We start from the raw sequence: 230,686 nt of genomic DNA on the forward strand, positions 1-230,686 counted from the left end.
CCTGAAAACCACTCTCAAGAGAGCAGATGATTTTTCAAGAGAATTTACATTATGTTAACCAATACACATATTGTTTAATATGAACTATTTCAAAGACTCTATAGAAAATAAACACTCGAATAAACTTCAGGAACAGATACACAATGGAAAGAAAAGAACAACTTATCAAAGATATACAAAACCTTCTTAACAGCTATGATGGCATACGCCCTACTTCTATTAATCCTGATTTATTACAATTTATGGATGAAAAAACTCTTATAGATACAATTGATGCTTTGTTGACACAAAAAGAAAAAAACAGTGTTTCTGATACAGAGTGGCTTGAGCAATTTAAGACAAATTCTTGAATTTGTTGATAAATGTTAGCGTTATTAACTATTTGTAGTGTATAATATAACAAATTAAAATATAGGAAAAAACAATGGGTAATTTAGATTTAATTCAATTAACAGAACAGACAAAAAAACTTACAGCTATGGTTGTAGAAGATGAAAAAGTAACGAACGAACTTTTGAGTTCTACGTTTAAAAACTTTTTTGCAAAAGTGGAATCATGTTTCGACGGTGATACGGCATTAAAAGTATATGAGCAGATGAAGCCGGATGTAGTTTTTGTCGACATTATTATGGAAGGAATGGACGGGATAGAACTTTCTCGTAAAATTCGCGAAATTAATCCAAGTCAAATCATTATAGTGATCTCTGCAAGTAACGATATGGAAAAAATTTCTGCATCAATTGAAGTGGGTGTAAACAGTTTTATTCAAAAGCCTATTGACACGAAAAAAATTATAGAGCTTTTAGGTAATGTTGTTTCTATGGTGGCTAAAAAGAAAAAAGTAGAGACAAAAACATTTTCAATCTCTCTTCCTTTGGATTTATACGAAACTGTAAACGAGAATGCAAAAGCAGAAAGTATTTCTAAAAATGCCGTCATTATCAGAGCACTTCGTAGCTTTTATGAATAATTAACGAAATATATAGATTTTATCTTTTTTTAAGGATATTGTCTATATAATTTCGGCTCAACAAAAGTTGAGCATGTTGGCCCCGTCGTCTAGCGGTTAGGATCCATGGTTTTCATCCATGTTACAGGAGTTCGATTCTCCTCGGGGTCACCAACTTTTCTTCCTTTTTCCCAATCATAAAATATCATCTATGCAACTGTCAAATACAATAATACACTCGCCTATTCAAAAATCATTCGGAACCCGTACTTTCAATGCTAAAGAAAGAGTGCGGGCTTTGTGCCTTTAATAACTAAGGCCAGGAGGTTGTGAAAAAATATCAAATCGCCAATTTTTGTTTTACAAGCTCATTTACAATTTTAGGATTTGCTTTACCCCCTGTCTTTTTCAATACCTGTCCTACAAAGAAACCAAACAGCTTGTTATTCCCTGCTTTGTATTTTGCCACATTATCAGGATTGTTTGCAATAACTTCATCGATAACAGGTAAAATTTGAGCCGGATCACTGATCTGCACCAGCCCTTTTGCTTGAACTATCTGCGTCGGGTTTTCTCCACTCTTTGACATATCCTCAAACACCTGTTTGGCAATTTTACTTGAGATAATATCTTCTTCAATCATTTTTGCCAGTTGTGCTATATGCACGGGGCCGAATTTCAGCGTCTCTGCATCTGTGTTTTTAAGCACTCTGGCTACTTCATTGACTACAATATTTGAGAGTGTGACAGGCGCGTTACATGTACAGAGTGCCTCTTCAAAAAAGTCACAGAGAAAGGCATCACGAGCCAGCGTATTTGCAACCTCATTGTTGAGTTTCAGTGTATCTGTATATTTTTCAAATACTTTTTTTTGCTCCTCTGTCATAGGTGTTACTTCACCGTCTATTTGTACCTGTTTGGCTTTTTGTTGTGTTGCCTGCTGTTTTGGTTTTTCTTTTTTCGTCCAGGAGTCTTTCAGTCCGACAATTTTGTTAAATACAGGGTGCGCATCGCTGTAATCAACCGGATCAGCATAAAAATAGCCTTGTCTCTCAAACTGAAACCTCTCATCCGGTTTTTCAAGTATCACAGCAGGTTCAATCAGCGCATTTTTAATGATTTGCAAAGAGTTTGGATTTAAGTCTTCAATCCCCTCCGGTGCTTCAGTTTTAAACAGTCTGTCGTACAGACGGATCTCTATTTTTTTTGCCTCTGCTGCGCTCACCCATTGAATGGCACTTTTTACTTTGATGCCGCTTGTATCTTTCGTACCGCTTTTGGAATCGGGATAATACTCTGCTTTTATTTCTGTAATATTTCCATCGGCATCTTTAATGATCTCTTTACATGTAATGATATAGCCGTGTCTTAGTCTCACAGGCTGTTCAGGAGTAAGACGGAAGTAACCTTTTGGAGGATTCTCTTCAAAGTCTGCCCGTTCGATATAAAGCTCTTTTGAAAAAGGAATCTTTCTTGAACCCTCTTTTGGAACATCATGCGGATAGTACGGTGCCTCAATCTCCTCAGAGCCTTCATAGTTTTCAATTGTGACCTTCAAAGGGTCCATCACGCACATGACACGGGGAACTTTTGTGTTTAAATCATCGCGTATAGAAAATTCAAGCTGTGCAACATCAACCACAGAGTTTGCTTTTGCTATACCGATTTGCTCACAAAAATTTAAAATGGACTCCGGTGTGTATCCTCTCCTTCTGTACCCTGCAATTGTAGGCAGACGAGGATCGTCCCATCCGTTTACATAGCCTCCCTCAACCAGTTCCAAAAGTTTTCTTTTGCTCATCACTGTATAGTTGATGTTGAGTCTTGCAAATTCATACTGATAGGGACGGGGCGGTTTCAGTTCAAGCGTATCGAGTACCCAGTCGTAAATATCACGATTGTTTTCAAATTCCAAGGTACAAATTGAGTGTGTGACCCCCTCTATATAATCAGACAAACAGTGTGCAAAATCATACATCGGGTAGATTGACCATGTATCCCCTGCTCTAAAGTGATGTGCATGTCTTATACGGTATAAAAGCGGGTCTCTCATTTTCATATTGGCTGCACCCATATCTATCTTAGCCCGTAAAACATGCTCACCGTCTTTAAATTCGCCCTTTTTCATTCTTTGGAAAAGATCGAGATTTTCTTCAACACTTCTGCTTGCATATTTACTGCGCTTTCCGGGCTGTGTAACAGTGCCGCGGTATTGGCGTATTTCATCTTCGCTCAGACTGTCGACATAGGCTTTGCCCATTTTGATAAGCTGCACCGCATAATCATATATCTGAGAAAAATAATCAGAGGTAAAATAAAGATTCTCACCCCAGTCAAATCCAAGCCATCTGACGGCATCTTCAAGAGCTTCTACATACTTTGTATCTTCTTTTGTCGGATTGGTGTCATCCATTCGCAGGTTGCAGTGACCGTTATAATCACGGGCAATACCAAAATTTATAGATATGGACTTGGCATGTCCGATATGCGGAAAACCGTTGGGCTCGGGCGGAAACCTTGTTACTATCTCTTTGTATTTTCCTGATTTTAAATCATTTTCAACTATTGTACGTAAAAAATCTTTTTTTTTATTGTTCATTGTTTTTAAACCTTTTATTGTCAGCCATTGAGTCTTTTAAAAATACAAAGCCCGCACGCGAAAGTACGGGTCTTGAGAAACTGCTTCACTTAATGGCATTGAAGGAGTACATTTTAACAAATCATAGCTTATAATTAATCAAAAGTTTGTTAGAATTACAAAAAATTTATCTAGGAATGTTAATGCTAAGATTTGCGTCCAGCCCTATTGGAGACATGCATATAAATGATTTAAGAATTGCACTCTTAAACTACATTGTATCAAAACAAAAAAATGAAGATTTCATTGTAAGAATAGAAGATATAGACAAAGAAAAAGTTATGCACAATAAAGACCAGGAAACCCTGGATATTTTAGGACTTTTTGGAATTGAATATTCTCACGTGGTGTATCAAAGCCAAAACCTTCGTTTTCATTCGGCTATGGCTCTGCAACTTTTGCATGAGAAAAAAGCTTTTTCCTGTTTTTGTTCCGATGAATGGTTGCAAAAAAAGCGCAGTGAAGCAGAAAAAGCGCAAAAAGAGTACCATTATGATGATGCATGCAGAAATCTTCCTGCCGAACTTGTCATTGACAATACAGCCCCTTTTACTGTAAGAATAGTACGTCCTGATACACCAGTCATTGTAAAAGACCGGCTTAAAGGTGCAATCAGTTTTGAACCTGATGCTGTTGACAGTTTTGTGATCATGAATCACGATAAAACGCCTGCCTATGATTTTGCCTGTGCGGTAGATGATATGCTGAGTGATGTTTCAATGATTATTTGCGATGAAAAATATCTCAACAATACACCAAAACAGGTACATGTAAGAAACCAGCTCCAATATAACAAAGAGATTGAATATACCCACCTGCACGGTATACAGAACAGTGTCAGTGTAAAACAGCTTTTGGAGGAAGGATATTTGCCCGAAGCTATTTCAAATTATTTAATATCAATCGGCAGCAATCCTCCAAAAGAGATTTTTACACTCAAAGAAGCGACAGAATGGTTTGACCTGGACAAACTTGCAGATAATCCTGTCCGTTTTGATCAGGATAGGCTGAAACAGATCAACAAAGAGCATTTAAAAAACCTGGATGCAACAGAGTTGTCTCGTTATGTAGGATTTGCCGACCCGGAAATCGGAGAACTTACACGTATTTATCTTGAAGAAGCGGGGACTACAAAAGAGTTGAAAGAAAAAATTGCTTCTATTTTTGCAAAAAGAGTTACTGCCCACGGATTTGCAGAAGAAATGGAGTCAATGGCAAAAGCGATAAAAAATGCGCCCTACTTTGAAGAGTATAATGATTTTAAAAACTATATCATGGATAAAACAGGGCTTAAAGATGAAAACTTTTTAAAACCGTTGCGTATACTTCTTACAAATGCCGAACATGGGCCTACTATAGAAAAAGTATATAAATATCTGAAAAACTATCTGAAGGAGATTATCAAATGAGTGCATTAGTTGAAATTATACAGGGGATCGGCGGAATTTTTATAGGACTTGTAAATGTCTATATCTGGGTGATTATTATTGCAGCGCTGCTGAGTTTTGTGAATCCCGATCCATATAACCCTGTTGTGCAGTTTCTTCACAGAGTAACAAATCCGGCATACGCGTTTGTAAGAAGATTTATGCGAACAGATTTAAATGGTCTGGATTTCGCACCGCTTATCATTATTATAGCACTGCAGGTTCTTATTGTAATTTTACAGTCCATACTTTATTAAAGGTGTCCTTTTCAACGTTTAAAAGTCAGAATTGTACTGTTTTGTCCTAATTGGATTTTTAAATGCAAAGTCTCTTTGTTCTGCTTTGCAAATCCGACAAGGTAGTACTTGTTCCATTTTGCATGAAATGATGTAAGTGCTGTAAATTCATTTTGGACAGGTAATGATTCTACAAGGATTGCAGGTTTTTCGTTGAGATAAAATTCTACTTTGCTCTTTTTGTTTTTTTTATAAAGATAGAGATAGAAATATTCATAATCTTTGTAAATTTTCGGATCTGTTTTGTTTAAATACACAGCAGTTACAATTGCGACTACGTCAGCTTTTGTATTGATAACTTTGCTGCTTTGCAGATTGTCTTCGGCCAACTCTTGAGAATTTTTTAAATGAAATCTTTCAAATGCATTTTTTTGCGCGCACCCCAAAAAAGTTATCAGTAATAAGAGTATTGGTAGTGAAAATTTCATTTTTTGGCCCTATTCTTTTTTGGAATTATATCTTATTAAACTCTTCTTTTGTATAATGGCCTAAAATTTTTAAAGAAAAGTCACAAGGACTTATATATTGAAAAAAAGATTAGCAGTTGCATTTACCGGACCCTCTAACAGCGGTAAAACAACATTGATACTCAAAGTTGCCAGAAAACTCATACATGAACATCATTTGGAAGTAGCTATCATAAAGCATGACCCAAAAGACAAGGCTAGATTTGATGTTGTCGGCAAAGACAGTTACAAATTCAGTGATACCGGGGCAGAAGTCATTGTGACTTCTCCAAACAGAACAACCTACTTTTCACACCGTCATGCCGATTTGGATGAAATGATACGCATGTTTCGTGATTTTGATATTTTACTCGTTGAAGGGCTGAAAAATCTACCTCTGCCAAGAATAAGCATATTTAGAAACAGTATAGATGAAGATTACTTTCCTTATATGAATGCGCTTGCTGTTGATGAAAGTATAGATATTGAAAAATACACTTTGCCAAAAGATGTTGATGTTTTAGATTTAAATGACACAGATGAAGTGATAACATGGATACAAAAAAATGCAAAAAAAGTTTAAAAAGGAAAAAAAATGAGAGATATATTTGATGCAATTCAAAAAAGTGCCAAAAGAATTAAAGAAGCAATTGACACAAAAGACATAGGATACTCACAGCTCGAAAACAGTTCTGGCGAAACACAGCTTGAACTTGACATAAAATGTGACATGATTATTGAAGAAGAATTTTCAAAAGTTTCTTCTATCCATACGGTTGCCAGTGAAGAAAAAGAGCATGAAGAGGTTTTACATGAAAACGGCAAATATTTTATTGCCTACGACCCGCTTGACGGTTCATCATTAATAGATGTAAATTTGAGCGTAGGATCGATTTTTGGCATTTATGAGGGTGCGTTTGGAACACAAAAAATGGTTGCTGCCTGCTATGTTGTTTATGGTCCGCGCGTTGAAATGGTCTTTTCACAAAACAAAACAAAGCTTTATCTGCTGCAGGCCGGTGAATTTGAGTTTGTCAAAGAGATACGACTCAACGAAAAAGGCAAACTGATGGCTCCGGGAGGAACGCAGCAAAACTGGAAAAAATACCACAAAGCCATGATAGACGGTTTTTTTGCAGAGGGGTACCGTCTGCGATACTCCGGCGGTATGGTACCTGACCTGCATCAGATTCTGCTCAAAGGCGGCGGACTTTTCAGCTATCCTGCTACAAGTGATAAACCAGAAGGAAAACTTCGCCGTTTGTTTGAAGTGTTTCCTTTTGCTTTTGTGTTTAAAACTTCAGGAGGAGAGGCCGTTGACGGAAAAGATGAAATTTTAACTCTTGGTCATGCACATATTCATGACACTTCACCGTGTTTTTTTGGTTCAAAATATGAAATAGACCGAGTGAAAGAAGTATATGCAAGAAACGCATAAAAAGCCTAAAGACAAATTTGAACTGCATCTTGATGAAATGATACAAAAAGTTCAGGAGTGTCAAGAGCAAAAAAATCATAAAAGCTGCAGTGTGTGTGAGCACTATTTTGGCTGCGAGCTGCGAAATGAATATATAAAAGCCGTTTATAACAGCATGTCAAAAGGCGAAACAGGCGGTTTTGAATTTTAATACTATTGGCAATAGTAAACATTTTAGATAAAATACATTAAATATTTAACAGGAACATACATTGAGTAAATACATAACAACACCTATATACTATGTCAACGGAGAGGCTCACATCGGGCATGCTTACACGACTTTCATTGCAGATACTCTGGCACGCTATGAGAGACTCAAAGGTGAAGATACTTTCTTTTTGACAGGAACAGATGAACACGGACAAAAGATAGAAGAGTCTGCAAAAAAAGCAGGAAAACCTACACAGGAGTTTGCAGACGAAATCAGTGCGACTTTTAAGAATCTTTGGGATGAGTTCGGTATAAGTTATGACAAGTTTATACGAACAACTGATGAAGAACACAAAAAAGGTGTACAAAAAGCTTTTGAAGTGATGTATGCAAAAGGTGATATTTACAAGGACTTCTATGAAGGTCATTATTGTGTAAGCTGTGAAACATTTTTTCCCGAAACACAGCTTATAGACAGTGAATTTTGCCCTGACTGCGGAAGAACGACAAGTGTGGTAAAGGAAGAGAGCTATTTTTTCAGACTTTCAAACTATGAAGATAAGCTGCTGGAACATTATGCAAGTCATCCTGATTTTATTATGCCCCGCTCGCGTGCAAATGAAGTTGTAAATTTTGTAAAAGGCGGTCTGCGTGACCTTTCTGTAACACGTACATCGTTTAGCTGGGGGGTGAAAATGCCTAAAAGTATCGGGGATGACAAACATGTTATGTATGTTTGGCTTGACGCACTTTTAAACTATATCACAGCTCTTGGTTATGGTTCGGATGAAAAACTTATGAATTATTGGCCGGCTGATGTTCATTTTGTCGGGAAAGATATTCTTCGTTTTCATGCTATTTACTGGCCTGCATTTTTAATGAGTCTGGATCTCCCTCTTCCTAAGCATATCGGTGCGCATGGCTGGTGGACACGAGACGGTGAAAAAATGAGCAAGTCAAAAGGAAATGTTGTTTCTCCAAAAGAAGTTGCGGATGCCTATGGTGTAGAAAATCTCCGTTACTTTATGCTTAGAGAAGTTCCTTTTGGCCAAGACGGTGATTTTTCACAACGTGCTTTTATAGACCGTATAAACTCTGAACTTTCGAATGATCTTGGAAATCTGCTCAATCGTATCATAGGTATGAGTGGAAAATATTCTGATTTTCAAATAGACAGCGTAGATGTAGAAAAATACCATTCTAAAGAGATTGAGCAAATGAATCTGATTTTGGATTCTCTTGATACATTTTTAGAAAATCTGCAACCACACAGATATCTTGAAGAACTGTGGAAACTTTTTGCAATAGGAAACGGTGTTATACAAGAGTATGAACCATGGGTAAAAATGAAAAACGGACAAAAAGACGAAGCACTCGCTACTGTAGCTGTTGTTGCAAATATACTGGCAAAAGCGGCTGTAATGCTTCACCCTGTTATGCCAAATACAACAAATATCATAGCGGATGCACTCTCTTTTGAAATAAATACAGCAAGTTACAAAGAGCTTATACTAGAGAAAAAACTGTTGAAATTATTTAATATTAAAAAGGTGCCGCCTCTTTTTCCTAGAATTGAAGAACCTTTGATGCAAGAAGTGCCAAAGGCAGAACCTGTGACAGCAACAAAAAAAGAACAAAGCTCCAAAAAACAAACAAAAGAGACGAAAAAAGAAAATGACAACCTTATTGAAATTGGTCAATTTTTTGAAACATCTCTGAAAGTCGGAACTGTTGTAGAAGCTGAGGAAGTACCAAAAAGTAAAAAACTTTTAAAATTACAGATTGATTTAGGCGAAGAGAATTTGAGACAGGTTGTTGCCGGTATAAAAGAGTTTTATTCTCCTGATAATTTGATAAATACTCAAGTGTGTGTTGTAGCCAACCTCAAACCTGCCAAATTAATGGGAATGATAAGTGAAGGAATGCTTCTTGCTGCAAAAGATGAAGACGGTCTTTGTCTAATCAGACCGGAAAAACCTAAAAAAGCAGGCACACCTGTTGGATGAGACTGGAAAATACTTTAGCACTTATACACGGAGAACTGGTAAATACTCCCTTTGTAAGTAATTTTAACAATATTGTTTTTGATGCAAAAGCGGTGAAGAGAGGTGATCTTTTTATAGCTTTTGATGAAGGTTCCATAGAAGATGCTGTTTTTAACGGTGCCTACGGTGTAGTGTTTGACAAGCCTACGCAGATAACAGACAGTGAGATAGCCTGGATAAAAGTGAAAGATTTGGAAGACGCAATCAAACGACTTTTGCGTTTTGAACTTATCGCTAAAGAGATATCAGTATATGCCTGTGATGAGATTGTTCTCAAAATTGCTTTACAGGTTGTTACAGAACCGAGTTTCATCGCTTTGCACGGGGATATAAAAAGTATCTTTAAAGAGTTGTCAAATATAGAAAACGGTTCCACTCTTCTCTTTAGCCCTGCTCTTACTTCTTCGGATTTATTTACAAAAATCAAAGAGTTGCCAAAAAGTAAGGCACAAAGTATCAATATCATTGAACAGACACTTTTTGAAACATCTTTCATTTATGACAATGTTTTTTATGAAAGACAACTTATCTCACCATTCTTTATGCCCTATCTTGAGCAACTGCTTTATCTTTTTAAAGTGCTGAAAATTAATTTCAGACTAAGAAAATTTACGCCGATTGATCATTTTGAAGCAGTTTTTACAAATAAAAGTTTTGAGATAAAAGAGTTTGGAACCAGTGACAAAGTATTGATATTTGAAAAAAGCACCTCTTTGATAGAGAATGAAATACTTTTTTTACAAAAACAGGCAAGCTGGGCCAAAATTATTTATATTATTCCCTCTACATGTAAACAAAGGCTCGATGCTGATCTTCTGAAACAGAAAAATTTATTTTTTTATAAAAATAAAAATGAAATCAAAAATATTTTACAGGCAAACAATTTTCATTTTGCCCTGATAGTCGGTGTAGATAAATCAATACTGGAAAAACCTTTAATAAGGCAAACTCAACTGACTTTGGATTTTTAAAAAATAATGGTATATTACAAGAGTTAACTACAAAGGATAAAAAATGAAAAAAATCATATTAGCGTTACTTTTAGCCGGGGCTTCACTTTATGCACTTGAAGTGCAAAACACGACAGTAAAGTTTACCGCATTCAAAACATATGCGAAAAAAGGTGTGAGCGGCGTTTTTGACAAAATCAGAGTCAAAACACAAAAAGCGGATACAGTTACTACTCTTTTAAGAAATGCAACAGCGGAGATAGAAACATCGAGTGTCAACAGCGGCAACAAAGGCAGAGACGCAAAACTGGTTGCACAGTTTTTTAATGTTCAAGATGTCAAGCGCATTAAAGCAAAAATTATTGATGTTACAAAAAATACTCTTATATTGCAATTGAACATGAATAATAAAACCTTAAATATTCCTATGAGCTACAGTATTGCAAACAACACAGTTAATGCAAAAGGGACAATAGATTTGGCAGATTTTATGATGTTGCAGTCTTTGAAATCAATCAACAAGGCATGTTATGCTCTTCATCAGGGTAAAACATGGCAAGATGTAAACATATACTTTACAATGCAATATAAATAGATGAATCGCAGAGATTTTCTAAGTACCGCAACACTCACTTCTGCAGCTATAGCCCTCGGTGGCTGTAATGAAGGGAATCATGTCGCAATAGACTATTCAAAACATCCTAAAAAACACAATGATGCTGTGAAAAATGTTCATTTTAATAAAAACAAAAAAACAGTTATCAAACTTGCAACAAGCTGGCCCGCACATTTCCCTATAATGGGAACCGGTGTTGAAGAGTTTGCACAGCGTCTTCATGCCATCAGCGGTGGCAGTTTGGAGATAAAAATTTATCCTAAAAATGTTCTTGTTCCTGCTTTGGCTGTCTTTGATGCCTGTTCCAGCGGGCAGATAGATGCTTTTCACTCCGGTCCCTATTACTGGAAAGGAAAAAATTCTGCTTTTTCTCTTTACAGTGGTATTCCTTTTGGTTTTACCGCTGAAGAAGTAAACTCATGGATGCTCTATGGTGATGGGATGAATTTATGGAGAGAACATTATGCAAAACATAATCTCTATCCGTTTTTAGGCGGAAACACAAATATTCAAATGGGCGGATGGTTTCGAAAACCTATAAACTCTTTGGCTGATATGCAGGGACTTAAAATGCGAATTCCCGGTCTCGGCGGAGAGGTTTTTTCACGCATGGGAGTCAATCCTGTTTTGTTGCCTGCGGGAGAAATTTATACTTCTTTAGAGCGTGGTGTCATTGATGCAACAGAGTGGGTGGGCCCTGCCCTTGACATTAAAATGGGGTTTTATAAAGTTGCTCCTTATTATTATTCCGGTTGGCATGAACCGGGTTCTGTTCTTGAATTAACATTCAATAAACATACATGGAACAAGCTTGCCAGTGAACATCAGTCTATGATTGAAGTGGCTGCAAGTGAAATGAATGCAAATATGGCAACGAGATTTCATCATGAGAATATCTACGCTTTGCAAAAACTCAAAAGTTTACATGTAACGCTTGCACAGTTTCCGGATGATGTAACCGAAGCCGGGAAAAAAGCACTTCAGGAAGTCATCCATGATCTCAGCAGCAAAAACAATGATTTTGCCGAAGTGTATGCCTCTATAAAAGCATACCTGAACCTTTCTAAAGAGTGGAGTGATGTGAGTCTCGGATATTTTCTAAATGTTCGATAACTCCTCTCTTTGTATAAATATGTAAGTTATATCATCCTCCTGATCAAAAACCTGTTTTTTTCTTTTTGCTTCAAGTTCATTGATGTCTTTAGCTTCTTTAAAATCTTTTCCAAGGTACTTCCCGTAAAATTCCGAAGAATCCCTGACGGAGTTTTCATTGAGTCCGTCACTGAAAACAAGTATCTTGGATATTTTTTTTATATCAAGGATTGCAGTATTTACACTTTTTGTATAGCTTGCCAAAGGAGGATTGTTCGATTTTATTTTTGCAACATCATTGCTGTCATCTTTTATACATAAAATCGCAGGCATGGAAAACATAGCATATTCCAGTCTCTCTTTACTGCTAAAATAGAGAAAAGTTGCACAGATAACCTCTTCTTCAAGTAAATTCGGCGCGATAAACTCCAAAAGCTGTTTTATGAGTTGTGTTAAAGAAAAATTTTTGTTTTTTATCATTTGATTTATTATGTTGTTCGCAGATGCACTGCACAGCATGGCTGTAACAGCTGCCGATATTCCTTTTCCCATACCGTCAACCAAAAACATAAAATATCCATCATCTGAAATCTTTCTTATAATATAACTGTCCCCGCTTAAAATATCTTTTGGTTGATAAAAAACTTCACATGTAAAGTGTAAAAAATTTTTATTTTCCTGCAGGTCATTTTTTATAATTGTTGTCTCTTTTTGATAGGTTAAAGTTTCCTGATAATTAGAGTAACAGAGTTTTTGCTGTTGTGCCTGCATCAGCAGTCTGTCTGCAAGTACTGATTTTGCAACAAACTCCAAAGTAGAAAAAATTGACTTTGATGAAATCGGTTTTTTTATAAAACTTGTAATACGAAGATCAATTGCAGTGCGTAACATTTCCAAACTTTCTAAGGCAGTCAATAAAATAATGGGGATACCGGCATCACATTCTCTTATTTTTTCACTCATTTGCAAACCGTTCATTACGGGCATAGAGTAATCTGTCAATACGATGTCAACTTGTTTCTTTTGAAACACATTCAAGCCCTCAGCACCGTTATATGCTGTATATACATTTTTAAAAAGCATAGAAAAGAGCGTTGTGTAAATATCCATAACATTTGTATCATCTTCAACACAGAGTATATTTAAGCTAGTGTAAATTTTTAGATTATCATTCACTTTCGCATCCTAATATAATCGTAAATTCAGATCCGTCTTGTAAACTGTGTACATATATATCACCATTAAGATTTTCTTTGATTATTTTTTTACTCATATAAAGCCCCAGACCTGTTCCTTTACCCTGCTCTTTTGTTGTAAAATAAGGTTCAAAAATTCTCTCTATTATAGCAGGTTTTATGCCTCCTGCATTATCTATGACTTTTACAGTGCATGTATTATTCTCCCTAAATGCTTTGAATATAATCTTTTTATGTTTATTTTCATGTTCTTCAAAAGCATCTCGGGCATTTGAAATAAAATTAATTAAAACATGCTCTAAATCTTTTCTGTAGGTGAAAAGTGCTAATCCCTCCTCTACATCTGTTAAAAAATCAATATTGTGATTTTTAAGCTGTGCCCCCATTAAATGTAAAATATCACTTATAACCTGTTCTATTTTTATCAATTCTTTTTCATTGACAGGTTTTGTGAAATTCATAAAATCATTAATGGTATTTGACATTTCTTGCGCCATGTTTTCTATAAAAAGAGTTGTTTCACTTATTTTCTCGCTTGTTATAATATTCATATCATTTTGCATACTAAGCTGAATTGCAGATGCACTAATTGCATTCAAAGGCTGTCTCCATTGATGCGCTATCATATTTATCATTTCACCCATCTGTGCAAGTTTTGACTGTTGAGAAATAATATTATCTTTTACTTTTATATCAGTCAAGTCTAAAGATGTTCCTATGATTTTTATCGGTTTATTATTCTCAAATACCATTTTTGCACTTTCAAAAAGTGTAATTATTTTTCCGTCTTCTCTTTTGAGTCGTATTTCCATGCTGTGAACAGAGCCATCATTTAATGCTTTTTGTGCCTGCATTAGCTGAGCTCTGTCTTCTTCTAAAACCATATTTACAAACTCAAGGTAACTAGGTTCTCCAAGAGAAATATCTCTGTTAAAAATTTTAAAACTCTCTTTTGACCATGTGATTTTATTGGTTTTTAGATCTAATTCCCAACTGCCTATATGCGATATCTCTTGTATATGAGCAAGGGTGTTGTTTTTTGCTTCTAACTCTTTTTTTAATATTTGAAGTTTATTGTTTTCTTCTTGCAACTCTTTTGTTGTAACATCCAATATATGCATTAAAGCAGCATAGGTTTTCTTTTTTGATCTGAAATCTTCATCTTTTTTATCAAGAAAATTTATTTGATGATTAGTTTCAGATATAACATTGGACTCAGATAAAGCTATAGCGGTTAATGTTTCATTTAACAGCTCCGGTTTTTTTTCTGTATAAAACTCGCCATAAGTAAAGAATCCGCTTGTCGGTGCCAAATCTGCAAAGGGCATAATTTCATCTTCTGTTAAGCCAGACATAAAACGGCGACGAGCCATACAGGAGTATATAAAAAAAGTCTCAACATTGATATTGGAAACTTTGACTGGGTTCATTACTATTTTTTCAGCATCTCCGACACCAAAATATATTTTCATTCCTTCTAATAAATTTCCGGCAAAGCTTAAGCTGCCGTCTGTATGCTTGGTCGTGATAGCTCTTGCAACATCAACCCCGTTTTTTGTTGTAATCAGAGGAAATTCTATTCCGGTAACAGGCAAATTGTCAGTTACGTCTGAACCTAAATATTTTTTATAAAAATCAACTGCTGTCATATTATCTATCGTGTAAACTCTGTTTTTTTCTGACTTGGTAATAACATGTTGACGCCCTACTTTGTTCCAGCCAAAATGATATAAACTCGTTACATGTAACATGTCAGAATCCAATGCAACCGCTACTGCACCTTTATCATACAGTTTATTTTGCAAGCCAATGTAGCAGTTGTCAAATTTTGCATTATCACCGGAAAGCCCACCGGCAATTTTTACATGCGGTGCAACACAATAGATACCGTTTAAAAACTCTTCTCCATTACACAATAAACCGTCAGCAAAGACAATGAGTAGTTTTGTTCTTGGTGTTACAAGCTCTTTTGCAAGTTTTACACCGTTATCAAAATCAGAATCTATTTGTGTATATGCCAGATGCAAACAGGTTGTTTCAAATATTGACACAGAAACAACTGTTGTGAATTGAAAAATTTTATTTTCAAAAATTTCTCCATCGGTGGAGGAAGCTATAATTTTGGCATTTTTAAATTTTGATGATAAAAATCTCAAAATTTCTTCAAATCTTCGTTTGTTTTGTCCTGAAAAAACCTGTATAAGAATAGCGTTGCCCTGTATAATTTCTTCATAATCTTCACTAAAGATTTCAGACAAATTATCTTCACTTATAAGATAATTATATGTTTTCATGATTTGTGTCCTTTGCAGTATCTTCAGTAGATAAGTGCGGTTTAGGTTCATAAAAATAATAGCCTTGCGAATATTCAATTCCCAGTGTTTCTACAGTATAGGCAACCTCTTGCGAATGAACATACTCTGCTATAACCTTTGCACCGATACTTTTGGCAAAATCAGTCATAGTTTTAACAATAGAGTAACTTTTTGCATTTGTATCAATATTTTTTACAAAACTGCCATCAATTTTTATAAAATCTATATTCATAGCGTGCACCCTTTCAAAATTAGAATTTTGGGCACCAAAATCATCTATGGCAATACTAAAACCGATATTTTTCAATTCCATTAACTGTTCCAAAGAATTTTGAGCTCCTGTAGCACTAATACCTTCGAGCACTTCTAAGATAACACGGGAAGGTTCAATATTGTATTGTAAAAGTTTTTTTAAAAAATACTCTTTTAAATAGTTGTTATGTAAATCTCTTTCCGTAATATTAATTGAAAAATCAAATTTATTATGTTTAAAAATCTGAAATGATTTGTCTATCATAATTTTTGTAATTTCTGGAATAAGTCCTATAATTTCAGCTATATTAATAAATTCAAATGGAGAATAGGTTTTTTCGGCATTTACTATTCTTGCAAGACATTCATATTTGTAAACTTTATGCGTTTTATTGTCAACAATAGGCTGAAAGTAAGGAACAACACAGTCATTTTTAATTGCATCTCTTATAATCGGAGAATATTTTTGTATTTGAGCTTGAAGTTTTTCAATCAGCAGGTCCTGAGAATATATTTTAATGATATTTCTTCCTTGTTTTTTTGCTTCTTTTAGTGCAATGTATGCATGTTTCAGGAGCTTGTCATCTCCTTTGGCAATAGCCATGGTTACAGTAAATTTAATATCAATGTCATACAGTTTTATAACAGATTCGGCTATAATGTTTTGTAATTTTTTTGCATATGCCATAAGTGCATTCTCGTTCAGTTTACATGTAAGAGCAAATTCGTCATTTCCCAAGTAGAATAGACTCGAATGAGGAGGTCTGTTTTTTGTCAATAATTTTGCTAAAAAAACAATACTCTTATCACCGATTTCATAACCATATACTACATTAATGCTGTCAAAGTTATCGATATTTAGCAAAATAAGCACTGTATCGGTTTCTGTGTTTTTTAATGCTTTGTTTAAAGCAAAACGATTTTGCAAACCGGTTAATTTATCGGTTACTGTCTGCTGATGTATAACTTGTGTTTTTGTATTTATTTCCTCTTCAAGCTTTTTTCTGTAACCCTGCATCATTCTGCCGGCTAGAATACTTTCAGCTAATTTTCTAATAAGCAATACCGTTTTATCCATTTTTATAGGCTTTAAAAGAAAACCGTCTACGCCAAGTTCTATGGCTTTAAGCAGATAGTCTGTGATGTTATATGCGGAGATGATTACAACTTTTTGCATAGGATTGTTTTCTTTAATGAGTTTGGTTAACTTCAATCCATCCATTTTTGGCATGCTGATATCTGTAAATACAATATCATACTGAGAGTTTTGATATTTTTGCCAACCGTCTTCACCATCAACTGCAACATCTACACTTTGAAACAGTATATCAAATATCATTATAGTTTGTTCTCTAACAGTTCTTTCATCTTCTACATAAAGTACACGTATCTCTTTTGTCTGTTCTGATAAAACTTTTATTTCCGTTAACATTGCAGGAACCTTTATAAATTTTTTGACTTGCTCTAGATTGTGGCACTCAAACATTTATTAATATATTCTATAATGATGTTGTGTTTAGTACATTGTACTTTAACTAAATTTAATATCACATTAAAATCGCTGTCTGCAAACAAAGCGCAATTGTCCTCTGTTTGCTTAATCTATAGTAAGATTGCAAAAAAAATTACCTAAAGGGATTTTCTTGAAAAAACTGCTATTTTTATTATTTTTGTTTTCATCCCTGCTTTTTGCCTCTTTTGGTGGAACTATTGTAGATATACACACTTTGCGACCTATAGCATCTGCTTTCATCAGTGACTCAAAAAACAGTGTCAGAAGTGACGAAAACGGTTCGTTCTTTATAGCTTCAAAAGAAAACAGATACCATATCAAAGCCTATGGATACAGACCTTATACGTTTACATCTGATACAAACACAACAACATTGAAACTTGAACCCATTCATGTAAAAGCACTCTACTTAACCTTCTGGGGTGCCAGCAACAACTCCGGTACGTTAAAAAAAATACTCCATCTCATAGAGACAACCGAGGCAAATGCTGTGGTGGTAGATGTTAAAAACGAATACGGTTCTACCCAGTTTTGGACTGGATTCAAGCAGGCCAATGAGTATGGTGCCTACAAGCAGCGTACGAACAGAGATATTAAAAAATTTATAAAAACTATGAAAGAGCGGCATATCTATACCATTGCCAGAATTGTAACCTTTAAAGATGAACTGCAGGCTTCTCACAATATTGACTACGCCATCAAAAAAAATAAAAAATATGGAGAAATCATGACAATATGGCCTGGGTGGACCCTTTTGACAAACGTGCGCATAATTATGCCATATCTATTGCCGAAGAAGCTGCAAAGGTCGGCTATGATGAAATCAATTTTGACTATATCCGTTTTCCTGCAAAAAAAGGATTGCAGTTTTGCAGACAATGCACGCAACCAAACCGGATAAAAGCAATAGAGGGTTTTTTGAAAGAGGCACAGAGAAGATTAAAAAAATACGGTGTTTTTATCTCTGTTGACACCTATGGAAATATTTGCTGGGCAAAGGATGACAACGGCATAGGACAGACTGTTACATCACTGGCAAATTACGCAGACTACTTATGTCCGATGCTCTACCCTTCAGGCTTTTCAAGCGGCTCTTTTTATTTTAAATATCCGGCTAAACACCCCTATGAGGTTGTATATCGAAGTATAAAAAAGATTCAAGACAGAATTCCAAGCAATAGAGTCCGCCCATGGCTGCAGTATTTTAAAGATTATACATCTTCAAGAAAAGCGTATAAGAGAGAAGAGATACAGGCACAAATCAAAGCTGCAGAGGATATAGGAACAAACGGATGGATGCTCTGGTCGCCTTCAAGCAAGTATCATCAGGAATATTTACAAAGATAGAGAAATGTTTTTCAGTTTTTTTCTGAGTACTTTTGCGTGAGGCAGGTATTTTCCAACGAGGTCATGAAAATCTTTTGAGTGGTTCATATGAACAAGATGTGCAAGTTCGTGGACTATTACATAATCTATCAGCTCTTTATGTACTTTTATCAGTTGGGTGTTGAATGTAATGATTTTTGCAGAGCTACAGCTTCCCCACCGGCTTTTCATCTTTCTGAATTTTAAAGTTTTGTATTCCTGTTGCATTATCTGGGCAAAATAGTCTACTCTCTGAGGCAGATACTCTTTGGCTGTATATGTATAAAAATTATCATATGCAGACAGAACTTTTGTCTTGTCTGATGTTTGCAAGCGCTGCAGTTTTTTTCGCAGGTAATGCGCTTCATCACTGTCTATACTGTAGATTTCACCAAACAGCAGCACTTCATCCTCCAGGTTTACATGTAAAGGCTTGCGCAGAGAATTTTTATGTAACTGTTTTCGAATCCAGGACTCTTTATCCTGAAAAAACTCTATCGCATACTTTTTTTGCCTGTATGGCGTTTTTATGATAATACTTGAATCATGCTTTATCTGTATGTAACTGTGCTTAAGTTTTGGAGCATATACAAGCTGTGCCGTAAGCTCTTTACATGTAACCGTTTTATGCATAGGGAATCGGGTCGCTCACGCCTGCTTTTTCAAAGCCGTTTAAACGGAGTCTGCAGCTGTCGCACACACCGCAGGCCTTGTCTTCGTTTTTATAGCAACTCCATGTCAGTTCCAAAGGAACATTCAGTTTTAGGGCTTCTTCTACAATTTGTGATTTTTTGAGGTGCACCAGCGGCATTTTTATTTCTATCTTTGTGTCATCTTTTGTGCCTAGATTGATTGCTTTTTGCATAGCCTGTATATATTCTTCCCTGCAATCCGGATACCCGCTGCTGTCCTCTTCAACAACGCCTATACTGATAACCTCTGCACCCTCTTTTTCAGCTATTGCTGCGGCCATAGAGAGAAATATGCCGTTTCTAAACGGTACATACGTTACAGGAACACCCTCTTCTACTCCGCCTGTAGGTACTTCTATGTTTATGTCTGTCAGTGCAGAAGCACCAAGTTGTTTAAAAAAATCCAAATCTAAAATATACTTTTGCTTTACATGTAAACTTTGACATATATTTTCAAAACATGCAAGCTCTTTTGCCTGTGTTCTTTGGTCATAATTAAAATGAACTGCTATAACTTCATAGCCTTGATTCTTCATCATATAGGCGCTTAACGTAGAATCCATGCCTCCGCTCATGATGCAAACAGCTTTTTTATTTGTGTTATTTTCTTTTTTCATGGTACAATTTTACCATAAGTGTTATATACTTTAGTATTTCAAACAAGGAGGAAGTTATGGAAGTATCATCTTCAACACAAACTTCATCAGGGCTGGGACAAACAGATATTATGAAAAAAGCGCAGGATGTACAGGCGCAGCAGATAGAAAAAATCATTCAGGCTGCTCAGGAGCAATCCAAACAAATGACTGCACAAAAAACCGGTGTAGGAAGCAATCTTAATATTACAGGCTGAATTTCTCCTCTTTCTTGGCAGATGTTTTCTCATCTGCTATAATTCCACTTATGATAGATATTGACAACAAAACTTCTTTTGAAGTAAACAACACGCTGCTCCAAAAAATTGCTTTAAGTATGACAGATAAAGACATAGAACTTGTCATTACTGCAAATGATGAGATACGGCAAATAAACAAAGAGTATAGAAACATAGACAAACCAACCGATGTGCTCAGTTTTCCCTATGAAGAGATGCCTATGAGTCCACTTGGAAGCATAGTTGTTTCTTATGATTTTGTACGTGAAAAAGCTACAGAGTTCAAGCATACACAAGAAGATGAATTTACACTCCTTTTTATACACGGACTTTTACATCTCCTTGGATATGATCATGAAACAGATAATGGTCAAATGCGAGAAGAAGAAGAACGGCTCATTAATGAGTTTCATCTTCCGAAAAGTTTAATAGTAAGAACACAGGGATAGGTACTTAACAATGGATTATATTATATTTATTTCGGCAATGGCCGCTTTGATTTACGGGGCTGATTTTATCATTAAAGAGTCAGAACGGATTGCACTGCACTTTAACATTTCACACTTTGTCATCGGTGCGACTTTGGTGGCTTTTGGCACCTCTTTGCCGGAAATGGCAGCTTCTATGGTGGCATCGGCACACGGAAAAAGCGATATGGCCGTTGCCAATGTCGTAGGAAGTGTCATTTTTAATATCACTTTGGTACTGGGTATTGTTTTTATGATTGCGAAATCCATGAATCCGGACAGGGATCTCTTCTCAAAAGACAGTGCCTGGGTTATTGTGCCTCTGGTAATCTTTTTTATTATGACGCTCGACGGAAAGATCAGCCGCATTGACGGTGCTTTGTTTTTACTTATGATGGTTTCATATATCATATTTTTGTTTTCAAGCAACAAAGAAGAGCTTGAAGGCGAGATAGATGAAGATTTGGTCAAAGAAAAATTTAATTGGCTAAAAAGTGCTCTACTGTTGGGTGTTGGTTTTGTTTTAACAATCGGAGGCGCTAACTTTGTTGTAGAGAGCGGTACAAATATAGCAAGAAGTTTACATGTAAGTGAGTGGATTATCGGTCTGTTTTTAATCTCTTTGGGTACTTCTCTGCCTGAACTTGTCGTCTCTCTTGTCGCCGTAAAAAAAGGCAATGCCGAGATGAGTATAGGAAATATCATAGGTTCAAATGTAGCCAATTTTTCTATGGTTTTAGGAGGTGCGGCTCTTTTGAATCCGCTGAGTGTAAATCTGGCAGCTACAAAATTTGACATGCTTATTCTTGCTGCAGCCTCCATAGCGCTTTTGTTTGTTTTGGCAAACAAGCTGTACAACAAAGCCGGAGGCATTTTTTTGCTTATAATTTTAGCACTGTTTATTCAAAATTCTTTTGCATAAAATTATTTTTTCTTGATATACCCAAGTTCTAAAAGCCTGTTGTATATGTCAGAAACAATAGAACCCGCTGCATGTCCGCCGTGTCCGCCGTGTTCTACCATAACAGTTACAACATACTGAGGATGTTTATACGGTCCATAAGTTGTAAACCAGGCATGTGATCTCTTGTAGTAAGAGAGTTCATGTTCCTTCTTTCTTTTTAAAATATCCTGTTTTATACCTATGACCTGTGCCGTTCCTGTTTTGCCTGCTATTTTTACTTTTACATGCAAATAATTCGTGGCCGTTCCGTGAGGAGAATTACATACCTGATACATCGCCTTTTGGATAATAGGAAGTTTTTTCAATTCCACTTTGTTCAACACATTTTTGTAGCTGCTTTTATACTTTTTATCTCCAATCAAAGAAACAAAATGTGGAGTAGGCAGCTTTCCGGTTGCCATAAGCGCTGTTTCTCTGGCAATCTGTATAGGCGTTACAAGAAAATCACCCTGCCCGATTGCCATATTTGCCGTTTCGCCTATATTCCATATTTTATGGTATTTTCGTAGCTTCCATTCACGGGAGGGAACAACACCTATAAATTCATTGGGCAAATCTATACCTGTTTTTTTACCAAAACCATAGCGTTTTAAGCCGGCACTCATTTTTTTATTGCCCAGTACCAGGCTTCCTTTATAGAAAAAATCATCACAACTCTCCCGTATTGCTTTTGTGATGTTGGTGTGTCTGTGCCCTTTTTTCTTCCAGCATCTAAACGTTCTTCCGCCTAACTTCAGGTTTGAGCGGCAGTCAACACTCCAGTATTCATTCAAGTCCGTAGTGATATATAAAAGCCCCAAAAGAGGTTTAATGGTCGAACCTGGCGGATACAAACCGTGTGTCATTTTATTTGTAAAAGGGTGATCAAGACTTGATGAGAGTTCATCATACATTTTATAGGACATTCCGGAAACAAAAATATTTAAGTCATAATTTGGATAACTGCCCGCAGCTAAAATGGAACCGTCAACATTCATAACAATTACAGCACCTACCTTGCCTTCAAAAAGCTTTGAGATGTACTTTTGCAACTCCATATCAAGCGTAAGTTTCAGTTTTCTCTCCTCATCAGGACTTTTATAACTTAACTCCTCCACTTCCCGATTGTTGGCATTGACTTTTATCTCTTTTACTCCAGGTGTACCCTGCAGGTAAGAATTATAGTATTTTTCAAGACCTGTTTTTCCGGTATAGCCTATGAGATCAAGCAGAGGGTCTTTGTCAATATCTTTTTGGTTTGCACGAGAAACATAGCCTATCATATGTGCAGCAATATTTTTATACGGATAGTATCTTTTGGGTGCCGGAAGAATTTTAATGTTTTTTCGCAGGTTCAGCATAGAATATACCGGCATCATTTTTTCATATGGTATGAAATGGACAACATCTATGAAGTTGTGGTTATAGTATGAGTCTTTTTTTCTGTAGTTTTTAATAATTTTTTCTTTGTCTAAATCAGGCAGTGCTTTTTTTAAAAAAGAGACGGTGTCATTAAATTCGTTTTTATGTTTTTTCAAGAGCAAATGAGGTGCAATTTGGATTTTAAATCCAAGTTTGTTAATAGCTACAGGTCGATTGTATCTGTCTACTATCTCACCTCTGACAGGTGCTATCTGCTCATGTTTGATGGTGTTTTGCAATGAAAGCCTGCTGTAGTAACTGTTTGATTCAACGGCCAGATAGAAAACGCGCACTATAAGTGCCAGCCAGATTGATACAAACACAAAAATAATAAATTTTATTTTCATAAGAGACCTATTAAAAAGAATTCAATTACTATATAGTAAATTATATAGTAATTTATATTTGGCTGCGGCAATAAAAAAATATTTGACAACAGTGTCAGAAAAAGAAAATAACCAAGATAGACAAGGATGGCTGTCAGTGCTCGAATACAAACTGAACAGTTGGAATTTTTGGTGATTTGAGGCATAATAAATTTATACAATACATAAAAATAGACAACTGCACTCAAAAGCATATATCCGTAGTTGGCTTCAAAAACAACAAGACACAGCACAACAACAAAAACAGAGAGTGTGTCATCATTGTCAAGTGCACGGGCAAAAAGTACATACAGAAGTGTCAGCATTGGCGGCAAAAACGGATAAATAGTGCCCAAACTGTCATACAGTACAAAAAGCACTATATAAAAGAGTGAGATTACAGGTTTTTGATGAGAGATACTTCGTTGCATATCGGAAAGTGTTTACATTTAATACAATCGGCCCAAATTTTATGTTCGGGAAGGGACTCTTTTGGAATTTCCACAAATCCCAGTCTTTCAAAAAAAGATTGCTTGTAGGTGAGACTCAGTACTTTTTGAAGACCGAGTGCTCTGCCCTCATCAACAGCGCACTCAACCAGGTTTTCTCCTATTTTCTGTCCCCGAAACCCCTCTTTTACAACCAAAGAGCGTATTTCGCCAAGATATCTTGTGTGGATGTGGAGTGCCGCAAAACCGACAAGTTCATCAGCTATAAAAGCCAAAGTATACGAACGGATATTTGTTGCGATTTCATCCTCGCTTCTTTCTAAAATGATACCGCTCTGCACTTCAGGCTGTACCAGATCTCTCATTTTTTCAATATCTGAGAGTTTCGCCTTGGTGTAGTCAATCTTCATCTGTCTTCTCTTGCAGTATTCCATAAATGACTTGAACAATTTTATTGATTCCTCTTTTTTTCGCACTTGAAACCATTAAAGCATTTGGAAACTCTTTTCGAAGTGCACTTTGCTCTTTTTGATTTAATTTGTCAATTTTTGTAAATATTTGCAGTATATATTGGTTTTCTCTTGCCGTGCTAAAAAGAAAATCACTCACTGCCGTATCTATTTCCAAATGGGGATGTCTGCAATCTATAAGGTGTATAAAAATCTTTATCTCTTCCCTGTTGGCTATATAGTCTGTCAGATTTTTTTCCCAATCATGCTTGAGAGATTTTGCTACTTTTGCGTAGCCAAAACCAGGCAGGTCTACAAACTTTGCCACAAGTTTTTCAGAAGATTCTCTGTTTAAAAAAGTAACATCAAAATAATTTATAAGCTTTGTTTTTCCGGGAGTTGAAGAGACTTTAGCCAACCCTTTGTGATTTGTCAAAGCGTTGAGCAGTGAACTTTTTCCAACATTTGAGCGTGCCATAAAAACTACTTCGTTCTGTTCTTCGGATTCCGGAGCTGCATTGACATTCGGAGCCGATGTTATAAACTTTGCCTCAACAATGTCTATCATTTTTTTTCCTTTTCGTCTTTTATATCAAATATCATAATGACAGGCTCTTTTGAAACACCTTTGGCATAGGCTTTCCCGCTTATCGCCTGCAAAATAACTTCATCACCGAAAATCTCTTTTTTATCGTTCAGTTGCTGCAGATGTACATTTCCAAAAAAGTGATACTCTTTTTTTAAAGGCAGGTAGACGACTTTTTGTGCAACACCTCTGTAGTTTGCTCCCTCTACTGTTTTTATTACAAATGAAGCATTTCCGACAGCTACAAATTTTGTGGGCTTGTTGTTTTTGTCCGTATATACTGTAACCTTGGAGGCGTTAAGTTCATCATTGACTTTTTTAATTCTGACATGTCCGGTAAAAACTGAAATACCTTTTTTCTGGTCGCCTCTGAACTCATCTGCTTTGATTTTAAGCTCTTGTGAAAAGAGTAGAGTCTGTAAAAAAAGTGTTAGCACAAGTAGATATTTCATCTATTTTTCCTCTTTTAATTGATATGTAGCAATAACATTTTTAGAATAAATCTTTTTTGTAATGTTATTGTATTTTATATAGTCGCCGATGACTACATTGTCATTCAGGTAGGCAGTGTATTTTGTATTGCTGACTACATCTGCTGTTTTTTTATTGTAAAGTGCTTCTTGGCTTTTAAATGTCAGTCCGTCTTCTCGCACATAGACAACATGACCGCTCAGCTTGACGATTTCATTTTTATATACACCCAGGTCAGAGACCATATTTGCAATATATTTTTTCGAATTGTCGGTATAGTCCATATCTTTTATCTCATATCTCTCAGCGTATCTTGTTCCGGTGTTTCCAAGTAAAATTGTCGCCAATCCGTGAGTATCAAGTTCATACATCGTAAAATCACTCAATTCAAAGAGTGGCACATCTGTAAAATGGTGTATTTTTACATCCATAGGTTTGAACATGAAAAATATCATCAGCAAAAGCGTAATGACAAAGGTTAAAAATATATTGATATTGATTTTTTACTCCTTACACCCAGACAGATAAAAATGCTTCTTTTTGGTCATTTTCTTTCACTAAAATATCTATCATCTCTCTTACCGCACCATTGCCGCCACTTTTTGAGAGTGTTGTATTGACAAGTTCTTTAATTGCATCATGCCCGTCACTCGGAGTAAAACTTCTCCCGGCAAGACGCAGCATATTATAGTCATTCAGATCATCGCCGATTACGCCAACCTCATAAAACTCCAGACCGAGTTCAGCAATGATTTTTCTTAGAATACTCTCTTTGTCCCGTATACCCTGGTACAAATGCTGCACTCCCAGTTCTTTGGCTCTTTTTTCAACGATAGAGGAATTTCTTCCTGTTATAATGGCAACCTGATTTCCCGTTTTTATCCAGGTTGTTATGCCAAGTCCGTCTTTTACATTAAAATTTTTGCTTTCAAATCCCTCTGCCGAGTATATAAGTTTACCATCAGTTAAACAACCGTCAACATCCAATACTATCAGTTTAATCATAAAACATCTTTTGTACTTGGGATGCCGACTCTCTCATTCTTTGCCGTTGCCCGTCTGAGTGCAACAGCGACCGCCTTAAATGCCGCTTCTATAATGTGGTGTTTGTTTTTCCCGCGGCACTCTATAATGTGCATGCTTATTCTTGCGTTTAAGGCAAAGGCACGAAAAAACTCTTCAACAAGCTCTGTATCAAACTGCCCTACTTTTCCACTGACACTGAGTTCATAGACCAAAAAAGGACGATTGCTCAGATCCAAATCGCAGGAGACACAGGCCTCATCCATCACAATGTTTGCACTCCCAAAACGCTCCATATTTTTTACAGGGTAAAGAGTCTGAGCAAGCACAGAGCCTAAAACAATGCCCACATCCTCAACACTGTGATGGTCATCTATGTGCGTATCCCCTTTACATGTAAGGTCCAAATCAATGAGAGAGTGTTTGGAAAAACTCTCAAGCATATGGTCTAAAAAGCCGACACCTGTATTAATATTACTTTTGCCTGTACCGTTGATATCGAGTGATACTGTTATATCTGTCTCTTTGGTTGTTCTTGTTTTTGTAATCATTTTTAATCCTCTCTCACTATAAATGCACCTTTGAATATGCCGTTTGCCTTGTAGTCTCTTGCTTCTTGTTCACTTTTAAAGCCTTTGAGCCAGACTTTGAACATTCTGCCGTTTGGTGTCTGCATATCTTTGATGACTGTTGTATATCCGTCGGTATTGTTATACTTTTCCTGTGTCCTTATTGCGCCGTTTATATTTGAAAAAGAGGCAATCTGCAATGCAAAACTGCTTAATTCCACACTCTTAGGTGATTTTTTCAACTGTTTTTTATTTGGTATCTTGTTTTTGCCTTTTCCTGCAAAACCAAGCACTTCAAGTGTTACAGGAGCAGTTCCCGTGCCTATCATATCGATTTTTGAGGCTGCCGCTTTTGAGAGGTCTATGATTCTTGTCGAGACAAAAGGCCCCCTGTCATTGATGCGAACCACCGTACTTTTTCCGTTTCTTCTGTTGGTCACTCTTACAATGGTATTCATCGGCAGTGTTTTATGTGCAGCTGTCATATCCCACATATTGTATCTTTCACCGTTAGATGTAAACTTTCCGTGAAAATTCGGTCCGTACCAGCTTGCATTGCCTCGGAATCTGTCTCCGACACTTACGACAGTCGGATAGTACCGTTTTCCGTGTACCACATAAGGACGCATCGTCGGATGTGAATATTTTTTCTGACTGTATGCAGGGCTTGAGTATTTATGATGTATGTAGCTGCTCGGTCCTCTTGTGCTGCATCCGCTTGTAAACAAAGTAATACCAAGCACCGATAAAAAAAATATTTTATTCATACAGCTTCAACCTTTCGCCGACCCGAATCAAAGATCCTTTGATGTTGTTTTGTGCCCGTATGTTTTTAATGCTGATTTTATGGGCTCTTGCGATGGAGCCTAAAGAATCACCTTTTTTTACCATATAATAATGCGTACTTTGAAATTTTTTGTGTTTAGTGTTTTTGGCTATAGGAATGACAAGCTTTTGTTTGATTCGTAAACGGTTTGTGCGCAGTTTGTTGAAATCTTTAATCACCTTGTACGAAACACCGTATTTTTTGCCAATACGGGAAAGGTTTTCTCCCCGTCTGACTACATGTATCTTGTAGATATTCTGTATGGGTTCCTGAAAATACTTTTGCTTGTATTCTGCGAGTTTGATATACGGTATATATACATCGTATCCATCTGCATATGGCGGAACAAAATCATATTTTAAATGTCTGTTGAGCTTTTTCAAATCTTTTAAGGGAATATGAATAAGTTTTGAGAGTCGTGCCAAGGACTCTCCGCGGGGCAGTTTCACGGTTGCAATCGAGTAGGCGTTTGCACGATTTAAAAGGTACTCATACTCACTGTGCAGCATATACTGCTCGTCACTGCCTATCAGGGCAAGGGCAACAATTTTGCGGATATAGTAGCGGCTCTCTCTCGGGATATAGTGTTTTTTAGGATTGAGTAAAACAGAAAGTTTGTCTGTTTTTGCCTTTCTGATTGCCTTGCTTAACGCACCGCCGCCACAGTTATAGGCAATGGCAGCCAAATACCATTTTCCAAACCGCTTATGCAGTGCCGAAAGGTATTTTGCCGCCGCTTCGGTTGATTTGATCAAATCGCGTCTCTCATCTACATACTCGTCAATTTTCAGATGAAAAAGTTTGCCTGTTGCGGGCATAAACTGCCACAGTCCGGCTGCTCGTTTATTAGAATAGGCCTTTGTGTGAAAATTTGATTCAGCCATGGCAAGATAGAGAAACTCCTGAGGAACATTGTATTTTGAGAGTGTACTCTTAATGGCAGGAATAAACAGATAGGCATCTTCCATCGCCTTGAAAAAATGTTTGTCTCTTGACAATGTTTTTGCTTTCATTCTGTTCATTACAGGATCATACAAAAATGACGGTTCTATATCAAATGAGTCCAACAATGCCAGTTCTTTGTTGTAGTTTGATTCATACGTCAAATTCGCCAAAAGAAGAAACGGGAAACACAGGGTTAATATATATTTAATCATAGACAACTTTTTAATTTTAATTTATGCTATTTTAGCCAAAATTCTATTAAAAAAAGTTGTAACCACTATGATATTAAGAAATATGAAAGAGTTTCAGGGCATTTTCTGTGGTCAAATTTTCTATTTCCTCTTTTGGAATCTCTAAGATTTCTGACATTTTCTGTGCCACAAGAGTTGTATAAAGCGGTTCGTTTCTCTCTCCTCTGTGTGGTGTAGGCGTCAAATACGGACCGTCTGTTTCTATAAGAAGTTTCTCTTTTGGTATACGTGGTAAAATATTGACAAGCTTTTTAGCATTTTTAAAAGTCAAAACACCGCCTATGCCAAAGTAGAAGTTTTCATTTGCCAAACTTAAAAGCTCATCGTCGGCATTAAAACAGTGCAGCACACCACCCACTTCACCTGCATTATGCTCCAGCAGCAGCATTTTTGCATCATGCGAAGCGTTGCGGATATGGACTATCAAAGGCTTTTTGTGTTTTTTGGCAAACTCTATCTGTGCTGCAAAAACCTTTGCCTGCGCCTCTTTTTCCTGTGCTTTTTCTGCATCACTGCCTTCAAGACGAAAGTAATCCAGCCCGCATTCACCGATTGCCACACATTTGTTATGTTCCACGTACTTTTCAAAATAGGATATATCAAAACCCTCGATATCATACGGATGCACACCTATGGCAAAATAGACATCTTCATAGCGTTCCGCAATGCTGATAGCTTTTTCCAAAGTACTTACATCCGCTCCGGGAATGATAAAACGCTTCACCCCACCCTCTCTGGCACGTTCCAACACCGCATCCAAATCTTCATCATACCGGTCATCATCCAAATGTATATGTGTGTCAATTATCATTTTTCTTTTCTCTTCTCTTCTTTACATGTAATATGTTTCGTATCATTAAAAATATAAAAAACACAGAAACCAAAACAGAACCGCCTGCGAGGAGTGTATTGCCTGCATTGTAAAAACTGTATGCCAAAAACAGTCCTACAATTGAGATCACGAAACACATCTGTTTGCCTCCAACAGCTCTTTTGCAAACTTTTTGGCTTCACTCGAAACAGTTTCTCCACTGATGATTCTGGCTATTTCATCGACTCGTTCGTTCATGTTCAGCTCTTTTGTTTTTGATATTTTACCATCTTTATAGACCAAAAAGTGCTGATTTCCCATAGAAGTCAGTTGCGGCTGATGAGAAATCACAAATATCTGAAAATGTTCAGAGAGCTGTTTGAGAACTTTTGCCACGCTCATAGACTCCTCACCGCTTAGATTCGCATCTATTTCATCCAGCATCAACACCCCGCCGTTGTTGCTCATAAACTCTGACTTTAAAGCCAAAACTGCCAGACGGAGCCTGTTAAACTCACCCGTACTTATTTTGGAAAGTTCCGTGTCATTGAGTTCAATCTCCAGCTTGTCCTGTCCGTAAAGGTTGTATGATATTGTGCGCATGTGGATCTTTGCATCTCTTAAATACAAATTATGCAAGTAGCGATTTAAGTCTTTGACAAAACCCGGCAAAGCTTTTTCACGGCAGGAACTCAATGCATCGGCAAGCTCTTTAACTTCTGCAGAGAGCTTTTCATACCTTGTATGCAAATCGTTTTTTGCACTTTCAATATTTTCATATTTAACAAGTTCAAGCTCTTTTTGCTTTTTATACTCCAGTGCTTCTTCTATGCTTCCGTACCTGCGTTTGAGTCCGCTTAAGGCCTCTATACGGTTAAGCACCTCCTCCACGTCAACATCATCCAATGCGCTAAAACGCTCCTGCGAACTCTCCAAGATACTTCGCAACTCATTCATGGCATCATCAAAAAAACTGCTCGATTCATCCAAAGCATCCAGGGCAGATGAAACCAAATGCTCGTAATTGAAAATCTCATTTGCCGACTCTATACTGCCTAAAACTTTCTCTTTTTTTGAAAGCGCTTTTTTAATTTGCAACAGTTCTTCATCTTCGCCTATAACAGGGTTTATGTCTTCTATTTTTTTTATCTCATACGCTGCAAACTCTTTTAACTCAACAATTTTTCTCTCTTCTTCTTCTATTACATGTAATGCTTTTTTTACTTCTTGATATTCTAAAAAGCTTTTTTTATAGGACTCTTTTATCTTCGCAATTTTTTGGGATTTGCTCTCTGCCCTTTTATCTAAAATGTCAAGCAGGTTTTCATTTTCAAAATCACTGAAGTCTTTTAAACTCAAATGACGGAGATACTGAGATGCAACCCGACTGATAGCTTTGCGAGAAAGGCTTTGGTTGTTAATAAAGTAACGTGATTTTTCTTTTTTGATGTGTTTAAACACGTTGATATCATCATTTTCAATGCCGCACTCCTCTTCGTCAATCGTCCAGGTAACACTTGCTTCACAAACAGAAGCATCACAAGACGCACCTCCGAGCGATGAAAGTATAGACTCCATAAGTATAGACTTCCCGCTCCCGCTGGGACCGGTAAACACAACCAGACCCGATTGCAAATTAAGCTCCGCTTCTTTAAAACTCAAATAATCTTTCAAGTAAAATCTTTCTATCATTCTTTTGCCTTTTTAAAAGTCCAAAGGACTTATGAGTTTTGCTTTGTTCATCTCAGAAACTACATGTCTGGCACTAAATGCCGATACCACCGTCGCTAAAGCGAAAGTGTGGTGTAACCACTTAAGTGTCTCAACTGATTTATGCCCAAGTAATTCTTGAATACTTCTTAAATCTATGCCTGCTTGCAGTAAATGAGTCGCATAACTATGTCGAAATATATGTGAAGTCACACGTTTATTTATGTTTGCTTTTTGTGCTGCTGCTTTTATATTTCTGCCTAATGTTTTTGGATGAATATGGTGCCTTCTAATCGTATCACTCCGAGGGTCTTTTGAGACTTTAGTCATAGGGAAAATATATTGCCACTTTGTTTCAAACTTTGCTTTTGGAGATTTTCTTTCATAAGCATGAGGCATGTATACAGAGCCGTATCCATCCTTTATATCTTTACCATGTATGCCTTTAACATAGTCAATTTGTGCAAAAAGTCTTTGCTTTATTACTTGAGGAAGAGGAACTGTTCTATCTTTTAAACTTTTAGAATTCCATATATAAAGTTTATCAAATCCAAAATCTATATCCTTAATCCTTATATTTAATGCTTCGCTCATTCGTAAGCCACAGCCATACATAAGATATACTATAAGTTGATATATCCCTGTCAGATTTTCTAAAATTTTCTGTACTTCATCTTTGGTTAAAACAACTGGTATATGCTTTCTTTCTTGTGCTCGTAAAGCCTGAATATTTTCATTTGACAAGTCTATATCTAAAACTTGAGTATATAAAAATAAAAGTGCAGAAAAAGCTTGATTCTGTGTAGTAGGACTTACTTTTCTCTTAACTGCCAAATAAGTTAAAAATTCTTCTATCTCATTCTTGCCCATTTCAACGGGATGCTTTTTTTTATGAAAAAATATATACTGTTTTATCCAGCCAGTATAAGACTGCTCTGTTTTAATACTGTAATGCTTAAATCTAATTTTTTCACGAACCAAATCAAGTAGTTTTTTCTTCATTTGCATAATAACTCCTTTAGAACTAGACAGACATTATGTCCTTTCTCTACAGTTTATCTTTATTAGAAAGACATTTTGTCCAACTATTAGACTATTTTTCAGTAAAAGGTACATTTAGAATTTTTACAATAGTAGCTCTTTTTTTGTTTTAAACTAATTTTTATTGCAAACTGTCATATTTTTAAAAATAGAAAGACAATTATCATGTCTCACTATTTTTGTTTTTTAAGGTTTATGTGTATATAATGTCTCTTATTAAATAGTTGCCTCGGACGCTTCGCTTACCGAGGCAACGGGGGCGCGGGTTGAACACCCGCTAGTTACCCGGCGCTGTGCGCCAGGCAACAAGCGAGAGGAGCAGACAACCACATCAGAAAATTAAAATTTTCCAATGTGCTCGCTACTCACCCGCGCCCCCGTTATGTGTCTATAGTAAGCACCTTGCTTAGAGTATGTTTGTTTCAAAGAAAAATGAACTTCAAAGAGAGAGTTTACAAGCTAAACGCAGAGAAGAAAAAGAAAAGCCTTTTCAGTAAACGCCAACAAACTGACTAAACGCAGTAAGTGAAAAAACCTTACAAGCGCAACGGACTCCCGTTGAAACTTTAAGGACATAAAGAACACGACGACATAACAAGACATAGTAAAAAAATATGTTACCTCTGCCGAAAAAAAGTATCAAAACTTGAAAAATTTAGATACCATTGTAGAACTTAAAAGACTACACAAACGGGTAACATATTTTTATATTCAGCCGTTATACACAAAAAAACTTATGAAAGGAAATGATGGATGTTGCCATTTGAATTTACAATAGAGGGTCCGCCTCTCTCACATCAAACACGGAATAGACAAAACCTTCAAAATTGGAAAGGGCAAGTTTCTACAGCAGCACAAGATGCCTTAGCCGATGATGTAGAACCTATATTAGATAATGTATCTGTAACTATCACATATTACTATGAAGACACCTCTCCAGATGTTGACAATATTATCAAACCAATCCAAGATGCATTAATTGGAATTGTTTTTGTAGATGATGACCAAGTTGTTGACACAAAATCAAGAAAAAGATTATTAAATGGCTCTTTCAGAATAAGGGGTGCATCAGCTAAATTATTACTTGCATTTTCTGAAGGAAAAAACTTCTTGCATATTAAAGTTGAAGAAGAACCAAATATGGAGGTATTAGACTAATGAAACAATATAATTATGAAAAAAGAGAATCTGAAAAAACCAAAGAAATAGTAGAAGAGTACTCTAAAAAAGGTTTTAAAGTCATTCTAAATCCTTCTATTGAAGAATTACCAGAAGAACTTAAAAACCTTAATTTTAGACCTGATATTATTGCAATGTCAAATGACATTAATTTGATAATTGAGATTAAAACAGCCAACTCCATCAAAAATGATGAAAGACTCTTAGCTATGGTAGATAAGATTAGAAATATAGAAAATTGGGAATTTGAATTTATTTATACCAATCCCAAAAAGAACATAAGTAGTATTAATGCAAAGAATAGTTTTACATATGAAGAAGCACAGAACAGTATTGAAAGAGTTAAAAAATTTATAACTATTGAAAATAACTCGGAATTTACAGATGTTGGTTTAATGCTTGCTTGGAATGCAATAGTAACAATACTAAGAATTAATCTCCAAGAAGATGAAAAAAATAATATACAGACAACCGATAGAGCTTTAATTAGGGATTCTGTTATGTTGGGAATTTTAAACAGAGAAGAACAAAAATATTTGGAAGAATTGCTTTCAAAACGTAATATTATTGCACATGCAGGTACTCATGTGACTATTTCAACTAAAGATTTAAAGTCTCTTATTGTATTCGCTGAGAAATTACTCAAACAAAATGTATAACAAAACCTTGGAGAGAAATACGAACCCTAGCGGGGATTCGTATTTCTCAAGTCAGCCGTTGCCTCGGACGCTTCGCTTACCGAGGCAACGGGGGCGCGGGTTGAACACCCGCTAGTTACCCGGCGCTGTGCGCCAGGCAACAAGCGAGAGGAGCAGACAACCACATCAGAAAATTAAAATTTTCCAATGTGCTCGCTACTCACCCGCGCCCCCGTTATATGCGTTATATGAAAAATAATATTGTACGAATATTAAAAGGTATGTATTCATGAAAAATACAAAATTTATAGATAGATATTTTGAAAGTGAAAAACTTTTATTAAATATAGAATACACAGAACAAAAAACTTTAAATACATTATTAACATATCTTGAAAACTTGCATTCTGTAGGAGACAAATTAAAAGATAAATATCAATGTAATATTAAAAATATTCCAGAGTTTGTCATATTAAGAATTATAAGAAACTACTTTCATCATGTAGATGACATAGAAGATTATAGCATGTTTGTCGAAATAGAAGGATGGGGAATTTTTGAGTATAATAGACATCTCATAATACCATTAAAAGATTTTATTAAAAGTTTAAATAACTTTATAAATCATACTAATCAAAAATATAGAGAACAACAAATAAAGTTAATTACAGAATATATAGATAATGACATTATTGATAATATTGAAGAATATTTAAAAATAAATAATATTCTTATTGACGGGGAAGAATATACTTTAGGAATTGATATTTTTAAATATGTGTATAATATTTCAAATATAATTGCTGATAAATGTAGAAATATAAACGATTTAAAAGATAAAGAAGTAATAATTAACCTCGAAAAAACTTATAGTGAATGCTATAATATTCCAAAAAGAGATTTTTTAGGAATGCCAGGCAATATGCCAATTACCACAACAAAAGGTTTTGTTTTTCCTAAAAACCATTCAACAATTCAGTTAATTAAAGAGTCCATATAACAAAACGTAGCAACAAAAATATGTTACCCTAGCCGAAAAAAACTTTGAGAACTACAAAAGTTTAGCTACCATTGTAAAACTTAAAAGAGTACAAAGACGGGTAACATATTTTTGTACTCAACCGTTATATCCGCAGAAAAGATTGGAGAAAAAATGAAAACTAATAAAACAAAATATCACGAAGTTGCATTACAAATGGCTCAGGAATATGAAAAATTAAGAAAGTTAGAAGAAGAAAATAATGGAAAAATTCCATCTAAAAAACTTTCAGAACTCTACAGCATTGATAGTGCGGCTGCACGAGAAATATATATTGGTTTATGGGCAATGAAAGAAGTTTTAAACAAAAACTAGACTATAAGATATAACAAATCGTAGCAAGAAAAATATGTTACCAGAGCCGATTTCTGACTTTGCAAAGTCTTAAAATTTAGATATCATTGTAGAACTTAAAAGAGTACAAAAACAGGTAACATATTTTTATACTCGACCGTTAGCTACCAAGGAAAATATTGTATAAAATAATTAGTATTATTGCTTTTTTAGCTTGTATTATTTGGTTATACTTAGAACCAAGTCCAGAACCAGTCGTTGTTCTCTTGCTGAGTACTGCTGCATTCTTCAGAGATGAAGTTCATGGAATAATTGGATTTAATTTCATGTCATTAACTCCTAAATCCACTTTAATTAGAAACTTTAATGACTATAAGTATTCCTTTACTAATGAAGAATATATTAATCCAAAAATTCTTGAAGACCTTATAGGTTGGGTAAGTGATACAGGTGATCAAGTTGTATCAATAAATATTTCAGAATCAAATAAAAGTAATAAATATTTTTCTGATATATCATCAAAAACAATAAGTAAAAAGTATCCTATTGTTACAGCAAAAGAGGGAGATGAGACACTTTCGTATCAATATGTAGGTTGTTCATTTAGTGGAGTTCATATTATTCAAACATGGAGTGCTTCAGCTGGAGTAGCTATATTTTGTAATATACTTTTAGTAACTGTCAGCAATGATTCAACAATCGATTTTGAAAATGGGAAATATATTAAAATCAATCGTTTAGTTATCAAAAAAGTCGGTTCTTTACCTTTGGCTGATAGATATGATGGAGAGATAGGATATCAGTTTGGTTTTCTAAGTATTCCATCCTCTAATGGTCGTAAATCATTAAGAACTAAAAACAGCCATATATTAGTGCTATAGCTAACAAAACAGAGTATCCAATAAATTACCTAGCGGAAATTTATTGGCTATCTTCGACCGTTGCCTCGGACGCTTCGCTTACCGAGGCAACGGGGGCGCGGGTTGAACACCCGCTAGTTACCCGCGCCCCCGTTAGTGCTTAAATCAAGGAAAAACAAATATGCGAAAAAAAACGATTTTAATATCTATACTTTCTTTATTTTTTATTTTTTCAGGAATAACAAGTCTTGCATTTGAAATATACTCATTTCTAAAACTTGATATATTAAACTCAGAAATTATATATTGGATAGTCTATAGAAGCATATTTGACAGCATGTTATTTATTATAGGTATTGGCATTTGGTTTGGAAAAACATGGAGTTGGTGGTTAGCTATATTTTTCTTCTTACATGTAATAATGAGAGAGACTCTAAAACTGAGTTTTCCACTTGAGCCAAAACAAGCCGTAGGCTTTATTTTCCCAATTATAATGATACTAATACTGTTAAATAAAAATGTTATACAATATCTTAAAATAGATTTTAGTAATCGACTAAAAAAATTATTTATTTTTAGCATCTTGAGTGCTATTGTGTTTAGCATTTTCCCTGGAATATATGAGCTTGGTCTACTACACTAACAAAACCTCGGAAGAAAAATAAGTTACCCAGCAGCGCTTAAGAAGTTTAAACTGAAATAAGATAAGATACCCTCAAGGACAAAATGACTTAACAGATAGGTAACTTATTTTTCAAGTCAACCGTTATATGATAAAGGAATTGAATTATGTATGAAGCTAAAGTTAGAGGTCTAAGTACTCTATATGCTAACGGTGATGAAAGAATTGAATTTCATCTTAGTAAAGAAAAAAATAAAACTTTTCCTCACGAATATAATAAACGTTTAAATGTATTATTGATGTTTGAAGATGACATATACAAAGCTGGAATAAGGTCAACAAAGGCGTGTGAGTATATTTGGATTTGTTCTGACTTAAAAGATAAAGATGAGAAAAGTATCAAGCTGTCAGATATTATCAAAAAATATGGATTAAATAAAAATCAAAGTTTATTCTTAGATTTTGTATCAAAAGATGTACTTAAAATCAAAGTAATATACTAAACATATAACAAGTACTTGGAGAGAAATAAGTAGCCTAACGGCGACTTATTTCTCAAGACGGTCGTTAGACATACAAAAGCAATCCTATAAAGAATAACTTAAACGGAGTAAAAAAATAAAAAAAACAATAGCCCAGTAACAATAAAACCTCAAAGAACATTTTCAAGAGTATAAAACTCTTGGGATTGTTTGATTTTTGAAGCACTTTATTAAAGTCATTATCTAGAATTTGACTCAAGTGTTTCAATGATCAAACACCTAAAAACTGTTTGGTTGACAATGATAAGGTACTAGGTGCCCCTTGAGGGTATAGGACAATTTATATAATTTCCTATATAGTGTTTATCAAGTTCTATAACAACTTATTGTTAAATAGTTGAATTAAACTTTAGGATAGTGATGCTTGAAATACCCTTTGTGGGTTATAGGCAACATTGTTTTTATATATAGCTAAAATGATATGTGCAAGCTTCCTTGCAACAATCACAACAGCTTCCTTTTTGGCTCTACCTTGAGAGACCTTGTCAAGAAAAAGCTTGTTGAGTTGCTCATTATGCCTAATGGCAGCAATAGCGGCTTGATAGAGAGCTTTTTTAGCAAGCTTTGCACCTCTTTTTGCGATTGCACCGTAGGTGAGTTTATTACCTGATTGCTCTAGTGTAGGATAAAGACCTAAATAACCAATGAAGTGAGAATTATTTTTGAATCGCGCTAAGTCTCCACACTCACTAATAAGAGCAAAGATGGTTTTATCACTCACACCTGGTATGGTTCTAAGATTATCAATAATATTCATAATCTCTTGCTCTTCATTACTCTCAAGTTGCGGTGTTTGATTAAAAAGCTTTAACATCTCATTCTCAAGCTCTTTAAGCTCCTCTTGTAGAAGCTTAATCACTCGGATATGAGATTTAATAACATAAGCTCTCTCATCTACACCATTGCCTTGATAAACAGAGTGTTTGGCTAACTCTAAAAGCTTTGTAGCTTTTTCTTCATTGAAGTTATTGCCTTTGATACCCCGAAAGGTTTTTAGTATTCTCTCTACACTCGCATGATGATAATGCTTTGCAGTTGGATACTTCTCTAAAAGTGCCAAGCCTGTCACATTAAAGGGATCTCTTATCACTTGTTCCATCTCTGGGAATACCACAGCTAAGAGTGTAGAGATTTGTCTTTTATGCTTTTTCATCTCTTCAAGTAGATTATTCTTATGTCTATAGAGTGATTTGATACTCTGATAAGTATCTTCACTTACATAGGCTTTAGAGTATCTGCCTGATTTAATAAGAGCTGCTATCATTAAAGCATCAATGTTGTCATTTTTTACTTTCTTCATGCTGTCCATCTCTCTAAATCTATTTGTTTGATAAGGATTGAGTAATAGTACATTAAATCCTTTTTCACTCAGATAAAGATAGAGATTTTCAAAGAAAATTCCAGTGGTTTCCATACCAATGGTAAAGGTTGATACTTCATCAATGGAGTTTAAAAGTAAAAGTAGCTCATTAAAGCCATTCTCATCATTGCTGAACTTAAGTGACTTCTTTATCACTTTATCATCTTGATTAACCACACAGGCAACATGAAAACCTTTTGCTATATCTATACCTACATAATAGTGCATCTGTACATCCTTTCGTATGTTTAACTTTTTTCTTACAGCCTCGTAACGATAGAGGATTGAGATAGAACTCATCCTGGCATCCTATGGGTAAGTTACTCAGGTTAAACGCAGTATGCTTTCTTAGATAGTTGGCATTACACCTCATAAGGAAAAATGACTGTCATTCAACTCTTTAACTGTAAGTTGTTTTAGTATTTGACAAACATAACAACTTTATCAAAAACTAAAAAATAAATATCAAATCACTACTCCTTTGGATGTAATGATTTGATAAATTTATTATACGAGGATTAAAATTGAAAAATAAATTTACTTTATTTATAAAAATATCTCTATACATATTTTTTATGTTTTCAAACGGATATGCAGGAAATAATCCAAACTTGGAGAACAATGAACCTGAAATTTTTAAAGCGATAGATTCAAAAGACTATAAAAAACTTAATCAACTTTTGAAAAATGGTGTTAGCCCATGCATAAAAAAAATAACATATAAAAAGAAAGCCGTTCTACAAGAGTATGCTTTTGGTCATGCTATCTCTTCAGGTGATACTGATGCGGTAAAACTTTTTTTACCATATGTTAAGAATATCACAAAACCATCTTGTCAATATTCTGAAATCTCATTATTTTATGCAATAGTAAACGATGATACTAGAATGATTCAACTTTTAATAGACAATGGTGCAGATGTGAATATTCCAATAACTTTTAGTAGACATGAAACACCTATTCAATACTCTCTAGTATTGCAAAAAATGAACTCTGCAAAAAAGCTCATTGAAAACGGTGCAATTATAAAAAAAGATATAGGCTTTCAATCACTACAATTTGCTATAAAAAATTTAAATATTGAAGTAGTGAAATTTTTGATTAACAATCAATATAATTTAAATTTTCAAAATAAAAATGGTAATACAATACTTCACTTGATGGCAAAAGGCATTGTAGAAAAGAACTTAACAAGTATCCAAATATATATAAAAAGAAAAGAGTATGTAAAACGATTCCCGGATACTTATGTGAAGGCACAGGAACAAGTCAAAAGAATCAAAGAACATTTTTATAATTATCCAAAAATAGCTGAACTTCTTATACAAAGTGGAGTAGATATTAATATAAAAAATAATTATGGTAAAACAGCACTAATGATTGCCAATGAGAACAACATAAAAATAATGATTGAAGTTTTAAAGAATGTAAAATAATAAATACATAAAATGTCTAACAAAACAGAGTAACCAATAAATTACCTAGCGGAAATTTATCGGCTATCTTTGACCGTTATCCGCTCACTGCGTGACCGGATAACGGGGGCGCGGGTTGAACACCCGCTAGTCATCTGTCGCACAGCGCCAGATAACAAGCGGGAGGAATGAGCAACAACATCAGAAAATAAATTTTCAGATGTCGCCGTCATTCACCCGCGCCCCCGTTATGTGTCAACAGAAGCACCTTGCTTAGAGTTAAACACCAAGAAAAAAAGATTAGACAAAGCTAATCAACAAATATAAAGGTAGAACAATGAAGAATAATATTTCAATTGAGAATATAAAAAATTTATTAATAGAATACAATAGTGTATCCACTGCAGAAGCAGATAAAGAAGTTACAGAAAAATTGATAGAAAAGCTTATGAGTGATAGTATTTTTCTCGATTTACTTGAAGAGAATTGGAAAAATGAAATTGAAAAAAATCAGCAACTAAGTGTTTATATATATGATAAATTTATATTTAAGTTATCTTGACCATAAAGAACAAAGCCACATAACAAATCGTAGCAACAAAAATATGTTACCACAGCCGATTTTTAACTTTAAAAACTATAGAGATTTAGATATCATTGTAGAACTTTAAAGAGTTCAAAAAGAGGTAACATATTTTTGTACTCAACCGTTAGATAAAATTAGGAACATTTATGAACATAGCATTTCTTTTTAATTCAGATCATCCAATGTTTAATGGTTTTTACGGATTGCCTATATTAAAAACTATTATCAAAACTAATGTTTTTCAAAATACAAATAGAAATATAAAAATATCTGAAGGGGATATATTAACATTTTCTGCTATTGCACAAAGCCAAAACAATACTTATGAAGCTTTTTATAAATTGAATGAAAAAGTATATACTCCACACAAGTTTAATAAGTTGATTCAACCAAAATTACAAATTGTTTCCAAGAATGCAACTATACATTGTATATATATAAAAAACATCCTAAAAAATACAGCATTAGCATTACATGAAAAGTTAATTTGTTATGAACCATATTTAGGTGCGATGGATATTGATTTTAATAATAAATTGCATGCAAGATTTTTTGAATATTCATTAGTAACAAAATATAGAATATTTAATAAGCAATGTTCCATATTTTATTCTATGGGAGAGTTTGAAGAAATTGGAGGAGAAGAAGCATTTCAATCGGAAAAAGAAATTTTCAGTAAAAATGGGTTTAATGTTATTTTTGAAGATACTGGTGCGATTAATACTATTTTTGATAAATTTTATGCTAATTATTCTCATCTTTTAAGGATTCAAGACTTTAAAAATATATTTTTAAAACTACCAAACATAGATGATGATATTTTGGATAATATTATAATTTCTTTAGAAGAACTTCATCCAAAACTTTTTAATTCATTTGCCTCTATGGCTAAAACATTTGATAGAATAGAAACTGAAGAAGACATAGCACAATGTTCTATTTCTGGAAGAAGATTTTTAGAACAACTTTCTTATTATCTTTTCCCACCAAGACAAGGACTTCATCATAATAGAAAAGTTGGAAAATCAGAATATAAAAATAGGTTGTGGGCTTATATAAGTGATACAGTAACTAGTAATAACCTAGATAATAATTTAATTAATGAAATAGGAAAACAACTAGATAAAATAATTGATCAATTTAATAAAGGTCTCCATGGTAAACTTGATATAGAAAAAATAACTCTGTTAATAGAAAATTTATTAAACTTTGTAATTAATTTAGTAACACTTTCTCCAAATGATATAAGGAAACCATATTTAGCATATCAAGAAGAGATTGAAACATTTATGGACAAAATTAAATCAAGATATATCTAACAAAACTTTGGAGAGAAATAAGTTACCCAGCGACTTTTTTAGAAATAAAAAACTAAAATTAGATAAAATACATTAAAGACTAAAAAAATTTGACTGAGGGGTAACTTATTTCTCAAGTCAGTCGTTATCAGCCCATATTATTGAAGGAAAAAAATGACCATTAAAGAAGCAATTTTAAAAAGTTTAGAAGATTTGCAACAACCATCCAACAATAAAGATGTTTATAAAAATATTTTATCTAAAAAATATTATGACTTTAAAACTGCAAAAACACCAGAGGCTACAATATCAGCTTTACTGGGTAATTTCATTAGAAAAAATGATTCAAGAGTGAGACGAACCAAAGCAAGAAATGGTACATATTTTTATTATTTATCAAAAAATGAACAAAACTTGGTTGATAATCCAACAGAAGATACTTTTAAAGAAGAGCATAAGGCTAAAAAAGTTTATCAAGAACGAGATTTGCATAAATTACTGAGTAGTTATTTAAAAAATAAAAATATATATTCTAAGACAATTCTTCACGAAGAATCTAAAAATAGTAAAGATGATCATCAGAAATGGATACATCCCGATATGATAGGTATTGAATTTTTAAATTTAACTTCTAAAGTCAATAAAGCTTTTATGAAGATATTAAATAAAGCAGACACATTCAAAATTACTTCATATGAAATTAAAAGGGAAATCAACACAGATTATGAACTGAAAAAATGTTATTTTCAAGCAGTTTCAAATTCAAGTTGGGCGAACTATGGATATTTAGTTGCATTTGAAATAAGCGACAGGCTAAAAGATGAAATAGAACGATTGAATCAATCTTTTGGTATAGGTATTATTGAGTTAAAATCTAATCCCTATGAAAGTAAAATATTATTTCAATCAAAGTTTAAAGAGTTGGACTTTAAAACTATAGATAAGCTCTGTCGAGTTAATAAAAAATATGAAAATTTTATAGAACTGACAGAAAAAGCACTTGCAGTTGAAGAAAGATATTACAAATCAATAGAAAAAGAATTAAATGATTTTTGTGATGATTATTTTGAAAATGATACTGAAATTGAAGATTATTGTATAAAAAAGAACATACCGACCGAAGAAACTGATAACAAAACAGAGTAGCCAATAAGTAGCCTAGCGGCGACTTATTGGCTATCTTTAACCGTTATATGCACAGCAAAGAGGGAAAATGAAAAAAGAATATAAGATAATTTTTGATATGCCAAAAGCATATAAGTCGCGTGAAGTTTTGAACAAACTACCATCACCAATTAGTAGTCAAATGACAGAAATATATAACTATTCTGTAGAAAATTATGGATTTTATTTATTGGACAATCAAGTTGACCAAAAGACTGTTGGAAAAGCAATGAAAATCTTTATTGATGAAGCTTTAAAGTATTCAAAAAACATAGAAGTAGTAGAACTGACATAAACATATAACAAGTACTAGGAGAGAAATACGAACCCTAGCGGGGATTCGTATTTCTCAAGAGAGTCGTTATACTAAAAAAGAAGATATGTTATAATACAAACAAAAAAGGAGAGTACATGGTAGCCGTAAAACAAGAAGCACAAGAGATGATTCAAAATCTTCCTGACAACTGTACTTATGAAGATATTCAGTATCACCTTTATGTTGTAGAAAAAATTAAAAATGGCATTAGTCGTGCTGAGAATGGTGAAGTTTCATCGCATCAAGATGCAAAACAAAGAATGGATAAATGGCTTTCACACTAGAGTGGTCAGAAGAAGCTCTTGAGGATATTGAGTCAATTGCAACTTACATAGAAAAAGATTCCCCAACCTATGCTAAATCTGTAGTTTCAAAGTTTTTTGAAAAAGCAGAGATATTACAAGGATTTTCAGAACTAGGGCGAAAAGTTCCTGAATTTAATGACACAAAAATTCGAGAAATTTTTGTTTATAGTTATAGACTTATCTATAAATTGAATGGAGATAGTATTTTGTTTGTGGCAGTAGTTCATGGAAAAAGACTTCTTGAAAATCATCAACAAAGTATAACAAAACAGAGTAGCCAATAAATACCTAGCGGAAATTTATCGGCTATCTTCGACCGTTAGCATCCTCAAAAATTTCATCTTACATAATTTAAGTTCTATAAATGGGAACTATGTTATAATTCGTCTATGAGAATAATTTCAAAGAAAAAACTAAAAGATTTTTACGAGCAGCCAAAATACACAGATTCTAAAAATCCTTTAGAAGCTTGGCATAAAGAAGTTCTAAAACTTGATTGGAATAATCCAAATGAAGTAAAAGAGATGTATCGAAGTGCTAGTATTATTGGAAATGAAAAAGTTGTTTTCAATATTGCTGGAAATAAGTATAGATTGATAGTTTCAATAAACTATTATGCAAAAATTGTTTTTGTAAAATTTATTGGAACACATAAACAATACGATAAAGTTAATATGGAGGATTTATAAAATGAATATTAAACCAATCAAAAATGAGCAAAACTATAATGAAGCACTGCAAAGAATTGAAAATTTAATGAGTGCCAAACCAAATACACCAGAGATGGATGAACTAGAAGTCTTAACAACTTTAGTAGAGGCTTATGAAGAAAAACACTATAAAATCGAAGCACCTGACCCAATAGAAGCTATTAAGTTTAGAATGGAGCAAGAAGGCTTAAAACAAAAAGACTTAGTTTCTATTGTTGGAAGTAAATCTAGAGTATCTGAAATTTTAAATAAAAAAAGAAAACTCACTATTGAGATGATAAGAAATTTACATAAGCAGTTGCACATACCAGTAGAAAGTCTTTTTTTAGACTACAAGACTAACTGTGCTTAAATGCTAACAAAACAAAGCTGAGTCCTAAACGTGCCACTCAGCTTCGCCGTTAACTCTCCACAAAAACTTTCAAGACTTGACAAACATGGTATAATTAAAGTATACTTTTTATACTTAAAATACAAAAAAAGGATTTATGTGAAATTTGAGTATGATGATACGAAAAGTCAAATCAATAAAGAGAAACATGGCATAGATTTTGTAGAAGCTCAAAAGCTTTGGCAAGATGAGGATGCACTTGTTGTTCCTGCTAACATTGTTGATAATGAAATTCGCTATGCACTCATCTCAAAAATACTCACAAAATGTTTTGTTGTAATATTTACTATAAGAGAAGACACAAATAGAATTATTAGTGTTCGAAGATGTAGGAAAAATGAGGAGAAGAATTATGAAAACAATAACTGCTAAAGAGTTTGATGAGAAGTTTGATAATGGTGAAGACATAAGTGAATATCTTGATTTTTCACAAGCTACCAGACCTAATGCTCTTAAAACAGATACAAAAAAAGTTAATGTAGATTTCCCACAATGGGTTATAGACTCTTTAGACAAAGAAGCAAAAAAGATAGGTGTAACTAGACAGTCTATCATTAAAGTTTGGATTGCTGAAAGGCTTAAAGAAGAAACTAGGCACTTACAAGTAAGTTAACAAAACAGAGTAGCCAATAAATTACCTAACGGAAACTCATTGGCTATCTTCAACCGTTAGCACGGTAATTCAAGTTTAATAACCAGTTAAATAAACTAGAACAAAATTTGCTTACTCCTATAAAAATTAGGAGGAGCAGATGCAAGTATTATTGGAAGAGTTTAGACAACTACCAGATTATAGAAAAAATAAAGTGCGATACACACATCCAGGAGAGATATTATTTTTATCACTTTTGGCTCTCCTTTCAGGTGCCGGGAGCTATGAAGATATTGCAACATGGATGAAAGAGAGAAAAAGAGAACTCTCTAAATTTTTGGGTCGTGCTTTTAAAGCTCCGGCATATACAACAATAAGAAATACATTTTTGGGAATTGATACACAAGCAGTAGAGAAGATGCAACAAAAATGGATTCATCAACTTTCAAATACTCCAAAAGATTCACAAACATTGACAATAGTTGCAACAGATGGGAAAACCATGAGAGGTTCTGCAAATAAAGAGATGAGTGAGAAAGCCAGACATATAGTTTCGCTCTTTCTAACAGAATCTAAACTTACATTGGCACAAGCCCAGGTACAAGAGAAAACAAACGAGATTCCCGCACTTGTTGAACTATTAGATGCTTTAAACCTCACAAATTGTGTGATTACCATGGATGCTATGCATACTCAAAAAAAACATTGAATAAAATAGTAAAGTGTGGACATGATTATATTGCATAGGTAAAATCGAATCAGAAAGAGCTTTTAAAATGGGTAATATTCAATACCTCTCTTGAAGATGCTAAGCCAATAGATACTTATGCCCATTATGAGCATAACACTCATGGGAGATATGAAGAGAGGGTTTGTGAAGTCTATGATGACCTCTATCAAATCAAAAAGAGTTGGTTATCTGTAAAAAGGGTTGTAAAGATTACAGCAACAACACTATCGTATGGAAAACATACGACAGAGTATCATTACTATATTTCAAGTCTTGATGTAGATGCAAAAACTTTTGCACATATTATCAGGAGCCATTGGAAAATTGAGAACTCTTTACACTATGTAAAAGATGTCAGTTTCGATGAGGATAGCTCAAGAGTTCGCACAGGTCAAGCACCTTTAATCTCTACAATGTTAAGAAGTCTTGCCATAAATATCATGAATATTAACAAAATCTCCAATATTAAAAAAGCCAGAAAGGTTTTTGGATGGAGTCCTCATAAGCTTTTCAGTCTTAGTAGTAGACTTGGGTGAGTATTAAACTTGAATTACCGTGAACCGTTAGTATAGCACTTGCATATTAAGTCTTAATTTGGTACAATAAAAAGACTGAAGGAGATTTTATGCAAATTGTTGAAGATATAAAACCTATTACATATTTAAAAAGTAGAGCGGCTGACGTTCTCAAACATATTAACGAAACACACCGACCAATGATTATTACTCAAAATGGCGAAGCGAAAGCTGTAATTTGCGATCCAAAAAGTTATGAAGATATGCGAAATGCCATCTCAATACTTAAACTTCTTTCATTTGCTGAGGAAGATATAAAAGAGGGAAATCTTCACTCAGAAGAAGATGTGTTTAAATCTGTTGAGGAACTTCTTAATAGATGAATAAAACATATAAAGTTCAATGGACTTCAAATGCGAAAGAAGACCTCTTAAATATTGTTGAATATATGAAGGAAATTTATCAAAAAATAAAAACTAAAGCTAACTCTAGTAACTTTTTTCCATTAAGAGGCAGAGTTGTACCTGAACTTCAAAAAGAAGGCATTACAATGTATCGCGAACTTATTGCTTCCCCTTGGCGGATTATGTATAAAGTTGATAGTGATACTATTTATATAATGGCTATTTTTGATTCACGGCAAAATGTAGAAGAGTTACTACTACAAAAACTGATAAGAAGTTCAATACTAACAAAAAAGAATAGCCAATAAATTACCTGGCAGAAATTTATCGGCTATCTTCGACCGTTACAAAAACCAACATTATACCTGTTTATAGAGAGCTGATTGTGCAGCATTGGAGGATTATGTATAAAATTGAAAATGACACTGTTTATATTATGGCTATTGTTGATTCAAGACAAAATGTTGAAGAGTTGTTGTTACAAAAATGATTAGCTGTCAACAATACGACTATATTGAAATAGCATGTATGTACCACTACTCTGTTAAATTAACCATGAAATCAGGTTCTGTTTTTGAAGGAAAAGCACTTGATACAGCCCGTAACGAAAATCATCAGGAATGTATCAAAATAAAAACCGAAAATCATGAAGTATTGGTTGTACTTGATGAAATCAGCACACTTGAAACTGCCATAAAAAATCCATATTTTAAGATTATTTCCTTCGTTTAAAACTTAAGTGTTTCTTATTTAAGTTTTAATATAATCAAAACAAAAAGATATGATAAAAGAAGGCAAATTGTGGAAATTATTAAAATAGTATGTTCAGAGTGCAACACTCTTAACAGTAGCAAAGGTGAATCCAAAGAAGAAACCGTTATCTGTAAACAATGCCACTCAGAACTCGACAATCCTTTTGTTGTTGAAGTAGATGATGAAAACTGCATGCTGCACATCAAAGAAAACAGTATTGCGGTATTGGTTGATTTTTATTCTACTGCCTGTGGTCCGTGTATGGCAATGTATGAAGACTATGAAGATGCGGCACTTGGTTTTGGATCGACAGTAAGGTTTTTAAAAATAAATGCCGACAAACATCAAAAAGCAGCAAAAGAGTATGGAGTCGGTGCGCTTCCAACCATTATTGCCTTCAAAGAAGGAGAAGAAGTCGGCCGTATCAGCCAACAGCTCTCTCAGGTTGAGCTTAGTCTTTGGGCACAAGACCTACAAACATTATACCTGTGAGCTTTATGCTTATGTATTAATTTCTCAAGATAAAGAAGTGCCGGATGTCATTTTAGAGTGTGTCAGTAAACTTGTAAAGGAGCTTAAAAGTCTCGATACTGCCACTTTTGAAAGAATAGTAAACAATCCTTTCTCTCAAGAAGCAAGAGACTTGGCCCGATGGTGGGAAATGTATCAGACTTATATTCCCGTTAGCTAAAAAATTATAAGTCTTTTTAATTTTAAGTGCAATCAAAAAGTACAAAGGTACACTGTCAATTTTAAAAAGGATACAAATTGACAGCAAATAAAAAATATGAAGTCATTACATATGAAGAAAATATAGTTTTTAATTTTACGCTTCCAGAAGATGGAAAAGAAAACCAGTTAAGCAAAGAAGTTATTTTAGTCTGGGATGATGTTTTAGAAAAGTTTTTAGAGACATTTACACAGGAAAAATCTTATACCATTCATTCATTTAAGAATGCAAGAGAAAAAAACAGGTTTATCGAAAATATTGAAAAGGTAACCGAAGAAATTATAGATCAGATAGATGAAGATATAAGCCAAAAGATGAAATTTGGATTTGACTACACTTCTCCAACCTACGAAGATTAAAAACAGCCGGTTGATGCCGCTGTTTTAAAGTATTAAGAATTAGCTGATTGAAAATGCTCCGCCATCAGCGTATCCATTGTTTTAACATGATCAAGCATCCATGCTTTTAAATTCCCCTTTATGTAAGCCATAATCGCATTCGTATCTTTTTTTTCTTCAAAATACTTAATGATATGCGCAAGCTCGCTTAAATGTCTGTCATGTTCTGCTTTATGTGAGTTATATGATGGAAATTTTGTTTCCTGCATCATACTTTCTTCTTCTGAAAAATGTATGGAAGTATGTGCAAGAAGCTCCTTGAGCGTTGCAAGCGTTGATTCTATATCGTTGCTGCCTGCAGCTGTCTCAAGTTTGTTTATAAGAAGACTTTCCTCCAGGTGTGTGTCATTCATGCTCGGTACTGCTACCATCGAAAGTTCTTCTTGTACAATCAATTTTTTTCCTTTTGTATGCTAAACTGCATATACTCTGATATTGTCGGTTTCGAGTTGACCGTTTAAAATTCTCTGAATGGAAGTCAGTGTTCCTCCTGAACTTGCACAAGATCCGCAGGCCCCGACATATGAGATATAAATATCAGTCAGACCGTTTGTCTCTTTAAGATCTATAAAATCCAGATCCCCGCCATCTGCATGTAAGAATTCTCTGATTTTTTCATCTATAATTTTATCTACAGCATTAATCTTTTGGATGACACTCATGTTGTCAAAGTCCACTTTTTCCGTTGTTGTTTCGCTCATTATTGTCTCCTTTTTGTGATTATAATACCATTGGATACTTAATAAAAAATAAAAAAAATCAGTTGGTTTTTTTCCCGTTTATCATATGGGTTACGGAAACTTTATCGTTCACAGACTTGATTATAACTTCTGCAAAGTCACCCATTTCATACTTTCTCAGTGTAATTGTTCGCGTCATTTCACCTGCAGTGTCCTTGACAACTTTAAATCCCTCTTCTTTAAAGTGAAGAATACACTCATCAGCATTTGAATAGGCGGAAGATTCTTTTTTTTCTTCATTGTATGGCTTCACCCTGATTTTACCACCACTTTCATCATATGAGATTTTCAATCCTACAGAGGGTATGTTACTTTTCTCTACCCATTGGGTAGTGTCAAACTCTTTTGTCTCACCGTCAGACAACATAAGCAATCCCTTGCCGTCATTACTGTTAAACTGAAATATCATTCCTGTCATGCTCATTTTTCATCCTTGTGTATTTACTGAATTTTAACCTCTTTAGGCTTAAGACAAGAAAGGGTAAGATTCAACTTATAAAACATACCAAAGGAGAGTACTATGCTCATGGCAAATCTGCAGGATGATATCAGTGATGTCGAACTGAAACAAAGATGGCGGCTCTACTGGATAACTACAATCTTTGAATTTTCAAATCTCAAACTCCAGGAAATGGCATGGGTCTACCCCCAAACAGCCAAATGGCCCGATGATGAAGTATGGTCTTCTTCCTTTGATGAATGCATAAGTGCCTATTTTGACATATTAGCACTCGACGATGCTTACGAAAAAGCTGTCCTGCATGCAAATGTTTCCAAACAAGAGGCTGATCATGCAAAAAAGTTTCATCGACTTGCAGCCTTTTATATGGAACCGGATGAAAATCCTCAGGAGATACTGCAGGATGAAGAATGGCTCCGGGTTGTCAGTGCAGCAAAAGAATTCTGGGAGTATTTGAAAAAGAATGTCACATCACAAAGAGAGACAGACTTGATGAATAACTTAGAAAAAAAGTTTCCGTTTTCTTTTGACTAAGCATTTAAGAGACATATAGCTACAATTCACGAAATCAAAAACCATATTATTATGAAGGTAACAGCAAAAATGATAACACAAGAAGAATTAGAATCGATACAAAGCAGTGACGAGAGTGTTCGCAGAGCACTGGCAAACAACCCGGAGACATCCACAGAAGCACTGGATAAATTAAGTGAAGATGAAAACCAGTTTGTACGCGCAAGAGTTGCTGCACATATCAATACTTCACCTGAAACATTAGACAAACTAAGCAAAGACGAAAGTCCGTTTGTTCGTGAATTTGTTGCAGAACACCCAAATACAAAAGTCGAAACGCTCATAGCCCTAAGCAAAGACAGAGAAGTTGTGTCCTGGGTAGCCGGCAATGCAAACACCCCTGTTGATATTTTGGATACGCTCAGTAATGATGAGGATGTATTTGTCAAAATTTCTATCGCAGTGAACCCAAGCACAACAGCTGAAATCTTAAATAAACTAAGCAAAGACGAAGATGAAAATGTTCGGGCAGCGGTTGCGAAAAATCCGATTGCGCCGCTTGATATACTTGAAAGGTTAAGCAGTGACGAGCATGAGGATGTACGCAAAATTGTTTCTGAACACCCCTCAAGAGCAGATCAAACCGGTATATAAACAAAGAAATTTTAAAAACATATTAAAAAAATAACATAAACAGATATTAACAAGAACATTTTCCTGAAATTTACTATACTACGGCCTGAATTTTACGACAAAAAGGGGAAATAAATGGCGCAAAATAATCCAAAGACAGTAGACCTGGCAATAATAGGTGCAGGTCCTGGAGGAATGGCAGCTGCTATAGAAGCAAAACTGGCCGGTATCGAAAATGTTATGGTTATAGACAAGGCACCGCATCATAATGATATGATTCATAAGTTTTACAAAAAAGGCAAAAGAGTAGATAAAGACTGGATGGGAATCAAGTTTGAATTTACTGGCAATGTTACTTTTGAAGAGTGTTCAAAAGAAGATTATATTCAACAAATGAATGATAAATTAAGTGAAGCCGGCGTATTGGACAAATTTGAATACAACCATGAAATAATTAGAATTGAAAAAGAGGAAGATGGACTTTTTTCAATTGTTTATGCTACAGACGGCATAGCCGAAGCTCTTGAAAATATGAAAGCAAAAAATGTTATTCTTTCTGTTGGTCGCATGGGTAAACCTAACAAACCAAAATACAAATTTCCCAAAGAACTCAAAAGTGTACTTAACTTCAACCTTTCCAAAGTTCAAAACGGTGAACATGTAATGATAGTCGGTGGTGGAGATACCGCCGGTGAGTATGCCTATGGTTTAATTGAAATGGAAGGTATGGAAGACTGTGTTGTAACACTCAATTACAGACAGGCTGAAATAAAAAGAATGAATCCGACCAATACAGAAATGTGTATGAAGTACCTTAACAATGGCAAACTTATCAATAAACTCGGTGTAGATGTTGCAAGTGTTGAACCAGGTATAGAAAGAGCAATCAAAGTAAACTTTACAGATGGAACTACCGGTGAATATGACAGAGCAGTCTATGCACTTGGCGGTACTACTCCAAAAGACATCCTTGTAAATTCAGGTGTTAAAACAGGGGAATGGGATGTTCCGGTGTATGATGAAAAAACTTTTGAGACAAATGTAAAAGGTCTTTATACTATTGGTGATGTTGTTACGGATCAGGGAAGTATTGCACTTGCATTCAATCATGCAAGTGATGCTGTCAAAGACATTGCTTCAAAGTTAAAATAGAGTTTATCTATTTTAACTTCGTTGTTTAAGATTTAGATTTATAAGTTGTGTTTACATTATCAATAAATGATTTTGTAAACATTCCTACGCGAGGCTCATCCTCATAATGATAGGCAGCAAATCCGAAAAAATCTTCTGGCGTAATGTCATACTCTATCATTTTGTTTATTGCACCTGTCATATCATTGCTAAAAAACAGTTCTGCAATCTCTTCACCCTGATTTGCACTGTTTTGAGTGTCAGTCGGCCTGTAGCATTTTTGTTTGAGCATTTGTTCTTCAAGTTCGTCAAGTCTGTCGCCCTCTTCTACAGTGGCTGTACCTGTTTTAAGAATTTGCATAACCAGTTGCTGCATTTCTTCTAATATTTTTGCTTGTTCACTCATCTACTCTTCCTCTTCTTCATCTATATCCAAATTGTCAATAAACTGTTCAGCTAAAATATCTGCTTTTTTGTAAAACCTTTGAGCAATTTCAGGAGTAAACATAGTATCAACAACATTTTTAAAAAGCATCAGCCAGCGTTCAAATGTTTCTCTGTACATCTGCCCCAAAAATGCATGCGGAGGGAAGGGATCACCCTTGTAACCAATTTCTGCATTCATCATCAGTAGCCAAAACCCAATTAATGTATTTAAATGTTCATGCCATTTTCCACTCTTCAAATCACTTCCCAGCGCTTTTGTAAAATAAGGGCTTAAAATATCATCTTTGAGTACATCAGCATAAAACCGATGTACCATCTCTTCTACCTTAGCTCTGTCTACGGTATCATAAAGCATATACTCTCCTAATTTTTAATCATAAAAGTATAGCTAAATTTTATCCCAAATGATAATGATAATCTTTTTGCAGTCTTAAATAAAATAATTAATCTAATTCTTATATTTTCAGTTTGTTTTATTTTACTACCATGCTATCTGTTATAATATAAAAATCGGCTACAGAGCTGATACAAATTACGAGGAGTGTTATTATGGTAGAAGAACAGGTAGAAAAATTAAAAAAAGTGGTGGAACTTGTTGATAAGGTTCAGGTTAATCCTGATGTGACTGTCGACTATTTTATTCCTGGTGTTTTGGTTACAGAAAACGTCAAAGGACATGATGAAGCAAAGGGCCCGTATATTCAATTTACGTATGCTGTAAACGGTACTGATTCACATATACAGATTGTACCTTTAACGCTCAATGACCTTGAAAAAACTCCTGAGGATCTTGCAAACTATATTACGTTTTCTCTAGAAACGTTTATGGCTGAAATGGACTCCCGCCAATTTGGTGCACAGTAAAAACCTCTCTACGACCCAGTGATTTAAAGCTATTTGAGCCTCTTTTGGCCCATAGCTTTAATTTGCCTTTCTCTTTTACCCACTGCCTTTTATCTTATGTTTAGGCTCAACAACAATTCAGTAATATACACAAATTAAAAAATATTATATCAAAAAAAGATGAGAATATGCCAAATTTAAAAGAGTTAGCCCAAGCAGCTATGGACAAAGAAGAAAAGAACAAACCGAGTTTAGCAGAACTGGCACAGGCAGCAGTAGAAAAACATGAAAAAATCATTGAAGACAACTATGCAAAAAAATTGGCGCAGGCAGACAAAGAACCAGTTGCTCAAGCAGTCAACAATATAGAGCTTGCAAGAACTTTAAAGGAAAAACTTTCAAAAGAACTTTTTGGACAGGAACAGGCTATAAATACTGTTGTCAACAGTATGAAAAATGATATCAGTGAAAATAAAAAAGCCCCGAAAGCTACATACCTCTTTTTGGGTTCTCCTGCAACCGGAAAAACTTTTTTGGCTGAGCTTATGAGTGAACATCTGCCAAAATATAAAATCATGAAGTTTGATATGACACAGTACCATCAACAAAATGGTGGTGAACTCTATGGCTATCCTGCCGGATGGAAAGGCTACGGTGTCGGTCAACTGACAGGCTTTGTACACAGAAATCCCAAAGCGATTATAGTGCTTGATGCTTTTGAAAAATGTGACAACATAATTCAGAGTAATCTTCTGGGTATATTTGAAGGCGGCCAGTTACGTGACGGCTGTGGATGGGACAAGGTTACAGATGCTCCCTGCAGTGAAGATCCAGACATTATATACAATGAAGAAAACGCCAACTATATGGTTGATTTTACACAGGCAATTTTTATCATCACTACCAGTCTCGGAAAAGAGCTTTATCTTGACAACCGTTTTAAAGACCTTGTAAAACAGGATTATATTCAGGCTGAATCTATGATTCTTGAAGCCATTAGACGTGAAAGAAAAAGGGACAGCAGAAGCGGTGGCTGGCAGGAAGCAATTTTGCCGGAACTGGTTTCCAGGTTTTCGCAGGCGAATATCTGTCTTTTTAACAAACTGAACTACGATGCCTATGCGAATATTGCAAAAAAAGTATTTTTACAATATAAAGACGGATTCAAAGAAAAATACAACATTGAATTTTCAGTTGAAGAGAACTTCGATGATTTTTTAAAAATACAAATACTGAACTTTGCTCCGGAACTGGATGCAAGACGTATAAAAGACAAAGTCAGCACCACTTTTTTTGACAGAATTACCGCATACATAATGGACTCAGGCATACAAACCGGTGAGTTTGTTAAAATTAAAGTCTCCCTCTCAAAAAGTTCCCTCAATTATCTCAACGAAACAGTCAATCCTCTTATAAAAGATGAAACACTGGTAAAAGAACTTTTCAGAAAAAACATTACACTTGATGTAGAAGACAGTATTACCAGCAAGCGGGGCGTTATAAGCTATAAGATTTTTAATATTAGATTTAAACAGGTGACAAAGATCAAAGACTTCAGTGAAGACGGATTGGTTTTTGACATACCGAATGTCTCTTTTGATGATATAGCAGGACATTATAAAGCAAAACAGAGACTGCAGGAGGTCATTAACTTTTTTAAAGAGCCCAGGCTTTTAGAGAGTTTTGATGTTGCACCGCCAAAAGGTATGCTTCTTTACGGACCGCCGGGAACAGGGAAGACAATGCTGGCAAAAGCTTTTGCCAAAGAAGCCGAGTTGCCTTTTATTGCTATAACCGGGCTTGAACTTCTTGACCCTGTAAAAACAAAACAGGTTTTCAGCAAAGCAAAAGAGTATGCACCTGCTATTGTCTTTATAGATGAAATAGATACCATTGGCAAACGCGGCGGAGAAAATGGAAAAGAGGTTCCAATAAACAAGCTTCTCTCCGAAATAGATGGTTTTTCTGATACAAAAGGTGAAAATATTTTTGTTATAGCGGCAACCAACTATAAAGAAAACATTGACAGTGCAATCATCAGACCCGGTCGTATTGAAATTCACATTGAAGTAAACAATCTTGACAAAGATGCCAGAGAGTATTTTTTAAATAAAATCATACAAAACAAACCTTCAAGCGGTTCTTTTGATATGAGCAGACTGCTTATGCACACTGCAGGATTCACCGGTTCACAACTTGAATTGTTAAGCAAAGAAGCCTCATTTTACTGCTTAAGACATGGCTTGCCTGCTATAACACAGGAAATTTTGGTTGAACAAATCAATGCTATTAAGTATGGCGAAAAACAGACCTATCTCTCTGCGGAACAGATATTTGAAGAGACAGCTATTTATGAAGCAGGACGCGCTGTTGCATCCAGGATACTGATGCCTCATATCCATATAGAACATATAAGCTTGACGCCTCGGGACAACAATGAGCATTTTATTTCTCATGATTATAATGAAATTCAGGACAATATGACCGTAAAAGATTTTAAAAACAGAATATTGGTCTCCCTGGCAGGCAGGACTTCACAGATTAAGCGTTTTGGCAGCAGTGACGGAATGAATTCCGGTGCGTTAAATGATTTGCAACAGGCTACACATGATGCCTATAAAGCAATAGCACATTATGGAATGGACAAAGAGGTCGGCTACATTAATATCAACGGAATTATGGATGCACAAAAAGGAAGCGGTGTCAGTAAAGATACAGAGCACTACCATACAAAAATCGACAAAGCACTTGAAAGATGGATGAATGAGGGTGAGGAAAATATTAAAAACTTTATTGATGAACACTGGAATGTTATCGAAAAGCTCGCATCTCTTCTTCTTGAAAAAGAGATTATTTATGAGGATGAGCTCGATACAATTATAGGTCTATCTCTGAAAAAATAAGACTACATTGCATGTCCCAAATGCAAGGCCATCTCCGAATCCCATTTGGATACATGTAAAACCAGCCACTTTTTGAAATCAGTTTCTAAAAAATCCTGCAGTTCAAGGGGACTTTTCAAAACAAGCCATCTTTCAAAAAACTTTGCAATCTTTTCTCTCATTGTATCATGGTCATTCTTGTGAACTTGGTAATTGGTATAATTATTTTGTTTCATCATCTCTTCTTCTGTCTGAAAATGGTCTTCAACATCAAACAAAACAACTTTAAAAAGCTCATCAATTTTTTCTATATCTTTTGCCACGACTGCATCATAAAAACTGTTAATAATCTCAATTTCCTCGTCATGAAGCATATTAATCACTTCATTGCTTACCTGTTGTACCTCATGCGGTTTAATCAGCATATTTTTTATCTCCTTTTACTTGCCATAATACGTTCAAGCATCGAATCAAGCTTTCCGGTTGAGCGTATTTCGATGACTGATGTCACTACTCCGTGCAGGGCAACATAAATTAAATATTGTGCAAGCTCTTTTGCCCCGCTTTCTTGCGCTTTTTCCTCAAGTATCTCTTTTTGCAGTTTATTTACACTGAATCCAAGTTCAACTGCAGGCTCTTCTGTAGACAAGCCTGCATCCGAGATACTGAAAGTCTGTGCTCTGAGCGCTACAACTTTTAAATATGCACGAACATCATCAAAACCATTCTCCTGTGCTCTTAAATCTATTGTCTCTTTTTGCGCAGGTGTTACTTTAAAGTATATAGCAGTTTTTTCATCTGTCAAAATTTATTTCCTTCTTCTTTTAAGGAAATATTATATAATTCTTTTCCTTAGCTGGCACAAAAAATAAGAAAGTAAATCCTGAGTACTGCCCTCTTTTTAGCCCTCTGCATGTAATATTATTCTATGAAACTTAATGATATGATTTTACAAACATCCTACCTTTTACTCGATAGTGATTTTTACAGCTTTATGATATAGCAATGCTCAAAGCCAACCCAAAATATGTTTTAAAAAACTATATGCTGCAAGAGGCGATACTCCTTGCCCAAAAAGGTGATTTTTCAATGGTACAGACACTTTTGCACATTGCAAGAAAACCTTATGATGAATTACCTGAATTTGAGCATTTTACACAGGAAACACCCGAAGAGTACAAGAACATCGGACTTTCATGTTCATCATAGATTCTAAATCTTGAGTTTATTATTTATAAACTGTTGCGAAAACAGAGTTCCTTTTTTCTTAAAAACTTCGGCAATCTCAGACACATAGACTTCATCAACACTTAAAGAGAAAAGTTCCAACCATCTGTCAAAACTTTCTCTGCTGATTTGGGGAAGTTTAATATGTGCACCTATGAAGTTTCCTTTATAGGTTTTTTGACCAAGCATCTTGGCCAACCAAAAATCAGCCAAAAGATCAATATGCTCAACCCACTCTTCACTTTGCATATCATCTCCGAGTTCATGGATAAAATAAGGTCCCAGTATTGTATCTTCTATGGCTTTTTCATAAAACAAAGTCATCATAACTGTAAGGTTTTTTCTGGTAATTTCGCTCTGAGGTTCTATTACTCATCCTTTTTCTGGAATTTTTAAGCGAAAGTATAGCAAAATTCATAATATAACTGAATTTTATACCTCTTTTAAAAGAGGCAGTGTCTCTAAAAGTTTTTCACAATATTCCCATTGATCAAGAGTTTCCCTCCATTGAGAATTAATTGCATCTACGCCAAAGTATGCACCAAGTACCATGCCTATGGCAATTGCCCGTGAAGCGTTGTCTCCGCCAACCATAGCATTCGCAGCCAGAGCCTCGTTAAGTCCGTTCTTGTTTTCAGCATATTTAAGTATAAAATAGACCGAACCCGGTAAAGTTCCCTGTGTGGGAGATGCTTTTCCTACTTTAATAGGCTCACTTCTTCCCACATCCCAGAGTTTTGCCATAGATGTCAGTGCCAGATCATCACAGAACTTCTCTTTTAAGAGTTTGCTGTTTTCATCTGTTGCTTCTTTGTGTTTTGCTATTGCCTGTGCCACCTTGCTTTCTATAAAGCCTCCCATCTGTACTGCCACTGTTTCAATGGCATCACGTGGAGTTGAACCGTGAATGACACGATGTGTAACTCTGGCAAAAAATTCACCTCCCTCAAGTGCTTCGGGATGACGATGCGTAAACATAGCCTGGCGTGCAACACGGGCAAGTGTTTCTTCATTGTCATAATAGGCATGGGCTGCTACATGACGGATGGCTGTGGCGTTGGAGCCTCCACCCAAACGCTCAACAGGCACACCTTGTTTCACCTGCGCATAGGTCTCTTTTGTCATCGTACAAATCCATGAACCCCATCCGTTTTCCAAACGATTCATCCAGTGTGGCAGCAATGAAGCGACATCAAATTCTCTTGGCGGATTAGCCGTAGCTGCCAGATGTTCTAAAATGACTATATTGTAATCGCCATAGTCAGTAGTTCCGCCTGCTTTTTTTCCGGGGTGATAATTGCGTTCTCCCCACCCTATTCCATGTGTCTGTCCGCCCATCATTTCACCCGGACTCATAAATTTTTCTATCGATTTGTTTCCGTATGCTTTGTAGATTTTCTGTGCGTCATACTCATAATGCGAACCCAGACACAAAGCATCGCCCGCCAGTGCACCGAAAAAGGCACCTTTTATCGAAGATTTCTTGTTTTTTAACATATTTTTTCCTTTTACAACTATTATACCACTGCGACTTTGACCCAAAGAAGTTGAAATGCATACTCAAAAATAGTTCAAATATTCTTAAGAAAAAAATATTTGACTTTTTATAATAATTTTGCTAAGATATCCCTTAGTTGAGTCTTCCTGTATAAAGAAGATTAACTCAAGGAGACTAATATGAATTATTATGAAACAATACCGGAAAAAGAAAAAATTAAATGTATATTATGCCAACACTATTGCCAAATGAAAGAGGGGCAGGTGGGTGTGTGCGGCGTCAATAAAAATGAAAACGGAGCACTTAAAACACTTGTTTACGGGCATCCGAGTGCACTGAATGTTGATCCTGTCGAGAAAAAACCGCTCTACCATCTCTTGCCGGGGACTACAGCCCTCTCTTTTGGGACAGTCGGCTGTAATTTCAAATGCCCGTTCTGCCAGAACTGGCAGATTTCACAAGAGCATACAGTCGATGAAAGCGTCTATATTTCTCCCGAAAAGATGGTTGATCTGGCTTTGGAGAACGGTGCTTCTTCCATTGCCTACACCTACAATGAACCGACTATATTTTACCCGTATGCCAAAGATATCGGCGTCATTGCAAGGCAAAAAGGACTGAAAAATATTTTTGTCACAAACGGATTTGAAACCCCGGAAGTTGTCAAAGATATGGCCTCGTGGCTTGATGCTGCCAATGTAGACCTTAAAAGCTGGGACGATGCCTATTACAAAAAAGTATTAAAAGGCGGACTTGAAGCGGTCAAAGAGACACTCAAAGGTATGGTCAAAGAAGGTATCTGGGTGGAAGTGACGACACTTTTAATAGAAGGCGATAATGACAGTGATGAAGATTTAGAAGCAATGGCATCATTTATAGCCAATGATCTGGGCGTACATGTGCCCTGGCATTTGAGTGCTTTTCACCCTGATTACAAAATGCAGGATCACGAATATACAAAACTGCAAACCCTGCAGCGTGCCAGTGATATAGCAAAAAAAGCAGGTTTATTGTATGTTTATATGGGAAATGTTCCCGTCCACGGCGATACCTACTGTCCGGATTGCGGGACTTTGCTTATAGACAGAACAGGCTATGCAGTCACAAAAAATTCTCTCATTGAGGGACATTGTCCAAAATGCGGACGAGTTATAGAAGGAGTATGGAAATGAGTATAAGAAAAGATGCAGTTGCCGGGCAGTTCTATCCCGCAAGCAAAAAAGAGATACAAAAAATGTTCACTCATTACAATAAAATAATAGATGAGTCCATAAAAGACGAGTCAGTCCTTGAATTAAAGCCAAGAGCTGTTATTGTGCCGCATGCAGGCTATGTTTATTCTGCATTTACGGCAAATATCGCCTTTAGATTACTAAAAAATTCTCATGCAAAACGTGTGGTGGTGATTGGACCGAGTCACCGTGTCTATTTAAACGGTACAAGTGTTGCGGAATATGACAGTTATGAAACACCGCTTGGAAACCTGCCTATAGATAAAAAACTTGCAAATGAATTGATAGAGAAATTCGGCTTACATTTTCAGCCGGACGCCCATGCAGAACACTCAACAGAAGTACAGATGCCCTTTGTAAAAAACTATCTGCCGGAAGCTTCTGTTGTGGAACTTGTCTATGGAAATGAAAATCCGTCCAATTTGGCAAAAGTTATTGAATATTTGTTAGAGGATGAAGATACTGTTGTTGTTATTAGTACGGATCTGAGCCATTATTATGACATTGAAAAAGCAAAAACTCTTGATACCGTTTGCCTTGATGCCGTAGCCAATCTCAATCCTGCTGAGTTACATCAGGGCTGTGAAGCCTGCGGGATTATAGGCGTAGAAGCGATGCTGATAGCAGCAATACAAAACGGTCTGAAACCGACACTGCTTGATTACAGAACCAGTGCAGATGCAAGCGGAGACAAGTCACAGGTAGTCGGTTATATGAGTGCCGCATTTACAAAGTAGTTTTACTTCAAAACAACCCACAAATGACTGTACCAGTACCAGGCATCTCCTTTTGCATGGGCGGTACACGTATAATGGTTTCGCGGATAGAGCAAGGGTTCTTTTGATTGTACTTTCACAGTTTTTTCATCAAGCCACTGCATGTGTAGTTTTTCCCCCTCAGCGGTAAAACACTGTAAGTCTTTTAAAGGCTTTTGCAGTGTTAAGGTTAATACAGGGGGATTGTTCGCCTGTGTCACCAGCGTTTCCTCACTTGAAACAGCTTCTAAAGGCAAAGGAAGCGTATTTATTTTCACTGCAAACTGCTTCATCTCTCCAAAACCTCCCGACATTGGAAACCGTGTCAAAGCCATAAAGTTGCTTTTGTCTGAAATCGGACCAGAATTTTGTGCCACACCAATGTAGCCTAGATTTTTGACCAACTGTATCAGTTGCATATCATATTCGCCAAAAGGATATGCCAGTATTTTCGGGTCAGTGCAGACTTTATCGCCAAGCTCTTTTTCTATTTTCACTTCACACATTTTTATCTCTTTGGTAACATGTTTTTTATAGTTTTTTGGATCTTTTATGCCATCGCGCACTAAAAACTGATGGGAATAGGTGTGGTTTGCATACTCTGCACCGTATTTTCCCATCTCACGCATTTCATCCCAGGTCAAATAATGAACAGACTCATGCACAACAGGAACAGAATTGACAAATATCGTAAAAGGGAGATGATATTTTTTCAAAAGAGGATACGCCTTTGTATAAACACTCCGATATCCGTCATCGATTGTGATTGAAACAGTTTTATCCGGCAGTTCTTTTTTCTGTAGCAAGTACTTGACGACTTTGGAAAACGGCCAGACAGTATAGTTGTTGTCTGCCAGGTATTGCATCTGTTGTGTAAATAGTTCCATAGATATACTCGTAGAGGGGTATCTGTTTTCATCAAACCGATGGTACTGCAAAACAACAGCATGGTTTTGGTGTGCCAAAAGAGAGCTTTGCAAAAGAAATACAGCAAGTAAATAGTGTGTCAATGTTTTCATGCTCTTATTATATCTTTATTTGATTTAGATAAAATTAGCGTATTATTTTTAAAGGCAGATTCTTATATGAACAATTATACAAAAAAACTTCTCTATCTTCTTCTGACATTTATAACGCTGATTGCCGGCTATGCCTATCTGCGTTATGCATATAAAGTGACAGACAGCACTCCTTTTACTCAGGAGATTGTCCTCATCATTCTTGGTACTATTGCAACAGTTTTCATAACCGCACTGCTGCTGAACAAACAGACAGAAGTTGAAATAGAAAAAGAACAGAATATCAAATTTCTTGATTTAAAAGCGGCAACCTACGAAAGACTTTTGGACTTGATGGAGAGCATGTCAGAACAGTCTCTTCTGACGGACAAAGAGATAACAAAACTGCGATTTGTGACACACAGACTTGCTATTTTTGCCTCACCTGCCGTTTTGAACGAATACAATAACTTTCTCAAAGTCATTTCAATACTTTCCAAAGACGGGACACTCAGCAACGATGACCAACAGTTGGGAGAAGCACTCGGCAAACTTACCATACAAATAAGATTTGATCTGCTCAATGAAAATCCTCATCAAAAGAGCTATACAGCAGAACAGATAAAAAGAATGATTAAAAAGAATTCTGACAGTTCATCGAGTATCAATATAGACTAGTCACCCCAATGCAGCTTTTCTTTTAACACATCAAAATAGTTGAATTCGTCTCTGTGAATGAGCTTGACTCTTTTTTTGGCCAGTTTTATATGTATGCTCTGCCCTATTTCGAGTTCATGCTTGTCCTGTCCGTCTATGATAAGCAATGCTTTGTCTTTTGGTGTTTTCATCTCTATGGAGAATTTCCCCGGTAAGACCACAGGTCTTTGTGTCAAAGAATGCGGACATATTGGAGTCAGGGCAAAAACATTTGTCAGAGGAAACAAAACGGGACCTCCTGCTGAAAGATTGTATGCGGTTGAGCCTGTCGGAGTAGCCACTATCACACCGTCACCATAATAGGTATTGAATGCTTTTGAATCAACCAGGGTCTCTACATGTATCATATTTGAAACGGAAGCCCGTGTGATAACAATGTCATTAAAAGCATAAAGGACAACTTCTTTGTTGTTTTGTATAAACTGGGCTTCCAAAATAGATCTTTCATCCACTCTGTAGTTGCCTGCAACCAGATTGGCAACAAACTCTTCTAATTCGTTGAGGTTGATATCCGCCAAAAATCCGAGAGAACCGGCATAAATGCCAAATATCGGCACATCATACCGAAAAGAGCGTCTGACAGTCGATATAAGTGTTCCGTCTCCTCCAAGCGTTACAAGAATATCGGAGTTTTCACACAGATATTCAAATTCCATCCCCATTACACCTATCATGCCCCCGCTGATACTGTCTATAATTACTTCTATGTTATGTTTGTTAAAAATTTTTTCAAGCTTAAAATAGCTCTCTTTGAGTTCAGGAGTGGACGGTCGTAAAACAACACCGATTTTTTTAATTGTATTTGTTTTCAAAATTGCTCATTTGTGTAATAATTTTGTTAATTATACTATATTTAGGTATAATCGCGAAAATTATTTATATAGGACTCTATATTTTGAGAACTCATTACTGTACAGATTTAAATGAAACAAATGTTGGAGAAGATGTCGTTCTTACCGGCTGGGCGAATAATTATCGTGACCATGGTGGAATTATTTTCATAGATTTGCGTGATAAAACAGGACTTATTCAGCTTACATGTGACCCTGAAGACTCTAAAGAAGCGCATAAAGTTGCAAACAATGTCCGTGATGAATATGTTTTAATAGTCAAAGGAACCGTTCGTCTTCGCGGAGAAGGTTTGACAAATCCCCGTTTGAAAACCGGTGCTATTGAAATTATTGTAAAAGAACTGATTATAGAAAACAAATCTGCTCCTACTCCTTTTGTCATTGGCGATAAAAATGTCGGTGAAGAGACAAGATTGAAATATCGTTACCTGGAACTTCGTGATCCTGATATGTATGAAGTTTTTCGCCTGCGTTCAAAAGCAGCGATTGCGGCAAGAAACATTTTGGATAAAAACGGATTTTTGGAAGTTGAAACACCGATTTTGACAAAATCGACTCCCGAAGGCGCCAGAGATTATTTGGTACCGTCTCGTGTGCACAATGGTGAGTTTTATGCCCTGCCACAGTCACCACAGCTTTTCAAACAGCTCTTGATGGTTGGCGGATTTGACAGATACTTTCAAATCGCAAAATGTTTCCGTGATGAAGACTTGCGGGCAGACCGTCAGCCTGAATTTACGCAGATAGATGTTGAGATGAGTTTTTGTAATCAAGAAGATGTTATGAAAATAGCCGAAGATCTGCTTGTGGCAATGTTTGATGCCTGTGGTGTTGAAATCAAGCCTCCTTTTAACCGTATTACATATAAAGACGCTATGGAATTATACGGCTCTGACAAACCGGATTTACGTTATGACCTTAAAATGGTAGATGTCATTGACATTTTTGAACGATGTGATAATGAAATATTTACAAATATTGCAAAAAAACCGCATGTTAACCGTATTAAAGCGCTCAAAGTTCCAGGTGCTGATCTGATATTTTCAAAACGCGAAATGAAATCTTTTGAAGAATACGTTCGCAAATTTGGTGCACATGGTCTTGGATATTTCCAGATGAAAGAAGACGGGCTTAAAGGTCCTCTGACCAAATTCTTCTCCGAAGAAGATATTGCGCTTATAATCGAGAGAACCGAACTTGAAGTCGGTGATGTTGTTTTCTTTGGTGCAGGTGACAAAAAAACGGTATGGGATTACATGGGAAGATTCAGAAATTTCATTGCCGAGCATGAAAAAATGAATCTGATAGACGAAAATGCTTTTGAATTTGTATGGGTTGTTGATTTTCCGATGTTTGAAGTTGAAGACGGTCGTGTAAAAGCGCTGCACCATCCGTTTACCATGCCAAAAGACACAGACAAAGATGATGTAGAAGAGATAGAGTCTATCGCTTATGACATCGTTTTAAACGGTACAGAACTTGGTGGCGGATCTATTCGTATACACAAAGAAGAGATACAGGAAGAGGTCTTTAAACTGCTTGGAATCGAAGAAGAAGAGGCGCAGGAAAAATTCGGTTTCCTGCTTGATGCTCTTAAATTCGGTGCACCTCCACACGGTGGTTTTGCTTTAGGATTTGACAGACTCATTATGCTTTTAACGAAAAAAACAAGTATTCGTGATGTTATTGCATTCCCTAAAACACAAAAAGCGTCCTGTTTGTTAACTAAAGCACCAAGTCCTGTTGACAATGCACAACTGCGTGACTTACACATACGCCTGCGTGAACAAACAAAGGCATAATATTATGTCGCACACAAAAAAACTCTTTCTTATTATCGGAGCTCCAGGCTCCGGTAAAACTACAGATGCTGAGCTCATAGCACAACACAACCCTGATATCACACACTACTCTACCGGTGATATGCTGCGAGCCGAAGTTGCCAGTGAGAGTGAACGGGGCAAAGAGATACACAGATATATCTCAAAAGGCGAAATTGTTCCTATAAATATCGTTATAGAGACGATCATCAATGCTATAAAATCTTCTCCGACTGACATTATTATTATCGACGGCTATCCAAGAAGTGTAGAGCAGATGCTTGCACTTGATACCTACCTGCAAAAGCATAAAGATATTGAACTTTCCAGTGTTATTGAGGTAGAGGTAAGCGAGGAGACAGCCAGGCAAAGAGTGCTTGGACGCGCCAGAGGTGAAGATGATAACAACGAAGTCTTTAACAACCGTATGAAAATCTATATGGAACCTTTAGGGCAGATTAAAGATTTTTATACGCAAAAAGGCATTTTAAAAGTCATTTCCGGTGAGCGAAGTATTGAAGAGATAGTTCACGAAATGGAAAGCTTTATTCAATCAAAAATCTAAAGGCCTCAACGGTGCAAAAATTCATTTTAAAACTTTTCCCCGAAATTATGATCAAAGGACCCTCTGCAAAACGCCAGATGGTCGGTCAACTCTACAACAACCTGCTCACAATTTTACAGCGTATAGACACAAAAATCGAAGTCAAAAAATTCTCTGACAAAATGGAAGTTTTAACCCCCGAAGATGTTTTGCCCGAGGTAAGACAAAAACTTTTGGATACTCCCGGCATTGAGCAGATTCTTGAAGTGCTGCAGTTTGACGACATGGATACTATTGAGAAAATCAAAACAAAAGTATGCGAACTTGTTGCCGATTCGTTGAATGACAAGACATTTGTTGTCAGAGTAAAACGAACCGGAAAACATACTTTCAGTTCCATAGATATAGAAAGAACAGTAGGCGGGCATCTTTTGGCAAACTCAAATGCAAAAAGTGTTTCTTTAAAACATCCCGATGTGATTATACAAATGGAACTCATCCAAAATCAGCTCAATCTCATTACCACAAAGTACAAAGGACTCAGCGGATTTCCTATTGGCACACAGGGCGATATTCTCTCTTTGATGTCCGGTGGTTTTGACTCTACTGTGGCTTCGTATCTGACAATGAAACGGGGCATAAAAACACATTTTATTTTCTTCAATCTTGGCGGTATGGCGCATGAAATAGGTGTGAAACAGGTTGCACTCTATCTTTGGAACAAATTCGGATCTTCTCACAAGGTCAAATTTGTCTCCGTTGCCTTTGATGATGTGCTTACAGAAATTTTCAGAGCAACACCGCCGACATACATGGGTGTTATGCTCAAACGTTTAATGCTTAGAGCATCCGAACAGGTAGCCGATGCTATGGAGATTGATGCCCTTGTGACCGGTGAGAGTGTTGCGCAGGTATCAAGTCAGACACTTCGTAACCTTGCGCTCATAGACCAGGTAACGAACAAGCTTATTTTGCGTCCTCTCGCAACAATGAACAAGCCCGAAATTATGAACATAGCCAATGAAATCGGCACACGCCATTTTGCTGAAAGTATGCCCGAATACTGTGGTGTTATTTCTCAAAATCCAATTACGCACGGTTCTTTCAAGCGTATGGAAAAAGTGGCAGAAAAATTTAACTATGATATACTTGATGCAGCAGTGCAAAATGCACAATATTTAAGTATTGATGAAATAATAGATGACATTACAAATCTGGCACCTGTTGAAGTTGTTCATACTTTGAAAAACGGTGATTTTACGGTGATAGATATTCGTCCGGAAGAAGAGTGTATTGCGCTTACATGTAACACGCTCAAGATACCTTTTCACAAACTAAAAACAGAGTTTGACAAGCTTCCACAGGACAAAGAGTATCTTCTGTACTGTGACAAAGGCATCATGAGCCAATTGCATGCACAGTACTTGCGGGATGCCAAAGGCTGTGAAAATATCCGGGTCTACCGACCCGAATCATAGCAGACGGTTATTCACCGAGTTGTGAAACAATCGCTTTTTCAACATCTGCAATATCAGCAGTGCCGTCAACTCTGATATATTTGATATTCGGATTTTTTTCAGCCTGTGCTTTGTAGTAGTCTATGAGCGGTTCTGTCTGCTCATGGTAGACTTTCAGTCTGTCCTGTACCACTTCTTCTTTGTCATCATCACGCTGTACCAAATCTTCACCCGTTTCATCATCCTTGCCTTCTACTTTTGGCGGATTGTAAACAACATGATAGGTTCTCCCACTTGCCAGATGCGCGCGTCTTCCTGACATACGTTTGACTATCTCTTCATCCGGTACATCTATCTCTATTACGGCATCAATCGCAATTCCTGCATTAGTTACTGCATCAGCCTGAGGCAGTGTACGAGGAAACCCGTCTAAAAGATAGCCGTTTTTACAGTCATCCTGCGCAATTCTGTCTTTGACAAGTCCTATAATAATCTCATCTGTCACGAGCTGTCCCGCATCCATAGCCGCTTTTGCCATTTTTCCCATCTCAGTTCCCGCTTTGATTGCGGCACGAAGCATATCGCCTGTAGAAATCTGCGGGATATTGTACTTCTTGGTTAAAAACTGCGCCTGTGTCCCTTTTCCTGCACCCGGAGCGCCTAAAAGAATTATTCTCATTTATTTTCCTCCTCTTCTTTAAATCCAAAATCTTCTTCATCTTCACACTCTTGAGCAGCCAATATGTCCGCTACAAGCTCTTTTGCCTCTTCTTCTTCCATATCACCGTTTTTAATGTCTTCTATAACATCTTCGAGGTCAGATTTGAATTCACGGAGTTCTTCTATTTCCTCTTTGGCATCCTGTGTTGCCTCTTTGTTTCCGGCTATCTCTTCAAAAATCTCATCGAGTCTTTCTGTAATATCGGGAATAACACTTTTCGTCAGCAGTTCTTCTAATTTTTCTATATGTGACATTTTCTGTCCTTATGAATTGTTTATGAAATAATACTATAATTATGTAAAAAAGTAATGCTATGAACTTTTATGCAGTTATTATTGGAACAGAAATTCTTAACGGAAGACGCGTTGACAAACATTTTGAATTTTTAAAGAATGAACTTGCAAAATACGGGCATGAACTTTGTGCCTCTTTTGTCATCAAAGACGATGTCGGACTGATGAAACGCACCTATAAAATGATACGCGACGACAAAGAAGCAGTGATGTTCTCTTTTGGCGGCATCGGTTCGACTCCCGATGATTTGACACGGGAGGTGGCCGCGGAAGTTTTCAGAAATTCCAAGCCCGTAACACATGAAAAATTCAAACAAGACATTATCAAAAAATTTGGTGACGAGGCATATCCTCATCGTATCCACATGGCTGAGATACCGCCAAATACAGAACTTCTGCCAAATCCGGTAAACAACATGTCCGGTTTTGCTTTAGACAGGAGGTTCTTTTTTATGCCGGGTTTCCCCTCGATGTCCCATCCAATGAGCAGTGAAATAATAAAAAAATATTTTTCACAGGCAAGAAAAAAATACAGATATACACTGCTGGCAGAAACAAGTGAAAATACACTCATTGATATTATGCAAAAACTCCCAAAAAACATTGAGCTTTCTTCTCTGCCAATTTTTATACAGAACAAACCGAATGTGGAACTCTCTTTAAGCGGAGAAAACAATGAAGAAGTAAAAAAATATTTTGATATGTTTCAAGAGGAACTTTCACGCAAACATATACCATTTAAAAAATTATAAACCAAAGAATTTTATCATGTTAGTTTGATTATTGGTACTTTTATTGCTTTTATCTCTTATATATGTTGTTTATCTTAACACCTCATAAAAATGAGTTTAAAGAAAAAGAGGAACAGCATTGCATTTTTAACATATAAGAGAAAATAAAACTATGGCATTAATAATGAACAACCATGTCTTCAAAGGGCATAAGACTTTACTGGGCAATAAATTTGTAACATATAAAGAACTGAACCTCCCGTGTCGTACCGATATATACCAATACGCCAAGAACGGTTTTGACTGGGGAAACACCTCAAAAGGTGCCTTGCAGCTTGCTTTTGCAATACTCTACCAACTCAGCAATAAAGAAACAGCACAGATGTATGCAAAAGAGTTTTGTGAAGATGTTGTCAAACAGCTTAATTCCCGCGACTGGGTTTTAGAAGCTTCAAATGTTCTTGCCTGGATGGATACGAATTGTACTACAGTTACTGAGATACAGCAAAAAAAACCAAAACAAAAAAGATTAAAACCTGCAAACAGAAAAATCAAAAAAGACAAATCAAATGTTGTCAAAGATATTTGCAAAGAGCTTCAAATCACACAAAAACAACTCGCCGAAGTCCTTGAAGTACCCGAAGGCACCGTCAGCAGCTGGGCTGTTAAAAATGAAATTCCCAGACTCGGCAAAAAAGCCATAGAATTTTATATACAAAATACAAAAAACCAAAAAATCGTTGACAGCTACAGAAGTTTTATAGAACTTCTGCAAGCATCATAACAAGGATACCATTGAAACCAAAAGACGAAGTGACAAGAAGTTTGTTGATTGACAAAAACACATGGGATGAAGCGATGAAATACTCACGCAGTCGCTACAAAATGAGCCTGAGCAAAGTTGTTGAATCTTTGCTTCAGGAATGGCTTGCCAAAGAGAAAAGGAAACCTCTCGACAACACAAAACAAAAGAAGTTTTTTGAATAAACTACCTTGCATATCCGGTATTTTTAGGCGCAGTTTCATCATAGTCAAAAAGTTCGAGTATGCTCTTTTTATTCATTTTTCTGGCAAAATCTACGGCACTGAAACCTTTTAAGTCCCGTACATTTTTGTCAGCACCATGTTTTAAAAGAAGTTTGGCAATTTCAACTCTTCCGTAACATGCTGCACCCATCAATGCGGTAAAACCGCTTTTCCTTGTCGTTTCATTTACTTTTTTACCCTGCTCTATCAGATGTTTGACTATTTCAATTTTATCATAGGTAATTGCCATATCAAAAATACTGACACCTTCATCATCGCAGTCAAAAATGTCTGCCCCGTTGTTTATGAGCAGCATTATTGTCTCATCTGAGCACTGTGCACGTAATGCACAGGCAAGTACAGACTCTCCCGCCTCATTCTTTTGGGAAAGTTTCCCGCCATTTTTTATATGTTTTTTTATACCAAGATAATCATCGTTTTTTAGTAGTTCAAGCCAAGTGTTCAAAATATTCTCTTTTTATTTTATTATTTAAATTATATACTAAACTTCGTTAGTAGTTTTTAAGTATAATTGCAAATCAAATTAATTAAGTGAGAATTCAATGGACGTTATTCAAACAGCAGATGCATTTAAAGCATTGGTAAACAATATTAAAACAAACACAACCGGATACAAAGATCCTTTGGCTTTTGGTATAGCACGAGTAGACTTGGGACAGTTAAATGTCGACAAGTCTCTTCAGGCGACCTACCCGGTAATCAACTGGGATGAAAATTTTGGCAGTGCCGCGATTTTCATCCAGGCGCTTGCAAATCAGGGAATTACAGTAGATTTTACACAAAATGAAGTCGTATGTGACATAAATTTACAGTTTTTAAAAGATTGTCTCAATGCTTTTACCCCTTATTCTGACGAAGCACACGGTGATGCACACAAAAACATTCAAGTAGTTTCAGCACTCTATTCTCAAATAGTAAACAACGGAAGTCTTGAAGGCGAATTCAAAGTATGCTTTATATTTGAAGATGCGCCTTGCGAAAGTGTAGAAGCAACCTATCTAAAACTGTATGCAATTTCTCTTGCAAAAGTAGGACTTCGCGAAATCAATCTTAACGGTGCCTTCGGTGCATTGCCGAATGTTGCATGGTCTAACGGACAACCGATAGAACTTGATTATTTACGAGAGTTTGAAATTGAACTCAAACTTGCAAATGAGTATCCGCATATTGATTTTGTAGACAAATTTCCAAGATTTTTACAGCACATTATTCCTGCAGACAATACACGTATACTTGACACTTCCAAAGTACGTTTCGGTGCACAGCTTGCAGCCGGGACAACTGTAATGCCGGGGGCTTCATACATCAACTTTAATGCAGGAACAACCGGTGTAAGCATGGTGGAAGGTCGTATTTCTTCTTCTGCGATTGTTGGTGACGGTTCTGATGTCGGAGGCGGTGCTTCAATTCTTGGTGTACTAAGCGGTACTGACGGAAACCCAATCAGTATCGGCAAAAACTGTCTTTTGGGAGCCAACTCTGTTTGTGGTATTCCTTTGGGGGATGGCTGTATTATAGATGCCGGTTTGGCAATTCTTGAAGGAACAAAAGTAGGTATTTACCCAACTGAACTTGAAAAAATCAGAGAAGTAAACAAAGGCATAGCTATTGAAGGGGAAATTTTCAAAGCAAAACAACTCTCTTTTTTCAATGGACTTCACTTCCGACAAAACTCTCTAACCGGAGAAATCACTGCATCACGATCTACTCGAGAAATTAAACTCAACGCTGACCTGCACTAGGTTTAGACTAAATATTGAAGAACTGTTCTTCAATATTTATTATATTTGGGCACTTAGCTGCTAACACTCTGCTAACAGAATTTTTTTACAATACTAATAATATCAACAAAAGGAAAAATCATGAAAAAAACTATTATCAGCCTGTCACTTATCACTACTGTCCTGCTTTTTGGAAATGACAATATCAATACGACACAGTTTTTAAACAGCGCGATTGAAGATGCGTATGACATACATGACACATTTAAGAACAAAACAGATACTCTGCTAAAAAGTGATGAAGCTTTACAGGCTTATGCCAAAGAAGTTGTAAATTTTGAATCAAAACTTGAAACATTTCCAAACAACAGCACAAAAGAATTTCAATCAACAAAAGATGCACTCAATGCCTTGGATGATGTAGAACAGTTAAGTACACAAATAACAGTATTGGCAAAAACAACAGCTTATCTTGCAGCACATCAGGCTGACAATACAAACGAGAGCTACAATAATACTATACAGACAATGTCAAAAACAATACTCAGACTTTCCGATGATATTGGCACTATGGCAGATAGAATTGGTGAAATGGCCGACAAAATTGGTGTAATGGCAGACAGAATTGTACAAACACAAGAAATTCAATCCAAAAACTACACTGCAACCCTGCAGTTATCTCAATATGCTATGAATCTGGCTTCCAACCAAGGCGAAGCTTCCCGTAATATGTCAACAAACAACTTAACAACTTCTATGTCAAATAGTATGCAGACTCAAAATATGAATCAAAACAATCCCCAGGGAAGTATTCCTATGCGCTAAAACTTTATGCTATAATTAGAACATATGAGGAGGCGTTTATGAGTATTTCAAATAATATTGCATCCATTCAGGCAAATACAAATGTCCTGAATGTCACTGCAAATAATATTGCAAATGTCAATACAGAAGGATTTGTCCCAAAAGATGCAAAAATATCCACTCAGTCTAATTCTTTACATGTAAACATAAGAGAAGTAGACAACAACGGTTCAAAAAAGAGTCAAACGGATTTGGCAAAAGAGATTCCTGATGAAATTATTGCCCAAGAGAGTGTAGCAGTGAATGTCAATGTCATTAAAACCCAAAATGAGATGATGGGAACACTTTTGGATATAAAAACATAATTAACGGGTCACAATATTCATACTTTTGAGATTTTTTAAAAAAGAGGCACTCTCATCAAAATCAGACAAGTTGCTTCCCATTTGAAGAGTGCTAAAAACTGTTTTACCAATGATATATCTTCCCTCAACGCCATGCCTTAGTGTTTTTATGCCCCAGAGATTTTGAAAAACGACTATCTTGTTGTTTTTCGTTCCAACATACAAGGCTATATGCCCTTTTCTGTACAACAGAGTTTCAAAAGGGACTCCGTATCGTTGAATCATTTTTATTTTTTTCTCATCAGAGATATTTTCTAAAGATATGACTTTGCCTACTCTGCTTTGCTGATAAGAATTTCTTGGCAACCAGATACCAAACGGTGCAAAAAAATCTCTTAGTGTAGAAGAACAATCTCTCTGATTGTATATGCCACCCCATCCGTAGTTTACATGTAAAAGTTCGCCCATTACAAGATTGATGTTTTTTGCATTAAATTTCAGTATTCCCTTATGTCCGATTTTCCTATTGACTGAAGTGTTTACACAATAGGGTTCTTTCAACATGTATGCTGCTATAGTTAAAATGTGAAACTCTTTTTGATTTTGGCTGATGATTGGAAACATTGTTCCCAGAGTGGATTTAAATAAAAAATCTTTTTTGGGTGTATACAAAGGAACATTGTCCTGTAAAACAAATACCTGTTGTGCCTTTTGCCACATTTCTGCACATTTCCTGTCCATATAGACAATGTCTCGTGCGTGTACCCATCCGTAAGCAAAGCTGGACTTGACAAATACCCACTCTCTGTCTTTTGAATAGTGTGAAACAAAAAGCGGCTTATTCGCGGCAACGGTAGAGTTTTGCATGTAGTCAAAAGGAAATCCCTCGCCTGCTTTATTCGGGTCTCTCAAAACCGGCCTGGTGGTAGGAAAAGCTCTGATACTCACCTTTCTCAGGGTAATTGCCTGTTTGTTTACACTGGAATAGGCTTCAAAATTAGAATTATTTTTTATTTGTTTAAAAAAACTATCATCAAGTGGCTGTAAATTTTCCCCATAACTGTTTGTTGCATCAAATAATTTATATGCCCACATCGCATTTTCTAACGGAATATCCATGCTGTCAATATTCCACGGCTGAAAATACATTGTGGCAAATTTTTCTAATGACGAAATATAGCCCTTGTTTATGGCATGTGCATACTCTGAAACATCTTGGGAAATTCCGCTCAAACCTTTGATATATTCTGCTTTTGGCAACTTCTTATGAGAAGCAGTCTGTGAGGTTGTCTGCGAACATCCACTTATCAGGACAAGCGCTAAAGATAAATACAGATACTTCAAAAAAATCCTTTAATCTACATCACCAAATCGGCTGACAACCCTGCCAACAACTTCAACCTGATTTGCATCAAGTGTTTGTGTACTATAGACAGAATTGTCAGAGATTATATCAAGTTTTCCGTCAATTCTCTTTTGTACACGTTTTATAAAAAGTCCTGCTTCGGTTCTTATGGTAAAAATACCGCCGCGATTGATATCTGTCTTGCTTCTGTTAATAAATACAATATCATTATAACTAAAAGTAGGCTCCATTGAGTCACCCGAAACATTAATAGCTTCTATATTTTGCAGCTCTTTTTCTCCACCGAGCATAAATACAAACTGCTCAGGAATTTCAAGCTCTTCTATCTCTTCAGACTCTATGTCACTTCCTCCTCCTGCACTGGCATTGATGTCGGAAAAGTATTTGACCATATAGAATTTATTTGTTGCTTCAACCAAACTTTCAGGAGACTGTCCATACAAAAGCCAGTTTATAGAGATACTTCTTTTGGCACAAAAATCCAGTAATTCGTTAAATGGAATTTTGTTACGTCTTTTCATTGTTGCAAAATTCATCTGCGAAATACCCAATACCGCAGCAACATCTTTGTCAAAAACTTTTTTCGGAGCAACTTCATCAGAGATAATGCTTTTAATCTCTTCTACTATATCCAAGAAACTATTCATTTTGAACCCTTTTTATATTGATTTGCAATAGTATAGTCTAAAAATCAAAGAATGTCAAAAAATATTTGACAATTTGAAATATTTTTTATATTTTTTTGAATTGTTGTACTATTAGTACATATTTATATAAAGGGTGAAAAATGTCATTACTTATAAAAAATGCAGAGAGTTTGTTTGAAAAGTTTGAAAATCATTTAGAAAAATGGGCAGAAAAATTATTTTAGGATTTGAGATCTTTGTCTTTTTCACGTTCTTGCGATTTTGTTTTGTGATAGCCGGCAAATATAAAAACCATAAATAAGACAAACAAGAGTGTCATAACCGTATCAACCAAACTGTTCATTGCTTACTCCTCGGTAAAGGTAGAATAATTTTGACGGATTGCATCATAAAGAATTATTCCCGTGCTGATAGCAAGATTAAGACTGCGCCCGTCTTTTGTCATAGGAATAGTTATATTTTGTGCTTTATATTTGTTTAACAGATCTTCCGGTATTCCTTTTGTCTCACTGCCAAAAAAGATATAATCACCTTCTTTGAATTTGGCATCAAAATAGGGTTTGTCCGTTTTTGTTGTAGCAAAATAGGCATTATCAGTTATATCGTTACATGTAAAGAATTCATCAATACTTTCCCACACTTTCAAATCAAGCTTATTCCAATAATCAAGACCTGCCCGACGAACAGCTTTTTCATCTATATCAAAACCTATAGGTTTAATTAAGTGCAGCGAAGCCCCTGCATTGACACAGAGTCTGCCTATCGCTCCGGTATTGTTTGGTATTTGCGGATGTACCAATACTATGTTGAATGCCATTAAAAAATTACCGTTCTGTTAGCATAGGTAAAAATTCTGTCTTCGAGAGCCAGTTTCAATGCTTTGGAAAGAACTACTTTTTCAACATCTCTGCCGGCACGCTGCATATCTTTCCAGCTGTAGGCATGTGTTACATGGATTGTCTCCTGTGCGACAATAGGCCCTTCGTCAAGATTGTTGTTTACAAAGTGTGCTGTTGCTCCAATGATTTTCACCCCTCTGTCGTAGGCTTGTTTATAAGGATTTGCACCTATGAATGCCGGTAAAAACGAATGGTGTATATTTATGATTTTATTTTCAAATGTTTCAACAAATCTTGGTGTCAGGATTCGCATATATTTTGCCAGAACTATAAAATCAACTTCTTTGTAACTTTGAATAGCCTCAATAATTTTACTTTCATGTTCCTGACGCTCCAATCCCTGATGAGAAATCGTGATATAAGGAATATCAAACTTTTTTACAAATGATTCCAAATTATCATAATTGGAAATAACCGCTACAATATTTGCCTCAAGTTCACCCGCTTCATGACGGATCAGAATATCGCCAAGTGCATGAATCTCTTTTGTTGCCATTATTATGATGTTTTTTTTCTCAGGTTTTACGATTTTTATGCCGGAGTGTTCAGGTAATACTTCGTGTAAAGCTTTAAACAGTTCTGTATTATCAACATTCCCGTCAACAACACTACGCATAAAAAACTTGTTGCTCTCTCTGTCAACAAACTCACTGTTGGAGAGAATATTCAGATCATAACTGTAAAATATACTTGAAACTTTATGTACAAGTCCTTTTTCATCATTTGCATCTATTAAAACTCTATATTGACTCATCTACAGATTTCCTTTTTCCAGCTTTTCAACACGGGCGTCTATTGTTGCCAAAGTATATTCTAAAAAGTTAAGTGTCATGTCTACTTTGGCTTCAATATTTGCATTATTTGGCGCTTGAAAACCTTCAAAAAGGACCAAAAGCCTCTCTCTTATGGAGTTCAAATAAATTAATTCACTTTCCATGGATGTATGCGCATCATCTTTTTGCTGCAGGCGTTCTTCGGTTTCCTCAGCAAAAGTTTCCTGTTGCACTTCTTTTACACTCTCTTGCGGCAGTTCATCTTCCATTTCAGCCAGTGTTGACAATATGACATCTTTTAGTTCCATGCTTTTAATAACCACCTTTCAAACTCTTTGAACTCAACTTCGGAATCCATCTTTAAAAAATACTCTTTCATTTGAACATTTACATGTAAAAACTTTTTTCTCATACCGGAGAGTCTTCGTATAGCAATTTTGGCATCACTGTTATTTGGGTCTTTTTTTAAGACTTCCTTATAAATTTCCAATGCCTCTTCTTTTAAACCTTGCAGTTCATAAATATTTGCCAAAGTCAGAGTCTGCATATGAAATCAGCCTACTTTTCTATGTAGTTTGCAATAATTGAGCCCATTTCACTTGTTGAGCAGACTTCTTTTGCATCAAACTGAGCCAAGTCACCTGTTCTGTAGCCTTCGCTTAATGTTTTTTTGATGGCATTGTCAATTTTGTTGGCAGCCTCTTCTTCATTAAGTGCATATCGAAGCATCATTGATGCAGAAGAAATAGTTGCTATAGGATTTGCAATCCCCTGTCCTGCAATATCAGGAGCTGAACCGTGAATAGGTTCATATACACCGATTTTAGCACCGATGGAAGCGGATGGCAGCAGTCCTATGGAACCCGAGAGCATACTTGCCTCATCACTTAATATGTCGCCAAATATATTTCCTGTAAGCATTACATCAAACTGTTTTGGATCACGGATAAGCTGCATAGCGGCATTGTCTACATACATGTGAGAAAGTTCTACTTCCGGATACTCTTTTGCCACTTCTTCAACAGTTTCTCTCCATAACTGCGAAACATCCAAAACATTTGCTTTGTCAATCGAGCATACACGTTTGCTGCGAGTCATTGCAATTTTAAATGCCTGATGGGCAATACGAACGATTTCATCGCGTGTATACACCATAGTGTTCCAGCCTTTGGTTGCATCGCGTCCTTTTGGCTCACCAAAATAAATACCGCCGATAAGTTCGCGAACCACCATTAAGTCAACACCGCGGACGACTTCCGGCTTTAATGAAGAAGCATTAACGAGTTCATCATATACAACTGCCGGACGCAAATTGGCATACACACCAAGTTCTTTTCTAAAACGCAAAAGACCGCTTTCAGGACGCTTTTCACGTGGAAGAGTGTCCCATTTTTCACCGCCGATAGCACCAAAAAGAACAGCATCGGAATTCAATGCTCCGGAAATTGTCTCTTGAGGAAGCGGATCACCTGTAATATCATACGCACATCCGCCCATTAATAAATCTTCATATTTCAGAATAAACCCGCTGTATGATGCAACTGCATCCAAAACTTTTACAGCCTCGTCAATAATTTCAGGACCAATTCCATCACCTTTTATCAGTGCTATTTTGTATGATTTCATCTATTTTTTTCCTTCTACTTCATTTTTTGCAAAGTTCATTAAACCACCTGCATCTATCAGCTCCTGCATAAAAGCAGGGATCGGAGTAAATTTATATGTTTTATCTGTACTTTGGTTTGTGATTGTGCCTGCATTCATATCAATACTGATTGCATCACCCTCCTGAATCTCATCTGCTTCTTTGAGTTCAAATATAGGCAGCCCCATATTAAATGCATTTCTGTAAAAAATTCTGGCAAATGTAGGTGCAATGATGGCAGCAACACCGGCAGCTTTTAATGCAATCGGTGCATGTTCACGAGAACTTCCGCATCCAAAATTTTCGCCTGCGACGATAACATCCCCGGGAGACATTTTATTTACAAATTCAGGATCAGCATCTTCCATTACATGTTTTGCCAGTTCTTCTGGTACTGAAGTATTTAAATATCTTGCAGCAATAATCAAATCGGTATCTATATCTTTTCCAAATTTCCAAACTTTTCCATTTATGTTTGCTTTTTGCATCTAAAATCCTATTGTTTTTACTAAATAATTTTGCGATTATATCTAAAATGTTATATGAAGTTAATTAAAAAATAATTTTACAAAAGAACTGCATTAATATTAACAAATATCAATACAGTTGCACAGCTATGTTATCGCTTGAGATTGTTTGTAGTTTGAAGCATTTCGTCACTGGTGGTAATGATTTTTGAATTTGCATCATAGGCACGTTGACCGGTAATCAAATCTGTCAGTTCAACTACCAGTTCAACATTACTGAGTTCCACAAACCCCTGTCTCAGTGTCCCGAGCCCATCAATACCGGGAATCCCTTCAACCGGTTGTCCCGAACTGTCTGTTTCAAGATAGAGATTGTCACCCATGGCATGCAAACCGGCCGGATTTATAAAATTTGTTGTTTGAATCTGTCCTATCTGTGTTGCCTGCGTCTGTCCGGGCTGAATCACTGTCACTGTTCCGTCGGTACCGATATTGATATTTGTCGCATCAGGAGGAATTACAATCTGTGGTACCAGTGTGTATCCGTCACTGTTGACAATCGTTCCGTTTTGATCTATTTTGAAAGAACCGTTTTTAGAGTAAACCTGTGTCCCGTCAGGCAGTTCCATTTTAAAAAAACCTCTGCCCGTAATAGCCAGATCCAGATTGTTATCTGTCTGCTTTAAAGATCCTTCGGAGAATATTTTATTTATTGCCGTCGGACGGACACCTAAACCAACCTCAATTCCGGTAGGACTTTTGGTTGTATCACTGGTTGATGTTCCTGCATATTCCATCACATGATACATCAAGTCAGCAAATTCTGCACGGGATTTCTTAAACCCAATAGTGTTCACATTGGCAATATTATTGGCCGTCGTATCAATTTGTGTCTGCATCCCCAACATTCCTGTTGAAGCTGTATAGAGTGATTGCATCATTTTGTTCTATCCTTAATTTTATTTCATAAAATGAAGGGAACCGTTTGTCCCTTTCAGTACGCCAAAAGAAGTAATTCTTTTAGCTGCGTTAACACTGGGTTTCCTTCGGCAGGAAGCCCACGCAACTGGTTGCTCTTAAAAAAGTCATGTTATGCTTTTTTCGCAAGTTTTTCTATTGCGTCTCTGTTCATGTCATTCATTTGAGCGTCCATTACCTTTTGGTACATTCCTACGAGTCTGTTTGTTTCTATGAGCTGTGTCATCATTTTTACTGCATTTACATTGCTTTTTTCCACAAAACCCTGTCTGACCGCACCGCTTTGTTCAATACTTGTTAAAGAGTCTGTATTTGGAAGTTTATAAAGATTGTCACCCTCTTTGATAAGATCTTTGATGTTTTCAGGCTGGGCAATGAATAATTTTTTATTTTCCACCAGAGAGAGACTGTTTGGAACATTGGTAAAAATCTGCCCATTTTTATCTACTTCTATAACACTGTCCATTGTCGCAAAACTGATTCCCTCTTTTGACTTCTGATAATCACTTGGAAGTACCTCATACCCCTGTTTGGTAATGAGCTTTCCTTCATCATTCAGGGTAAAAACACCGTCACGGGTAAGGCGTATGCCCTCGGGGGTTTTTACTGCAAAAAACAATCCCTCTCGAGAAAGTGCAAAATCCAAAGAATTTGAACTTTTTTGCATATTTCCAACAGAATAGTCAGTATAAGAGTCTACTATCTGCGGTGCCCGTGTCATTGTTCTGTTGAGAAATGCCGCACCCTCTTTGGAATTGTCACTATTTGGAAGCTCATCTCTGGCCTCTTTATACAGCCGCATAAAATCACCGACAATAAGCTGATCTTCTTTAAAACCGTTTGTATTCACATTTGCCAAATTATTTGCAATGGTATCAAGTCTGTTAAACTGCGTTACCATCCCGGCAGCAGAACTGTAATAGCCTGTTTGCATTTATTGCCCCTGTATTGATTTACATGTAATAAGCAATGTCCGTTCCAACAAAATTTTATTCAGAAAAAAGCATCTGTTAAGAATATTTCGGTATAATCCACCTTTTAAAAACCTTAACTCAATTGGAGCACCCTCCCATATGACAGCAAAAGAACTCAACAAAGCTTTAGAGACCTTTTTTGAAGAGCACAAGTCCAAAGATTGTGTCACTTATGAATCTTTAATCGAATTTTTTGACAAACAGCCTACAGCTGCTCAGGCAAAAAATATTTATAAACTTCTCCAAAAACACAAAAAATGTATTTATACATCCAGCGAACATGCTAAAAAACTAAATGACCAGGAAGCAGAAGCACGCAGAAGCGCCCAGCGAAAAATGCTCGAAGACAATGAGACAGACAAATTTGATATTTTAAAAGAGCATGAACTTCTTGAATGGTCCCGCTCAGATTCTCCTGTTCGTATGTATCTTCGGGAAATGGGACAAATTCCACTTCTGACAAAAGAAGAAGAGATTGAAATCTCCAAGAAAATAGAAGCCGGAGAAAGCATTATTATAGATGCCATATGTTCTGTTCCCTATTTGATAGATTTCATTCTAGACTACAAAGAACCTCTTATCAACCGGGAAAGACGCGTCAAAGAACTCTTTAAAAGTTTTGAAGACGAAAAAGATGACGGAGATGATGATACAGATGATGACTCTGCAGAAAAAACATTGTCTGTAAAAGACAAAAGCAGAGTTGAAAAAGTATCTACAAGTTTCAAAGCTTTGGAAAAAGCGAAAAAAGACTGGGTAAAAGCCACAGAAAAAGCACCTGAAAATCTTGACGGAGAACTTACAGAAGAAATTGTGCATTACTACTTGACTGTAACATATAAAAAATCTGTACTCAAAGAAAAACTTCTTGACCTCGGACCTACTTCAAAGCTGATAAATGAATTGGTAAAAGCAATGGAAACAACACTCAAAAGTGATGAAGGGTACGATAAAGAGTTGAAACGTTTAGAGTACAAACTGCCTCTTTTTAATGCTACATTAAAAGCAAATCATAAAATTTTAGTGGAAAAGATTCAGGATCTGACAAAAGAAGATATTGCCAATATGGTTCCTGAAGCAACAATGGTTTCAACCTATATGGAAATTAAAAAACTGGTACAGACAAAAGAGGCTTCAAAAAACAGCTTTGATATGGAACCGGAAAAACTTGCTGATATTTTAGAGCAGATCAAACGCGGTAAAAATATCTCGGAAATTTCCAAAACAAAAATGGCAAAATCAAACCTGCGTCTTGTAGTTTCCATTGCCAAGCGCTATACCAATCGCGGTTTGCCTTTCCTCGACCTTATCCAGGAAGGAAATATCGGTCTTATGAAAGCAGTTGACAAATTTGAATATCAAAAAGGATACAAATTTTCAACCTACGCAACTTGGTGGATTCGTCAGGCTATTTCCCGTGCTATTGCCGATCAGGCCAGAACAATCCGTATCCCTATTCATATGATTGAAACGATTAACCGTATCAATAAAATTATGCGTAAACACCTGCAGGAAAACGGAAAAGAGCCGGATGTTGATACAATTGCACAGGAAGTCGGCTTATCAGTTGAAAAAGTCAAAAATGTCATCAAAATCACCAAAGAGCCTATCTCTCTTGAAGCTCCTATCGGCAGCGAGGATGATGGCCGTTTTGGGGACTTTATAGAAGATAAAACATCTCTTTCTCCTTCTGATGCAATTTTAAAAGATGACTTGAGAATTCAGATTGAACAGGTTCTTGAGCAGTTAAACGAAAGAGAAAAAGCCGTTATCAAACTCCGTTTCGGAATTATGGATGATGAGAGTGACAGAACACTCGAAGAGATTGGGAAAGAACTCAGTGTAACCCGTGAGCGTGTTCGTCAAATTGAATCAAGTGCCATCAAAAAACTCAAACATCCTAAAGTTGGACGAAAACTCAAAAACTATATCGAAGAATAATGATGAATATGACATTGGAACAAAAATGGATAGAAAACGATTATAATCCATTTATTTTATTCCGTTCTAATGGAAAAATAATTTCTCTCAATACAGAAGCTCAGTTTCTACTGGGATCTGTCCAGCCCAGTGAACTTTTTAATCTTGCCCAAACCTATGCCAACATAACCTTTGGCTTCAAAACAACCTTTTTGGAACTGGAATACGGCAGATATAAATTTTTTGCCATTACGGTCGGCTATGAAGACGAAGAGTGTATAGGTATCAAACTCTACCAGGCACCAACCTACAAAATAAATACAAAAAAACCTGACGGTGAACTCACAAATATATTTACGATTACAGATTTGTGCATTGCTTCAAATTCCATCAGTTCGGAAATAAATTTTATTAAAAACTATGACCCGACTATTCCTGATGTTGTTGTCAATGCCAACAATTTAATCAAATTGTTAAATTTTATATACAAAGCATCTCAAAAAAGCAGAGTTATTGAAACAAAAATTTCCTATATTGTTGGAGAATATATCAAGTTTCATGATAAAAAATATGGTCTTTTTTCTATCTCTGTTATAGCGGACAACATTGACAGTGAAATGTTGCCAGACATCAAAATGCTCGCTGATAAATATGATTTTTATGTAGAAATTACTAAAAAATCAATATCCATACATCTTCCAATCATAACACACTGATCTTTGCCCTTAAGCTAAAACTTCTTTAGAGACCAAAGCACCGGTTACAATTCCGATCAAAAGAGACGGAAGGTAATATGCCAGCTCCAGTACTTCATTGTTCTTCAAAGCTATAAATCCTAATATAAGCAGTATATAGGGTATGATTCGTATAATGGAAACACTTCCTCTGAAGCCATGTTTTGCATTTTTCAGACTTAAAGTCTTTATTTTTGCTTTTTCTTCTTTGACAATCTGCTTTAAATCAAGCTCTTCTGCCGGAGTATTATTTATACTGTCGTCTTCGTAAAGTCCATGCGGATCATCTATTGTGTCAAGCAGATCTTTTTCGTCTTCATATTCTTTAGTATCAACCTTGTTCTGCACCATTTTTCTATAAGAAAAAGAGGAACCGAGTATAATCAAAAAAGCACTTAAGAATGCAATTTCGATATTGAGAAATATTTTTTGAGAATAAAAATATGTGATAAAAATCAGAATCTGTACCACAAAAAAAATACTAATAGTTTTTTTCACCGTAATCCTCATCCTCATCATCTTCAAGCTGTTTTTTTATCGCATATCTGTCTTCTTTTGCCAGTTTTTCAAATTCTTTGTATTGTTTTGAATATGCTTTATAGATATTTAATATTGCTGCTGCAACGCCAATGAAAACACCTACCCAAAAAAGCCACTCGATACCTGTCCATCTTTTTAACAGCCAGCCAATACCGACACCCAACAGTACCGCCACAACCATGGAGATACCCAAAGAGAGACTGTCTGCTGCCTCTACAATAGGCTTTATTCTTGGTTTGCGTTGCCCCAGAGCATTCTCTCTGGCTTCGCTATTCACCTTATCCTGCGTGTCATCAGACATTTGTAATCTCCTTAAAGACCGCATCACTTGACTCTACAGTCTTTTCTATCATTTCATCGGTAATTGCCGTGGAAATAAATCCTGTTTCATACAAAGAACAGGCAAAGTAGTGTCCGCGCTCAAGCATGCCGGTATGAAACTTTGCAAAAAGTTCTGCATCACTCTTTGCTGCATCACTAAAGTTTTTTACAGGTTTGTCATTAAAGAAAAAACCGAACATTGAACCTCTTGTATCTACCTGCATAGGTATATTGTACTTTGCAGCGGCCCTTTGCATCCCTTCAACCAGTCTTTTGGCTCTTTCGTTTAAAACATCAATCACTCTTGCATTGTTTTTGAGTTTCATCAGAGCAGTATATCCTGCTGCCATTGCCACAGGATTGCCGCTTAAAGTTCCGGCCTGATATACAGGACCTTCAGGTGAGAGCATTGCCATTATCTCTGCGCGCGCACCAAAGGCACCGACCGGCATACCGCCGCCTATCACCTTTCCGAGTGTTACTATGTCAGGTTTTACCCCTGTTATGGACTCGGCACCGTGAACACTTGCGCGAAATCCGCTCATCACTTCATCAAACAAAAGCAGAGTACCGTGTTCGTCACAAAGCTTTCTGAGTGCATGCAAAAACTCTTTGTCAGCCGGGACAAGTCCCATATTGCCTGCAATTGGTTCTATAATCACACAGGCAATATTGTCGGAGTCCGCAAAACATTTTTTGACACTCTCTATATTGTTATATTCAGCCAAAAGCGTGTGTTTTGTAAAGTCAGCCGGAACACCGGGACTTGAAGGATTTCCAAAAGTCGCCGCACCGCTTCCCGCTTCGACCAAAAGAGCATCACTGTGTCCGTGATAGCATCCTGTAAACTTCACAATATCATCACGCCCTGTAAAACCGCGTGCCAAACGAATAGCACTCATAACAGCTTCTGTTCCACTGCTTACAAAACGTACTTTGTCAATTGAGTCAAAAAAGCTGACAACAAGCTTTGCAAGTTCTGTCTCTGCCAATGTCGGTGCGCCAAAGCTCAAACCATGCTTTACGGCATCAATAACAGCAGCTTCTATAGCTTCATCACGATGTCCAAAAAGTAAAGGTCCCCAACTTTGGACATAATCAATATACTCATTCCCGTCTACATCTTTCAAGTAGGCGCCTTTGCCCTCAGTGATAAACAGAGGTGTTGTACCCACACTCTTAAATGCTCTTACCGGTGAATCAACCCCACCCGGGATTAAACGCTGTGCCTCTTCAAATGCTTTTTGTGATGCCTCTGTATTCATTTGCAACCTTGTATCTCTATTTTTTTATAATTATATCTAAGTATTGCTAAACGACAGCAACACTATTAATATTGATTTGATATAATCTCACAAATTAAATAATGGATTATTTTTGAACAGATCTTCTTTTGCCTTTTTCGTTGCTTTACTGATACATCTGCTTCTGTTTTTGCTTTTGTGGATAGTGTGGACTTTTACACCGGATACAGAAAAAAAAGCAGTTCCCAAAGAAAAAAGAATTAAAATATCTCTCAAAGAGATGCCAAAGAAGCATAAAAAATCAGGAATAACAAAACAAAAGCCCAAACCTTCACCCATTGTTCCGCCAATGCCAAAAGGTTCCCAGCTTAAAAAAATAGTAAAGCAAAAAACTGTAAAATATGAACCAAAGAAAACACCAAGAAAACCAAAATTAAACAAGCCGAAAAAAACAAAAAAAATCATCAAAAAAACAGTGAAACAGCCAAAGGTCAAACCTCTTCCGACAAAAAAATCCTATATTCCTTTAGAAAAAAAAGCCCAACCAAAAAAAATAAAAAAGCCAGAGGAAAAGCCAAAAAAACTCTCCTGGCTTTATGAAGACAAATCTGCCCAGGAAACAAAAAGTGTCAGGAAAAAAGCCACACACAACAACAGTAATATTTCTCAAAATATCAAAAAACTCTACGGCGATAAATTTGGCAAACTTACACCAGGACAACAGCAGTATATTTTAGATAATCAGGAGATTATGCGTAGAATTACCCAACAGGTCCTTAATCGTGTTGCAAGAGTCAATATCCCACGGGGTTTACATGTAAACAGAAGTAATGTAATAGAATTCTACCTGCATCCAAACGGAGATATGACAGGTTTTCGCTTTATTTCCAAGAGTGGCTACTATATTCTTGATGATACAACCAAAGAGACTATAGAGTATGCCTACAGCAGATACCCAAGACCAAAAGAGACAACACTGATACGATACAATGTATTTTATAATCTAGCAGGATATTAAGCCAGGCACTTAAGCTGTTTGTGCGGCCAACAGTTTCAAGGCACCTTTATATATCGGCTCATCAATAAACCCATACTCTTCATCTACAAAACCGGTAATACCCTCATCACGATGCATCTCAAAGAGTTTCACAATGATTTTTGCCCTTTTTAGCTCTTCTTCTGTATCTACAAATATTTTATGTACAAGTTTCACCTGTCCCGGTGAGATACAGGCTTTTGCATCATATCCCATCTCTTTTTCAAGTAGTAACCATTGTTCAAAAGTTTTTAAATCTTCAAATTCCTGAAACACAAAGGAAACAGGTTTTACTTTCATAGCTCTGGCTGTAACTAAAAAATGTGCAAGCATATATTTCACAGTCGGATTTTGCAGATTAATCAAACTCTGTGAAAGCCCCATATCGGCAAACAAATCTAAAATCCCAAGATAAAACACCCCTACCCTTTTGTTTATTTTCAAAGAAGAAAGATTATGCCAGGCCTGGGCTGTTTCTATAGAAAGATGCAAGTCTATGTCATCATGCAAAAGAGCCAGTACATTTTTTACTTCTTCTTTGTTTTTAATTTTTGGTACACGGACAGCATCAGGCATAAACTGATTAAGATAGGCAATTTCATCATAGCCACCCTTATCCAAAGCATTCACCCGAACAACCAGTTTCTTGTCACTCTTTTTAAGTTGAGAGAGAAAAACAGCTGCCAAAGCGAGAGCAAAAGGTTTGTCTTCTTTGCTTACACCATCTTCCAGATTTAACATAATGCACTCTGCTTCAAGACTTTCTATTTTAGAAAGATGTTTAATATTATGACAAGAAAGCATCAATACTGATTTAAAACTGTTTTTTTTGTTGATGTGGCGAAATGTTGGCACAGCCAAAGCATCAAGTGCAGCCAAGTCCCTGTTTTCATACGCTTGTGTAATTTCACTTAACATCTTTTTTCTTTTTATCGTTTTTGTGCAGATACAGATACAATGCCTGAATTTCTTCTGTCGTTAAAAAATATCTCGGCATACCTCTTTTCCTTTGGTTTAAAACTCTATAAAAACTATCGAACTCAATGTTGTTGATTCTTGGGCCGACAAAACTTTTTTTCTTTTTTTTATGCACATAGTCAGCTATGACTTTCCCTTCCCCGTTCTCTCCGTGACAATTTTGACAGCCTATGCCTCTTGGGTTTTTATAAAGTTGTGAAGCATATTCCATCGGTGTTATAAAAGTACTTGAAGCGTATACAAACAGGGGAATCATTAAAAAAAAGATATGTTTCATCATTAGCCTAATATTATTTTAAAAGGGTATAATATCAAAAAATTTATTTAAGAGGTTTAAATGCAGATTCTTGATGGGAAAGCACTTGCAAAAAAAATTGAAAACAATGTGGCAGATGAAGTTGCCAAATTAAAAGCACAAACAGACAGAACTCCAGGACTTGCCGTAATACTTGTAGGGCAGGATCCTGCAAGCCAGGCATATGTCAGCATGAAGAAAAAAGCCTGTGATAGAGTCGGTTTTTACTCAGTCAGCCATGAAATGCCAGAAGACATTTCTCAAGATGCGATAGAAAATACCATCAAAATGATGAATCAAAACCCAAATATTGACGGAATACTTGTGCAGCTTCCTCTGCCTCCGCAAATAGATACAACAAAAATTCTTGAACTTGTTGATCCTGCAAAAGATGTTGACGGTTTTCATCCCTACAATGTAGGACGCCTTGTCACAAATCTGGACGGTTTTGTACCCTGCACACCACTTGGTGTAATGGAACTTTTACAAGAGTATGACATTGATGTAAAAGGAAAGAACTGTTGTGTTGTCGGTGCTTCGAATATTGTCGGAAAACCTATGGCTGCTCTTTTGCTCAACGCAGATGCTACTGTTGAAGTATGTCATATATTTACAGATGACTTAAAAAAACATACATTAAATGCAGATATTATTCTTGTCGGTGTCGGCGTTATTAATCTTATCAAAGAAGATATGGTAAAAGACGGTGCCATCATCATAGATATAGGAATCAACAGAGCAGACAACGGCAAACTTGTCGGTGATGTGGATTTTGAAAATGTAAGTAAAAAATGCTCATACATCACACCTGTTCCCGGCGGTGTCGGACCGATGACTATTGCAATGCTTTTGAGCAATACTCTCAAAGCCGCAAAACTCAATGCACAAGACAAAGATTAATTCAATGAAAAAAATCTTACATAAAGCATATAAATGGTCAAACTCCTGGACAGGGACTGTTGTCATTGTTCTTTTTACTATCTTTTTTGTTGCCCAGGCTTTTCGTATTCCAAGCGGCAGCATGAAAGACTCCCTTCTGATCGGAGACCACCTTTTTGCCAAAAAATTTGCGTACGGTATTCCTATGCCCTATATTCCGTTTTTGGAAATTCCCATTATTCCATGGAGCAAAGAGTTGAAAATTGTTGATGGAGACACCCCAAAGCACGGTGATATCGTCATTTTCAGATACCCAGGAAATATTAAACAGCATTTTGTAAAACGCTGTGTTGCTCTTCCCGGAGACGAATTGTTTGTTGCTGATAAAAACCTGTTTCTACACTTTAAAGAAGGTGACGAATGGATTAAAAAGAATTATAAAGATTATGAAATAGCAATTTTTGACGGCAAACTGTGGGTAAAAAATCCTTATATGAAAAAACATCCCGGTATTCATCATGACCCGAAAATCGTAAATAACGGGCGTTTTCCGATACAGATTTTTTATGTAAACCCGCTCAAAGTCGAAAAAAATCATTATTTTATGATGGGTGACAATCGTGACCACTCCAATGACAGCCGTTTCTGGGGAAGTGTTCCTTATGAAAATATTGAAGGAACCCCCTGGTTTATCTATTTCTCAATTGACAAAGATTATAAAATTCGATGGGACAGAATAGGAAAAACACCTGCCGACCTGGAAAAACCGGAGCACTTAAAAAAAGCAATACAAGAAAGAGAAAAAGAAGACAAAGAATATTATGGACTCACTTGATTTATTAAAAATAGCAGCTGCCGTTTTAGCACTTGCTGTTGCAATTATCGGACACGAAATTATGCATGGCTGGGTTGCTTACATGTACGGTGACATGACAGCCAAAAATGCAGGGCGTTTAACAGTAAACCCAATTTCGCACATAGATCTTGTCGGAACTATCATAGTGCCTGCTACTATGTACTTTTTACCGATGCTGTTAGGCTCGGACGGCGGTATTTTGTTCGGTTGGGCAAAGCCTGTTCCGATCAATACCTTTACTGTCATAAACAGAGGTGGATATAATGCCGCTATGCAGGTGGACTTGGCAGGTATTGTCTATAATTTCACTATGGGTGCAGTCGCAGCAATTACTCTGACTGCTATGAGTACACCGACAACTGCCGACTCTCTGTTTTATATATTTTTCTATATATTTATATACCAACTGCTTATTATCAATATAGTTTTAGGCGTATTTAACCTGCTGCCTATTCCCCAGTTTGACGGTGGGCATTTTTTAATGCATCTTGCGTTAAAATATAAAATAAATTCTATTGCAGAGTTTTATTACAAATATGACAGATACGGGATTGTTATTGTACTTATTATTTTAATGACCCCGTTAAATCAATATGTACTTTTTATGCCGGTGCAGGCAATTATACATTTGTTACTATCTTAGAGGAGAGAAAATGAAATTTTATATAGGTACCGACCATGCAGGTTTAGAACTGAAGAACTGGACAGTAGAGCTTTTACAATCCAAAGGACATGAAGTAATTGATTTTGGACCATATAGTGCAGACAGAGTGGACTACCCTGATTATGCGCACAAGGTTGCAACGGCAGTTTTGGAAGATGAAAACTCCCAAGGTATTTTAATCTGCGGGAGCGGAATCGGTATGAGTATGGCAGCCAACAGGCACCACGGTATTCGTGCTGCACTGTGCCATGATGCTTATACTGCAACCGTAGCACGCGGACACAATGATGCAAATATCTTATGTTTTGGTGAGAGAATTGTCGGAAAAGGTGTTGCTGAATCTATCATTGATGCATGGATAGCAGGAAGCTTTGAAGGTGGCCGTCACATTGCCAGAGTAGCAAAAATAGAAACACTCTAACAAATAACATTCAAGGAAAAGCTATGTTTGGAGAATGGTCACTTTTAACAATACTCTCTATTGTCTCTATCTATTTATTTGTAAAAATGTTTTATTTCAAAAGCATTACAAATAAAGAACAAAGAAGCAATGACTTAATGAAATTAACGCTTCAGGAGGCAGAAATTTTAATTCGAAAGTACCAGATTCAACTCCAGCGTGCTCTTGGAAATGTCGATATATTAAGCGAAGAACTGACAAAACTCAGAAATGAGTTAAAGGTTTTAAAACAAAGAAATGCAAAACACAGACAGGAAGTAGACAGACTCAATGCAAAGATTAAAGCACTGGAAAGTCGTATTGACGCACTTTTATAAGGATGAAAATGATAACACTAAGCAAAACTGAAAAAAAAATCCTGGAAAACTCAATCAGAGATATACAAGATTTTCCAAAACCGGGGATTGTGTTCAAAGATATCACTACTTTACTCAACAACAAAGAGGCATATGCTGTTTTGATGAATCATCTTTACCAAAGATATAAAGAGTATAATCTTGAATATATTGCCGGTATTGATGCCAGAGGTTTTATATTCGGTGCGGCATTAGCGCAAATGCTCGGAATTGGATTTGTGCCTATTCGCAAAAAAGGAAAACTTCCCTACACAACCATTAGCGAAAAGTATGCGCTCGAATACGGAGTGGATGAAATCGAAGTTCATATAGATGCTTTTGGAAACGAAAAAGGTGCAAGAGTCCTCGTAATAGATGATTTAATAGCTACAGGCGGTACAGCAAATGCGGCTGCCACACTTGTCAACCAGACAGGTGCCACATGTATCGAATGTTGTTTTATTATAGGACTTACCTTCCTTGACGGTATAAAAAAACTACAAGAAAAAACTGATGTATATTCAGTGATAGAGGTTAACTAATGATGTATATTCCCAGCCCTTCAAAATATGATCCTGACGAAAACGGACATTTTGGAATTTTCGGTGGTCGCTATGTTCCTGAAACACTTATGCCGGCACTGCTTCAACTCAAAGTTGAATATGAAGCTATTCGTTTTGATGAAGAGTTCTGGAAAGAGGTCGACTACTATCTAAAAGATTATGTAGGGCGCCCGAGTCCTCTTTTTTATGCCGAAAATATTTCTAAAGAAATCGGTGCAAAGGTTTATCTCAAACGTGAAGACTTAAATCATACAGGTGCTCATAAGGTCAACAATGTTATTGCACAGGGTTTGATGGCAAAACGCTTAGGTTATAAAAAAGTCATTGCTGAGACCGGTGCGGGACAGCATGGTGTGGCAACAGCAACCATTGCAGCACTGCTTGATTTGGAGTGTGAAATATTTATGGGTGCAAAGGATGTAGAGCGCCAAGAACTGAATGTTTTTCGTATGAAACTTCTTGGTGCAAAGGTCAATGCTGTTGAGAGTGGCAGCAGGACACTTAAAGATGCAATGAATGATGCCATCCGTCACTGGGTCACCAATGCAAGAGATACCTTTTACATTATAGGAACAGTCGCCGGTCCACACCCCTACCCTATGATGGTACGCGACTTTCAGGCAATTATCGGCTGGGAGGCAAGAGCACAGATTTTACAAAAAGAGAACAGACTGCCCGATTATGTGCTTGCCTGCATAGGAGGAGGCAGCAATGCTATCGGTATGTTTCAACACTTTTTAGATGATAAAGAGGTGCAATGTATCGGTATTGAAGCCGGTGGACTTGGCTTAGATACAAACAAACACGGCTGTTCTTTGGAAAAAGGGCGTCCAGGTATTTTGCATGGTCAGATGAGCTATCTGCTCCAAGATGAAGACGGACAGGTTCTTGAAGCGCATTCAATCAGTGCGGGACTTGACTACCCGGGCATTGGACCCGAACATGCTTTTCACAAAGACAACAAATCAGTTTCATATGACAATGTCACAGACCAGGAAGCCCTGGATGCATTTGTTTGGCTTTCACAAAAAGAGGGAATCATTCCGGCATTTGAAAGTTCCCATGCAGTCGCCTATTTGAAAAAGATGCCTGATATAAAAGACAAACTCATCATCGTCAACCTCTCAGGCCGCGGAGACAAAGATATGATTCAGGCAAAAGATATTTTACATTTTGACTAAAAAATCTTTTGTCAGAATCAAGCACTGACAAAAAATAAATTTATTATACGAGGAAATACTATGAATATCAAATTGACGACGGGTGAAACATCCAATGTAAAGAGCAATGTCTGTTTAGAATTCATTACTAATGAAAACTTAGGCGTACACAAATATTATAAACTCCTGCACAAGTCAGGTTTTAAGGCCAAGCAGGACACCTTGTGTACTTTATACGAAAAAAATATAATTGTGTGCGGTATTGAGGATACCGGCAATGATAATATTCGCAGTGCGGCAGCTACAGCGATAAAGTCTTTAAAAACATCTAATTATAAATCTGCGAGCATTGCAGTAGAAAAAAGCAATATAAAAGCTGTTGTAGAAGGTTTGGTCCTTGGCGGATATGAGTTTAACAAATACAAAACAAAAAATGAGAAACAAAAACTTAAAAATATTTACCTTACATGTAAAGATATAGCAGAGCTAAAAGATGCTTTTGAAGAAGCTGTAATAATTGCTGATGCAACCTGTTATACGCGTGATATAGTAAATATTGCTCCTGATGATTTGAATCCGCCTACTTTTGCAAAACTGGCAAAGAAACTGGCACGTGAAAATTCTCTTGAATGCACTGTTTTAGGACATAAAGAACTCAAAAAAGAAAGATGTGAGGCAATGCTTGCAGTCGGTCGCGCTTCGTGTCATGATACAAAACTGATTCACCTGGCATACAAACCAAAAAATCCGAAGAAAATTATATCTCTTGTCGGAAAGGGTCTGACCTATGACAGTGGCGGACTCAGTCTGAAACCTGCAACCTCAATGGTAACAATGAAAATGGACAAAGCCGGAGCCTGTGCAGTGCTGGGTATCATTAAGGCAGTCAGTGAATTAAAACTCAATATTGAAGTACACGCTTTTGTCGGTGCCGTTGAAAATATGATAGGCGGAAATGCCTACAAACCTGATGATGTTTTAACTTCTCGCAAAGGCGATACGATAGAAGTGAGAAACACAGATGCAGAGGGTCGCCTGGTGCTTGCGGATGTGCTTGATTACGCACAGGAAAAAGTTCAAGCAGATTATCTGTTTGATTTTGCAACGCTTACGGGTGCCTGTATGGTAGCTCTTGGACAGTATACAACAGGTGTTATGGGGCATTCCAACAGACTCAGACATGACATTTCCAAAGCTTCAGGCAGAGCCGGAGAGTTGACAGCTTCCCTGCCGTTTAACAAGTATTTGAAAAAACAGCTCAAAAGTGAAATAGCCGATATCTGTAATATTTCAAACAAGCCTTATGGCGGAGCTATTACAGCCGGACTTTTTTTAGACAACTTCATCAAAGAAGAAAACAAAGACAAATGGCTGCACTTTGACATAGCCGGAAGCGCCTATACTGAGAGTCCCTGGTATGTCAATGTATATGGCGGAACCGGTGCAGGTGTCCGTTTTATGAGTGAGTTTTTAAAAAGTATAAAATAAATATGCTATAATTCCGGTATATTTTAAAAAAGGAGAGAGAATGTCACTAAAAGAACTGTTTCTTGCAACTGCATTAGCATTGTTTCACAGCTCAAAACCGTGTCATTGCCATCTCTTCTTTACCATTAAATCAAAATTGATGGTTTTACTCAACCACTATATTCCAAGATGCCCGTTTTATACGGTATGTTTCGCATTTCGCCGCAGCGGTATTCACCCTCCCCTTTCAATATCCTAATCATTTAATCAAAAAACTTTATAAAAACAAATACAAATATTGTCAGAAATGACTTAAATCAAAGGATATTGTTATGTCAAAAAATACGTATGTAGTAGGATTTCCAAGAATCGGAGAACAAAGAGAACTGAAATTTGCCCTTGAGAGCTATTGGGCAAAAAAAAGCAGCTTTAGTGAAGTTGAAAAAGTAGCAAAAACATTGAAGCAAAGACACTGGAACTATCAAAAAAATGCAGGTATAGAATATATCAGCACAAATGATTTTTCCTTTTATGACAACATGCTTGATATGGCAGTCACATTAAATGCTGTGCCAAAGCGCTTTACACATCTGCAGGGGGAAGAACGCTATTTTGCAATGGCAAGAGGCAACAAAGATGCCCTAGCGATGGAGATGACAAAATGGTTTAATACAAACTACCACTACATCGTTCCTGAATTATCACTTGAAGATGAGTACGAATTAAATGCCGATAAAATCATATCAGAATATAAAGAAGCAAAAAAACAGGGGTTTACATGTAAAATTAACATCATAGGACCATTGACATTTTTAGGGCTTTCAAAAAGAGCAGACGGTGGTGATACTTATGAATTGTATTCTAAAATTTTGGCTGTATATGAAGATCTTCTTCAAGAAATAGCCAAACTTGATGAGAGTGTTACTTTGCAAATTGATGAACCTATATTTGTAAAAGATCTTGAGACAACAGTGCTGAGCCTTATAAAACCGACCTATGACAAACTTGCCAATGTTTCTAAAAATATAAAAATTGCAGTTGTAACATATTTTGAACACTCATGCGAAGCAACAAAAATTCTTTTGCATACTCCTGTTTGGGCTCTTGGACTTGATTTTTTATATGGCAAAGAAAACTTTGATTCACTTGAACTCATTGCCAAATCTGACAAAATGCTTATTGCAGGCGTAGTTGACGGAAGAAACATTTGGAAAAACGATATTGAGAAGAGTGTCAATCTGCTTAATAGCATCGCTTTACATGTAAACAAAAATAATATCCTGGTTTCTTCTTCATGCTCTTTGCTGCATGTACCCTTTAGCCTGAAATATGAAGAGAAAATGAATCCTGAAATAAAAAATTGGCTAAGTTACGGTATTGAAAAACTTGATGAAATTGCGCTTATCAGTAAAATATTTTTTCACTCTCAAGAAGCATTAGATGCAAATGAGCTTCAGTTTTTAAAAGAAAACCAAGAAGCAAACATTTCCAGAAGAACTTCAAAACTGATTCATGATGAAAAAGTACAAGAGAGAATCAACAATATTGACAAATATGAACGTGATGGAAAATACGAACAGAGAATAAAACTTCAAAAAGAAAAACTGCAATATTTGCCACTTGCTACAACAACTATCGGTTCATTTCCGCAAACACCTGAAATAAGACATGCCAGACGGGAATATAAAAATGGCAACTTGGATGAAAAAAGCTATAAAAATGAGATGAAAAAATATATAGATGACTGTGTAGCTTTTCAAGAAGAGTGCGGGCTTGAAATTTTAGTCCATGGGGAACCAGAACGCAATGATATGGTTGAATACTTTGGAGAACAGCTTCAGGGTTATGGCTTTTCCCAAAACGGCTGGGTGCAGAGCTATGGAAGCCGCTGTGTGAAACCGCCTTTTATTTACGGTGATATATCCCGTCCAAAGCCAATGACAGTAGAGTGGATCACCTATGCACAGAGCAAAACAAAAAAAATAATGAAAGGTATGCTCACAGGCCCTGTCACGATTTTAAACTGGTCATTTGTGCGGGATGATATGGAGCGTAGTGAAGTCAGCAAACAAATTGCACTTGGAATCAGTGACGAAGTAGATGATTTGCAAAAAGCCGGTATACAAATAATTCAGGTTGACGAAGCTGCATTTAAAGAGGGATATCCTTTGAGAAAAGCAAAAGTGCAAGAGTATGAAGATTGGGCTGTAAGAGACTTCAAGCTTTCGGTAAGCTGTGCAAAACAAGAGACACAGATTCATACACATATGTGCTACAGTGAATTTAATGACATTATTGCAACCATAGAAGCTATGGATGCGGACGTTATCTCAATAGAAACGGCGAGAAGCGGAAATGAACTGCTGAAAATTTTTGCAAAAGTCGGCTATAAACAGGAAGTAGGTCCAGGTGTTTATGATATTCATTCGCCAAGAATTCCATCTGTAGAAGAGATTGTCACACAGATTCATTCTCTCTTAGAGGTACTTCCAAAAGAGCAGTTATGGATAAATCCTGACTGTGGACTTAAAACACGTAAATGGGAAGAAGTGAAGCCCTCTTTGAAAAATATGGTAGAAGCTGTAAAAATTGTCAGAAAAACATTAGGCTAAAGCTGGAAGTCCATTATTTTTGGACTTCTCTCTTTAGTTGTGTTTCTATGGACTTAATCTTTGAAGTCAGTCTGTTTTTCGTGTTTTTACGTATATCAAATTTTAGTGAAGAATAGACTCTGTCACAACCGCTTACCTGCTCATACGCAAGTTCAATGATGTCTAAAGCCTCACGCATTGTCTTTGTTTCTACAACTGTTCCCATCGGGGTGAGTTGGTATGCTACGCCGCTTTTATCTATAGCGTCTACTATCTTAGCCACCTGTTTTGATACGGAACTGCCATCTCGACAGTTATCAGATGTCGGAAACATTGAAAATTCTAAAAGTACACTCATTTATTCATCCTTTAACTTTTAACCTATTGTACCACTCTTAATTTTAAATTTACTTAGATATAATTTCAAAAAATATTTCTAAAGGGTTATCATGGGATTAGCAATAGGCTTAGTCGGACTTCCAAACGTCGGTAAATCAACAACTTTTAATGCACTAACAAAGGCACAAAACGCGGAGGCAGCCAACTACCCATTTTGTACAATAGAGCCAAACAAGGCTGTTGTGCCTGTTCCTGACAAAAGACTGCATGAACTTGCAAAAATAGTCAATCCTGAAAGAATTCAATATTCTACTATTGATTTTGTTGACATCGCAGGGCTTGTAAAAGGTGCCAGCAAAGGCGAAGGTCTTGGAAACAAATTTCTTTCAAACATACGCGAGACAGAAGTGATTTTACAGATTGTAAGATGTTTTGAAGATGAAAATATTGTACATAATGAAGGAAGCATTGATCCTCTGCGTGATGTTGAAATCATCGAAGGTGAATTGATTTTGGCTGATATTGAAGTGCTTGCAAATCGAATCGAGAGACTTAAAAAACAGGCAAAAGCTGATAAAAGTGCAAAAACTGTTTTAGAAATGGCGGAAGAGCTTTTAGAGTTTCTGGGTGAAGGGAATTTAGCACGCAACTTTGAAAAAGCCGACTCTGATGAGTATCGCCAGCTTAACCGTGAAGTGCGTTTTTTAACCGACAAAGAGATTATGTACGGTGCAAATACAGACGAAGACGGATTGCTAGAAGACAACGAATACGTAAAAGCGCTTCGTGAACATGCGCAAAAGAGCAATTGTGAACTCATTAAACTGTGTGCAAAAGTTGAAGAAGAGCTTATAGGTCTTGAAGATGAGGAAGCACAGGAATTTTTAACAGATTTGGGTGTAGAAGAATCTGGACTTGAACAAATCATACATAAAGGCTTTGACAAACTCGGTCTTATGAGCTACTTTACAGCAGGAGTCAAAGAGGTACGTTCCTGGACAATCAGAAAAAATTCAACTGCTCCAAAAGCAGCTGCAGCCATCCATAACGACTTTGAAAAAGGTTTCATCCGTGCCGAAGTGATTGCCTATGAAGATTTTATAGCCTGCGGCGGTGAAGCAAAAGCCAAAGAAGCCGGAAAAATGAGATTGGAAGGAAAAGAGTATATTGTTCAAGACGGTGATATTATGCACTTCAGATTTAATGTGTGATGTAAGGAATATATAAACTTTTAAACAAATCAGCCTAGACTAAAGTCTAGGTTCCGAAAAACCTAATCAGTTTTTTCGGAACCCGTACTTTAGTGCGGGCTTTGTGCCTATAAAGACTAGACTGAAACCTGGTTTCTAAAAAACTTAACGCTTAGAGTTAATATGAAATTTACTTTTTATTTTGTAGCAAATTTATAGTCTAAACCAACCCAGATTTTTTGAATGTCGTTTGTGTATCCTGCAACTGTACCTTTTGAATAGTCAGCATACTTTAAAAGACCTGTTAAGTTATTTACTCCAGGAATTTTATTTGTATATACTGCATCAAACTCAGAACCTAAGTCATCGAGCCCACCCATCGTTTTATCCGCTGTAAATGTGTGATAGACTGCAAGCAACTTGCCAAGACCTTTTGCAGTATAGCCTAAACGGACATTAAAGTCTTTTAAACCACCGAGTGGTCCGCTGTTTCCTACATAAAAGACATCCGCCCAACCGTTAAATTTATGATTTGTTCCCAGCATAGGGTTAAAGTTTGTTTTTCCGTCTGTTCCGGTAGTACCACTTAAAAACTCATAATTAACACCGGCTAGAATACCGTTTACATTTGCACCCAAATCCAAATTATAGTAAGAAGCATCTGCTTTTCCGTTACTGTTATGGATTTCCATAGTAGAATCTTTTTGTAAAGCATATTCAGCACGGTAGCTGAGTTTTGCCATACCTGTCTTTACTTTTCCTGTCAATGCAATACCGTAAGTATCATGTGCACCGGCTATCATATAGTCATATGCAGTTACTTTCAGTTCCGGCATTACTTTATATGCAGCATGTACGAGCACACTGTTCGTATCAGCAGTCGGTCCGGCGATTACACCCTGAAAACCATAAACCCACGCAACTAATACTGAAAGATTCTTAATAGAATTATTTGCAACAAAAACTGTATCATAAGAACGTTCGAACTGTCTCCAGCCGACTGTGCCGATAAATCTTTGGTTGTCAAGATTTATTTGACTGCGCCCTACATGTACTGTTGTTTTATCAACACTGTAATTAATTTCAGCATTTGAAATCATTGCCTGTTGAGGGTCCATCACCACTGAATATGGTTTTGTTCCGTCTGTATAAGATGTTCCATTCCAGTTATACTCATGCGAGCCTAAATTATTTACAGAAATCATACCAATACTTGCAGAAAGACCATCTACACCAAGCAGATTCGCTGTTGCTGTTAATTTTGTACGTACAGTATATGCACTCGCATTTGTCGTTGTTGCTTTTCCGTCATCAACACTCTCATAACGAGGACGAATTTGGCCTTTTAGTTTAATATTGTCTAAAATATTAATCCCGTCTGCACTTGCACTTACACTCAATCCACCGATTACTAATGGCAATGCTGCCATTGAAAGTAGTAATTTTTTCATTTCTCTTCCTTTTTTAAATTCACATAAATTATAACTTATATAACTTATGTAATTCTTGATATAAATCAAGTTTTTAGATTTACTCCTTGTTTTCCTGCGCAACAGGTGTAATCGGTTCCCCTCTCTCTTCTTCTATCTTTGCACGGTGTTCTGCCATAAGAACTCTGATTTCATCCATAACAAAAGGAGGCACATTGTCATCTTTTTGCCATTTCACTTCATCAATGTATCCACCATAGTCATCACCGAGTTTTTCAATGTTTTTTTCAAACTCATCCATATCAAAGCAAATTTCACTTCTACCGTCTGCTTCATCTTTAAGTTCTATAAACCATTTTCCGGCATCATCCAGTTTGATAGTAGCTGTAAAAATAACTGCCATTACTCAACTCCGTCAGGATTACTCAGGCTTTTTGCAAACTCTTGCAACTGAGAATCTTTTTTCTTTAAATCCCCATGGTACACGACTCTGTCAATCTCAACATTTTCATCTTTGAGTAGATTTGGCACGGCATCTGATTCATTAATCACTTTTATATTTGCATCGAGTTCATCTTCTGAATATGCCATCTGCATATCAGCCGCAATTACATGAGGAATGGCTTCTATCACTTTCAGTTTTCCAAGCTCTTCACTGACATCTTTACCTTCTATAGTGATGATAATACGGCCTTTTTCATCATGTAAATGATAATCACAAACCTCACACTCTTTTAAACTCTGCACCACTTCATCTAAAAACTTCGGTACTGTCTGTACCACTATACTTGAAACATTCATATTATCTTTTCCTTAATTTTATTTTCTAAAATGAAGGAAACCTCCTTCATCCTTTTATTACGATGCCAGAAGTAATTCTGTCATCTACGCTAACGCTATGTTTCCTTCAACAGGAAGCTCATTGCACTAGTGCAACTACAATTTAACTGTAAATTATTTTTCTTATTCTTTCGTTCTTTTCACTTCTCATTTTATCATATAATCTTTGATATTTTAACTTTGTTGCATAAGAAACGGGACTTCTGAGTGATTTGTATTCAACCAGCTCGCCTTTTTTATAGACACCCGAAACAAGAGCCTCAACCCAATAAAAACCTCTATCTTTTCTGAGATTTTTTACTACGCCTTTCCACTGTTTTCCGGCTTTTATAGTATTCCACAAATCTTCAAATGTTGCATCCGGCATATCAGGATGCCTCACGATACTGTGGGGTTTACCGATGATTTCATTTTGAGAATATCCGCTTATTTCACAAAATGTTTCATTTGCATAGGTAATTCTCCCTGATAAATCTGTTCTTGAAATGATTAATTCATCTTGGGGAACTTCAGTTTCAACTAAAAATTCACTTTGTGTAAACTCCATCATCCACTACTCCTTATTTGATTTTATAATACCCTACTCTAGGCGAACTGCTGTTTATAAAAAACTCTTTTTCGTTGATAAAATAGATACTGTTGACAATCATTTTATCAGCTTTGTACTTTCCCAAAACCTCTCTTGTTGTTGTATCAAAAAGTTCTACATCGTTGTTTATATCACTGCTGTATGCAGCTGTTTTCCCGCTTGGGCTGAGTCCTACTCCATATACAAAAAGTGTGACATCTTATAGTAGGCATCGCCGTTTTTCAGATTATACACTCCTACACGTCTGTCCTGTCCTCCTGTTAAAACCACTTCACCTTTAAAATCAATGCTGAAAATATTGTCGACATTGTCTCCATGAAGTGTTTTTACATGCTTGCCCTCCTTGGTGGAAATAAGATGCACATCTCCACTTTCATCCGCAATAGCCACTAATGTTTTGTCATTATTAAGTGCAAAATTGGAAAACTTGGACATAGAAGCCTGTGTTGTCCAGTTTTTCTTTTTTGATTTAATATTATAAGAGATAATGTCATTACTGATTAATGCAATCAATATATTCTCTTTGTCTATAAATTTTGCTTTGATAATGTTGAGTCTGTCATCTCCTGAAATGATTACATGTAAAGCTGAAGAATTGTAAATATGAACTCTGCTGTATCCTCCGTTATCTTGAGAAAGTATCAACAAAGAGCCATTAATCAGATCAATAGAAAATATTTTAGAATCTATTGCATCTCCCATAAAATCTTTAATTTTGTCTAACTTGATTGCCTGTATATTTTTTTTGCTTTTTGTATTAAAAATTTCTATTTTTCCGTCATCAGTAGCACAATAGAGTTTTTGTTTCTTATATAAAACATCTGTTACAAGTCCTGATGAAACCTTATAAATATACTCCGGCTGTATTAAACCTTTTGCATGTATGCCTGAAATGACCATTAGTAGAAAAACAAGATATTTCATTCACTTACCTTCTCAATATCAATAGCATCCGCCGGGCATCTGCTGATACAAAAACCGCAACTTGTGCATTTGCCATTGATTTCAGGCATAAACATTGCCTTAAAATCTATGGCATCTTCCAGACAGGGGTCTTTACATGAAAAACACATAACACCCTGCCAACTCAAACATTTATCCTGATTTATCACAATATCAGCAAAAATTTTCCTTTTGTTTTCAACCAGAAGAACATCACTGGGACAGGCTGTTGCACACTCATCACAATATGTACAGCCTCTTTTGCTAAAATCCAAGTAAGGTGTTCTGTCTTCTCCGATAATAATAATCTGCTCTTGACACAAAGTAGCGCACTGCGCTTCACAGTTTTGACACTCTGTAACAAAAGCATCAGCATCATTAAAATACGGTGGACGTATAATGACTGTTTCATTTTTATTTTTCTCTGCTGCCTCTTTTACAGAGGAAGAGAGAAAGCTAAAAAGCTCTCTTCTTTCCATTTGTTTATTTACTTTGCAGTATCAATATTTTTCATCCACTTGGATTGATCCCAAGATGATTTGGAAGCACCGTTTGGATCTGTATAAACAGGTCTAAAACTGTTTTGGTCAACCAGCATGTTTGTTGCTTGAGGTGCATGACACTGTGTACAGTTAAATCTTCCTGCATACAGATGTTTTTCATCTTTATCCACTTTTATAGAGACATTTTCCTGTGTTTCAGAAGAAGTATTTTTAACCACTTTTCCGTTTTTCAAAATTTTATCACCTTTGACAGAGGTATGCGGTCTAAAATTTGTAAAGTGTGAAACAGGAATTGGTGTAGCACCCATAGATGGCGCCATATCCGGCATATGACACATCAAACACTGATTGTTGTCTTTTGTAATCGGCAACATTCCAGTTGTATCATGTGGAATCATCGGCGGAGCATCCTGATAAGCTCGCTTAAACTTCTTTGAAGTTCCCGGTGCAGCCGAATGATATTCTACTTTAGGCGGAACAACATCTTCTTTTAAAAGATCAGTTGTCCCTCTGTATCCTAACTGACTTTCATCTATTATAGGTTTTACCTGTGTTTTTTCCTGAGGTTTTACCTGTGCATTGTTATTACATCCAACGAGTAATAAAGCTGCAGTTGCAAAACCGATCGTAATCTTTGTTAAAATTTTCATTTTACTCTCCCATTTTTTTATTTTGAATAAAATCTCTTATTGAGAACCTTAAAGCATCATCATCACATACTTCTATACATCTGGCACAATTTGTACACTCTCCTGAGAGTACAGGAAGTGATTCTTTGCCTATCATATGAAGTACTTGTTTTTCAGGACAAACTACTTTACATTTCATACAAAGTGTACAGTTTTCTTCCAGATGATGCACTCTAATAAAACTAAACTTTCCTAAAAGTGAATAAAATCCACCGAGTGGACATATATGACCACACCAACCATTTTTAAGGACAAACAAATCAAAAAGAAATATCATACCGATAGCTGCCCAGCCAAAGCCCATACCAAAGACAAGACCTCTGTGCATCATTGATATTGGCGATACAAATTCAAAAGCTGCTATACCCATAAAGGCCGAAACTATTAAACTAATACCCAAAATCCAATATCTTACATTTCTTGTAATTGGTTGTTTTGTTATTTGCGCTCTATCAATATCAAATACTCTTCTTAAATAATTAGCACTGTCTGTCACCATATTAATAGGACAAACCCAAGAACAGAACGCTCTTCCGCCTATTAAAAAATAAAACAGTGCAACAACTGCCACTCCTATAAGTAAATCACTTGCGACAACGGCACCTGCTGCCACCATCTGCAACACTGCATAAGGATCACTCATCGGAACAATTCCAAATAGTTCGGATGAACTGAGGTTTCCTTCAAGTATCTTCCATCCCCAGGCATTTGCACCGAAAAATAGAATTAATATTCCAATTTGTGTAAATCTTCTTAAAATAAGATATCTATAGTTATTCCATAGTTTACTCATCCAACAAACCTTCCAAACCACTGTTAAGCTTGTCAACCGCTTTTCTTTTACTTACATTTGTTGTAGTATGAATCGCATGAGCATCTTTTAGTCTTGACTCATCTTTTTTATCCCAGCCTTTGATGTAGTGACTGCCGGCTTTCCCCATTGCCACTTCACGAGGCAGTATAAAGATAGCCGGTTTTTCTGTCACACAGGCATGTTCACACATTCCGCAGCCTGTACAGGCATCTGCATGCACCACAGGTTTTAAAAATGCGTGTTTGCCGGTTCTTTCATTTTTAGAATACTCTACAGTTATCGCTTGACCCAAAATAGGACAGGCTCTGTAGCAAGCATCACACTGAATACCCCAAAAAGCAATACAACTGTTTTCATCAATAACCGCTAATCCCATATCTGCTGTATTAATATCAAGATGACCGTTTACAGTTACACTCGACTCATCCAGCGCACCGCTCGGACAAACAGGAACACAAGGAATATCTTCACACATATAGCAGGGAATATCCCTTGGAATAAAGTATGGTGTCCCTATAGGTCTGTGATCACCGGGTTTAGCCAGCATCAATGTATCATACGGGCATGCTTCAACACATAATCCGCATTTGATACAGGTTTTGAGAAAATCTTCTTCCTTTATAGCCGCAGGCGGACGCAGTATCAGCGGCGAAGCTTTCGCATCATCAAGATACGCGCTCCATAAAAATCCGCCAATCGCAGCATAGCCAACACCTCTGGCCATATTTAAGATAAATTTTCTTCTGTCGCTGAGTGCTTCTTTTTTCATTGTAAATTCTTTATTGTCTATGCTTTATAAATTTTTACAGCACATTTTTTAAAGTCTGTCTGTTTTGACATAGGACAGGTTTGATCCAATGTTACTTTATTGATAAACACACGCTCATCAAACCACGGAACAAATACCAAAGGTTTTGGCGGTCTGTTACGTCCACGCGTCTCAACACGAGCTCTTACTCTACCACGACGAGATTCAACCCAGCATAAATCATTGTCTTTGAGTCCTCTTTCCTCAGCGGCTTTAGGATTCATATAGACAAGCGCTTCAGGAACAGCACGGTACAACTCAGGCACACGCATCGTCATTGTTCCAGAGTGCCAGTGCTCAAGCACACGTCCTGTACACAACCATAAATCATAATTTTCATCCGGCATTTCCGGCGGATCCATATACGGACGGGCAAAGATTTTTGCTTTGTCTGTTAACGGTTTTTTCTTTTTGTCTTGTACACCTGTTAAATTACCGTGTGGTAATGCTTTGGCAAGTGGACCGTAGAATGCAAATTCACTGCCTCTTCCGTTTTCTTTTGCATGTTTTGCCGCATATGGATCAAATTTTACATTAAATCTCCATGCAGTCTCTTTGCCATTAACAACTGGCCATTTAAGACCACGAACTTTATGGTAGGTAACAAAGTCTGCCAAGTCATGCCCATGACCTCTACCAAATGATGCATATTCTTCCCAAAGGTACTGGTGAATCATAAAGCCGTAGCCTTTGAAAACTTTACCGTCACTTCCGACAATATTTCTTGCATCACCGAGACATTCTGAATTGTCATACCCTTTTTGTGGAAACTGATCCAATGCCAACGGATAGTTTTTCTTCGCTCTTTCATTTGCATATAGAATTTCATACATAGTCGTATCTGGTTTATACCCCATTGCATAGGCTTTTTCTCTTACATCAGGAAGTTTTTTACCGTTTCTCAGTGTATAAGGCCCCCACAGATCATCTACCGTAAATCTTTTTGAAAGCTCTACCCACTGCCAGGTATCACTCATCGCATCACCTACAGGAAGAACCTGTTGTCTCCAGTGCTGTGAACGGCGTTCTGCATTTCCGTATGCACCCCATTTTTCATAAATCATAGCAGACGGCAAAATCAAATCAGATACCATTGCAGATATACCCGGATACCCGTCTGATGTTACGATGAAGTTATCCATCTCACGAGCCGCTTTAATCCAGTGTTTTGCATTGGCACTGTCTTGATATGCATTACACACATTCACCCATGCGAATTTTACAACACCGTCTTCAATATCTCTGTGAATTTTCATAATATGCTGATTTCCGACAGGATTCAGTGTTCCTGCAGGAATATGCCAGCCTTTCTCTGTAATAGCTCTGTGCTTTGGATTTTTTACCATCATATCTGCAGGCAGTCTGTGTGCAAACGTACCGACTTCACGAGCAGTACCACAAGCCGAAGGCTGTCCAGTTAATGAGAATGCTCCAGAGCCAGGACGTGCCTGTTTGTTTAACATAAAGTGAACATTGTATGAAAGTGTATTGTCCCATGTTCCACGTGTATGTTGATTCATACCCATTGTCCAGAAACTGACAACTTTTCTGTCTTTTTCAATGTAAAGCGCTGCCAAATCCTGCAACTTTTTCTTAAAGCTGTCAAGTGATTCTTCAGGATCACCTTTACAAAGTTTTGCCGTATACTCCAATGTATATGGTTCTAAAGATTTTTTATACTCTTCAAAAGAAATTTCCCAGTGTTTTAAAGTACCGGCAGTGTTTTTCATAGTATCACCGGCTTTATAACCATATGGTTCTAACGCAGGACCTTCTAATTCTGAGACAACCTTACTCATCTCTTTATTGTAAATTTCCATCTCTTTTGCATCATATTTTCCGGCACTGCCGTCAGGTCTTACCGGAGTAACAGATTTTTCACCTGCACGTCTGAAACCGTATCCGATATTTACAGGACCTGCTGCAAAGATAATATTTTTCTTGATGAAATCCCAGTCAATGGCTTCTGGATGGTTGTACACAATCTCACGAGCAAGATAGTTCCATAATGCAAGGTCAGTGTTTGGTCTAAAAATAATGTTAAAGTCACCCAAATCGCAGGTACGGTGTGTATAGGTCTGAATATTGACCACTTTTACACGTTCAGGGTCTGAAAGTTTTCTGTCTGTTACACGAGACCATAAAATCGGGTGCATTTCCGCCATGTTTGAACCCCAGGTTACGATTGTATCTGTCAATTCAATATCATCATAACAACCTGATGGCTCATCTATACCGAATGTCTGGTAAAAACCGACAACAGCAGATGCCATACAGTGACGGGCATTCGGGTCAATCGCATTGGATCTGAATCCGCCTTTCATCATTTTTTGGGCAGCATATCCTTCCATAATTGTATACTGTCCAGAAGCAAATACAGCTACCCCTTCAGGACCTTTTTCTTTGAGTGCTTTTCTGATGTTTTTTTCCATCTCATCATACGCTCGTTTCCATGAAACCGGTGCGAATTTCCCTTTTTTGTCAAATTCGCCTTTGTCATTTACACGAAGAAGCGGCTGTGTCAGTCTGTCCGCACCATACATGATTTTCGCATTAAAGTAACCTTTAATACAGTTAAGACCACGATTAACCGGCGCAGCAGGATCCCCTTTGACCGCAACAATTTTTCTATCTTTACCATCTCCCGTAGTTGCGAGCATAATCCCGCAACCGGTACCACAGAAACGACAAGCTGCCTTGTCCCATCTCCAATTATTTTCAGCTTTCGCTGCTGCTGCATTCAGTTCTGCTGGTACAGTCATACCAATAGCTGCTGCTGCAGAAGCTGCCGCTGAACTTTTAAGAAATTCTCTTCTTGAAAGTGACATATTTTCTCCTCACTATTTTTAAAAGTAGTTAAACACTTTACAATGTTCTCAACATATTTACTAACGTTTTTATAATAGCATTGAAAAAATTATAAATGATTGATTTAAATCAAGAATTTAAGAAAAGCAAAAGACATTGATATACATGAGTATATTTGTAACATAAATAAAAAATATTATTTGGAGTTATATTTTGCTATTGTATCTCCAAACTTTACTTTGTCATTTTCTTTGACTAAAAGTTTTAGCATATCTTCTTCGGCCAATATGACAATGGTAGAGCCCATTTCAAAACAGCCAAAATCTTCACCTTTGTCAAGATAAAGGTTTTCAAACTCATACACCTGTTCCTCTTGTACATCTGCATTTGTCTGTATACGCGTCTCAAAACTTATTTTCATAACGCCGACATTCAATGCACTCACAAGGATAATGTAAAAATATTTTCCTTCTTGTGTCTTACACAGCAGCACAACTCTCTCATTTTCTATAAAAAGATTCAAACGTTTTTTCAACGAAGGGATATTAACAGGATAAAATTTTCCCGGAATGTGTACAGCTTTAAGTACCTGCAGATTCATCGGAATATGATACCGATGATAGTCTTTTGGAGAAAGATAAAAATTTACAAATTCTCCGTTATGCACATAATCTTTTTCTGCCTGTGTAAAATTTTTTCCAAGCAAATTATCAGTTTTATAGCGCATGCCTTTGATTTGTAAAGCATAATCGTCAATAAGTCTGCCGCACTCCGTAATCAAAGAATCACAGGGTGCAATAAAATCTTCTGCATTCAAAGAAAATTTTCTTGGCTCTTTGAGTCTTCTTGTAAAGAGCGCGTTCAGACTCTTATAGGTACCCGGGTCATGGAATTCACTCATATCGAGTCCCATCAGTTTTACATAGGAATAGTTTACAATTTTTTGAAACCAGTGCGGAAATTCTTTATTTGCAAATTTACCGAACAGCTGGGATACGGCTGATGTGATATGTCTCTTATTCATTTATTTTCCTTTTGGCAATTTCTTCTATTAAAACTGTGGCATACGAACCTTTAGGGAGTGTGAAGTTCATTTCATACTGTGCTTCGTGTTTGTTGAAACGCCCTTCTATCTCCGTTGGAAAGACCCAGGCATAGCGCCTGGCCCCGTCAGCATTGATTTCATCATCATAGTCTTTTTCAATGTCTCCTGCAATTTCTGTGGCATGGCGTACTTTTTTCCCGCACAAAAGTCCTGTAACAGAGATGTCGCGTGCATTAAATCTTTCTAAATCTTCTTTTGCGCCTTCAAAGTCAAAAAGTCTTCCGTGCGGATAGTGTTCCATAACATCACCGCTGATAAGTTTAAAAGGATGCTTCTGCTCTTTCATCTTTTTGACTTCTTCGTTTGGCATGTTTAACAAACTCTCGATCTCTTCAGCCTTAAAACTGTTCACAAGCGTATTGATCTCAAGTCTTCTAGAGAGCCAAAGATTAAACAGATGACTCTGATAAGCATTTATAAGGAGACGTTTGACTCTGGGATTACGCTCTCTTGCCTCTCCTTTTGCCAACTTTTCTCCCAGAATATGGTTATCTCCGTCATTTCCGAATCTTTGATACCCGAAAAAATTCGGCAACCCGAATTTTTCTATATTTTTTAATGCTTCATCAATTTTTTCAGCACTTGTAGGATTGACCTTTTTCAGCTTAATATAAAAACGATTGCCTTTTAGATGCCCTATTCTCAACTTGTTGTTATGGTATGTTTTTGAAAGAATTTTTATTCCGTCAAAATTGAAATTTTCCAAAGCCTCTTCATGTTTTTTATGCAAAGAGATATACTGCACTGTCATCGCATTTTTATCCTTAAGCCCGGCATAGCCTATTTCTTTGTTTTTTATACCCAGATAACGGGCAATTTGTCCTATCATTTCATTTGTAGAGAGGTTCTTCTTTCTTACCTGCAGTATTAAATGCTCCCCTTCTCCCGAAAATTCATATAAAGGTATCTCCTCAACTACAAAATCACGGGGAGTCTGTTTAAAGTGAAAATCAATACTTGCATGTGCAAGTGAATAAAATCTGTCCATATTTCTCTGTTCCTTAAAAATGATGTGCTTTACATCTGTTTGTATATTTGTTTCTTACAGCTTTTGCAAAAACTGTCAGTTTTGTTCTGGTTTGTCTGGCATACATTTTGATTTTTTTGAGATCCCTTGCATCAAAAGCAATCAGCATTTCATACTCTTCCCCGCTACATGCAATATGCTTAGGTATTTTTTTTATAAACTGCACGCCTGTTTTGTTCAGTGATGCAATTTTACCCAAATCACTGCATAAACCATCCGATATATCCATACCCGCTTTTAAAACATTTATACTTTTGGTGACAAAATCATTTCTTAATCTGATATGAACAAATTTTGATTTTCTGTGGATTTTCCCCAGGTTTTGCAGTTTTTTCAAATCTTTTGCCGAGCGCCCAAGCTCCCCGGTAAAAGCAAAAAGATAATTTTCTCTGACTCTGGTGCGCAAGAGTGGCTTTTTTGTTTTGGAAATAACGGTTACAGTGATATCAAGCTTTGTATTGCTGATTGTATCACCGCCGATAATTTCTATATTGTACTGCTTTGCGACTGATTTAAATCCGTCAGCCAAATCTTTCATTTCTGCTTTTGTCATATTCTTTGGCATTGCAACACTTAACAGTGCATATTTCGGCACAGCATTCATTGCAACCGCATCAGAAATATTTACAAGCATTGCTTTTTGGGCAATTTGGAAACAACTCATCCAGCTGCGTTTAAAATGCACGTTTTCAAAAAATGCATCTTTGGAATAGACAATATTGTCAATCAATGCACCGTCGTCACCAATGTGTTTACTGTTAAATTGTGATATAAAATAATTTTCTAAATTCAATAAGACTTCTTTTTATTAAGCATATATTAATTACTGCCGATATAGAATATAACGCCATTATAACATTATTAGGAAAAACATACTATGAAATATTCTATTAAAAGAATTTTTGAACACTTAAAATTTTATCTGCTTTTTATCTTCTTTTTGGCGTCTTTGGCTGTTTTGCTTACATTTGAAGAACAACTCTCTTTTGATAAAGTCAATAATTTGAACAATCAAAAAAAGATTATTCAAACACTCACACACTTGGATACGGACGATATAGAACTGGCACTTATACAGTTTAACGGAAAAAGCACACAGCTGCATCAAGAAATCGACAAACTGAAAATGCTTTATAAATACAACATTACAGACAGATATATACTGAGAAATGAGAAAGAGTATTTTGATGACTTACAAAGACTTTCTGTACTAACTGACAAATTTAACAATGCGGCACATAAATATTATGTCGGATCAAAAAATAAAAAACTTGCAAAAGAAGCAAAAGCAGAATTAGACAGATCACTGAATGAAATAATACAGCAGATAGATACTATGCTGTTTAAAAGTCTAACCTATAATCAGCAAAAATTTGATATTATAAAAATCCTGGTAATTATCACTTTCTTTCTTATTTTATTTGCAACATTTTGGTACAGAAAAATGCTGACGGCCATTTTACAGGATATTGAGTACCTGTTTCAGGTTGATAAAACTAAAAGCGATTATGAAATTTTTTCACTCGAGGCTGACGCTATTGCACTGAGGATGAACAGAAAAACTGTTGTTCAGAACAACCCCAGCATGCTTGATCCTGTAACAGAAATAAACAACTACAAAGGTCTTGTAAACTCTTATGGAGCAAAAAAAGGACTCAAAGACAGCAACTTTACAGCTGTTACTGTTCTTGAGGTGGATAATTTTTCAAAATCCAACAGAGCCTTTACCCAGGAAGTCACACAGGCAATACTGCGTAAAGTTGCTTACACTGTTTCTTTGCATGAGCAACCCATAGATGTCATCGCGAGAACAGACTACAATCAATTTACAGTCGTTCTTTCACGCTCATCGAAAGAACAGCTTTTCAAAGATATGGAAATAATACGAGAGAGTATTTCTGAACTCAAATTTAATGCACCTGGTCACGGTCCTATACATATAACTGTAACAGGCGGATTTGTCATCAAACCGAACAACACTTCACTTGAAGAGGCAATAAAACAGGCAAAGGAAATTTTAGAATATGCAAAAACAACAGGGAACAATAGAATTTTCCAACTAAGAGACTTAGCCCAAAGAGAGATGTAAAGAGTCACATGTCTCAAATAGTAACAAACACAAACTTCACAAAAACAAATACTGCATTTAACCTAGCCTAAGACTATTCACGCTATAATCAGCATTATTTTAGTTCTTTATTGAAGGATGGGTTAATGAGTATTCCTATTTATACTTACGATGCGATTATAGTTGGTGCAGGCCTTGCAGGATGTGCAGCAGCAAGAGAATTGCAAAATGCAGGAAAAAAAGTTGCTGTTATAACAAAGGTACATCCTTTGAGAAGTCACTCCGGTGCAGCTCAAGGTGGAATCAACGCAGCATTTAGTGATGAAGACAGTGTTGAACTTCATGAATTTGACACTGTAAAAGGATCTGACTATCTGGCAGACCAGGACGCCGTAGAATTTATGTGTAAAAATGCACCTGAAACAATCAGATGGGCAGAGAGAATGGGTGCTGCTTTTAGCAGAAAACCTGACGGTAAAATTGCACAGCGCCCTTTTGGAGGACAATCATCACCTCGTGCATGTTTTGCAAAAGACAGAACAGGGTTAACACTTTTACAAACAGTATATGAACAGGCGTATCGTGTCGGTGTAAAATTTTGGGATGAATGGTATGCAGCTGATATCATCTATAAAGACGGCAAAGTATCAGGTGTCGTTGCCTATAATATTCGTGATATGCAAATGGCTGTTTTTAATGCAAAAACTGTCATGTTTGCAACAGGCGGGTATGCCCGTGCCTATAAAATCAACTCAAATGCCCATGCAAATACAGGTGACGGACTCTCAATTGTAGCCCGTCACGGTCTTCCTCTTGAAGATATGGAATTTGTTCAGTTTCACCCATCAGGACTTTCCGGAAACGGTGTTTTAATTTCTGAAGCAGCTCGTGGTGAGGGTGGCCGTCTTTATAACTCCAAAGGCGAACGATTTATGGAGAAATATGCTCCAAACGCTCTTGAACTTGCATCACGTGATGTTGTTGCGCGTGCAATTTTAAATGAGATCAGAGAAGGCCGTGGTGTCGGACCGAGAAAAGATGCTGTATATCTTGACGTAACACATCTTGGGAAAGAACTTATTATGAATAAACTTCCTGAACTTCGTGAACTTGCGATGACATTTTTAGGCCTTGATATGATAAAAGAGCCTATTTTGATTTCTGCTACGGCACACTACTCTATGGGTGGTATTCCTGTAGATATTGACGGACATGCCCGTAAAAACAATGAAGAATTTATAGAAGGTTTTTATGCCGCAGGTGAGTGCTCTTGTGTATCAGTACACGGTGCAAACCGCCTGGGTGCAAATTCTGTGCTTGAAGCCCTTCTCTTTGGTCGTTTTGTCGGTAAAACAATGGTACGGGATGTAGATACTATTGAACTTCGCAAAGCAAGTGAAGAGGATGCGGCGACAGCACTCAAAGAAATTGAATTTTTACTCAATAATAACGGAAATGAAAGCGTGCCTGTCCTAAGAGAAGAGCTGCAACAGTGTATGACTGCAAATGCAGGTGCATTTAGAAGCAAAGAGACTTTGCAAATCGCAATTGACACAGTAAAAGAACTTCGTAAAAGATTTAAAAATGTACGTATAAAAGACAAGTCAAAAGTATTTAACACAGAGCTGCAGGAAGCTTTGGAGTTCGGGCATATGCTTGATTACTCTTTGTTTATTGTTGAGAGTGCTATTGCCAGAGAAGAGAGTCGCGGTGCACACTACAGAGAAGATTTTGAAAAACGTGATGATGAAAACTTTCTAAAACACACTATGGCATATATGGATGAGAATGGGAACATTACATTGGATTATATGGATGTTGTTCTTGGCAAACATGAACTCAAAGAAAGAAATTACTAAGGATAACTTATGAGTACAGAACATAAAATAACTACGCAAAAAGTAAACTTCAAAGTATTTCGCTTTAATGCTGATGAAGACTACCTTCCATATTATGAAAATTACGATATGGAAGTGACTTCTGAAGAAGTTGTATTGGATATACTAAACAGAATAAAATGGGATCATGACGGAAGTTTTTCATACAGAAGAAGCTGCCGTCACGGTATCTGCGGAACCTGTGCCATAAAAGTAAACGGAAGATCGACCCTTGCCTGTAAAGAGAGCATGAATGATATGGTAGAGCTTTTCGGCAATGAGCTTGTTATTGAACCACTGAGTAAAAAAAGAGCTGTCAAAGACATGATTATAGACAAAGGTGACTTCTGGGAAAAACACGCTGCTGTCACACCATACCTTGTTGCAGATATTGATGAAAATCCGGAGTCTGAAAACCTTGTATCACCTGAAGATGCCGAAAAACTTGACGAAGCAGATCTTTGTATCCAATGCGGTGCCTGTCACTATGCCTGTCCTGCCGTTGAAATCAATGAAGATTTCTTCGGTCCTGCCGCTTTTGCAGCAGCATATCGCTTCAGTGCCGATGTACGGGACAACTCAACATCAAGACTCGCAGATGTCAATGAAGAGAAACAGGGTGTCTGGGACTGTGTAAAATGTTTTGAATGTGCCGAAGCCTGTCCAAAAGAGATTAATCCTATTGGTAAAATTACAAAACTGCACCAAATGGCTTTCCAGGAAGGTATTGCCAAAAACAATGTTGCAGTTCGTCATGCCGTCGGCTTTAAAAAGTCAATTATGAAAAACGGTGTACTTGATGAAGGTGGACTTGTCCTCTACTCTGAAGGTCCGGCAATTGTTAAACATATACCTGTTGCATTTAAAATGTTTACAAAAGGTAAAATTGTTCCGCCGTGGGGTATCACAAAATCCCAAAATCTTGATGAGATTCAAAAACTTGTAAAATCTTCATCAACTGTAAAGTTTTAGGAGTGTAGCTAAAAGCTACTTTTTTACTAATAGTAAAAAACTTTAGTGATTGAATATTTATTGGACTTTGTTCAATAAATGTGAGAATGTAAGGAAATATAAATGGAAAAACTAAAATACGCACTTTTTACAGGATGTACTGCAAAACAAAGTACTCCTGAACAAATGATGTCAACTATGGCAGTTGCTGAAAAACTGGGAATAGAACTTGTGGAACTGACTGAGGCTTCATGTTGTGGCGCATCCCATCTTCAAGACTATGATGACTTTTTATCTTTGGTTTTAAATGCCAGAAACATTGCCTATGCTGAAAAACACGGGCTTACAATGGTTACTATCTGTAATACCTGTCAGCTCAATACTGCAATGACAAAGCACAGACTTGACAACAACGAAGAGCTCAAAGCAAAAGTCAATGAAAAACTTGCAGAAGTAGGTCTCGAGTATAAAGGTACTTCTGATGTTACACACTTTTTATATGCAATTATTGATGATTTTGGACTTGATAAACTCAAAGAGATGGTTGTTACACCGCTAAGTCAGTTTAATATTGCACCATTTTACGGTTGCCATAATATCCGCCCTTCAGAATTGCAAAACGAAACACATAAAACTGCTGAAAACCCTTATAATCCTACTTCACTTGATGACTTAATCATTGCCTGTGGCGGGGAGACTGTCGATTATGATGAAAAAAACAAATGCTGTGGTTTTCATGTTGAATTGCAGGCACCCCATACTGCAGCAGTTTTAACAGGAAATGCTATTGCCGGTGCGATGGATGGCAATGCCGACTGGATGGTAACACCATGTCCGCTTTGTCACCTTAAACTTGATACGCAGACTGCACATGCAAGTGAAGCGATCGGTCGTGAAGTAGAACTTCCTGTACTGCATATGCAGCAAATGGTTGGACTTGCACTTGGTTGTACTCCGGCTGAACTTGGTCTCAACCATCACTTGGCAAAAGTAGACTTTGTTTAAAAAAATTTCCTAAACTGCCTGGTTTAGGAAATTTACATTACATTGTATCACCGATATGCATTGCAGTCTCAGAATCCCATCGTGCTACATGTAAAACAATCCAGTGTTTGAATTCCTCTTCCAAAAAAGTCTGTATTGCCTGAGGGTCTTTGTTTTCATTCCACTCTTCTAACAAATCTTTTATTTTTCCTCTCATTGTGTCATGTTCGCTCTTATGCATTTGCATTGCATAAAAGTTACTCTCTTCCATCATATCTTCTTCTGTTGTGAAGTGGTCCTCAACATCAAACAAAACAACCTGAAAAAGTTCATCTATTTTTTTAATATCTTTGGCAAGTACCGCATCGTGAAAATTATTAATTATTTCTATCTCTTCTTCATGCAAAATATTCATCATTGCATTTGATACCTGTTGTACATCTTTTGATTCTATTAACATTTTAATCCCTTTTACTTTTATAAAAAAATATTATAACATTAGAGTATTCTTGTCAGATTGATTTACATCAACTTTTTTCTATTGTACTCTCAGACTTGTGCTATAATTTTGAAAAAAAAGTACAGGTCTTATATGTCAGATTCAATAGAAATAATATCATGGAATGTTAACGGAATACGTGCTGTAGCTAACAAAGAAGCGCTTAAATGGATAGATGAAAGAAGCACAGATATTTTATGCCTGCAAGAGATAAAAGCACAAAAAGAGCAAATTCCAGACAATCTGTTTGAAAAAGAGTTCACAGAAGTTGTCATTAATTCCGGAGAACGAAAAGGGTACAGCGGAACAGCCACTTTTAGTATGCTAAAGAGTGATTATACCTCACCATGTAATGACATTGATACAAAGCATGAAGGACGTATCATTGAGACACATTATGGAGATATCGTTCTTTTTAATGTTTATTTTCCAAACGGTCAGAAGGATGAAGAGCGTCTTGCCTATAAGATGAAATTTTATGATGATTTTTTAGCCTATTGTGAAAAGCTCAAAGATGAGGGAAAAAGTATTATTGTATGTGGAGATGTAAATACCGCACACCGTGAAATAGATTTGAAAAATCCAAAAGCAAATGCCAAGACATCCGGTTTTCTCCCAATAGAAAGAGAATGGATAGACAAATTTTTAGATCATGGATATATAGATACATTCAGATATGTCCATGGAGACAAAACAGACGCATACAGCTGGTGGTCCTACCGTTCCAATGCAAGAGTAAAAAATGTCGGCTGGCGCATTGATTATTTTTTCATATCTGAAGATTTGGCGGAAAATCTTGAAGATGCTTTTATTTTGGATTATATAGAAGGTTCAGACCACTGTCCTGTAGGCATTAAAATTGTTTTTTAATCATTGATCAGACTTCTGAAACTTTTAACTGATATACATTGAGTGTGTGTTTTTTATTTATATCTTCAAAAGTCTGACTGGGAGACAGGCCGACTATATTATGAAAGACTTTGTTTAAATGTGCATTGTCGTTATATATGTACTGGGTGTCATTGAATTTCTTTCCATCAGAAATATATTCCATAAAAATCTGATAAAACTTACAGACAAAAATAAATTTTTTGGGAGAAAGACCAATGAATTTTTTAAACTGACGCTCTATAGTACGCCGGCTGCAGGCAAACTCCTGTGCCAACTCTTCTACAGTCACTTCATAATTATACTCTTCAATTCTCTCCAAAATATCCTCTATAAATTCTCTAGAATTATTTTGGTCATTATACATTTGTAAAAAAGCATCATCCAGATAACAAATATCCTGCTCCATACTTTTATGCATATAGAGTTTGGAAAAGTATTTATTGATCACTGTGGTTTCAAGAGGAAGATAGTGGTTATAAAGAGAAGCAGCATCTTTTTTAAATAACTTATAGAAACCTATTGGCAAAAGTTCAGCGAGTATCATAACAGCAGGTTCAACCTGCGGAATGTTTTCTAAGTCCAAAATGCTTTTTTGGGATTTAGCCGTTTTTATACTTGCAAAATAACCTTTCGGAATCTGATATTTTTTATTATTAAGAAGTGAGTAGCCGGTAATACCTCTGTTAAAAACTATAAAGTTCCCGCCATTTGGCAGAAAAAGCATATCAGAGAGTAAAGTAAAATCATATATAACAACATAGCACTTAATTATGCTGCTGAGTTTGATATCTGGTAAAAATACTTCATACTTCATATATCACCAATTGGATTTTATTTAACCCATTGTATCAGAAGTAGGAAGGTTTTTACTTGTACTTATACGACATAATAATTATTATTAAACAATAATTTATATATTCTTTACTTTGATTTAGGTCTAAATGCCTTTATAACATCCTCGTTTGTTTCTATAAACGGACCTTCAATAAGATCTATACAATAGGGAACGGCAGGAAAAACCGCATCAAGACACTCTCTGATTGATTTTGGTTTTCCCGGTAAATTAATAATTAAACTTTTACCTCTGATTCCTGCTGTTTGACGAGAAAGTATAGCTGTTGGAACATACTGCAAACTTACCTGACGCATCAGTTCACCAAAACCCGGCATCATCTTCTCACATACATTTTCAGTCGCTTCGGGTGTCACATCACGAAGTGCCGGACCTGTTCCGCCGGTTGTCACAACCAGGCAGCATCCTGCATCATCACACAACTCTTTCATTGTTGCTTCAAGCACATCCTGCTCATCGGGAATACATCTGTAAACTATTTCAAATTCACTTTTTAAATACTCTTTCATCGTGTCTTGAATAGCCACTCCGCTTATATCCTCATAAATTCCTTTACTTGCTCTGTCACTTGCAGTTATTACACCTATTTTTATTTCACTCATATTTTTTTCCTTTTTATTTTAATAATCAATATTCACTCTTTTATTTCACGGAGCTAGTATATAAATGCCTAAAGCGTAGAGGCTCAGACCAACGGGAGGATTTGCCCTCGGAGTTTTAGGCATTTATATACGGTAAAATTTCATGAAACCTGCAAAAAGTGATTTGCCTCTTTTATGTATGTAACCGTTGCCACATCCAGAAAAAATTCTTTGGCACTCTTCGTATCAACTATCTGGTCTTTTCCACCTAAATAGACTTCAATTGTTACCCCTTTACCTGCCAGTGTATATAATTTCTGTATATCCCATTCATAGTTTAAAAGTTCATCCAGCTCTTCCAATACTGTCACACTGCGTTCTACTTCTTTTCTCTCATATGGCAAAAAACAGGCATTTATAAACTGTTGCAAATAGACGTTTTCATTTTTCCTGTATGCCATCAGCTGCAGTTTCTTAAACTTTTCATTTTTACTTTGAAAAAAAGCCGGTGAAAAAAGCTGTAAAGTATCTACTCTTTTCCCCTCTTCCAAAGCTTTACATGTAAACTCAAAAGCTTTTATCGCTCCGTAACTGAAACCGCTTACGGTAAAATCACTTTTATACATGTAAGGGTCAAAAAAGTATTTTTCATTTTTTAAAGAAAATCCGCTAAAAAACTTCATTTAAATACTCTTTTACTTCGGTTTTACTAATACTTTCACGTTCCAAAAGAACATATTCGATTTTTTCAAGCACTTTCAAAAGAGATTCAAGTAATACACGGCTCTCTTCGTAAAGCCTTTTAAGCAGGAGTTCCTGCTCTTTTTCATCCGGCAGTAATGACGAGCACATACCATACTCTTCACACATTTTTTTCACAAGTTTTTTTGCTTCATCCAGATCATCTTTGGCACTGCTTGCATGCTCATTGTACTTTATGTCACAGGCAGCTATTCCGGCTAAAAGCATTTTCACCCGAGATTCAAGTTCCTGTTTTATAAACGGCTCATCCGTAGCAGGTGTCAGCTTTTCGTTTGAAAGCATCAGTTTTTCAAAAGCTATATCATAATAGGTTGCCAGCACTACCTTTCCGGCCTGATAGGTTGCCCGGAATGCTTTTTGTCTTTCATTGAGCATTTGAAGTTTTTTCTTTCCAAACATCACTTTGTCTTTTACCTGCTCAAAATGTTCCAAAGTAACATGAAAATCATTCTGTCTCAAAGCCAACAAAGCCGCCTCATTCACAAGTGCTGCCAGTGCGGCACCGTTAAATCCCACAGTCATATTTGCTATTGTTTTGACATCCAGCTCGTGCGGTACTTTTTCCAGATACTTCATCAAAATCGCTTCACGTTCTCGTTTGGTCGGAAGTTCTACAAAAATCCGTCTGTCAAAACGTCCTGCACGCAGCAGTGCCGAGTCTAAAACATCTATTTTGTTAGTCGCAGCAATAACAATCACTCCGCTTGAGCCTTCAAATCCGTCCATTTCAGTCAAAAGCTGATTCAGAGTTGCTTCTCTTTCATCATTTCTGTTGCCGTCTCTCTTTTTTCCTACGGCGTCGATTTCATCTATAAATATAATAGAAGGTGCATTTTTTTTCGCTGCTGCAAAAAGTTCATGCACACGTTTAGCCCCCATACCGACATAAATCTGCACAAATGATGCCCCGCTCTGATAATAAAAAGGCACACCCGCTTCATGCGCAACCGCTTTTGCTATCATCGTTTTTCCAACACCGGGAGGTCCTATTAAAAGCACTCCTTTTGGCATACGCGCACCAAAACTTTTGTATCGCTTTGGATTTTTCATGAAATCTATAATCTCTTCAAGTTCCACTTTAACATCGCTGATACCGCCTATATCATCAAAACTCACATCACTTTTTATCGCTTCAATGTGAGTATTTCCCTCAGAAGAAGAAAGATTTGTATCATTTTTGAGTTCATTTGCAGTAAAAATTTCTCTGAATGATTTTTTTTGCCATTTTCTAAAAGCTAAAGAACCAAGTCCCAAAACCAGTATAAACAGTAACAGATAAAGCAATATATTTGATTCATTGTCAACTTCCACTTTATAATCAGCAAACATATTAGGTGTTACCTGTGAAAAAGGGATTTTATAATATCCTTTTTTTGTTTTTAGGTAAACATATTGTTTCGTAGCAACAACCTTTTCAACATTATGGTTTTGCAACAGTTCTTTGGCCTGTTTCAGGGTTATGGCATCAGCATTGTCCCGAAGCAGAGCAAATAAAATTAATATTATAATAATAAAGGCCGATACATAAATCGCAATTCTGTTTGTTTTAGATTCTGGCATAATTGAAGTCCTTTTTTACTTCATAGTTGGTAACAGTAATCCAGTTTCCAACCAGATCTTCTTGAGACTCTACAACAATTTTATTAAAATGCTGATCAAGCCCGTGATAGAATCCTTCTTTACAAGACTCTATCAGCACCTCAAGCTCTCCCCTGTAAGCCTTTCTGAAATCAAAATTTTTCTGTTGAATCAACTCTTGCAATTCGTGCAGTCTCTCTTTTGCTGTTTTGCCGTTTACCTCCGGCTTCATAGTGGCAGAAGGTGTGCCATCACGCTTTGAATAGGTAAAAGCATGAATGTGTGTCAAAGGCAAATCTCTTGCATTTTGCATAGCTTCTCGCCATAAATCTTCACTCTCCCCCGGATGCCCTGTTATAAAATCTGTGCCTATTGCGTATCCCTTTTCTGCCAGAAGTTCAAACAATGCTTTATCCTGCTTGTAAACATTTCTTCTGTTCATCAGTTTTAACATTTTTGGCGAGGTGTGTTGCAAAGCAATGTGCATATGCTTTTCCATCCACGGCTCATCCAAAATCTCTTTAAATTCATCTGTAATCTGAACAGGTTCAACACTGCCAAGACGTATGCGTCTGACACCACGAATTTGAGACATTTTTTTCATAAGTTTTGCCAAAGATGTTTTTGTATCCTGCCCGTAACTGCCGACATTCGTACCGGTTAGGATAAATTCGCCGAAACCGTTCAGGGCAAGTCTTGCGACCTGCTCTAAAATTCTATTTTCATCCATACTTCTGGCATCACCTCGTACATAGGGAATGATACAGTAAGAACAGCGAAAATTACATCCCTCCTGTATTTTTATAAAAGCTCTGCTTTTGCCTACAAACTCATCCACAACCATATCGTCTATATGGTTCAGATCACCCGGTTCGTAAAAGGGTTTTTCTTTTGCCAAAAGTGCATCTATCTTCTGCTTTTCACTCTGACCGAAAACTCCGTGGATACGGTTCTCTTTTAAAAGAGACTCTCCCTTGGTATGGGCACCGCAACCGGTTAGAAAAAGCTTTGCACCATTGTTGTTTTTTTCTACCTGTGAAATATAGGAACGCACATGGGTATCGGCACCATTGGTAACCGTGCAGGAGTTTATAACGATGACATCGGCTTCTGCTTCATTTTGGGTTATTTCATACTCTTTTAATGAACTCATCATAACCTGAGAATCATAAAGATTTGTTCGGCAGCCAAATGTTTTAAAATATACTTTTTTTGCCCCGCGGACATTTTTTTTACTCTGCATTAGACTATTTCTCCGTTATGTGCACTCGGTGATTCACTCTGCATAGATACATGTAACTTCTGTGTAGGATACGCTATCGTAATATCATCCGCTTCCCTGAATGCATCCAAAATTTCCGTTGAAATGACACTTCTGAGTGTTAAAGTAGCATAGGCATTGGTAAGATACCAGGCTTCTATGTCTATACCGTTTGACTCTATAAAAGAGTAGATTCTTGGTTCTACGTTGGTGTTTTTCAAATTATAATGCTGTCTGAGTTTGTTAAGCTGTTTTCTTGTAATATCCGTATAACCCTTAGAAAATTTCTTAGTAATTTCTTTGACTATATGCATAGCTTTCTTATGGTTGGAGTCAAAGGTAATCGTAATCTTTACACCATCCCAAACCGTCTTGAGCGAATTATGTGTATAGTTTGCAATCATCTGGGTAAAAATATAGTTGTTCGGTATAAATATAATACGGCCTGCTCTTCTGTTGTGCATGATAGATGTCAAAGTTATATCTTCCAAAATCGTCATACGAAGGAGCGAAATATCTAAAACATCGCCGACATATTTCATCCCTCCCATATCTACACGGATTCTGTCCCCTACATGTATACTTCCGCCAAAGACGATAACAAGCCAGCCCAGCATCGACATGAACCAGTCTTTCATCGCAATGGCTATACCTGCTGAAGCAAATCCAAGGATTGTTACAAGATAGGAAGCGTTTTCAATATAGTTAAAAAACAGAATCAAAATTATAATGATGAAATTTGTAAATGTGATGATTTTGTTTGCCATATAAAAACGTTCGTTATCTGTAATATATTTCTTGACAACCAGCTTTAAAAGAAAAAATATAAAAAATACGAACAGTATTGCCATGCCTATTTTTATCAGTCTGTAAACCTGTTTTTCAATGCCTTTGTTGATGTTTATCTCTGCAATATCCAGGCGTTTTTGATAGACATTCATTGTTACATTCATAGTATCAAGTGCCTGTTCAAACATCTCAAGCTGTGCAAGTTTGTTTCTGTATATCTGAGCATATTTTTTGTTTTTTGGCTGCAGCTGCAGAATTTTTTTATAAATCTTTTTCTCTTGTTTTAATTTGCTGATCAAATCTATCAGACTTTCTCTTTTTTTCTTGTACTCTTCAAGATTAGCATTGAGTGTTTTTATCATAGACAGACCGGTAAGAATATCAAAAGGATTGTTTATTTCCGGTACTTTGTCGATATTTGGCGGCGTTATCAGTTCTGAAAACGGTGCAGAACTGTTGGTGCCTTTTAATTTTTCAATCTGTGAAGCCAAAATATTTTCTTTTGATATCAAGGCGATGAGTTCATCTTTGTCGGCATCTGTTTTAGCATGTTTTGCAAGATACCTGATTCTTTTTTTAATGGCATCAAGATTATGCTTCACATCCATAGATGTCAGGTAGGAAGAATAACTTTTCATCCACATGTTTTCATCAGATATATCCGACTCAATGGTGTTTATCTGCTGTTCATATGCTTTTGTCTGTTCAAATGCAAGTGCTTCTTCTTTTGTTGTATCTGTGGCATTTTGTTCAACAGAAATATCTGCCTGCAACAAAGAAGCAAAAAGTATACTAACAGTAAAAATGAAAGACTTTAACAGCATCAGTTGTTTCCAAATGTACGAAGAACACTGAGAATCAACTCTTTATCAACTTTATCTGTAATTTTTACGCCACCAATGCCTACGGGGATGATAAACGTTACAGAAGCATCCAGACTTTTTTTATCCAGGAAGAATGTTTCATAAAAACTGTTGACATCTTCGATGGTATAAGAAGTCGGCAAATCATACTTTTGCAAAAGCTCTTTTACCCTCTGTGCCTCCTGTGGCGTCATCAGGTTCATAGCCACAGCAACTTCGTTCGCCATCACCATACCGATGGCTACTGCTTCACCATGCAAATATGTTTTGTACTTTGTTTCGTTTTCAATGACATGTCCAAATGTATGCCCGTAATTCAGAGCAGCTCTCAGTCCATGCTCTTTTTCGTCTTTGGCGACAACATCTGCTTTTGTCTGTACAGCCTGTTTGATGGCTTCTTGCAAAACTTCTTTATCGTGCAGATCGGCTGTTTCTAAAAATTCAAAGAAATTTCTGTTAAAGGTTACTGCCATTTTGATAATCTCGGCAACACCGGCTCCAAATTCCCGCTTGGGAAGTGTCGATAAAAAATGAGGGTCAATATAGACAGCTTTGGGCTGATGAAAAGCACCTATTAGATTTTTTCCATACTTGTTATTTATACCTGTTTTTCCGCCTACACTGGCATCTACCTGAGAAAGCAGTGTTGTAGGTACCTGCACAAAATCAATCCCACGCTGGTATATACTTGCCGTATATCCTGTCATATCTCCTATAACGCCGCCTCCAAAAGCAATAAGCATTGATTTTCTGTTAAAACGGTGGTTAAACAAAGACTCCAATATCAAATCAACAGAATCCTGGTTTTTATACTCTTCTCCGTCAGGTACTGTAATAATATAAAGTTCTTTTGCTGATATTTTTGAAAGGAAGTATGCCAGATGAAGTCCGGCCACTTTCGGGTTGGTAATAATAGCTACTTTTTTATCAAAATGAACTTTTTTAATCGTATCTATAGTAATGTCATATGAGTTGTCAACTGTTTGTTTTAAAGGGATGTTTACCTGCATTGTCTATCCAAAATTATAATATGCTAGATAATACTTAACTTTTACTAAAAAAGGAATAAATTAACGCTGTTTATAGCTGTACAGGTATAAAAATTTGATGAAAATCATCCAGTTTAAAATAGAGTTTTTCACTGTCAGTTGAAAAAAGAGCATAAATATGGCGTGTTGTGAGTTTGTTTGTAAAAGGAATAATCTGTATAAAATTTTCTTTGTGCTTCAGGAGCCGAATCGGGTTTTCATTTTCTTTGAAGACTTTGATTGACTTGGAAAAAATCGTTGAAAGATTATAAAAATGCTCAATGACCTGTTCTTTTTCATCCTGGTGCTCGTTGATATAATTATAAAGTTCTATATTGAAATTCAGCTGCTCGGCTATATCAAAAATCGTAGCAGATATTTTTTCCAGGTCTCTGTTGTCTGAGAGTATCAAAGCGACATCTTTCACCTTGGAAAAAGATTTTTCTGAGAGTTTCAGTACCGGTACATGTACATCATACAAACATTTTCTCACATGATAATCGGCAAACATTTCTCTTGATACAATCACCAGTCCGACATGATACGACTTTACGTCATGCAAAAATGCAGATCGCAGATTAATACTGTCATAATCTATCTCGACAACAATATCCAGATCTCTTAAATCCTTGATTTTTTCAATAATATCAATATCTGAAGGGTTTACAATTTTTATAACAAGGTCATGTTTGAATTTTTCATGTATATACATTGCATGGTGCACAAGCCCAAGAATATTTGAGTGATTTACAATATTCATATCTATATATAAAAGAATATTTGTTCCAAAAGGCTCAGGGAACTGTCCGAGTTCACGCTTGATCGCTTTGTATACAGAACGCAGAACTGCCGGCTCACCAACAAGCAAAAGAGTGTCATTTGGCTGTATCATGCGTCTGCGCGAAGGCATAATGAGCTTTCTGTTTCTGTATATGGCAACTATACGCCAATTCTTCTGCTCAATCACTCCAATATGCCGATAAACAAAAGAACTGCCAAAAGGCACAAGCACTTCCATTATTTCGCCCTCGCCTATACCGACATTCTGTGCTATAACCGGAACATTTGGCAGGTAATCCAACAAACGGGAGGCCAAAATCTCGTTTGCATTGATGAGTACAACATTCGGATCTTCATTGGTCATATTCCACTGATTTAAGACAACAACCCGCAACTGCTTTTTGACAACACGAATATTTTTAATCGTATTTTCCACTTCAGTCTGATTATCCATCGCTATAACAACCTGGATAAATTCCATTTTTAGCAAATTTGCCAGTTTGTAAAAACTCGTAGGATCAAACTCGTAAAATTTAAACCGTGCAGGGCTTGCATCTTTGAATTTTTTCTCTTTTGTCTGTACTATATAGTATATATTTTCACTCGTATATGTCTCTGCGACCCGTTGAATAAAGTGTTGTCCTATCGGTCCGCTGCTTATTATCAGTATTTTTTTCATTTGAGATCTTTTTTAATAAGTTTCACACCCATTTCAACATGATGTGTGTAGGGAAACTGGTCAAAAAGCGCCATGTCTGTCACCTGATGTGTTTGGCACAATATTTCCAAATCATCCAGGAGAGTCAGCGGATTACATGAAATATAGACTATATGATCATACCTTGAGACAAATTTGCATGAGTATTCGCCCATTCCGCTTCGTGGAGGATCTACAAAAACAGAGTTGATATTGTAGCTGTTGATATCAATATCTTTCATTCTTCTGTACTCTCTTACGCCGTCAAGTGCTCCGACAAAATCCTCAACACTCATACGGACAAATTCTATGTTCTCTACCTGGTTTAAAACCATATTTTCTTTTGCCGCATTGATGGAGGATTTGGATATTTCTGTTGCCAGTACTTTGTTGAATTTTTTTGCAAAAGGTATAGTAAAGTTTCCTGCCCCGCAGTAAAGCTCAAGCAGATCATTTTTCGTATCTGAAAACCTGTCGCTTGCCCAGACAATCATCTGTTCGTTTACTCTCGGATTTGGCTGGGTAAAACTGTTTTCAATATGTTTAAACTTATAGACATCCTTGTTTACATGTAAAGTTTCCGTGACATAATCCTGTCCGACCACAACTTTTTGTTTGCGCGACCTGCCTATGATATATATATTCAAATCTTCTGCTATTTCTGTTGCTTTTTTCTGCCATGCTTCATCCAAAGCCCTGTGATACAATAGTGAAACTACTATTTCTCCCGAGCTTGCACTTAAAAAATCTGCACCGAAAAGCTTAAAGCCTATCTCATGTTTTTGTATGGCTGAGAGCAGTTTTGGCATCAATTCAGCGATATATTCATTGACCTGGGGGCATTCCTCTATCAGAACAACCCCTTTTTTGTCAATATGGTTCATCGCATAGGATATCTCATCGCCAGAGTGCCATATTTTGAACTCGCTTCGTGCACGATAATGTTCATCCAGGGATTTATACACAGAAATATCTCCGTCAAAGTAAGGAGAAAATCTTTCTTTGTTTATCTGTACTTTTTCATTGAGTTGCACTTCATACCCATCTTCATAGACTCTGCAGGCACCACATTCGCCAAAATATTTACAATCCAATTTTACATCCTTAGAAAATATTTATTTTACGGAGGCAATCAAATTGCCTATCAGTAAATTCCAGCCGTCAATCAATACAAAAACAAGTATTTTGAAAGGCAGAGAGATCATAACAGGAGGCAGCATCATCATACCCATAGACATCAAAATAGAGGCCACGACCATATCTATGACCAAAAAAGGCAAAAAGAGCAAAAAGCCTATCTCAAAAGCGGTTTTTAATTCACTGATGATAAAGGCAGGAATAACAATTGAGAGAGGAACATCTGCCACAGTTTTCGGATTTTCCATTTTTCGTATACGCAAAAAGAGCGCCAGATCTTTTTCTCTGGTATTTCTAATCATAAAATTTTTAAAAGGCAGAGTAGTTTTGGTAAAAGCCTCTTCATACCCTATATCCTTGGCTATGTAAGGCTTGATACCCTGCTCATAGGCTTTTGTTCCTATGGGTTCCATCACAAAAAAAGTCAAAATCATTGCAAGCATGACAAGAAGCTGCGTCGGAGGAACCTGTTGGGTACCGAGTGCCTGACGTAAAAACCCGAACACAATGACAAATCGTGTAAATGTTGTCATTACAAGTACCATCGAAGGAGCTAAAAAAAGCAAGGTAAGAACAACGAGTACATTAAGAGAAGAAACAAGCTGTTGCGGTGTATCAGGAGCAGAAAGGCTGAGATTCATTGTAGGCACAACAGGCGATTCTGCCCCAAAACCCAAAGCACTCAATGCCAAAAGTAAAAAAAGAACTCTTATCATTTTTTCTCGACTGTTTTATCTAAAATAGAATTGTTGATATTTTGCGCTTCTTCACTTTTTTTGCCATAAAAATGCAATTCAACTCTTCTGTTTTTTTCTCTTCCTGTGGCTGTTGCATTGGTCGCTATGGGCTGATACTGTGCAAAACCTGTTGCACTCAAACGTGCAGGATCAACACCGTCTAAAATCAACTCATGCAAAACCGCCAGCGCTCTTGCAGTTGAGAGTTCCCAATTGTCCTTATAAGGACTGTTCGGTCCGGGATCTCTGTCATCAGTATGTCCCTGTACATCCACAAGCATATCATTTGGCAACTCTTGAATAATAAGCGTAATCCGCTTCAAAAACAACAAAGCGTCCTGGTTTTCTATCGTTGCACTGCCTGGTTTGAACAACAGTGTTGCCGGCAGTTTTATAACAAAACCGTCCTGAGCCTCTTTTACGGTAATCGCAGGAGACTGTGTTTTTTCCATCATCTCATTCGCATCAGTTGCAGCCTGCTGTACTCTGTTGACCACTTCACTCGTTTCGTCCTGAGAGTCTATAGGCGTGGCTTCAAGCATTCTTTTTTTTGAAATTTCTGTTTGCGTACCGCCCTCAAGAACACTCATCGCCCCTGAGAGTGAACCGATCGCTTCTGAAATCTTTTTTGCATCCATACTTGACATGGAAAGCAGCAAAACGAAAAAACACAGAAGCAGAGACATTAAGTCTCCAAACGCCGCGAGCCATGCAGGGAGGCACTCCTCGCATTCAGGACACTTTTTTTTACCCATCAGTGCTGTCCGTTATTCAAACTGACTGACACGGTCAGCAGGAGCCAGATAGGCAAGCAGTTTTGCTTCAAGCACTCTAGGCGCATCACCGGACTGAATAGACATGATACCCTCAAGGATCATCTCTTTAAGCATAGTCTCTTCATCATTTCTGATAGTCAGGATATTGTAAATCGGTGTTCCGAATATATTACCTATCATTGCACCGTACATGGTTGTAAGCAAAGCAACTGCCATTGATGGACCAATTGCAGAAGGATCTGCCATATTTAAAAGCATGGCAACAAGTCCGATGAGCGTTCCGATCATACCCATCGCACCGGCAAGCCCTGCCCACTGGTTAAATATAGAAGCATGAATCTTATGGCGGGTACTTGTCTGTTCCATGTCAATTTCAAGCAAATCACGAATCGTATCAGGTTCACTGCCGTCAATTGCCATGGAGAGCCCTTTTTTCAAGAATTCGTTCTCTTCATTGTTGACATCACTTTCCAATGCCAAAATACCGTCTTTTCTTGCCTTGGTTGCAAACTCTACCAGTTTTTTGATAAGCTCACCCACATCCTCTTCGGCAGGTTTGATAGCTTTCATAAAAACTTTGGTAAATTTTTTCATTTGCGCCGGTTTAAAGGAGATCATCAAAGCCCCGATACTACCGCCGACAACAATTAAAACAGAAGGAATATCGATATATGCACCGACACCAACACCCATTGTCATGGCCCCGAGCAAAAGAGCCATAATCAAAACAATACCAATGACCGTACCTAAATCCATCCAAAAACCTTATGAAAAATTTATAATTACATTATAATAGCACAATTATTATAAAGAGTAAATTTTATTGACTATCTTTGCGATGAGTAATATAATCAGCCATGCAAGTATCATTGTAATGACCGTATGGCTGAAAAAATGATCGCCGATAACCATTTTATACAGCCCCATACTCCACCCGATTGTCAAAGCAACTGCAGAGGCAATGATTTTGTTTCTCCGTTTGTGAAATAAAAATATCAGGCTCAAAAGCGCAAATCCGCCGCTTGCATGTCCGGCAGGCCAGCATTTGCTTTTGTGATGATGCAGTTTAAATTCGTGAGTATAATTTTGCCAGACTGCCGTTCTGGGATACACTCCGCCATATCTTACTTCATCTTTGGGACAGGGCATATTTGTCTCTCCTTTTATAGAACTTGCAATAAGCGGCACAAATATAGCAGAAAGTATGACAATAATCATGCCTCTTTTGTAGTCATTGACCAGTTTTGTTTTTCTAAAAAAGATAAGTGCAAGCAACAGACTCACAGCAAAGGCAATGAGAAGTTTTTTAATACCGTCGTAAAATATAAACTTGTAAGGCTGCTCACCCCAAAAAAGAACCCATTTATGCGTCGTAAAATCAAAAAACTGATCTTGCAGGCGCAAATCTACATCGCTTATCCCGAAAAAAATGATGCTAAAAAGCAGAAGTATAAAAGTAACAACGAGTTGCTGGTTAATGTTCATCTTTTAAAATATCCAGCTTTTTGTTATACTCTTTTGTATGCACATCAAATATGCCCAGTAATGTATGAAAAAGATCATCTTGTGTATATTTTTCATCTTTACGTTTTCGCAAGGCATCTTCATCCACTTTTTTTGCCATATTTTTTCCAAACCACATCAACGCACCGATATGCACCTGCGCATCAGGAGCCATAAAGTAAGGAAGTCCGTGCAGATAGACACCGCCCTCGCCCAGACTCTCTCCGTGGTCGCTCATATATATCATAGCTGTATCGTATTTATTCTCATATTTTTTTAAAAAATTTATCGTCTTGTCTAAAAAATAATCGGTATACAAAATAGCATTGTCATAGGCATTTGTTATCTCTTGCTGTGTGCAGTTTTCCAACTGGTTTGTTTTACATGTAGGCGTAAACTTCTCGAACGCTTTTGGGTAACGTTTATAATAGGCAGGGCCGTGATTTCCCATCTGATGCAGCACAATTAAAATATTTTTTCCTTTGTTCTTTTGTATAAATTTGTCAAGTCCGACGAGCATACCGACATCTCGGCACTCTCCGTCTGCGCACACAGTGTTGTTTTTGGGAATTTTATAATCTTCATACGGCACACGCAGTGCTACGCCTTTGGAGTCAGAGTTATTGTCTCGCCAAAGAATCGCTACATCATTTGTATGCTTTAACACATCCAGCACATTTTCTGTGCTGATGCCTTTTTTGTAGCTGTAGTCTGATTTGCCGTATTTCGCAAACATACACGGCACAGATGCAGCAGTAGAAGTGCCACAGGAGTAAAAATTTGGAAAATCCACGATGTCATCCTGCGCAAGCAGAGGGTTTGTCTCTCTTTTATAGCCGTTGAGACTAAAATGATCCGCTCGCGCTGCTTCACCCACAACCATAATAACAAGTTTTTTGCGATTGTCGTCATTGACTATTTTGGCATCAAGTCCTATCGGTTTGACAACAAGCGGACCGCTGTTAAATGTCAGATTGATATACTTTCCGATGGAATACATCCAGTATGCCGGATTTATCGAATAGCGCAGGGGCTTATGCTCTCTGACAAAAGATGTATAAAATTTGCTAAACAAAAAGAATGACGCGACAATAACCGCCAAAGAGAGCCCTATGAGTTTTAAACGTGCGAAAAATTCCTGCTTAAAAGGTCTATACGCAATTTTTGCCTTATATACGAAATAAGAAGGCAAAAGACCTAAAAAGACAAAATACAGCACCTGTTTGAGCGTGACCAGATCCAGTGATTCGTGCATATTTGTCTGCAGGGTATTTCGAATCATACTTGCATCAATCACCACATGATAACTGTTCATAAAATAGTTTGTCAGTGATGAAACCAGCAAAAGTGTAATCAAAATCGGTTTGAGTGTGTATTTATAACAAACCAGACTCAGTAGAAATATCATAAAAAAGACTAGAATAACCGCAAGGGAAATCAAAAAGCCTATATTGTGCCAGTTCAGCGGATAGACCTGCAAGACATTGTGAAAAAAGCTGTAATTATCAAATAGAATAAAAAATATGCTGACATAGATGATGAGTTGTGTTTGTGTAATTTTTTTCAAGGGGAAAATCTTCTTTAGTATAAAATATCTTATTACATGTAAGCAAACATAAATAAGTTTGAAATTATACACTTTATAATTAAATAATGGTAACATTACACTTTAAAGTAACTTGTTGGGACCCGTACTTTAGTGCCAATGCATCAAGTTAAGAAAAAAGTTCGATATTCTTTTGGAACCTAGGTTTTAACCTAGGCCTTAGTTTTGAAAGGCACAAAGCCCGCACTGAAGTACGGGTTCCGAAAAAGCCGCTTAACTTAATGGCATTGAGGTTAAAACCCAGGTTACTAAAACATAACTGAGTTTTGATACATAAAAAACAGATAAAGAGCAGACATGAAAAATGAGAAAATAAGCATAATAATTTTGGCAGCCGGCAAAGGCAGCCGTATGAAATCATCGCAAGCAAAGGTTTTACATTCAATCAGCGGAAAACCTATGCTCTACCATATTATAAAAGAGTCCCGTAAAATTTCTGATGATATTACCGTAGTGGTTGCCCATCAAAAAGAAGCGGTTATTGAAACAATGCAAAATTATTTTGAAAACATTCGCTTTGTCGAACAAGACGCTCAAAATTTTCCAGGAACCGGCGGAGCCATGATGCAGGTAGAACCAAAATATGACAAGGTGTTGGTTCTTAACGGAGATATGCCACTCATTACAGCCGATGCACTCAAAGGCTTTTTGGAACTTGAAGCAGATATCATCATGAGTATTTTTGATCTTGAAAACCCTGACGGATACGGTCGCGTCATTATACGAAACAATCATGTTGAATACATTGTAGAACAAAAAGACGCTGATGAAGCAGAACTCAATGTCACAACCGTCAATGCCGGAGTCTATGCCTTTTCAAAAGTAATTTTGGAGCGATATATTCCTGATTTAAGCAATGACAATGCGCAACAGGAATACTATCTTACCGATATTATAGCCATGGCAAATGAGGATGAGTCCAGCATTGTTCCTCTGCTTGTTGATGAAGAACAGTTTAAGGGGGTCAATTCCAAAAAAGACCTCGCAGATGCCGAAGAGATCATGCAAAACAGAATTCGCACAAAATGGATGAACGCAGGTGTGACGATGCAGCTTCCTGCAACGATTTATATAGAAGAAGATGTTGTTTTTGAGGGAGAGTGCATCGTAGAAAACGGCTGTCGCATTACCGGAAAAAGCAAAATCATCAACTCCCATATAAAAGCTGGCAGCGTTGTAGAAGAGAGTATAATGAAAAACTCCGACTGTGGACCGATGGCGCATTTAAGACCGCTTTCAAACATAGAAAACACCCACATCGGGAATTTTGTAGAAGTAAAAAAATCAACCCTCAAAGGGGTAAAAGCCGGACATTTGAGTTATTTGGGCGATGCTGAGATAGACGAAGGCACAAACGTAGGTGCGGGAACCATTACATGTAACTATGACGGCGTGAAAAAATACAAAACAGTCATCGGCAAGAATGTCTTCATCGGCAGCGACTCCCATCTTGTAGCCCCAATAACCATAGAAGATGACGTGATGATAGCGGCAGGAACGACAGTAACAAGCGGCAAAATTAAAAGCGGTAATCTGGTTCTCAGCCGGACAAAAATGCGCCTTGTAAAAGATTTTTATTATAAGTTTTTTGGGAAGAAATAGACATTTGCATAAAAAACTTCACTTATTTCAATTTCTTTATTTTGTAAGTAAAAAATTTTGTTAGAATGCCACATGAATAAAAAACAAATTGCTATTTTAAGTATCGGAAATACATTACACAAAGATGAAGGTATCGCTTTATATGCGAGTAAATATCTGGAGTCCAACTACACTTTTCAACCCAGGGTGGATATTATTCACGGCGGAGTTGAAGGAAAAAACTGCTCAATATATTTATGGAATATCAAGAAATAATTGTCCTTGATGTCATCGGAATTGAGGATGCTCCAGGTTCAATGTATCAGTTCCCTATGGAGACCTTTCGCAGTTTCAGCACAAATGAAGATGATGACGAAACCGGAGTACTCGGGTGTCTTAATTTGCTTGAGAGGCAAGGAGAAACTTTACCAAAAGTCACGCTTCTTGCGATTATTCCCCAGAATATTGAGCCAGGAAGAGGTTTAAGCAGTTCGCTTCTCAAACCCTTTGATGCTTATGTCTTAATGATAATAAAATCTCTTGAAGACAAAGGTATCAACTGTGAAGAAAAAACCGAAAAACAAACACTGGAAAATATAGCAGCTGATCTCACCAGTTAGACAAAACATTGCAGTCACTTCATTTTCACACCATTGAACCTGTTATATTTGCTGATTCAAAAGTGCTTATACTCGGTTCATTTCCCAGTATAAAATCTTTTGAAGAGGGATTTTACTATGCCCATCCACGGAACCAGTTCTGGCCTATATTGGCTGCGATTTACAAAGAACCTGTTCAGACAAAAGAAGAAAAAACTGCCCTGTGCAAAAAACACAAGATAGCCCTTTTTGACAGTGCTGCAAGTCTGCAAAGAGATGCAAACAATTCCAGTGATACCAACCTGAAAAATATCACAGTCAATGATTTTGAAAAACTTTTAGCAGAATATCCAAACATCAAAACCATATTGTTTACAGGCAAAAAAGCACAACAGATTTTTGACAAAGAGTACAAACATCTGAAAATCAAAAAACTCCTGCTCCCCTCAACCTCCCCCGCCTATGCCAGTATGAAATTTGAAGAAAAACTTGCGAAATACAAAGAGGCTTTGCCTCATCCCTTTCAGTAACATTTTGCGTGTTATGTGATATATATGACAAATAACATACAAAATGAGCTGTTATTTATAAATACAGCATAAAACATATACTTTATTTTCAATAATGGTATTGTATTTTTTCAAATTAACTAAGAAAATAATATTTTGGTATATTTTTCAATAAATATCAAAAATTAACAATCATATAAAGTGTATGTTATTTGTTAATTTAAGTGTTTTTGGAATATACTGTTTGTTGATAAATAGTTATATGCCTATTGTATTGTAGGTAAATTTAAAACTATCAAATGAGGATTTAGAAATGAATAAAAGTAAATTAGCTCTCCTAGTGTTAGCAGTATCTGTAATGTTTTTCAGTGGATGTAGTACTGTTCCATTAGAACCAAAAGAAATGTCTGAAAGTGCCAAATCTTTCAACACTCCTCCTGAAGGAAAAGCGGGGCTATATGTTTATCGAGATTCAATATTTGGAACTGCCTTAAAGAAAGATATTTGGATTGATAATAAATGTCTAGGTGAGTCTGCAATAAAAGTTTTCTTTTATCAAAATATCGAAGGCAACAAGGAACATAAACTTTCAACTGAGTCAGAATTTTCAGCTAATAACCTTTTTATTGAAACAAAAAGTGGTAAAAACTACTATATTCGACAGTATATCAAAATGGGTGTTTTTGTTGGAGGGGCAGGTCTTGAAGTTGTAGAAGAAAAAGAAGCGCAGGAAGCTATTAAAAAATTAGACATGGCAAAAAAAGGAATCTGTAGTAAAGAACATCCTGACGATTAAAAGCACAACATATAACAAAACAGAGTAACCAATAAATTACCTAGCGGCAATTTATTGGCTATCTTCAGTCGTTAGTCTACAAGATTAGCTATTATTTACAAATAAATATTTTGGAGTAAAGAATGACAAATATAAAATCATTAGGATTAAAAGTTATAGCAACTGCTATATTGGGATTAAGTTTAATTGGTTGTGGTGGTGGTGGAGGAGGAGATGGATTATCAAATGAAAGTACACCAACTGATACTACACCTGCAACTTATACAGGTACTTTTGTAGATTCACCTGTACAAGGATTACAATATTCTACAGCTACATTATCAGGTATTACCGATAATCAAGGACGATTTAATTATAAGGATGGTGAAACAGTTACTTTTAAAATTGGTAATTTAGTTTTGGGTAGTGCAATAGGAGGAAATGTGATAACACCACTTACTTTTAATGGAGAAAGTGATTTAAATAATATTGGTGTAAAGGCTACAAATATAGCAAGGATTTTACAATCACTTGATGAAAATCCATCAAACAGTGGATTGATAAAAATACCATCTTCATTAAAGAATTTAAATCTGTCAAATATTGATTTAGAATCTGAAGCAGATTTAAATACTATCCTGCAAAAAGCTCAAGATATTACAACAAAAGCTTATGTTTTAAAAGATTCAGCAACTGCTAAAGCAGATATGAAGAAATATATTGGATTATATAATAAATATGAAATAATTACTGCTGGTTATTACTCAGGCATAGGAGTAAGATATTATTTACTAACAATGCCAAGTGATGGAAATATAGTATTAGATAGTACAAGTGCAAAAGCATATTTATATGACACTGATTTAAATATTATAGATTTAAGCAATAATGGTGGCTATTCATGGGGAGCTATAGTGGACTCAAGCAGTGTATCCTTGTCAGCTGGAACTTATATTGTCAAAGTAGATTATACTTCAAATGGTGGTGAAATTATTTTGAACTCTAATGTATTATTCGACCAAAGCAAACTAACACCAATTTCAGCCGGAACATATTCAGGCATAGGAGTAAGATATTATTTACTAACAATGCCAAGTGATGGAAATATAGTATTAGATAGTACAAGTGCAAAAGCATATTTATATGACACTGATTTAAATATTATAGATTTAAGCAATAATGGTGGCTATTCATGGGGAGCTATAGTGGACTCAAGCAGTGTATCCTTGTCAGCTGGAACTTATATTGTCAAAGTAGATTATACTTCAAATGGTGGTGAAATTATTTTGAACTCTAATGTATTATTCGACCAAAGCAAACTAACACCAATTTCAGCCGGAACATATTCAGGCATAGGAGTAAGATATTATTTACTAACAATGCCAAGTGATGGAAATATAGTATTAGATAGTACAAGTGCAAAAGCATATTTATATGACACTGATTTAAATATTATAGATTTAAGCAATAATGGTGGCTATTCATGGGGAGCTATAGCGGACTCAAGAAGTGTATCCTTGTCAGCTGGAACTTATATTGTTAAAGTAGATTATACTTCAGATGGTGGTGAAATTATTTTGAACTCTAGTGTATTAAATTAAAAAAAGGAAACAAAAATGTACAAAATAGAAATGAATTTGTTCAGTCCAAGATGGGGACATGAAGATAGATATAAAATTACAATTAATGAGAATGAAGTTGAAATTAATATGAGCCAGAGGATAGCACGGTATAAATATATTAATGGAAAATTTGAAAATACTTCAAAAGAGAGTTTAGAAAGCATAATGAGAAATGACAATATTCCAATACCGGAAAATCTTGATTATTTTTTCTTTCAATTAATTACTTCAATAATTGAGAATGAAATTACAGAAGAAGATGCACAATTAGAATTGAAAGAGCTTGAAAATTGGATTAATTGTCATACAAAATCATGTCAATTTCCAAATACGGACTATTGGAAAAGCAAAGCTTAAAGCAAAACATAGGTTTAAAGACTAACAAAACAGAGTAGCCAATAAATTACCTAGCGGCAATTTATGGTTATCTTCAGTCGTTATCCGCTCACTGCGCCCCCGTTATATCAGTAGATGAAAGAGGTATTTTGAAAAACATATCAAAACAATTAGATGAAAAAGATATTGAAAAACAAATATTATTAAAACAGATTGAAATAGATAAAAATAAAATTCAAGAATTTCAAACATTAATAAGTAATTCTAAAAATACTTTAATTGAAACCATTATTGAAATATTAAGTTTTAAATTAATTAATTTTACAAAGAAATATATTCAGATTAACAAACAATATACTATTGAAATATCTAAAATTGAACATGAATTAAATAGCCTAAGTTATAAATTACAAAATATTAAAAATGATATTCAACACCTGGAAGAAGAGTTTGAACAGAAAATTTTATTATATAAAAATGAATTAACTAAATTTCAAAATAATTTAGTTAATTTATCTAAATATCAATATATCAATAATTATACTCAAATAGAAATACTTCAAAAGTTAAATGCTATTATAAAAAATAAAGAAAAATTTATGTTTCATGATAAAATCAAAGATTACATTTTAGAGATAATAAATTTCTATAATAATCCACAAAAATGGATAGATGACTCTAATAGATTATTTATTCAAAATGAAAAACTCAATGAAAAAGCTTTTTTTGATACAATAGAATCAAATCCACTTACAAATAAACAACAAGATGCAGTTTTAGTTAATGAAAATAATAATCTGATTTTAGCAGGAGCTGGCAGTGGTAAAACAAGTGTTATTGTAGCAAAAGTTAGTTATTTACTTAAAAAGAATATTTTAAATCCTAATGAAATATTGATTTTAGCATTTAATAAAAATGCACAAGAAGAACTTGAAGAGAGATTTAAACAAAAAAATATACATGTTCAAATAAAAACATTCCACTCTTTTGGTTTAAGTGTCATTGCAAAAGCATTATCTCAAAAACCTGATTTATGCCCTATGACAGAATCTCCTATAAACATGACCAAATTTATTAAAGATACTATTAGAGAGCTTATGGCTTCAATGGGAACTTTTTTTGAAAGTTTTTTAGATTTTATAGCATATTTTAGTATTCCATACAAAAGTGAAGAAGAGTTTAATAGTCGTGGTGAATATTATGAATATCAAAAAAACTATGATATGAAAACATTAAAACATAAAGTTGAAATTAAAAGTGAACAAGGAGAAGAATCTCTCACAACCTTAAAAGAAGAAACAGTTAAAAGCTATCAAGAGTTAATAATAGCTAACTTTTTTACATTAAATGGAATACGATACTTATATGAAGAACCTTATAAATATAAAACTTATACCGTAGAAAAAAGACAATATAAACCTGATTTTTATCTACCTGATTATGATATTTATATTGAACATTATGGTATTGATAGAGATGGGAAAACTGCACCTTACATTAATAACCAAGAATATTTGGAATCTATGAAATGGAAAAGAAGTTTACACAAAGAAAAGGAAACAATTTGTATTGAAACTTTTAGCTATGAATACACAGAAAATACTTTAATGACTAACCTAAAAGAAAAACTACTTCGATATGATATTGTTTTTAGGAAATTAACAAGAGAAGAACTAAATGAATTATTGAAAGATCCTATTGAAAATAATAAATTTGTTAAACTTTTTACTACATTTTTAAATCATTATAAATCAAATATGCATTCATTAGATGATTTAAAACTCAAAGCAAAAGATTCAGAAAGAACAACACTATTTTTAAAACTTTTTGAATTTATTTTTAATGAATATAAGAAATTTCAAGAAAGAAATAATTGTATTGATTTTGATGATATGATAGTAAAAGCTTTAGAAAGTATTGAAAATGAAAAATATAAGCATGGTTTTAAACATATTTTCATTGATGAATTTCAAGATATTTCAACAACGAGAGCAAGATTGATACAAAAATTATTACCTATTAACAATACATCTATAACAGCAGTTGGCGATGATTGGCAATCGATAAATAGATTTGCAGGAAGTAATATAAAAATTATTCAAGAATTTAATAAAATATTTGGTATCACTGAAGTTATAGCACTTGATTATACTTTTAGATTTAATAATATTGTTTCGAATGTTGCCTCAAATTTTATCCAAAAAAATCCACACCAAATACAAAAAGAGATAAAAACAATAAAACAACAAAATCAAAATAAGTTTAGTTTATTGCTATATTGGACAACCGGTAATGATAAAAATGATTTGAAGAATATTTTAGATCTTATTTATAAAAAAGAACAAAAGAAAAACAAAATGATTATGGTATTAGCAAGATATAATTTTTTATTTAAAGATTTAAAAGACTTAAAAGAAAAATATCAAAATTTTAATATTATTTTTTCTACCGTTCATAGTTCAAAAGGTAATGAAGCTGATTATGTCATTATTTTAAATATAAATAATGGTAAATTTGGATTTCCTTCAAAAATAGAAGATGATCCAATTTTAAATATTGTTGTGCCTGAAGGTGATGATTTTGAAGATGCAGAAGAGCGAAGATTATTTTATGTTGCACTTACAAGAACTAAAGGAACTATATTTTTATTAAGCAATATGTATGAGCAATCTATTTTTATAAAAGAATTAATCGATGAAAATCAAGATGAAATATTTTTTTTAAATGACCCAAAAATCCAACTGATGCATTGTCCAGAATGCAAAACTGGTTTTTTGAAAAAACATACAAAAAATAATAATAAAGATAAACATTTTTATGGCTGTAGTAATTTTCCAAGATGTAAATATACAGAAAATATACATTATTGTCCAAAATGCAATAGTGAAGTTTTTAAAGATAAGGAAGCAAAAATAGCAAATTGTTTAAACAAAGATTGTGATTTTCAAGCTGAATTATGTATTAAATGTAGTGGATATATGATTGAGAGAAATGGTAGATATGGTGATTTTTTAGGTTGTGAAAATTATCCAAATTGTGATTATACTCAAAAAATCAATAAAAATAATCATATTGCTTTGGATATGATATAACAAATCAGAACCTGAACGTGCCACCCACCTTTTGTCGTATTCCGCTACGCTGCATACAACAAAAGGCAGGAGTCCCACATCAAAGTGTCTTCCAGAAAATCGCAAACGAATTTTTTTGAAATACACATTAATGGAGCTCAGCTTCGCCATTATCATAAAATCACTCTCTAAGACTTGACAATTTCAGTGTTATTACAATATAATTACATATCAAATATATTTGGAGTTATAAAATGACAATGCTTACAAAAATAGGAAACTCACAAGGTGTAAGAATCCCCAAGCCAATCATTGCTCAAGCACAACTTGAAAACAAACAGCTTGATTTTGAAGTTGTTAAAGATGGTTTGTTGATCAAACCTATAGAAATAAAGAATAGAGAAAAATGGCAAGAAAATATTCAAGAAGTTTTGCTAAAAAACAGAAACATTCAAGATGAAGCAATATTAAATGATATGCTAAATGACAGTGATTTAGAAGATTACGAATGGTAAAAAATATTAAAAGATTTGATATAGTTTTAGTTAAACTAAATCCAACAGTAGGCTCAGAAATACAAAAAACAAGACCGTGTATTATTATATCTCCAGATGAAATGAGTATGCTAAAAACGGTTATTGTAGCACCTATGACGAGCAAAGGTTTTGATTTTATATTTAGACCAAAGATAAAATTTGAAGCTAAAAATGGTTTAGTATTGTTAGATCAAATAAGAACTATTGATAAGTCAAGAATAGTTAAAATATTAGGAAGAGTAGACACTAAAACACAAAAGGTTATAGCACAACTTTTAGTAGAAATGTTTGACTATTAAAAGAATGATAACAAATCAGAGAAGTTCAATTTTGTGTGAAGTATGAATGAGTCTATCCATCATAGCACAGGTTAGTTTATGAAGTAAAAGAACTTGATAAAATAGTAAGAGTTTTAAGAATGTGGTCATACTATGAAGAATGAGATACAAAAAAAGCTCATCAAATAAGCAAAGATACATCCCCCTTATATATTAATCTCCACTTTTAGAGTATAAGATGACAAAGATATAACAAAAACGAGGAGACTAATAATTTTTCTAGCGGAGAATTATCGCTCACGACTGCCGTTATATCATTACTTTTATCTTTAAAGGAAGGTCTGGAGATGTTGTCTTGATTTTTAGGGGCATTATACTTGAAAACTTCCAGTGAAGTTAAAGTTCAGAATTTAAGTACTTTTTACTTGAGTTTTGATACAATAGAGAAAATTAAGTCTAAAGGGTAAAAAATGCAACTTCAATTAAATATAAATGATTTTAAAGCAAATATTTTTTTAGAACTTTTAGATGTATTTAAAAAAGATAATTTAATCAAAGACTATAAAATCATTACCACTTACAATGATGATGAAAAACAGATTTTAAATGACTTAAAAGAATTAAAAATCGACTTAAAAAATGCTTATAAAACAAAAAAAATATTCAACTTAATGATATCTAACGCTATTGCAAGTAGTAGAACAAGAGCTTTATAGAAAAGCATATAAAAAACTTTCTAAACAATATAGGCATCTTGAACATGATATAGATGATTTTTTAAACTCTATAAATTCAAAAGAAGATTTAGGTGTAGAACTAAAATCAAATATTTTTAAAGTAAGAGTAAAAAATAGTGATAAGAACAAAGGAAAAAGTACAGGATATAGACTCATAACTTATTTGGCTATTATCGACAATGAACTGCACCTTCTTTATATATACGATAAAAGTAAATTAGAAAATTTAACAGAAAAAGAAATTGACAATCTAATACTTCAACAAATTAAATAATAAAGATATAACAAACAAGAGTGCTGAAGTTATTAAACTCGATAATTCAAATGATGAAATCATCAAGAATTTTTAAATGTTAAAAAACTAAAGAAAAAATTTCCTAAAATCACACAATTGTCTTAATTGGATATAATTGCAATAAATAATGCAGGAAAAAATATTTAATGAATTTTTTATCAAAAGAAGCTCCGCTTCAAAGCTCTATATCTTCGATGAAGGCTGTTTTGTCTGATGTCGGATGCGAAACAGTTTTTCAAGAACACAAAAATCCCCTCACTCACTGTTATTCGGTGAATCTCAGCTCAAAAGAAGCACCCGGACATATCTATTCCAACGGTAAAGGTGTACTCAGCGATGCTTCTGTGGCAAGTGCTTTGGGTGAGTATATTGAGCGTCTGCAGACAAACAACTTTTTTATAGATTTTCATTTGCCAAAGAGAAAATATTATCCTGATGAAGTTGTTTTTTCTTTTGATGAAGCGTATCTCAGCGATGAACTTATGGCAGTGTACAACCCTGAGAACAATCTCTCAGCTGAAGATTTGGTGGATTTCAACAGCGACTATGAAGACAAAATTGTCGCACTTCCTTTTGTCAAACAATCCACACAGGAGCGTGTTGCCATTCCGCTTAATATTTTAAGCAATCTTTATGTGAGCAACGGTTTGGCGACGGGAAACACCCCTTTGGAGGCAAAGGTGCAGGCTCTGAGTGAGATTTTTGAACGCTATGCAAAAATCGCTATCATTAAAAACGGCTATGCCCTGCCGAAATTTCCTGATGAAGTTGTGAAAAATTTTCCAAAAGTCTATGAAGATGTACAGGCATTGCAAAAACTCGGCTATAAGGTCGAAGTGTTGGATGCTTCTTTGGGCGGACAGTTTCCCGTCACTGCCATTTCATTGATAGATCCTAAGAATGCTACACTTTTTGTCTCTTTTGGAGCACATCCTATTCTTGAAGTCTCACTTGAACGCACAATGACCGAGCTTATGCAGGGACGTTCTCTTGAAAATCTTGACAGTTTTGAAGTGCCTACTTTTGACATGAGCCTTGTCTCAGACAGTTTTAACCTTGAATCACACTTTATAGACTCCAACGGCAAACTCGGATTTCTTTTTTTGAGTGCCAAAAAGAGTTTTGGGTATGTGCCTTTTGCATATCAAGGCAACACAACGCAGGAAGAATACGATTATTTGACGGGTATTTTACAAAAAATGGACAAAGAGTTTTACATCAGAGAATATGATTACCTCGATTTTTACTCCTGTCAAATCATTGTTCCCGGTATTTCAGAAGTTTATCCCATAGAGGATTTGATATATAACAACAAAAACAACGGCAAACTTATCCGTGATATGGTACTCAATTTTACAAAATATGACCCGCAGGAAATTATGCTTGAGATTGAATCATTGGAAGACTCACTCAATATGGAAAAATACATCGGTGTCATCTTTGTGAAAAATTTTACAATGGCTGAATTTAAAGCACAGATTTTATTGCGTCTGGGGGAGTATGACGAGGCACTGGAGTTGTTGGAATACGGGACAAACAAACTCGGTCATCTCGTAGTAGAACTTGCTCGAATGCAGGAGATGCAACTTGATTATGAAGAGTACAAAGAAGCTTTGTATGAGGTGTTTTCCAAAGAAAAAGTAGTAAAATCTTTGGGTATTCTCAATAATACAGACTTTTTAATAGAAACAACGCTGCATAAAGACTACACTAATATGCTTTCCCTATATGACAAACTTGAGAGAAAAAAATGCACAATGAAATAGACCTGATACTCAAACCTGAATTTACACAGCAGATACAAAACGGTTATCCTCTGCTTATGAAAGAGTATTTTGAAGATTGGCATAAACTCGAAGAAGAAGGCAGTCTGCTTCACTTGTATGACAAAAAAAAGAGATTCATTGCAAAAGGCTACTACGGATTACAGAACAAAGGGCATGGCTGGGTTCTTTCACAAAAAGAAGATGAAACCATAGACAGCGAATTTTTCAAAAGAAAAATCAAAGAGGCACTCTCCTACAGAAAAGATTTCTTTGCCGACACGCAAACAACTGCCTTTCGGGTTTTTAACGGTGAGGGCGATGGCATCGGCGGCTTGAGTATTGATTATTTTGAAGGCTATTATCTCTTTACATGGTACAGCATCGGTATTTATACATTCAAAGAGAGTATACTCGAAGCTTTTAAACAGAGTATCGACTTTAAAGGAATCTATCAGAAAAAACGCTTTAATACAAAAGGCATGTATCTCGATGACAAAAGTGACTTTGTATCTGGACAAAAAGCACCACAGCCTTTACATGTAAAGGAAAACGGGGCAAATTTTGCCGTTTATTTGGATGATGGGGCAATGGTGGGAGTTTTTTTGGACCAGAGAGAGGTCAGAAAAGCCATTCGTGACAAATATGCAAAAGGAAAAACCGTTTTAAATACTTTTTCCTACACGGGCGCTTTTTCAGTATTTGCAGCCCTTGGCGGTGCAAAAAGCACGACAAGCGTTGACTTGGCAAAACGAAGTTTACCAAAAACGCAAGAACAGTTTTCCATCAACAACATTGATTTGAAAAATCAGAATATCATTGTTGAAGATGTCATTTTATACTTTAAATATGCCGTGAGAAAAAAACTGCTTTTTGATATGGTTGTCGTTGATCCACCGAGTTTTGCACGTTCAAAAAAACATACATTCAGCGCTAACAGAGACTATGTAAAGCTGCTCAAAGAGGTCATACAAATAACAAATAAAGGCGGTATTATCGTAGCTTCCACCAATGCTGCCAATTTCAGTATGATGACTTTTGGCAGATTCATAGATAAAGCTTTCAAAGATGTAAAAATAAAATACAAAGTGCTAAAACGCTACTCTCTTCCAAAAGATTTTCGCGTGGCAGAAAAATTTCAAGAGGGTAATTACCTCAAAGTCGTTTTTATAAAAAAACTTTAGTTTGTCTCAAGAATAAAATATCCGAGATAGTTTTTTATCGGTTTATGCGCATTTACCCAACTTGAAATACCGCCTTCGAGATTGACAACATTGTTAAAACCCAAATCTTTGAGGGTTTTTGCAGCCATCAGACCTCTAGCCCCTTTGAGACAATAACAGACTATTTGATGATCACTTAAATCAACAAGTTTGTCATCAACGGCGAATTCCAATTTCCCCCGAGGAATGGTAAAAACAGTTTTAGCAGGGATGACACCGCTTGCAAACTCGTCAGATTCCCGCACATCAATCAAAACCATATTTTCCAAGTCAATCTCTTCAACCTGAATTTGCTTTATCTCTTTCTTTGCCGCAGTCAGCAGTTCTTTTAAATGCCCCTTGATAAGGTCAATATCACACCTTTCGTAATACTTTTTCATCTGTTCGTTATGGTTCATGAAAGCTCCTTTACATGTATTGCATACTAAAGTATACAACCAAACAGCTTAATCATTAAGTTCCTTTAGTATTTCTAAGTATTTTTAGATAAAATACTAGAAAATATAATGAAGAGATTTTGAATGAATATTCCAACAAATTTAATCAAAGATAAAAAAATTCTCCTTGGTGTAACCGGCTCTATTGCTGTGTACAAAACACTCGAACTCGTCAGGGAATTCATTAAAGCCGGAGCAGAGGTAAAGGTTGTTATGAGTGAGAGTGCAAAAAAATTTATAACTCCGCTCACTTTTGAAACCCTCACTTCAAATCAGGTCCTTGATGACACAAACGAGTCCTGGGCAAATGAGCATAACCACATTAAAATCACCCAATGGGCAGACATCATGGTCATTGCTCCTGCAACGGCAAACACCATCGCCAAACTTGCCAATGCCATTGCAGACAATATGCTGCTGCAATGCGCGCTTGCTTTTAGCGGTATGAAAATTTTGGCACCCTCGGCAAATACAAATATGCTCCAAAATCCAATCACTCAGGCAAATTTGAAGATGCTCGGCATTGCAAACTATACTATTTTAGAGACGCAGACAAAAGAGTTGGCCTGCAAGACCGTCGGTGACGGTGCTATGGCCGACCCTTTGGATATTTTTTATCAAACCAGCCGTGAACTTTTAAAAGAGGAGTTTTGGGAACACAGACGGGTGATAGTAACCGGCGGAGGCACGATAGAAAAAATAGATGAAGTGCGCTACATCTCAAACTTTTCAAGCGGAAAAATGGCATCGGCTTTGGCAACGGCACTCTATTTAAAAGGGGCAGATGTTAATCTCATCGCCACAAAATTTGACCGTGACCTGCCTGTCAATATGCATAAAATAGACGTAGAAGACACACAGGAGATGCTTGAGTATCTTGTCGATTCCATACGCATTGCAAAAAAAGGCAAGCTTTCAAAAGCGACACTCATACGTGACGAGCATATTCATCTTATCCAAAAAAAGCCTTATCTCTTTATGGCAGCGGCGGTGAGTGACTATGTTCCTGAATTTCCTCAAAATACCAAACTTAAAAAAGAGGATTTGGGTGAAAAGTGGGAGTTGCATCTCAAAAAAAATATTGATATTTTAAGTACCATCGACAAAGAAGGCATTACAGTCATAGGTTTTAAAGCAGAAATGGACAAAGAAAAAGCCGAAAAAAATGCAAAAAAGATGTTACAGGAGAAAAAACTTGACGCGGTCTGTCTCAATGTTTTACAAAATGCCTCAAGCTTTGGCAGTGACGAAAATGAAATAGACTTTATTACACCACAAAAAAATGTGCACATACCAAAAGCGGACAAATTGCATGTATCTTTTGAAATAATCAAAAATGCAAAAGAGCTGCAAGAATAGATGATGAACAAGGCCAGACATATAGCCATCATAATGGACGGAAATGGACGATGGGCAGAGCAACAGGGCAAAAAAAGAGTCAAAGGGCATGAAGCAGGTGCAAAAGTCGTCAAAGCAATCACAACCTATTGTTCAAATGATGAAGATATAGAACGCCTGACACTTTATGCCTTTTCAACGGAAAACTGGAAAAGACCACGTCTCGAAGTTGAGTTTTTAATGAAACTTTTGGAAAAATATCTCAAAGACGAATTGCCCTCTTACTTACAGAACAATGTCAGATTTGAAGCTATCGGTGACATTCGTGCTTTTTCAAAATCACTGCAAAAAACCATACAGACGGTAGAAGAAAAAACGGCGCATTGTGACGGATTGGTGCAGAGTCTCGCCCTGAACTACGGTGCACAGGATGAGATTCTTCGTGCTATAAATTCTTTAAAAAAACAGGATGAGAACATCACACTGGAGATGCTTAACAATGCACTTGACTGCAAAGTAGCCGTAGATATACTCATTCGTACCGGAGGAGACAAGCGGCTTTCAAACTTTCTGCTTTGGCAGTCGGCATATGCAGAGCTTTTTTTTACAGATACGCTCTGGCCGGACTTTACATGTAAAGAATTAGAAAAAATTCTACAAAAATTTACAAAAATTGAAAGACGATTTGGTGGTTTAAAATGATGGAACTTGGCATAGCTTTTATACTCGGTATACTTTTTGGTTCTTTTTTAAATGTTGTCATTCTTCGCATACCAAAGGGAGAAAGCGTTGTTTTTGATGCGTCACACTGCCCTGCATGCAATGAAAAGCTCAAACCCTGGCATAACATTCCGCTTTTTTCATGGATTTTTCTAGCAGGAAAATGTGCCTACTGCAAATCACATATTTCTGTGCAGTACCCGCTTATAGAACTTCTCTCAGGTTTTATTTTTGTCATTCTTGCCAATAAATTCGGACTGAATCTACCGGCATTTTTCATAGCTTTGAGTTTTTTGATGCTTTTAGCGCTTTCGGTTATAGATTTCAGATACAAAATGGTACCCGATTCACTCAACCTCTTGGCTATTTTCTTTGCCATACTCGGCGCATGGAGTATTCAAGGTTTTGTTCTTAACCTGGAAAACGCCCTCCTTTTTGCCGGTGGTTTTACACTCCTGCGTTTTACTCTTTCTTATTACTTAACATCATCTGTATTTAGAGCCGGACTAAAAACGAAAACATCCTGGAACAGGCACTATGACAGAACACCTTTTATAGAAGCTATGGGAGAAGGCGACATTATGGTAGCGGCTGCAATGGGCGCACTTTTGGGAGTCAAACTTGGTCTTGTTGCCATTTTTCTCTCAGCCCTCTTGGCTTTGCCGGTTATGCTCTTGCTTCTTAACAAATCAAAAGAGGAACAACGCGTCCCCTTTGTGCCTTTTTTGGCACTTGCAACTTTCATAGTCTATGTGTATGATTCTCAAATACTCAGATACATCGAGGCAAACTACTAATGCTGAGATTAAAAAAATATATACTGAGTAACTTTTCTGCTCTTTTTATGTCCATATTTTTGCCATTGTTTGTCATAGCATCGGTAATATTTTTAATTAAACTCTCTACCTATACGGCTGTTATTCAACTGACTATTTTGGAAATGGGCAAACTGTATCTTTTCATACTGCCTGAAATTCTTTTTTATACGCTGCCTATTACATTTTTTGTCGCAGCAACACTTTCTTTGTTTAAACTCTCAAATGACAATGAAATAATCGTTATTTTTTCACTTGGCATTGCACCGGGTTTTATCATCAGAACCTTTTTCAAACCTGCTTTCATATTAAGTCTGCTGCTGGCATTTAACTTCCTGGTTGTTGCACCCCATACGACTACTTTGTCAAAAAACTTCCTCTCCTATAAAAAGAGTGAAGCAAAATTCAATCTTGCAGCAAGTGAATTTGGAAACAGTTTTGGGGACTGGCTTTTATACATCGGAGCAAAAAACGAAGACGGTACCTTTTCCAAGGTATTTTTGTTTAACAAAAAACAGGAAGAAGAGATACTCATTGCTGCAAAAAAAGCCAAAGTTATTAACGATTCGGGAATTTTACGTCTTCAGTTAATGGATGGAGAAGGTTACAGTTATTCAAAAGAAAAATTTTCTCAGATAAATTTCCAAGAGATGCTTATCAACGATACGCTCAAAGCAGACTTGACCACCTATGAACAACCCTTGCAGTACTGGCTCTCAAAAGAGAATGCCGGGAGAAAAAAACATATCTTCATTAAAGATACCTTGCTGAGTCTCTTTCCGATGATAACACTTTTTTTAATCGCAAGCATCGGTATAGTTCAGGTAAGACATCAGAAGTCTAAAGTCTATTTATATCTCTTTGTAAGCATAGTTTTATTTTATGGAATGACAATAGGTTTGGAAAAAATGTTTCAATACTATACGATTCCTGTTGTTGCACTTTCATGGCTGATAATAACATATGCCATCTATAGAAAAACCATCGTCAATAAGTTTTAATTCACATGAGAGCAGCATTGCATTTAGCCTATAACGGCACTCATTTTTTTGGTTCTCAAACACAAAAAGAGACATCTGATACAGTCCTTGGTGAGCTTGAAAATGTTTTGAAAAAACTGGGAATTGAGCAGAAAGTCGTGGCAAGCGGGCGAACTGACAAAGGCGTCCATGCTACTATGCAGGTCTGTCATATAGATTTACCGCCCTACTGGGATGATATGGAAAAACTCAAAAAAGTTCTCAATAAAATGCTCTGTGATGCTTTACATGTAAAAAGAATCATACATGTAAAGGATGATTTTCATGCACGATACAGTGCAAAAAAAAGAAGCTACCGTTACATCATTAAAACAAAACAGAAAAATCCTTTTGAAAGTGATTTTGTTACTTTTTTAGAGGATGTAAACCTGCAACAGATACAGCAAAACATCGCTCTTTTTGTCGGAGAGCATGATTTCAGACAGTTTATGAAAACAGGCAGTGACGTAAAATCTACTACAAGAATTATATACAGAGCTTTTGCCTATCAGTACAAAGGCTACATTGTTTTATACTTTGAGGCCAACGGATTTTTGCGCAGCCAGATCAGACTGATGGTCGGTGCACTTTTGACACTCCCTAAAGATGCAATACAAGCACAGCTCAACTGCACCCAAAAGTACAAAATCAAACCGGCACCTCCAAACGGGCTTTATCTTGCAAAAATCAAATACTAGACTTCCTTCGGTTTCACGCTCCAGATAAATACAAGCGGTATAAACAGCAGAGTCAAAAAGGTACCTACAATCAAACCGCCAATTGCTACCGTTCCAAGCGGTGCCAAACGCTCCAACCCAATGGCAGATCCAAGCGCGACAGGCAGCATACCGGCAGAAGTTGCAAACGCTGTCATAAGAACAGGCCGCGTTCGTATCTTGATACTCTCAACCATTGCTTCAAAAGTACTGTATCCTTCTTTCATCTTTTCGAGTGCAAAATGGATTAGAAGGATCGCATTGTTGACGATAATACCACTCAAGAGGATAAATCCCATCATTGCCGGCATAGAGGTATGGTAGTGCATAAGAAGCATCATCCACGAAGCCCCTATAATGGTAAGCGGTATCGAAAAGACTATCATCATTGAAATTTTTACAGAGTTGAACATGGCGATGAGGGTAAAAAGTATCAATATAACTGCAAAACCAATGGCCCCTACCATTCTTCCTGCAGAGTTTTTAAACTGTTTTATATCTCCCGTCTGCTCCATTGTCACACCATCGGGCAATACTTTACCCGCAAAGGCTTTATCAAAGTTTGCCATTATATGAGAAATTGCCGCCTTTTCCCGAAAACCGTACACATTCAGAGTATATTGCAATCCTTCTCTTGTAATCAGAGACGGCTCCTGCACCATTGTGATCTTTACCATATCACGCAAAGGTATTTTTCCTCTTTTTGTCGTAACAAGATAGTCTTTAATTTCTTCAATACTTTCTCTCTTTTTCTTGTCTACCCATACTCTTATGCCAAAATCCGCACTGTTTTGCAGATAAAATGAAGCTGCTTTTGCCCCGCGTACAAAGAGTTGGAGTTGTTTGGCTATCTCTTCGTTGCTTAAACCGTAATAGGCGGCTTTTTTCTCGTCTATACTGAATTCATAAACTCTTTTGCTCGCAAGCCAGGTTCTTGAAACACTGACGACCCCGCCTGTATGTTGCATTGCATCCGCAACAATGTCACCGGCCTTTTGCAGTTTTGTCACATCATCGCTGTAGAGTGTTACATCAATATTTGCACGAAGACTCGCAATCGCTGTTGCACCATAATCTACAACATCCACACTGTTTACATTTTTTATTTTATTCAGTGCTTCACGCAGTTTGCGTTCTATCTGCCAGATACTCTCTTTTCTTTTGTATCTGTCTACATAGGTTGCCGATATGCTGATGTGGTCTATAGAACTGCCGCTTCCTATACTCATAACACCCGCTTCACTTCCAATGGCACTTGAGAGATACAAAAGTTCTCCCTGTTTTGTTATGATTTTGTTTGCCTCTTCTACTACTTTTTTACTCGCTTCTATAGGCAGATTCGGATCCACTGTGATGCTGATTCTTACTCCTCCTGTATCCATAGGCGGCATCAGTTCCTGTCCGACAGTTGGCATAACACCTTTGACACTTGTAAAAAAGAGCAGAAAAAGTACCGCCACATACAACAATGCAATGCTTTTTTTCTTTGCACCCAAAGAGACGGCACGCACAAAAAAATCGGCGATTGCACTGCTGAATCCTCCTGTGATTTTTTCAAAAAAAGCTTCGCTCTTTAAAACAAAAGGAGATTTGATGGTAAGAATTTTCAGTGACAGCAAAGGAACTGCCGTTATAGATATAACATATGAAGCTGCCAGTGCCAAAAGCAGTGTTGCTACAAGCGGTTGGAAAATTGTCTGCGGATATCCTCCTACAAAAAGCATAGGAGAGAGGGCTATCATCGTTGTGATCGTTCCACTCAAATCTGCAAACATAATCTCTTTGGTTCCGTTATAGACAGCTTTGTGTATCTCATCATGGAGTTCTCTGTAATGCCTTTCAATGTTTTCCATCACGACTACAGCATCATCCAAAAGAAGTCCCAGTGCCAATATAATGGCGGTAAGCGTGACAACATTAAACTCTATATCCATAATCCACATAAGGGCTATAGTGGTAGCATAAACAAGTGGAATGGTAACCAAAACAACCAAAACCTGACGAAAAGATGCCAAAAAGAAAAAAACAACAAGCGTCGACATAATGATGGCATCGCGCAAAGATTCAAACATATTGTTTGTACTTTGCACTATAGTGTCTTTTTGCGTATCGGTAATTACAAAAGAGAGATTTTTATATTTGTTTTGCAGTTTTTGTATCTCTTTCTCTACTCGTGCGATTGTTCTTATTACATCAGCATTACCGGTTCTCTGTACAGCAATGGCGATAGCATTTTTTGAATTTCCATAGTATTCGGCACTGTTGTCATAATGTCCAAAATAGATTTTTGCGATATCTTGCAGTTGTATCTCTTTGGTAATACTGACTTTTTTCAGCTTGGCTACAGTATCACGTTTTCCATGGGCCCGCAAAAGATATCTTTTGTCTTTTCCTGTAATAAATCCAATAGCAAAGTCATTATCATTTGCCCGTAATTTGGCAACAACCAGGGCTATATCAAGATTGTAGCGCTCAAGTTTTTCTTTATCGACGATAACCTCTATCTCTTTTTCATAGCCGCCAAATACATCCACATTGGCAACACCCTGTACTTTAATAAGCTTATGCTTTATCTGTGTTTGCACAATTTGCCTGATATCTTCCAAAGAGGCATTTCCCTCTTTTGCACTGACTGCATATGTCACTATCGGGGCAGTTGCTTCTGTTATTTTTATAATCTGGGGATTTAAAATGGATGCAGGCAGTTTGGCCCTGATTTTATCAAGCGCATTGGAGACATCACTTGTAGCACTGTCAATATTTTTTGTATACTCAAACTCGGCAGAAATCACACTCACTTCATCAATGGTTGTTGAGTAAACTCTTCTTATTTTGTCCAGTGTATACAGCTCCTCTTCCACAGGAATGGAAACATTCGCCGCCAAACCTTTCGCTGATTCTCCCGGTTCTACAATTACCACAGCTACAGTTGGATAATTGGAATCCGGAAAAAGTTTTCTGTCTATTTTGTTGTACCCGACAAGGCCCAAAAATAAAAACAGTGCCAAAAATGAAATAATAAAATAGGGTCTTGAAAGTAAAAAATCCACTATGGAAAAACTATTTTTCATGCGTCTGCGCCTTGTCGATTATTATCTTTCCATAGGCTGGAAGCATAGAAAGTTTTGCTTCAGAACCCAGAGCCACTCTATACTTTGGACATGGAGATATGACAGCCGCTCTGTTGTCTTCCAAAAGCAGGTCAACGGCAAGTTTTGAAAATTTGCCTTCTTTGTATTGCATTACATATACACCCTCTTGTGTATGCAAAAGTGCATTTAAAGGAACACTGCATCCCTTTGCATTTGCAATTTCAACGTTGATATGAACAAAAGATTTGTTTGCAAAATCTATGCGTTTTTGCAGTGTGACTTCGGCAACGAGCAGAGCATTTTTTGCATCATCATAAATCTTGCTGACTCTTCCTATCAAGCTTTTTTGCAGGTAAACCTTTTGTCCTTTGGCTATTGGTATCTGATTTTGGGAAAAAGAAAAAGTCAGCTTTTGCTTCTGTGTATTGAGTGTGACAACAGGTTTTCCTGCCGGAGCGATGGACCCTTCATCCAGGAGTTTAGAGCCGATAACACCGTCAAAAGGGGCTACAAGATTCAGGTAATTCAACTGTACCTTTGTTTGTGTTATTTTTGCCTCCGTCGATTTGACAGCTGAACGTTTTGTCTGATACTTTGCATTCGAAGCATCAAGTATCTCTTTGGAAACAGCTTCGATTGCATAAAGCTTTTTATTTCTTTGCAAAATATCCTGAGCATTTTTTAAATCAAGCATAAATGCTTTTTTCTGTGCTTTGAGTGATGCAAGATTTGCTAAAATATCCTTATCATCAAGCGTCACCAAAAGTTCCCCTTTTTTTACTTTGTCATTTTCATGCACATATATTTTTTTGATATTTGCTGTAAATTTTGAAGCGATATCTGCCTGCTTCAAAGAAAACACCTCTGCCAGAAATTCTCTTTTACGAGAAACATTTTTTTCCTTTGCTACAGTAGTCTCCACACTTTTACTATACTCTTTTGCTGCAGGCAAAGCAGCCACATGCTCTTTTTGTTTTTTCAAAAAAATTCCTGCGCCTGCTATTACAATAACACCAAAAACAATCAATACAGTTTTTTTCATCTACTTCACTTCCTTTTCTAAAAGATATTCTTTATAGTATTTCGCCTTTTGATACCCGTATTTTGCTTCTGTCATTTGGGCATAGACCAGCTCTTTTTTTGCCTGTGTATCCAACAAATCCACAAGAGAAAGCGCATTGTTTTCATACTTGATTTGTTGGGCTTTTTCTATCTCCTGCAAAAGTTCATACTGACTTTGCAAAGCTGTATAGTCTGCCTGTGCGATTTCTATTTTGGAATTTGCAATTTTTAAATTTTTTTCCAACTCCAACCGTGTTATGCTTTTGTCTATTTTTGACTGCATCAGAGCAATCTTTTCTTTGGCTACATCTGCACTTTTTGCTCCGAAATCATAAAGGTTCCACTGCAGGTGCAAACCTATCTGCCATACATTTTCACTGTTAAAGTCATTTTTGTTTAAATATGTCACACCTGTCTGAGCAAAAGTATTTGTCGTTGCATTGGGTCCCATACTGTAGCCGTAATATGCACTGAAATCCACCTTTGGATAGTACAGTGCCTCTGCGGTACGAACTCTTTTTTGTGCTATATTGCTTTTTAGTGCAGCAATTTTTAATCGGCTTAAGCTTTTAAGGTCCGGTTCGCCCTCTTGCAATCCCTCAAAAGTGACACTGACCTCTTCTGCTTTGTCAAATTTGTCCGAGGCAATCATTTGCGAAAGAGAAGCTTTTAAAATTGCTATATTTGAGGTTATCTTATTTTTATTTGCCACTGCTTCCACATAGGCATTTTTTGCCTCCAGCATGTCAAGTTTTGATTTTCCTCCAAGCTTATATGCTTTTTGTATATACATGTAAAGACTCTTTTTTGCCTCTATATACTTTTTTTGTGCTTTGAGCTGCTCCTGCAGTGATAAAAGAGAGAGATAAATATTTTCTACATTGTAAATGAGCTCTGCTTTTGCAAGTTTTATTTTAAAAAGACTGTTTTTATATGCCAAATCCGATATTTTATAGCTGTTTTGTTTGGCAAATCCGTCAAAAAGCGTCACATTGTAAGAGATACCCGTAGAGACCAAATCATTTGTTGTTGGCATCTCATAGGCACCTGTTGGAGAAGAAACGATTTGCATTGGTGTTAACGGCACCAGTGTTCGTGCATTGTTGTAATGGTCATAATTGAGTGTAGCATCAAATCGACCAAGGTTCTGTGCCTGCTTTATACGCCTGCTTTTTTGTGAAACCTCTTTATCCAAAAAGATTTTTTTCAAAGAGTTATTGTGCTGTAATGCCTCATCTATTGTCTCCTGCAGACTCATCGCTTGCAGCGAAAGAGGCAAAAGAAAACCTAAAACCAGTTTTTGTATCATGTTCATCCAGACCTTGTAAAAAATATAGCTAATTCTAACACTTTCGTATTAACTCATTGTTAAGAGGACATAATTCTGTATTGACTCTTTTTATGATATGATATAACTGATTTTTATATATGAAGGATATTTCATGCAAAAATACAGATGTACCGTATGTGATTATATTTATGATCCTGAAGCGGGTGATGAAGAGAATGGCATACCTGCAGGCACACCCTTCGAAAATTTGCCTGAGGATTGGGTATGTCCGGAATGCGGCGAACCCAAAGATGTTTTTGAACCTTTGGAAGATGAATAATCTCCTTGTTACAAATATCTATGCAGCACATAACAGGAATGATGCATCCAATGTCATAAAATTGCCAAAAAGAAATTGAATTTCAAGAGTAAATTTATGCTTTTCTTGCTACACTTATAAAAATTATAAATATTTCAAAAGAGAAAACAAATGTTTGAAAATGTAAAAATGCCAGAAGGCTTGAATCCTGAAGTCCTGGAACACCTGATGAATCCGAAAAATTACGGAAAACTGGATGATGCCGACGGAGTGGGTGTGGCTCTGGATGAAAAAACAAAAGAGTATGTCATCTTTTATACAAAACTTGATGACAACATCATAAAAGATGTAAAATTTGCAACGAACGGATGTCAGGATACCGTAGTTATCGGATCGATGTTTACGCAGATGATAAAAGAGAATGATTTGGACTACGCAAATACTGCTGTCGAAAAAATACATGAAAAACTGGGAAAACTCTCAGCACAGCAACTTATCTGTGCAGAGATTGTTTTTAGTGCCTTTTTGGCATCACTTCAAAATTTTAAAAACAGAAAGAACGGCGCAGATGAAGAACTGCATCTGTTTAAAATGAAAGAGAGTTGCGAGACGGCACCTGTGCAGAAGGATAAAGAAAATGAATAAAAGATACCAAAAAAAACATGAACTCTGGCTTGCTGTACTTTTTGCCTCATTTGCCATAAACGATGAAACAATCAAGTCCCGTTTGTATGATTTTTCACAAATTGCCTTTCGGCATATGAAATGGCTTGGCGAAGAGGCTTTGGAAACAGGAGAGGATTATAATTATGACAGAGATATGCTCTTGTATAAGCGTAATACAGTTTTTGAAGTCATTACAACTCTCAAAGAACAAATAGAAGAGACTCAGCCATTTTATCCACAAAACATTTTAGGTGAACGCATCAAAACGGATGACGCCTATCTCTTAGAGTATCTTTCTCAAATTTTAAAAGATGAGAAAAACAATCAAGAGGTTACCGCATTTAATATGCAGCGTAAATGGGGAGACAAAAACCTTTCTCAGGAGCAAATTGACGCATTGACACTCTTTTTGTTTGAAGAGTCGTACAAAGAGTATGAGCTTATCTTAGTCTATGCCTACATGCAGGCACGAACCAGAAACGTACTGCATTTTAATGTTTTTCAAGATTTGGTTGACGAGTCACACTTTCATCTCAAATCATTTGGCAACATGATGGCAAAATTAGGCATTTTAGCACTTCCGAGAGAATTGCACACTATGACCTATGTCGTCAAAGATTTGGAAGAGTTTGTCAAAGACGGCATTGCCGAAGAAGAGGCTGCAAAAATTATGTGCAAAGAGTTAAGCGATGCTATCAAAGATGAAGAGCTTGCCAGGTTTTTTGATTTTATCAATTATCAGGAGAGTTATCATATTGAGTTGATGAAAAAACTTTTATAAGTTCTTTTATCTTGAAAGACGCAAAGCCCGCACTGAAGTCATAAGTATCTACACAACTCAAAAAAGCAAAGAAAGCGGAATAGATATTGCATAAGATTTTAAAAAACAAGAGAGTTTATGCAATGGAAGAGCGTTTAAAAAAAAAGATATATGAGACTGGTAAAAAGTCATATGAATCATAAACAACACAGTACCAATGGATTAAACCTGCTACAAAAGACTGAAGGATTTTCACAAGCACAAAGTGCTTGGAGATTTTACAATAATGAGCATGTAGATATAGAGTCACTCAATGAGCCAATGCTTACAAGAGGGATTAAAACTATTAATAAAAGCAGTGATGAATATATACTTGTAGCCCATGACTGGTCACTCATAAATTATAAAAACCATACGGCAAAAACAGATTGTATACGAAAACGCAGAAGCAATGTAAATAATGCTTCATCAAGAGGATATGAGTTGCAAAGTTCCCTTGCAATTGAGAGCAGCAGCGGCAAACCAATCCTTCCCTTGGTACAGAACCTAAAGACACAAGATAAAGTGCTCTCAAGCTATAATCCTACAATGAAGAGTCATCTTACCCATCTCGGTGAATTAACACAAAGAATAGCTTATATCAATCAATCCCTCAACATACAAAAGAAAATTGTACATGTAATTGACAGAGAAGCAGACAGTGCGGGGTTTTTCAGAGGACTGCAAAAAGAGGATTTATATATAGTACGAGCATTAGACAATGTCAAAGTCAGGTATGAAGATGAAGATATTACCCAAAAAGAGTTGTCCAAAAAAATGGATAAAGGCAAATATGTAAAAACTATACAGTATCAAAATAAAAAAGTAAAAATTTATGTTAATACGGTAGATATACTTATAACAAGAGACAGCTATCAAAAGACAGATACGCCACAAGGTAAAACAATAAAACAAAAAGTAAAAGGCAAGCCAATAAAAAACAGATTTATAGTCCAAAGACTCATAGATGAGAAGAACAATACAGTTGCTACCTGGCTTCTGTTAAGCAATCTTCCAAAAGATGTTGATATAACAAGGATAGGATTGTGGTATTATTACAGATGGAATATAGAAACGTATTTTAAACTGTTAAAAAGCTCAGGGTTTAATTTGGAAAAATGGCAGCAAGAGAGTGCACAGGCTATATTTAAACGCTTGTTTGTTGCCTCTTATGCCTGTTTGCTTGTATGGGAAATTGAACATACAAATAGTAAAAACATGCTGGCAATTAGAAAGTTTTTAGTTCGATTAAGCGGGAGATTGGTAGCAAGAAAGAAGATATCTACCTCTCCGGCTCTGTTAGCAGGTTTATGGAACTTCTTCTCTGCTATGGATATGCTTGAACTTTATGATATTGAAGAACTCCATAGCATTAAAAAAGAACTCAATGACTTTATGCAGATGGAGTTTTAAGTTGTGTAGATACTTATGACTGAAGTACGGGTTCCGAATTTGGGTGCCGACTGTTTTTTTTTGCTTTCATGCCACTCTTGCCCGTACTGAAGCACGGATTCCGAAGAACTGCACACTCTCTTGGAATCGGTACTTCAGTGCCGACTGTTGCTATTTCCTTGTCACTCTTGAGGCACTAAAATACCAATTCAGAAAAAACTCCTTTTTGCCCAGAGTATCCCCAGGTATTCATGAACTGCTATACTTGAAATATAAAAATAAACAGGTTTGGGAACCTGCAGATACCCTCTGAACTCACTTTTGTAATAATTTGTCGGTGCAGCTATGGGATACATACCGAGTGAGCGAAAAAGCAGCATAGCCCGTGGCATATGTGTGGCAGAGGTTACCAGTACAAAAGGCTTATCTGTGACAAGTGTTTTGGTGAAAATTGCTTCTTCTTTTGTATCGGCCGGTTTGCCGTTTATAATCATATCTTTATATGCCACACCCAAAGCATGTGCCAGTTTTGCATTCATCGCTGCATTTGTTGTATTTGTATCTCCCTCGTATCCTGTAAAAATCAATTTTGATTCCGGCATCTTTTTATGTATGAGTATTCCTTCTAAAACTCTTTTTGTGCCGGTACTGCTGATTTGGGAAGAGAGTGGCTGAGCAGGATCCGTATTATGTCCGTTGCCGAGTACATGTATATATTTAACCTGCTGTTTATAATCAAATTTTGGGTACTGGTTTTCCAGATTCTGTACCAAAAAGTTTGCAAAAGGCGGATAGGAAAAAAGTAACAGTAAAAACAGGCCCGAAAAAAACAGTATTTTTGCAAAACGAATCTTCTTTACATGTAACATGTAAAGCCCGACTGCCAACAGTGTAACAATCAAGCCAAGCGGTTCTACAAAAAATGTTAGAAATTTTTTCAGATACAAACCTGCACTCATGTGATAACTTCATTGATTTTATTTGTAACACGCGGATCCCAAAACAGTTCCGTATGCGAAAGTCCTTTGAACTCTTCATAATGCACTAAATTTTTTATATGCTTTTTTAAATTTCTGGAATTTTGCAAAGGAATAAGTTCATCATCCCGACTCACAAACAAATAAGTATCGGCTTTTACATTTTCAATATAGTGCATCGTTTTGAATTTATACCGTAAAAGCTTTGCCATATAAGAAATTTTAGAATATTTTTGGCGTAAAAGCTGTCCTATGGAGTCAAAGGCCCCTATCAAAAAGAGTGCTGATACTTTATGTTTTGAAGCAACATACGCAGCAACACTTGAACCTAAAGAGTAGCCCAAAAGATAAAAATCACCATAGTTTTTCTGCACCAACTCTGCAATTTTCAGACTGTCTTGCAAAATATTTTTCTCATTTGCCACACCTTCGCTTTTACCGTAACCACGATAGTTAAAGACTACTATTCGTGACTTTGGATAAACCTGGGATAGCCTGTTAAGAAGGGCCACACCGTCATGACTCCGACCTACAAACATAAGCAGGGTATTTTTCGGATTTTTCGGCTCATACACAGCACCCTCAAGTTCTATACCGTCATCCATTTTCGCACTTAAAAGGGAGCAGTCTTGGCACAAACGCCTCTCTTTTATATATGTAGGACGAAAAATCATAAAATATTGCCATTGATAAAAAGCAAACAGTAATATTAAAAAAGTGAAAATTAAAAAAGCTATATAAATCATGAAAAGAATTATAGTATAATTCGCCTAATAAGTGCCAGAGGATAATAAATGCAAGTATTTGGAAAATTTTCAACAAACTTTGATATGGACTATTTAGTCGAACAGTATATGTATATCAATGAGAACGAAGAGGAAAAAATCACCGTTGATGATTTAGAAAACATGCTTAAGAAAAAACGCAAAACTGTCGCAGGAACTGTTTTTTTGTATAACCCTGAAGTCAGTCCGGTCGGTTATAAAATGAGCCGTTTTTTGCAAGAAGAAGGATTTGACAAGTATGATGAATTTGTCCCTCTGAATGAAAGTCCAAAAGACTATGTTTTAAACGCAGGCTTTAAAGAACACTACAAAGGCAAACTTGTCCAGATCAGATATCTGTTTAATTATAACAGGGAAAACATCGAACCTACTCCTATTTTAGAAGAGTTTGATGCTGACCTGGACAAAATCACCTCTTCTCAGCTTACACGATATGACAAGCAGCTGAACTATATTGATATACCGAACATCAGACTCAGCGGAAAATTTGTCTTTTTCGGCATAGGAAACAAATACGACAGACACCACAAATCCATCATCGCCTATGCAAGAGCACTCTCTTTACATGTAAACAAACTCGATAAAAACGTGGTCTTTATGTATGACAACAATTATGACCTGGACGAGTGTATAGAGAGAGCCTACTATCTTTCTCCTTTTGCCGGCGGAAAAGCAAGAGAGGTCCGTGCCAATGCAGTCAAAGCAATTTTCAAAACGCTCCCGCCGCAACGCGTAAAAATCTAATCTCTCTGATTATCTCTTTTTAGCCCAACGCGCAAAAAACCTTGCCGGGCTGATTCTCTCACTGATGTTTTTTCCGTGCAGTATATGTTCTGTCAGTATTTTTGCCAGATACGGTGCCAAGACAAAACCGTATCCGCCGCTTCCGTTTATCATAAAAAGATTTGGATAATAGACATACTCTGAATAATCAGGCTTTTTCGTATGCAAAGAGCCTTTACATGTAAGCAGTGTTTCGCTTGAAAGTACCAAAGAACCAATCATCGGCAGATAATCAAAAGAACCCGAACGCAGTCCCGTATAATCTTTTATGACTTTCACATTTTCCAACTGCATAGTTTGTGAAGCTTTTTTCAACAGCTCTGCTCTGCCCTGCTCAGCGTTATACGCTTCTTGATTTTTTTCGGGATGATAATGCACATTATGTGTGGCACCTATGGCTATTTTTCCATTCTTTGAAGGGGAGATAGAGACATGCTGATGCACAGAACAGCAGTTTTGCGTTGTTGTTGTGACATCTATGCGATGTCCCCAAACACCACGGAGTTTGATGTATGGCTCTTTAATGAGCATATCATATGCTCCTGTTGCCAACACAACATTTTTGGCGCTGTAACTTTCATTGATTACCCAATACTCATCATCAAACACCAGTGTCTCTGTTTTTTCTTGAACAAATGTCGCTCCGCAGGACATATCACTGCATACTTTTTGGGCATCGACGACACCGGCATCTATAGAAACACTCTCTCTTTTTTTGCCTCTGCACTCAATTGCGAGTATAAATCAAGCGGAATGTTTTGCAGTGGCAGCGGTGCACTTTGTTTATATATATCCAAGCCTGCATCATCCGCTTCCTCTTTTGCAATGTGAACAAGCTGTGCTTTTGTGAAGGTTAAAGGGAAATTTTTATCGTAAAAATCATAAGAGTAGACAAAGGCTTCTTGAAGCAGCTCTTTAAGCTCGCCGGCTTTGGAAAATTTTGGAGATATAAAAGCACCTGCAGCACCGCTTCCTCCACTTGCTATGCCTTCTTTGTCCAAAAGAAGCACACGCTTACCCTCTTTTATAAATTCATACGCCACAGAACAGCCGTTTATGCCGGCTCCGATAATGGCTATATCATACATGTAAATCCATCTAAAAGCTTATATTTTGCAGTCTCTTGAAAAACTTTCTCTGGGATTTCTCCTTTTTTTATCAGAGTATTTTCTTTGTAAAGCATTTAAGAAAGTCTTTCATTAACATAGACAGGGTTGCTTCTTGTGTCCAAAACTGCATAAATATAGATTGTTTTGTTATCATATTTATAATAAATTGCATATGGGAAACGTTTTGATAAAAGACGGTAGTAATTTTCAATTTTGATATGAACTCCGCAATATATTCGCAATGATTCTATATCTGAAAAAATTGTATTTAAAAAGTACTGTCCCAATCCCTGTGATTGGCACTCATAAAAGTCAGCACCACTAGAAATATCAATCTTCGCGGAAGTTAATATTTGTATATTCATTTATGAGAATTTTTTTAATAAATCTTGTTTAGCATCATCAAAGTTCTCAAATACTACTTCGCCACTTACAATTTGCTTTTCTCTTTCATGTAATACAGCTTTGTGCCACTGTGGTGTCAGAGATTCATCATTTATGTTTTTGCTCATATCTTCCCAAAGCTCTTCCATTGCCATAAACTTTTGCGATGTTGTCATAGTATTGAGATTTAATATTGACATTTTAACTTCCTTGTTCTTGGTTCTCTATTTTATCATACAATTGTTTTACTTTTCACATAGACAGTAGGTATATGCTTTGCACACCAAGTTCGACTACAAAAAGTTTTTAATATAATGAATTATATACTTACTTCTTTAATGTCGGCAATCTTCAGAATACTTTTATAGATGGATGCGACCAATGCTTTACGGTTGTTTTTCAGCTTTTCATCTTCTGCATTGACCATAACATTGTCAAAAAATGCATCCAATTCAGGTTTAAGCCCAAGGAGTGCATCCAACTCTTCTTCATAGCTTTCATAAGTTTTTGATATCACTTCTTTGTATCTTTTGTATAGTATTTTTTCAGCTTCTTCTTCAAACAGGCTTTCATCTACATGTAAATCAGCATTTAGGTCAATATCTTTCGTGATATTTGCCACACGTTTAAAAGTAGATGAGACTTCATCAAAACCTTCCGAATTGACCAAAGTATTGAGTGCTTCTATTTTTCTACCGAGTGCCAGGAGTTCTCTCTCACCGGAAGCCAAAACCGCTTCAATAATAGACGGATTGACTTTGTAATATCTTCTGATGCGCTCTATAATGAAATTTTCAAGTTTTTCCAAATCAATTGCATCATAATTTGCGGACAACTCTTTTAAAGTCTTAACAATGTCAAATTCAAAACCGTACTCATTGACAATACGGATAATGCCGTTGACTGCACGACGCAAGGCAAAAGGGTCTCGAGAACCTGTCGGGATTTCATTGACAGAAAAAAGTCCAAGCAGTGTATCAAGCTTGATGCTCATCGCCACTATGGCACTCAAAGGCGCAGAAGGGAGTTCGCTCTCTTCACCCTCAGGCAGATACTGCTCTTTTACAGCCAAGGCAACAGCCTCGTTTTCGCCTGCTTCTTTTGCATAGTAGTAGCCCATCAATCCCTGAAGTTCTGTAAACTCATACACCATTTCACTCATCAGATCGGCCTTTGCAAGCTCTATAGCTCTTTGCAAATCCTCTTTTTTTACATCAGGCTGATACATATCATATAAAGCACTGGCAATTTTTTCTTCACGCTTTATTTTGTCCGCAACACTGCCCAAGCCTTTAAAAAAGGCAACTTTTTCCAGTCCTTTTGTACTCAAACCGTTTTTCAAGTCATTTTCATAAAAGAAAAGCGCATCTGCCAAACGAGGACGAAGCACACGCTCATTTCCGGCTATTACTTCAGAAAAATCATCTGTCAGGGCATTGGAGACAACTACAAACTTATTGATAAGTCTGCCCTCTTTAAATACAGGAAAATAACGCTGATGCTCTTTCATAGAAGTGATAATAACCTCAGGAGGCAATCGTAAAAATGCTTCATCAAACAAGCCTAACAACGCCGTCGGATTTTCCGTAATAGCAACCACTTCCGCAAAAAGATCTTCATCTATCTCAACATTGACACTGTTCTCATCTTCAATTGTTCTAATGTCAGCAAGTATTTTTTCTTCTCTTGTCTGTTGAAAAAGTGTCACACCAGCATTTTTGAGTGTTTCAAAATACTCTTTTGTCCCTGTTATTTCTACAGGATTAAAATTTGCTATACGGTGAACACGTGTAGTTTTGGCAGCATCGATGCCATACATGTGCATAGGAACAAGCGTATCATCCAGTTGCACATTTATCCATCGTACAGGACGAATAAAACTCTCATGCAAACTGCCCCATCGCATAGATTTGCCAAAATCAAGCGACTTGAGCCATGCATGTATAATCTCTGGCAAGAGTTCCGCCGAAGGTTTTCCTGCAACATCTTTTTTATAGTAAAGTACCTCTTTACCGCCTTTTTCTACCGTACTGAGTTCGTCTAGTGAAACTCCGCATTTACGGGCAAATCCCTCAGCTGCTTTGGTAGGGACGCCATCTTTGTAGGCAACTGCCAAAGGCGCACCAAAAAATTCTTCTACACTGTCAGCCTGCTGCATTGGAAATTCTCTGTGCCACATTACCAAACGACGAGGCGTATAATAAAATTCAAATTCACTCAAGAGAGCATATTTTTCTAAAATATCGGCATATTTTTTTTCAATATTCTTCATCTCTTTTAAAAGAGGAACCGCAGGAAGCTCTTCAACACCGATTTCAATTAGTAATGGTTTTAACATATTTAGACTCTTTATGTATTAATTAACGCGATTTTATCTCTTTATTGGTTAAAAACTCTTAAAATGGTTCACATATGTCTTAAATAAATTTCAGTTAGGAAATATAAGTATGCAAGAAAAAAAATCTTCTATCGACCCGAAAGACTTAATGGCAGTAGAAAGAGCGACTACCGCACTTATCGGAACCTCTATCTCCCTTATTATTCTCGGTTTTATTATTGAAAAATTTGAACTGTTTCTGCATATTATATCTGTCGAGTTAACAGGAAAAAAACATGATACCATACCGCAGTTGACACATATTGCCTTTTACAATTATCTGGGTATATTTATCACGATATGCGGCATACTTCTGGCTGGATACACCTATAAATACTACCTCACATGGATCACACATCTGGAAAAAGGAGAAATAGATACCGACAAAAACATCTATTTTTATCTTTCATTGACAGTTTCACTTGTCGGTTTTGTACTTTTACTCAGTATGATCTTTATTTAAATAGAATCCGAGTTAAAAAGAGTGTTAAAAAAAACAAATAATCTTAGTATAAACTTAGACAAGATAAATATGCTCTGATTTATGATAATGCTAAAGATTTTATAGATACAATAACGTTAAATAAATTAACACAAGGAATTTAATATGCCAAAGATTAACAAATACGTTGACATTGACACAGTAGAAAGAGAAGCAAAGAAAGATTTAATTGACCGTCACTCACCATTCATTACCGTACCTGGTGTTGCTAAAAAAGGCGAAATGCTTGCAGTAAACGTAAAAATGGGTAACGAATATACTCACCCGGATGATTTCGATCACTACATCGAGTCTATCACTCTTTATGACGGTGACACTAAATTGGCAACGGCTACTTTTGTTCCTGGAACTTTAGGAAATGAAAAATCTCATGCTGAAGTAACTTTCAACATCAGACCGATGAAGAAAAAACTTACTCTTGTAGCACATGGTTACTGTACTAAGCACGGCATCTGGGAAAGTACGCCTGAAATCGTAGAAGTTACAGAATAACTTAAATTCTTCAGATAGAATTTTTAATTCTATCTGAGCATTTCTATCATTTTATTTAAAATATTCACATCCAGCTGTTTACTCATTTTCGTTTTCATCAACAACAATGCTTCAAAGACTCCCATTGCTTCTTTATAGGATCTTCTGCTCGTTAACGCATCAAAAACATCACATACAGCTATAATTCTTGCTATATAAGGAATATTTTCTCCATTGAGTCCTGCAGGATACCCTGAACCGTCCATTCTTTCCTGATGATACTTGATACCCATGAGAATATCTTTGTTTTTTATTCCCAGTTTTAATCCGATGGCATAGCCAAACATCGGGTACTTTTTCATTTCAGTAAATTCTATTTCTGTCAAGCGTCCTTTTTTTTCAACAATTTCAGGATTGATTTTACTTTTTCCGATATCGTGCAAGAGTGCCGCTTCTCCCAATGCCTCAAGCATTTCTTTGGAAAATTTCAAGTAAGTGCCAAGATTTAATGCGTAAATGCAGACATTAATAGAGTGTGTCATTATTGTATACTGATGTTCAGCTATATTTATAATAGAGTCAATAGAAAAATTCTTATCTGCAACAGTTTCCACAAGCTCATATATCACATGTTTGGATGTTTTATAAGTCTCGAGATCTTCCGGATTTGAAAACAGAGTATGAAGGATAACAGTCGCTTTATGATATATTTTAGCTGCTTTTTCTTCAAAGTTTATGTATTTTTTTTGAGCATGTGCAACTCTTTGGTTGTAATATCTGAGATAATATGCCCGCTCTTTTTCATTGATATAAACAGCGTTGATATCTTTAAGCTTTTCTACATCCTCTGCAGTCACCAAAGTGCCTGCATGTTTAAAATAGTGCATCTTTTTTTCTTTCTCTGAAGGAATAAAAAGATTAAACTCAAATACTGCATTTTCTTTTATGATATCTTTGTCTATTGAAATATATTTAGTTGACTTCAAACATACTGCCTGTTATTATAAATTTAATTTCACAGATGGTTCATCTATATAAAATCCTTGTGAATAGTCTATACCCAATTCACACACTCTGTCCATAACAACACTTGAATGCACATATTCTGCTATTGTTTTTATTCCCAGTTTTTTAGCAAACTGAACAATTGTATCGACAACAATTTTTGAAGCCTCATCCACATCAATATTTTCTATAAGTGAACCGTCGATTTTTATATAATCTGCATCAATTTTTGTTATATATGAAAAATTGGAGTAGCCGCTTCCAAAATCATCTATCGCTATTTTCGCGCCATACCTGACAACTTCACTGACAAACCTGTCTACCCTTTTAAAATCCTGCACGGCTTCTGATTCCAAAAGCTCAAATGTTACTCTTGAAGCTGCGTGAGAGTTTTTCAGTTTATTCAGGATAAAATTAAATATTTCGCTGCTCATGATGTCTTCTATGGAAAGGTTAATACTGAATTCAAACTCATTCTTTTCAAAAACAGCAAAGGATTTGTTGATTATTTTTTTTGTCACTTCATTATAAATTTTAATATTTTTAGCAATAGGAATAAACAACAAAGGAGAAAGAATCTTTCCGTTCATATCTACGAGTCTTGCCAGGCACTCGTATTTTGTAATTTCTTTCGTTTTGTTGTCACGAATTGCCTGAAAATATGGAATGATTTTGTCATTTTGCACCGCTTCGCGAACAATTGAAGAGAGTTGTAAATTACGCCGATATTCATCTTCAAAATGCATTTTGTCTTCATAAATCCAAAAGGGAACACCCTTTTTCTTTGCATACATCAAGGCCATGGAAACTTTGGAAAAAATATTATTGTTTATTCTGTCTGATGACGATGCCAAAGTAAAATCAACAAAAATTTGTGTTTCCTGATAAGTGACTTTTATGTTTTTTATCTTTTCGTAAAGTTCACTCAGATAACTCTTTAAATGATAAAAACCAAGATTTTCATCCAGTGAAATGGCAAATTCTGCACCTGAAAGACGATAAACCTGATTTGGCGAAAGGACTTTTTTTAAGTATTTTCCGACATATTCCAAAACATAATCGCCAACTACAAATCCGTAAAAATTATTGATTGTCTGAAAATTATCAATTTTCAAGAGAATCAAACCGCACTGCTCACAGTTTTCCAGGTCTTTGCGAAGTTGATACAAGTTTGGAAGATTAGTCAGGTGGTCTGTAAAATAACGTTTAAAAAGTTCTCTCCTGTACTCTTGAATACTCAAATTTTTGCTTGAATGGTCTTTATAAAGCTCTTTGAGCACTTCATCACTTATATGCTCTGTATCATCCGTATCTATCGTAAAAACCACAACAGAAGTTTTTTGCTTGTCATCATGCTTTAAAAGTACTATTTTTGCATCCGGTACTGCCTTATTGATCTCTCGTACTAGAGTTTGAACCAATACAGTATTGTGTATATATGAGAGGATATGAATCAATACTTTATGTTTCGCCAAAAGCCCAATTTCATATATTACATCTGGAACTTCAGCGGATGAACTTAATGTAAAATTTTCAACTTCAAAAGTATCACTATTCATACTGTCTTTGCCTTTATACCTGTGTTTCATATGTATAATAACATATTTTTAATCCATAAAGTAGAATTTAACCGCAGTTTGACTATACTCTTGTCATATTTTCAGAAATGGTGGCAGTATTGAAATCCTATCAAAATCTTGTTTTACTTCAAAACCTGTACCGCTTAAAAGCTATCGGTTTTGAATATATAGAACACTTTAATATAAATGATAAAACAAACTATGAAACGCCAACAACATTAGCGGCTCTGTCTCAAAATATATCCTCATGTCATCTGTGTGATTTGAGCAAATCAAGAACGCAAAGTATGAGCGGATACGGAAACCGGAATGCAAGCTTGTTTATAATAGATTTCAGTGTTTCACAGGCACAGGACCGTGCAAATGCATACTATACAGGCCGATCCGGAGAAACATTAAAAAATATGATAGAAAAAGTTGTACATCTCAGTATAGAAGATGTTTTTATAACACATGCTGTCAAATGCAAACCCCTGCAATCAAACAAGCCTTCTGCCTCCGAATTCAATTCCTGTAAAAATTATCTGTTTTCTCAGCTGGATTTTATAAAGCCAAAGGTCATTGTAACACTTGGAGAAGATGCCTATACTCACCTGACAGGTGATGTGAATTTTAAAAATGTAAGAGGGCATGTTATAGACTACAAAGAGTATAAACTCATCCCTGTTTATCATCCCCAGTATCTTTTGAGAAACCCCGAGTTGAAAAAAATCACATTAAATGATCTAAAAACCATAAAGAGTTGCCTATGAAAAAACTACTATTTCTGCTTGCGCCCTGTATCATTTTTGCACAAAGTTTTATAATATCCAATATTCCTATTCCAAAGATATATATTCAGGACCTTGACCCTTATACATGTAACGACAAATGTATGAAAGAGCTTTTACAAAACGGGCAGATATTCTCTTTTCTCTCCCATGCAAACAAGAAACTGACAGACAAAGAGTTGGATGAGGCACGCATTATTAACATTGCCGTACTCAATCTTGGCGCATCAAACGCCGGCATGAAATTAAAAATAGCCCTGCTCCTGCCTTACAAGAAAATAGGAAAATACGCATCCACCACCACAAATGCGGCTTTTGCCTATCTGATGACAAAAAGTAACTCTTTTATGCTCAAAAGCTACAAAATTCCGACAGAAAACAGATCAGATTTGCAAGAAGCTCTGACGCAAATAGAATCAGATGGATTTGAGTATGTCATAGCACCGCTTACAGCACAGGGAGTAAACAACATTATTGAGATTGATCCAAATATAAATATATATTTTCCTACTATGAACAAAAAAGATGTTCATACTGTCTCTTCTTCTCTTGTTTTTGGAGGTATTGACTACAAACAGCAAAGTAAAATGCTACTTCATGAAGCAGTTTCACCTCTGGTTATTTTTTCTGACAAGTCACAGACAGGCAGAAAGTTGGCATTTTATCAAGAAGACGAGTTTTTGCACCCTTGCGCTGATATAAACGATACTATGTATTATAATGATGAAATCAGTGTTTATAACGAAGATGTCAATCTTTCAGAAGAAAAAAAAATATTTACCTATTTTATTTCACGAAGAACAACCAATCTTGAAAGATATTTAAAAGAAAATAAAGACATTGTCAATGCTTCATTTTTTGTCAATACCCCAATCATCAAAACAGGAATGATATTATCACAACTGACACTTTACGATGTAAATGCTACAAACATCCTCTCAACACAGATCAATTATGACCCATTGCTGCTCTCTATGACGCAGTACAATGACAGAAAAAACATGATTGTAGCAAATTCTATAACCAAAGATAATAATATTTTGATTGAGACAAATTCACTGTTGGGAAATGACATTGTGTATGACTGGATTAACTACACTACAACTGTCGGAATAGATTACTTTTATGCACAAATCACCGGTGAAGAAAGAGAATACAATATCAACCTTCTGGACAATCAAATGATGTATGATATAGAACTTTTACGCCCTGGAATATCGAGATTTTTCAAATATATTCCAGACGAGTAGTGTCAAGAACATTACTCCCATGCCTCCTTCACTTACTATCACTGCATTTTCAAAACCGTAATTTTTCCAAATATACCCTATAACAATTGCTCCCAAAGCACTAAAAACAGCAATGCCGCCATAAAAAATACCGTAAACAAATCCTTTGGAATTTGCATATTCAGAAATGTAGGCACGGGTAGCATTTAAACTAAAAACAGTAAATAGACCCAAAAAAGCAAATGCCAGCCATAGATTTATATTTAACATAGATATAGAGACAATACCAAAAACAAAAGAAAGCAACAACACCCTGATAACACCTATCTTGTCACTTAAAACTCCGCCATAATAACTCATAAGAGTCTGTACAGCCGTCAGCATCATTACAAGAAGCGGAATAGTTGCCAAAGAAAAACCCTCATTTCTCGCCTTTAAAATAAAAAACTGGTCACTCATGATAAAAAACAAAAATCCGAAATAGATAAACAGGACCGGAAGTAACTTATAATCCTCCTTGTTAATAACCTGCTTATCTTTTTTTATCTTTTTTGGTGCATCTTTTACAAGAAAGACTACTATGGCAACCGCAATCAACCCTGGTATGATCGTCAGTTCAAAAATGAATCTTATTGATTTTTCATCTTGCGCAATAAACATAAAAATGACAAAAATTAAAAATGCTCCACTCAATTCTCCGGCAATATCGAGCATTTTATGAAAACCAAAAGTTCTGCCATGCGCATTGTTTTTAACATAACTGCTGATAAGCGAGTCTTTTGAAGCACTTCGTATGGCTTTACCCATTCTTTCGACCCCCTGCAATAATGCGACACTTATAAAACTGTGTGAAAAACCCAACAATGGTTTAGAAACAGTCGATAAAAGATACCCTGCAACAAGAAACGGTTTCACTATTTGATATTTATCACTTAAATATCCAAAAAGAATTCGAAAAGCATAGGATATAAATGTTGCAATAGCGATAATAATTCCAAGCTTATCAACCCCTTCATTCAAAACATAGACGACAAAAACAGGTAAAAGAGTAGTAACCATGTTTGATGACATATCTGTAAAAAAACTGACCCAGCCTATATATACTACATTTTTATCTATACTTTTCATATAATTTCCTAAAATAAAGAGAGAATGAGTTCTTTGCTTTCATTATCTAATTTCTGTACTTTCCCGTCAAAATCAATATATACCAAAAGAATTTCCAATTCAAATATTTTTTCATTTTCTTTATAAATTTCCTGACTCAGTGTAAAGGAAGCTGCTTTCATTGTAACTAGTTTTGTATATATCTCAAGCATATCACCAAGTTTAGCACTTTTATAAAAATCTGCGGTAACTTTACGGGCCACAAAATGCCCGTTTTCCAAAACAGGTGTCATATTTTTTTTAAAAAAAGCTTCACTGCGTGCTCTTTCGCAAAAATTTAAATAGTTTGAATGGTACACGACACCACCGGTGTCTGTATCTTCGTAATAGACTCGTATTTGCACCTTATAACTCCCTATTTATTGGACTTTTTAGCCTCTTCTAAAATATTCGCTCCAAAATTCGCTCCAATTTTAGAAATATTATCTAGTCTTACATCATCATTCTCTTGAATATATTTGGCATAAATTTTTAATGTAATTTGCGGATTTTTATGTCCAAGCATTTTACTGACCCATAAAATATCAATACCTTTGCTTATCATTTGTGATGCAAATGTATGACGCAGATTATACAATGTTCTAACTTTTACGCCACTGTTTTTTAATAACACTTTAAATTGCACAGCAATAATATCGTGCGAATAAAATCGCTTATGAAAACTACTTAAAAACACAAACTCCTGACATCCTGTCAACTGAAATTGTTTTTTTAATGCTATTTCAGCCTGAGGTAATATATCAACATCTCTATCTGATGAATCTGTTTTTGTATCTCCTTCTATTCCATTAACTATCGTTTTACCAATACTTATTTGCTTTTTATCAAAGTCAATATCTTTCCACCTTAAAGCTATAATTTCACCTGGTCTTATCCCTGTTGTATACATAAGAGCAATAAAGTTTCTTAAGTAACCTGTAGCACTTGAAATAATTATTTCCATTTCTTTTTCTGAAAAAGGATTTAAAACCGTCATTTTTTTGCTTTCATCATTATCCTTCTTTTTTGCTAAAACTTTTGGTGATTTAACTTTTCTTACAGGGTTTTTTCTAATGATGTCATTATCTACGGCTTTATCCAGTATAGAGAGAAAGACTGAACGATATTTTTGCACTGTCGAATATTTATATTTTTCCAAAAGTTTATTTTGCCATTTTTCAATTTCTATTGGTTTTATTGATTCTAGTTTTCGGTGATCAAAATATGGTTTTATCTGATTCAAAAAATGTCTATGATTCCGCTTAAATACATGAGGACGAACGGTTCCCTTGTAAACTAAAAAAAATTCTTCAGCCCATTCTTCAACAGTATACTCCTTATTTTCCTCATCTTCAAAATTTTTAATTTTACCTGTAAGAACCTCCACTATCTGAGGAATAATTTCTTTTTTAATGATAAGTAAATTTGAAGGTGTTGCCTTTAACCCAGTAGTTTTTTTCTTCGGAGATTTTCCTTTTTCAAGGACAAACGAAAGTTGCCATATATTATACTTTTCAAATATCGTGAATGTATATTCTAAATAATTCACTTTTTCTCTTTTTTTTGATTTAGCCAACTTTTAGTCCTTGAATTATATTTTGAACAGATGGATGATAAATTTTTTTTTCTGTCTCAAGTTTTTTCTCTTCTTTTTTCCTATTTTTATTTCTTTTGTAATCTAAAATTCCAGATGGTATAAACTCTTTTTTCCCTTTTTCATTTATAAAATAATGTACACCGTCTTGGAATGTTCCATTTTGTATGTAATAATCTATCATTCTATCTGTTTTGCCTAGTAAATTAGCAACCGCTTTTTTAGTAGTAAGTGTTGAAACAGTAAGAAATAGTAACTCTTCTTGTTCTTCCAGCTTTTTCAAAATTAAATATAGAATTTTTTCAGAATTTTCACTCATAATCTTTTCTCCTGTAAAACTGGTATATCTATATTCATATTTTCACCTGTATGCACTTGTACTGTCGTATTACTATTATCATAACGCCCTAAAATAGGACTTGTACGACTTATATCACTTGTACGAGGGGTTTTTATAATTTGTTCATTTCTTTGTAAATTATTATCAGCATCAAGATACTCAATCTCGACAATATTTGGTTTTTGAGGAATTAGGAAATAGACTGATTTATTATTTTGTGTTAATTTCTCTTCTTGCCAGTATCTACCCTTACTGTTTTGTAATGCTTGATTAGATTTATTTCTACTATACCCTGCTTTTTGTAAGTGCTGCATTATTTGTGAGTATGATGGCTTTTGGGATTGTTTTTCGAGAAATTCGATGACTACCTCATTGATCTCAACTATTTCTTGTGTTTCACTTGCCTCTATAAAATCAACTTCTGTTAGTGTATGGTTATCTCCATATTGAAAAGCGATATCAGTTAAATCACCAGTTCTTGCCTTAAAATTTTTAAAAATAAAACTTTGTTTATACTCATTTTTTTGCATAATATAAGCATTTCCAGTATCCTCTTGAAAAGCACTACTTCCTGCATATACAAGCTCTTGCAAATCCTTATTTGGTTTATTAGTATGATGGAGGAAAAGAACTGTTGCTCCTCTAGCTCTTAGTGACTTTAAAACCTCCATCACTTTACTTACATCTCTATTTTTATCTCGGTCGCCTCCAATCATGAAGTTTTTAATCGAGTCAAAGACTACAAGTACATTTTTTAAATTAGTTTTTTTTAATTGATTTATTATTTGTAACATCTGAGCTTTAGTTATTTGACTTTCATGAAAATAACGAAATTTTTTAATCCATTTTTTCTTTAGTTTATGAATGTTTCTTTCTTTAAGTGTAGCTGTTCCATTGTCAGCATCAAAATAGATAATTTGATTAATTCTTTTTTCAAGTAGAAAAATATTACACAGAGCTACACTAATAAGACTTTTTCCACTGCTTGGTGGTGCTGCAAACATTGTAATCTCATTTTTTACGATAAAATTCTGATATAGATACTCAAATTTTGCATTTTCAATTTTTTCATATTCTAAATCGAAACCATCTAAAAAATTATCTAAGTCACTCAAATTTTTTTCAGTTTTTAATTTTAGTTCATTTTGAATAGAAATCATCTCTTTCTCAATTACCATAATGTCATGGTCTTTAATGTAGTCTGATAGTTTTAATTCTTCAAGATACATTAGTCTGGCAACTTTTGCTTCTGTTTTCTTTACTTCTTTTTCTATTTCAGATATACTCTTCCTCATATTTAGTCCTTTTTCTACATTTGGATTAAAAAATTAAAATCATCTGAGTCCTGCCAGACTCAGTGGATTCACCACCTATTTGTCCATTTCCCACCATCTTTATTAAATTTTTATCCCATTTTTTTATCTCCATTTGTTGTTGTTTTTCATATTCTAATTTTTCTTCCTCTTTTATCATCAACACTAAAGCATCTTCAGAATAACTTATGTTTTCATTAAGTTCTAAACCAATTGATCCAACATCTATATAAGCTTTATATTTAGAATTTGTGGAAATATTCATAAAAATATTTATCCATCGCTCTATGAACCATTTGATTGTACTTTCAGAATTAACCAAAGCATTCGAAAGTGAATTTTTTCCTTTTTTCGCATTTTTAAGCATTTTAAACCGTTTATCATACATATATCTATCAACCTCACTACCCACATCATCTATTTTTCTTACTAAATCTTGTCGGTTGGGATTTTTCTGAAATAATTCTCTACAAGACTCCCTAGACCAAAAACAAGCATTTTCAAAAATCACATCAATCAAAAAGATATCTTCCGGATTTACTATTTTTTTTATAAAATATACACTTGCTATCTCCAGTGCTTGCATATATAAACCTTTTCGTATATAATACTGAGATAGTATATAAAATACCATTTGGTATATTATATACCACTATTATTAAATATGTCAAGGATTTTTTTAATATTATGAATATTTCTGACAAAATTAGCTTTATAAGAAAACAATTAAATTTAAATCAAAAGGATTTTGCAAAATTATTAGATGTTACACAAGCAGCTATTAGTCGGTATGAAAAAGGTGATAGAAAACCAGATTTTGCTTTCTTAGAAACATTAATAAAAACTTTAAATATTAATCCTATGTGGCTTTTTCTTGATTATCCAGATATGTATACTAGTATTGAGCTACTTTTTATATCGCAAGAAAATTTAGATTTACTTAAAGATATAAACGCAGCATTAACTCAAAAAGAACTTAATGAAAAACTCACTGAAATTTTAATAGAAGAGATACTATCAAAATTTGAAACATCTGATGAAGAAAAATCACCAATTTATAAATTTTTAGAAGCTCTTAAATTAGAAGGACATATACCTGTCAGACCGTTCTTATTTCTATATTACATTTTTCAGTTCATTCTACAAGATCAAAATAAAGCTTTAATAAAATCTTATAGAAAATATCTTCTTGATATAATATTCTCTTTTAAAACTTTATCATGGAACAATAATCCTGTATTTACTCAAAGAATCAAGAATGAAATATCTGCAAAGTTTGAGCTAGAATTATCTGAAGAAGAGTGTAAAGCTTTAGTTGAAAATGCAAACATAACACTTAAAAAGCTAGAAGGAAAAATGCCAGCGAGCATGATTAAATATCATAGAAATATTAAGCTAAAAGCACTTTTTCCAAGTAAATTCAAAACAAAGTAGTACTCTCAGTGCTATAATATTGGAAATTTTTGAGCCTGTAAACTAAACTGTGTAAATCACCTCCAGCCCATTTAACTACCTTGTATATTTTTCCATAATTTCACTGAAAAATATACAAAGTTGAGGGTAAATTTCACTCCAATTTCTAAGTCCGTTACGATTCCATTTTTCCTGAACCTCCTGAGTTGAGAGATAAAGCACCTTAAAAGCTGCATCAATCGTAGGAAATGAGCCTTTGGATTTTGTGCGTCTTTTAATGCTTGAATTGAGCGATTCAATAGGATTTGTGGTATAAATCAACTTTCTGATCGGCTTAGGATATTTGAAAAAAGTTGCCAGCTCATTCCAGTGATTTGTCCAAGACTGTGTAATATGAGGATACTTATTGCCCCAAATATCATTAAATTCCAAAAGTGCCTCTTGTGCATCTTCTTCAGTAGTTGCTGTATAGATCATTTTTAAATCAGCTGCTACTGCCTTTCTATCCTTCCAAGAGACATAACGAAGTGAACTTCTAATCTGATGGACAATACAACGTTGTATCTCTGCTTTTGGGTAAACAGCCTCAATAGCTTCATTGAAACCGTTAAGTCCGTCTATGGCAAAAATAAGTACATCATCCACACCACGGTTTTTTAGTTCGTTAAGTAGTGAGAGCCAATATTTGCTTGTTTCATTTTCACCAATCCAAATACCTAATATCTCTTTTTTTCCTTCAAGTGTGACTCCTAGCATAATATATGCAGCTATGTTTTTTACAACTCTCTCCACTCTTATTTTGAGCACAGTAGCATCCATAAAGACTATTGGATAGATTGGTTCGAGTGGACGGTTCTGCCACTCTTTTGCTTTCTCTATAATTGTATCGGTGATATTTGAGATTGTTTGTTCTGAAAGTTGATAACCGTAAAGATCATCAAGGTGGTGCTGTATATCTCTGACACTCATCCCTTTAGTATAAAGTGAAAGTATAAGATCTTCACTGCCGTTTAGAAGTGTTTCCCGTTTCTTTACAAGCTGTGGTTCAAAACTTCCATCTCTATCTCGTGGTATTGCAACATCTACATCACCATATTTCGATTTTAGAGTCTTTTTATTTGTACCGTTACGATAGTTGAAGTTATCTGACTTCTGATGCTTCTCGTAACCTAAATGATCATCAAGTTCTACTTCAGTCGCTGTTTGAATTGTTTCTCGAAGAAGAGTTTTAAAATCATCCAATATCCCATCGAGTGAAATCTCTTTGCCTTCTTTTATTTGTCTACGTAGCTCTTCTTTATTTAAAATATCTATCTGTAAATCCTTCAAATAAATTTATCGCTAATAGCAATTTTTAAGCCTATCTGATAAATTAGTTTTTTGGATTTACACAGTTGTTTTTACACCCTCGATAAACCCTATCTTCTTTTATTCCAAATGCTCCCGATTTGAAATATCATTTAAATATTCTTTTAAATCATCATCAATAATATCTTGAATCCATTGTGGTTCTATAATGTGCAAATGAGGTATCCAATATTTAACTATGGGCAGTATCTCCATCTCATGTGTTATCTTAATACTAAACTCCATTGTTCCATCACTATTGAGACACTCAACTATTTGTGTGGAAAGTGGTCTTCGCTTAAAATATTTTGCAGCATTTTCATCAGCATACAATTTTACTTCAAAAGGCTCTGTACTTTTACTAAACCAGATAGATAGAGAGTTTTGAAGTAACTCTTCAAGCTCAGTCTCCACCGCAAAGTGTTTATTCAATCAAATCGGTTGTGAAATATTTTTAAGATAATATTTTCTTAGTTCATCATCTTTTTTTGTAATGAGATACCAAAAGCCCTCATAGTTTGCTATTTTCAAGGGCTGTAAGGTTGTTTTATAAGGCTTTTTACGTTCATTATCATAAATACACTCTATCTCTCTTTTTTCTTTTATGGCTTGTTCTAAGATCTGTATATCTGCTAGTTTATCACTGATATCTTCAATATTGAGTTTTGCATAAATAGGATTAAAATCTTCATTTTTGATTTTTGAGAGAAGTGCATGCGCTCTTGCAGAAAAAGAACCGCCTATGCCCTCTGTGATCTTCTCAAGAATATCCAAGATAATCTCATCTTCTAAAGATCTGCTCTTTTCTATTTTATACCCATCTTGCATCTTCCATTTTTTCTTCTCTTGATAAATTGGAAATGAGACTAAACGCTCATTAAAATCTCTTTGTATGGTTCTTTCACTTGTATTAAACTCTTTTGCAAGTTCTTTCACTGAAAGAGCTTCTCCATCATTTAGTCGTGAAAGAATAGTTGTAAGTCTCGTCAAAATCTTGTCATAGTCGTGTTTATATGCCATTATCTTCTATCCTCATAATTTTGCATATCTTCTTATAATCTTCAATATTATACCCATATATGATTACTTCACATTCAAATGCCACATCTCTATAGAAAAAATTTTTATAAAGTTTTATAACATCAGTTTTATCTAGTCCACCAACACCACAACCCATTAATGGTAAAACTAACTTCATACTATTTGATTTATTTTTAGCATACCAGAGTAGATAATTTTCTATATTTTGTAAAGCTTTTTTAATAATTTCTATCGTTGGATTTTTCTTATTATATTTAACACCTTGATTGTAATTCATTATGGCAACATGCAACGAGTATTTAAAATTATTAGCTTTTCCAGATGATGTAGCGACAACATCTCCTTGCTCCAAATCACTATCAATAGAGATTAATACACTACTCATCTCATTTTGCAATTCAATGCCACAGTGTCTTTTAAAAGCCATAGAAACACCACTACCAAGTATTAACTTCGTATTTGAAGCATTGACAATAAAGTCTGCTTCTTCATTTAGTAAATTTCCTTGTTTTACAACTATTGAATATGGCATACTAGATCTCTACTTTATAATGTGTTGGTACATCAATCTAAGCATCATTTATATAATCATTAAATATATTCTTTCTGACAATACCATTCCTATCCATTTGTTGCAATGCAATAATTCTAAGCTTAGTATTTATCAATGGATATATGTATTTAATAATAAATTCATTATCGAGCAAGTCAATATAATCAATACATAATGTTTCATATTTGGAAATACTTACACTTTTAAATATCTCAATATCATCTATAACTATTATTTCTTTAGATAATCCTCGATTTAGTAATTGCTCCTTAGAATTTTCTTGAGTTAAGACCATTGTGCTTTTTGGATATATATTTGCATATGCTATCATCATTGCTGTTTTACCAGAGGCTGGTCTTCCTGAGAGTAATATTACATTACTTACTGTTGGGTCCATAATTAATCCTTATAATTTTTTGGTATTAGTATCATTTGGTCATTGATTTAAGGTATCTTTCATATCTATAAATCTAGCTTCAAATTTTGGGTTTTTAAGTTTTTTCATTGCTATCAATAGAACTTGTCGGCATTTTTCTTTAGAGATATTTAACTCTTTATCTCCTTTAATTTTAAGTTAAATGATATTTAGTCCTCTTGACATCTTTATGTCTCCTTATGACAAACTTTGTATTTTATAATGCGCATCATATTGATATTTAAATTAAATGCTTTTACTATTAATTTTTTAGCTTTATCTGAAGTAATGATGTCGTTATTTGAATATACAATATGCTGTGTATTTTTAACATCATAAACAACTCTACCCCTTGGAATATCTTCATACTCATAAAGATAAAATTCTTTGTTTTGTGCGGATATTTCATCCTATACTTGATAGTGTGAGAAGTTGCTGTCAATAAAACAATTTATTTCTTTTACTTCATCGGATTTAATAGATTTTAAATATATTTGAGATTTGTGTATCCCAAATACTTCAATCATAATTATTCCTATAACTAAATTTCTTCAATTCTGGCAATAAAGGATACAAAAGGATAAATACGATTTCCGTTTATAAATTCATGCTTATATACTACAGGGTCAATGAACTTCATTGTTCCTATAAAATTTGCTCTATATTTTTCAGCATTATAGCACTCATATTCTTGAAATAATTTATTTACATAGTCATGTGCCTTCATATCTAAAATACTATGTTTTTTATCGCTAAATAAGTATGTAGGCATAATCATCAAAGCTATCTTAAAAACATTAAATTCTTCGTAATTAAAATAATCTCCGATCGTTTTTCTATTAATATCAGAAATTTGTTCAATCGCTTTTTCCCATTCAGAATCTGTATATTTTGCGATAGCATTATTTTTACTATTAAAAGAATGTTTTAGTTCAATTAGATAAATATTATTTCCTTTTGTAGTAGCAATATCTAAAAATCTTTGATTATTTTTTGCTTTTTTAAAGGGTTGTTCCAACCAAATGTTACCTGTATATTTGTGAATTGCTGGAATGATTACAGAATTAACTTGTTTTTCACCATATATGAAAGGAAACTCTCCCCAGTGTTTATAAAATTCTAATGATTCTTCAGCAAATAACTCTATTGTACTATGTAAAAACTTTCTCATACTTCTAATTCCATTGCCATCAACTAATGTATCTTTTGTACTTATCTCAATTATATCATTCATGTTTATCTCCAATTAAATTATGTAACTTCTCCCAAATCCGAACCATTGCCAAAGTATCTAACCGACAATAAGCAAGTAAGTCCTTTTTTATCTCAGCTAATTGATTTTTATCTTTTAGCAAATATAAATTAGCAAAAGTATCCATGGCATCACCACCATTTTGAATACTTCCAAGCTTTTTATAGTCTAGTTCATCATCATCTGGAAACAGTGTTGGTAAAACAACTTTTATGGAGTATTTACCATTAAATTTTGGATGATAGTAATGTTTGTGCTGGAATGGGTATGCAAGGTCTATAAACCTCTCATTTAAAGCTAAAAGTTTATCACTCAAATCTGGAAAGAGTAAAGCCAAGTTTTTAATCTGTGTTATTTCAAATGATTGGTTAAAAGCGATGATTGAACCAGTTGGTGTAATATCTTTAAGCATTTGTTCTGAAAGAGCTCTTCTTGGATCACTATTTTCATCTCCTAAAAACTCTTTATGCTCTAATTTTCCATTTTCATGCAATATATGGAGTGAATACTGAAAAGGCATCTGTGCATAAGGTCGTTGATTGTCAAATCTTGGTATGGCATTTTGAAAAGTCTCAAAATCAAAGAAATTTATAGGATATTCAATCGTGTCTAAAAATTCTTTTATTTTAGGTTTATCTATTTTTATCTTTTGTGACTTATGATGTTGTACCTGTAATGATGCATTGGATCCTAAATGAAAATCATCAGGTATGTCATCTATACTTAGTATTCCTTGTTCATACAGTTTCCACTGCTTTCCCATTGCATACGAGAGATCAAAAACAGAGTTCTTTTTAGGTATATGTGCCCAACAATATGAAATAAAATCACATTGATTTGGACTGCTACAGTGTTTTCCAATATCTATCGCAGGCATTTGATTTTCCAACATTTGCTCATAAATCTGAAGATTTTTCAATACATCTGATTGTTTTTGTAGAACTTCTTGTGTAATATTTACAATTGTAAAGAGCTTTTGTACATCGAGAGCACCATCTCTTACATAATTGTTATTAATATGTACAATATAAGCATTTTTCAGTGAAATAGTTTGAGAAAGAGCATACCATTGAACAGATGCATCATCTATATAGTAATCTTTTACCTCCGTACTTCCCTTCACCTCATAGATATCCCAAGCATCACCATTTTTTACCAAAATATCTGCCATAGCAAAAACACCACCTGCACTAAAAGCAGCTTCATATATAACTTTAGCTCCATTATCTATATGCTCTTGTGTCTTTTCCATCATCCTATTAAAATTGAAATTATCAAACTCAATCTCAACACCATTTGGAAACAACTCTTTTGCCAAATCTCCTACTTCATAACCTTTGTCAAATAAAGACTCTTGCGCTTTATCTGGAGTATCACGGAGTTCTGGTTTGTGTTTGTAGAGCCATAGGAATTTGTGACATTGTAAGCCTCTTATGTATTGGGATTTAGAGAGGGTCATTGTTAAATTCTTTTCAAATTTTTCATCTCTATTTGGAGGCTGTATCTATGAAATCAAGTAGTAACAAATCTTCTTTGTCAGTTTCCCATCCCTCAAAATCGATATCCCATCTTTTTACTAAAAAATCAAGTGATTGTTCACCTCTATCTTTTATTGTACTTGGTGTCCAATTAGAATAGCTTGCAATTTCTATTTCACTATATGACCCATTAAAAAATCCAACCTTGTTACCTTTTTTATCAATATGACTCTTTTTAAAATCAAAACATTTATTTTGAAGTTCAGAGTTTTTTGAACGAGCAAGCAAAACTAAATTTCCGAGGTTATGTAATAGTTTTATTTTCTCTTTTTTAGTATAAGTGTCGAATACTGATTTCCAACATTTATCGTTAGGTGTTTGAGGATAAATATGTTCGATAGTATCTTCTTTTTTACGCTTACTAAAATCAGACCAGTGAACTTTTTGGTTTCCTTTGGCTTTTTTTTGTAAATATAATTCATACTCATACAAAAAATATCTTAATCCATTCCAACTAAAATATCCTTCATCTTTTTCAAAGCGCTCTTTTATGTAACTACTAAACTTATCAAGGTTAAACCAACCATAATAAGTGTACTCATCCCCTTCGCCATCTTCACCATCTGTCAATTGCTCTATAATTTCAATAACTTTCTGTAAAGTTAAATCATCCTTTTTAAAATAGAAATCATTTGCTAGTCTATAAAAATAATTATTCTGAGTATTTGACGATCTTTGAGAAAGTTTAAAAACGAGAAAAATAAATCGTTCAGCTGCTTTCAAAAGAAGTAAAAAATCTTCTTCATCATGCTTGGCCATTGATGCCATAATTAAGGGAGGGAATGCCCCCATTCCTACTCTGTTAAGTTTTTGAAGCCACTCTTTGGTTTCGTCAGTATAGGTAGAAAATTCTGGATTAGAAATATAGAACCAAGACTTAACACTATCTGAAAGGCTATCAATGTACTTTTTGATATCATCAAGTGTTACATTTCCTTCGATTGTTTCCTTCGCCGTAAATTTTTTGTTTAGCAAAAATTTTGCATAAGCATTGGCTTCATTTCTGTCATACTTGAAATACATAATCCAATGGTTCCGTAAAAAATCGTCATCATCCATCGCATTATCTTTATTTTTTCCAAGGTATTCATAGATAGTTTTCCATGTTTCATTAATGTCTTTTCTAAGTCTTGTTCTTAATGATTCATTTACTTCCAACAATGTAGATAAATAAATAAGTCTATTTTTGAGAAGTTCTAAGCTTGACAAAGCCTTACCTCTGTTATTCATAGTTTCAAATGTAACATAAACATCTAGTTCGTCATCAATTTCATACAGATTAAATTTAAACATTGTATTTATTTTTTTAAAGATGGAACCAAGTGCATCTCTATCCAAGTTTTTTAGTTTTTTATGAAAATATTCTTTTGCTCTCTTGAGATTCGCAGTATAGAGAGTTTGCTCTGGCACTTTGTCAGAAGATGATGATTTCTGAGCTAAAATTTTTGTTTTAAAATACTCATCACTAGGATTATCACGTTCATACCCAAAAATATATGATTTATAGTTTTCTCCAAATGCTTGATATAAATATTTCTTTATCCAATATGTTTTTTCATTAAAATTAATACCTTTATCATCTGGAATAAAGTTTAATATTTCATTGATTAAAATAATGGCTGTAGTTAATCTTTGCTGACCATCTATAAGATAAAAGGCTTTAAAACCTCTTTCAAACAGCCACAAATCATCTTTCCATTGTTCATTATTAAGTATATTACTTTTGCTAACCTGTTCAACGGTGAGAAGACCAGTATAATGAATCTTATCATTTTTTAAATTCATTAAATCTTCCCAAAAATCATCCAATTGAATTATTCCCCAAGAATATCCCCGCTGAAAATCAGGTATTCTAAAAAACTTATCATTAAAAATTTCACTGAGAGATAGAAGTTTATTATCTGACATTTATTATTTTCCTTTCATGCTCTAATAATTAAATTTATCTTACCTATTTGTAAATTTATGCATGCTTAATATTAATTTTACAAATTAAATTTATAAAAAGTTATTCATTTCCCGTAGTCAATATTATTAGCAACTATATATTTATTGCCATTTTTTTCAAATCCCGTGAACAAAATACTAGCCTTTACATAACTCTTACTAACTGATTTGTCCGTTGTAGTTCCCCACATAATGTCAGATTCATCGTGAGCATTTTCATGTATTATTTCCATTGCTTCAGCAATATCCTCAATAGAAAAATCAGGATGTATAGTAAAATGTATTAATATGCCTGACATTTTATTTATCAAGTTATATTCCAATGATGAGTTTTCAATCGATCGCCTTATAGCTTCAGCTGCTGAATTTTTGCCATCAAATTCTCCAATACCACTAAATGCTACACCACCATGATTGACAATAACTTCAAAATCAGCCAAATCAAGACTCATATCATTATCTCCACTCGGTAAAACTACTCCGAGCATTCCTTTTACAGCTTTTTTTATTTCATCACTGAACTCTGTATTGTCTATATATGCACATAGCTCTTTCTTGTGTAAATCTGCATCTGCTTGGGTTGTTTCAACTTTTTTCATCAACTTTCTCCTGACACATATTCTCTTAATTTTTTACCAATCTTTGGAGACTTGAGTTTTTTTAAGGCTTGTGCTTCTATTTGTCTCACTCGTTCTCTGGTAATCCCCAATATCTTGGCTATCTCTTCTAGAGTATAATCCCCATTTTTTATTGATTTCATACTATTCTCCCTCCTATTTTATATAAGATATAAGCTTAAACTCGCCATTAATTAAGCCAAAAAACCCATAACATTTTTATGCACTTCATTTTTAACAGCCACTTCATCTTCAAGCCTTTGGATAAAATCTTCAACACTTTTAAGAGGATTAAATCTATTTTGTCTTGCAACAGCTGCAAAATCCCCTGGTGCCAGATTTCTCAAAGATTTTACTTTTTGTTTTTGCATATCTGCAAGTTTTTTAAACCCAAACTCTTTTACATATTCGCTAAAGAGTTTGAGTGATTGTTCTGCTTTGAGATACTCAAACTCTAGTTTTAAATCAAATCGTCTTAGACTTGCTTTATCAAGATTGTCCATCAGGTTTGTGGTGGCTATGAAGATACCATTAAAATTTTCCATCTGCACCAACATCTCATTTACCTGTGTCACTTCCCATGAGTTTTGAGCCTGTGTTCTGTCACTTAAAAAGCTATCTACTTCATCAAAGACAAGTACGGCATCTTCAGCTTCAGCCTCTTTAAAAGCATTAGCAATATTTTGTTCGGTGCCTCCTACCCATTTACTTATGAGGTCACTTCCCTTTTTTATAATACATGGTTTGTTGAGTTGTTTGGCTATATACTTCCCATAAGCACTCTTTCCTGTTCCTGGTGCTCCATAGAGACAAAGCCTTGCGTTTTTACTCTCTTTTATCCCAAGTGTAAGCTTCTCTAAATCTGTACTTGTGTTGATATAGCTCGGATTATAAATATTTTTCGCAATCTCTATGCCACTACCTTTTTCTAACTCTTTATGCCCCTGGGCTTTTAGCGTATTGCTTACAAGATGTATAAATGCATCAGAGTTTTTCTCTTCACCTATAACTTCCAACACTTTAGATGCTCGTGTGATAAGTGCTGGAGCTACATCTTCATGCTCTGCTAATGTCTGAATACTTGCCGTATCAAGATGCCCATTGCTATAACTCTCTATAATTTTTTCCCGTTTAGATTTTGGAGGGATTGGCAACTCTATACTCATATCAAATCTTCTTACAAGTGCAGGGTCTAAGGCATTAATGTTATTAGTAATCCAGATAGTTGGAATTGTATTTGTCTCTAACACTTTGTTAATCCATGCTTTATCTTTTTGACGGCTTGAACTACCAAAAAGCATACTAAAAAAACTACTTCCACCACCTTGAAAGATATCTTCTGCTTCATCATACATTAGAAGTGTCTTTTTATCTCCAAGGAGTGCTTGAGCTAACCTATAGGATTTGAGTCTCTTCTCCCCATCTATAGACTCATCATCTTCATCTGTGTAGCTTACTTCAAAAAGATTAAGTTTGAGTTTTTTAGCCAAGGTTTTAGCAAGTTCAGTTTTTCCTGTTCCAGGTGCGCCATATAGAAGTATGTTGACACCCTCTTGTTTTTGTTTAATACTTTTTTTAAGATAAGGTAGTAACAGATTAATATCTTCTTTGATATGCTCATAATCTTTAAGCTTCAAACTCCCTTTTGAGCATCTACTTACTGATTCTTTGAGCATTACAGATATATCTTCATCCAGATTCAAGAGATTATCTATAAAAGTATCACTAATTGAATCTAGTTTTCTATCGAGTGAATTTGTATTGCGTTTATCTATAAGTACCAAAGAAGATTTGGTAAGTTTAGCTTTTGAAGAGAGCGCTTTTTTTACTTCATCTTTTGGAATATTTAATATGATACTTAAAGCTCTTTTAACTTGTGTCGTATTGAGTTCATGTCCCAAAAGCTCTACAGCATCATCTAAAATCTCATACTGTTTTATTAAAACACTAAACTCTAAAATTTGCTCTTCATAACGATTTAGATTCATCAAAGAGGAGATTTGCGCGATATTTGTTGACAAAATTGGATGTGAAGAGAATCTTTTTTGTTGTTCGAGTTTTTCAAGTTTTTGTGCAAAATATTCTAAGATATCCTCACGCGTAAACTTTTCATTTTCTAAAAACTTATTTCCACCCAAAAAAGCGAAAATATTATCTTTTAAAATATAGTCATCTTTATCGATAAACTCCTTATGTCCTCCCAATTTTAAAAGTATTCGTAGTGTCCATAAGCTTGCCTTATCGATAAGGTTTTTGTCTATATAATCTTCTTTATTTATCTCTAATGTATATCTTCTTTGTTCTCTTTTTCTTATAGTTTTCATCATCTACTCCTCATATTTTATAAAGAAGTATATGATTACATTATGACAGCTTTATGTCTGGAAGATAAAAGCTTAAAAGGACTACTCATTTTTTTAATATCTTAAATATCTATTGTGCAATAATTAGGGATGTCGTTATACTTATTGGTACCAGGGTTATAAATAGTTGTATTGAAAAGTGTATCCATAGATTTAATAGGTTTGTGCATATGACCACAAAGTAATATTTTGGGATTTATTATTTTATTTTTAATTGCATTGTATAATTCCTTATCTCCCCAGTCATTATCCTTTTTGTTCATTGAAGTTTTTGTGTTAGCAGGTGGTACATGAGTAATGATAACATCACATTCATCAAACTCAAAGTAACCATCAGCACCAATGTATGGGTAGCAACCAAACTTTAAATTATCTATGGTTGTAATTGTATTATCAGGATAATAATTTGAAGTGTCTATTCTATTTAGCCAGTCTTCATTATCTAGTTCACCTATATCGTGATTGCCACTACATGTAAAAAGTGGTTTTTGAAACTTTTTAATCCAAGTTGTTATCCAATTAATTTGCTCCAGAAGCGTTTCATTTTTTGAGCTTTCTAGAAAATCTCCACTGATACAAAACATATCAAAGTTTTTTTGTTGTAGCGCTATCCATTCAAACCATTTTTTATTAAAATGTAAATCTGTAGTGTGTAAAATTTTCATTAACAACCTTGTTTTTTATAGCAATGTTAAACGGTCACCTATGTCCGTTGCATATTATTTCATAATGCGCATCATATTCAAATAATACATTCGCAGATGATAAATCAAAAGCATTGATGATGAAAGATTTTGATTCATTTGAGTTAATAATATCCTCATTAGAATATACAATATACTGTTTATTGTCTACATCATAAACAACTCTACCTCTTGGTACCTCTTCATATTCATAAAGATAAAAATCTTTGTTTTGTAAGGAGATTTCATCCCATACCTGATAGTGTGAAAAGTTACTATCAATGAATCCATTAATTACTTTTACGGCATCTATTTTAACAGTTTTAAAGTAGATTTTAGAATTGTAAATCCAAAATATTCCTATCATCTATTACACTGTTTTTATCAAATCATCAATATAGTTTTCCGCCTTCCCTTTAGAAAAAATATCAGTAATATGAACTAATTTTATTTTTGCCTGTTTGTACCATCCTTCATATCCTTTTTTAACTTGTTTATCATCAAAACAATCAATTTCAATATCAAGCCATTTGTCATATTCTATAGCATCCTTTTTATAATTACTCCATCCTTCTGTAAATTGTAATATTTCATCAACATAGTGGTTACCATCAGAGTCGTCTAATTTAATATTTTGTGAATCTATTGGTGAATAAACTCCCAAAATACAAAGCAGGGGAGTATTTAAATTAATATTTGCATCTAATAGTTTTAAAAAATTTGCATAATCAACATCTTCTTCATCATAGCATACACTAATTACAAAAGTAAAGCCTACCACCTTTTCTTTATATAAACCATAACAATTTAAGTAGTACCAATCCTCTCCATCAAAAAAACTTGTATAATCTGCATAGTCTTCTTTTGCATTTTTATTCCCTTTTTCCCATTTTTTCCATTGCTCAAAATCATTTTTAGATTCTAACCTCTCACTCATAATATTAAATGCTTTTCTTATATCTTTATTGATTAATCTAAAAGCATTCAGAATGTCTGTAATTTGTTTTTTTTCATTTGTTTTCATAAAATCCTCCTGTAGTAATTTCTATGTCATACTCTTTTTTATAGTGAAAACCTTTCCAGTATTCAAAGCCCTTAAAATCTAAATATTCAATTATTTTATGTATTACTTTCTTTTCTATACCTTCAAGATTTTGAATTTTTTGTAAATATTCATTAAATTCATCCCAATGAATATGATAAATTTTGTTTAAACAATTTTTACTGCTACTATTACTTTCTTTAATATATTTCATACTTTGATAGTCAGCAGTTAAATAAATAATAAAATCACTTTTTTGTTTATCAATTTCTATTTCTAAATATCTAGCCAATTGACCATTTTCCTGATATTCCTTTACATCATCGGAACTATTTTCTTCCATTGCTTTATCTTTATTGTTATGTTCATGACTAAAATATTTTACTTCAATAATAAAAAATGTTCCATCATCTAATTTTACTAGAATATCCGGTTCCCCAATATTTTTAAAGTGTTTCCATAATTGAACAGTCTTTATTTTCTTATCTTTTATTTTATTTGCAACCTTCTCGTTCTTTTCATTTTTAGCTATTGATATAACATTCAATAAGTGCTTATACTCAATTAATTCAAGTACCCCAAATACATTGGAAGTTAGAATATCTTCCCATGTTTCAAGTTTTGGGATTTTATTATTCATTTCTGCATCAATCATCAATATCCTTTAACTATTACAGTCATTTTATTTTAGCCCAGTAAAGAAAATAGTAACTTTAGCATAGTCTTTATTAAGAGCTTCATCAGTAGTTGTCCCCCAAGCTATATCGACTTTATAGTCAATATTTTCGTGTATAATACTCACTGCTTCAGGAATATTCATCAGAGAAAATAAATCATACCTTGTCTAATATGTTTTATTAAGAAACATCCCTAAAATTACAACTAGGTACTCTAGAAATTATAACTGGCAATTCAGGAAGCCTATCATCAATCTTTTTATATTTTTGGTTTTCTCTATGTCTACAGCGTATTCCAATACCTAAAGCAACCTGCCATATAACAAACTTACAATATTTACAATCACTTGACAGCATTTTCATCCCCTTCGAAAGTATATTGAATATCTTTCTATCAGATCTCTATACAAATTAAATTTTTATTTATAACATAAAACTAAAAAATGTTCCTTTTTTATACAAGAGTGCTACCTCTAGCTACAAGATTGATTCATTGTTACCATAATCACATATCAAACTTCATCCTCATTGTCATCTGCATAGAGGTAGTCTGTCGTAGCCTCTTTGTACCAAAAATATAATGTCATCGTAACCCCAACAAATGCCATAAAATATACAATATACTCCACCATGTTTTCTCCTTTTGTTGTCTATACTATTTCAGTAGTAAAACTCCCTTCATCATAAAAAGAGACGATTTTTTTATCCTTACCTATATACTCAACATTATAGGACTCTTGAATCTCCCTCTTATAAAAAGCTCTTAACTCATGGGTCAACTCTATAAAGATACATTTTTCAAGCTCTTGCTCATACTCTTTACTGACTCCTGCAAGCATAAAGAGTGTAAAATCATCCTCTTGGAGCTGTACAAACAATTCAGTAGGGAGTTGTGTCGGGTTATTTAGATTTGAGAAGTTTTTTATGATCTGTATTACTTCCCTGTGCGCTTCTTTGAGTGGTTTTTTGATAGTAATATCTTCAACTCTAAACTCAATAAAACTGTTTGTTTTTTCATTCGTATATAAAAACTGCATCTGTTTAAAAAAACCTCCTCATATATCTGCTATGCATTAAAAGAGCCATCCAAACTTCTCATCAAGATAGGTTCTAAAATCTTCAAATATATCAAATATTGCTACCGCAAGAACAATAAGAACAAAAGCTGTAAATAAAAGCACTTCTGTATATTCATGAAAATATATTCCTATAACAATTGGTCCCACTACAACTATACTCATTGTAAGCAGTGTTATATGATCTTCATACTTATCAAGTATGCCACTTGCAACAACTATCTTTTCAAATCCAAATATTAAAATTGCTGTTGTAAAAATATTCATAAAAAAATCAAAACCGGTGATGTAGGGGTGATTAATACCCAAGCGTGTTAATCCTTCATTATAATCAAAAAGCATTGTCTCAAATCCAACCATTTCTCTTCTCTCCTTCTTTTTTTATTGTAGCTCGCACTCATCGGCACGAATCATTAAAGAGTCATGAATAAAATAACTCTTATGCACTCTCCAACCCTCTGCTTTAGAGACACTGTATTTTTGTACACCACCATAAGCACCACCACCACTTCTGCAAGTAAGTGTATTTCCATATTCAAAAGCTTTCAAATTACTCTTGGCATCACTATATGATGCGTAAGCATCATATACTATCAGGACTAATACCAATATGAACAGTCCATAAAGCGGTGCTATCTCCTCTCGCATTTTAAAACTTATCAGCATTAAAAACACCAAGAAAAAAAATCCACCATAATTAAAATACTCAAACATCTTTGTTTACTCCTTATTTTTGTTTTATTATTTTTTCTTGATCTGTAACACTTCACACAAACTATTGGCAATAATAGCGTCCCCATTGCTAAAGTGGTTGGTATCAAGCAGATACCACCCTTTGGCTTTAGAGATGATACGCTTGAGTCCAGCAGCTTGACAAGAGAGGGCTCTGTTTGCATTGAAGGCTGTAATATTATTATGGATTTTATGTTTTGTGTCAGTTGCATCCCAAACAAGCATAAAGAGTAAAAGAGCAGAAGCGCCATACATAAAATAGGGAGCTTTAAAGTTTGTACCTTTTGCTTGCTTTTCTCCTATTGCATAAAACGTCAATAAAAGAGTGACAAATATAACCAAAAGCAGCATCACCCCAAAAAATGGATTGATATACTCAAACATCTTCGCCCTCCTCCTCAAAGTGTTCTAATTCTAAAGCTTCTACATTGGCAATTGCATTACCGGCAATGCCTTTTATATTTCCATACATATTGGTAGTATTGAGCAGTACGGTATCGATCTGTTTTTGTTGTCGACTCCAGCTTGCCATAACAGAGCGTTTTTGCTTGTTGAGTTCTTCTTGCATCGCCATAAAACCAGATACTATTGCCTGGAGTTGCATACTAAACTCATTGCCGCTAAAGTAGTTATACAGCAGTGTCATCTTATCTGTTTTATTCTCCTGGCTTTTTGCAGCCATATAACTTGCAATAATTCCCTCTCTAATTAGAGCAGCACTCCCTTTAAACTCATCGTAAGAGCAAACCCAGATACCATCAATAAATCCCATCTGCTCCATACCCTTTGGTTTGGCGGCAGTGACTAAGACTCCAACATCGGCTTTGGCATCAAGCATATCGGATTTGAGTTTGGCAATCCAATCATTGGAGAAGGTTTTGGTATTTTTAGACTCATAACAGATTTTTCCACAGTTTGTAAAATCAGGGGTGTTGATGGTTTGGATACAATCAGCTCCAAAGGCTCCTTTTTTTATCTCTGTTATTTCATCATATTTAAATGTGAGGCTAAGATACTCCTCTATACTTTTTTCCTGTGCTTCACCCTGGAGTTGTTGACTCCCCTGCTCTGCTTTGCGTTTGGCATCTTCAAGCTGTTTTTTAATCTGGTCTAACTGCTCCTCTTTGGCTTTGAGTTTCATCTCATTTGCCTGGGCTGCCTCCTCGATTGCTTTTTGGCGTTCTAGTTGGATTTTTTTATTAAGCTCAATTTGTGCTTCAGCTTTTATTTTAGAGGAGAGTTCCTCCTTTTCTCGCTCTAGTTGGGCCACCTTTGCTTTTTGCAAATTGAGCTCCTGGAGCTGTTTGGACTTTTGGTCGAGTTCGCTTTGGAGCTGTTTGAGTTGCAGAGCGTTCTCCTCTAAAAGGTTTTTCTTGATACTCTCTGTGAGTTCGTACTGCATTTTTGTCTTCTCTTTGCTTAGTGTTTGACTAAGTGCCTCTTGGAGTTTATGCTCAAAGGCTGCTTCTTTTTCCTCGATTGCCTCTTTTTGGGCAGAGAGGTTTTGCATCGCAAGTTTATATTTCTTGCGCTCACTCTCCCTGTCTACATCAAACTTTGTTTGAAGTTTGGAGTAGAGTGCTTCTTCTATGTTAATTTCACTGCCACAGTTTGGGCACTTAATTGTTGCTGCTGTATTCATAAGTTTTTTCTCCTCTTTCTTTGTAATACTCATCTTTTGTGTAGTTTTTATATTTTTTAACAAATGCCTCCAGGGCTGCTATTGATATATCCTCTATACTCATATCTGAACTCTCTGCTAAGTGTTTGAGTTGTTCATAGAGCTCTTTTGGCAGGGTAAATTCTATCTCTTCATCTTTCATTGATACACTCCTTGTAGCCTTTTTTATACTTTTGTTGGAGTTTGCTTTGCAGGTGGGTGTAGGCCTCTTTATAGCTTTTATAATACTCCTCAATTACCCGTGTTGGTTTAGGGCGTTTAAGCGAGCCGTACTCTTTAGAAAAAATAAACTCACCAAAGAGGTTAAGCATCAGTGAGAGTTTGTAGTATCTGATTTTATGGTTAACCTCTCTGTAGAGGGTGATCCTATAATGCTTGTTGCTTTGGTTTAGGATATCAGCGCTCATACTATTATCTCCTCTCACACCCATCTGCTCGAATCATTAAGGAGTCTTTTACGAAATAATACCCATCAACACTCCAGCCATCTTTTTTACTGACACGGTAGAGGTTTTCACTGTTTTTACAGACAAATACACTTTTATGCAAAAATGCTTTTGTATTTGCAATAGCATCCTCTTTATTGTTATATGCAACCACAAAAATAGATATGATTGCAGTAATTGCTATTGTATGTATCACTTTTAAAAGAGATGGTTTTGAACCATCCAAACTCAGACTTCCATAGAATACATATATGGTTAGAATCAACAATATAACGGCTTTTATCATCTCCTGATCTATAAATGCAAACATATTTTTCCTCTCTTTTTTTTATTTTACATCTCTTATAATATCTATACCCTCTCCTATCGCATCAATCTTTTGCTCTATGGTATCTAAACGCCTGGAGAGTTGTTTGTCTGTAGCATCATTTGAGAGTGCATTATATTTTTCTAACTGCTGGCAAAGATATTCATACTCGTTAATATCAAGCATGACTGCTTCTGCGGAACTCTTTTCATTTTTTGTGATGTAAATTGCCTCACACTTTTTTTCTCTAATAGTTGCAAGCGCTTTTTCTAAAGAGCCTGCAAGCCTTTCTCTTGAATAGAGCTCTGTATTTGATCCTTGAGTATTAAATGACTTCGTTTTTTGCATCTGATTCTCCTTGTGTATAGTTTTCAATAAGCAGGAGCATATCACTCCCCTTATCAATCTTTAAAAATGCGTCACCACAATATTGGTGTGAGAGAAGATAAAGCGTTTGACTAAAATGCGACACATAACAATCTCTGTATTCTAAAAGCACTTCACCACTTGCATTGAAGAGCTTGATGCTCTTTTGTGGTAAAGGAGCTGACTCGTTTTTATTCTCTTTACTCTCTTTTTTAAATGGATTTTTTAATAAGAGTGTATAAGTAAGTGCTATAGAGATAGCTCCTAATATTCCCAAAATTATTATTAAAAAAATTGTACTGTTCATCTTACTCTCCTGTTTCTACTAAAGTACAGTATGCAATATTTAGCAGATCATTCTCTTTTTTAAAATATTGCTTTTTATAGAGATGCCAACCACCTTTTTTATTTACCAATACTGAGGCCCTTCCTCCAAGAGAGGCTTGACAGATTAAGCTCTTACCTCTTTGAAAAGCGAGAATTGTTTGTTTTTTGGTGGTTTGAGTGTTATTTGTAAACCCTAATTGCATAAGTATGATGCCTCCCAGTAAAAAAATTATTATTGCCAGTACCCTTTTAGCATTTCGCATTATTGACTCCTTTTTTATATTATAATTATTTTTTTATGCTAATTTATATTTTATGGCAAATTGCCAAATCATTAATCTATTCTATACACCGGCTTTGCTTGAGCATATACTGCAAATAATAATACAAGTATAAAAAGACCAGCTGCACCTACTACTAAATAAAGTACCTGTTGTATAACAGTAAAAATAGCCCCAGTGAATAAACCTGTTTTATCGATATTGGTATAAATTGTCCAGAGTAATAAAATTGCACCTATTGCCATTAAAATTTGACCATTTAATATATCACCATGTTGGCTGAGAGCATTTACATACCAGTTATAGCCAAAGAATGACGCGCCATATCCTGATAATGAAGTAATAAGAGTAATTTTATTGAGAAATAAATATCTATACTTCTTTTGCGTGTATTTATTGATTTCTACGGCGATCATATACAGTGCATACAATACAGCTAAAGCAACGAGAATTTTTATAATCAGCATTTTATATCCTTTTTAATAACTACCATATAAATATATTGGTAGTTATTGTATTCAACAGAAGTATACTCAAAATATTACAAAAGTACAAATCATAAATATCAAATAGTAAAAACAGTATAATTACAACTATGTAAAGGGGTTAATTTGTTTGACTTAAAAGCCAAATTAGAAGAAGAGTTTCATGATGTTCCAATTGTCAAGCTTAAAGATTTAACAAAAAAAATCGCTGTCATCTCAAAAGTGCGTGTTGGTACAAAAAGAGATGTTCTCGATTATAATGAGGTCACACTTGCGAATATCGATGCGTATGGTGTCATTCAAGTTAATTCTAGTAAGAAAAAACCGGCACCGGCAAATGCCAGTGCAATTGCATCACAAGCACTGCATAAAAATGATCTTTTAGTTTCCTACAGAGGATTAGATATTCAAGTTGGTCGGATTGATAGAGAATATAAGCATCCTGTTGTAAGTAACAACAGTGCAATACGTATTCAATTTGAATATGAAGATGCACAGAAGGAAGAAGAAGTCTCCTTGTTTGTTCAAACATATTTACAACTTCCATATGTCAAAGAATATATAGCAAAAAGACCTCAAAGCACTGAAAACAACAGAAAAATTCTCAGTCCTCTTTTTTTAGCTAATCTTCCTATTCCGCTGTTTTATTCAAGAGATTATGCGTTTAAAGATTTTATATATAAGCGTTTAAAAGTAATAAATACAGCAAAAGCAATTATCAAAGATATGCAACATTGGATGAAAAATCTTGAAAAATATAAAGATGAAACTCTTTCTTTATATTTAACAAACACGAAAAAAACTTCAAAAATCGATGAAAAAGATATTAAAATATTAAAATCTTTAGAAATAGCTAGAAAACAACTTAATAATATGGCTGAAGAATTATAATGTCAAATATACTATCCTAATAAGTCAAGACAACATTTCCGTGCTTTAGCCAAAATTGCTATTAATAAATTTATATAGTCAATCCTTGAGAACGAATTTTAATATCTCTTATTCTGTGTCCTAAATATAGTTAAATAATCTTTTTACAGTATCTTGCATAGCACTTTTGAAAGCATCATCCTGTGCAATTTTTTTATAAAGTTCTAGTTCATTACGTCTTTGTTGTTGCATCACCTCATCAAATATCTTTTTATACGCTAAATCCCTATTTTGTTCATCAGGGTTATCTAAATATTTACTTCGATAGTCTGGATGCTCTTGAATTTTTCTGGCTATATTAACACATCGAACTCTTTGTTCTTCAGGTGTGGCATCCCACCCTTGGAACCACTTATCATTAAAGCTTTTTATAATCTCATCAAGAGGATCTTTGTCATTTTTATCTTCATACACTCCTCTTGGATTTGGGTTTTGTGAATCAAGTTCTGCTTGACTATCGTCTAAGCCTATAGTTGTGTTTAGTTTAGTTCTCTCTAACCCATATGTTGAGAGATCTACTGATTCTAACAAAGCATCTATAGCATCAGCTTCTTTATCTTGGACTATCAATTTTGGAATCAAAAATTTCAAAAACCAAAAAAGCTTCTCCCAAGCAACTATCTCATAAGGCAAGATAGAGGCCATTTGTCCATAAATCTTTACAAATTGTTTTGCTTTTATTTTAAAATCAGCTTTTTGAGTATCTTCTAATACCAATGTACTGTTAAATCGCTCTGCTGCCGTATCTATTATGGGACTTAATTCACTCGCTTCAACTCCAGAAAAATATTTCTCTATAAATAGCTCCACTTCATCCAATTCATAAACACCTATGTTATCGAGGTGTTCTTTGAGCTCATGAAGTACATTAACATCTGTAGCGGAGCTAAGAGTAGTTGCTGTATAAAAAGGATCAAAAGAAGCTTTTATATCATCCACTGTATTAAAAAAATCCAAAATAAAAAGATCTTCTGTCTTTTTTCCTAAACTATTGGCTGCACGATTAAGGCGTGAAAGTGTTTGTACTGCTTGAACACCTTGAAGCCTCTTGTCTACATACATTGCTGTAAGCTTTGGCTGATCAAAACCTGTAGTAAATTTATTGGCTACTACTAATAGTCGATATTCATCTGTATCAAACTTATCAGCTATATCTTTACTTGCAAATCCGTTTATGCTATCTTCTGTGTACTCTATGCCATCCACCGTTTTCTTACCTGAAAAAGCTATAAGAATTTTAAAAGGCTTACCCTTTTCCCTAAGCTTTGCTTGAAATGCTTGATAATAAAGAATAGCAGACTCTATACTCTGGGTAACCACCATTCCTTTTGCCTTGCCTTTGAGCTTCTTTCTATTTACTACATGGTCAATAAAATGCTCAAGCATAATATCAGCTTTAGTAGCAATAGTTTGCTTATCTCGTTCTACATAGGCTCTCAGTTTTTTCTGTGCTTTTGCGGTATCAAAAAGTGGGTTATCTACTATAGACTTCTCTATCTCATAATAGCTTTTATAGGTTGTATAGTTTGCCAACACATCAAGAATAAATCCCTCTTCAATCGCTTGTTTCATCGAGTAAAGATGAAAAGGTTTAAAGCTTCCATCCTCTTGTTTTTGACCAAATTTTTCAAGTGTTATCGGCTTAGGTGTAGCCGTAAATGCTAAATATGAGGCATTACCCTTCATCTTTCTGCTCTTCATCGCTTCCACTATGGCATCTTGTGCATCCAGTTCTCTATCTCCAAAAGCACTATTCATACTATCGTGTGCAGAACCACTTTGTGAGCTATGGGCTTCATCTATCACCACTGCAAACCTTCTATCACTCAAATCTGACATACCATCCATGATAAATGGAAACTTTTGAATCGTAGTTATTATAATTTTCTTTCCACTCTCCAAACTTGCTTTTAGATCTTTTGCTGAATTTGCAGGTGCAACAATATTCTTTACTTCACTGAACTCTTTAATATTATCTCGAAGTTGCTTATCTAGCAATCTTCTATCTGTTACAACTATCACAGAGTCAAACAGAGGATTTTGTAAACCTTTACTTCCAGGAAGACTCTCTTTTTGTGGATATGTCTCTATAAGCTGATAAGCTGCCCATGTAATAGAGTTTGACTTTCCACTCCCTGCACTATGTTGTATAAGGTATGTTCGCCCTACACCATGTTCGCTGGCATCCTTCATGATTTTTCTTACAACATCCATCTGATGATAACGAGGGAAAAAGAGTGTACGCTTAGAAAGAGTATCACTTTTTGTACCATCAAGTCGTACAAAATGCTGGATTATATTTGCTAACGACTCTTTGGTAAAGACCTCTTCCCAAAGATAAGAAGTTTTATGTCCGTGTTCATTAACAGGATTGCCCTTACCGTGGTTATTGCCTTTATTAAACGGTAAAAAGAATGTTTTGCTGCCATTAAGGTGTGTGGTCATATAAACTTCATCTGTATCAACTGCCATATGAACAATACACCTTGCAAACTGTAAAAGTGTTTGCTTAGCATCTCTATCTTCTCTGTACTGCTTTTGCCCATGCACCCTGGCTGTCTGCCCTGTCCATGCATTTTTAAGCTCCATTGTCACAATAGGCAGACCATTTAAAAATATCACCATATCAATCTCTTCACCAGGATTACTCACAGAATATCTGAGCTGTCTGGTGACACTAAATTCATTACTGGAGAATCGTTTTTTGATCTCGTCTGAGCTTGATGGTAGAGGAGCAACATACATCAAAGTAAAATGAGCATCTTCAACAGATAAACCTTTTTTCAAAACATCGAGTATGCCATACCTCTTTATCATCCTATCAAGGCGTTGAATGATTTTTAGTTTGTACTTAGGATCTCGTTTGAGCTTCTCTAACTCTTTAGCTTGTGTAGTTTCCAAAAAGTGCCAAAATCTTTTGGTATCGATGGCATACTCTTTATCAAAATCATTGGGGTCGCCCATATAAAACTTGTTATTATTACTATTTAGAGGTAAAGGTTTCGTTATTTCATTTGATAACTCTTCAAGCGAAACACCTACCAACGATTTTTCAATGCTACTCTCCAACGCTTGTTCATTTGTTTTACTTTTTTTCATCAAAATATCCTCTCTCTATTACATGTTCTCTGCTCAATACACATTGATATTCATTGTCCAAACCTATCCAAATGTGAGCAGGAATAACCAACACATCCTCCAAGGCAGAAGCTATTTTCGAATCAATTCCCATTACTCCTTCTATGATTTTATCTACAGTCCCCTTTGATATGTTGGTTCTAGATGAAAGTTCAAAGCTACCCATATGGATCTCATCCAGCACCTCTTCAAGAAGTTCTCCTGGATGAATGGCTATGTCTGATTGATATGTTTTGTTCAAATTTTTTATCCTTATTCCATCATAGAGACAAATGCTTACCGATATATCCAATATAAATTTTTCCCTCTTTCTCCAAAAAATAAATCCTATACCCATTGGAGAGATTTTTAAGATGATTGTCAAAATATACTTTTTCTCCATCAATAGTAAACAATCTAAACTTTCTTAAATTAGCGTTATTTTTCACTGATTGACTCTCAGGACTATGATTGTAATCCGTAATCTGCTTTTTTCCACTATCTATATCCCTCAATACGCCTACAGCTTGCCTAAAGATAGCAGTATCCATTGTTTCAATTTGCTTTTTGACTTCTTCACAAAAAATAATTTTCTCAGGAAAAAATGCTTCTCTTTTATCCCAAAAATTATTTTGGTCAATCCTTTGTCGCTGCTCACTCTCAATCTGAACAAAAAAATCTTCATGTGCATGCATATGAGGTGGAAGCGAAATATGACGTACAGGTATATTCTCTGTGCCTTTATTGATATCAATAAATGTGCTCTTCCATTTATTATCGGAACAAAAACTCACAGTAATACTATTCCACATCTCACAACATGCCAACCCGCCTATGAAAGGATCGTCTCCATTATAAATATAGTGCCTATCCAATAATGAATTTTCATCATCTTCATTATCAACCAATGGTGATTCAATAATCACTATACCATTAGTCACAAAGCTTCTTACTCTCTGCTTTAGTTCTTTATGTTCAATTTGCCCAAAAAATTGAGGAAAATAAATACCCTGTATAATCTCAAAATTTTTAAAATCTTTATCCATGCGGATATTATTGAGATTTTTTTGTTTAAGTAAGGAAATACATTTAAAAAACGAAATAAAAGAATCCTCCACTCCTGTATCATCCACAAAAGGCAAAGAGAGCTCATTAAAAACGGAAAAATCTACCATAACAGTTCATCTAACCTATTATCCCACTCATCAAAAAAGCCTTTGGGCCACTCTTGATTAATTCTTCCATTTTCATCTATTCTCAAATTATCTACAATAGTTTCTAGGGAATTTTTTTCTTTTCTAAAGTAATAAATTTGTGATTGTTCGGATTTAATAAATTTCTTTTTTGTTGCAACTCTCAAACCATTAAGAAAATGATCACTATGAGTTTCCACAAGTATCTGTACACCATTTGTTGAAGCAACAGCGCACAACTCTGCTATCTTTGCTTGTCCTGCCGGATGAAGGTGAGACTCCGGATTTTCAACAATAAGTAAATCCCCTGGTTTTGCTTTTAGAACTGCTACAATGATTGGTAATGCATAAGTCACACCAAAACCAATATTGAGTGGAGTAAAATCATTGGTAGTCGTATCTCCATACGCATAACTATAGGTTAAATTGACATTCTGAAGCTCTTCATAAACCTTTGCTTTTACCTCAATGCCATCACTAATATCTCCTAGCCATAAAGAAATATTTTCAAGCAATTGTTCTGTTTTGCTATCAGGATGTTTTAATGCCTCTATTGGAATTTTTTTATGTTTGTTTTTAGCAAGATAATGTGCAGTATATTCTCCTCGTATCCCTATAAGATTTTTTTCGATATTTTCATCAGAGAGTCCGTATGTAATACTTGGAGCAATGCGATCTGTAGAGATATATTGAAAATCATCATTAAATAAGTTAAAGCTCTCCTCCAATCCAAGCAATGGAAAATCTGTTATCATCTTTAAGTCTTGATTATTAAAAACAAAACTACCCGTTCTCTCTTTTGAACTTATCTCTATAGATATATTTTCATCAAAGGCTTCTTGAAATAAGATATCTCTTTTATTACCAAGATCTAAATAATCACCCTTAATATTTACAATAGGATTTTTTACTATGTTTATTCTATTTTCATTCTGCTTTAACAAAAGTAATGTTTGGATAAATGATGATTTACCACAACTATTTACCCCTGTCAAAAGCGTTATATTTGCAAGTTCTATATCTACATTTTTTAAGCTTTTAAAATTTTGGATTTTTACGTTATCAATCTTCATCTATCACCTCTTTTATCAATTGATTCATGATTCTAAATCTAGTCTCTATAGCACCTTTGCTACTTGTTCCCTCTGTGATAGATTTAAAAAACTCACTCTGCTCATCTTTCATGAGAGTGATTAGTTTATCTTTAAAAATCTTTTTTTGGTTCCAAAAGATAGTTTTATCCGATATCTCACTAAAACAAACCGTAATGACATCAAAAAGTGATCTGTTTAATGTATTGGTTCTTCTATCATCCGCAATAGCACGACTAAAGTGATGATTTTCACCCAATACTTTTTCTGAAAACTCTAGTGTTGCCAAAAGGCTTTCACGAAGCTCTGTTAGTCTCCCCTCATCGATACTATCAAGTTTCTCCATCGAATCATCCAAAAATTCACCCATATTACTAAATGGAAAATTTTCAGAGGCACTAGAGGTCAATTTAAACGCAACAAATCTTAAAATCAATTCTCTGTCAAGCATGCGCTTGGAAGGAACACTCACTACCCTCTTAAAGACCTCCTCCTCGGAGCACTCTCCTAAAAATGTAATTCCATTTCCCTTTTGATTGAGAGCTTGTCGTATCTCTTGGGCATTGAGAGATAAGCCTCCTGTGTTGATACGATTAAAAATAGAATATCTTACTTTTTTGGGAGTTTGAGCCTCTATCTGATAAGTCACTATTTGTGTTTCATCAATAATACGCTTCAGATTTCTCTCCAAATCATCATAAGATTTACCATCAAGTTCTTTAAGAAACTCAAGATTTTTTAATTTTAACTTCTTATCAACAACGAACTTTTTAATGGTAGATAGCCGTTGCAGTCCATCTACTACAATCCACCTATCAGGATCACTCACATCAAAATAGAAAATAGGCAAAGGTAATTTGAGCAAAATAGACTCAATGAGCCGTGACATATTGGTAGGGCTCCACAGATTAGCATGTCTCTGAAAGTCAGGATTTAGATCCACTTCACTATACTTAAGGCGATTAATAAGACTAGAAAGAGAAATCACTGCATTTGAAATCTTAATATCTTTGGTAGAGAAAGGATCGGTAATATATCCATCGGTTTCTGATTTGACAATATCCTCTTCTATCTCTATTTGATTATCTTCCATAAGAAAACTCCTTGTGAATAATTATATCTAATTTACATCTCATACTACCCTCACCTTCCCAGTCACCACACTATCTATCAACGAAGCCTTATACTCTTTGAGTTTTTCTATCTGTTTTTGTTGAAGAGAAATAGCTTTATCAATTTTTTGAGTATTTTCTTTTATATATTCTATAATCTCCACTTGCTCTTTTAGGGGAGGAATAGGCATGAAGAAATTATAAAAATTATCAGAAGGAAATCTCCATCTTCCAAGCATGGATACTCCTTGTCCATAAGCATAAAAAATTCTATTTTTATATCCCATTTGCAATAAATACAAAAAATACTCTTTGCTGCAACTTCTATGCTCTAGCGTAAAAACCCTATAATCAGGACTAATTACACCATCATATTTTGATATATCTACATACCCTGTTAATAAGTCCATGTGATTCATGGCAAATTCATTTTTATATACAAGTTGATATTTCGAGTAGTCCATAGACAATTGTCCCTCACCGCTTGTAATATCTTTAATTTTAATACCTTTTTGCGTAATGGACAAAACATCATACCCTAATATTCCAACTATTCTTTTCCTAATTTTAAAGATATATTTTAACCTTTTAACTTCCCAATCCACAGGCACTTTTCCCAACCACTCAACCCCACTATCTTTCATCTTGACATTTGGGTCAAGTCCTTTGGTGACGGCATCGTTGATGAGGATTTGTCGTCGCTCTTGTAGTTTCTCTATCATCTGTTCTTTTAAAGAGATGGCTTTGTCTATCTGGGCTGTTTTTTGATCGAGGTAGTTGGCGATTTTGGTTTGTTCTTGTTTTGGTGGTTTAATATATAGAATATTTAACAAGTCTGTTGGACCTAAAGTTGATCTTACCCCTGATCCTAAATTATTATATACTTGATTTAAATACAAATTATAAAAGTAATAATATGCAAATCTCGGCAATGAATTCTTACCTACTTTTAATCTTATATAGGCAGAGCTCATTATTCCCTTTTCATGAACTAATCCAACACGGCTTGTTGATATATTCTCTAAATCAATTAATTTGAAAACTAAATTATCTTTTTCAAATATTTGGTAAGTAGCATAGTCTTTTGGAACTAAGCCCTCGGGAGAATCAATATTATTATTTACAACCCCTCGCAATGTTAAAGATAAAACATTATCGCAGTTTCGTTTTGTGTTAATTTCCTTCTTGTTTTTATGAAATCTTTTGGTGGGCTTTACTTCCCAATGTTCAGGCACTTCTCCAAGCCACTCAACCCCACTATCCTTATACTTCGGATACTTCTCTAGTTTACTCATCACCAAGCCCCAATATCTCTTTGATAAGCCCTTCACTTTGCTTTTCAAGCTCAAGTATATCTGCCGTTACATCTTCGATACTTCGTAGTGGTTTATGCTTATAAAAGTACTTGTTAAAACTTATCTCATAGCCTATCTTGACACTATCTAGGTTTATCCACGCTTCCTTTACATGTGGTTTGACCTCTCTGAGGAAATAGCCGTGAATATCGTCTGAGAGAGGGATATTTTCACTATCTCTCAAGTCACCCTCGCTCTCATACTCTATATACTCTCCTACTTTATCGGTAGCATAGAGTCCAAAGTCTGCCAAATCTTCCTCTTTGCATCCCAAATGCTCCAGTTTCTCCTCTAGCTTATCGCCAGAGAGTTTATGTATCTTTTTGATAACCTTGTGAGCACGCTCATCATACCAGCTCACAGCAGAGAGGATGATATTTTTCTCACTTGCGGAGAGTTTTATCTTTTGGTCTTTGAGTACCTTATCTACCTCTTTTTTGAAGAGGTTGAAATCATCATACTCTTTGTCCCCTATCTCAACAGAGAGTAGTGTAGCTACTTCTAAAAGGTTTTTATGTTTACTCCAGAGATTTTGGCTAACGAGTGCATTTTTCTGTTTGGTTTTGAGGTTTAGTTCTTGCTTTTCGCACCACTCCAGTATCTCTTTTTCATATGGTTTTACATCTTCATACAACACATCCCCATACTCACTATATGCCCACTCCATAGGCTCTTGTAGCCCTTTATCATACCGCAAAGTCTCTCTGCGCTCACGAGTGAATTGTGCTTTAAGTCTTTTTGGTCTTTCGATATTTACCTTGTAATAGCCAAAATCTTCATTGTCAAATACCTTGCTGGCAATACAGCTATCGCACTCTCGCTCTATCTCGGCAAACTCTCTATATGTGTTAACTATCTGTTCTATATGCTCCGGAGTAAACTCACAGTTCTTATCTCCCAGATTTTTACGAAGTTTTTTATAGAGCTGCCCTGCATCGATGAGTTGCACTTTGCCTTTTCTTTTGGCTTCTTTGTTATTACTGAGTATCCAAATATAGGTAGTGATACCGGTATTGTAAAAGAGGTTATTGGGTAACTGGATGATGGCTTCAAGCATATCATTCTCGATGATATATCGACGGATGTTGCTTTCTCCACCACCGGCATCACCTGTAAAGAGGCTACTTCCGTTGTGCACAGAAGCTATACGACTCCCAAGAGGACTTTGAGAGAGTGACTTCATCTTGCTTACCATCTCCATGAGAAAAAGCAGCTGCCCATCTGAGCTTCGTGGTGTAGCATCTGCTTCAGCTTCATCTGCCCAGTAGTCCTTAAGCCTCACCACAAAACGGGGATCGATGATCTCTTTACCATCTTTGATATTTTTGAGTTCACTCGCCCAGGACTTACCATAAGGAGGATTGGAGAGCATAAAGTCAAACTGCTCTCCTCTAAACTCATCAGTAGAGAGGGTTGAACCGTTACGAATATTTTCTGGGTTATCCCCTTTTATCATCATGTCTGATTTACAGATAGCATAAGTCTCATCATTGATCTCTTTACCATAGAGATAGACATCTCCACTGGCTCGTATCTCTCCTGCTTCATCTTTGATGAACTTCTCCGACTCAGTAAGCATCCCTCCACTACCACAGGCAGGATCGTATATTTTCATAACCGGTGGCAACTGATCTTTGACAGGAATAAAGACAATATGTGTCATCAATTCTATCACTTCTCTAGGCGTGAAATGCTCTCCCGCCTCTTCGTTGTTCTCCTCATTAAACTTGCGGATCAATTCCTCAAAAACATATCCCATCCCCAAATTAGTCAAGGCAGGAAGCTTTCGCCCCTCTGGGTCTAGCACTTCATGGTTGGTGAGGTTAATAGTAGGGGAGGTAAATTTCTCCAACACTTCCAAAAGAACATTTTTATCTGCCATATGCTTTATCTGAGAGCGAAGCTTGAACTTCTCTATAATCTCTTTCACATTAGGGCTAAAACCCTCAAGATACTCACTAAAATTAGCCTCTAACATCTGCTGAGAATTGGTAGCAGTATCATAAAGTCTTTTAAGTGTCCAAGGGGAAGTGTTGTAAAAGAGATAGCCACTAGCATCTCTAAGTCCACCCACCTCATACTCAGTCAGTCCTACCTCTTCTCTTTGAAACTTAACTTCTTCAAGTACTGCCTCTTTAGTAGGTTCAAGCAGTGCATCAAGCCGTCTAAGCACCACCATAGGCAAGATTACATCTCTATATTTTCCTCGGACATATACATCTCGCAAACAATCGTCTGCGATACTCCATATAAAAGATACCAATTTATTGTGTGCTGCTTGATTCACTATTTTTCTCCTAAAAAGTTGCTATGTATTTTTCTTATACTATTATTTATTTTCTCAATCTCATTATACAATTCTATCTCATTATTAAAGTTTAATAAAACTTGTTTTTTTTCATCTTTTGACAATATCGGTATTTGCATTTTTTTTATTTCACTTGTGGCAATTTGAGGCATTGCCGTGCCTGCCACAAGTTGCTTCAACATCGCTTGACCAATGTCAGATTTAAAAAACATATACAACTCTATTGCCATTTGTTTATCTTTGACTCGTATTACTTGTGAAGCTTGTGAAGCGAGTAAAGGTTCATTTATCTCTCCAATAATTGCTACCTTTCCAATGGTACCTTTCGTACTAACAAGCACATCATAGGCTTGTAGCTTATATGTTTGATATTTATTATACTGACTACCTATCTTTTTTAATTTGCCACCCCCTGTTGTAAAACCTGCTTTCGCAAAGTCTGATGGGGAAATTTCATACACTTCCTTACCCTCGCCCTCGTCTTTAAAGAGTTGTGATCTTCTTACTTCTGCAATTTTTTGCAACTCAATAGTCTTATAAAATGCTAATATCTCTTGTATTTCCTTAGCCTCTTGCGAGATTACATATCTATCTATCGATAAAGAGTAACTGTTTTTTTCTATTTCATCAATAGAGATGATTGTTGAAATAGCATTTATCTCTTCTTTATTTTTATATATATCAATAATTTTATCAATATTATTAAAAATAATTTTTCTTCCGTCTCTTTTTAAAAACTGCTCATTTTTTAGATTGATAAATAGTACTTCATAATCTTCTTTTTCCTTATTTATTACAAAAAATGTTGTTTCTATAGATGTTGCACTATGTATATTTGGGGGTAGCTGTACAATTGCCTCAAGATAATTTTTTTCTATAAGGTACTTTCTAAATAACCCTTCTGTGCCACTTCTATATGTAAAGCCAACAGGTAGTAAAACGACAGCTTTTCCTTTACATTGTGCTAATATATGTTCAAAGTGTGCAACATCAAGATTGCTTCCTTTATGTATCTTAAAACGATTAAACCTATCATTGGAAAAATCTATCTTAGCTCTTAATCCAAGCGGAGGAAAAGAGAGAACTGATTCATACTGTTGTAAAAGGTGTGGAGCATCAGGCTTGATATATGCGGGAGATTCTAAAGGATTGTTGAATTGAAACTCAATATTCTTATGATCGATTATCTTTACAAGTTCAGCAATAAAAGCGTTTTGAGGGATTAGATTTTCTGCATATATTTTCTTATCTGTTTGATATACATACGAAAATCCATTTGTAAATGGCACATAAATATTTTCGCTATTATTGTTAAGCAGTTTGACACCAAGTTCCGCTACCTGATGAGATACACAATAATCATGAATTACTTTTTGAGTACAAAAAGTATCATTAACATTCATTTTAAAAGTATCATCTTCTACAGTATTATATATCGCTACCAACACATTGCTATCTATCTTTAACAGATTACTGTTTTGATTTAGATAGAATTTAAATAGATTATGCTCTTTAGATAGTGTTTCAAATATCTTTAGCAGCTTTTTTAACTCAACCTTTTGAGCAAAAAATGTATCATATCGTAAATTATCGTCTTTAATGTCATTAGCCGATATAATTTTCCATGCTTTTAATAAATAATAGAGTTCTATCGCCTGTTCTTGTGCTAAGTTTAATGTACCTAGAATATCAAATATATTTTTGTTTTTCACAACTTACTCCTAATGTCTATTGTAGCTGTTTGTATTATATGCAGTAATAAGAGCATCATTATCAAAAACAATGGTCACTCCACCCTTATCCATAATTTTTAGCAACTCTTTTCTCATACTATCAATCTCTCGTATCACTTTTTGTGTATTTTTCTTATTTAAAATAAGCTTGTCACCCTTTGCTTTTCCATACTCATAAACTAAATCTACAAGCTTTTTAGAAATTCCTCTTTGAGACATTCTAGCTAATATATGGTTAGTAGTTGTCATAATATTTCCTTTTAGTTTGGTATTTACTAAATATGTGAGAAAATTATAACAGTTTTTAAAATACATGTCAAGTAGTTTGAACCAAACTACTTTAATTTGTTGTAAAATTACTATTTTATTCCAAAAAACTGATCTAATGTATTAATTTTGAAGATATTTTCGAGCTAAAATATATGCCATGATTATTCCTAAGCATGTTTACAATATTTTTGTTCTATTTCTATGAAACTTAAAGCCTGTTTCATTAAGGCAGTTTGTGTTAAGTCAATCTGCTTTTTTATATGAAGCCTAACATATTAACTATTTTCGAGCAGAACCAAAGTTACGGTCAAATCTTATCTATAATATAAAAGCTCTTGCACTAATGAGTAGTACCAACCCTATCAACCTTTTATTAGACCAACTTCTCACACCTGTGATATCTGTTTGAAAAATTGCGCTTCTTTTGATTACGATGGCCAGATCACTCCGTAGAGAGATGGAAGCTTCCACCGATTCTTTTCTATGGTTAAGTTTTATGTTTTAAAAATAAAGAATACAAAATAATAACACATTTTTGTATTGTATTTTGAACAATAGCTTTTTAATATGTATTCTTAATTTGTTCCAGTTTCCTTTTCCCTATAGCAATGCTTTCAAAATCTCTTAAATAGGGGAAAAATTGTAATTGAAAAAAATTATACATTACTAAGAAAAATACATAAAACTTACACTCAAAAAAACAAAAAAATATGAATATAGATGAGACATAATAAAAAAGGAGTCAAGATTATGTATGTAAATATTGTTACACAATGGTGTAAAATCTCTTCGGATGATGTGCAGAAACTATTGAAATACTTTGCAAAGCAACCATTAGAGATTCAAATTCAAATTTTAAAATCTCACAGAGAGGTTCTTTTTAGGGGCAAAGATCAGATGAAACAGCAATCTATCGCAATTGAAGTAGCATCTTATATTGCTTTGATTCTTGCCGTTAAATACCATTATGCACTCGAGAGAAAACTTACAAGTGCCAAATTTGAAGAGTTGTCTATCGATGAGTTGAAGAATGTGACCATGTTAAAGATTAAAAAGCATGACGCAAAATATGCCACCAAAACCAAACGCGATAAACTTATACACTACTGGAGTGTTGTCAAACAACTTAAAAAAGAAAATCGGAGCTTTCGATACATTGCGCTTTATCTGAGAAATGAACATAGCTTCAGTATTTCTCATTCTGAAATTCATAAAGCGTGGAATAAGATTGAAGATTATGAATATATACAAACAAAGCAATCCTATAAAGAATAACTTAAACGGAGTAAAAAAATAAAAAAAACAATAGCCCAGTAACAATAAAACCTCAAAGAACATTTTCAAGAGTATAAAACTCTTGGGATTGTTTGATTTTTGAAGCACTTTATTAAAGTCATTATCTAGAATTTGACTCAAGTGTTTCAATGATCAAACACCTAAAAACTGTTTGGTTGACAATGATAAGGTACTAGGTGCCCCTTGAGGGTATAGGACAATTTATATAATTTCCTATATAGTGTTTATCAAGTTCTATAACAACTTATTGTTAAATAGTTGAATTAAACTTTAGGATAGTGATGCTTGAAATACCCTTTGTGGGTTATAGGCAACATTGTTTTTATATATAGCTAAAATGATATGTGCAAGCTTCCTTGCAACAATCACAACAGCTTCCTTTTTGGCTCTACCTTGAGAGACCTTGTCAAGAAAAAGCTTGTTGAGTTGCTCATTATGCCTAATGGCAGCAATAGCGGCTTGATAGAGAGCTTTTTTAGCAAGCTTTGCACCTCTTTTTGCGATTGCACCGTAGGTGAGTTTATTACCTGATTGCTCTAGTGTAGGATAAAGACCTAAATAACCAATGAAGTGAGAATTATTTTTGAATCGCGCTAAGTCTCCACACTCACTAATAAGAGCAAAGATGGTTTTATCACTCACACCTGGTATGGTTCTAAGATTATCAATAATATTCATAATCTCTTGCTCTTCATTACTCTCAAGTTGCGGTGTTTGATTAAAAAGCTTTAACATCTCATTCTCAAGCTCTTTAAGCTCCTCTTGTAGAAGCTTAATCACTCGGATATGAGATTTAATAACATAAGCTCTCTCATCTACACCATTGCCTTGATAAACAGAGTGTTTGGCTAACTCTAAAAGCTTTGTAGCTTTTTCTTCATTGAAGTTATTGCCTTTGATACCCCGAAAGGTTTTTAGTATTCTCTCTACACTCGCATGATGATAATGCTTTGCAGTTGGATACTTCTCTAAAAGTGCCAAGCCTGTCACATTAAAGGGATCTCTTATCACTTGTTCCATCTCTGGGAATACCACAGCTAAGAGTGTAGAGATTTGTCTTTTATGCTTTTTCATCTCTTCAAGTAGATTATTCTTATGTCTATAGAGTGATTTGATACTCTGATAAGTATCTTCACTTACATAGGCTTTAGAGTATCTGCCTGATTTAATAAGAGCTGCTATCATTAAAGCATCAATGTTGTCATTTTTTACTTTCTTCATGCTGTCCATCTCTCTAAATCTATTTGTTTGATAAGGATTGAGTAATAGTACATTAAATCCTTTTTCACTCAGATAAAGATAGAGATTTTCAAAGAAAATTCCAGTGGCTTCCATACCAATGGTAAAGGTTGATACTTCATCAATGGAGTTTAAAAGTAAAAGTAGCTCATTAAAGCCATTCTCATCATTGCTGAACTTAAGTGACTTCTTTATCACTTTATCATCTTGATTAACCACACAGGCAACATGAAAACCTTTTGCTATATCTATACCTACATAATAGTGCATCTGTACATCCTTTCGTATGTTTAACTTTTTTCTTACAGCCTCGTAACGATAGAGGATTGAGATAGAACTCATCCTGGCATCCTATGGGTAAGTTACTCAGGTTAAACGCAGTATGCTTTCTTAGATAGTTGGCATTACACCTCATAAGGAAAAATGACTGTCATTCAACTCTTTAACTGTAAGTTGTTTTAGTATTTGACAAACATAACAACTTTATCAAAAACTAAAAAATAAATATCAAATCACTACTCCTTTGGATGTAATGATTTGATAAATTTATTATACGAGGAGAATAAAAATGGCAAACTATAACTTAGAAGCAGATATATCTGTTCAAGAGATTGCACTTGGTGGTACAGATGATTTTATGTTGTATCAATTCATAATGGATTCAAAAAGCAAATCCTACATAAAAGATGTTTTTGTGAAGTTTAAAGGCAAGCTTATTGCCAAAAATTATAGAGACACTCTTGAGCTTTTTTCTATGTTAGATTCATTTATCAAAAAAGGGCTTGTAAAAGGTGATGAAAATAAGTTTTTTAAGTGTGTTGAAAAAAAAGAAGAAAATCAAGTAAGGAAATCTCTTCAATGTGTATTTAATAAGAAAAGATACATTTCAATGGCCGAAGCAAAAACTATGGTCCAATTTTATAATGAATCAAAAATCGGGTATTCATTTCGCACCGTTTTAATAAGCGATAAAGTTTTTTCATTAACTACAACACTTGAAGTCGAAAAGAAAAATGTTACTTTACCATCAGAAAATGATCTTTTAGGAATGATTAATGGTGAACTTGACAAGTATGGTGTTAAATATGACAACACTCCATATTTTAGTGAAAAAATTTCTATGTTACTTCACCATATTAAACATAAAGATGAAAATAATGAAAATGCAGATGAAACGGACGATTAATTTGTAGCTATTTATCAAAAAAATGAATGGCTTTATTTGTAACTATTTTGCAAATAAAGTCCCATATCAAGGTTTAATTTGAAAAGGAAGAAAATGAACATAGCATACACAAGAATTTCAACTGATAAGCAGGATCAAATAAATCAAGAGCATCTTATTTTACAGTATTGCCAAAGACATGCAATTCATCTTGATAAAATCATCAAAATTGAAATGTCTACCAGAAAAAGCGAAGAGCTAAGAGGGATAGACAAACTCAAAATGCTATTGAAAGATGGAGATACGCTTATAGTTTCAGAATTGTCACGATTAGGCCGTAAAATGATTGATGTATTGAATCTAGTGAAATTTTTTGCAAATAAAGGTGTCAAGGTGATTTTTATTAATCAGCCTGAACTTTCTCTTGTAAATGGAGCAATGAGAGATTTTATGGTAGCAGCCTATGGATATTTTGCAGAAACTGAAAGGGAATTTATATCACTAAGAACAAAAGCAGGATTGGAAGCAGCGAAAAGTAAAGGGAAAAAACTTGGTAGACCAAAAGGTGCTCAAGGAAAGTCTACTTTGGTAGAACCATATAGAGAATTTATTGAGGAAATGCTTCAAAATAACTTATCCCTCTCATCTATTCAAAAACTTATCAATAAAAGTATTTCTGATAAAAATGAAAAAATCAAATATACAACTCTTAAATATTATGTTGATACTCATATAGCAAGAGAAGAACAATTATGAGAGGGAGTGTGTATTATCAAAGCGCGCAACTTGTTAAAATGATTTTTCAAGAAGGTGCAAAAAAAGCTGATAGAATTAATCCTGCTCATCCCCATTACCAAAAAGTAGCTTCTTATAAAACTATGGAAAGCTATAGAAATATTTGGAATAATTTTTTCAACTACCTCAAGGAACATTGGAAAATAAAAGATTTTACAAAAATTGAGTCTACACATGTAGCATCCTACATAGAATACAAAGTTGAGTATTATCCTAGCCGGCTTTATCTCAATAAAATTATATCTGCAATTGGAAAATTAGAAATAGCCCTTGTTAAGTATGCTATGGAGCATAATTTAAACAGAAGTTATGATTTTAGTATTAGAGAGAAAATAAAACAATCAGCTGTTAATCTTGAACTTGTTGCTAATAATTATCATAATAGAGCATATACAAAACCTTTAGAAATCATAGCTTTATTACAACCAGAACATAGTATTGCTGCAATGATACAGTACGAAGGAGGAGCAAGGCTTGAAGCGGTTTCACTCATCAAACAAACGCAACTAAGAGGTTTTAAAAAAGACAATATCACTAAAACAGAAAAAGCAGTGATTTGGACCAAAGAAAAAGGTGGTAAAGAGGGGGAAGTTTTAGTATCCATTGATACTTATCAAAAATTAGAACAAATAATCCGTATAAATAAAATTTTTAAAATTAACAAAAACAACTATCTTGAGGATATCAAAAAAACTTGCGTAAACTTAGGAGTTCTTGCCGATGGCTCCCATGGTTTTAGATGGAACTTTGCACAAAGAAGATTATTTGAATATGCTCAAGCTGATTATAGTTATGGAGAAAGTCTTCTTAGAGTCAGTAAAGAGATGAAACACAATCGTGCTTCAATTACCATGCATTATTTAGGATAAACTTTAAAAAATATGAATATATATGGATAAATTAGGAGGAGAAAATAATGGCAGCATGGAGTAAATTTGAAAAACATAAAGCAAAAATTGAGCATCTTTTGAAAAATGTAAAAATTTCTATAAAATCAGCCTGGAAGATCATAAATTATGATCTTCCAGATGAAGCAAAAATGAGCTATAGTGCTTTTTTTCATTATGTTAAGAATCACATAGATATTTGATTCTTAATAATTTCAAAATGCTTATTTAAGGATCTCAAAATATGGTCGTATCATTTTGATACTTTCATTTTCATCATTCTGTTCAATAGGGAAAAATAGATTATTTTCATAAAACTTAATAAGTCTATCATCATTAACTGCATCAAGCAGTATAAATCTACCACCCAAAGCATTATGAGCTTCATCGATAACATCTACACTATCTTCTAAAATATATTCACCAATTTTAAACTTTTCATACTTGTCAGATTTACCAAGTTGCCCGATCAAAAAACATGGTATCGTTTTAGCATCATCTTTGTAGCCATCAAGAAGTTTAATAGTTGTTGCTGAGATATTATAAGTATAAAGCATGCTGATTGCTATTGTAAAATATGCTGCAAGCTCTTTGGTTTCATTATTGATATAGAGGTAGGTTCTTGATCGTAGATGTTTTTCAAAAGTGAGAGCTCTATTGTGTAAAAAATCTTCAAGATCTCTGTTTCTTGTGCAACTAAAAGTTCTAAGAAGTTTTTTTACTTGAGAAGTCGATTGATGAGAATGTATTATTTCAGAGAGTTGAAACAGGGAGAAAGTATTGTCAAACTGTTCTCTATTCATTTAAGCGAATAAATCAGTTAATGAGAGTTTTCTTTTTGCAGTTCTTTTTAATTGAACTCTTTTGTTTTTATCAAAATCTTTTACTTTCTCAAAACTTTTTTTCGAAAATGCATTAATGATAAATTTTTCATTTTCTGGTTTTAATACTGTCGGTTCTAAAAATGCTTTTGTCATAATCTATTCTCCTCTCTAATTACTGCATATTATAGCATATTTAAGTTTCTAATCTTATTTACTACTGCCATTAACACGGTAATTCAAGTTTAATAACCAGTTAAATAAACTAGAACAAAATTTGCTTACTCCTATAAAAATTAGGAGGAGCAGATGCAAGTATTATTGGAAGAGTTTAGACAACTACCAGATTATAGAAAAAATAAAGTGCGATACACACATCCAGGAGAGATATTATTTTTATCACTTTTGGCTCTCCTTTCAGGTGCCGGGAGCTATGAAGATATTGCAACATGGATGAAAGAGAGAAAAAGAGAACTCTCTAAATTTTTGGGTCGTGCTTTTAAAGCTCCGGCATATACAACAATAAGAAATACATTTTTGGGAATTGATACACAAGCAGTAGAGAAGATGCAACAAAAATGGATTCATCAACTTTCAAATACTCCAAAAGATTCACAAACATTGACAATAGTTGCAACAGATGGGAAAACCATGAGAGGTTCTGCAAATAAAGAGATGAGTGAGAAAGCCAGACATATAGTTTCGCTCTTTCTAACAGAATCTAAACTTACATTGGCACAAGCCCAGGTACAAGAGAAAACAAACGAGATTCCCGCACTTGTTGAACTATTAGATGCTTTAAACCTCACAAATTGTGTGATTACCATGGATGCTATGCATACTCAAAAAAAACATTGAATAAAATAGTAAAGTGTGGACATGATTATATTGCACAGGTAAAATCGAATCAGAAAGAGCTTTTAAAATGGGTAATATTCAATACCTCTCTTGAAGATGCTAAGCCAATAGATACTTATGCCCATTATGAGCATAACACTCATGGGAGATATGAAGAGAGGGTTTGTGAAGTCTATGATGACCTCTATCAAATCAAAAAGAGTTGGTTATCTGTAAAAAGGGTTGTAAAGATTACAGCAACAACACTATCGTATGGAAAACATACGACAGAGTATCATTACTATATTTCAAGTCTTGATGTAGATGCAAAAACTTTTGCACATATTATCAGGAGCCATTGGAAAATTGAGAACTCTTTACACTATGTAAAAGATGTCAGTTTCGATGAGGATAGCTCAAGAGTTCGCACAGGTCAAGCACCTTTAATCTCTACAATGTTAAGAAGTCTTGCCATAAATATCATGAATATTAACAAAATCTCCAATATTAAAAAAGCCAGAAAGGTTTTTGGATGGAGTCCTCATAAGCTTTTCAGTCTTAGTAGTAGACTTGGGTGAGTATTAAACTTGAATTACCGTGTGCCATTAATAAAGATTATTTCAAAAAAACCTAAAAATCAGCCCATACAAGTGATATAAGTCGTACAAGTCCTATTTTATGGCTTTATAAAGATGATTTGCTTCCCGTATAAGTGTGTACAATAAAGGTTTATATTTTACTGTTTTCGCTCCAAATTCGCTCCAAAAACTTCCTAAAATTACATATTTTTGAAGAAACAAAAAAATCAAAACCCCTCTAATATGGGCATAATTTCGGAAATTTAGAGAAATGGTGTGTCTTCGTAATAGACTCGTATTTTCACTCAATATTCCTTCATATATGGCTAAAAAAATTTCTAAAATCAGTGTTCATATTGTACTCAAAACATACACTGTTTATTATTAGAAAAGAATAGTTTTAATAATTTATCTCTTACAAAGCTATTTGGGATATAAAATATTATATTTTAAATGAAGGACAATATATGCAAGATATAAAAACACTCAATGATCTGGCACAGTTAGCTGAGTATTCTCTAATGGACAGACTTAATCCTGATCCAAATGCTACAGCAGACGGTGCAGATCATGCACCAAGACAGGTATTCAGCGGGCATTATGTTCCTGTAAAACCCACTCCTATAGAAAATCCTGTTTACATTGCGCACAGCAAAACCTTCTTTAAGGAACTTGGACTGCATGATGACTTGGCTGCATCTGAGGATTTTATACGCATGTTTTCGGGTGACACTTCCCATCTAAAAGAGCCTTTGCGTCGTACCGGTTGGGCAACAGGGTATGCCCTTTCCATCTACGGTACGGAGTATTATGAGCAGTGTCCTTTTAAAACAGGAAACGGGTATGGTGACGGACGCGCAATATCTGTTTTTGAAGGGGTTATAAATGGTAAACGCTGGGAAATGCAGCTCAAAGGCGGAGGGAGAACCCCTTACTGCCGTGGAGCTGACGGTCGTGCGGTACTGCGTTCAAGTGTTAGAGAATTTTTGGCACAAGAACACATGTATGCCCTCGGTGTTCCCACATCACGCTCTTTAAGTTTATATATGTCAAAAACCCAAACAGTAAGACGGCCCTGGTTTATGAACGGTTCCTATTCAAGGGATCCGGAAGTCATGATAGAAGAAAATGTTGCCATCACAACACGTGTTGCCCCTTCTTTTCTTCGTGTGGGTCAACTTGAACTTTTCGCCCGACGGGCACGTAAAAGTGAACATCCAAAGGCGATGGAGGAACTTGAGATGCTTGTCTTGCACCTGATTGAAAGAGAATACAGTGATGTAATAGATAAAAATTTACCTCTGGAAGAAAAAACAGTGCTGCTTGCCCGTGAATTTCGCTCCCGCCTTACTTCACTTGTAGTAAACTGGATTCGTGTCGGATACTGCCAGGGAAATTTCAATGGTGACAACTGTGCTGCAGGCGGTTTTACCCTTGATTACGGTCCGTTTGGATTTATAGACATGTTTGATCCAAGCTATCAACCCTGGACGGGTGGCGGAGCACACTTTTCATTTTTGAATCAACCTCAGGCCGGGGAACAAAATTTCAAAATGTTTTGTAAGGCACTTCAGCCTTTGCTCAAGACAGATGAAAAGCAGAGTCAACAATTGGATGAAATTATGAACGGTTTTTCCAAAATCATGCAGACTAAAATGATACAGATGTGGACTGCCAAACTGGGTCTAAAAACCTTTGACGCAGCCTTGTTTAACGAACTGATAACACTGATGATGGAGACTTCGGTCGATTATACCCTCTTTTTTCGTGAACTCTCTGGTATACCTGATAATATTTCCGCAATTGCGAAAAGCTTTTACGGTGACTCTCTATATGATCAAAAGATTATAAAAAGCTGGACCGAGTGGTTGGAAAAATGGAAAGCAAACATTAACATTGATACTCCGGAGTCCCGCAAAAAACTCTCAAAAGAGATGAAACAAACCAATCCGAAATATATTCTCCGTGAATGGTTCCTTGTTCCGGCATACAAAAAGGCCCAGGAGGGAGATTATTCACTTATAAAAGAGCTGCAGGAAGTGATGAATGATCCCTACAGTGAACAGTCATCGGAGACAGAAGACAAATACTACAGAGAAAAGCCTGCTGAACTGTTTGATGTCGCAGGAATATCTCATGTAAGCTGTTCTTCCTAAAACTGCATCTCCACTTCTTTTTCTTTGAGTTTTTGAATGTAGAGCAGAGCATTTGTAAAGGCATACTGGTCTACTTCCTCTATGCCTGCTTCTTCACATTCTACCAAGTAATCAAAACCGTCGAGTTCAGTGTTTTGCACTTTTTTCAAATGTATTACATAGAGTAACAAGTCGGCTAAATCACTTATAGGGATTATCTCTCTGTAGTTTTTGCTGCACGCACTTATATAATCGTCGCATATACTTTCATTTGACATTAAAAGTATCCAGAGAATAATTTTATCTACCTTTTTTGGTGCATTCGCCCGAGCTGAAAAATCTTCATAAAGTGCTTTATTTTTGGCTATCTCATCAAGCTGTTCATGAACCTGTGCTGTTAAAAAACCAACTCTTTCATCTGTCAGTTTTTCATTTTTATAGCCATCTAATACTGATTCTGCAATTTGGTATGTGTGCATTGTTTTCTCTTTTCTCTTTTTTATTTTAAAGTCAAATTATACCATTCAAACAAAATATTTTTCTTGAATTTTTTGGCTATAATCGACCAAAAGAAACATTTTAAGAATAGGAGTAACAATGTATCCAAATAAAAAATTAAGAACAGGCTTTTGTATGAAAATTGAGGGTGTTTTGCTGAATCGTCCGGACTTGCATAATATTGCGGCAGAATTAGGGGTAAATCCAGGTGATGTACTTACAAAAAATCAAATCCTGACGATTTACAATACTTCTGAAACATGCCAGGAAATTATAAAGGATAACGCATTGGCAACATTTGTAGCAATGGCTCTTGATATTTCGCCACAAAACATCACTGATATCAAAGAGGTTGTAGAAGAACCTGTAAAAATTGAATTTGATCTGAGTGATTTTGAAGACGACGAGGATGATGAATAGGTTTTACAAACCTTTCATCTTTTTTGCAAGATAATTTGCAGTCGGGTAGTCCACTGTGTTTACATGTAAGACTATCCATTCGGGTGCTCTGCGGATAAAATCAGTAATTTTTGAAACCTTTTTATAGTTTTTCCAATTTTTAAGAGCCATATTCAATTCTTCCAAAAACATGTCATGTGCAGTCTTGTGCATGTCATAGGAAGGAAAACTATACTCTTGCATCAGACGTTCTTCGTTTGCAAAGTGTTCATGAACATGCTTCACATATTCTTCGATTTTTGCTTCAAGTTCTTCGAGTGTCGCTTCCCCCCGATCGTAAGAGATCGCAAGATTATCTATTGCATTTAAAATTTTAATCTCATTTTCATGAGTTTTTTGCATCTCCTCCACATCCATATCTTCAACCTGCTCAATATATACCAATGCCATAAAAAATCTCTCTTTTTCTTTTATTATTATTATAGTAAAAAATTAAAAACAGAGCCTTAATTTAAAACAATTTTCCGATTTTTTTAAAACCGTACCAATACAACAGCGTTCCAAGAAGAATAACTCCGCTAAAATATGGCCACAAATCTATAAACTCCGTTCCTCTGAAAAAGATGCTCTCAGTACCTTCTATATAATAGCGAAGTGGTGAAAATAAAGAGAGTGTCTGAAATACCGGGTGCATAGCGTAAACAGGGGTCCATGCACCACTGAGAAAAATCAACGGCATCATAATAATGATAGAAAGCTGTGCCACCTGCATCACATTTTTGGACACAGCCGCCACAAAGAGTCCTATGCCGGCACTCGAAACAGAATACAAAAATGTCAGGAGCATAAATGCCCAAAATGAACCGTTGAGCGGTACATCAAACTGGCCAAAAAGCACAAATCCCAAAGAGAGAACAACGCCTGCCATGACAATGAGTACCTGCGAAAAACTTTTCGCCAAGATAATGATTTTGGGATTTATCGGAGTAAGCAGCATAATATCCCAGGTACCGTCCTCTTTTTCTTTGACAAAAACAATGGCCGTCAAAATGACTATCAACAGGGTTATATTTGAAAGCAATTCTGTCAGTGCCATAAAACTGTGATTGTCAGCATTTTGATTAAAAAGTTTATGTGACTTTAATTCAAGCGGAAAGTTCACAGATTGGAAGTCAAATACAATATTTTGCAGATACATAAATGTCGTGAGACTTTGCGATGCTGCAGTAGCATCGAGCAAAAGATTGATTTGTGCTTTTTTCCCGCTCTTGTAGTTCTTTTCAAAATCAGAGTCAAAAAGTATTCCGACCATAACTTCTTTGTTAAAAATAGCATTGGAGAGTGCTTTTTGAGAAAGAAAGGCAACCGGTGGTTTAAACTCCGGTTGATGCAACCGTGCAAGTATTTTTTGGCTTACTCCCCCTCCTGTTTTGTCAACATATCCGACAACAACATTGCGCGGTTTTATCTGTATGCCGGAACCGGCTATGTAAACATCGAGTGTAAACGAATAAAGTACAACAGCCACTAATCCTATAGAGCGTAAAAAACTCAGCAGTTCTTTGGAGACAATCATTGCAAATATTCGCATTATCTCATCTCCTTTTTCAACAATAAGGTGCCGACAGTAAAAAGTCCCACAACAAACCCGACAAGTATCAGCAGATACATGATAATTTTTTCAGACGCCAAACCCTGTCCTATCAAAAATGTATCATAAAGAATATGCGTATAATACATCACCGGAAACATATGCGCTTCAATATATGACTCGCCACTCATGGAAGATATCGGCATAAGCATACCAGAGTATAAAAATCCGGGAATTATGGTGATAATAATTGTCAAAACAACGGCAACAATTTGTCTGCTTGTAATGATAGAAATAAGCATACCGATAGAGAGACTGATAAGAATATAAAGTTCACTGCTGAGCCAGTAGAGCATAAAACTTCCCCGAAAAGGAACATCAAACAGATAAACTGCAAGCAAAAAAAGTATAAAAATATTCACAGAATGCAGTAAAAAAGCAGGAAAAAGTTTTGCAAGAAGGAACTCTCCTTTACTCAAAGGCGAAGCATAAAAATTAAAAATGGTCCCTCGCTCTTTCTCTTTTACTATAAGAAGTGCTGCCAAAATTGCAGGAGCCACCAAAAGCACAAGCCCTATGAGTCCTGGAACTATGGCATCTTCATCCCGCATTGCCTGATTGAAAAGCGTACGCTGATTTAACACTATAAGCCCTTTTGCAGACAAACCGCTTCTTTGTGCCACTTCGCTTGCCCCATCAAGCACACTCCCCTTGATATACCCCTCAATAGTAGTAGCCCTTGTCGGAAAAGAGGCATCCACAAAAACACCAATCTCACTCTTTTGTCCGTGTAAAAGTTGTTTTTCAAAAGAAGAGGGAATGATTAAAACTGCATCGGTTTTAGCCTGTTTTATAGAGCGCAGTGCCTCTTTTTCACTTACATGTAACACCTTTGCATTAAAGTATTTGCTATGTTCAAATTTTGAAATCAGCATTTGTGAAAATTTGCTCTGGTCATTATCAATAATCAAAATTCTTGCATGCGTTACATCCATACGGATTCCATAGCCAAAAAGCAGTACAATCATACTCGGCAACAAATATACCATCACAATCAGACGCGTTCTGTAAAGCTCCATAAATTCTTTCAATATATAGGCTTTAATGGTTATTAGTTTCATTCTCTATCCTTATAATATGTCAAGAAAATATCTTCAAAATTCTTTGCATCGGGATGTGTTTTATAAAAATTTTCTATGGTATCGTCTGCAATCTTTTTTCCCTGTTTGAGGAGTACCACTCGATCACAGTACTCCGCCTCGCTCATATAGTGTGTGGTTATCAAAATAGATATATGCCACTGTTCTTTAAGCTTTTTAAGTATCTCCCAAAATTGTGCTCTTGCAATGGTATCCACGCCGCTTGTAGGCTCATCCAAAAACAGCACAAGCGGTTCGTGCAAAAGTGCCGCAGCTATGGAAAAACGCTGATTGACACCCAGAGGAAGCGCAGTTGGCAATTCATCCATATACTCTTTAAAACCGAGTTCATTGGCATACTGCTCTATTCTTTTCAAGGCAGTCTTGAGAGGAATCTGATGCATATTGGCAAAATAAATCAGATTTTCTCTTACAGTCATGTCATTGTAGAGTGCAAAATGCTGACTTACATAGCCGATTTTGGACTTGAGCGTTTGACGATCATCTCCGCTGCGGATGACTTTTTCAAGCAGGGTAAGTGTGCCCTCGTCTATCGGATACAGACCCAAAAGCATTTTGATTAATGTGGTTTTTCCTGCGCCGTTTGCACCTAGAAGACCCAGAATTTCACCCCGTTTGAGTTCTATGTCTACATGGTCATTTGCCGTAAAACTGCCAAATCTTTTTGTAATGCCATATGCTTGCATCACAACAGGCGGTATTGCAATTTCTTTGTCTCGTTTTGTTATGACGACCTTAGGCAGGAGCTTTTTCTTTTGCAGCGCGTTCACAAAAAAGAGTCCCTCCAGAGTAGGTTCTGCCTGCTTTACATGTAAAGGCTGCAGCGAATATGTTCGCTTGTTAAAACCAAGGCACTCTTCTTTACATGTAACCTCTTCATACACATACGGACGAATAGAGTCTATAAGCTCTTCATTTGTTCCGCTGGCAATGATTTCTCCTTCGTCAAAAAGAAAAATTTTGTCCATTTTGGAGGCTTCTTGCATATAAGCGGTGCTCACTAAAATTACTGTTCCTTCTTCTTTGCGTATGCTGTCCAAAATCTCCCACAGTTCCAAACGGCTCAAAGGATCCACTCCGGTTGTCGGTTCATCCAGAATAAGAAGTTTCGGACGGTGCAGCAGTGTGCAGATAAGTGAGAGTTTTTGCATCATCCCGCCACTGAGTTTACCGGCTTCTCTCTCAACAAAAGCACTCAGTCCTGCCATATGCAGCAGTTTTTCTCTATATGCAAGAAATTGTTCATCTTTTGCAACATTGCGAATATCGGCAAAAAACTCCAAATGCTCCCCTACTGTCAGAGTATCATAAAGAACAAGCCCTATTCCCTGTGGCATCAATCCGATAAAAGGTTTTACTTTTTCTGCCTCTTTGGGTGAATGGTACGCGATACCATCATAAACAATCTCACCCTCAAAACGGATAACACCGGCTACAGCATGCATAAGGGAGCTTTTTCCTGCACCGTCCGCTCCTATAAAACCGATAATCTCTCCACTCTCTGCTGTGAGCGAGGCATTGTCTATGCCTGTTCTTTTTTTGTAAGAGACCCGGATATTTTTTACTTCAAGAAGAGACATCTTGTTTTAGAGTACCGGAATGTCATTGAGTGAATTTGGCAGACCTTTGCCATCAAGTGACACAACTCCCACAGCCGGTATACCGAGTTTTAACAAAGGGTCAATTGCCAGTGGTTTGAGGTGTACGGCAAACACTCTTTGAATTCTGTCTGAACGCACACTGACCTCTTTGGGCGTAAATTCCGCTTTTTGGGCAATACGCACTACTTTTGCCTGTATCGGATGATTTGGATAGGCATCAAGAAATATTACCGCTTTGTCACCCAGTTTTATTTTTCCGTTTTGCAGTGTGTCGACAAATATTTTCAGATACAACGAGTGAGGATCCAAAAGTGTGGCTACCGGCATACCAGGAGCTATTACCTCTCCCTCGTTGGCGATTTTTTCTACCGTAATTCCATCAACAGGTGAAACAAGTGTCATCTCCTGAATCATCGCTTCTATCTGTGCTTTGGATGCTTTGAGGGCTTCAATACCATCTTGCAGGGCCTGAATATTTGCGGCAATGGCAAAAAGTTTTTTCTGTGATGCCTGCGCATCCAAAAGTGCAATACGAGCCAGAGTTACTGCTGATTTTATTTTTTTCAGCTGTTGCTGCAGTGCGGAAAGCTTTTTGTTTTCTGTATCCCTTTTGAGTTGTGCAAGTTCCAGTTTGTGCTTGTCAATACTTTTGTTTTTATACAATCGTTGAGAGCGTTTGAAATCTCTTTTTGCCTGGACAACGACATCTTTTTGTATCAAAATATTTTTTTCAAATGCCTGTTGCGAGGCTTGGGCTGAGACAAGCTGTGCTTTTGCTTTTTTCTCCAAAAGCGGAATTGTTGTCTGTGCAATTTTTTCTTCAATTTTTTGTGCTGCGAGTTGCTGTTTCTTTGCCTGAATCTGTGCATCAAGCCCTGCTTTTTGTGCTGCAAGTTCTTTGCTCTTCAAGACACCCACAACCATTCCTTTGCTCACAGGTACACCGTCATCAACAGATATTTTTTCCAGCCTTCCTGCATATTTTGCATTGAGATTTACCAGATCACCGTCCATGCGGCCTGTCCCTTCAACCAAATTTGCAGGAAGTGTTTTTGGATGCAGTTTTTTATAGATCATTCCGCCTGCTGTAATCAATAAAACAGCTATAACAACACCCAACCAATATTTTTTCAGAACCTGCATAATCTACTCCTTATTCAGTATCACTCTGTATTTTTTTCTCATACCACTTTCGAAGCCACGCATCAATAGGATTTATCATTTTATAAATTACAGGCACAACAAGCAATGTTAGCACCATTGAACTTAAAAGACCGCCTATGATGGCTATTGCCATCGGTGCTTTTGTTTCACTTCCCAAAGAGTTGCTCAGTGCCAAAGGAAGCATCGCAAAAATCATCGCAATTGTTGTCATCAAAATCGGGCGCAGTCTTTTTTCTCCCGCTTCAAGCAGTGCTGCATTGGCATCTTTTCCCCGCGCTACTGCTTCATTGGCAAAATCAACAAGCAGTACGGCATTTTTACCGACCATCCCCATAAGCAGCATAAATCCTATCATCACAAAAAGACTGAAATGCAAATGTGTCAGATACAAAGCCAGCATAACCCCGATAATACTCAGTGGCAATGCCATCATAATGATAACAGGCTGAATAAGCGACTCATACAAAATTGCCAGGATGATAAACATTAAAATTACAGACAAACCAAGAGCCACGCCAAAGGCTTTGGCTGTTTTTTCCATCTCTTCGGCAAAGCCTGTAAATTTATAGTTTACACCCGGTGGCAGCAATGTGTCTATTTTTGCACGTGTATACTTGACAGCGCCGCCCAGATCAAGCCCAAACAGATCAGAATAGATAGTCACCTGTCTTTGTCTGTTATAGTGATATATTGAAGCCAGAGACCTTGCCTTGTCAAATGTGACAAGACCGTCAAGAAAAACCAACTTTCCGTTTTTGGCTCTGAGTTGGATTTTTTTGAGATCATCTATGCTTACACGGTCCTTGTCAGGCAGTCGCAGGGTAATTTTGTACTGTTTTCCGTTTTGCTCAAAATAGGAAATTTCCAAATCACTTGAAAAGGCAATGGAGACAGCCTTTGCTATCTGTGCTGCACTAATCCCCATTCTGTTGGCATTTTCACGTACTATATTGATGTCAATCTGCGGTTTACCTTCATCAAGATTACTGTCAATATCAACAAAGCCTTTTTTCTTCGCCAGATACTCCATCAGGTTTTTTCTCGCCACATCAAGGTCAGCAAAAGAATCCGATGTCAGTACAATTTGATACGGTACACTCACCCCGGCACCTTTGATGTTTGGAATTGCCGCTGCTGTAATAAACATCTCTTTTGAAAAGGGTTTGAGCTTTTGTCGAAATTCCTGAATAATCTCTTCTTGATTCTTTTTTCTGCTGCCTTTAGGCGTAAGTTTGACATAAATGAGCGCTTTGTTTTTCTCGTGTACACTGTTATAGCCTACACTCAAGGTTGTAAAAACAACATTTTTGTCAGCTCTGATTAAATTTTCAATCACTTTGGACTCCCGTATCATTTCATCCAAACTGATGCCCGCATCGGCTCTGAGTTTTACTTCAAACTCTGCTTTATCCTCTTTTGGCAGAAAATCCATACCGATTTTCGGAAAGAGAGAAAGCGAGGCAACAAACACCCCAAGAACAAAAATAAGTGTAAAAAATTTAAAACGAAGCACAAAACTCAGTGTTGCTGCATATAATTTGTCTATACGCTGAAAAATCGGTTCTGTAATATTGTAAAACCTGCTCTCTCCTTTATGCAATACTCTTGCACTCAGACTCGGCATAAAACTCATCGCAACCGTATAGGAAATAATTACCGCAAACCCTACCGTCATCGCAAAACTTTCAAAGAATTTTCCGACAATTCCGCTCATATGTGCAACCGGAAGAAAAACAGCAAGCAACATTGCCGAAATCGCAAGAATAGCAAATGCCATCTCTTTCACACCATAGAGTGCCGCTTCAAACCTGCCCATGCCTGCTTCCATCTTTTTGTAGATATTCTCCAACACAACAATGGCATCATCTATGATAATTCCGATAGCAAGCGTTAAACCGATGAGTGTCATTTTATTCAGGTTATACCCCATCAGATTCATTAAAGCAATCGTACCCAGGATAGAGATTGGAATAGAGAGTGCCGAAACCAGCGTAATAGTAAAGTTTCTCAAAAAACCGAAGATGATAATTACTGCCAAAACTGCACCGTAAATAAGGTCAAATTTCACATCTTCAAGTGAGTGAATGATGAAAGGCGTTGTATCCTGGAGCAGTTCTACACCATATTTTTCGCCAGCCATTGTTTTTAACTGCGGCACGGCTTCTTTGACGCGTTTTACTATATCTATCGTATTTGTTCCTGAAATTTTTTGCACTTCAAGCATAACACCCGGTATACCGTTGTATGACGAGTAGCTTTTTGCATCGCTCAAAGAGTCTGTTACCGTTGCCAGATCTTTGAGCCTTAAATCATCTTTTATTATAATGTCTTGAAGTTGCTTCACACTCAGAGCATCCGCTTTTGTTTTTAAGATAATCTCTTTTGTTTTGGTGATAAGCTTTCCGCCACCGATTTTGACATTTTCTTCGGCAATAATATCATTCAGCTCTTTGATTGTAATGCCAAACTTGTTGAGTTTATAAATATCTGGGAAAATTTTTATCTCTCTGTCTTTGTAACCGATGATATTTATAGCACCGACACCGTTGATCTTTTGAATAGCCGGTTTTACTTTCTCATCGGCAAATACCATCAGGTTTTGCAAGGTATCTTTTTTTGCTGTTAAAAAAACATTGATAACAGGAGCCCCGCCGATATCGAGTTTACTGACAAGTGGCGTTTGTGCATCTTTTGGCAAGATAACAGCTGAGACTTTGTCTCGTACATCATTGGTCGCTTCATCAATATTGCGTTCCAGGAAGAATTTCACCATAACAACAGATGCGCCGTCACTGCTTGTGGATGTGATGCTGTCCACTCCGCCTATACGGGAGATGGCTTCTTCTATTTTTTCTGTGACCTGTGATTCTATCGTATCTGCTTCAACACCCGGATAGATTGTTTTGACTGTCACTATAGGAAAATCAACATTCGGATAGAGTGCCGAGGGCATGCTTTTAAAACTCATATAGCCAAAAATCACCAATGTAATGACATACATCAGTGTTGCAATTGGTCTGTTAATCGCTAATTTGTACATCGTTATTTTCCGTCAACCAGTATCATACCGTCACCAAAAAGCCCGACTGTAAAATCTTTTGCCTCTACTTCCGCTTTTATCTTTCTGTTGTCAAAATTTGCATACGGATAGACCTTTGAAATAACACCCTTGTATTTTTTGTTATCCCCATCGACTTTATACTCAAAGGTTTGTCCGACTTTCACAATATCGTGATATTTTTGATCAAATTCCAATATCAGCTTTCTTACATGAATACTTTGTATTTTAAAAACAGTTTTAAGCATCAAACCGCTTACAGCATCGCCTACTTCTATGCTTTTGTCATAAATGATACCTGCAAAGGGTGCTTTTAAAATAGTTTTTTCATACAAAGCCTGCTGATAGGCAACCGATGCTTTGGCATTTTCATAATTACTGAGTATTTTGTCATATTTGCTTGCATCTATAAGCTTTTTGATTTTTTCCTGTCTTTTGAGTTCTCTTGAAGCAAACTTAAAAACTATTTGTGTTTTTTCAAGCATTGCTTTTATATCTTTGTTTCCCAGTTTTGCCAGTATTTGGTTTTGGCTCACTATAGAGCCGATATCGACATTGACTTTTTCTACAATTCCGCTCGCAGTGAAAGCCAGATTGGCACTTTTTTGTGCTGCCACATCAAATGTTGCATAAATCTTTTGCGCATAAGAGAGACTCACCAGGGTGATTAAAGCTATAAATATTTTTTTCATTTGACAAACTCCTCTAAATTTTTATTGTTGTAATAGTAATAAATGCCATAGGCTATTTCCAAATCATTGCGTGCTTTTTCATACCTTGCTTTTGCCTCTGTTTTTGCCGAGAGCGCATCAAGATAGACGACATTGTCCACAATGCCTGCATTGTACTTTTCTGTGATAGTCTTTAAAGCACTTTTTGCCGCTTTGAGTGCACTTTTTGAACTTTTAATGTTGAGTTTGGCTGTATGAATTCTCTCCTGTGCCAACTCTTGCTGCATCTGTTGTTCTTTTGATTTGTAAATAATCTGTTGATTCAGTGCATCAGCCTGCAGTTTGAGTGCCTCTTTTTGCTCTTTGAGTGTTCCAAAATCAAAAAGTCTCAAGCCGACTGTAGCCATCAGCTCATTTTGTTTGTCAAGGTAGGCAATGGGAACTCCCCCAAAAGTCGGCTTATTTTGATACCCATAAAACGAATAAGTATCTTCTATACGCAGAGTAGGATAATAATAGCTCTCAACCGTTTCGCCTAAATTTTGCAATGCTGCTTTTTTGTACCTGAGTGATTGGATACTGTCAAGGAGTCCTTCATTTTGTGCTGCTCTTTTGTCAAACTGCGAATTTTCCAAAGTGTTTATTTTTTTTCCGACTTTGAGTTCAAGTGCTTTATGCAGCGCTGTAATTTGAAATTTTGTAGATTCTATTGCATACAAAGTGCTGTCGTATGCAGATTGGAGTCTGTCCACATCATCACTTGTAGCAAGATCAGCTTCATAAAAAT

At 35.6% G+C, this 230,686-nt stretch carries 260 protein-coding genes, 1 tRNA gene, 1 other RNA gene and 2 pseudogenes (2 of these 264 only partly in view); 117 read left to right on the top strand and 147 right to left on the bottom strand.

Features of this window, described 5'->3' with window-relative positions; all coding sequences use genetic code 11:
• From rnpB to ETP70_RS05725, 4 genes are all read left to right on the top strand, one after another.
• Positions 1–8: RNase P RNA component class A (gene rnpB / locus ETP70_RS05710), an RNA gene on the top strand (it extends 319 nt beyond the left edge of the window).
• 135 nt (positions 9–143) lie between these two features.
• Positions 144–350, top strand: a complete 207-nt coding sequence (locus tag ETP70_RS05715; RefSeq protein ID WP_151900277.1) for a hypothetical protein — start codon at positions 144–146, stop codon at positions 348–350.
• A gap of 74 nt (positions 351–424) precedes the next feature.
• The gene (locus tag ETP70_RS05720) at positions 425–970 is read left to right on the top strand and encodes a response regulator (RefSeq protein ID WP_151900278.1); all 546 of its coding nucleotides are present in this window, start codon (positions 425–427) and stop codon (positions 968–970) included.
• Between the two features lie 78 nt (positions 971–1,048).
• Positions 1,049–1,123: transfer RNA gene (locus ETP70_RS05725), tRNA-Glu, on the top strand.
• A gap of 166 nt (positions 1,124–1,289) precedes the next feature.
• Here ETP70_RS05725 and ETP70_RS05730 read toward each other — a convergent pair.
• Positions 1,290–3,548, bottom strand: coding sequence for a glutamine--tRNA ligase/YqeY domain fusion protein (locus ETP70_RS05730; RefSeq protein WP_151900279.1), 2,259 nt, complete (start codon positions 3,546–3,548; stop codon positions 1,290–1,292).
• A 182-nt stretch (positions 3,549–3,730) separates the two neighbouring features.
• Here ETP70_RS05730 and gltX point away from each other — a divergent pair, with 182 nt between their 5' ends.
• Both gltX and ETP70_RS05740 read left to right on the top strand, forming a co-directional pair.
• The gene (gene gltX, locus ETP70_RS05735) at positions 3,731–4,996 is read left to right on the top strand and encodes a glutamate--tRNA ligase (protein ID WP_151900280.1); all 1,266 of its coding nucleotides are present in this window, start codon (positions 3,731–3,733) and stop codon (positions 4,994–4,996) included.
• Positions 4,993–5,271: a YggT family protein gene (locus ETP70_RS05740; RefSeq protein ID WP_151900281.1), complete on the top strand. Its 279-nt coding sequence runs from the start codon at positions 4,993–4,995 to the stop codon at positions 5,269–5,271. Before gltX ends, ETP70_RS05740 begins: the two co-directional genes overlap by 4 nt.
• Before the next feature lie 11 nt (positions 5,272–5,282).
• On the opposite strand, the gene ETP70_RS05745 is transcribed toward ETP70_RS05740, so the two are convergent.
• On the bottom strand, positions 5,283–5,738 hold the full coding sequence (locus ETP70_RS05745; RefSeq protein WP_151900282.1) for a hypothetical protein: 456 nt from the start codon (positions 5,736–5,738) through the stop codon (positions 5,283–5,285).
• 97 nt (positions 5,739–5,835) lie between these two features.
• Between ETP70_RS05745 and mobB the strand changes: the two genes are divergently transcribed.
• From mobB to ETP70_RS05780, 7 genes are all read left to right on the top strand, one after another.
• A complete protein-coding gene (gene mobB, locus ETP70_RS05750; protein WP_151900283.1) occupies positions 5,836–6,339 on the top strand; it encodes a molybdopterin-guanine dinucleotide biosynthesis protein B in 504 nt (167 codons plus the stop codon).
• 12 nt (positions 6,340–6,351) lie between these two features.
• A complete protein-coding gene (locus ETP70_RS05755; RefSeq protein ID WP_151900284.1) occupies positions 6,352–7,194 on the top strand; it encodes a class 1 fructose-bisphosphatase in 843 nt (280 codons plus the stop codon).
• Positions 7,178–7,384: a hypothetical protein gene (locus ETP70_RS05760; RefSeq protein ID WP_151900285.1), complete on the top strand. Its 207-nt coding sequence runs from the start codon at positions 7,178–7,180 to the stop codon at positions 7,382–7,384. Before ETP70_RS05755 ends, ETP70_RS05760 begins: the two co-directional genes overlap by 17 nt.
• A 61-nt stretch (positions 7,385–7,445) precedes the next feature.
• The gene (gene metG, locus ETP70_RS05765; protein WP_151900286.1) at positions 7,446–9,392 is read left to right on the top strand and encodes a methionine--tRNA ligase; all 1,947 of its coding nucleotides are present in this window, start codon (positions 7,446–7,448) and stop codon (positions 9,390–9,392) included.
• Positions 9,389–10,402 carry a hypothetical protein gene (locus ETP70_RS05770; protein ID WP_151900287.1) on the top strand — a complete coding sequence of 338 codons (1,014 nt, stop codon included), beginning with the start codon at positions 9,389–9,391 and terminating at the stop codon, positions 10,400–10,402. The genes metG and ETP70_RS05770 overlap by 4 nt, the downstream gene beginning before the upstream one ends.
• A 43-nt stretch (positions 10,403–10,445) precedes the next feature.
• Positions 10,446–10,976 (top strand): YceI family protein, encoded by a 531-nt coding sequence (locus ETP70_RS05775; RefSeq protein WP_151900288.1) that lies wholly within the window; start codon positions 10,446–10,448, stop codon positions 10,974–10,976.
• Positions 10,977–12,110: a TRAP transporter substrate-binding protein gene (locus tag ETP70_RS05780; protein ID WP_151900289.1), complete on the top strand. Its 1,134-nt coding sequence runs from the start codon at positions 10,977–10,979 to the stop codon at positions 12,108–12,110.
• Here ETP70_RS05780 and ETP70_RS05785 read toward each other — a convergent pair.
• From ETP70_RS05785 to ETP70_RS05795, 3 genes are read right to left on the bottom strand one after another with little or no spacing between them, the layout of a single operon-like run.
• Positions 12,096–13,265: a fused response regulator/phosphatase gene (locus ETP70_RS05785; RefSeq protein ID WP_151900290.1), complete on the bottom strand. Its 1,170-nt coding sequence runs from the start codon at positions 13,263–13,265 to the stop codon at positions 12,096–12,098. The two genes, ETP70_RS05780 and ETP70_RS05785, sit on opposite strands and share 15 nt — an antisense overlap.
• Positions 13,258–15,579 (bottom strand): FIST N-terminal domain-containing protein, encoded by a 2,322-nt coding sequence (locus ETP70_RS05790; protein WP_188110060.1) that lies wholly within the window; start codon positions 15,577–15,579, stop codon positions 13,258–13,260. Before ETP70_RS05790 ends, ETP70_RS05785 begins: the two co-directional genes overlap by 8 nt.
• Positions 15,566–17,284 carry an EAL domain-containing protein gene (locus tag ETP70_RS05795; RefSeq protein ID WP_188110061.1) on the bottom strand — a complete coding sequence of 573 codons (1,719 nt, stop codon included), beginning with the start codon at positions 17,282–17,284 and terminating at the stop codon, positions 15,566–15,568. The genes ETP70_RS05790 and ETP70_RS05795 overlap by 14 nt, the downstream gene beginning before the upstream one ends.
• 454 nt (positions 17,285–17,738) lie before the next feature.
• Here ETP70_RS05795 and ETP70_RS12775 point away from each other — a divergent pair.
• A pseudogene (locus tag ETP70_RS12775) lies at positions 17,739–18,712 on the top strand (putative glycoside hydrolase).
• Here ETP70_RS12775 and ETP70_RS05805 read toward each other — a convergent pair.
• Positions 18,701–19,363 carry a M48 family metallopeptidase gene (locus ETP70_RS05805; RefSeq protein WP_151900293.1) on the bottom strand — a complete coding sequence of 221 codons (663 nt, stop codon included), beginning with the start codon at positions 19,361–19,363 and terminating at the stop codon, positions 18,701–18,703. The pseudogene ETP70_RS12775 and the gene ETP70_RS05805 overlap by 12 nt on opposite strands.
• Positions 19,356–20,039 (bottom strand): 7-cyano-7-deazaguanine synthase QueC, encoded by a 684-nt coding sequence (queC, locus tag ETP70_RS05810; protein ID WP_151900294.1) that lies wholly within the window; start codon positions 20,037–20,039, stop codon positions 19,356–19,358. The genes ETP70_RS05805 and queC overlap by 8 nt, the downstream gene beginning before the upstream one ends.
• Before the next feature lie 56 nt (positions 20,040–20,095).
• On the opposite strand from queC, the gene ETP70_RS05815 reads away from it, so the two are divergent.
• Genes ETP70_RS05815 through ETP70_RS05825 form a run of 3 tightly spaced genes read left to right on the top strand, consistent with a single transcriptional unit; the run spans position 20,096 to position 21,685 of the window.
• Positions 20,096–20,275: a hypothetical protein gene (locus ETP70_RS05815; RefSeq protein WP_151900295.1), complete on the top strand. Its 180-nt coding sequence runs from the start codon at positions 20,096–20,098 to the stop codon at positions 20,273–20,275.
• A 50-nt stretch (positions 20,276–20,325) separates the two neighbouring features.
• Complete coding sequence (gene ybeY, locus ETP70_RS05820; protein WP_151900296.1) at positions 20,326–20,745, top strand: rRNA maturation RNase YbeY; 420 nt, start codon at positions 20,326–20,328, stop codon at positions 20,743–20,745.
• A gap of 10 nt (positions 20,746–20,755) precedes the next feature.
• A complete protein-coding gene (locus ETP70_RS05825) occupies positions 20,756–21,685 on the top strand; it encodes a calcium/sodium antiporter (RefSeq protein WP_151900297.1) in 930 nt (309 codons plus the stop codon).
• Positions 21,686–21,687: 2 nt separating this feature from the next.
• Here ETP70_RS05825 and mrdA read toward each other — a convergent pair whose 3' ends face one another.
• From mrdA to ETP70_RS05890, 14 genes are all read right to left on the bottom strand, one after another.
• Positions 21,688–23,475 (bottom strand): penicillin-binding protein 2, encoded by a 1,788-nt coding sequence (gene mrdA, locus ETP70_RS05830; protein WP_151900298.1) that lies wholly within the window; start codon positions 23,473–23,475, stop codon positions 21,688–21,690.
• The gene (locus tag ETP70_RS05835) at positions 23,472–23,924 is read right to left on the bottom strand and encodes a hypothetical protein (protein WP_151900299.1); all 453 of its coding nucleotides are present in this window, start codon (positions 23,922–23,924) and stop codon (positions 23,472–23,474) included. Before ETP70_RS05835 ends, mrdA begins: the two co-directional genes overlap by 4 nt.
• Entirely contained in the window at positions 23,891–24,352 is a 462-nt protein-coding gene (locus ETP70_RS05840; RefSeq protein WP_151900300.1) for an N-acetyltransferase, read from the bottom strand. Before ETP70_RS05840 ends, ETP70_RS05835 begins: the two co-directional genes overlap by 34 nt.
• Entirely contained in the window at positions 24,342–24,959 is a 618-nt protein-coding gene (gene yihA, locus ETP70_RS05845) for a ribosome biogenesis GTP-binding protein YihA/YsxC (protein ID WP_151900301.1), read from the bottom strand. Before yihA ends, ETP70_RS05840 begins: the two co-directional genes overlap by 11 nt.
• Positions 24,956–25,429: a lipopolysaccharide transport periplasmic protein LptA gene (gene lptA, locus ETP70_RS05850; protein WP_151900302.1), complete on the bottom strand. Its 474-nt coding sequence runs from the start codon at positions 25,427–25,429 to the stop codon at positions 24,956–24,958. Before lptA ends, yihA begins: the two co-directional genes overlap by 4 nt.
• Positions 25,430–25,903: an LptA/OstA family protein gene (locus ETP70_RS05855; protein WP_230973322.1), complete on the bottom strand. Its 474-nt coding sequence runs from the start codon at positions 25,901–25,903 to the stop codon at positions 25,430–25,432.
• A 55-nt stretch (positions 25,904–25,958) separates the two neighbouring features.
• The gene (locus ETP70_RS05860) at positions 25,959–26,453 is read right to left on the bottom strand and encodes a KdsC family phosphatase (RefSeq protein WP_151900304.1); all 495 of its coding nucleotides are present in this window, start codon (positions 26,451–26,453) and stop codon (positions 25,959–25,961) included.
• Positions 26,450–27,022: an imidazoleglycerol-phosphate dehydratase HisB gene (gene hisB, locus ETP70_RS05865; RefSeq protein WP_151900305.1), complete on the bottom strand. Its 573-nt coding sequence runs from the start codon at positions 27,020–27,022 to the stop codon at positions 26,450–26,452. Before hisB ends, ETP70_RS05860 begins: the two co-directional genes overlap by 4 nt.
• Before the next feature lie 2 nt (positions 27,023–27,024).
• Entirely contained in the window at positions 27,025–27,807 is a 783-nt protein-coding gene (locus tag ETP70_RS05870; protein WP_188110062.1) for a septal ring lytic transglycosylase RlpA family protein, read from the bottom strand.
• A complete protein-coding gene (locus tag ETP70_RS05875; protein ID WP_230973323.1) occupies positions 27,800–29,023 on the bottom strand; it encodes a lytic transglycosylase domain-containing protein in 1,224 nt (407 codons plus the stop codon). Before ETP70_RS05875 ends, ETP70_RS05870 begins: the two co-directional genes overlap by 8 nt.
• Positions 29,024–29,096: 73 nt before the next feature.
• Complete coding sequence (locus ETP70_RS05880) at positions 29,097–29,873, bottom strand: TatD family hydrolase (RefSeq protein ID WP_151900306.1); 777 nt, start codon at positions 29,871–29,873, stop codon at positions 29,097–29,099.
• Positions 29,863–30,033, bottom strand: a complete 171-nt coding sequence (locus ETP70_RS12385) for a hypothetical protein (protein WP_188110063.1) — start codon at positions 30,031–30,033, stop codon at positions 29,863–29,865. The genes ETP70_RS05880 and ETP70_RS12385 overlap by 11 nt, the downstream gene beginning before the upstream one ends.
• A complete protein-coding gene (locus tag ETP70_RS05885) occupies positions 30,021–31,565 on the bottom strand; it encodes an AAA family ATPase (protein WP_151900307.1) in 1,545 nt (514 codons plus the stop codon). Before ETP70_RS05885 ends, ETP70_RS12385 begins: the two co-directional genes overlap by 13 nt.
• Before the next feature lie 12 nt (positions 31,566–31,577).
• Positions 31,578–32,591 (bottom strand): integron integrase, encoded by a 1,014-nt coding sequence (locus ETP70_RS05890; protein ID WP_151900308.1) that lies wholly within the window; start codon positions 32,589–32,591, stop codon positions 31,578–31,580.
• 786 nt (positions 32,592–33,377) lie between these two features.
• Between ETP70_RS05890 and ETP70_RS05895 the strand changes: the two genes are divergently transcribed.
• The 7 genes from ETP70_RS05895 (at position 33,378) to ETP70_RS05925 (ending at position 37,759) form a co-directional block, all read left to right on the top strand.
• The gene (locus ETP70_RS05895; RefSeq protein ID WP_151900309.1) at positions 33,378–33,782 is read left to right on the top strand and encodes a RusA family crossover junction endodeoxyribonuclease; all 405 of its coding nucleotides are present in this window, start codon (positions 33,378–33,380) and stop codon (positions 33,780–33,782) included.
• Complete coding sequence (locus tag ETP70_RS05900) at positions 33,782–34,462, top strand: hypothetical protein (RefSeq protein WP_151900310.1); 681 nt, start codon at positions 33,782–33,784, stop codon at positions 34,460–34,462. Before ETP70_RS05895 ends, ETP70_RS05900 begins: the two co-directional genes overlap by 1 nt.
• A gap of 268 nt (positions 34,463–34,730) precedes the next feature.
• Positions 34,731–35,441, top strand: coding sequence for a hypothetical protein (locus ETP70_RS05905; RefSeq protein WP_151900311.1), 711 nt, complete (start codon positions 34,731–34,733; stop codon positions 35,439–35,441).
• A 153-nt stretch (positions 35,442–35,594) separates the two neighbouring features.
• A complete protein-coding gene (locus ETP70_RS05910; protein ID WP_151900312.1) occupies positions 35,595–35,795 on the top strand; it encodes a hypothetical protein in 201 nt (66 codons plus the stop codon).
• A 158-nt stretch (positions 35,796–35,953) separates the two neighbouring features.
• On the top strand, positions 35,954–36,655 hold the full coding sequence (locus ETP70_RS05915; RefSeq protein ID WP_223176110.1) for a hypothetical protein: 702 nt from the start codon (positions 35,954–35,956) through the stop codon (positions 36,653–36,655).
• Positions 36,656–36,815: 160 nt separating this feature from the next.
• On the top strand, positions 36,816–37,277 hold the full coding sequence (locus ETP70_RS05920) for a hypothetical protein (RefSeq protein ID WP_151900314.1): 462 nt from the start codon (positions 36,816–36,818) through the stop codon (positions 37,275–37,277).
• 146 nt (positions 37,278–37,423) lie between these two features.
• Complete coding sequence (locus ETP70_RS05925) at positions 37,424–37,759, top strand: hypothetical protein (RefSeq protein ID WP_151900315.1); 336 nt, start codon at positions 37,424–37,426, stop codon at positions 37,757–37,759.
• 388 nt (positions 37,760–38,147) lie between these two features.
• Here the strand turns inward: ETP70_RS05925 and ETP70_RS05930 are convergent, their stop codons facing one another.
• Positions 38,148–39,386, bottom strand: a complete 1,239-nt coding sequence (locus tag ETP70_RS05930; protein WP_188109966.1) for an IS110 family RNA-guided transposase — start codon at positions 39,384–39,386, stop codon at positions 38,148–38,150.
• 296 nt (positions 39,387–39,682) lie between these two features.
• On the opposite strand from ETP70_RS05930, the gene ETP70_RS05935 reads away from it, so the two are divergent.
• The 18 genes from ETP70_RS05935 to ETP70_RS06025 all read left to right on the top strand — a co-directional run bounded on the left by ETP70_RS05935 (position 39,683) and on the right by ETP70_RS06025 (position 49,426).
• Positions 39,683–40,594 carry an ankyrin repeat domain-containing protein gene (locus tag ETP70_RS05935; RefSeq protein WP_151900317.1) on the top strand — a complete coding sequence of 304 codons (912 nt, stop codon included), beginning with the start codon at positions 39,683–39,685 and terminating at the stop codon, positions 40,592–40,594.
• Positions 40,595–40,910: 316 nt separating this feature from the next.
• Positions 40,911–41,135 carry a hypothetical protein gene (locus ETP70_RS05940; protein WP_151900318.1) on the top strand — a complete coding sequence of 75 codons (225 nt, stop codon included), beginning with the start codon at positions 40,911–40,913 and terminating at the stop codon, positions 41,133–41,135.
• A 170-nt stretch (positions 41,136–41,305) separates the two neighbouring features.
• Complete coding sequence (locus ETP70_RS05945; RefSeq protein WP_151900319.1) at positions 41,306–42,478, top strand: hypothetical protein; 1,173 nt, start codon at positions 41,306–41,308, stop codon at positions 42,476–42,478.
• A 153-nt stretch (positions 42,479–42,631) separates the two neighbouring features.
• Positions 42,632–43,603 (top strand): hypothetical protein, encoded by a 972-nt coding sequence (locus ETP70_RS05950; RefSeq protein WP_151900320.1) that lies wholly within the window; start codon positions 42,632–42,634, stop codon positions 43,601–43,603.
• 67 nt (positions 43,604–43,670) lie between these two features.
• Positions 43,671–43,916: a hypothetical protein gene (locus ETP70_RS05955; protein ID WP_151900321.1), complete on the top strand. Its 246-nt coding sequence runs from the start codon at positions 43,671–43,673 to the stop codon at positions 43,914–43,916.
• Positions 43,917–44,032: 116 nt separating this feature from the next.
• Positions 44,033–44,221, top strand: coding sequence for a hypothetical protein (locus tag ETP70_RS05960; protein ID WP_151900322.1), 189 nt, complete (start codon positions 44,033–44,035; stop codon positions 44,219–44,221).
• On the top strand, positions 44,206–44,526 hold the full coding sequence (locus ETP70_RS05965) for a type II toxin-antitoxin system RelE/ParE family toxin (protein ID WP_151900323.1): 321 nt from the start codon (positions 44,206–44,208) through the stop codon (positions 44,524–44,526). Before ETP70_RS05960 ends, ETP70_RS05965 begins: the two co-directional genes overlap by 16 nt.
• 105 nt (positions 44,527–44,631) lie before the next feature.
• Entirely contained in the window at positions 44,632–44,931 is a 300-nt protein-coding gene (locus ETP70_RS05970; protein ID WP_151900324.1) for a type II toxin-antitoxin system HigB family toxin, read from the top strand.
• Between the two features lies 1 nt (position 44,932).
• Entirely contained in the window at positions 44,933–45,304 is a 372-nt protein-coding gene (locus ETP70_RS05975) for a helix-turn-helix domain-containing protein (RefSeq protein ID WP_151900325.1), read from the top strand.
• Between the two features lie 138 nt (positions 45,305–45,442).
• Positions 45,443–45,715, top strand: a complete 273-nt coding sequence (locus tag ETP70_RS05980) for a BrnT family toxin (RefSeq protein WP_151900326.1) — start codon at positions 45,443–45,445, stop codon at positions 45,713–45,715.
• A complete protein-coding gene (gene brnA, locus ETP70_RS05985; protein ID WP_223176111.1) occupies positions 45,696–45,956 on the top strand; it encodes a type II toxin-antitoxin system BrnA family antitoxin in 261 nt (86 codons plus the stop codon). The genes ETP70_RS05980 and brnA overlap by 20 nt, the downstream gene beginning before the upstream one ends.
• A gap of 139 nt (positions 45,957–46,095) precedes the next feature.
• On the top strand, positions 46,096–46,644 hold the full coding sequence (locus tag ETP70_RS12665) for an ISAs1 family transposase (RefSeq protein ID WP_151899460.1): 549 nt from the start codon (positions 46,096–46,098) through the stop codon (positions 46,642–46,644).
• A 74-nt stretch (positions 46,645–46,718) separates the two neighbouring features.
• Positions 46,719–47,201, top strand: a complete 483-nt coding sequence (locus tag ETP70_RS12815) for an ISAs1 family transposase (protein ID WP_151901516.1) — start codon at positions 46,719–46,721, stop codon at positions 47,199–47,201.
• Between the two features lie 89 nt (positions 47,202–47,290).
• A complete protein-coding gene (locus ETP70_RS06000) occupies positions 47,291–47,563 on the top strand; it encodes a type II toxin-antitoxin system Phd/YefM family antitoxin (protein ID WP_151900327.1) in 273 nt (90 codons plus the stop codon).
• Positions 47,560–47,892 (top strand): type II toxin-antitoxin system RelE/ParE family toxin, encoded by a 333-nt coding sequence (locus tag ETP70_RS06005; protein WP_151900328.1) that lies wholly within the window; start codon positions 47,560–47,562, stop codon positions 47,890–47,892. Before ETP70_RS06000 ends, ETP70_RS06005 begins: the two co-directional genes overlap by 4 nt.
• Before the next feature lie 178 nt (positions 47,893–48,070).
• A complete protein-coding gene (locus tag ETP70_RS06015) occupies positions 48,071–48,316 on the top strand; it encodes a Rho-binding antiterminator (protein ID WP_151900329.1) in 246 nt (81 codons plus the stop codon).
• A gap of 69 nt (positions 48,317–48,385) precedes the next feature.
• A complete protein-coding gene (locus ETP70_RS06020) occupies positions 48,386–48,829 on the top strand; it encodes a thioredoxin family protein (RefSeq protein ID WP_151900330.1) in 444 nt (147 codons plus the stop codon).
• A gap of 276 nt (positions 48,830–49,105) precedes the next feature.
• Complete coding sequence (locus ETP70_RS06025; protein WP_151900331.1) at positions 49,106–49,426, top strand: hypothetical protein; 321 nt, start codon at positions 49,106–49,108, stop codon at positions 49,424–49,426.
• Positions 49,427–49,458: 32 nt separating this feature from the next.
• Here ETP70_RS06025 and ETP70_RS06030 read toward each other — a convergent pair whose 3' ends face one another.
• From ETP70_RS06030 to ETP70_RS06040, 3 genes are read right to left on the bottom strand one after another with little or no spacing between them, the layout of a single operon-like run.
• The gene (locus ETP70_RS06030; RefSeq protein WP_151900332.1) at positions 49,459–49,860 is read right to left on the bottom strand and encodes a bacteriohemerythrin; all 402 of its coding nucleotides are present in this window, start codon (positions 49,858–49,860) and stop codon (positions 49,459–49,461) included.
• A gap of 18 nt (positions 49,861–49,878) precedes the next feature.
• Positions 49,879–50,166, bottom strand: coding sequence for a NifU family protein (locus tag ETP70_RS06035; RefSeq protein WP_151900333.1), 288 nt, complete (start codon positions 50,164–50,166; stop codon positions 49,879–49,881).
• Positions 50,167–50,224: 58 nt separating this feature from the next.
• Entirely contained in the window at positions 50,225–50,629 is a 405-nt protein-coding gene (locus ETP70_RS06040; protein WP_151900334.1) for a hypothetical protein, read from the bottom strand.
• Positions 50,630–50,725: 96 nt separating this feature from the next.
• Here ETP70_RS06040 and ETP70_RS06045 point away from each other — a divergent pair, with 96 nt between their 5' ends.
• The 3 genes from ETP70_RS06045 (at position 50,726) to ETP70_RS06055 (ending at position 52,963) form a co-directional block, all read left to right on the top strand.
• Complete coding sequence (locus ETP70_RS06045; RefSeq protein ID WP_151900335.1) at positions 50,726–51,199, top strand: hypothetical protein; 474 nt, start codon at positions 50,726–50,728, stop codon at positions 51,197–51,199.
• A 51-nt stretch (positions 51,200–51,250) separates the two neighbouring features.
• Complete coding sequence (locus ETP70_RS06050; RefSeq protein WP_151900336.1) at positions 51,251–51,832, top strand: hypothetical protein; 582 nt, start codon at positions 51,251–51,253, stop codon at positions 51,830–51,832.
• Positions 51,833–51,946: 114 nt separating this feature from the next.
• Positions 51,947–52,963: an NAD(P)-binding domain-containing protein gene (locus ETP70_RS06055; protein ID WP_151900337.1), complete on the top strand. Its 1,017-nt coding sequence runs from the start codon at positions 51,947–51,949 to the stop codon at positions 52,961–52,963.
• A gap of 25 nt (positions 52,964–52,988) precedes the next feature.
• On the opposite strand, the gene ETP70_RS06060 is transcribed toward ETP70_RS06055, so the two are convergent.
• Both ETP70_RS06060 and ETP70_RS06065 read right to left on the bottom strand, forming a co-directional pair.
• Positions 52,989–53,348 (bottom strand): hypothetical protein, encoded by a 360-nt coding sequence (locus ETP70_RS06060; protein ID WP_151900338.1) that lies wholly within the window; start codon positions 53,346–53,348, stop codon positions 52,989–52,991.
• On the bottom strand, positions 53,349–53,744 hold the full coding sequence (locus ETP70_RS06065) for a group III truncated hemoglobin (protein WP_151900339.1): 396 nt from the start codon (positions 53,742–53,744) through the stop codon (positions 53,349–53,351). It abuts the gene before it with no gap.
• 194 nt (positions 53,745–53,938) lie between these two features.
• Here ETP70_RS06065 and ETP70_RS06070 point away from each other — a divergent pair, with 194 nt between their 5' ends.
• Positions 53,939–54,253 (top strand): hypothetical protein, encoded by a 315-nt coding sequence (locus ETP70_RS06070; protein WP_151900340.1) that lies wholly within the window; start codon positions 53,939–53,941, stop codon positions 54,251–54,253.
• A gap of 167 nt (positions 54,254–54,420) precedes the next feature.
• Complete coding sequence (locus ETP70_RS06075) at positions 54,421–57,135, top strand: AAA family ATPase (RefSeq protein ID WP_151900341.1); 2,715 nt, start codon at positions 54,421–54,423, stop codon at positions 57,133–57,135.
• A gap of 2 nt (positions 57,136–57,137) precedes the next feature.
• Here ETP70_RS06075 and ETP70_RS06080 read toward each other — a convergent pair whose 3' ends face one another.
• Both ETP70_RS06080 and ETP70_RS06085 read right to left on the bottom strand, forming a co-directional pair.
• Positions 57,138–57,539: a bacteriohemerythrin gene (locus ETP70_RS06080; RefSeq protein WP_151900342.1), complete on the bottom strand. Its 402-nt coding sequence runs from the start codon at positions 57,537–57,539 to the stop codon at positions 57,138–57,140.
• A 5-nt stretch (positions 57,540–57,544) separates the two neighbouring features.
• Positions 57,545–57,919, bottom strand: coding sequence for a hypothetical protein (locus tag ETP70_RS06085; protein ID WP_151900343.1), 375 nt, complete (start codon positions 57,917–57,919; stop codon positions 57,545–57,547).
• Between the two features lie 200 nt (positions 57,920–58,119).
• Here ETP70_RS06085 and ETP70_RS06090 point away from each other — a divergent pair, with 200 nt between their 5' ends.
• Positions 58,120–58,323: a hypothetical protein gene (locus ETP70_RS06090; protein WP_188110064.1), complete on the top strand. Its 204-nt coding sequence runs from the start codon at positions 58,120–58,122 to the stop codon at positions 58,321–58,323.
• A 3-nt stretch (positions 58,324–58,326) separates the two neighbouring features.
• On the opposite strand, the gene ETP70_RS06095 is transcribed toward ETP70_RS06090, so the two are convergent.
• The gene (locus ETP70_RS06095; RefSeq protein WP_151900344.1) at positions 58,327–58,668 is read right to left on the bottom strand and encodes a group III truncated hemoglobin; all 342 of its coding nucleotides are present in this window, start codon (positions 58,666–58,668) and stop codon (positions 58,327–58,329) included.
• A gap of 105 nt (positions 58,669–58,773) precedes the next feature.
• Positions 58,774–59,838 carry an ADP-ribosylglycohydrolase family protein gene (locus ETP70_RS06100; RefSeq protein WP_151900345.1) on the bottom strand — a complete coding sequence of 355 codons (1,065 nt, stop codon included), beginning with the start codon at positions 59,836–59,838 and terminating at the stop codon, positions 58,774–58,776.
• Positions 59,839–60,018: 180 nt separating this feature from the next.
• On the opposite strand from ETP70_RS06100, the gene amrS reads away from it, so the two are divergent.
• Together amrS and amrB are read left to right on the top strand one after the other, a co-directional pair.
• Positions 60,019–61,011 (top strand): AmmeMemoRadiSam system radical SAM enzyme, encoded by a 993-nt coding sequence (gene amrS, locus ETP70_RS06105; protein ID WP_151900346.1) that lies wholly within the window; start codon positions 60,019–60,021, stop codon positions 61,009–61,011.
• On the top strand, positions 61,008–61,808 hold the full coding sequence (amrB, locus tag ETP70_RS06110) for an AmmeMemoRadiSam system protein B (RefSeq protein WP_151900347.1): 801 nt from the start codon (positions 61,008–61,010) through the stop codon (positions 61,806–61,808). Before amrS ends, amrB begins: the two co-directional genes overlap by 4 nt.
• Positions 61,809–61,810: 2 nt before the next feature.
• Here amrB and ETP70_RS06115 read toward each other — a convergent pair whose 3' ends face one another.
• Positions 61,811–62,845 carry a polysaccharide deacetylase family protein gene (locus ETP70_RS06115; protein WP_151900348.1) on the bottom strand — a complete coding sequence of 345 codons (1,035 nt, stop codon included), beginning with the start codon at positions 62,843–62,845 and terminating at the stop codon, positions 61,811–61,813.
• Positions 62,846–62,911: 66 nt separating this feature from the next.
• On the opposite strand from ETP70_RS06115, the gene ETP70_RS06120 reads away from it, so the two are divergent.
• Positions 62,912–63,502 carry a hypothetical protein gene (locus tag ETP70_RS06120; RefSeq protein ID WP_151900349.1) on the top strand — a complete coding sequence of 197 codons (591 nt, stop codon included), beginning with the start codon at positions 62,912–62,914 and terminating at the stop codon, positions 63,500–63,502.
• Here ETP70_RS06120 and ETP70_RS06125 read toward each other — a convergent pair.
• Entirely contained in the window at positions 63,499–64,353 is an 855-nt protein-coding gene (locus tag ETP70_RS06125; RefSeq protein WP_151900350.1) for an NAD(+)/NADH kinase, read from the bottom strand. The genes ETP70_RS06120 and ETP70_RS06125 overlap by 4 nt on opposite strands.
• 83 nt (positions 64,354–64,436) lie before the next feature.
• Here ETP70_RS06125 and aspS point away from each other — a divergent pair, with 83 nt between their 5' ends.
• Genes aspS through thiI form a run of 3 tightly spaced genes read left to right on the top strand, consistent with a single transcriptional unit; the run spans position 64,437 to position 68,234 of the window.
• Positions 64,437–66,194, top strand: a complete 1,758-nt coding sequence (gene aspS, locus ETP70_RS06130; RefSeq protein ID WP_151900351.1) for an aspartate--tRNA ligase — start codon at positions 64,437–64,439, stop codon at positions 66,192–66,194.
• A gap of 4 nt (positions 66,195–66,198) precedes the next feature.
• A complete protein-coding gene (locus ETP70_RS06135; RefSeq protein ID WP_151900352.1) occupies positions 66,199–66,777 on the top strand; it encodes an adenylate kinase in 579 nt (192 codons plus the stop codon).
• Positions 66,778–66,824: 47 nt separating this feature from the next.
• The gene (thiI, locus tag ETP70_RS06140) at positions 66,825–68,234 is read left to right on the top strand and encodes a tRNA uracil 4-sulfurtransferase ThiI (RefSeq protein ID WP_230973333.1); all 1,410 of its coding nucleotides are present in this window, start codon (positions 66,825–66,827) and stop codon (positions 68,232–68,234) included.
• A gap of 7 nt (positions 68,235–68,241) precedes the next feature.
• Here thiI and adk read toward each other — a convergent pair whose 3' ends face one another.
• Both adk and ETP70_RS06150 read right to left on the bottom strand, forming a co-directional pair.
• Complete coding sequence (adk, locus tag ETP70_RS06145; RefSeq protein WP_151900354.1) at positions 68,242–68,892, bottom strand: adenylate kinase; 651 nt, start codon at positions 68,890–68,892, stop codon at positions 68,242–68,244.
• The gene (locus ETP70_RS06150; protein ID WP_151900355.1) at positions 68,889–69,188 is read right to left on the bottom strand and encodes a hypothetical protein; all 300 of its coding nucleotides are present in this window, start codon (positions 69,186–69,188) and stop codon (positions 68,889–68,891) included. The genes adk and ETP70_RS06150 overlap by 4 nt, the downstream gene beginning before the upstream one ends.
• A 59-nt stretch (positions 69,189–69,247) precedes the next feature.
• Between ETP70_RS06150 and ETP70_RS06155 the strand changes: the two genes are divergently transcribed.
• The 3 genes from ETP70_RS06155 (at position 69,248) to ETP70_RS06165 (ending at position 70,945) form a co-directional block, all read left to right on the top strand.
• Complete coding sequence (locus ETP70_RS06155; protein WP_151900356.1) at positions 69,248–69,979, top strand: competence/damage-inducible protein A; 732 nt, start codon at positions 69,248–69,250, stop codon at positions 69,977–69,979.
• A gap of 151 nt (positions 69,980–70,130) precedes the next feature.
• Positions 70,131–70,742 (top strand): DUF6166 domain-containing protein, encoded by a 612-nt coding sequence (locus ETP70_RS06160; protein ID WP_151900357.1) that lies wholly within the window; start codon positions 70,131–70,133, stop codon positions 70,740–70,742.
• An 11-nt stretch (positions 70,743–70,753) separates the two neighbouring features.
• Entirely contained in the window at positions 70,754–70,945 is a 192-nt protein-coding gene (locus ETP70_RS06165) for a hypothetical protein (protein ID WP_151900358.1), read from the top strand.
• 1 nt (position 70,946) lies between these two features.
• Here the strand turns inward: ETP70_RS06165 and ETP70_RS06170 are convergent, their stop codons facing one another.
• On the bottom strand, positions 70,947–71,450 hold the full coding sequence (locus tag ETP70_RS06170) for an ankyrin repeat domain-containing protein (protein WP_151900359.1): 504 nt from the start codon (positions 71,448–71,450) through the stop codon (positions 70,947–70,949).
• Between the two features lie 97 nt (positions 71,451–71,547).
• Between ETP70_RS06170 and ETP70_RS06175 the strand changes: the two genes are divergently transcribed.
• From ETP70_RS06175 to ETP70_RS06185, 3 genes are all read left to right on the top strand, one after another.
• Positions 71,548–72,747: a tetrahydrodipicolinate N-succinyltransferase N-terminal domain-containing protein gene (locus tag ETP70_RS06175; RefSeq protein WP_151900360.1), complete on the top strand. Its 1,200-nt coding sequence runs from the start codon at positions 71,548–71,550 to the stop codon at positions 72,745–72,747.
• Between the two features lie 120 nt (positions 72,748–72,867).
• A complete protein-coding gene (locus ETP70_RS06180) occupies positions 72,868–73,551 on the top strand; it encodes a hypothetical protein (RefSeq protein WP_151900361.1) in 684 nt (227 codons plus the stop codon).
• 38 nt (positions 73,552–73,589) lie between these two features.
• Positions 73,590–73,895, top strand: a complete 306-nt coding sequence (locus tag ETP70_RS06185; protein WP_151900362.1) for a flagellar basal body protein — start codon at positions 73,590–73,592, stop codon at positions 73,893–73,895.
• On the opposite strand, the gene ETP70_RS06190 is transcribed toward ETP70_RS06185, so the two are convergent.
• The 11 genes from ETP70_RS06190 to ETP70_RS06235 form a co-directional block, all read right to left on the bottom strand.
• A complete protein-coding gene (locus ETP70_RS06190) occupies positions 73,896–75,218 on the bottom strand; it encodes an SH3 domain-containing protein (protein WP_151900363.1) in 1,323 nt (440 codons plus the stop codon).
• A 9-nt stretch (positions 75,219–75,227) separates the two neighbouring features.
• Positions 75,228–75,887: a LexA family transcriptional regulator gene (locus ETP70_RS06195; protein WP_151900364.1), complete on the bottom strand. Its 660-nt coding sequence runs from the start codon at positions 75,885–75,887 to the stop codon at positions 75,228–75,230.
• A 220-nt stretch (positions 75,888–76,107) separates the two neighbouring features.
• Positions 76,108–76,230 carry a hypothetical protein gene (locus ETP70_RS12670; protein WP_269138909.1) on the bottom strand — a complete coding sequence of 41 codons (123 nt, stop codon included), beginning with the start codon at positions 76,228–76,230 and terminating at the stop codon, positions 76,108–76,110.
• A gap of 3 nt (positions 76,231–76,233) precedes the next feature.
• A complete protein-coding gene (locus ETP70_RS06200) occupies positions 76,234–76,704 on the bottom strand; it encodes a tRNA (cytidine(34)-2'-O)-methyltransferase (RefSeq protein WP_151900365.1) in 471 nt (156 codons plus the stop codon).
• Positions 76,704–77,540, bottom strand: coding sequence for a formyltetrahydrofolate deformylase (gene purU / locus ETP70_RS06205; protein ID WP_151900366.1), 837 nt, complete (start codon positions 77,538–77,540; stop codon positions 76,704–76,706). Before purU ends, ETP70_RS06200 begins: the two co-directional genes overlap by 1 nt.
• On the bottom strand, positions 77,541–77,867 hold the full coding sequence (locus ETP70_RS06210; protein WP_151900367.1) for a CiaD-like domain-containing protein: 327 nt from the start codon (positions 77,865–77,867) through the stop codon (positions 77,541–77,543). It lies immediately after the preceding gene.
• Positions 77,858–78,106 (bottom strand): tetratricopeptide repeat protein, encoded by a 249-nt coding sequence (locus ETP70_RS06215; RefSeq protein WP_151900368.1) that lies wholly within the window; start codon positions 78,104–78,106, stop codon positions 77,858–77,860. Before ETP70_RS06215 ends, ETP70_RS06210 begins: the two co-directional genes overlap by 10 nt.
• Before the next feature lie 11 nt (positions 78,107–78,117).
• Positions 78,118–79,185, bottom strand: coding sequence for a 3-isopropylmalate dehydrogenase (gene leuB, locus ETP70_RS06220; protein ID WP_151900369.1), 1,068 nt, complete (start codon positions 79,183–79,185; stop codon positions 78,118–78,120).
• Positions 79,186–79,692, bottom strand: coding sequence for a 3-isopropylmalate dehydratase small subunit (locus ETP70_RS06225; protein ID WP_151900370.1), 507 nt, complete (start codon positions 79,690–79,692; stop codon positions 79,186–79,188).
• 131 nt (positions 79,693–79,823) lie between these two features.
• On the bottom strand, positions 79,824–80,612 hold the full coding sequence (gene flgG / locus ETP70_RS06230; RefSeq protein WP_151900371.1) for a flagellar basal-body rod protein FlgG: 789 nt from the start codon (positions 80,610–80,612) through the stop codon (positions 79,824–79,826).
• 149 nt (positions 80,613–80,761) lie between these two features.
• Positions 80,762–81,583, bottom strand: a complete 822-nt coding sequence (locus tag ETP70_RS06235) for a flagellar hook-basal body protein (protein WP_151900372.1) — start codon at positions 81,581–81,583, stop codon at positions 80,762–80,764.
• Positions 81,584–81,722: 139 nt separating this feature from the next.
• Between ETP70_RS06235 and rpoD the strand changes: the two genes are divergently transcribed.
• Complete coding sequence (gene rpoD / locus ETP70_RS06240) at positions 81,723–83,564, top strand: RNA polymerase sigma factor RpoD (RefSeq protein WP_151900373.1); 1,842 nt, start codon at positions 81,723–81,725, stop codon at positions 83,562–83,564.
• Between the two features lie 8 nt (positions 83,565–83,572).
• The gene (locus ETP70_RS06245) at positions 83,573–84,259 is read left to right on the top strand and encodes a hypothetical protein (protein ID WP_151900374.1); all 687 of its coding nucleotides are present in this window, start codon (positions 83,573–83,575) and stop codon (positions 84,257–84,259) included.
• A 9-nt stretch (positions 84,260–84,268) separates the two neighbouring features.
• Here ETP70_RS06245 and ETP70_RS06250 read toward each other — a convergent pair whose 3' ends face one another.
• The 3 genes from ETP70_RS06250 to hemL are packed head-to-tail and all read right to left on the bottom strand — an operon-like array spanning position 84,269 to position 86,403.
• Positions 84,269–84,775 carry a hypothetical protein gene (locus tag ETP70_RS06250; RefSeq protein ID WP_188109948.1) on the bottom strand — a complete coding sequence of 169 codons (507 nt, stop codon included), beginning with the start codon at positions 84,773–84,775 and terminating at the stop codon, positions 84,269–84,271.
• Complete coding sequence (locus tag ETP70_RS06255) at positions 84,759–85,118, bottom strand: AtpZ/AtpI family protein (RefSeq protein ID WP_188109949.1); 360 nt, start codon at positions 85,116–85,118, stop codon at positions 84,759–84,761. The genes ETP70_RS06250 and ETP70_RS06255 overlap by 17 nt, the downstream gene beginning before the upstream one ends.
• Positions 85,111–86,403, bottom strand: a complete 1,293-nt coding sequence (gene hemL, locus ETP70_RS06260) for a glutamate-1-semialdehyde 2,1-aminomutase (protein ID WP_151900375.1) — start codon at positions 86,401–86,403, stop codon at positions 85,111–85,113. The genes ETP70_RS06255 and hemL overlap by 8 nt, the downstream gene beginning before the upstream one ends.
• A 112-nt stretch (positions 86,404–86,515) precedes the next feature.
• Here hemL and ETP70_RS06265 point away from each other — a divergent pair, with 112 nt between their 5' ends.
• Positions 86,516–87,400 carry an energy transducer TonB gene (locus ETP70_RS06265; protein ID WP_151900376.1) on the top strand — a complete coding sequence of 295 codons (885 nt, stop codon included), beginning with the start codon at positions 86,516–86,518 and terminating at the stop codon, positions 87,398–87,400.
• A 9-nt stretch (positions 87,401–87,409) separates the two neighbouring features.
• Here the strand turns inward: ETP70_RS06265 and ETP70_RS06270 are convergent, their stop codons facing one another.
• Positions 87,410–88,336, bottom strand: a complete 927-nt coding sequence (locus ETP70_RS06270; RefSeq protein WP_151900377.1) for an HpcH/HpaI aldolase/citrate lyase family protein — start codon at positions 88,334–88,336, stop codon at positions 87,410–87,412.
• On the bottom strand, positions 88,326–88,673 hold the full coding sequence (locus ETP70_RS06275; RefSeq protein ID WP_151900378.1) for a c-type cytochrome: 348 nt from the start codon (positions 88,671–88,673) through the stop codon (positions 88,326–88,328). The genes ETP70_RS06270 and ETP70_RS06275 overlap by 11 nt, the downstream gene beginning before the upstream one ends.
• 60 nt (positions 88,674–88,733) lie before the next feature.
• Here ETP70_RS06275 and folD point away from each other — a divergent pair, with 60 nt between their 5' ends.
• The 10 genes from folD (at position 88,734) to metE (ending at position 97,687) form a co-directional block, all read left to right on the top strand.
• Positions 88,734–89,591: a bifunctional methylenetetrahydrofolate dehydrogenase/methenyltetrahydrofolate cyclohydrolase FolD gene (folD, locus tag ETP70_RS06280; protein ID WP_151900379.1), complete on the top strand. Its 858-nt coding sequence runs from the start codon at positions 88,734–88,736 to the stop codon at positions 89,589–89,591.
• A 4-nt stretch (positions 89,592–89,595) separates the two neighbouring features.
• Entirely contained in the window at positions 89,596–90,405 is an 810-nt protein-coding gene (gene lepB / locus ETP70_RS06285; protein ID WP_151900380.1) for a signal peptidase I, read from the top strand.
• Entirely contained in the window at positions 90,392–91,069 is a 678-nt protein-coding gene (locus ETP70_RS06290; RefSeq protein WP_151900381.1) for a site-2 protease family protein, read from the top strand. Before lepB ends, ETP70_RS06290 begins: the two co-directional genes overlap by 14 nt.
• A gap of 10 nt (positions 91,070–91,079) precedes the next feature.
• The gene (rpiB, locus tag ETP70_RS06295; protein ID WP_151900382.1) at positions 91,080–91,511 is read left to right on the top strand and encodes a ribose 5-phosphate isomerase B; all 432 of its coding nucleotides are present in this window, start codon (positions 91,080–91,082) and stop codon (positions 91,509–91,511) included.
• Positions 91,512–91,534: 23 nt separating this feature from the next.
• Positions 91,535–91,867 carry a hypothetical protein gene (locus ETP70_RS06300; RefSeq protein ID WP_151900383.1) on the top strand — a complete coding sequence of 111 codons (333 nt, stop codon included), beginning with the start codon at positions 91,535–91,537 and terminating at the stop codon, positions 91,865–91,867.
• A gap of 8 nt (positions 91,868–91,875) precedes the next feature.
• Entirely contained in the window at positions 91,876–92,427 is a 552-nt protein-coding gene (locus ETP70_RS06305; RefSeq protein ID WP_430739207.1) for an adenine phosphoribosyltransferase, read from the top strand.
• 2 nt (positions 92,428–92,429) lie between these two features.
• On the top strand, positions 92,430–93,629 hold the full coding sequence (trpB, locus tag ETP70_RS06310) for a tryptophan synthase subunit beta (protein ID WP_151901520.1): 1,200 nt from the start codon (positions 92,430–92,432) through the stop codon (positions 93,627–93,629).
• Positions 93,630–93,689: 60 nt separating this feature from the next.
• Positions 93,690–95,096, top strand: a complete 1,407-nt coding sequence (locus ETP70_RS06315) for a leucyl aminopeptidase (protein ID WP_151900384.1) — start codon at positions 93,690–93,692, stop codon at positions 95,094–95,096.
• Between the two features lie 40 nt (positions 95,097–95,136).
• Positions 95,137–95,334 (top strand): hypothetical protein, encoded by a 198-nt coding sequence (locus tag ETP70_RS06320; protein WP_151900385.1) that lies wholly within the window; start codon positions 95,137–95,139, stop codon positions 95,332–95,334.
• Between the two features lie 73 nt (positions 95,335–95,407).
• Positions 95,408–97,687: a 5-methyltetrahydropteroyltriglutamate--homocysteine S-methyltransferase gene (metE, locus tag ETP70_RS06325; RefSeq protein WP_151900386.1), complete on the top strand. Its 2,280-nt coding sequence runs from the start codon at positions 95,408–95,410 to the stop codon at positions 97,685–97,687.
• A 13-nt stretch (positions 97,688–97,700) separates the two neighbouring features.
• Here the strand turns inward: metE and ETP70_RS06330 are convergent, their stop codons facing one another.
• On the bottom strand, positions 97,701–98,024 hold the full coding sequence (locus ETP70_RS06330; protein WP_151900387.1) for an MTH1187 family thiamine-binding protein: 324 nt from the start codon (positions 98,022–98,024) through the stop codon (positions 97,701–97,703).
• A 91-nt stretch (positions 98,025–98,115) separates the two neighbouring features.
• Here ETP70_RS06330 and ychF point away from each other — a divergent pair, with 91 nt between their 5' ends.
• The gene (ychF, locus tag ETP70_RS06335) at positions 98,116–99,216 is read left to right on the top strand and encodes a redox-regulated ATPase YchF (RefSeq protein WP_151900388.1); all 1,101 of its coding nucleotides are present in this window, start codon (positions 98,116–98,118) and stop codon (positions 99,214–99,216) included.
• A 176-nt stretch (positions 99,217–99,392) separates the two neighbouring features.
• Here the strand turns inward: ychF and ETP70_RS06340 are convergent, their stop codons facing one another.
• The 13 genes from ETP70_RS06340 to ETP70_RS06400 form a co-directional block, all read right to left on the bottom strand.
• Positions 99,393–100,646, bottom strand: coding sequence for a hypothetical protein (locus tag ETP70_RS06340; RefSeq protein ID WP_151900389.1), 1,254 nt, complete (start codon positions 100,644–100,646; stop codon positions 99,393–99,395).
• A 79-nt stretch (positions 100,647–100,725) separates the two neighbouring features.
• Positions 100,726–101,028 (bottom strand): hypothetical protein, encoded by a 303-nt coding sequence (locus tag ETP70_RS06345; RefSeq protein WP_151900390.1) that lies wholly within the window; start codon positions 101,026–101,028, stop codon positions 100,726–100,728.
• Positions 101,028–101,426, bottom strand: a complete 399-nt coding sequence (locus tag ETP70_RS06350; RefSeq protein ID WP_151900391.1) for a chaperone NapD — start codon at positions 101,424–101,426, stop codon at positions 101,028–101,030. Before ETP70_RS06350 ends, ETP70_RS06345 begins: the two co-directional genes overlap by 1 nt.
• Positions 101,427–101,568: 142 nt before the next feature.
• On the bottom strand, positions 101,569–102,012 hold the full coding sequence (locus ETP70_RS06355; RefSeq protein WP_151901521.1) for a PAS domain-containing protein: 444 nt from the start codon (positions 102,010–102,012) through the stop codon (positions 101,569–101,571).
• Between the two features lie 213 nt (positions 102,013–102,225).
• Positions 102,226–102,978 (bottom strand): WD40 repeat domain-containing protein, encoded by a 753-nt coding sequence (locus tag ETP70_RS06360; RefSeq protein WP_151900392.1) that lies wholly within the window; start codon positions 102,976–102,978, stop codon positions 102,226–102,228.
• On the bottom strand, positions 102,975–103,475 hold the full coding sequence (locus ETP70_RS06365) for a ferredoxin-type protein NapF (RefSeq protein ID WP_151900393.1): 501 nt from the start codon (positions 103,473–103,475) through the stop codon (positions 102,975–102,977). Before ETP70_RS06365 ends, ETP70_RS06360 begins: the two co-directional genes overlap by 4 nt.
• A gap of 8 nt (positions 103,476–103,483) precedes the next feature.
• Positions 103,484–104,149, bottom strand: a complete 666-nt coding sequence (locus ETP70_RS06370) for a nitrate reductase cytochrome c-type subunit (RefSeq protein ID WP_151900394.1) — start codon at positions 104,147–104,149, stop codon at positions 103,484–103,486.
• A 1-nt stretch (position 104,150) separates the two neighbouring features.
• Positions 104,151–104,981, bottom strand: coding sequence for a quinol dehydrogenase ferredoxin subunit NapH (gene napH, locus ETP70_RS06375; protein WP_151900395.1), 831 nt, complete (start codon positions 104,979–104,981; stop codon positions 104,151–104,153).
• Positions 104,974–105,771 (bottom strand): ferredoxin-type protein NapG, encoded by a 798-nt coding sequence (gene napG, locus ETP70_RS06380; protein WP_151900396.1) that lies wholly within the window; start codon positions 105,769–105,771, stop codon positions 104,974–104,976. Before napG ends, napH begins: the two co-directional genes overlap by 8 nt.
• A 17-nt stretch (positions 105,772–105,788) precedes the next feature.
• Positions 105,789–108,638: a nitrate reductase catalytic subunit NapA gene (gene napA / locus ETP70_RS06385; RefSeq protein ID WP_151900397.1), complete on the bottom strand. Its 2,850-nt coding sequence runs from the start codon at positions 108,636–108,638 to the stop codon at positions 105,789–105,791.
• A gap of 176 nt (positions 108,639–108,814) precedes the next feature.
• A complete protein-coding gene (locus tag ETP70_RS06390; RefSeq protein ID WP_151900398.1) occupies positions 108,815–109,642 on the bottom strand; it encodes a phosphatidylserine decarboxylase in 828 nt (275 codons plus the stop codon).
• Positions 109,635–110,711 carry a tRNA pseudouridine(13) synthase TruD gene (gene truD, locus ETP70_RS06395; protein WP_151900399.1) on the bottom strand — a complete coding sequence of 359 codons (1,077 nt, stop codon included), beginning with the start codon at positions 110,709–110,711 and terminating at the stop codon, positions 109,635–109,637. The genes ETP70_RS06390 and truD overlap by 8 nt, the downstream gene beginning before the upstream one ends.
• 13 nt (positions 110,712–110,724) lie before the next feature.
• Entirely contained in the window at positions 110,725–111,543 is an 819-nt protein-coding gene (locus ETP70_RS06400; protein ID WP_151900400.1) for a thiamine-phosphate kinase, read from the bottom strand.
• 84 nt (positions 111,544–111,627) lie between these two features.
• Between ETP70_RS06400 and ETP70_RS06405 the strand changes: the two genes are divergently transcribed.
• The 4 genes from ETP70_RS06405 to ETP70_RS06420 all read left to right on the top strand — a co-directional run bounded on the left by ETP70_RS06405 (position 111,628) and on the right by ETP70_RS06420 (position 116,651).
• Positions 111,628–112,839 carry a GGDEF domain-containing protein gene (locus ETP70_RS06405; protein WP_151900401.1) on the top strand — a complete coding sequence of 404 codons (1,212 nt, stop codon included), beginning with the start codon at positions 111,628–111,630 and terminating at the stop codon, positions 112,837–112,839.
• 125 nt (positions 112,840–112,964) lie between these two features.
• Positions 112,965–114,677 (top strand): succinate dehydrogenase flavoprotein subunit, encoded by a 1,713-nt coding sequence (gene sdhA, locus ETP70_RS06410; protein WP_151900402.1) that lies wholly within the window; start codon positions 112,965–112,967, stop codon positions 114,675–114,677.
• Between the two features lie 9 nt (positions 114,678–114,686).
• Positions 114,687–115,667 (top strand): succinate dehydrogenase/fumarate reductase iron-sulfur subunit, encoded by a 981-nt coding sequence (locus tag ETP70_RS06415; RefSeq protein ID WP_151900403.1) that lies wholly within the window; start codon positions 114,687–114,689, stop codon positions 115,665–115,667.
• A 102-nt stretch (positions 115,668–115,769) separates the two neighbouring features.
• Positions 115,770–116,651: a CoB--CoM heterodisulfide reductase iron-sulfur subunit B family protein gene (locus tag ETP70_RS06420; protein WP_151900404.1), complete on the top strand. Its 882-nt coding sequence runs from the start codon at positions 115,770–115,772 to the stop codon at positions 116,649–116,651.
• Positions 116,652–116,688: 37 nt separating this feature from the next.
• On the opposite strand, the gene ETP70_RS06425 is transcribed toward ETP70_RS06420, so the two are convergent.
• On the bottom strand, positions 116,689–117,090 hold the full coding sequence (locus ETP70_RS06425) for a hemerythrin family protein (protein WP_151900405.1): 402 nt from the start codon (positions 117,088–117,090) through the stop codon (positions 116,689–116,691).
• A 132-nt stretch (positions 117,091–117,222) separates the two neighbouring features.
• On the opposite strand from ETP70_RS06425, the gene ETP70_RS06430 reads away from it, so the two are divergent.
• Entirely contained in the window at positions 117,223–117,999 is a 777-nt protein-coding gene (locus tag ETP70_RS06430; protein ID WP_151900406.1) for an exodeoxyribonuclease III, read from the top strand.
• Between the two features lie 7 nt (positions 118,000–118,006).
• On the opposite strand, the gene ETP70_RS06435 is transcribed toward ETP70_RS06430, so the two are convergent.
• The 14 genes from ETP70_RS06435 to ETP70_RS06500 all read right to left on the bottom strand — a co-directional run bounded on the left by ETP70_RS06435 (position 118,007) and on the right by ETP70_RS06500 (position 132,932).
• Positions 118,007–118,834, bottom strand: a complete 828-nt coding sequence (locus tag ETP70_RS06435; RefSeq protein ID WP_151900407.1) for a helix-turn-helix domain-containing protein — start codon at positions 118,832–118,834, stop codon at positions 118,007–118,009.
• A 107-nt stretch (positions 118,835–118,941) separates the two neighbouring features.
• The gene (mog, locus tag ETP70_RS06440; protein ID WP_151900408.1) at positions 118,942–119,475 is read right to left on the bottom strand and encodes a molybdopterin adenylyltransferase; all 534 of its coding nucleotides are present in this window, start codon (positions 119,473–119,475) and stop codon (positions 118,942–118,944) included.
• Between the two features lie 140 nt (positions 119,476–119,615).
• The gene (gene bioV, locus ETP70_RS06445; protein WP_151900409.1) at positions 119,616–120,137 is read right to left on the bottom strand and encodes a pimelyl-ACP methyl ester esterase BioV; all 522 of its coding nucleotides are present in this window, start codon (positions 120,135–120,137) and stop codon (positions 119,616–119,618) included.
• A complete protein-coding gene (locus tag ETP70_RS06450) occupies positions 120,124–121,776 on the bottom strand; it encodes an AAA family ATPase (protein ID WP_151900410.1) in 1,653 nt (550 codons plus the stop codon). The genes bioV and ETP70_RS06450 overlap by 14 nt, the downstream gene beginning before the upstream one ends.
• Entirely contained in the window at positions 121,763–123,037 is a 1,275-nt protein-coding gene (gene mtaB / locus ETP70_RS06455; protein WP_151900411.1) for a tRNA (N(6)-L-threonylcarbamoyladenosine(37)-C(2))-methylthiotransferase MtaB, read from the bottom strand. The genes ETP70_RS06450 and mtaB overlap by 14 nt, the downstream gene beginning before the upstream one ends.
• Positions 123,037–124,668: a mechanosensitive ion channel domain-containing protein gene (locus tag ETP70_RS06460; RefSeq protein ID WP_151900412.1), complete on the bottom strand. Its 1,632-nt coding sequence runs from the start codon at positions 124,666–124,668 to the stop codon at positions 123,037–123,039. Before ETP70_RS06460 ends, mtaB begins: the two co-directional genes overlap by 1 nt.
• Positions 124,668–125,717, bottom strand: coding sequence for a 3-dehydroquinate synthase (gene aroB / locus ETP70_RS06465; RefSeq protein WP_151900413.1), 1,050 nt, complete (start codon positions 125,715–125,717; stop codon positions 124,668–124,670). Before aroB ends, ETP70_RS06460 begins: the two co-directional genes overlap by 1 nt.
• 70 nt (positions 125,718–125,787) lie before the next feature.
• Entirely contained in the window at positions 125,788–127,194 is a 1,407-nt protein-coding gene (locus tag ETP70_RS06470) for a COG3400 family protein (RefSeq protein WP_151900414.1), read from the bottom strand.
• On the bottom strand, positions 127,191–128,306 hold the full coding sequence (trmA, locus tag ETP70_RS06475) for a tRNA (uridine(54)-C5)-methyltransferase TrmA (protein WP_151900415.1): 1,116 nt from the start codon (positions 128,304–128,306) through the stop codon (positions 127,191–127,193). The genes ETP70_RS06470 and trmA overlap by 4 nt, the downstream gene beginning before the upstream one ends.
• Before the next feature lie 21 nt (positions 128,307–128,327).
• The gene (gene fliP, locus ETP70_RS06480) at positions 128,328–129,065 is read right to left on the bottom strand and encodes a flagellar type III secretion system pore protein FliP (RefSeq protein WP_151900416.1); all 738 of its coding nucleotides are present in this window, start codon (positions 129,063–129,065) and stop codon (positions 128,328–128,330) included.
• Positions 129,062–129,841, bottom strand: a complete 780-nt coding sequence (locus tag ETP70_RS06485; protein WP_151900417.1) for a flagellar motor protein MotB — start codon at positions 129,839–129,841, stop codon at positions 129,062–129,064. The genes fliP and ETP70_RS06485 overlap by 4 nt, the downstream gene beginning before the upstream one ends.
• 12 nt (positions 129,842–129,853) lie before the next feature.
• Positions 129,854–130,618 (bottom strand): motility protein A, encoded by a 765-nt coding sequence (locus ETP70_RS06490; RefSeq protein ID WP_151900418.1) that lies wholly within the window; start codon positions 130,616–130,618, stop codon positions 129,854–129,856.
• A gap of 48 nt (positions 130,619–130,666) precedes the next feature.
• Positions 130,667–131,347: a phosphatase PAP2 family protein gene (locus tag ETP70_RS06495; protein ID WP_151900419.1), complete on the bottom strand. Its 681-nt coding sequence runs from the start codon at positions 131,345–131,347 to the stop codon at positions 130,667–130,669.
• Positions 131,337–132,932 carry a phosphoethanolamine transferase gene (locus ETP70_RS06500; protein ID WP_151900420.1) on the bottom strand — a complete coding sequence of 532 codons (1,596 nt, stop codon included), beginning with the start codon at positions 132,930–132,932 and terminating at the stop codon, positions 131,337–131,339. The genes ETP70_RS06495 and ETP70_RS06500 overlap by 11 nt, the downstream gene beginning before the upstream one ends.
• Positions 132,933–133,268: 336 nt before the next feature.
• Here ETP70_RS06500 and glmU point away from each other — a divergent pair, with 336 nt between their 5' ends.
• The 14 genes from glmU (at position 133,269) to ETP70_RS06570 (ending at position 146,257) form a co-directional block, all read left to right on the top strand.
• Entirely contained in the window at positions 133,269–134,573 is a 1,305-nt protein-coding gene (gene glmU / locus ETP70_RS06505; protein ID WP_151900421.1) for a bifunctional UDP-N-acetylglucosamine diphosphorylase/glucosamine-1-phosphate N-acetyltransferase GlmU, read from the top strand.
• A 72-nt stretch (positions 134,574–134,645) separates the two neighbouring features.
• Positions 134,646–134,828, top strand: a complete 183-nt coding sequence (locus ETP70_RS06510) for a hypothetical protein (RefSeq protein ID WP_151900422.1) — start codon at positions 134,646–134,648, stop codon at positions 134,826–134,828.
• Positions 134,810–135,172: a hypothetical protein gene (locus ETP70_RS06515; RefSeq protein WP_151900423.1), complete on the top strand. Its 363-nt coding sequence runs from the start codon at positions 134,810–134,812 to the stop codon at positions 135,170–135,172. The genes ETP70_RS06510 and ETP70_RS06515 overlap by 19 nt, the downstream gene beginning before the upstream one ends.
• 8 nt (positions 135,173–135,180) lie before the next feature.
• On the top strand, positions 135,181–135,681 hold the full coding sequence (locus tag ETP70_RS06520) for a DNA-deoxyinosine glycosylase (protein WP_151900424.1): 501 nt from the start codon (positions 135,181–135,183) through the stop codon (positions 135,679–135,681).
• A 292-nt stretch (positions 135,682–135,973) separates the two neighbouring features.
• Positions 135,974–136,456 (top strand): DUF2846 domain-containing protein, encoded by a 483-nt coding sequence (locus tag ETP70_RS06525; protein WP_223176093.1) that lies wholly within the window; start codon positions 135,974–135,976, stop codon positions 136,454–136,456.
• A gap of 122 nt (positions 136,457–136,578) precedes the next feature.
• Positions 136,579–138,036, top strand: coding sequence for an autotransporter outer membrane beta-barrel domain-containing protein (locus tag ETP70_RS06530; protein WP_151900425.1), 1,458 nt, complete (start codon positions 136,579–136,581; stop codon positions 138,034–138,036).
• A gap of 15 nt (positions 138,037–138,051) precedes the next feature.
• The gene (locus ETP70_RS06535; protein WP_151900426.1) at positions 138,052–138,414 is read left to right on the top strand and encodes a hypothetical protein; all 363 of its coding nucleotides are present in this window, start codon (positions 138,052–138,054) and stop codon (positions 138,412–138,414) included.
• A 128-nt stretch (positions 138,415–138,542) separates the two neighbouring features.
• Positions 138,543–141,485, top strand: a complete 2,943-nt coding sequence (locus ETP70_RS06540; protein WP_151900427.1) for a UvrD-helicase domain-containing protein — start codon at positions 138,543–138,545, stop codon at positions 141,483–141,485.
• Between the two features lie 239 nt (positions 141,486–141,724).
• Positions 141,725–141,979 carry an AbrB/MazE/SpoVT family DNA-binding domain-containing protein gene (locus tag ETP70_RS06545; RefSeq protein ID WP_230973229.1) on the top strand — a complete coding sequence of 85 codons (255 nt, stop codon included), beginning with the start codon at positions 141,725–141,727 and terminating at the stop codon, positions 141,977–141,979.
• A complete protein-coding gene (locus ETP70_RS06550; protein ID WP_151900429.1) occupies positions 141,973–142,299 on the top strand; it encodes a type II toxin-antitoxin system PemK/MazF family toxin in 327 nt (108 codons plus the stop codon). The genes ETP70_RS06545 and ETP70_RS06550 overlap by 7 nt, the downstream gene beginning before the upstream one ends.
• Positions 142,300–142,748: 449 nt before the next feature.
• On the top strand, positions 142,749–142,994 hold the full coding sequence (locus ETP70_RS06555) for a hypothetical protein (RefSeq protein ID WP_151900430.1): 246 nt from the start codon (positions 142,749–142,751) through the stop codon (positions 142,992–142,994).
• Positions 142,966–143,289, top strand: a complete 324-nt coding sequence (locus ETP70_RS06560; protein WP_151900431.1) for a hypothetical protein — start codon at positions 142,966–142,968, stop codon at positions 143,287–143,289. Before ETP70_RS06555 ends, ETP70_RS06560 begins: the two co-directional genes overlap by 29 nt.
• 167 nt (positions 143,290–143,456) lie before the next feature.
• Positions 143,457–145,076: a YcaO-like family protein gene (locus tag ETP70_RS06565; RefSeq protein ID WP_151900432.1), complete on the top strand. Its 1,620-nt coding sequence runs from the start codon at positions 143,457–143,459 to the stop codon at positions 145,074–145,076.
• Positions 145,061–146,257 (top strand): class I SAM-dependent rRNA methyltransferase, encoded by a 1,197-nt coding sequence (locus ETP70_RS06570; RefSeq protein WP_151900433.1) that lies wholly within the window; start codon positions 145,061–145,063, stop codon positions 146,255–146,257. Before ETP70_RS06565 ends, ETP70_RS06570 begins: the two co-directional genes overlap by 16 nt.
• On the opposite strand, the gene ETP70_RS06575 is transcribed toward ETP70_RS06570, so the two are convergent.
• The gene (locus ETP70_RS06575; RefSeq protein WP_151900434.1) at positions 146,254–146,694 is read right to left on the bottom strand and encodes a rhodanese-like domain-containing protein; all 441 of its coding nucleotides are present in this window, start codon (positions 146,692–146,694) and stop codon (positions 146,254–146,256) included. The genes ETP70_RS06570 and ETP70_RS06575 overlap by 4 nt on opposite strands.
• Positions 146,695–146,817: 123 nt before the next feature.
• Here ETP70_RS06575 and coaBC point away from each other — a divergent pair, with 123 nt between their 5' ends.
• The 5 genes from coaBC to truA are packed head-to-tail and all read left to right on the top strand — an operon-like array spanning position 146,818 to position 151,323.
• Positions 146,818–148,092 carry a bifunctional phosphopantothenoylcysteine decarboxylase/phosphopantothenate--cysteine ligase CoaBC gene (gene coaBC / locus ETP70_RS06580; protein ID WP_151900435.1) on the top strand — a complete coding sequence of 425 codons (1,275 nt, stop codon included), beginning with the start codon at positions 146,818–146,820 and terminating at the stop codon, positions 148,090–148,092.
• A gap of 3 nt (positions 148,093–148,095) precedes the next feature.
• Positions 148,096–148,773, top strand: a complete 678-nt coding sequence (locus ETP70_RS06585; protein ID WP_151900436.1) for a di-trans,poly-cis-decaprenylcistransferase — start codon at positions 148,096–148,098, stop codon at positions 148,771–148,773.
• Positions 148,773–149,588 (top strand): prepilin peptidase, encoded by an 816-nt coding sequence (locus tag ETP70_RS06590; RefSeq protein WP_151901523.1) that lies wholly within the window; start codon positions 148,773–148,775, stop codon positions 149,586–149,588. The genes ETP70_RS06585 and ETP70_RS06590 overlap by 1 nt, the downstream gene beginning before the upstream one ends.
• Positions 149,588–150,607 carry an LptF/LptG family permease gene (locus tag ETP70_RS06595; RefSeq protein WP_151900437.1) on the top strand — a complete coding sequence of 340 codons (1,020 nt, stop codon included), beginning with the start codon at positions 149,588–149,590 and terminating at the stop codon, positions 150,605–150,607. The genes ETP70_RS06590 and ETP70_RS06595 overlap by 1 nt, the downstream gene beginning before the upstream one ends.
• 5 nt (positions 150,608–150,612) lie before the next feature.
• Positions 150,613–151,323: a tRNA pseudouridine(38-40) synthase TruA gene (gene truA / locus ETP70_RS06600; protein ID WP_151900438.1), complete on the top strand. Its 711-nt coding sequence runs from the start codon at positions 150,613–150,615 to the stop codon at positions 151,321–151,323.
• Here truA and ETP70_RS06605 read toward each other — a convergent pair.
• From ETP70_RS06605 to ETP70_RS06615, 3 genes are read right to left on the bottom strand one after another with little or no spacing between them, the layout of a single operon-like run.
• The gene (locus ETP70_RS06605) at positions 151,320–154,412 is read right to left on the bottom strand and encodes an efflux RND transporter permease subunit (RefSeq protein WP_151900439.1); all 3,093 of its coding nucleotides are present in this window, start codon (positions 154,410–154,412) and stop codon (positions 151,320–151,322) included. The genes truA and ETP70_RS06605 overlap by 4 nt on opposite strands.
• Positions 154,402–155,475 (bottom strand): efflux RND transporter periplasmic adaptor subunit, encoded by a 1,074-nt coding sequence (locus ETP70_RS06610; RefSeq protein ID WP_151900440.1) that lies wholly within the window; start codon positions 155,473–155,475, stop codon positions 154,402–154,404. The genes ETP70_RS06605 and ETP70_RS06610 overlap by 11 nt, the downstream gene beginning before the upstream one ends.
• Positions 155,476–156,810 (bottom strand): TolC family protein, encoded by a 1,335-nt coding sequence (locus tag ETP70_RS06615; RefSeq protein ID WP_151900441.1) that lies wholly within the window; start codon positions 156,808–156,810, stop codon positions 155,476–155,478.
• Between the two features lie 127 nt (positions 156,811–156,937).
• On the opposite strand from ETP70_RS06615, the gene rd reads away from it, so the two are divergent.
• From rd to ETP70_RS06635, 4 genes are all read left to right on the top strand, one after another.
• The gene (gene rd, locus ETP70_RS06620; protein WP_151900442.1) at positions 156,938–157,105 is read left to right on the top strand and encodes a rubredoxin; all 168 of its coding nucleotides are present in this window, start codon (positions 156,938–156,940) and stop codon (positions 157,103–157,105) included.
• 150 nt (positions 157,106–157,255) lie between these two features.
• On the top strand, positions 157,256–157,729 hold the full coding sequence (locus ETP70_RS06625) for an iron-sulfur cluster assembly scaffold protein (RefSeq protein ID WP_151900443.1): 474 nt from the start codon (positions 157,256–157,258) through the stop codon (positions 157,727–157,729).
• Positions 157,722–158,531 (top strand): ferritin family protein, encoded by an 810-nt coding sequence (locus ETP70_RS06630; RefSeq protein ID WP_151900444.1) that lies wholly within the window; start codon positions 157,722–157,724, stop codon positions 158,529–158,531. Before ETP70_RS06625 ends, ETP70_RS06630 begins: the two co-directional genes overlap by 8 nt.
• 171 nt (positions 158,532–158,702) lie before the next feature.
• Positions 158,703–159,962 (top strand): transposase, encoded by a 1,260-nt coding sequence (locus tag ETP70_RS06635; protein WP_188109950.1) that lies wholly within the window; start codon positions 158,703–158,705, stop codon positions 159,960–159,962.
• 188 nt (positions 159,963–160,150) lie between these two features.
• Here ETP70_RS06635 and ETP70_RS06640 read toward each other — a convergent pair whose 3' ends face one another.
• Together ETP70_RS06640 and ETP70_RS06645 are read right to left on the bottom strand one after the other, a co-directional pair.
• A complete protein-coding gene (locus ETP70_RS06640; protein ID WP_151900446.1) occupies positions 160,151–160,900 on the bottom strand; it encodes an ElyC/SanA/YdcF family protein in 750 nt (249 codons plus the stop codon).
• Positions 160,897–161,592, bottom strand: coding sequence for an alpha/beta hydrolase (locus tag ETP70_RS06645; RefSeq protein ID WP_230973230.1), 696 nt, complete (start codon positions 161,590–161,592; stop codon positions 160,897–160,899). Before ETP70_RS06645 ends, ETP70_RS06640 begins: the two co-directional genes overlap by 4 nt.
• A 120-nt stretch (positions 161,593–161,712) precedes the next feature.
• Here ETP70_RS06645 and ETP70_RS06650 point away from each other — a divergent pair, with 120 nt between their 5' ends.
• A complete protein-coding gene (locus tag ETP70_RS06650; protein ID WP_151900448.1) occupies positions 161,713–162,447 on the top strand; it encodes a hypothetical protein in 735 nt (244 codons plus the stop codon).
• 9 nt (positions 162,448–162,456) lie between these two features.
• Here ETP70_RS06650 and ETP70_RS12520 read toward each other — a convergent pair whose 3' ends face one another.
• The 4 genes from ETP70_RS12520 to glyS all read right to left on the bottom strand — a co-directional run bounded on the left by ETP70_RS12520 (position 162,457) and on the right by glyS (position 166,317).
• Positions 162,457–163,140, bottom strand: coding sequence for an NAD(P)/FAD-dependent oxidoreductase (locus tag ETP70_RS12520; RefSeq protein WP_230973231.1), 684 nt, complete (start codon positions 163,138–163,140; stop codon positions 162,457–162,459).
• Positions 163,141–163,178: 38 nt separating this feature from the next.
• Positions 163,179–163,574 (bottom strand): FAD-dependent oxidoreductase, encoded by a 396-nt coding sequence (locus ETP70_RS12525; RefSeq protein ID WP_230973232.1) that lies wholly within the window; start codon positions 163,572–163,574, stop codon positions 163,179–163,181.
• A 386-nt stretch (positions 163,575–163,960) separates the two neighbouring features.
• A complete protein-coding gene (locus ETP70_RS06665; protein ID WP_151900450.1) occupies positions 163,961–164,179 on the bottom strand; it encodes an addiction module protein in 219 nt (72 codons plus the stop codon).
• A 119-nt stretch (positions 164,180–164,298) separates the two neighbouring features.
• On the bottom strand, positions 164,299–166,317 hold the full coding sequence (glyS, locus tag ETP70_RS06670; protein WP_151900451.1) for a glycine--tRNA ligase subunit beta: 2,019 nt from the start codon (positions 166,315–166,317) through the stop codon (positions 164,299–164,301).
• Between the two features lie 109 nt (positions 166,318–166,426).
• Here glyS and ETP70_RS06675 point away from each other — a divergent pair, with 109 nt between their 5' ends.
• Positions 166,427–166,819 carry a YidH family protein gene (locus tag ETP70_RS06675; RefSeq protein ID WP_151900452.1) on the top strand — a complete coding sequence of 131 codons (393 nt, stop codon included), beginning with the start codon at positions 166,427–166,429 and terminating at the stop codon, positions 166,817–166,819.
• A 144-nt stretch (positions 166,820–166,963) separates the two neighbouring features.
• The gene (locus ETP70_RS06680; protein ID WP_151900453.1) at positions 166,964–167,350 is read left to right on the top strand and encodes a class II SORL domain-containing protein; all 387 of its coding nucleotides are present in this window, start codon (positions 166,964–166,966) and stop codon (positions 167,348–167,350) included.
• Between the two features lie 29 nt (positions 167,351–167,379).
• Here the strand turns inward: ETP70_RS06680 and ETP70_RS06685 are convergent, their stop codons facing one another.
• Together ETP70_RS06685 and ETP70_RS06690 are read right to left on the bottom strand one after the other, a co-directional pair.
• Complete coding sequence (locus ETP70_RS06685) at positions 167,380–168,315, bottom strand: HD-GYP domain-containing protein (RefSeq protein WP_151900454.1); 936 nt, start codon at positions 168,313–168,315, stop codon at positions 167,380–167,382.
• 15 nt (positions 168,316–168,330) lie between these two features.
• Complete coding sequence (locus ETP70_RS06690) at positions 168,331–169,923, bottom strand: EAL domain-containing protein (protein ID WP_230973233.1); 1,593 nt, start codon at positions 169,921–169,923, stop codon at positions 168,331–168,333.
• A gap of 80 nt (positions 169,924–170,003) precedes the next feature.
• On the opposite strand from ETP70_RS06690, the gene ETP70_RS06695 reads away from it, so the two are divergent.
• Together ETP70_RS06695 and ETP70_RS06700 are read left to right on the top strand one after the other, a co-directional pair.
• The gene (locus ETP70_RS06695) at positions 170,004–170,666 is read left to right on the top strand and encodes a uracil-DNA glycosylase (RefSeq protein WP_230973334.1); all 663 of its coding nucleotides are present in this window, start codon (positions 170,004–170,006) and stop codon (positions 170,664–170,666) included.
• Positions 170,663–171,934, top strand: a complete 1,272-nt coding sequence (locus tag ETP70_RS06700) for a type 1 periplasmic-binding domain-containing protein (RefSeq protein WP_151900456.1) — start codon at positions 170,663–170,665, stop codon at positions 171,932–171,934. Before ETP70_RS06695 ends, ETP70_RS06700 begins: the two co-directional genes overlap by 4 nt.
• On the opposite strand, the gene ETP70_RS06705 is transcribed toward ETP70_RS06700, so the two are convergent.
• From ETP70_RS06705 to ETP70_RS06730, 6 genes are read right to left on the bottom strand one after another with little or no spacing between them, the layout of a single operon-like run.
• A complete protein-coding gene (locus tag ETP70_RS06705; protein ID WP_151900457.1) occupies positions 171,887–173,041 on the bottom strand; it encodes an MFS transporter in 1,155 nt (384 codons plus the stop codon). The genes ETP70_RS06700 and ETP70_RS06705 overlap by 48 nt on opposite strands.
• 8 nt (positions 173,042–173,049) lie before the next feature.
• Positions 173,050–173,424, bottom strand: coding sequence for a YbgC/FadM family acyl-CoA thioesterase (locus ETP70_RS06710; RefSeq protein WP_151900458.1), 375 nt, complete (start codon positions 173,422–173,424; stop codon positions 173,050–173,052).
• Between the two features lie 11 nt (positions 173,425–173,435).
• Entirely contained in the window at positions 173,436–174,635 is a 1,200-nt protein-coding gene (locus ETP70_RS06715) for a tyrosine-type recombinase/integrase (protein WP_230973234.1), read from the bottom strand.
• A complete protein-coding gene (locus tag ETP70_RS06720; RefSeq protein ID WP_151900459.1) occupies positions 174,628–174,972 on the bottom strand; it encodes a hypothetical protein in 345 nt (114 codons plus the stop codon). Before ETP70_RS06720 ends, ETP70_RS06715 begins: the two co-directional genes overlap by 8 nt.
• Positions 174,969–176,288 (bottom strand): AAA family ATPase, encoded by a 1,320-nt coding sequence (locus tag ETP70_RS06725; RefSeq protein ID WP_151900460.1) that lies wholly within the window; start codon positions 176,286–176,288, stop codon positions 174,969–174,971. Before ETP70_RS06725 ends, ETP70_RS06720 begins: the two co-directional genes overlap by 4 nt.
• 25 nt (positions 176,289–176,313) lie before the next feature.
• On the bottom strand, positions 176,314–176,892 hold the full coding sequence (locus ETP70_RS06730) for a hypothetical protein (protein ID WP_151900461.1): 579 nt from the start codon (positions 176,890–176,892) through the stop codon (positions 176,314–176,316).
• 101 nt (positions 176,893–176,993) lie between these two features.
• Here ETP70_RS06730 and ETP70_RS06735 point away from each other — a divergent pair, with 101 nt between their 5' ends.
• Positions 176,994–177,740: a helix-turn-helix domain-containing protein gene (locus ETP70_RS06735; RefSeq protein ID WP_151900462.1), complete on the top strand. Its 747-nt coding sequence runs from the start codon at positions 176,994–176,996 to the stop codon at positions 177,738–177,740.
• Positions 177,741–177,815: 75 nt separating this feature from the next.
• On the opposite strand, the gene ETP70_RS06740 is transcribed toward ETP70_RS06735, so the two are convergent.
• The 27 genes from ETP70_RS06740 to ETP70_RS06870 form a co-directional block, all read right to left on the bottom strand.
• The gene (locus ETP70_RS06740) at positions 177,816–179,033 is read right to left on the bottom strand and encodes an IS256 family transposase (protein ID WP_151901526.1); all 1,218 of its coding nucleotides are present in this window, start codon (positions 179,031–179,033) and stop codon (positions 177,816–177,818) included.
• Positions 179,034–179,147: 114 nt separating this feature from the next.
• A complete protein-coding gene (locus ETP70_RS12870) occupies positions 179,148–179,480 on the bottom strand; it encodes a WYL domain-containing protein (protein WP_488356350.1) in 333 nt (110 codons plus the stop codon).
• Positions 179,481–179,498: 18 nt separating this feature from the next.
• Positions 179,499–180,086, bottom strand: a complete 588-nt coding sequence (locus ETP70_RS12875; protein ID WP_488356351.1) for a helix-turn-helix transcriptional regulator — start codon at positions 180,084–180,086, stop codon at positions 179,499–179,501.
• Positions 180,076–180,639 (bottom strand): macro domain-containing protein, encoded by a 564-nt coding sequence (locus tag ETP70_RS06750; protein ID WP_151900463.1) that lies wholly within the window; start codon positions 180,637–180,639, stop codon positions 180,076–180,078. Before ETP70_RS06750 ends, ETP70_RS12875 begins: the two co-directional genes overlap by 11 nt.
• Positions 180,640–180,676: 37 nt before the next feature.
• On the bottom strand, positions 180,677–181,057 hold the full coding sequence (locus tag ETP70_RS06755; protein WP_151900464.1) for a DnaB-like helicase C-terminal domain-containing protein: 381 nt from the start codon (positions 181,055–181,057) through the stop codon (positions 180,677–180,679).
• Positions 181,058–181,616: 559 nt separating this feature from the next.
• Positions 181,617–182,309, bottom strand: coding sequence for a hypothetical protein (locus ETP70_RS06760; protein ID WP_151900465.1), 693 nt, complete (start codon positions 182,307–182,309; stop codon positions 181,617–181,619).
• The gene (locus tag ETP70_RS06765; protein WP_151900466.1) at positions 182,302–183,786 is read right to left on the bottom strand and encodes a DUF2779 domain-containing protein; all 1,485 of its coding nucleotides are present in this window, start codon (positions 183,784–183,786) and stop codon (positions 182,302–182,304) included. Before ETP70_RS06765 ends, ETP70_RS06760 begins: the two co-directional genes overlap by 8 nt.
• A gap of 28 nt (positions 183,787–183,814) precedes the next feature.
• The gene (locus tag ETP70_RS06770; protein WP_151900467.1) at positions 183,815–185,773 is read right to left on the bottom strand and encodes a DUF262 domain-containing protein; all 1,959 of its coding nucleotides are present in this window, start codon (positions 185,771–185,773) and stop codon (positions 183,815–183,817) included.
• A 104-nt stretch (positions 185,774–185,877) separates the two neighbouring features.
• Positions 185,878–186,411, bottom strand: a complete 534-nt coding sequence (locus tag ETP70_RS06775) for an FtsZ/tubulin family protein (RefSeq protein WP_151900468.1) — start codon at positions 186,409–186,411, stop codon at positions 185,878–185,880.
• The gene (locus ETP70_RS06780) at positions 186,411–186,572 is read right to left on the bottom strand and encodes a sigma factor-like helix-turn-helix DNA-binding protein (protein WP_151900469.1); all 162 of its coding nucleotides are present in this window, start codon (positions 186,570–186,572) and stop codon (positions 186,411–186,413) included. Before ETP70_RS06780 ends, ETP70_RS06775 begins: the two co-directional genes overlap by 1 nt.
• A gap of 51 nt (positions 186,573–186,623) precedes the next feature.
• Positions 186,624–188,753, bottom strand: coding sequence for an AAA family ATPase (locus ETP70_RS06785; protein ID WP_230973235.1), 2,130 nt, complete (start codon positions 188,751–188,753; stop codon positions 186,624–186,626).
• 101 nt (positions 188,754–188,854) lie between these two features.
• Positions 188,855–189,457, bottom strand: a complete 603-nt coding sequence (locus tag ETP70_RS06790; protein WP_230973236.1) for a metallophosphoesterase family protein — start codon at positions 189,455–189,457, stop codon at positions 188,855–188,857.
• A gap of 34 nt (positions 189,458–189,491) precedes the next feature.
• Positions 189,492–189,842: a hypothetical protein gene (locus tag ETP70_RS06795; protein ID WP_151900471.1), complete on the bottom strand. Its 351-nt coding sequence runs from the start codon at positions 189,840–189,842 to the stop codon at positions 189,492–189,494.
• Between the two features lie 3 nt (positions 189,843–189,845).
• Positions 189,846–190,499: a hypothetical protein gene (locus tag ETP70_RS06800; RefSeq protein ID WP_151900472.1), complete on the bottom strand. Its 654-nt coding sequence runs from the start codon at positions 190,497–190,499 to the stop codon at positions 189,846–189,848.
• A complete protein-coding gene (locus ETP70_RS06805) occupies positions 190,486–191,172 on the bottom strand; it encodes a hypothetical protein (RefSeq protein WP_151900473.1) in 687 nt (228 codons plus the stop codon). The genes ETP70_RS06800 and ETP70_RS06805 overlap by 14 nt, the downstream gene beginning before the upstream one ends.
• A gap of 672 nt (positions 191,173–191,844) precedes the next feature.
• Positions 191,845–192,231 (bottom strand): hypothetical protein, encoded by a 387-nt coding sequence (locus ETP70_RS06815; RefSeq protein WP_151900475.1) that lies wholly within the window; start codon positions 192,229–192,231, stop codon positions 191,845–191,847.
• Between the two features lie 36 nt (positions 192,232–192,267).
• On the bottom strand, positions 192,268–192,630 hold the full coding sequence (locus ETP70_RS06820; protein ID WP_151900476.1) for a hypothetical protein: 363 nt from the start codon (positions 192,628–192,630) through the stop codon (positions 192,268–192,270).
• 21 nt (positions 192,631–192,651) lie between these two features.
• Positions 192,652–192,984: a hypothetical protein gene (locus ETP70_RS06825; RefSeq protein ID WP_151900477.1), complete on the bottom strand. Its 333-nt coding sequence runs from the start codon at positions 192,982–192,984 to the stop codon at positions 192,652–192,654.
• A gap of 27 nt (positions 192,985–193,011) precedes the next feature.
• A complete protein-coding gene (locus ETP70_RS06830; protein ID WP_151899645.1) occupies positions 193,012–193,386 on the bottom strand; it encodes a hypothetical protein in 375 nt (124 codons plus the stop codon).
• Positions 193,379–194,644 (bottom strand): DUF2130 domain-containing protein, encoded by a 1,266-nt coding sequence (locus tag ETP70_RS06835; protein WP_151899644.1) that lies wholly within the window; start codon positions 194,642–194,644, stop codon positions 193,379–193,381. The genes ETP70_RS06830 and ETP70_RS06835 overlap by 8 nt, the downstream gene beginning before the upstream one ends.
• Positions 194,622–194,825, bottom strand: coding sequence for a hypothetical protein (locus tag ETP70_RS06840; RefSeq protein ID WP_151899643.1), 204 nt, complete (start codon positions 194,823–194,825; stop codon positions 194,622–194,624). The genes ETP70_RS06835 and ETP70_RS06840 overlap by 23 nt, the downstream gene beginning before the upstream one ends.
• A complete protein-coding gene (locus ETP70_RS06845; protein WP_151900478.1) occupies positions 194,815–195,090 on the bottom strand; it encodes a molybdenum metabolism regulator in 276 nt (91 codons plus the stop codon). The genes ETP70_RS06840 and ETP70_RS06845 overlap by 11 nt, the downstream gene beginning before the upstream one ends.
• A 4-nt stretch (positions 195,091–195,094) precedes the next feature.
• Positions 195,095–195,439 (bottom strand): hypothetical protein, encoded by a 345-nt coding sequence (locus ETP70_RS06850; RefSeq protein ID WP_151900479.1) that lies wholly within the window; start codon positions 195,437–195,439, stop codon positions 195,095–195,097.
• An 18-nt stretch (positions 195,440–195,457) separates the two neighbouring features.
• On the bottom strand, positions 195,458–195,784 hold the full coding sequence (locus ETP70_RS06855; protein WP_151900480.1) for a hypothetical protein: 327 nt from the start codon (positions 195,782–195,784) through the stop codon (positions 195,458–195,460).
• Positions 195,762–196,109, bottom strand: a complete 348-nt coding sequence (locus tag ETP70_RS06860) for a hypothetical protein (RefSeq protein ID WP_151900481.1) — start codon at positions 196,107–196,109, stop codon at positions 195,762–195,764. The genes ETP70_RS06855 and ETP70_RS06860 overlap by 23 nt, the downstream gene beginning before the upstream one ends.
• Before the next feature lies 1 nt (position 196,110).
• Positions 196,111–196,392 carry a hypothetical protein gene (locus ETP70_RS06865; protein ID WP_151900482.1) on the bottom strand — a complete coding sequence of 94 codons (282 nt, stop codon included), beginning with the start codon at positions 196,390–196,392 and terminating at the stop codon, positions 196,111–196,113.
• A gap of 71 nt (positions 196,393–196,463) precedes the next feature.
• Positions 196,464–196,877: a hypothetical protein gene (locus ETP70_RS06870; protein ID WP_151900483.1), complete on the bottom strand. Its 414-nt coding sequence runs from the start codon at positions 196,875–196,877 to the stop codon at positions 196,464–196,466.
• 144 nt (positions 196,878–197,021) lie between these two features.
• On the opposite strand from ETP70_RS06870, the gene ETP70_RS06875 reads away from it, so the two are divergent.
• Positions 197,022–197,786 (top strand): restriction endonuclease subunit S domain-containing protein, encoded by a 765-nt coding sequence (locus tag ETP70_RS06875; protein ID WP_151900484.1) that lies wholly within the window; start codon positions 197,022–197,024, stop codon positions 197,784–197,786.
• A 120-nt stretch (positions 197,787–197,906) separates the two neighbouring features.
• Here the strand turns inward: ETP70_RS06875 and ETP70_RS06880 are convergent, their stop codons facing one another.
• Genes ETP70_RS06880 through ETP70_RS06920 form a run of 9 tightly spaced genes read right to left on the bottom strand, consistent with a single transcriptional unit; the run spans position 197,907 to position 209,983 of the window.
• A complete protein-coding gene (locus tag ETP70_RS06880) occupies positions 197,907–200,924 on the bottom strand; it encodes a type I restriction endonuclease subunit R (protein ID WP_151900485.1) in 3,018 nt (1,005 codons plus the stop codon).
• Positions 200,911–201,204: a helix-turn-helix transcriptional regulator gene (locus tag ETP70_RS06885; RefSeq protein ID WP_151900486.1), complete on the bottom strand. Its 294-nt coding sequence runs from the start codon at positions 201,202–201,204 to the stop codon at positions 200,911–200,913. The genes ETP70_RS06880 and ETP70_RS06885 overlap by 14 nt, the downstream gene beginning before the upstream one ends.
• A gap of 19 nt (positions 201,205–201,223) precedes the next feature.
• Entirely contained in the window at positions 201,224–202,117 is an 894-nt protein-coding gene (locus ETP70_RS06890) for a hypothetical protein (RefSeq protein ID WP_151900487.1), read from the bottom strand.
• Positions 202,111–203,208, bottom strand: a complete 1,098-nt coding sequence (locus ETP70_RS06895) for an AAA family ATPase (protein WP_151900488.1) — start codon at positions 203,206–203,208, stop codon at positions 202,111–202,113. Before ETP70_RS06895 ends, ETP70_RS06890 begins: the two co-directional genes overlap by 7 nt.
• Complete coding sequence (locus ETP70_RS06900; RefSeq protein ID WP_151900489.1) at positions 203,198–204,319, bottom strand: DUF262 domain-containing protein; 1,122 nt, start codon at positions 204,317–204,319, stop codon at positions 203,198–203,200. Before ETP70_RS06900 ends, ETP70_RS06895 begins: the two co-directional genes overlap by 11 nt.
• A 39-nt stretch (positions 204,320–204,358) precedes the next feature.
• A complete protein-coding gene (locus tag ETP70_RS06905; RefSeq protein ID WP_151900490.1) occupies positions 204,359–205,633 on the bottom strand; it encodes a restriction endonuclease subunit S in 1,275 nt (424 codons plus the stop codon).
• Positions 205,626–207,980, bottom strand: coding sequence for a type I restriction-modification system subunit M (locus tag ETP70_RS06910; RefSeq protein ID WP_151900491.1), 2,355 nt, complete (start codon positions 207,978–207,980; stop codon positions 205,626–205,628). Before ETP70_RS06910 ends, ETP70_RS06905 begins: the two co-directional genes overlap by 8 nt.
• Positions 207,980–209,713 (bottom strand): N-6 DNA methylase, encoded by a 1,734-nt coding sequence (locus ETP70_RS06915; RefSeq protein WP_151900492.1) that lies wholly within the window; start codon positions 209,711–209,713, stop codon positions 207,980–207,982. The genes ETP70_RS06910 and ETP70_RS06915 overlap by 1 nt, the downstream gene beginning before the upstream one ends.
• A 9-nt stretch (positions 209,714–209,722) precedes the next feature.
• Positions 209,723–209,983: a DUF4258 domain-containing protein gene (locus ETP70_RS06920; protein WP_151900493.1), complete on the bottom strand. Its 261-nt coding sequence runs from the start codon at positions 209,981–209,983 to the stop codon at positions 209,723–209,725.
• A 741-nt stretch (positions 209,984–210,724) separates the two neighbouring features.
• Here ETP70_RS06920 and ETP70_RS06925 point away from each other — a divergent pair.
• Positions 210,725–211,279 carry a hypothetical protein gene (locus ETP70_RS06925; protein ID WP_151900494.1) on the top strand — a complete coding sequence of 185 codons (555 nt, stop codon included), beginning with the start codon at positions 210,725–210,727 and terminating at the stop codon, positions 211,277–211,279.
• A gap of 291 nt (positions 211,280–211,570) precedes the next feature.
• On the opposite strand, the gene ETP70_RS06930 is transcribed toward ETP70_RS06925, so the two are convergent.
• Entirely contained in the window at positions 211,571–212,809 is a 1,239-nt protein-coding gene (locus tag ETP70_RS06930) for an IS110 family RNA-guided transposase (RefSeq protein ID WP_188109952.1), read from the bottom strand.
• A 298-nt stretch (positions 212,810–213,107) separates the two neighbouring features.
• On the opposite strand from ETP70_RS06930, the gene ETP70_RS06935 reads away from it, so the two are divergent.
• The 4 genes from ETP70_RS06935 to ETP70_RS12390 all read left to right on the top strand — a co-directional run bounded on the left by ETP70_RS06935 (position 213,108) and on the right by ETP70_RS12390 (position 215,589).
• Positions 213,108–213,725 carry a hypothetical protein gene (locus ETP70_RS06935; protein WP_151900495.1) on the top strand — a complete coding sequence of 206 codons (618 nt, stop codon included), beginning with the start codon at positions 213,108–213,110 and terminating at the stop codon, positions 213,723–213,725.
• Positions 213,726–213,818: 93 nt separating this feature from the next.
• Positions 213,819–214,460: a recombinase family protein gene (locus ETP70_RS06940; protein WP_151900496.1), complete on the top strand. Its 642-nt coding sequence runs from the start codon at positions 213,819–213,821 to the stop codon at positions 214,458–214,460.
• Entirely contained in the window at positions 214,457–215,368 is a 912-nt protein-coding gene (locus ETP70_RS06945) for a hypothetical protein (protein WP_151900497.1), read from the top strand. The genes ETP70_RS06940 and ETP70_RS06945 overlap by 4 nt, the downstream gene beginning before the upstream one ends.
• A 47-nt stretch (positions 215,369–215,415) precedes the next feature.
• Positions 215,416–215,589, top strand: a complete 174-nt coding sequence (locus ETP70_RS12390) for a hypothetical protein (protein WP_188109953.1) — start codon at positions 215,416–215,418, stop codon at positions 215,587–215,589.
• A gap of 21 nt (positions 215,590–215,610) precedes the next feature.
• On the opposite strand, the gene ETP70_RS06950 is transcribed toward ETP70_RS12390, so the two are convergent.
• A complete protein-coding gene (locus tag ETP70_RS06950) occupies positions 215,611–216,189 on the bottom strand; it encodes a hypothetical protein (RefSeq protein WP_151900498.1) in 579 nt (192 codons plus the stop codon).
• Complete coding sequence (locus tag ETP70_RS12395; protein ID WP_188109954.1) at positions 216,190–216,363, bottom strand: hypothetical protein; 174 nt, start codon at positions 216,361–216,363, stop codon at positions 216,190–216,192.
• Between the two features lie 153 nt (positions 216,364–216,516).
• Here ETP70_RS12395 and ETP70_RS12530 point away from each other — a divergent pair.
• Positions 216,517–217,622, top strand: a pseudogene (locus ETP70_RS12530) (ISAs1 family transposase).
• A gap of 467 nt (positions 217,623–218,089) precedes the next feature.
• Complete coding sequence (locus ETP70_RS06965) at positions 218,090–219,778, top strand: protein adenylyltransferase SelO (RefSeq protein WP_151900499.1); 1,689 nt, start codon at positions 218,090–218,092, stop codon at positions 219,776–219,778.
• On the opposite strand, the gene ETP70_RS06970 is transcribed toward ETP70_RS06965, so the two are convergent.
• Positions 219,775–220,236, bottom strand: a complete 462-nt coding sequence (locus ETP70_RS06970; RefSeq protein WP_151900500.1) for a hypothetical protein — start codon at positions 220,234–220,236, stop codon at positions 219,775–219,777. The genes ETP70_RS06965 and ETP70_RS06970 overlap by 4 nt on opposite strands.
• A gap of 118 nt (positions 220,237–220,354) precedes the next feature.
• On the opposite strand from ETP70_RS06970, the gene ETP70_RS06975 reads away from it, so the two are divergent.
• On the top strand, positions 220,355–220,675 hold the full coding sequence (locus ETP70_RS06975) for a hypothetical protein (protein WP_151900501.1): 321 nt from the start codon (positions 220,355–220,357) through the stop codon (positions 220,673–220,675).
• Between the two features lie 3 nt (positions 220,676–220,678).
• Here the strand turns inward: ETP70_RS06975 and ETP70_RS06980 are convergent, their stop codons facing one another.
• The 8 genes from ETP70_RS06980 to ETP70_RS07015 all read right to left on the bottom strand — a co-directional run.
• Positions 220,679–221,104 (bottom strand): bacteriohemerythrin, encoded by a 426-nt coding sequence (locus tag ETP70_RS06980; RefSeq protein WP_151900502.1) that lies wholly within the window; start codon positions 221,102–221,104, stop codon positions 220,679–220,681.
• 61 nt (positions 221,105–221,165) lie between these two features.
• Positions 221,166–222,245 carry an ABC transporter permease gene (locus ETP70_RS06985; protein ID WP_151900503.1) on the bottom strand — a complete coding sequence of 360 codons (1,080 nt, stop codon included), beginning with the start codon at positions 222,243–222,245 and terminating at the stop codon, positions 221,166–221,168.
• A complete protein-coding gene (locus ETP70_RS06990) occupies positions 222,245–223,366 on the bottom strand; it encodes an ABC transporter permease (protein ID WP_151900504.1) in 1,122 nt (373 codons plus the stop codon). The genes ETP70_RS06985 and ETP70_RS06990 overlap by 1 nt, the downstream gene beginning before the upstream one ends.
• Complete coding sequence (locus tag ETP70_RS06995; RefSeq protein ID WP_151900505.1) at positions 223,363–224,985, bottom strand: ATP-binding cassette domain-containing protein; 1,623 nt, start codon at positions 224,983–224,985, stop codon at positions 223,363–223,365. The genes ETP70_RS06990 and ETP70_RS06995 overlap by 4 nt, the downstream gene beginning before the upstream one ends.
• Before the next feature lie 6 nt (positions 224,986–224,991).
• On the bottom strand, positions 224,992–226,149 hold the full coding sequence (locus ETP70_RS07000; RefSeq protein ID WP_151900506.1) for an HlyD family secretion protein: 1,158 nt from the start codon (positions 226,147–226,149) through the stop codon (positions 224,992–224,994).
• Positions 226,150–226,159: 10 nt separating this feature from the next.
• Positions 226,160–229,210 carry an efflux RND transporter permease subunit gene (locus ETP70_RS07005; RefSeq protein WP_151900507.1) on the bottom strand — a complete coding sequence of 1,017 codons (3,051 nt, stop codon included), beginning with the start codon at positions 229,208–229,210 and terminating at the stop codon, positions 226,160–226,162.
• 2 nt (positions 229,211–229,212) lie between these two features.
• Positions 229,213–229,920 (bottom strand): efflux RND transporter periplasmic adaptor subunit, encoded by a 708-nt coding sequence (locus ETP70_RS07010; protein ID WP_151900508.1) that lies wholly within the window; start codon positions 229,918–229,920, stop codon positions 229,213–229,215.
• Positions 229,917–230,686 carry the 3' portion of a TolC family protein gene (locus ETP70_RS07015; RefSeq protein ID WP_151900509.1) on the bottom strand. 469 nt of this gene lie beyond the right edge of the window, so 770 of the gene's 1,239 nt are visible here — the last part of the coding sequence; the start codon falls outside the window, past its right edge — the gene reads right to left on this strand; its stop codon occupies positions 229,917–229,919. Before ETP70_RS07015 ends, ETP70_RS07010 begins: the two co-directional genes overlap by 4 nt.

Source organism: Sulfurimonas hydrogeniphila (assembly GCF_009068765.1).
GTDB classification, from domain to species: domain Bacteria; phylum Campylobacterota; class Campylobacteria; order Campylobacterales; family Sulfurimonadaceae; genus Sulfurimonas; species Sulfurimonas hydrogeniphila.

Coding starts and splice junctions, on each gene's coding strand:
- ETP70_RS06080 (WP_151900342.1), bottom strand. CDS start 57,539: ATGCTGATTAAACCGCATGAGGTACAACAGGTAAGCAATGAAGTGATT.
- ETP70_RS12390 (WP_188109953.1), top strand. CDS start 215,416: ATGGCAGCATGGAGTAAATTTGAAAAACATAAAGCAAAAATTGAGCAT.
- ETP70_RS06535 (WP_151900426.1), top strand. CDS start 138,052: ATGTACAAAATAGAAATGAATTTGTTCAGTCCAAGATGGGGACATGAA.
- ETP70_RS06750 (WP_151900463.1), bottom strand. CDS start 180,639: ATGCCATATTCAATAGTTGTAAAACAAGGAAATTTACTAAATGAAGAA.
- mrdA (WP_151900298.1), bottom strand. CDS start 23,475: ATGAAAATAAAATTTATTATTTTTGTGTTTGTATCAATCTGGCTGGCA.
- ETP70_RS06795 (WP_151900471.1), bottom strand. CDS start 189,842: ATGATAGGAATATTTTGGATTTACAATTCTAAAATCTACTTTAAAACT.
- ETP70_RS05920 (WP_151900314.1), top strand. CDS start 36,816: ATGCGAAAAAAAACGATTTTAATATCTATACTTTCTTTATTTTTTATT.
- ETP70_RS06610 (WP_151900440.1), bottom strand. CDS start 155,475: ATGAAAAAAACTGTATTGATTGTTTTTGGTGTTATTGTAATAGCAGGC.
- ETP70_RS06015 (WP_151900329.1), top strand. CDS start 48,071: ATGATTAGCTGTCAACAATACGACTATATTGAAATAGCATGTATGTAC.
- brnA (WP_223176111.1), top strand. CDS start 45,696: ATGAAAACAATAACTGCTAAAGAGTTTGATGAGAAGTTTGATAATGGT.
- trpB (WP_151901520.1), top strand. CDS start 92,430: ATGTATATTCCCAGCCCTTCAAAATATGATCCTGACGAAAACGGACAT.
- flgG (WP_151900371.1), bottom strand. CDS start 80,612: ATGATGCAATCACTCTATACAGCTTCAACAGGAATGTTGGGGATGCAG.
- ETP70_RS06485 (WP_151900417.1), bottom strand. CDS start 129,841: ATGGGTAAAAAAAAGTGTCCTGAATGCGAGGAGTGCCTCCCTGCATGG.
- ETP70_RS12525 (WP_230973232.1), bottom strand. CDS start 163,574: ATGTATGATATAGCCATTATCGGAGCCGGCATAAACGGCTGTTCTGTG.
- ETP70_RS06470 (WP_151900414.1), bottom strand. CDS start 127,194: ATGAAAAAAATACTGATAATAAGCAGCGGACCGATAGGACAACACTTT.
- mtaB (WP_151900411.1), bottom strand. CDS start 123,037: ATGCAGAGTAAAAAAAATGTCCGCGGGGCAAAAAAAGTATATTTTAAA.
- ETP70_RS06665 (WP_151900450.1), bottom strand. CDS start 164,179: ATGTCAATATTAAATCTCAATACTATGACAACATCGCAAAAGTTTATG.
- ETP70_RS06330 (WP_151900387.1), bottom strand. CDS start 98,024: ATGAGTGTACTTTTAGAATTTTCAATGTTTCCGACATCTGATAACTGT.
- ETP70_RS06700 (WP_151900456.1), top strand. CDS start 170,663: ATGAAAAAACTACTATTTCTGCTTGCGCCCTGTATCATTTTTGCACAA.
- ETP70_RS06370 (WP_151900394.1), bottom strand. CDS start 104,149: ATGAAAATTTTAACAAAGATTACGATCGGTTTTGCAACTGCAGCTTTA.
- ETP70_RS06635 (WP_188109950.1), top strand. CDS start 158,703: ATGAATCATAAACAACACAGTACCAATGGATTAAACCTGCTACAAAAG.
- ETP70_RS06765 (WP_151900466.1), bottom strand. CDS start 183,786: ATGACCCTCTCTAAATCCCAATACATAAGAGGCTTACAATGTCACAAA.
- ETP70_RS05875 (WP_230973323.1), bottom strand. CDS start 29,023: ATGATTAAATATATATTAACCCTGTGTTTCCCGTTTCTTCTTTTGGCG.
- ETP70_RS05770 (WP_151900287.1), top strand. CDS start 9,389: ATGAGACTGGAAAATACTTTAGCACTTATACACGGAGAACTGGTAAAT.
- ETP70_RS06075 (WP_151900341.1), top strand. CDS start 54,421: ATGCCAAATTTAAAAGAGTTAGCCCAAGCAGCTATGGACAAAGAAGAA.
- ETP70_RS06820 (WP_151900476.1), bottom strand. CDS start 192,630: ATGGTTGGATTTGAGACAATGCTTTTTGATTATAATGAAGGATTAACA.
- ETP70_RS06315 (WP_151900384.1), top strand. CDS start 93,690: ATGAATATCAAATTGACGACGGGTGAAACATCCAATGTAAAGAGCAAT.
- yihA (WP_151900301.1), bottom strand. CDS start 24,959: ATGATAGACATTGTTGAGGCAAAGTTTATAACATCGGCTCCGAATGTC.
- thiI (WP_230973333.1), top strand. CDS start 66,825: ATGATCAAAGGACCCTCTGCAAAACGCCAGATGGTCGGTCAACTCTAC.
- ETP70_RS06350 (WP_151900391.1), bottom strand. CDS start 101,426: ATGAATGTTTCAAGTATAGTGGTACAGACAGTACCGAAGTTTTTAGAT.
- ETP70_RS06895 (WP_151900488.1), bottom strand. CDS start 203,208: ATGAAGATTGATAACGTAAAAATCCAAAATTTTAAAAGCTTAAAAAAT.
- leuB (WP_151900369.1), bottom strand. CDS start 79,185: ATGAAATCATACAAAATAGCACTGATAAAAGGTGATGGAATTGGTCCT.
- ETP70_RS06970 (WP_151900500.1), bottom strand. CDS start 220,236: ATGCACACATACCAAATTGCAGAATCAGTATTAGATGGCTATAAAAAT.
- ETP70_RS05825 (WP_151900297.1), top strand. CDS start 20,756: ATGGATTATATTATATTTATTTCGGCAATGGCCGCTTTGATTTACGGG.
- sdhA (WP_151900402.1), top strand. CDS start 112,965: ATGAGTATTCCTATTTATACTTACGATGCGATTATAGTTGGTGCAGGC.
- ETP70_RS06935 (WP_151900495.1), top strand. CDS start 213,108: ATGGCAAACTATAACTTAGAAGCAGATATATCTGTTCAAGAGATTGCA.
- ETP70_RS06785 (WP_230973235.1), bottom strand. CDS start 188,753: ATGAAAACTATAAGAAAAAGAGAACAAAGAAGATATACATTAGAGATA.
- ETP70_RS06800 (WP_151900472.1), bottom strand. CDS start 190,499: ATGAAAACAAATGAAAAAAAACAAATTACAGACATTCTGAATGCTTTT.
- ETP70_RS06615 (WP_151900441.1), bottom strand. CDS start 156,810: ATGAACATGATACAAAAACTGGTTTTAGGTTTTCTTTTGCCTCTTTCG.
- ETP70_RS05790 (WP_188110060.1), bottom strand. CDS start 15,579: ATGAAAACATATAATTATCTTATAAGTGAAGATAATTTGTCTGAAATC.
- ETP70_RS05955 (WP_151900321.1), top strand. CDS start 43,671: ATGAAAAAAGAATATAAGATAATTTTTGATATGCCAAAAGCATATAAG.
- metE (WP_151900386.1), top strand. CDS start 95,408: ATGTCAAAAAATACGTATGTAGTAGGATTTCCAAGAATCGGAGAACAA.
- ETP70_RS05950 (WP_151900320.1), top strand. CDS start 42,632: ATGACCATTAAAGAAGCAATTTTAAAAAGTTTAGAAGATTTGCAACAA.
- ETP70_RS06420 (WP_151900404.1), top strand. CDS start 115,770: ATGGAAAAACTAAAATACGCACTTTTTACAGGATGTACTGCAAAACAA.
- ETP70_RS12395 (WP_188109954.1), bottom strand. CDS start 216,363: ATGACAAAAGCATTTTTAGAACCGACAGTATTAAAACCAGAAAATGAA.
- ETP70_RS06590 (WP_151901523.1), top strand. CDS start 148,773: ATGGAACTTGGCATAGCTTTTATACTCGGTATACTTTTTGGTTCTTTT.
- ETP70_RS06845 (WP_151900478.1), bottom strand. CDS start 195,090: ATGAGCGCTGATATCCTAAACCAAAGCAACAAGCATTATAGGATCACC.
- ETP70_RS06275 (WP_151900378.1), bottom strand. CDS start 88,673: ATGAAACATATCTTTTTTTTAATGATTCCCCTGTTTGTATACGCTTCA.
- ETP70_RS06210 (WP_151900367.1), bottom strand. CDS start 77,867: ATGGAACTAAAAGATGTCATATTGTCAACACTGGCTGAAATGGAAGAT.
- glmU (WP_151900421.1), top strand. CDS start 133,269: ATGAAAAATGAGAAAATAAGCATAATAATTTTGGCAGCCGGCAAAGGC.
- ETP70_RS06425 (WP_151900405.1), bottom strand. CDS start 117,090: ATGTTAATAGAATCAAAAGATGTACAACAGGTATCAAATGCAATGATG.
- ETP70_RS06850 (WP_151900479.1), bottom strand. CDS start 195,439: ATGTTTGCATTTATAGATCAGGAGATGATAAAAGCCGTTATATTGTTG.
- ETP70_RS06630 (WP_151900444.1), top strand. CDS start 157,722: ATGAATAAAAGATACCAAAAAAAACATGAACTCTGGCTTGCTGTACTT.
- ETP70_RS06940 (WP_151900496.1), top strand. CDS start 213,819: ATGAACATAGCATACACAAGAATTTCAACTGATAAGCAGGATCAAATA.
- ETP70_RS06985 (WP_151900503.1), bottom strand. CDS start 222,245: ATGCGAATATTTGCAATGATTGTCTCCAAAGAACTGCTGAGTTTTTTA.
- fliP (WP_151900416.1), bottom strand. CDS start 129,065: ATGATAAGAGTTCTTTTTTTACTTTTGGCATTGAGTGCTTTGGGTTTT.
- hemL (WP_151900375.1), bottom strand. CDS start 86,403: ATGAATACAGAGGCATCACAAAAAGCATTTGAAGAGGCACAGCGTTTA.
- ETP70_RS06050 (WP_151900336.1), top strand. CDS start 51,251: ATGAAGGTAACAGCAAAAATGATAACACAAGAAGAATTAGAATCGATA.
- gltX (WP_151900280.1), top strand. CDS start 3,731: ATGCTAAGATTTGCGTCCAGCCCTATTGGAGACATGCATATAAATGAT.
- glyS (WP_151900451.1), bottom strand. CDS start 166,317: ATGTTAAAACCATTACTAATTGAAATCGGTGTTGAAGAGCTTCCTGCG.
- ETP70_RS06775 (WP_151900468.1), bottom strand. CDS start 186,411: ATGAAAAAAGTTGAAACAACCCAAGCAGATGCAGATTTACACAAGAAA.
- ETP70_RS06925 (WP_151900494.1), top strand. CDS start 210,725: ATGAGACATAATAAAAAAGGAGTCAAGATTATGTATGTAAATATTGTT.
- ETP70_RS07010 (WP_151900508.1), bottom strand. CDS start 229,920: ATGAAAAAAATATTTATAGCTTTAATCACCCTGGTGAGTCTCTCTTAT.
- ETP70_RS05760 (WP_151900285.1), top strand. CDS start 7,178: ATGCAAGAAACGCATAAAAAGCCTAAAGACAAATTTGAACTGCATCTT.
- ETP70_RS06755 (WP_151900464.1), bottom strand. CDS start 181,057: ATGGACCCAACAGTAAGTAATGTAATATTACTCTCAGGAAGACCAGCC.
- ETP70_RS05970 (WP_151900324.1), top strand. CDS start 44,632: ATGAGAATAATTTCAAAGAAAAAACTAAAAGATTTTTACGAGCAGCCA.
- ETP70_RS06545 (WP_230973229.1), top strand. CDS start 141,725: ATGCTTACAAAAATAGGAAACTCACAAGGTGTAAGAATCCCCAAGCCA.
- ETP70_RS05870 (WP_188110062.1), bottom strand. CDS start 27,807: ATGAATAAAATATTTTTTTTATCGGTGCTTGGTATTACTTTGTTTACA.
- ybeY (WP_151900296.1), top strand. CDS start 20,326: ATGATAGATATTGACAACAAAACTTCTTTTGAAGTAAACAACACGCTG.
- ETP70_RS06930 (WP_188109952.1), bottom strand. CDS start 212,809: ATGCACTATTATGTAGGTATAGATATAGCAAAAGGTTTTCATGTTGCC.
- ETP70_RS06980 (WP_151900502.1), bottom strand. CDS start 221,104: ATGGCATTGGTATATATTGAGCAGGTTGAAGATATGGATGTGGAGGAG.
- ETP70_RS06095 (WP_151900344.1), bottom strand. CDS start 58,668: ATGATGACTTTGTTTTATGAAAAAGCCATAGAAGATACAATACTGGGA.
- ETP70_RS06595 (WP_151900437.1), top strand. CDS start 149,588: ATGCTGAGATTAAAAAAATATATACTGAGTAACTTTTCTGCTCTTTTT.
- ETP70_RS06945 (WP_151900497.1), top strand. CDS start 214,457: ATGAGAGGGAGTGTGTATTATCAAAGCGCGCAACTTGTTAAAATGATT.
- ETP70_RS06855 (WP_151900480.1), bottom strand. CDS start 195,784: ATGCAAAAAACGAAGTCATTTAATACTCAAGGATCAAATACAGAGCTC.
- ETP70_RS06830 (WP_151899645.1), bottom strand. CDS start 193,386: ATGTTTGAGTATATCAATCCATTTTTTGGGGTGATGCTGCTTTTGGTT.
- ETP70_RS07000 (WP_151900506.1), bottom strand. CDS start 226,149: ATGCAGGTTCTGAAAAAATATTGGTTGGGTGTTGTTATAGCTGTTTTA.
- ETP70_RS06005 (WP_151900328.1), top strand. CDS start 47,560: ATGAATAAAACATATAAAGTTCAATGGACTTCAAATGCGAAAGAAGAC.
- amrB (WP_151900347.1), top strand. CDS start 61,008: ATGAGTATAAGAAAAGATGCAGTTGCCGGGCAGTTCTATCCCGCAAGC.
- ETP70_RS06490 (WP_151900418.1), bottom strand. CDS start 130,618: ATGGATTTAGGTACGGTCATTGGTATTGTTTTGATTATGGCTCTTTTG.
- ETP70_RS06340 (WP_151900389.1), bottom strand. CDS start 100,646: ATGAAAAAATTACTACTTTCAATGGCAGCATTGCCATTAGTAATCGGT.
- truD (WP_151900399.1), bottom strand. CDS start 110,711: ATGGACAGATTTTATTCACTTGCACATGCAAGTATTGATTTTCACTTT.
- ETP70_RS07005 (WP_151900507.1), bottom strand. CDS start 229,210: ATGTACAAATTAGCGATTAACAGACCAATTGCAACACTGATGTATGTC.
- ETP70_RS06150 (WP_151900355.1), bottom strand. CDS start 69,188: ATGTCACATATAGAAAAATTAGAAGAACTGCTGACGAAAAGTGTTATT.
- bioV (WP_151900409.1), bottom strand. CDS start 120,137: ATGAAGTTTTTTAGCGGATTTTCTTTAAAAAATGAAAAATACTTTTTT.
- rpoD (WP_151900373.1), top strand. CDS start 81,723: ATGACAGCAAAAGAACTCAACAAAGCTTTAGAGACCTTTTTTGAAGAG.
- ETP70_RS06870 (WP_151900483.1), bottom strand. CDS start 196,877: ATGCTGATTATAAAAATTCTCGTTGCTTTAGCTGTATTGTATGCACTG.
- ETP70_RS06090 (WP_188110064.1), top strand. CDS start 58,120: ATGCTCAAAGCCAACCCAAAATATGTTTTAAAAAACTATATGCTGCAA.
- ETP70_RS05805 (WP_151900293.1), bottom strand. CDS start 19,363: ATGCATAAAACGGTTACATGTAAAGAGCTTACGGCACAGCTTGTATAT.
- ETP70_RS06290 (WP_151900381.1), top strand. CDS start 90,392: ATGGACTCACTTGATTTATTAAAAATAGCAGCTGCCGTTTTAGCACTT.
- ETP70_RS06950 (WP_151900498.1), bottom strand. CDS start 216,189: ATGAATAGAGAACAGTTTGACAATACTTTCTCCCTGTTTCAACTCTCT.
- ETP70_RS06225 (WP_151900370.1), bottom strand. CDS start 79,692: ATGCAAAAAGCAAACATAAATGGAAAAGTTTGGAAATTTGGAAAAGAT.
- ETP70_RS06675 (WP_151900452.1), top strand. CDS start 166,427: ATGCAAGAAAAAAAATCTTCTATCGACCCGAAAGACTTAATGGCAGTA.
- ETP70_RS06760 (WP_151900465.1), bottom strand. CDS start 182,309: ATGAATGATATAATTGAGATAAGTACAAAAGATACATTAGTTGATGGC.
- ETP70_RS06565 (WP_151900432.1), top strand. CDS start 143,457: ATGAATTTTTTATCAAAAGAAGCTCCGCTTCAAAGCTCTATATCTTCG.
- ETP70_RS06450 (WP_151900410.1), bottom strand. CDS start 121,776: ATGCCAGAATCTAAAACAAACAGAATTGCGATTTATGTATCGGCCTTT.
- ETP70_RS06825 (WP_151900477.1), bottom strand. CDS start 192,984: ATGTTTGAGTATTTTAATTATGGTGGATTTTTTTTCTTGGTGTTTTTA.
- ETP70_RS05855 (WP_230973322.1), bottom strand. CDS start 25,903: ATGATATTTTTCATGTTCAAACCTATGGATGTAAAAATACACCATTTT.
- ETP70_RS05795 (WP_188110061.1), bottom strand. CDS start 17,284: ATGTTAACGGAAATAAAAGTTTTATCAGAACAGACAAAAGAGATACGT.
- ETP70_RS06840 (WP_151899643.1), bottom strand. CDS start 194,825: ATGAAAGATGAAGAGATAGAATTTACCCTGCCAAAAGAGCTCTATGAA.
- ETP70_RS06720 (WP_151900459.1), bottom strand. CDS start 174,972: ATGAGTGAAAATTCTGAAAAAATTCTATATTTAATTTTGAAAAAGCTG.
- ETP70_RS06155 (WP_151900356.1), top strand. CDS start 69,248: ATGAACTTTTATGCAGTTATTATTGGAACAGAAATTCTTAACGGAAGA.
- ETP70_RS06055 (WP_151900337.1), top strand. CDS start 51,947: ATGGCGCAAAATAATCCAAAGACAGTAGACCTGGCAATAATAGGTGCA.
- ETP70_RS06365 (WP_151900393.1), bottom strand. CDS start 103,475: ATGGAAAGAAGAGAGCTTTTTAGCTTTCTCTCTTCCTCTGTAAAAGAG.
- ychF (WP_151900388.1), top strand. CDS start 98,116: ATGGGATTAGCAATAGGCTTAGTCGGACTTCCAAACGTCGGTAAATCA.
- ETP70_RS06515 (WP_151900423.1), top strand. CDS start 134,810: ATGGAATATCAAGAAATAATTGTCCTTGATGTCATCGGAATTGAGGAT.
- ETP70_RS06185 (WP_151900362.1), top strand. CDS start 73,590: ATGAGTATTTCAAATAATATTGCATCCATTCAGGCAAATACAAATGTC.
- ETP70_RS05905 (WP_151900311.1), top strand. CDS start 34,731: ATGAAAAATACAAAATTTATAGATAGATATTTTGAAAGTGAAAAACTT.
- ETP70_RS06040 (WP_151900334.1), bottom strand. CDS start 50,629: ATGAGCATGACAGGAATGATATTTCAGTTTAACAGTAATGACGGCAAG.
- adk (WP_151900354.1), bottom strand. CDS start 68,892: ATGAGAATAATTCTTTTAGGCGCTCCGGGTGCAGGAAAAGGGACACAG.
- ETP70_RS05860 (WP_151900304.1), bottom strand. CDS start 26,453: ATGATTAAACTGATAGTATTGGATGTTGACGGTTGTTTAACTGATGGT.
- coaBC (WP_151900435.1), top strand. CDS start 146,818: ATGAATATTCCAACAAATTTAATCAAAGATAAAAAAATTCTCCTTGGT.
- ETP70_RS12875 (WP_488356351.1), bottom strand. CDS start 180,086: ATGGCATATAAACACGACTATGACAAGATTTTGACGAGACTTACAACT.
- ETP70_RS06975 (WP_151900501.1), top strand. CDS start 220,355: ATGTATCCAAATAAAAAATTAAGAACAGGCTTTTGTATGAAAATTGAG.
- folD (WP_151900379.1), top strand. CDS start 88,734: ATGCAGATTCTTGATGGGAAAGCACTTGCAAAAAAAATTGAAAACAAT.
- ETP70_RS06550 (WP_151900429.1), top strand. CDS start 141,973: ATGGTAAAAAATATTAAAAGATTTGATATAGTTTTAGTTAAACTAAAT.
- ETP70_RS06605 (WP_151900439.1), bottom strand. CDS start 154,412: ATGAAAAATAGTTTTTCCATAGTGGATTTTTTACTTTCAAGACCCTAT.
- ETP70_RS12665 (WP_151899460.1), top strand. CDS start 46,096: ATGCAAGTATTATTGGAAGAGTTTAGACAACTACCAGATTATAGAAAA.
- ETP70_RS06735 (WP_151900462.1), top strand. CDS start 176,994: ATGAATATTTCTGACAAAATTAGCTTTATAAGAAAACAATTAAATTTA.
- ETP70_RS06390 (WP_151900398.1), bottom strand. CDS start 109,642: ATGAATAAGAGACATATCACATCAGCCGTATCCCAGCTGTTCGGTAAA.
- ETP70_RS06135 (WP_151900352.1), top strand. CDS start 66,199: ATGTCGCACACAAAAAAACTCTTTCTTATTATCGGAGCTCCAGGCTCC.
- ETP70_RS05720 (WP_151900278.1), top strand. CDS start 425: ATGGGTAATTTAGATTTAATTCAATTAACAGAACAGACAAAAAAACTT.
- ETP70_RS05730 (WP_151900279.1), bottom strand. CDS start 3,548: ATGAACAATAAAAAAAAAGATTTTTTACGTACAATAGTTGAAAATGAT.
- ETP70_RS06865 (WP_151900482.1), bottom strand. CDS start 196,392: ATGCGAAATGCTAAAAGGGTACTGGCAATAATAATTTTTTTACTGGGA.
- purU (WP_151900366.1), bottom strand. CDS start 77,540: ATGAGTCAATATAGAGTTTTAATAGATGCAAATGATGAAAAAGGACTT.
- ETP70_RS06585 (WP_151900436.1), top strand. CDS start 148,096: ATGAACAAGGCCAGACATATAGCCATCATAATGGACGGAAATGGACGA.
- lptA (WP_151900302.1), bottom strand. CDS start 25,429: ATGAAATATCTACTTGTGCTAACACTTTTTTTACAGACTCTACTCTTT.
- ETP70_RS06805 (WP_151900473.1), bottom strand. CDS start 191,172: ATGATTGATGCAGAAATGAATAATAAAATCCCAAAACTTGAAACATGG.
- ETP70_RS06255 (WP_188109949.1), bottom strand. CDS start 85,118: ATGTCTGATGACACGCAGGATAAGGTGAATAGCGAAGCCAGAGAGAAT.
- ETP70_RS06770 (WP_151900467.1), bottom strand. CDS start 185,773: ATGTCAGATAATAAACTTCTATCTCTCAGTGAAATTTTTAATGATAAG.
- ETP70_RS06060 (WP_151900338.1), bottom strand. CDS start 53,348: ATGAGTGAACAAGCAAAAATATTAGAAGAAATGCAGCAACTGGTTATG.
- ETP70_RS06270 (WP_151900377.1), bottom strand. CDS start 88,336: ATGTTAAGTGAAATTACACAAGCGTATGAAAACAGGGACTTGGCTGCA.
- ETP70_RS06725 (WP_151900460.1), bottom strand. CDS start 176,288: ATGAGGAAGAGTATATCTGAAATAGAAAAAGAAGTAAAGAAAACAGAA.
- ETP70_RS05755 (WP_151900284.1), top strand. CDS start 6,352: ATGAGAGATATATTTGATGCAATTCAAAAAAGTGCCAAAAGAATTAAA.
- ETP70_RS06300 (WP_151900383.1), top strand. CDS start 91,535: ATGTTTGGAGAATGGTCACTTTTAACAATACTCTCTATTGTCTCTATC.
- ETP70_RS06065 (WP_151900339.1), bottom strand. CDS start 53,744: ATGCTTTATGATACCGTAGACAGAGCTAAGGTAGAAGAGATGGTACAT.
- ETP70_RS06175 (WP_151900360.1), top strand. CDS start 71,548: ATGGACGTTATTCAAACAGCAGATGCATTTAAAGCATTGGTAAACAAT.
- ETP70_RS06905 (WP_151900490.1), bottom strand. CDS start 205,633: ATGAGTAAACTAGAGAAGTATCCGAAGTATAAGGATAGTGGGGTTGAG.
- ETP70_RS06415 (WP_151900403.1), top strand. CDS start 114,687: ATGAGTACAGAACATAAAATAACTACGCAAAAAGTAAACTTCAAAGTA.
- ETP70_RS05775 (WP_151900288.1), top strand. CDS start 10,446: ATGAAAAAAATCATATTAGCGTTACTTTTAGCCGGGGCTTCACTTTAT.
- ETP70_RS12670 (WP_269138909.1), bottom strand. CDS start 76,230: ATGAACAGTTTGGTTGATACGGTTATGACACTCTTGTTTGTCTTATTT.
- ETP70_RS05885 (WP_151900307.1), bottom strand. CDS start 31,565: ATGATAGAAAGATTTTACTTGAAAGATTATTTGAGTTTTAAAGAAGCG.
- ETP70_RS06215 (WP_151900368.1), bottom strand. CDS start 78,106: ATGCAGACTCTGACTTTGGCAAATATTTATGAACTGCAAGGTTTAAAA.
- ETP70_RS06200 (WP_151900365.1), bottom strand. CDS start 76,704: ATGGCATTCAACATAGTATTGGTACATCCGCAAATACCAAACAATACC.
- ETP70_RS06235 (WP_151900372.1), bottom strand. CDS start 81,583: ATGCAAACAGGCTATTACAGTTCTGCTGCCGGGATGGTAACGCAGTTT.
- ETP70_RS06320 (WP_151900385.1), top strand. CDS start 95,137: ATGTCACTAAAAGAACTGTTTCTTGCAACTGCATTAGCATTGTTTCAC.
- ETP70_RS06460 (WP_151900412.1), bottom strand. CDS start 124,668: ATGCTGTTAAAGTCTTTCATTTTTACTGTTAGTATACTTTTTGCTTCT.
- ETP70_RS06510 (WP_151900422.1), top strand. CDS start 134,646: ATGAATAAAAAACAAATTGCTATTTTAAGTATCGGAAATACATTACAC.
- ETP70_RS05715 (WP_151900277.1), top strand. CDS start 144: ATGGAAAGAAAAGAACAACTTATCAAAGATATACAAAACCTTCTTAAC.
- ETP70_RS06890 (WP_151900487.1), bottom strand. CDS start 202,117: ATGGTAGATTTTTCCGTTTTTAATGAGCTCTCTTTGCCTTTTGTGGAT.
- napH (WP_151900395.1), bottom strand. CDS start 104,981: ATGAGTAAACTATGGAATAACTATAGATATCTTATTTTAAGAAGATTT.
- ETP70_RS06360 (WP_151900392.1), bottom strand. CDS start 102,978: ATGAAATATCTTGTTTTTCTACTAATGGTCATTTCAGGCATACATGCA.
- ETP70_RS06640 (WP_151900446.1), bottom strand. CDS start 160,900: ATGAGTGCAGGTTTGTATCTGAAAAAATTTCTAACATTTTTTGTAGAA.
- rpiB (WP_151900382.1), top strand. CDS start 91,080: ATGAAATTTTATATAGGTACCGACCATGCAGGTTTAGAACTGAAGAAC.
- mog (WP_151900408.1), bottom strand. CDS start 119,475: ATGAGTGAAATAAAAATAGGTGTAATAACTGCAAGTGACAGAGCAAGT.
- ETP70_RS06650 (WP_151900448.1), top strand. CDS start 161,713: ATGCAAGTATTTGGAAAATTTTCAACAAACTTTGATATGGACTATTTA.
- aroB (WP_151900413.1), bottom strand. CDS start 125,717: ATGCAGGTAAACATCCCTTTAAAACAAACAGTTGACAACTCATATGAC.
- ETP70_RS06790 (WP_230973236.1), bottom strand. CDS start 189,457: ATGAAAATTTTACACACTACAGATTTACATTTTAATAAAAAATGGTTT.
- ETP70_RS06555 (WP_151900430.1), top strand. CDS start 142,749: ATGCAACTTCAATTAAATATAAATGATTTTAAAGCAAATATTTTTTTA.
- ETP70_RS06430 (WP_151900406.1), top strand. CDS start 117,223: ATGTCAGATTCAATAGAAATAATATCATGGAATGTTAACGGAATACGT.
- ETP70_RS06680 (WP_151900453.1), top strand. CDS start 166,964: ATGCCAAAGATTAACAAATACGTTGACATTGACACAGTAGAAAGAGAA.
- lepB (WP_151900380.1), top strand. CDS start 89,596: ATGAAAAAAATCTTACATAAAGCATATAAATGGTCAAACTCCTGGACA.
- ETP70_RS06035 (WP_151900333.1), bottom strand. CDS start 50,166: ATGAGCGAAACAACAACGGAAAAAGTGGACTTTGACAACATGAGTGTC.
- ETP70_RS06160 (WP_151900357.1), top strand. CDS start 70,131: ATGGCATTAATAATGAACAACCATGTCTTCAAAGGGCATAAGACTTTA.
- truA (WP_151900438.1), top strand. CDS start 150,613: ATGAGAGCAGCATTGCATTTAGCCTATAACGGCACTCATTTTTTTGGT.
- ETP70_RS06730 (WP_151900461.1), bottom strand. CDS start 176,892: ATGCAAGCACTGGAGATAGCAAGTGTATATTTTATAAAAAAAATAGTA.
- ETP70_RS06435 (WP_151900407.1), bottom strand. CDS start 118,834: ATGAAGTATGAAGTATTTTTACCAGATATCAAACTCAGCAGCATAATT.
- ETP70_RS06780 (WP_151900469.1), bottom strand. CDS start 186,572: ATGAAATCAATAAAAAATGGGGATTATACTCTAGAAGAGATAGCCAAG.
- ETP70_RS05910 (WP_151900312.1), top strand. CDS start 35,595: ATGAAAACTAATAAAACAAAATATCACGAAGTTGCATTACAAATGGCT.
- hisB (WP_151900305.1), bottom strand. CDS start 27,022: ATGATTACAAAAACAAGAACAACCAAAGAGACAGATATAACAGTATCA.
- ETP70_RS06690 (WP_230973233.1), bottom strand. CDS start 169,923: ATGAAACACAGGTATAAAGGCAAAGACAGTATGAATAGTGATACTTTT.
- ETP70_RS06195 (WP_151900364.1), bottom strand. CDS start 75,887: ATGAATAGTTTCTTGGATATAGTAGAAGAGATTAAAAGCATTATCTCT.
- ETP70_RS06100 (WP_151900345.1), bottom strand. CDS start 59,838: ATGTTAAAAAACAAGAAATCTTCGATAAAAGGTGCCTTTTTCGGTGCA.
- ETP70_RS06575 (WP_151900434.1), bottom strand. CDS start 146,694: ATGAACCATAACGAACAGATGAAAAAGTATTACGAAAGGTGTGATATT.
- ETP70_RS06180 (WP_151900361.1), top strand. CDS start 72,868: ATGAAAAAAACTATTATCAGCCTGTCACTTATCACTACTGTCCTGCTT.
- ETP70_RS05965 (WP_151900323.1), top strand. CDS start 44,206: ATGGCTTTCACACTAGAGTGGTCAGAAGAAGCTCTTGAGGATATTGAG.
- napA (WP_151900397.1), bottom strand. CDS start 108,638: ATGTCACTTTCAAGAAGAGAATTTCTTAAAAGTTCAGCGGCAGCTTCT.
- ETP70_RS06530 (WP_151900425.1), top strand. CDS start 136,579: ATGACAAATATAAAATCATTAGGATTAAAAGTTATAGCAACTGCTATA.
- ETP70_RS06625 (WP_151900443.1), top strand. CDS start 157,256: ATGTTTGAAAATGTAAAAATGCCAGAAGGCTTGAATCCTGAAGTCCTG.
- ETP70_RS06965 (WP_151900499.1), top strand. CDS start 218,090: ATGCAAGATATAAAAACACTCAATGATCTGGCACAGTTAGCTGAGTAT.
- ETP70_RS06705 (WP_151900457.1), bottom strand. CDS start 173,041: ATGAAAAGTATAGATAAAAATGTAGTATATATAGGCTGGGTCAGTTTT.
- rd (WP_151900442.1), top strand. CDS start 156,938: ATGCAAAAATACAGATGTACCGTATGTGATTATATTTATGATCCTGAA.
- ETP70_RS06815 (WP_151900475.1), bottom strand. CDS start 192,231: ATGCAGTTTTTATATACGAATGAAAAAACAAACAGTTTTATTGAGTTT.
- ETP70_RS06045 (WP_151900335.1), top strand. CDS start 50,726: ATGCTCATGGCAAATCTGCAGGATGATATCAGTGATGTCGAACTGAAA.
- ETP70_RS05925 (WP_151900315.1), top strand. CDS start 37,424: ATGTATGAAGCTAAAGTTAGAGGTCTAAGTACTCTATATGCTAACGGT.
- ETP70_RS06345 (WP_151900390.1), bottom strand. CDS start 101,028: ATGGCAGTTATTTTTACAGCTACTATCAAACTGGATGATGCCGGAAAA.
- ETP70_RS06900 (WP_151900489.1), bottom strand. CDS start 204,319: ATGGAAGATAATCAAATAGAGATAGAAGAGGATATTGTCAAATCAGAA.
- ETP70_RS06860 (WP_151900481.1), bottom strand. CDS start 196,109: ATGAACAGTACAATTTTTTTAATAATAATTTTGGGAATATTAGGAGCT.
- amrS (WP_151900346.1), top strand. CDS start 60,019: ATGAATTATTATGAAACAATACCGGAAAAAGAAAAAATTAAATGTATA.
- ETP70_RS05960 (WP_151900322.1), top strand. CDS start 44,033: ATGGTAGCCGTAAAACAAGAAGCACAAGAGATGATTCAAAATCTTCCT.
- ETP70_RS05745 (WP_151900282.1), bottom strand. CDS start 5,738: ATGAAATTTTCACTACCAATACTCTTATTACTGATAACTTTTTTGGGG.
- ETP70_RS06245 (WP_151900374.1), top strand. CDS start 83,573: ATGACATTGGAACAAAAATGGATAGAAAACGATTATAATCCATTTATT.
- napG (WP_151900396.1), bottom strand. CDS start 105,771: ATGAAAAAAGAAGCACTCAGCGACAGAAGAAAATTTATCTTAAATATG.
- ETP70_RS05780 (WP_151900289.1), top strand. CDS start 10,977: ATGAATCGCAGAGATTTTCTAAGTACCGCAACACTCACTTCTGCAGCT.
- ETP70_RS05895 (WP_151900309.1), top strand. CDS start 33,378: ATGTTGCCATTTGAATTTACAATAGAGGGTCCGCCTCTCTCACATCAA.
- ETP70_RS06525 (WP_223176093.1), top strand. CDS start 135,974: ATGAATAAAAGTAAATTAGCTCTCCTAGTGTTAGCAGTATCTGTAATG.
- ETP70_RS06115 (WP_151900348.1), bottom strand. CDS start 62,845: ATGAAAACATTGACACACTATTTACTTGCTGTATTTCTTTTGCAAAGC.
- ETP70_RS06305 (WP_430739207.1), top strand. CDS start 91,876: ATGATAACACTAAGCAAAACTGAAAAAAAAATCCTGGAAAACTCAATC.
- ETP70_RS05740 (WP_151900281.1), top strand. CDS start 4,993: ATGAGTGCATTAGTTGAAATTATACAGGGGATCGGCGGAATTTTTATA.
- ETP70_RS06995 (WP_151900505.1), bottom strand. CDS start 224,985: ATGTCTCTTCTTGAAGTAAAAAATATCCGGGTCTCTTACAAAAAAAGA.
- ETP70_RS06645 (WP_230973230.1), bottom strand. CDS start 161,592: ATGATTTTTCGTCCTACATATATAAAAGAGAGGCGTTTGTGCCAAGAC.
- ETP70_RS06120 (WP_151900349.1), top strand. CDS start 62,912: ATGAACAATTATACAAAAAAACTTCTCTATCTTCTTCTGACATTTATA.
- ETP70_RS06920 (WP_151900493.1), bottom strand. CDS start 209,983: ATGACAACTACTAACCATATATTAGCTAGAATGTCTCAAAGAGGAATT.
- ETP70_RS05940 (WP_151900318.1), top strand. CDS start 40,911: ATGAAGAATAATATTTCAATTGAGAATATAAAAAATTTATTAATAGAA.
- ETP70_RS06070 (WP_151900340.1), top strand. CDS start 53,939: ATGGTAGAAGAACAGGTAGAAAAATTAAAAAAAGTGGTGGAACTTGTT.
- ETP70_RS06355 (WP_151901521.1), bottom strand. CDS start 102,012: ATGGAGTTTACACAAAGTGAATTTTTAGTTGAAACTGAAGTTCCCCAA.
- queC (WP_151900294.1), bottom strand. CDS start 20,039: ATGAAAAAAGAAAATAACACAAATAAAAAAGCTGTTTGCATCATGAGC.
- ETP70_RS05900 (WP_151900310.1), top strand. CDS start 33,782: ATGAAACAATATAATTATGAAAAAAGAGAATCTGAAAAAACCAAAGAA.
- ETP70_RS05945 (WP_151900319.1), top strand. CDS start 41,306: ATGAACATAGCATTTCTTTTTAATTCAGATCATCCAATGTTTAATGGT.
- ETP70_RS06880 (WP_151900485.1), bottom strand. CDS start 200,924: ATGAAAAAAAGTAAAACAAATGAACAAGCGTTGGAGAGTAGCATTGAA.
- ETP70_RS06570 (WP_151900433.1), top strand. CDS start 145,061: ATGCACAATGAAATAGACCTGATACTCAAACCTGAATTTACACAGCAG.
- ETP70_RS12385 (WP_188110063.1), bottom strand. CDS start 30,033: ATGTGTTTCGTGATCTCAATTGTAGGACTGTTTTTGGCATACAGTTTT.
- ETP70_RS05890 (WP_151900308.1), bottom strand. CDS start 32,591: ATGCAAATGAAGAAAAAACTACTTGATTTGGTTCGTGAAAAAATTAGA.
- ETP70_RS06000 (WP_151900327.1), top strand. CDS start 47,291: ATGCAAATTGTTGAAGATATAAAACCTATTACATATTTAAAAAGTAGA.
- ETP70_RS05840 (WP_151900300.1), bottom strand. CDS start 24,352: ATGAAGATTGACTACACCAAGGCGAAACTCTCAGATATTGAAAAAATG.
- ETP70_RS06990 (WP_151900504.1), bottom strand. CDS start 223,366: ATGAAACTAATAACCATTAAAGCCTATATATTGAAAGAATTTATGGAG.
- ETP70_RS05975 (WP_151900325.1), top strand. CDS start 44,933: ATGAATATTAAACCAATCAAAAATGAGCAAAACTATAATGAAGCACTG.
- ETP70_RS06495 (WP_151900419.1), bottom strand. CDS start 131,347: ATGAACATTAACCAGCAACTCGTTGTTACTTTTATACTTCTGCTTTTT.
- ETP70_RS12520 (WP_230973231.1), bottom strand. CDS start 163,140: ATGTCCTGCGGAGCGACATTTGTTCAAGAAAAAACAGAGACACTGGTG.
- ETP70_RS06405 (WP_151900401.1), top strand. CDS start 111,628: ATGAAATATTCTATTAAAAGAATTTTTGAACACTTAAAATTTTATCTG.
- ETP70_RS06835 (WP_151899644.1), bottom strand. CDS start 194,644: ATGAATACAGCAGCAACAATTAAGTGCCCAAACTGTGGCAGTGAAATT.
- ETP70_RS05930 (WP_188109966.1), bottom strand. CDS start 39,386: ATGCACTATTATGTAGGTATAGATATAGCAAAAGGTTTTCATGTTGCC.
- ETP70_RS05835 (WP_151900299.1), bottom strand. CDS start 23,924: ATGCAACGAAGTATCTCTCATCAAAAACCTGTAATCTCACTCTTTTAT.
- ETP70_RS05815 (WP_151900295.1), top strand. CDS start 20,096: ATGGAAGTATCATCTTCAACACAAACTTCATCAGGGCTGGGACAAACA.
- ETP70_RS05880 (WP_151900306.1), bottom strand. CDS start 29,873: ATGATAATTGACACACATATACATTTGGATGATGACCGGTATGATGAA.